Raw genomic sequence first — 230,686 nt, forward strand, 5'->3', positions numbered from 1 at the left:
TCGCAAAATGATAACCACAATGTAAACAAACCTTTAAATTTTTATTTAGTTCTTTTGTATACATAATCGTCTTACATGACGGACATTTAGTCATGATTCCCTCAGGCACATCACTTTTTGCAGCCTCGGTAGGAATTGTTGCATATTTTTTCTTTTTAATCGTATTTTTGGTAAAGAGCTCTTTGAGCAATTTGTCCAAACCTCCCTCGTTAGAAAAAATCTGCCAAATGGCAATTTTTAACGTCTTCTATTTGAAGTCTTTCCTTAAATAATGACAATTCAAACCTACACTTAATAAATTGGTCAGACCACTTTAAAACTAAAAATGCCCATATCCAATTGGGCTTGATTGCTTGTCTATCACTATAAAGGAAAAATACTTCAAAATCTGTTAGTATTTGTCGGTAAAAACAGACAAATTTCTTAATTGTCGATAAACGGTTAATGTCTTTTTCTCATCTTTTTTAACTAAGGCTTCGATTAACATTAAATAGCTATCACGCTTATACTCCACATTTTTTAAACTTAATGAATGGTGATAGTCCTTTAATATTAACCAAATTCTTGAGAACAAATAATTGTCTGCAAGTTCAATAAGTTGATAAAAAAATTGATCATCATTTAATTCATCGGCTTCAACCAAGCTCTTAAGCTTCATTAACTGCTCTTTATCAGCTCTATTAAGAACTAAACGGAGCAAATCCATTTCTATTAAATTCTTTGTTTCAATTACATCTAACTTGGCCTTCTCATCTTGAAGAATAAAGGTACCTAGCAGCTGTACAAGTTGATTCCCCCGAAAATCCCGGATAAAGGTGCCTTCACCACGACGGGTTTCGATCAAGCCTAATAGTTCTAATGCTCTTAAAGCTTCCCGAACGGAAGAGCGCCCGACATTCAGGCGCTCTGATAATTCCCGTTCAGATGGAATCTTATCTCCAGACTTTAAATTATCTGCAGATATCATCTCTCTTAGCTGTTTAACAATCTCAAGATAAACTTTAGTGTTAGTCACTAATTATCACTCACTTTTACCAATAATAGCGAGCCTCATTGTTTTTTCTTTTACTTCTTCAGGGTCCACCTTTATACGTGCGACACCCGTTTCCATTGCAGCTTTTGCTACTGCGGCAGCAACTGCCGGTGCAACACGCGGATCAAATGGTGCAGGGATGACATAATCTTCATTTAGCTGTGATTCATTTATTAAGCCGGCTATCGCCTCAACAGCTGCTACTTTCATTTCCTCGTTTATGTGTGTAGCCCGTACATCTAGTGCCCCACGGAAAATCCCAGGGAAGGCTAAGACGTTATTTACTTGGTTAGGAAAATCTGATCTACCCGTTCCAACAACTCTTGCTCCCGCTTCTTTTGCTTCATGCGGCATAATTTCTGGAGTAGGGTTTGCCATAGCAAATATGATAGCATCTTTATTCATTGATGCAACCATTTCTTTTGTTAGAGCACCTTCAACAGATACTCCAATAAATACATCGGCACCTTTTATGACATCTTCAAGGCTTCCAGTTAGATTATCACGATTTGTGAATTTTGCTACTTCTGCTTTGACGTCATTCATTCCTTGTGGGCGTCCTTCGTAAATGGCACCCTTAGTATCACACATAATAATATCTCTTACACCATAGCTGTGCAATAATTTGATAATGGCAATTCCAGCTGCTCCAGCACCATTCGCAACGACTTTGATTTCAGACATTTTTTTATCGATGAGCTTAAGAGCATTTACAAGACCGGCTGCCGTGACAATAGCAGTACCATGCTGGTCATCATGAAAAACTGGGATATTTGCTTCTTTTTTCAATCTTTCTTCAATGACAAAGCAATTTGGTGCAGCGATATCTTCAAGATTGACACCGCCAAATGTTGGCTCTAGCAGCTTAACAGTTTCTATTATTTTTTCGACATCGGTTGTATTTAAGCAAATTGGGAAGGCATCGACGCCGGCAAAGCTTTTAAATAAAACTGCTTTACCTTCCATTACTGGAAGTGCAGCTTCCGGTCCAATATTTCCGAGACCTAGGACTGCTGTACCATCTGTCACAACAGCAACCATGTTCCCTTTCACTGTGTAATCGAACACAGTTTCTGGCTTGTCATAAATATCTTTACACGGTTCAGCAACGCCCGGTGAATATGCTAAACTTAAATCTTTGGCATTTCTTACAGCTACTTTTGATGTTGTCTCAAGCTTTCCTTTATTAATTCGATGCATATGTAGTGCTTCTTCCCGTAATGTCAAGATATGTCACCCCTTAAATTAGTACAAAAAGTTGTCGTTAAATACAATAATCCAAGTCTGTTATTTTAGTGGTCAGACCACACCCATCTTCATTTACCACTATATCACATCTTTATGAGTTGTAAAGAATTATTCTTTTAAAACTACATGATCTGCGCCAAGAAAATCACGTAATACTTTCAAGAAATCAGGGCTGGGAAGGACCATAAACTCACTTCCCAACCTAATCGTTTTCTTACTGGTTTCAAAATGCAAAACAACTTTTGTACTTCCAGAATGATCCTTAAATAATTTTTTTAATTGATATAAAGAGTGCTCATCTTGCTTGCCGCCCGCTATTTTTAAATATAAAGTCGATTCCTGCTTAGGTTTCGAATTTAACCAGGTTTCCACTTCTGCTGCTTGCTGAATAATAAATTGTAGCTTCCCCTCTCGTTCTTCCACTTTTCCTTCTATCACCGCAAATTTTCCGTGTTCTAGCAAGTGAGAATATTTTTTGTACACGACTGGAAAAGCGACAGCTTCCATTTCTCCGCTCGAATCACTTATATTCAAAAAGGCCATTGATTCCCCTTTTTTTGTCCGGATTTTTCGTACCGATGTTATATAAACACCAGCAGCGGCTCGTTTAAAATCCACAGATAATTCAAGCAAAACATTTGCCCCAGCTTGATTAAGTCTCTTTTCAAAAATAGATACTGGATGATCGGAAAGATAAAAGCCAAGAGCTTCCTTTTCGAATGCAAGCTTATCCTCAAGTCTAATTGGGTCAACTTGTACGTATTTCGGTTTAAGCTGAAATTCCTCTAAGAATAATTCAACTTGACTTGTTTCATCCACCTTAAATAATTGTGCGTGTTCGATCGCCACATCCAAACTTGCAAGCAGGACAGCACGGTCTTCTTTAAATTCATCAAAACTTCCAGAATGGACAAGAACCTCTAGAGTCTTCCGATTGATGGCTTTTGAAGATACTCTAGTACAAAAATCGAACAAGTCCTCAAACTTTTTACTTTTTCTTGCTTGAAATATTTCTCTTAATGCTGCTGCGCCTACACTTTTTATCGCTGCAAGGCTGTATCTAATACCATTCTTCTCTACTTGAAAGGCAAACCCGCTGTAATTGATTGATGGAGGGAGGATTTCAATATCCTTTTGCTTTGTTTCCAAAATATACTGAGCTATTTTGGTTTCATTCCCAATCGCGGATGTTAACAGTCCCGCCATAAAATATAGTGGATAATTTGCTTTTAAATAGGCAAGCTGATACGCAATCAAACTGTACGCCACTGCATGGCTTCGATTAAAACCATAATTGGCAAATCGAACAATTAAATCATATATTTCGTTTGCCAATACGTGATTATAGCCTTTCTTCAAGGCACCTTGGACAAAATGATTTCGTTCCCTGTCCAATACATCCTTTTGTTTCTTTCCAACCGCCCTTCGCAGCAAATCCGCTTCACCGAGGGAAAAACCGGCCATAGTAGAGGCAATTTGGATGATTTGTTCTTGGTATACGATGACTCCATAGGTATTTTCCAAGATGGGTTTTAAATCTTCATGCAGGTACTCAACTTCCTGTACCCCATGTTTCCTGTCAATAAATAGCGGAATATTCTCCATTGGTCCTGGACGATATAAAGCATTAACGGCGACAATATCTTCAAAACGTGAAGGTTTCAGGCGTAATAATACCTTCCTCATCCCCTCAGATTCTAACTGGAATATACCAGTTGTCTCTCCTCTTGCTAACAGTTCAAATGTTTTTTCATCATTTAATGGTACGGTTTTAATATCTATTTTTCTTCCTGTTTTCTTTTGAATAGATGACAAGATTGTTTCAATTAATGATAAATTCCTTAAGCCAAGAAAATCCATTTTGAGCAGGCCTATTTCCTCAAGATGTTCCATCGAATACTGAGTTAAATAAACTTGATTATGCCCCTGTTGAATGGGAATTAATTCAATAAGCTGCTTCTCACTAATAACAACACCTGCAGCATGTGTAGAGGTATGACGCGGTAACCCCTCTAGCTTTAATGCTGTTTCATAGAGCTTTTGATTCATAGGGCTTTCATCAATAAAATTTCTCAGTGGCTGTGATTCTTTATATGCATCTTTAAGGTTTATTCCCAACCGTGATGGAATACGTCTTGAAAGCTGTTCTAATTCTTTTGTATTCAGTCCAAAAGCCCTGCCGACATCCCTTATTGCAGCCTTGGCTGCCATAGTACCAAACGTTACGATTTGTGCAACATGCAATTCTCCATATTTTTTTGCCACATATTCTATTACTTCATCGCGACGATGATCTGGAAAATCAATATCTATATCCGGCATCGATATCCGCTCAGGGTTTAAGAAGCGTTCGAATAATAATTGATGGGATAGAGGGTCGACATCGGTAATATACAAAACATAGGCAACAAGTGATCCTGCTGCCGATCCCCTGCCAGGTCCCGTTAAAATGCCATGCTCACGGGCATATCTCATAAAATCCCAAACAATTAAAAAGTAATTACTAAATTTCATGGAATTAATAACCGATAATTCGTAAAATAATCGTTCATAGTGTTCTTGAGTAGGTGACCCGAAGCGCTCCATTAACCCTTTTTTACACAATAATTCCAAGTACTCTTCTGGAGGCTGCTTGTTTTCTGTGGGGAATTCAGGTAAATATGTTTTGTTTAGTTCGATATTTACCATGCATCTTTTCGCGATGGTTATACTGTTCTCTAATGCTTCGGGTACTTCAGAAAATATTTCCATCATTTCTTTTGCATTCTTTAAATAAAATTGATCGCTTCCTAGTCTTTCTCGGTGATCATCCTGAAGCTTGTCTCCATTTTTTATAGCTAACAGGCATTCTTGCGCAAACATATCTTCTTGTTCTATGTAATGCACTCTATTTGTTGCTACCAATGGAATACTTAGTTCTCTAGCAATATGTTGAATTCTTCGTGTGACGATTTCTTCCTCTTCTAATTGATGGTTTTGGAGCGCTAGATAAAATGACTCTTTGCCAAAGATAAATTGAAGTTTTTTTATGATTGCAATCGCTTCTTCTTGTTGATCGCTTAATAGATTTTGTTCAATCTCTCCTTCTATACCCGGAGAAATGGCAATAAGCCCTTCTGCATAATGTTTTAACCATTTAAAAGGGATACCGTTTTCCGCTTTTGTTTGAACTGCACTAGAAATTTTTAAAAGGTTCTTAAATCCTTTTTCATTTTCGGCTAGTAAGACTAATGGAAATGATTCATCCATTCTTTGCTCACTTTCAACATCAACGGTTAACCCCATAATCGGCTGGATATTGTTTTTTAAACATAATTTATAAAATTCAATGGTTCCGTACATTACATTTCGATCGGTTAATGCAATCGCCTTAAATCCTTTTTTCTTTGCATTTTGAACTAGTTCGTGAACCGAAGCTGTGCTTGTTAACAAGCTATATGCACTATAGACATGAAGGTGAATAAAAGACATTTTGTCACCCCTTCCAATTAAAAATCCTATCTTCATTATAGAACCAAACTCTAAAAAAGGAAAATATGTTCTTATTTTTAAAATCATAATCACGTACGTTTGTCCATATAAATGTATAAGGGTATTGATATTCCGTGAGGGCGGTTGAGGTTATGAAAGAGATTGGTTTTTTTCCTACGTTTATTGAGAGTTATTTTATTGCATTGGGTGTTATCCTTGGCGGTTCGTTGATTGGCGGAATCGCAGCCTTTCTAACTGGACAACCACCGCTTACAGCTGTTTACAGACTGTCCACAGACTTAAGAATATGGGCAATAGTTGCTGCTATTGGCGGGACATTTGATGCCGTTTACACCTTTGAAAGAGGGATATTCAATGCAGAAACCAGGGATATTTTCAAACAACTTCTAATTATTCTATCTGCCTTAGGCGGTGCCCAAACAGGTGCACTGATTATTAATTGGTTAACACAGGAGTATATATCGTGAGAATTCCTCCCTATTATCGGCAGCCTTCCTGGCAGCGTTTCTTTGCAGGGATGGTCATTGGCGGCGCTATTAGCTGGTGTATTTTCATTTATATTTTTGGGGTTTGGCAGGAAAAGCATACTGCATTAATTGATAAACAAAGTGAAGAAATCGTTGACTTACAAGAGGAAAAGAAGATTTGGCAAGAAGAGTATAAAGAGATTAATAAAAGGACAATTGAGCAGCTGACAATTCAGAAAATCAATATTAAAATAACAAATTGGGAAAAATACAAATTAGACTTACTAAGTGTTTCAGAGATTGAAGACTCGGTAAAAGATGATATTAGTATGATGATTGCAAAGGACATTGAGACCGTCTATAAAAGCAAAGAATTAATCAAGAAAATCATACAAAATAAACCGGTTAAAATCAATGACAAACGTTACAAACTGAAGGTAAAGGAAATGGTTATCTTTACCACCCTTTCTATTCAGCTAGAAATTGAATTTGAACAATAAAAAAATCGGCCGGAAATTTACGGCCGATTCTTTCTTTATAGTTGATAATTATCACATACATCGCTTAGCTCTTTCACTACATGCTCAACTTCATCCCATGAATGAATAGACGCACCTGATGCGAGCGGGTGTCCACCGCCTTTGAACTTTCTTGCAACTCCATTGATGACTGGACCTTTTGAACGTAATCGTACTCTAATTTGATCTTCCTCTTCAATAAAAAAGACCCACGCTTTGATTCCTTTTACATCACCTAAAGTTCCAACAAGTAAGGAAGCCTCTGATGGCTCTGCGTTGTATTCATCCAATAGCTTCTTAGTTAGCATGACGGAAGCTACTCCATTATCCTGCATTTCAAAGTTTTGAAGAATATAGCCGTTTAATTTAATAATATTGGTATCACGCTCGTACATTTTGTCAAAAAGTTCGGTACGTGAAAAATTATAATGAATGAGCTCCCCGGCATAAGCAAAGGTTTTGTCGGTAGTGCTTGGAAATAGGAACCTTCCTGTATCACCAACAATACCTCCAAATAAAAGCCTTGCAGCCTCATCATTTAGTTTCAACCCTCTATCCTTACCAAATAAGTAAAATTCATAGATCATCTCACTGCATGAACTTGCCGTTGTATCAACCCACAATAAATCACCATAAGGATCTTCATTCGGATGATGGTCTATTTTTATTAGTTTATCACCTAAAGTATATCTTCTGTCACAAATCCGCTCCTGATTTGCGGTATCACAAACAATAACCAAGGCTCCTTTATAAACTTCATCTTCAATGGAATCGAGACGTCGCATAAAATGGAGCGACCTTTCCTCTTTTCCTACTGCGAACACCTTTTTATTTGGATATGAAGCCTTTAGTATTTCAACTAGGCCGCATTGTGATCCGTATGCATCCGGATCTGGACGGACATGGCGATGTACGATGATAGTCTCATATTGTTCGATCATTTCTAAAATTTTTTCATTCAATGTGATCACCTCTATATGTTTTTGAAGCAAGGGTAGTATTTTGTTAAAATAATATGTACAATTAACAATAGAATTTTTGACTTGGAGGAAAGATAATGTCTGTTCTGGTTTTTTTCATCGTCATCCTATTTGCTTTTTATTTATTTTATAAAACCAAATACTTTCGTAGCAGCCGGCCAGTTGAAAAAAAATGGCTTGGTGCCAAATCAAATATAGCACTTGGTTTATTTGTTTTCTTATTTGGGATTAATCACTTATTCTTCATATCACAAACCACGGTCACACTGATTGTTTCAGTTATCTTTATTGTGTATGGCGGTGTGTTTACATGGGTCGGAATCAAAAAGTATAAACATTATCTCCCATTCGCCGCAGAAGAAGCTGAAAGTTACGATATTAAATAAATGATAGCCGCTTATTTCAAGCGGCTATTTTATTTTTAATTCCGATCAATAAGCTGGCACATCATCATTGCCTTACCCACTAAAATACCATCATTAAAAACCTCAACATCGACCTTTCCAAACTTACGTCCCACTTCAAGAACTCTTGGATAAATTTCTAAAATACTCTCCATTTGAACCGGCTTTAAAAAATAAATGGTCATATTTTCCACAACCAAATCGCCTTTTTTATAGCTACGTAAGATCCTGTTTGCAGCATCTGAAACAATCGTCGTAAAAACGCCATTAGAAATCGTGCCGAGATGGTTTGTCATTTGTGGAGTAACTTCACAGGTATACACTTCTTCCCCTTTCGCTCTCCCTCGCATTAACACCATTTGGTTTGTGACGATATCATCAATTGTCTCCCCTACCTGCGGCTGACGTTGATTCATCTGCAATGCTTTTAATACATCCTGCCTGCTAATAATACCTTCTAGACGATTAGTATCATCCACAACTGGAAGTACTTCAATTCCTTCCCAGACCATCATATGTGCTGTTGACGCAACACTTGTTTTGCCCAAAACCGTCATCGGATGTTTTGTCATAATTTTTTCAATGGTCGTATCTGACTCCTGCCCCATGATGTCCTTAGCGGTGACCATTCCCTGAATCTTCATGTTCTGATCAACAACAGGATATCGGCTATGAGTGGTTTCAATGTTTAGCGTATGCCATCTAGAGACCTTATCAGAGGTTTTGAGATAGTAGGTCTCAGTAAGTGGTGTAAGGATATCCTCTACCAGAATAATTTCTTTTTTTATTAACTGGTCATAGATGGCCCGGTTTATCATCGTTGCCACTGTAAAGGTATCATAACTCGTTGAGATAATAGGCATTTCTAGATTATCAGCCAGCTTCTTGATATGATCCTCAGTATCAAAACCACCGGTTATTAAGACAGCTGCACCTGCTTTCAATGCAAGTTCTTGTGCCTGTGTACGGTTTCCTACAATTAACAGGTTGTCGGGACCTGTATAGCGCATCATCGCCTCAAGTTTCATTGCTCCAATAACGAATTTATTTAGCGTTTTATGTAAACCAGTCTTTCCGCCTAAAACCTGACCCTCCACAATATTAACAACCTCTGCAAAGGTAAGCTTTTCAATATTCTCTTTTTTCTTTCGTTCAATTCTAATGGTGCCTACACGTTCAATGGTACTTACATAGCCTTTATTTTCCGCTTCCTTAATTGCTCTATATGCGGTACCTTCACTAACAGTCATCGCCTTGGCGATTTGCCGTACTGATATTTTTTCCCCAACAGGAAGTTCATCAATATATTGCAAAATCTGTTCATGTTTTGTAGCCAAGACCTTCACCCATTTCTATAACCCTTTAATTAATAATAATAATCAATATATTATTTATACCATTATTTTGATTAATAAACCAACACAAAGGGAGCCGTTTTTACAGGCTCCCTTGCAGTTTGGTTATGAATAATAGGATCGAGATTTTTTATTGGCTCGGTTCGGCTGTCTTTTGATGACTGCCCTCTTTGGGCTATACAACATGGCTGTGAGATTTCCTGCAATGACAATTAATGCAAACGCCAGCCAGGCCAAGGCGAAAGTCCCTTCAAGGCCTTCTGCAAAAACCGATAATCTTGGTGCTGCAAAATAAAGCATGAACCCACATAACAACAGGCATAGTAAATATCTGTTTTTTTTCAATTCATTATCTCCCTTCAAAACTACTGCTTGTTTCACTTTATGCATAGAAGGGATAAAAAAGTATTATAATTCGATAAAATCTCCAGGTTGCAGGACTTTTCCATTTTTATTTTCAAGCATAGCAATAAATTGCTCTGGATCCTGCTTAATCGGCGGGAATGTATTGTAATGAATTGGAACAATTGTTTTTGCAGCTAATAACTTTGCAGCATATGCGGCATCCTCTGGACCCATTGTAAAATTATCACCGATTGGCAAGAAAGCTAAATCAATTGGATGTCTTTCACCGATGAGCTTCATATCCGAAAACAAGCCTGTATCTCCTGCATGATAAATTGTTTTTCCCTCTGCCATAAAGAGAATTCCAGCCGGCATGCCGCAATATACAAGTTCGTTATTTTCTGTCTCAAAGCTAGAACCATGAAAAGCTTGTGTTAACTTTACCTTTCCAAAATCAAATTGATAAGACCCGCCAATATGCATAGCATGAGTTTTTACCCCCTGCCAGCCCAAGAATGTAGAGAGCTCGGCATTTGCTATCACTAGTGCATTGTTTCTTTTGGCTAACTCGACGGTATCACCAACATGGTCACCGTGACCATGGGTTAAAATAATTACATCTGGATTTACATCTTGCAATTTTAAATCAGTTAATTGATTACCAGTAATAAAAGGATCAATGATAATGTTTTTGCCATTTACCTGAATTTGAACAACTGAATGCCCATGATAAGATATTTTCATTTTTCCCATCTCCTCCGTTTGTGTACTATATGTACTTCCATAAATATTTCTAAATTCCTTCCTCAATTTATCCATAAATAGATTGATTTAGCACAACCTATATGCAGATTGTTTACACACAGCAGCAAAATTGATACGCTCAAATAGGAATGTATCGTTTAGGAGGAGAAATAATGAACCAACGTTTACACAATCTTCAAGCTTGGATGAAGGAAAATGGTATTGAAGTCAGCTTCATTACCTCTTCTGAAAATGTTTTTTATTTAAGCGGATTTTTCACTAATCCCCATGAGCGTCTGCTAGGATTAGCAATGTTCCAAGAGGAGGAACCATTTCTTATCTGCCCAGGAATGGAGGTTAACGATGTCAAAAAATCAGGCTGGAATCATGAAATTATCGGCTATAGTGATATCGACAATCCATGGGAACTCGTACTTACCTCAATCAACAAAAGAATTGGTGCCGTACGAAACGCAGCCATTGAGAAAGAACATATGAATGTAGAACGATATGAGGAGTTAAAATCATTATTCCCGAGTGCTTCATTTGTTTCTGCTGAGGAAAAAATGCGAAAACTGCGGATGATTAAGGATGCTAAGGAGTTAAAAGTAATGGAAGAAGCCTGTGCATTGGCTGACTATGCGATTGAAGTAGGCTGCAGTGAAATAAAAGAAGGACGAACTGAGTTAGATGTCCTAAATGCTGTTGAATATGCACTTAAGAAAAAAGGCGTAACAGAAATGTCATTTTCAACTATGGTCTTAACGGGTGCAAATGCTGCGTCACCACATGGTAATCCAGGGAACACAAAAATCCAAAAGGGTGATTTAGTTTTATTCGATTTAGGCGTAGTGGTAGAACGTTATTGTTCAGATATTACTAGAACCGTTGCTTATGGTGATATTAATGATAAACAAAAAGAAATATATGATACTGTTCTAAAAGCACAGTTAGCCGCAATTGAAGTAAGCAAGCCTGGTGCTACGGCAGCTGAGGTTGATTTAACAGCTAGAAGAATCATCTCAGATGCAGGATACGGAGAATACTTTCCACACCGTCTCGGTCATGGACTAGGTATCAGTGTACACGAGTATCCTTCAATGACAGAGACAAACCAATTGGTGATTGAAGAAGGAATGGTATACACCATTGAACCAGGAATTTATGTACCGGGTGTTGCAGGTGTTCGTATTGAAGATGATGTGTTCATTACTGCAGATGGAGCTAAAGTGTTAACCAATTTCCCAAAAGAATTACAGATCCTTAAGTAAATCGTTTTGTTTTTTTTACCATTGCACTATTCAAGAAAATGCAGTAATATACTAATACAAGCTGCGTTGCTCGTAGTGATAATAAAGTTTTAACCTTTAAGCTGTAAAAGGGAGTTTTACTATCGGAGCTGTAATGACAAGCCTCTGTCTACACGACATGGAGGACAAGCAGGAAGGCTTCTGCGAACACCCACTTTGAGGAGTGGTGGTTTAAAACTTTCTTATATGAGGTACGGCAAATGCGGCTATATATTCTATGAAATTTAACTGCCAGCTTCGATATGAAGCTGGCTTTATTTTATACATAAAAAATTAGGAAGAGAATCCATCTCTTCCTCTTCGGATTTTATTTCATCTGACCCAGTAATGTTCTGGTATCTGAGTATTGCAGACCATGTGCTTCTGCCACTGCTTCGTATGTTACGAAGCCGCCCAGTGTATTTATTCCTTTTAGCAATGCCTCATTTTTTTGGCATGCCTGCTTGAAACCCTTGTTGGCAATTTGGATGGCATAGGGTACTGTCACGTTTGTTAGAGCGATAGTTGAAGTCCTTGGCACCGCTCCAGGCATATTAGCAACAGCATAATGAACCACACCATGTTTAATATATGTTGGGTTATCATGAGTCGTTATCCGGTCGGTAGTTTCAAAAACGCCGCCTTGGTCAATGGCTATATCAACGACTACACTTCCTGGGCTCATGGATTGAATCATTTCTTCTGTTACTAGCTTGGGAGCTTTTGCACCTGGAATTAGTACAGCACCGATTACAACGTCAGAACTTTTCACAGCTTCAGCAATATTATAAGGGTTTGATATAAGCGTTGTAACATCGGAACCGAAAATATCATCTAATTGACGAAGTCGGTCTGGGTTCAAATCAATAATTGTAACTTTGGCTCCAAGTCCAATTGCCATTTTCGCAGCATTTGTCCCTGCTACGCCGCCCCCGATAATCGTAACACTCCCTCTTTGTACACCAGGTACCCCAGAGAGCAAAATGCCCTTTCCTCCGTGAACTCTTTCTAAAAATTGTGCTCCAATTTGCGCAGCCATTCTTCCAGCTACTTCACTCATTGGCGTTAATAAAGGCAAAGACCTATTGGGAAGCTGCACCGTTTCATAGGCTATACCCACTACCTTGTTATCGATTAAAGCCTTTGTTAATTCAGGCTCTGGAGCTAAATGTAAATATGTAAAAAGAATTAATCCTTCACGGAAATATTGGTACTCACTTGGCAGAGGTTCTTTTACCTTCATTACCATTTCCATTGACCATGCCTCAGATGCAGTTTCTACGATTTTTGCACCGGCAGAAATATAATCGTCATCTGTGAAACCAGAACCTTGTCCTGCTCCTTTTTCAATATAAACTTCGTGCCCAAATTTCAACAGGTTGAAAACTCCTGCTGGTGTCATCGCAACACGATTTTCATTATTTTTTATTTCTTTAGGTATGCCGATTTGCATCTATTTACCCCCAATAAATACATTACTTTGAAAACACCTTCATTTTACCAAAAAAATGTAGAATTCCCAAACTTTTTTATAATTTACGCTTTTTAGGAGTCCATTATTAAGAGCTCTGCACAAGCAAAGCTCTTTTCATTAGTTCGCTATATTTAATACCAAGGGTAGTACGGATACCCGTAATAAGGATATGGGTATGGGTATGGGTATGGGTATGGGTACGGATAATAGTATGGTCTTGGACTTAATGCTGCACCTAGTGCTAATCCTCCTAAGAATCCAAATGGAAACCCAAAACGGCGGCGGCCAAAGCCACCAAAACCAAATCCTGGTCTGCCGAATCCAAATCCAAACCTTTGATCGTTAGGATCAACTGTCGCCATATAATTAGTCATTTCTTGCATTTTTGTTCCTCCTCATTTTTATTACTTACACATTAAAAGAATATGCAGCCTTAAAATGAGATTCTTGGGTAAATGCCCCGTCAAAAGAAATTTAATAGACGTATACACATAGGAAAACCCGCCTGTTGGCGAGTCCTATAAGTGCCTATTCTGATGTGCTTTGTGCTGAAGCCTCGCTAGCCACTTCGAAATCCTGACCAATAAAGCCACTATTGTAGGAATCCATTATTTGTTCACTTACCTCATTGGCTCCATGTTCATTAAATTCAAACGTAAAAGACTTACTGCCATCTTTTTTTAACATTATTTTAATCTCCCTTCGATGGATATTTACCTCCATTATTTTTCGAAAAATTGAAACATCTTATCCCTAGAAAATAATGTATAATTTAAGTAAGGAGGGATTACCATGGGAGAAAGATATGGCCATATTTTAGTTGCCATTGATGGTTCAAAGGAATCAGAATGGGCACTAGAAAAATCGATTGAAATTGCGAAAAGAAATAACGCAAAACTGTTATTAGCACATGTAATCGACACAAGGTCATTTCTGTTAATTGATGCATATGACCCAGATATCGCCGAACGCGCAAACAAGCTTGCGATTGATATGCTGGAGAAATATCAAAACCAAGCCATTGATCAAGGAGTTACACAAGTTCACTATGAAATTGAATATGGCTCTCCAAAAGTAAAAATACCGAAAGAAATGGCGAAAAAACATGGCATTGATTTAATTGTCTGCGGTGCAACTGGTATGAATGCAGTTGAAAGGTTTTTAATTGGCAGTGTTTCTGAACATATTACTCGTTACTCCTCATGTGATGTCCTCATCGTCCGTACTCAAAAATAAACTCGTGAATGCTATCAGGATGTGGTGTAAAATAAAAGAATAACTCGTCTTGGAGGCTATCACATGAAAGAATATTTTTGCTTCGATCATCGGCTTGGCATTTCGATCCCCAATCTAGAACTAGAATGGGCACAATATAGTGAGGAAACGCAGCAGGCTATCCTGTTTCATTGGGAACAAATTCGAGGTTCCATTCCAGATCGAATTGCTGAACTTGAATTGAGTATAAATCAAAAGCAAGCTCAACTTTCTGATGAAAGTAACTTTAAAACCTCATGTGAATTAAACAGCGAAATTGCCGAACTAGCATCTATTATTAATGATTTATGGCTGTGGTATCGGGCAAATCAAACTGTATCTGAAAAAATGCACCAATAAAAAGAGCTCCCTATTAAGCGGGAGCTCTGCTTACCTTTAAAGATCCTTTTTAATTTCCCTAACCACATGACCTAATTCAGGCAGGATTAATTTATTCATTGCTAATTTTACAGCTCCAGTAGAGCCTGGGGTGGAAAAAACACCTTTATTCTTTACTACACCGGCAATCGCTCGTGACAGAATAGCTGCCGAGCCAATATCCTCTTGATAGCTTAACATCCTGAATAATTCCCCAAATCCTACAATTTCTTTATCTAGTAAACTTTGAACACTTTCAATCGTGACATCGCGCTTTGCTATTCCTGTTCCTCCATTTGTTAGGATGACATCTATATCTTCGCGTCCACATCCTTGTAAGATAGCCTCTTTAATAGGCGATGCTTCATCTTTGACAATACAATAGTCAACAACGGCGTGCCCGGCTTGTTCCAGCAATTCTATCATCAGCTTGCCACTCTTATCTGTATCCTTATTCCTCGTATCGCTCACAGTGATTACTTTACAATTAATAGTCTTTGGAGCTTCTTGTTTATGTTCCGTTGTACTCATCTTAGATTTCCTCTTTCTGATTAAGATAGCGCAATTGATAATAGTTATGGGCGAATTCTGTAACTTTTCTTGTTAATTGATAATTAGTCCCTGCACCGATAGCCATACTAACCAGCGGAATTCCTTGAATGAGCCTTTTGCGGAACAACGTAATAACCATTGCTTTTAATAATTGTTGAATGGGCTGTTCCAGCCAAGTTACGTCTGTAAGTTCTTCAGTGCCTTCATAAAAATAATGATCACGGCTTGAATTCATTTCGTTCATTAAAACCGCCCATCCCTCTTTTTGTAGTCGGGCAGGTAAGGTAGCAGTATGAAAGACTTTTAAAGAACTCATCATCTCGTATGGTGTATTCACCTCGAAACCATATGTCATGGCAATTAATTGGACCGCTCTTAAATTAATTACCGCCATCGCTGGTATGTCTGTACCCAATAGCAGCGGCCCGCCTGTTCCAGCTAAGCCTCCCTGTGCAAAAGAGTATAATCGGTGCCTTGCAATTTGCTGCATAGCTATGTACTTTAATTGATCGATGTCCAGTTTTGTTAAATCCTCAATTTGATGCAAATCCTTATTAAAAACACGGCCTGAAGATAGGATTCTTTCCTTTGCGTCCATCTGTATTTGTGTGCCCTGAATTAAACCATGCAAATGGAACAACCAGCTATCAATAACTGAAAAAAATTGACTTTGAACTTTTTCAGGTAATAAAGAGAAAGAGCGCTCTAAATATTTTTCGTACGTAAGCTGTAAATCATTTGCCTCGTAGTTATATAATTGTTTTTCCCATTCCCTAATTTCGTTCAATACCTCTGTTTCCCGTTCAGTTAATGGCAAAGGCAATTCCTCCCTACTTCATCTATTACTTTTCAGTATATCACAAAGAAATATAGTTAAAAAATGTGAAAAGGCAAACCATCTCTACGACAGTCTGCCTTTTTTCAAGAATTATTGTGCTAAACGAACAACGTCACGTGCAATCATTACTTCTTCATTTGTAGGAATAACGATTACTTTTACTGGTGAATGAGGATAGTTTATGAATCTTTCCTCACCTCTGATTTTATTTAATGCCGGATCCCAATAAACGCCCATAAATTCTAGACCCTTTAATACCTGTTCCCGTACAACATCACTGTTTTCACCGATACCAGCTGTAAAAATGATGGCGTCTACACCATACATACGTGAAGCATAGGACCCAATGTATTTATGGATTCGGTTGGCAAAAACGTCCAATGCAAGCTGTGCTCGTTCATTTCCTTTACGCGCTTCAATTTCGATATCTCTTAAGTCACTAGAGAAACCAGAAACACCTAGCATTCCACTCTTTTTATTTAGGACATCGAGAACCTCTTCAGCCGTTTTATTTGTTTTTTCCATGATAAACGGAATAAGAGCTGGGTCAATGTTACCTGAACGTGTTCCCATTGTAACCCCCGCAAGAGGTGTAAAGCCCATTGATGTGTCGATTGATTTTCCGCCCTCAATGGCAGCAATACTAGCTCCATTACCTAAATGGCAGGAAAGAAGGCGAAGCTGCTCTACTGGGCGGCCTAAAAGTTCAGCTGCACGCTGTGAAACATATTTATGGCTTGTTCCGTGGAAGCCATATTTTCGAATACCATATTTCTCATAATATTCGTATGGAAGGCTGTATAAATATGAACTTTCTGGCATCGTTTGATGAAAAGCCGTATCAAAAACAGCTACTGCTGGGACGTTAGGAAGTACAGCTTGAAAAGCTTTAATTCCAGTTACGTTGGCAGGGTTATGCAATGGAGCTAACTCCGATAAATCTTCAATTTTCTTAAGCACTTCTTCCGTAATAAGAGCTGAATCGCTAAACTCTTCTCCGCCGTGAACAACTCGGTGACCAATTCCTTCAATCTCATTTAATGATTGAATGATACCTAAAGTGGTAAGCTTATCAAGCAGCATTTTCACCCCGACTTCATGGTCAGGAATATCAATGGTTTCGGTGACTTTTTCACCGTTAACAGAAATGGTAAAGATAGAATCATTTAATCCGATTCTCTCAATGATTCCTTTCGTAATAACATCTTCATTTGGCATTTCAAATAATTGAAATTTTAATGAAGAACTACCTGCATTAATGGCAATAATTTTAGACATTTGGTTTACCGCTCCTTTTATAAAACAACATCGGCCGGGAAGGTCCATTTTCCGTACAAGGTTATTTTGCACAAACCGACATCGTTTATTGCTATCGTCACCTCATTTAATCACTGTATAATTTACATTTCAAGGAGTAAATTGGATGGAAGCGGTTACCCTCAAAATGAAAATTTATTCACATTATTCTAATTGTTCTTAACCAATAAAAAAGCGATAAAACCGTTAATATCCCCGGTTTTATCGCTTATTATCTAAAAACCATTTCTCAATTTTCTTTAACATATTATCCATTTCAACAGCATTAGATAAGTTTGGTAAATTGACAAGTAAAGCTTGTTGCGGTGCTGCTATTCCTTCGCCCTTCTTTTGCAGAATTAAGATACTTTTGGCTGCATTTTTATTTTTAAACATACTTACTGGCAGTTGGAGAAGCCCTTGAATAATGACCTCTTCTTTAAAGAAGTCACGAAGCTGATGTGCTTGATCACTTTCAAAAAGACCATTCGGGATGATAAAAAATAAGTATCCACCCGGTTTGGTGTGGCGAACACTTTGCTCCATGAATAAGTGATGAGCATAGGAGTGCCCTTCGTCCGCTTTTAATTTATAATCTAACGCGCGGACATCATTAGGGTAATATCCAACCGGCAAGTCAGCTATTACGGCGTCGACCGGATCAATAAATAAAGGTTCCAGACTATCCTGATTGAAAAGCTCAATCGGATGTTCTTGTAAATTTGCATTCACATAGGCAAGTTTAATTAACAAGTCATCTATATCTATACCAATTGATTGGACATTTTTTTGCAATTGGTTAAGAACGGTTGTTAATAAATTTCCCGTTCCAATTGCAGGATCTAATATTCGAAAAGAGGATTGTGTCATAAACTTGTCCACTAAATAACTAATCAACATACCTACACTGTCAGGTGTCATCTGATGATTAGGCTGAACATTCTCTTTCATCCCTTTTAAGATGACGAGCTGGTAGGCTTTACGAATTTCTTCCTTTGAAAAATCGTCTAAATTAATTTCATTATATTGTTTATTAAGTCTTTTTTCTGTAATCTCACTTACTTCATCCTGAAGAATAGATCCGTGAAATAAATTTTCGCCTGTTTCGGCTAATGCCTCTAAATATGTACATGATAGTTCTTCCTGTAAAACAAGAGCTGTTTCATTAAATAATGTGAAAAGTTGTTCGACTGGAGCAATTTTCATGCTAACACCTCCCAAATAAAGAAAAGACCTCATCCATAGACGAGGCCGTAATCGCCGTTAATAATTACTTTGCATTTCTAGCTGCTTCAAGTGCTGCTTCATAGTTCGGATGATTTGTTGCCTCACTTACATATTCTACATAAGTAACAGTATCAGTTGAATCTACAACAAAAACTGCTCGAGTTAATAATCTTAACTCTTGAATTGCAACACCGTATGCTTCTCCAAAAGAAAGATCACGGTGGTCAGATAATGTTTGTACATTTTCAATGCCGTTTGCCCCACACCAGCGTTTTTGTGCAAATGGAAGGTCTACGCTAATTGTTAGGATTTTAACATCTCCTAAACTATTTGCTTCTTCATTAAAGCGACGAGTTTCTGCATCACACACGCCAGTATCTAAAGAAGGAACTGCACTGATTAATCGTACCTGACCTTTTGTATTTTCTAAGGTTACAGGTGTTAAATCATTCGCTAACACGCTGAAATTAGGAGCCTTGTCTCCTACCTTCACCTCGTTGCCTAACAATGTTACTGGATTCCCCTTAAAAGTTACGTTTGCCATTTAAACATCCTCCTTTTTCGTTCGAACAAAAGCAAAACTGCCTTCATTACAACTATGTACAGTGTAAATATATCTTTTCAGTATTCTTTTTGCAATGATTTAAGCTTTCACTTCATGAAAAAAGTTAACCTCCCCCTTTAATGGCAGAGATTAACTTCTTTTATCCTATATATCAAATTCTTGCTTAGCAGCTTCATTTTGCTTGGATTGCTGTGAACCTTGCTGGGATCCCTGCTGATTGCCTTGCTGCTCATTTTTTTTCGAGAACATTTGTTGAATCTTATCTACTGCTTGAGGTGCTAATTCTAAAATTTTCTCATATAGGTGAGTACTTTCGTCAAGGTGAAGCATTTTTACACCTTTTGAGTTCACAATTAAGAAAGCAATTGGAGTTATTGAGACTCCGCCACCGCTACCTCCGCCAAATGGAAGCTTAGGCTGACCTTTCCCTTCTCCTTCTCCTTTTGACTGTGACCCTTCTAGTTTAAATTCGCTTCCTCCAGCGGCAAATCCAAAGCCTACTTTGGAGACTGTAAGAATTACACTTCCATCAGGAGTTTCTACAGGATCACCTATAATGGTATTAACATCAATCATTTCTTTTAAACTTTCCATAGCAGTCGTCATTAAACCTTGAATTGGATGTTCAGACATAGCTGTTTCCTCCTCTTTTACACGGTTTTAGTTTTTTCCTTCGAATAGGCAGTATCCATTTTGAGATTAGGGCGTCCGCCCTTCCAAAATTTAATTAGTTTTAATCCTGCTAAAATAGCATACCCGATACGAAACTGAAAAATACATGTGACATGAGTTTGGATAATCGCTAATTGGAAATGGGGTGTAATGGATAGTACTGGCATTTCTTTCAGTCTCAAAAAGTGACTAAGCATCCCTATAATGCTCCCTTTTAATGTCCAAAGTGCTCCAGTGATGATCCCTGTATGTGCAGCATCACCTACACCCACTAAAGAATGCCATTCAAAATGTTTTATTACTATTCTTTTAATAAATTTGCTTATGATGACATTCATATTAACAACATGCTGCATGATTTCTTTTGCATTGGATAAATTTGACATAAATCCATCTTTCGTAATTTGCTCTTCCTTTGTCGGAGACTGTTTTTCACTTGAGTCCCCCATTTGTGTATTTTCCTTCATGACAATACTTGGTGAGTTATCATCAATTTTAATAAGGGGTACATTCATTGTGTATCGAATTAAGCCGAACCAGATCCTAAACTGTATTTTCAATTCATCATTGTCATTATGATGAAAATAATTAAGACGAATTGTAAGTTTCGAAAAGATGATTAGTATAATGAATAATAGGATAAGAATGAGAGCTATAACCAGCCAAACCAATTTTTTCACACCCTTTCCGCCTATTAGTATCACCTTATGAGACAAAAATAAACCCGCTATCAATTGTTAGCGGGTCAAACATTATCGTTCAATATGGATAACAGAAGTGTCTGTAAATAAATCGTGAATACCTTGTTTCTTCGGTAAAAAAGCAATGACAATATAGCCTACAACAATTGTTGCTGAGATAAATCGGCCAATCCATTCGCGAAAAAGGATTGTTCCCCAAGATAATTTTTCACTCTTCAAATCAATTACTTTTAAACCAAATACCATTTTTCCAAGAGTCTGATTAAAGTATTTTGTCATTAACACAAAATATAAATAAAATATGATTGCTGAAGCGATTGAAATTGGTGCAAACATATTAAATTCAACTAATGGGATTTCTAAAAATCGAAATAAAGGGTTAATTATTAATCTTTCTATACTGCCTATCACAATTAAATCCAGCAAGTATGCCCAAAACCGCATCCAAAAACCAGCAAATCGAATGGAGCCAGAATCCGGTTCTTGAATTATTTCTGACTTTGCAAATTCGTCTTGATTTTCATAGTCCATCTGCTTTCCCCCTACTCTGCATATAAGTACATTAGACGTGGAGAATTAGGTCTTGATAAAATTTCCATTAGTCCAGCCATCTCATTTTCGGTACCGATGAATTTCTGAACCTTTAAATTTAATAGTGAACTGAAACCAAGAGCGTCGGTGTAACGGACAACCTTAGCGTCTTTGAGCTTCTCATCTGCCTTCATCTGTTGTATTACATCCTCAAGATAGCCAAACTCATCTATTAAATTCAGTTCTTTGGCTTGTCTTCCATCGTAAATTCTTCCATCAGCAATCTTTTTTACCTGATCGGCTGTCATATTTCTTCCCTCAGAAATAACCTTAACAAACCCCTCATAGGAATTGTCGATCATTTTTTGAAGAATTTGCCGTTCTTCTTCTGTCATTTGACGGGTTGGACTCATGATGTCTTTATATTGTCCACTTTTAATTGTCACAAAATCTACGCCATATTTATCAGCTAATCCTTCATAATTAATTCCCTGCATGATAACACCCAAAGAACCTGTAAGTGTTTCTTTACTAGCAAAAATCTTTTTAGCTCCAGCTGAAATATAATATCCTCCAGAAGCAGCCATAGATCCCATTGAAACATAGACAGGTTTCTTTGTCTCCTTCTGAATTTCAACTAATTTATCATGAATTTCGGCACTTTCCACTACGCCGCCCCCGGGAGAGTTGACTTTGATAATAATTCCTTTAACGGTATCATCATCTTTTATGTATTCTAATTTTTTCATAAACCCTTGATGGTTGTACCCGGCGGCTTGAAAAAAGGATTCTGCACTATTTGTATCTTGTATGACGCCATTCACGTCGAGGACAGCAATCTTTTTCATTTCATTTCCTTCTTGTACAATTTCCTCCGTATAAGGCAGCTCGGCTGCAGCAAAAAGCTCACTTAAATCCGTCTCAACTCCCTTAAAAGCAAATGCAGATAAAAAGTTAATAACGACGGATACAAAAAATAATGCGGCCGCAATTCCAAGGGCGGCCCATCGTTTTCCATTCATATTGAGATCCTCCTTTAAATCTTATTAATTGTCATTACATAATTTAATATTCTTTCAAAATAATGCTAAAATTAAAGCAGACTACCTAAGTTTATCAAAAATAAAATGGTTTATGGGAATTTTTTTACAAAATTAAGGATTAGATTTTGGAGGTTACGATGGGACATAGACGTAATATTTATTTTTATCATCATTTAAGTAAGGAAATGCTGGGGAAAGTCGGTAATTTGGATGATTCTGCAAAGCAATACGGTTTAACCATTGTAAATGACCATCGTGAGGCTAATATAATTGCGAGCATCGGCGATGATGGTACTTTCCTTCAAGCGGTTCGGAAGACCGGTTTTCGTGATGACGTACTTTATTGTGGTATCACAACGAAGGATAGTTTAAGTATGTATTGTGATTTCAAAATTAATGATTCTTCGAAAATGGTTGAAGCAGTTTCTAAGGTTGAGGCTGTTACGAATGAAGATTTAAAGGTAAGGCGATATCCCATTATTGAAGTGATGGTCGACGGACAAGGGATATTTCCATGCCTTAATGAGTTTAGTATTCGTTCTTCCATCATTCGAACTCTTGAATTAGATGTATTTATTGATAACTTACATTTTGAAACCTTCCGTGGAGATGGATTAATTGTTGCCACCCCAACAGGAAGTACAGCTTACAATAAATCTGTTAATGGTGCTGTTGTTGACCCCTTAATTCCGTGCATGCAGGTGAGTGAGGTTGCGTCTATTAATAACAACAAGTATCGTACATTAGGTGCACCCTTTGTGGTTGGAGGAAATCGCTCCTTGACTCTTAAAATTATATCGGAAGGCAATGAGCACCCTACCATGGGATTAGACAATGAGGCGTTAAGCATTCGTCATGTGGATAAAATACAAATTAGGCTTAGTGAGAAAAAAATTAAAACTCTGAAGCTAAAGGATAATTCTTTCTGGGAAAAGGTTAAAAGAACTTTTCTATAGTTGCTAAGCTGTGTTTGAGTGGCCTGTTGATTTGCGCTCCACTAAGGAATGCTTCTTAGAATAATCATCGCAGGGACAGGCGGTCTCTGCCTGTCCCGAGGCACTTCGCTTTCCGCAGGCGTTGCGGTGAGCCTCCTCGGCGCTAGCGCCTGTGGGGTCTCACCTGCTCCGTACTCCTGCAGGAGTCTTCGTGCCTTCCGCACAAATCAACAGGGTGCAAAAATTAAATTCAGCTTTAACACAGCTAATACTAAAAGGCTGTCTAAAATGGACAGCCTTTTTTCAGTACTATTGTTTGATAGATTGCAGTTCTTGCTGTCTGAGTTCGATTCGTCGAATTTTCCCTGATGTGGTTTTTGGGAGTTCAGATAAATATTCGATTTTTCTTGGGTATTTATAAGGTGCAGTAAGTGTTTTTACATGCTCTTGAAGGTTCTTTGTTAATTCGGGGTCATTTGCGTCCACATCCTCTTTTAAGACAACAAAAGCTTTTACAATAAACCCGCGAATTTCATCAGGGCTCGCCACTACCGCACATTCTTTAACAAGTGGATGTTTTACAAGTGCATCCTCCACTTCAAATGGTCCTATGGTATAGCCAGAGCTGATTATAATATCATCACCGCGTCCTTCAAACCAAAAATATCCCTCTTCATCCCTTTTTGCTTTATCCCCTGTTATATAATAATCCCCACGGAATTGCATGGCTGTTCTTTCTGGATCCTTATAATAATTTTTAAACAGCGCTGGTGTTGTTACATGTACAGCAATGTCTCCAACTTCTCCGACAGCGCAGATTTCACCTTCTTCATTAATAATTTCTACTCGGTTGCCTGGAGTTGGTTTCCCCATTGACCCAGGTTTTAACTCCATCTCTTTCGTTATACCAACCAACAAGGTGTTTTCCGTTTGTCCATATCCGTCACGGACATCCACATTAAACTGTCTTTTGAAAGTATCTATAACCTCTCGATTAAGTGGTTCTCCAGCGGAAACAGCACTATGCAGATTTGGTAAATGGTAATCATCTAGGTTTTCTACCTTAGCCATTATCCGGTACTCTGTTGGTGTACAACAAAGGACATTTACAGAGTATTTTTCTAAAAGACTTAGATACTTTTGTGCCTCAAATTTTCCATTATACACTAACCCTGTTCCACCTGAACCAAGCACGGATAAAAATGGACTCCATATCCACTTTTGCCAGCCAGGAGCTGCCGTTGCCCAGACTGTATCACCTTCTTCGATACAAAGCCACTTGGGTGCTGCAGTTTTTAAATGCGCAAATGCCCACCCATGTGTATGAACAACCCCTTTCGGATTACCGGTTGTTCCTGATGTATAGGATAAAAATGCCATATCTTCACGATTTGTCTCTGCAAACTCAAAAGTTTGCGATGCGTCTTTCATTTCCTTTTCTAAAAAAATCCAGCCTTCCTGCTTGTTTCCTACTGAAACCTTTATTAATGTCTGCTGGCCAGTAATATGATCAAATTGCTCCACATACGGGTAATAACTGACTACTGCTTTAACATCCCCATGTGTAATTCGATATTGAAGGTCTTTCTCTCTAAGCATTTCTGAACTTGGAATTACAACCAGACCAGCTTTTAAAGCAGCCAAGTATACGATATAGGCTTCTATAAGTCTTGGGATTATTACGAGGACTACATCCCCTTTTTTCAAACCATTCTGTGTGAAGACATTTCCCGCTTGATTAACCTTTTTTATTAAATCTTCATATGTAATTTCTCTTGTTTGCCCTGCTTCATTTTCCCATTTTAGTGCTATTCTTTTTGGGTCTTTTGCAAACCTTTCTACTTCTGATACAAGATTATACTTTTCTGGTGCAATTAATTCTTCGCGGTTCATGTTTCTCCTCCTCATACGAAATGTAATTCATCACCATTTTTATTATACAAAATTATTTAAAAATTTGAAATTATTATACTAAAAAAGTCAAGTAAAAAGAGAGTGGGATTAATCCCACTCTCTGTAGCCATTTTATTCACTTGTTAGCGTGAAAATCCGCCTAATTGAGATTCAGCCATTGAAACTAGACGCTTAGTAATTTCACCACCAACAGATCCGTTAGCACGTGAAGTAGTGTCTGCACCAAGGTTTACACCAAATTCTTGAGCAATTTCGTATTTCATTTGTTGAAGAGCTTGCTCTACACCAGGAACTAGTAAGTTGTTTGAGTTGTTGTTGTTAGCCATGTGATATCACCTCCTTGTGAGTATAGATTGTGTAGAATCACATGGCTATATACTTTTTTAGAATTGGTAATTGTTCACAAATATTTCACAAATTTTGTATTTACAGTTACTGTTCATAAGAATGTTGATTGGAACTCCAGGCACTTCGCTTTCCGCGGGCGACCGCCGAGCCTCCTCGACACTGCGTGTCTGCGGGGTCTCGCCTGTCTCGCTTCTCCCGCAGGAGTCTACGTGCCTTCCGTTCCAATCAACATTGTGACAATTTCTATTTCAACTTATCACATTGAGTTAGAATAAATCCTCAAATTCTGATGGTTGTTCTTTGTTGTCTGGTTTTATTGTGAGCATTTCTGTGCCTTGGACTGCTTCTTGGATTAGTGGTTCGAAGTCGAAGAAGCTTTCGTAGTGCATTACTTTTTCTTTTTTTGGTTTTGTTTTTGGTGAGGATGGAACGAATATTGTACAGCAATCCTCAAATGGTCTGATAGAAATATCATAGGTATCAATTTCTATAGCTATTTTTATAATATCATTTTTATCCATTGTTAATAGTGGTCTTAGTATTGGAGTATTGGTTACTTCATTGATCGCATACATGCTTTCTAATGTTTGACTTGCTACCTGGCCAAGATTATCTCCAGTTATAATCGCTAGACCTTCCTGTTTTTTTCTAATTTCGTCTGTAATTCGCAGCATAAATCTTCTTGTTGTTGTCATTGAGTAATTTTCTGGGATTTGTTCTTTTATGGACTGTTGAATAGCCGTAAATGGAACGATATGAAGTTTCATCGACCCAAATATTTCAGCCAATTTTTTTGCTAGGTCAATCACTTTTTCCTTAGATCTTTCACTAGTATATGGCGGACTGAAAAAATGTACAGCTTCTATTTCCACTCCGCGTTTCATTGTCAAATATCCTGCCACAGGACTATCAATACCTCCAGAAAGCATTAACATCGCCTTGCCACTGGAGCCAACTGGCAATCCTCCAGCCCCTAAGATGTTCTCACATGACATGTAAATAGCCTCACTGAGAACTTCAATTTTTACGTTAATATCAGGATTTTTCACATCCACCTTAATGCCAGGTATATTTTGGAGGATATGGCCCCCAAATGTGTGATTGATACCAGCTGTATCTAATTCGAATGATTTATCAGATCGTTTAGGGGTAATTTTAAAGGTTTGTCCCTCTTTGTACAGGCTTTTCACTAAAGAAAGAGCTGCCTCTTTCATTTGTTCAACATCTCTTTCCACTTTTATTGCTGGACTTAGGGATTGGATACCAAATATATTTTTCAATGACTTGATAATTTCTTCCACATTTTCTCCATTAACAAGCACGTACATCCTATCACGTTCTGCTCGTATTTTTATCTTTGGAAAGGGTGCTAATGCAATGCGGACACTTTTCCTTAGCTTATCTACAAATTTCTTTCGATTTCTGCCTTTGGTAGAAATTTCTCCATAGCGAATCAGTATTCGATCATACATCATATTATTTCATAACCTTTCTAAGTTGTTTAGCTGCCTCTTCGATTGCCGCAATTACCTTTTCTGCTTCATCTTCTGTATTATCATACGATAAGCTTATTCTAAATGCACTATCTGCCAAATCATCTGGAACCCCCATTGCTAGGAGTGTTTGACTTGGTAATTGTTTCTTAGATGAACAAGCACTTGTTGTTGACAGGTAGATTCCTTTTTCCTCTAGAGTGTGGATCAAAACTTCTGCTTTAACTCCTTTTATAGAAAAATTTAGTATATGAGGTGCAGAATTTTCCAAGGGCGTATTAATGGTTAGGTCATTTATTCTGCTTAACCCCGCTCTTAGAAGGGATTTAACCCTAGTCATTCTTTCTAGTCCCAGCTTACTTTTTTCTATCGACATCCGCAGAGCCTTTGCCATAGCGACAGCACCTGCAACATTTTCCGTCCCGCTTCTAACTTTCCATTCTTGGTTTCCGCCAGAAAGTAATGGGTCTAATTTAATACCTTCTCTTATAAAGAGTGCACCAGTACCCTTTAATCCATGAAACTTATGTGCTGAAAAAGAACATAAATCAACGCCATTTTCCAGCAAATTTAATGGAACCTTTCCAACAGCTTGTACTGCATCAACATGAAAAAGAATTGTTGGATACTCCTTTAAAAGCTTGCCAATTTCTGCAATTGGCTGTATGGTTCCGACTTCATTATTTACCTGCATGACTGAAACAAGTATTGTATCTTTATTTATTGAAGCTTTGACATCATCCACCCTTACCCTTCCATTTTGATCGGCTGGCAAATAGGTAATGTCAAATCCTAACTTTTTTAACTGCTCCATTGCTCCACGGACAGAAGGATGCTCTACACTTGAAAGAATTAAATGCTTCCCTTTATTCTTATAGAACATCGCAGATCCTTTAATGGCTAGATTATTACTTTCTGTCCCGCCGGAAGTAAAGTAAATCTCTGTTGGTTTTACATCTAATAGGTTAGCTACTTGTGTACGAGCCTGTGTAAGAAGTTTTTCGGCTAGCAGCCCGAGGCCGTGCAGGGATGAAGGATTGCCAAAAAATTCACTTGAGACTTTCACAAATGAGTCTAAAACATCGTTATACGGTCTTGTCGTTGCACTATTATCAAAATAAATCATCTTTCAAACACCTCACCTTTGCAGGACTAAATCTTACCACAAAGTTAATTAATTTAAAAAACTTTTGTGATAGACAAATAAAAACCGATTTGCCACTTAGCAGCATAATCGGTTTAAGGTTTAATTATTGCTTTCCTACTGTTGCCTTGATTTTTTTCAAGACTCCTGGGTCAATCGATTCAAGGGAAGCAGCTGCCTGTTCTAAGGCTTCCTGATACGCAAAATGTCTAAATGCTTGCTCTGCATCAGTAAGTCCCTTCGCAACAGAAGGATACTGACTTCTATATCTATTTCCGTACTGAATCGCCTTTTCAGCAAGCTCCACATTTTCAATTAGTTCAACTGTTGTATTTGTTAATTTTTCAACTGTTAAAACTGCAATCTCCAAATATTGGTTGAGTGCTGATACGTTAAGTGGCTTTTCTTGAAGCTGAAGCTTCACGTTTTGTATACTATCATTTGTGTCTTCCATTAAGAATTTGTAGTCCTCAGGTAATCCCGGAATATTACTTTTTGAGACTAAACGAATTGTTTCCCCTACTTTTTTGGTTAACTCCCTTAGTGTTTCACGCGCTTCGAACTCATCTTTCCTTAGGGCCTGTAACTTAAGAGCGAAACTTTCTTGCTCTTCTTGAATCATTTCTATATGTGTTTTAATCTCCATAAGTTCTTCGCAAAGAACTGTTAGTGCTGTTTCATTAATATTAATTTTTTCCATTAAAATTTCATAGTGCTTAGTAACAACCGCCAGCTGTTTTTCCAAGTGGCGCTGAATTTCAAAGTCACTTTCTGTCAGATGATAGCTTTCTTGAACGTGCTTTACTTCACTTGAAAGTTGCTCATGTTCCTCAAGAACTGAGGATAAAAGTCCACTCATCCCTTTTTCATTTTGAAGGATAAAATGCTTGGCGTTTACTTCTTTTTCCAACAAGTCAAACAGTATATCTATTCGCTCTTTAACTTCACCAATTCCTTCTAGAGCTTCTTCTATTTTTGTCTCTTCAATTAGCCCCAAATACTCAACCAATTTTGCCTGTAAACTTTCGATTTCATTTTCTAGTTGTATATGGCTTAAGTAATAACCCTTTTCGGTCATTTCACGATATCCATCAAGAATATCAGACAATTGAGATGGAATAAGAGATTGACACTCTATTAACAGCTGAGGAATTACTTCCATATTATTTTTAACCTGATTTAATTGTTCATGAATTCCTAATACAAGCTCGCGTGCTTCAAGATAGTTACCATTTTCAGTCTTCTCGTCAAATTCGTGAAATTTTTTCGTGGCGTCCTCAAGTTGAGCTTCTAAGTATTTTTCTGACTTTCCAAAGCTATGTCGATGAGCAAGCAGCGTTTTTTTGGTTTCCCGATACAATTCCTTTAACTGCTCAATTTCAATCCTGTTCTTTTCTTCGCTTCCAACAAGCTCATGAAGTTGTTCAACAATTTTATTAATCTCATCTTCGGTTGACTGTAATTTAGCATTGATTTCTTGTTGAATTGTTTTTGCTTTATTAAAGCGGTATTTATCAATAAATTCTTCAGCGTCAAATAACATCTCTTCCAGATCTGGCAATTTAACCGTTACGATATCATCCCATTGATTACGCCAGCCCTCGAATAACTCCTCGGTTTGCCCGGTCATATTTAATTGTTTTACCTTTGACATTTCATCCAAAATCGGCCGGTTAAACAAATCAATCTTCCATGCTTCTAACCTGTCCATTTCTTTAAAATATTTTTTCTTTATAAAATATCCCAATACGAATAAGGCTAGTAGCAGGATAATAAACCCAATAAAATATGTCACGTTCAAGCCCCCTGTTTCAAAACACTTCATTTAAATCGATCAAGCTCAAGTTTACTAATCTATTAAAATCATCATAATTCGGTAAAGTTCAATGCCTCTATGATACCATGTAACCGACATTTTTTGACCAGTAATTTCAATTTTTTTGTAAAAGAAATTTTAATCAACTATTTTATGACAAAAATCTTTGTAAAAGATGATAAACATTAAACGCCAAATGAAAAAGCACTTGCTGTGGAAATATGATTCCCAGCAAGTGCTTACCTTTTATAATCTTTAGTGTTCTCCAATTACAGGATGGCCTCTTTCTTTTCTATTATTTTAGTTGCGAGCGTGTTTTCGATCCAATTATTAATTTCCTTAAGATACTTTTGTTCAAAAAACCTTTCATTTGGAAAAATATACAATACCTCTCTTAGATAATGAGCATTTATAAAAGGCATCATCAGTAGGCCTTTGTATTGGATGATTAAATAAGCAATTGAATGAGGCCGAAATTCCTTCCTTTCGAAGCCTTTTTCAAACATCTTTTGAAAATAATATTTCTCCTTTAATGCATAGGTAGACATAATTTCTCTGACCATTTGAGAATCCATCGACATTTCTCGGTATACGAAGCTTGTAAGTTCAATATTTTCACATTGATAGTGGAGTAAGTCGGCTGTAATCCGTTTTAGACATTCCTTTACGCCTGTATCCATTATAGAAAACTTTTCCTCAATAATACTTAGATATCGCTCAAAAAAGTAAGTAAAGCAATATTCTAATAGCCCAAGCTTATTCTCAAAATGGTAAGCGATGGTTGCTGAATTTACTTTTGCAGCGGCAGCGATATCACGTATCGATGTTCCAGCATATCCATTTGAATTAAACAGCGATATCGCCGCTTTCACTATTTCCTCTTTAGAATCCTTTTTCATCGTACACCTCCTGAAACTCTCTGGCTATTGGTCCTTACTATAACAATTCTTCTCTGATTGATTGATTCCTTCATTAAATTATCGACAAAGTATGCTCTTTTTCTTGACAGTTTGATAAAATAAATAAGAATTTTAATAAGGAAGGGGTGAAAAAACATGTTTAATGTCGAAATGTATAAAGGAAGCCGCGAAGAAAATTACGAATTGGTAAAAAAACAATTACAGGCCCTTCTTCATGGAGAAAATAATTTGATCGCGAATCTTAGCAATACTTCTGCATTATTAAATCAGTTTCTTGATCGAATAAACTGGGTTGGCTTCTATTTAATGGATGAGAACAACGAGCTCGTATTGGGTCCTTTCCAAGGACTTCCTGCTTGTGTCCGCATCCCTGTGGGTAAAGGGGTTTGTGGAACATCCGCACAAAAAATGGAAACCATTCGCGTAGAAGACGTTCATCAATTTCCTGGACACATCGCCTGTGATGCAGCCTCTAATTCCGAAATCGTTATTCCGCTAATTAAGGATGGAAAATTACTTGGGGTCTTAGACATTGACTCACCAGAGAAAAATCGCTTTGATGAACTGGACCAAGAGCAGCTGGAAGAAATCACAGCCATTCTCGTCAATCATTTGTAAAAATAAAAACTCGCCGCGGCGAGTTTTTTATATTTTTTCAAGCGCTTGTTCTAAATCCTCTTGTATATCCTGCCATGCTTCAAGGCCTACAGACAGGCGGAGTAATGTATCGTCAATTCCCATTTTTCTTCGTTCTTCTTCTGGAACAACAGCATGCGTCATTGTTGCTGGGTGCTGTATTAACGTTTCAGCATCTCCTAAACTTACTGCTATTTTTATCAATTGTAATTGATTCATAAATAATTGAGCTGTTTCTTTTGTTCCTTTTACCGAAAACGAAATGACTCCCCCAGGTTTTTTCATTTGTTTATGGATAATCTTATTATCCTCTTTATAATCACTATTGCCAGGAAAATAGAGCTTCTCTACTTTTGGATGATTTCGTAAAAATTCAACGATCATATTAGCATTATCACAATGCCGGTCCATCCTAACAGGAAGCGTTTTTAAGCCCCTCAATAAGAGCCAGGCATCGAACGGAGAAATTGTACCGCCATTATCTTTTTGTGTTGTTCTCGAAACATGTTTAATAAAGTCACCTTTTCCTGCCACAATTCCAGCAATGACATCACCGTGACCACAAATATATTTTGTTGCACTATGAATAACAATATCACAGCCGAAGCTTATAGGAGTTTGTAAATAAGGGGAGCAAAACGTATTGTCTACCACAACGGGGATATCATGTTTTCTGGCAATACTTGCAACTAATTCTAATTCAACTAGTTTCATGGTAGGGTTGATTGGGGTTTCAATATAGATACAGGCAGTATTTGGACGAATCTGTTCTTCCAGCATTTCTTTTGAAGCCATTAACGAAAATTCATGGTTGATGTTATACTTTTCTCTTAATAATTGTAATAATCCAAACGTACACCCATATAGACCTTGTGAACACAGGATGTGATCACCTGATTTAGTTAAAGCAGTTAGCACAGCCGAGACTGCTGCCATCCCTGATGAGAATGCCAAGGCTGCTTCACCTTGTTCCAGCTTCGCCATTCGGTCTTCGAGAATTTTTACCGTTGGATTTCCTAAACGGGAATATATAAATCCTTCTTCATGACCAGCAAATCTTCTTTCCCCTTGTTCTGCCGTTGAAAAGGTGAATGTGGAAGTTTGATAAAGGGGAGGGACTAAACTTCCTTGGTGTTCATCGGAACGATACCCAGCGTGAACGGCTTCCGTTTCAAAGCGAAAATTATCATTGCCCATTCTGAATCCTCCTATATTGTAAACGCCGTCATTATTATCTATTTCTATATCCTATTCATTTCCTTAAATTAACTTGACACATTGATGAATAAAATTATATAATATCCTTTGTGTAAAATAACTGCAGCCTATGTGAACACGTGAATGGTCTCATTTTGTTCCTCATGAGTCATATTTACTTATGATGGTGCATCTGGTAACCCTCTGCTGCTAGGGCGAAGGTGCATGAAAACAAAATGGCTATCATTGATGTTTCATAACGGTTTTTATTTTACCAAAAAATAAAAACACTAAGGAGGAGTCATTCATGGCTCGTTATACTGGCTCAAGCTGGAAAATTTCTCGTCGTCTTGGAATCTCTCTAAGCGGCACAGGTAAAGAATTAGAAAAGCGTCCTTACGCTCCAGGACAACATGGTCCTAACCAACGTAAGAAGCTTTCTGAATACGGATTGCAATTACAAGAGAAGCAAAAGCTTCGTCATATGTATGGAGTAACTGAGCGTCAATTCCGTAACCTATTTGTTAAAGCTGGTAAATTACCAGGCGTATACGGTGAAAACTTCATGATTCTTCTTGAATCACGTCTAGACAACCTTGTCTACCGTTTAGGTTTAGCTCGTACTCGTCGTGCTGCTCGTCAATTAGTTAACCACGGCCACATCGTAGTTGATGGATCACGCGTTGATATCCCATCATACAGCGTAAAGCCTGGTCAAACTATTGGTCTTCGTGAAAAATCACGTAACCTTGATGTTGTTAAAGAAGCAATCGAAGTAAACAACTTCGTACCTGACTATTTAACATTTGATGCAGACAAGCTTGAAGGTACTTTCACTCGCTTACCTGAGCGTTCTGAATTACCGGCTGAAATTAACGAAACTCTTATCGTTGAGTTCTACTCTCGTTAATAGGTTCAAAATAAAAAACCGTGCCATTTCTTGGCACGGTTTTTTATTTGCTTTTTATCCACTTAGTTGCTCTAGAGTATAAGAACCCAATTAAGATGTATAGAATGACCACCACTGCAGCAGTCCCGATGCGTTCTGCTAACACCCCGTCAGCATATAGGACTGGGCCAAGTCCAAAGAAAGTAACAAGTAATAGGAGAATGATAAAAATAGCATGGATGAGAAACTTCATAATAGTACCTCCAAAAACTTCTTCTTATAATATATAACGGTGTCGCTTCATTTAAAGTTACAAAAGTTTAAATATATTTCTGTCACTCTATTGAGACTATTCCACTTGACCGAATGATTTCATTTTTTCTTTTTGAGGCAAGAGGAACCTCCTCACTTGACCGAAAATTTTCTTTTTTTCTTTTTCAGGCAAGTGGGGCCACTCTCCCCCGACTCCCACCAAATCTTGTACGAACAAATACAATTATAAGAAAACCGACCCAAATTAAGGGCCGGCTATCAAATAATTAATATCTAATTAACGTATATTTCTTCTTACCTCTTCGAATAATTGTAAACTGACCTTCAATACGGTCAGAATCCTGTAATTCATAGGATGTATCTGTGATTCTTTCTCCATTGACTGTAACTGCACCATTGGTAATGTCTTCGCGTGCCTGGCGCTTAGATGGAGAAATCTTGGCAGCTACTAATAAATCAACTAAGTTGCCATCTGTATCTGCTGCATTAAACGAAGGAACATCTTTGAACCCCTGCTCGATTTCTGAAGCAGATAGGCTTCGAACATCTCCGCTAAATAATGCTTCAGTAATTTTTATCGCCTGCTGTAGAGAGTCTTCACCATGAATCAGGCGTGTCATTTCCTCTGCTAATGCCTTTTGTGCTTTACGTAAATGTGGTTCTTCTTGAACAGAATTTTCAAGTGCATCGATTTCCTCGTGGGATAAGAACGTAAAGTACTTCAGGTATTTCACAACATCCGCATCCGCAGTGTTAATCCAGAACTGGTAGAATTCATAAGGAGTCGTCTTTTCTGGATCCAGCCAAACTGCTCCGCCCTCAGTTTTTCCAAATTTTGTTCCGTCAGCTTTTGTAACAAGTGGAATGGTTAATCCAAAAGCTTTGGCTCCCTCTGGTTGCATTTTTCGAATTAATTCTAGTCCAGATGTGATATTGCCCCATTGGTCACTGCCGCCAATTTGTAGTTTACAATTATGAGTCTCGTATAAGTGATTGAAATCCATCGCTTGAAGAATTGTATAGGTAAATTCCGTAAATGAAATTCCTGATTCCAATCTAGAAGAAATGGTATCCTTTGCAAGCAAATAGTTTACTCCAATATGCTTGCCAATGTCCCTTAAAAAAGTAATAACATCCATCGATTTTGTCCAATCATAGTTATTTACCATGACTGCACCATTTTCGCCATCAAATTCAAAAATAGCTGCTAATTGATTTTGGATGCCCTCAGAATTTTTTTGAATGGCTTCCAGACTTTGAAGCTTCCGCTCTTCACTTTTTCCACTTGGGTCACCGATCAACCCAGTTGAACCTCCCACTAAAACAATCGGACGGTGCCCATGCTGCTGAAATCTTCTTAGTGTTAAAAACGGCACCAAGTGTCCGATATGCAAGCTGTTTGCCGATGGATCAGTTCCACAGTATAATGATATCTTTTCACTGCTAATCAAATCTCTTAGGCTCTGTTCATCTGTTTGCTGGTAGATGAGCCCACGCCATGCTAAATCTTGTAATAAATCCATTGTATTTACCTCCAAATTCTCAAAATAACACAAAAAGCGCCCCTGCAAATAATGCAGGGACGCGTAACGCGCGGTACCACCCGGCTTGAGCAAAAAACACTCCAACTCTAAAAAATTAACGGTTTAAACCGTTCTCCACTACTTCTATGTTCACGGAGAAAGCTCTGGGACGTAATTCACTCTTCTATTTGTGTCAGCTTTCACCAGCCGCTGACTCTCTAATAAACAGGGATAGAAGACCTACAGTAGATTCCCTTCAACGCTTGATTATTAAATTTATAACTTATAGAATTTTTACCATATTTTATTTCTGCTGTCAAACAAGAACTGGTAATATCAGAAAAATGTAGAAGTTTGTCATTTTTAGAATCATCATTATGCTATAATATATGTGATTTTAAAAGAGGTGATTCGATGAACGATAAATTTCAAGCGTGGATAGAGAAATTAAAATCCATATCTAACTTGTTTACCCATAAAAAGACAGTAAAAAGTGCACGAATTACGTACCAGGTCTTTTGGAACCTTTTGCTGCTAATTATTACTGTCGTGATTCTTGGGGGAGCTTTTGCAGGGGGTGTGGGTGCAGGTTATTTTGCCTCGCTTGTTAAGGACGAACCTGTCCGGTCTTATGACAGCATGAAAAAGGACATTTATAATTATACGGAAACATCGGACTTATACTTTTCTGATAATGTCTATTTAGGCAAGCTGCGTACAGACCTTGAACGCGAAGAAGTAAAAATTGACCAAGTATCAGATTTTCTAGTAAAAGCAGTCATTGCAACAGAAGATGAATATTTTTATCAACATAAAGGAGTTGTCCCAAAAGCTGTTTTCCGGGCACTATTCCAAGAAGTAACGAATGCTCCCATGCAATCAGGGGGAAGTACGTTAACACAGCAATTAATCAAAAACCAAATCCTAACGAATGAAGTCTCTTTCGAAAGAAAAGCCAATGAAATATTGCTGGCTCTGCGGTTAGAAAAGTTTTTTAGTAAAAAGGAAATTCTTGAAGCTTACTTAAATGTTTCGACATTTGGGAGAAATTCATCTGGTAAAAATATCGGCGGTGTTCAAGCAGCAGCTAAAGGCATATTCGGAAAAAATTCGAGCGAATTGACCCTTCCGCAAGCAGCTTTTATTGCAGGTCTGCCGCAAAGTCCCTTTGGCTATACACCTTTTACGAGGGAAGGTACAATAAAAAACAATTTAGAACCAGGTCTTACCCGAATGAAAACGGTTCTAAAGAGAATGTATGATGGCGGGCATATCACGGAAGCGCAATACGCTGAAGCTTCAGCCTATGATATTACCAAGGACTTTATACCTGCAGGGGACAACCCGCTTGAAAAATATCCATACTTATCATTTGAAATTGAAAAGCGAGCAGTTGATGTACTGACTAATGTATTGGCAAAAAACGACGGTTATGAAGAGAATGATTTAAAGGAAGATGAAAATCTTTTTTATAAATACAAAACTTTAGCCAAGCAAAATTTAAGACAAAATGGATATGAAATTCACACAACCATTAATAAAGATATATATGACGCATTCCAGACGGTAAAAAACAATTACCCTAACTACGGACCTGATAAAGCAGAACAGAAAATTGATCCTGAAACCGGAGAAACAATCACTGTCATGGAGCCGGTTGAGGTCGGTGCTATGCTTATTGAGAATAAGACAGGGAAAATCATCAGTTTTGTCGGCGGACGAGACCATAATAAACAGGAGCTTAATCATGCGACGAGTGCTGTGAGACAAAATGGTTCTACAATGAAGCCACTGCTTGTTTATGCACCAGCGATAGAATTGGGGAAAGCTTCACCAGGCACTCCGCTGCCAGATGTTGCTTTAAGGCTTGATCCAACCAATCCGAAACCTTGGCCAAATAACTATGACAGGCGATATAGCGGTATTACTTCAGCCAGACATGCACTAAAGAAATCTTATAACGTACCGGCTGTAAAACTGTATCGAGATATAATTGACCAGCAGCCAGCAAAATATCTGGAGAAAATGGGCTTTACATCCTTAAGGAGTGAAGATTATTCCAATCTCTCAACCTCAATTGGATCAATGAAAAATGGGGTAACGGTCGAAGAAAACACCAATGCCTTCGGAACCTTTGCAAATGAAGGTAAATTTATTGACGCGTACATGATTGAAAAGATAGTCGATAAAAACGGCAAGACCATTTACCAGCATGAAGTGAAGCCTGTTGATGTATTTAAACCGCAAACAGCGTTTCTAACACTTGACATGATGAGGGATGTAATCAAAAGTGGTACAGCAGCTGGTATAAACAGTAAATTGAAGTTTAGGGCTGATTGGGCAGGTAAAACAGGAACAGGGCATGATTTTCATGACGCTTGGTTTGTTGCTACCAACCCAAATGTAACGTTTGGAATCTGGACAGGGTATGATACACCTAAATCCTTAAAAACCGGTGGCATGTCCTATTCACAGAGAACGAATAATCTGTGGGCTGAATTAATGAATGCAGCTTATGATATTAAACCTGAGTTAATTAACCCTTCTGAATCATTTCCTGTACCAACAGGAATTGTAAAGCGCTCGTTCTGTGCTGTTTCAGGCTTATTGCCTTCAGATGCCTGTGCTAGGGCGGGGTTAGTAGAAAGTGATTACTTTAATGCTGAAAATGTTCCAACAAAACGAGATGACAGCTTGATTGCAGGAAACTATGTGCAAATTGGTGATAAAAAGTATTTAGCATTAGATTCAACACCAAAAGAATTTGCACAACAAGGAGTAATCCTTAATCCAGACTTTATCACACGAATGGTTGGGCCTAATTTCAGCAATACAAGCCAGCTAATTCCGAAAATGGATCGTTGGGGTAAAATCTTAGTTCCAAATGATAAATTAGTTGATAACGGAAAACGGCCAGACGGAGTCAGTCTTTCGTTATCTGGAAAAAATCTGATCTGGTCACCGCCAGCAGATAATGATATTGTTGGCTATCGAGTCTATCAAAACGGAAAAAAGGTCGCGAGTATTATCAGTGGTTCTAGTCTTTCCTATTCAGGTTCGAACGGTTCCTACTATGTAACAGCCGTGGATATCGCAGGGAATGAATCTGGACCATCTAACAAAGTGGATGTTGGTGTTACTGTTACACCTGCACCTGCACCTGAACCTGCGCCCGCAACTCAATAAATGACAATAAAGGAGCTTGGATCACATCCAAGCTCCTTTATTTTTTAGACTCACTTTTTTGATGACTTCTAATTGGATATAATGCCTTTTCGAGGGTAAGCAGGTTTTTTTCGGTTATTTCAGTTTTTCTAGGTATTGGTTTATACATATCATCAGGATCGTCCCAATTCATCGGAAGGATGACTGGTGCTTTTTCTTGCCAATAGTCAATCCAATCCTGCGGTAAACTTCCATAACAATTTGAGTTTTCAGTCATTTCCAACCAAATCAGTGCCCATGCTCTAGGAACAACCCTCCATATGTCATAACCCCCGCCGCCAACTGCAATCCATTTCCCCCCACAATATTGATGGGCAATCTCATGAGCAAGTTTAGGAATTTCACGATAAATTTTCATTGTCGATGATAAATGGGTTAATGGATCATAATAATGGGAGTCTGCACCATTTTGAGTCAGGATTATATCCGGTTTAAAAAACGCTGCTACTTCCTTTATTGATTGAGTATAGACTTGAAGCCAAGATTCATCTTCAGTAAATGCATCTACTGGGATATTAAAAGAATACCCATATCCCTTACCTTGTCCTCTTTCGTTCACATTACCGGTACCAGGAAATAGGTATCTTCCCGTTTCATGGATCGAAAGGGTACATACATCAGGATCATCGTAAAAGGACCACTGAACACCATCACCATGATGGGCGTCCGTATCCACATAAAGAACTCTTGCATTATATTTATTTTGCAGGTATTTAATCGCTACTGAACTATCATTATATATGCAGAAACCAGATGCTTTACCGCGAAAGCCATGATGCAATCCTCCTCCTAAGTGAAGAGAATGAAGTGCCTGTCCTGTCATTACCTGGTCGACGGCCGTTAATGTACCGCCGACAAGCAGAGCGCTAGCTTCGTGCATATTAGGAAATATGGGAGTATCTTCTGTCCCCAATCCATAGTTCTCAGCCACATGTGAAGGCAGCTGCCCATTCCCTGCCATCTTTACTGCGTCAATATAGCTTGGATCATGAACTAAGCTAAGTTCTTCATCTGTTGCCATTCTTGGTGAAACAATCTTCATGTTGTCTAAGGCATTTAACCTATGTAACAAATCAACTGTAAGTTTCAAACGAAACTGATTAAAAGGATGGTTATTGCTGAATCTATAGTTTAACAATTCTTCTGAAAATACAAATGAACAGGTATCGGTCATAGGGAAACACCTGGCAGATTCGGCCATAGAACGTCATAGCCTGATTGTTTTAGATCTTGTATGAGAACAGTAGGATTCATAGTTTGCAATCTTATGACGAGTATTTTGAATTGATCATCCCTTTTGTCAGGGTAAACGAGCACACTCAATATATTGGCTTTGCGGTTCTTTATTATACTAGTAATATCACTAAGCTTTCCTGCGAGATTAGGTACTCTTATTTCAATTTGAGACCCAGGTTGATGGGCACCTGTCAATTCAACGAGGGTTCGGAGTAAATCCGTTTCAGTAACAATACCAACGAGCTTCTGGTTATTTGTAATCGGGAGACAGCCAATTTTGTGTTCATAAAACACTGCGGCTATTTCCTCTACAAAATCAAGGGGATGGCCGGTAATAACATCTTTTTTCATAATGGAGTCGACGGGTTTTTCTAGATCTTCCAAATGTTCGTTTGCACGAAATATAGATGGAGCAGCATCACGAATATCATTTAAGGTTACAATGCCAACAAGCTGTTGATTGGCATCTATGACGGGTATATGCCGGATTTTTTTCGACTCCATCAATCTCATTGTGTCTGCAATTGAAACTTCAGGAGTAACAGTAACAATCTCTGTTTTCATTATTTCTTCTACTAACATCGAATGGCCTCCTCAATTTTATATCAATACATAAATCGATTCATAAAACGAAGTCGATCAAACCTTTGGATTGTCTCTACATCTACCCTTTTACCAATTCTCGCCATCAAACAGTTAGCTGGGTGTGAACAAATCTCTGGATCATCTGTCGCATACCACTCTAGACCGCCCGCATTCATCATTTTCTCCATGATTTTTCGATACTCCCAAACATTTAAGCCTGTTCCCTTCAAATCCCAATGCCAATAATATTCTGTTGTTATAATTAAATAATCCTCCATGGCGTCGTCCATCATAGAAACGGTAAGAAGATTTTTTCCGACCGCACAGCCTCTAAATTTTGGAATAACCTCAATGGCGCCTAATTCAATTAAATTATCCATTTTATCTTCCGACCATCTTTCAAGAGGATCTGGATAAAGGTATGTTACATAGCCAACAATGGTATGGTGATGCCTTGCAATAATAATCCTTCCCTCTTCAAGCTGTGCAATCCCGACTAATGCCTGATGCTGCTGTTCAGGAGGACGAAAAGCGGTAAGATGTTCATGAAATTCATATCCGGCAAGTTTGTCCGAGGAAATCGGACCTTCAATAATTAAGCTTCCATGGGGAGTTTTTAATTCTTTAGCATTGTACGTTTTTTTGTGTTCCATCCCTACACCACCTGAAAAATCATTCGCATATCACTTCTATTATACATAATTTCGCTCAATTATTAGACTCTTTACATAATTTTCTGTCTAGTTAGAAAGCGATGTATCAATTTCTCGCAGATTAAATTTTTTTAAAAATTGAGAATAGTTTCTATTTGTACTATAATAATCTCATACCAGCATAAGGGGGAAATGGAATGAAAGTGGAAAAGCTGCCGGTTATGCAAGGGGAGCATAACTTATCAAATTATGATGAAAAGTACAATTCCTTCAGTTGGGAGGAGACTGAAAGGGAATTCTCCTGGCATGAAACTGGACTTGTTAATATGGCTTATGAAGCCATTGATCGCCATGCAGAAACATTTCGAAAAAATAAGGTCGCACTTTACTATCGAGATAATACAAGAAATGAAAAGTATACGTTCAAAGAAATGAAAGAGCTTTCAAATAAAGCTGGTAATGTCTTAAAAACATACGGGGATATTGAAAAGGGAGACCGCGTATTTATTTTTATGCCACGGTCACCAGAGCTATATTTTACCGTTTTAGGTGCTATCAAGCTGGGAGCGATTGTGGGTCCATTATTTGAGGCTTTTATGGAGGGTGCAGTTCGCGATCGGCTACAAGATAGTGAAGCAAAAGTCTTGGTAACAACACCTGAATTATTAGATCGTGTACCTGTTGATGAATTGCCAGCCTTGAAACACATTTTCCTTGTCGGTGAAAATGTTGAAGAAAATGGTTTGTACATTAACTTTTTAGAAAAATTTGAGGCTGCTAGCAGCCAGCTCCGAATTGAATGGGTAGACCGTACGGATGGTCTTATTCTTCACTATACTTCAGGTTCCACAGGTAAACCAAAAGGAGTCTTGCATGTACATAATGCAATGATACAACATTACCAAACCGCTAAATGGGTGTTGGATTTAAAAGAGGAAGATGTATATTGGTGTACAGCTGACCCTGGATGGGTTACAGGGACTTCCTACGGTATCTTTGGACCTTGGTTAACGGGAACTTCCAACGTAATTGTTGGCGGGCGTTTCAGTCCAGATACTTGGTACAAAATGATTGAAGACTTTGGTGTTACCGTTTGGTATAGCGCTCCTACTGCTTTCCGTATGCTAATGGGTGCCGGAGATGAAATTGTTAAAAAATACAATTTAAGCAGCCTTCGTCATGTCTTAAGTGTTGGGGAACCTTTAAATCCAGAAGTCGTTAAATGGGGCGTAAAGGTATTCAACAAACGAATTCATGATAACTGGTGGATGACAGAAACTGGTGCACAGCTTATTAGTAACTATCCTTGTATGGAAATTAAACCAGGTTCAATGGGTAAACCGATTCCTGGTGTTGTTGCGGCGATTGTTGACGACCAAGGTAATGAGCTTCCGCCATATAGAATGGGGAATCTTGCTATTAAGAAGGGCTGGCCTTCCATGATGTATAAGATTTGGAATAATCCTGAAAAATATGAATCCTATTTTATGCCAAGCGGATGGTATTTTTCTGGAGATTCCGCCTATATGGATGAGGATGGATATTTCTGGTTCCAAGGACGTGTGGATGATGTAATCATGACATCTGGTGAGCGTGTTGGCCCATTCGAAGTAGAAAGCAAACTTGTAGAACACCCTGCTATTGCAGAGGCAGGAGTAATTGGTAAGCCTGACCCTGTACGCGGAGAAATTATTAAAGCCTTCATTGCACTGAGAGACGGCTATGAAGCTTCAGATGAGCTTAAAGAAGAAATTAGGCTGTTTGTAAAAAAAGGACTTGCAGCCCACGCTGCTCCTAGAGAGATTGATTTCCGGGATAAGCTTCCAAAAACAAGAAGCGGTAAGATTATGAGACGTGTCTTAAAAGCATGGGAACTTAACTTGCCAACAGGTGACCTATCTACAATGGAAGATTAAAAAAAGAAGGAAGCGCATCACAATATGCGCTTCCTTACTTTGTCTAGCTCCAGCCCCTGGCCAGGCGCTTCTGCTTTTCTTATTATTTAGTTGATTGGCGGTGCTCGATACGGTGTGGAAGAACGACAGTTTGTTCCTCTACCTCTTCTTTGTTCATTAATTTGGTAAGCAGACGCATAGCCACAGCCCCAATATCGTATAAAGGCTGAACGATTGTGGTCAGCTGTGGGCGAACCATCAATGAAAGCCTAGTATTATCTGATGTAATCACTTCGAAGTCTTCAGGAATTTTATATCCTTTATCTTCGGCACCATGGACGACACCAAGCGCCATTTCATCAGAGCCAACTAGTATAGCAGTTGGTCTATTAGGGGCTTCCAATAATTTATCAAATGCTTCTAAGCCAGAGTCATAGGTGTAATCACCTTCGACAATTAGTGAATCATTATAGTCAATCTCGGCATCTGCCAGCGCCCGCTGATACCCTTTTAATTTTTTATGAATATTTCTCGGCTCCTGTAACGGCCCCACTACAAATCCAATATGCTTATGACCTTTATCAATAAATTCCTTTACAGAGTCATAAACAGCCTGCTCATAATCGATGTTAACAGAAGGAATCTGCTCAGATTCTTCAATAGATCCAGCTAAGACAATTGGCACTGGTGATTTCCCAAATTCTTCAACATGCTCAGAGGTAATGTTTCCACTCATGAACACAATACCATCCACTTGTTTACCTAGCATGGTATTTAACAAATGTAATTCTTTTTCCTTGTTTTGATCGGAATTACTTAAAATAATATTGTATTTATACATGGTTGCAATATCTTCGATACCACGAGCGAGTTCTGCAAAAAAGATATTCGAGATATCTGGAATAACCACCCCAACGGTTGTTGTCTTTTTACTAGCCAATCCCCTTGCCACTGCATTTGGACGGTAACCAAGTCTATCAATGACTTCTAAAACCTTTTTTCGAGTAACTGGTTTTACATTTGGATTTCCATTAACTACACGTGAAACGGTTGCCATCGAAACATTTGCTTCCCGGGCAACATCGTAAATTGTAATATTCACGTTTTAACACTCTCCTTAAACACGAAACGTATTTTTCTTATTTTACAGCATTTTTCAATGATTTAGTCATTGTGAGAAAATATACAAACTTTTATATGTATTTAATCATACGATAAGTCCAAACAAGTCGCAATGATATATGTTCTCATTTTCACTATATTTTCATTTTTTAATAAAAAAAAAGACCTTCCACAAGGTCTGCAGTTGGTCTTTCTAACCTATTTAAACCCTAACTAAATTGGAAGCAAGCAATTCATTATAGAAAGTATTAAACTGATCAAGATTCATTTGCTGCTGAGCATCTGAAAGTGCTACTGCTGGATCTGGATGAACCTCAGCCATAACCCCATCTGCGCCAATCGCAAGTGCTGCTTTTGCGCAAGGAAGTAATAGGTCTCTGCGGCCAGTTGAGTGCGTTACATCCACCATGACCGGTAAATGAGTTTCTTGTTTTAGAATCGGTACAGCAGAAATATCTAACGTATTTCTAGTTGCACGTTCGTATGTTCGAATTCCACGTTCACAAAGAATAATTTGCCCATTTCCTTGTGCCATAATATATTCAGCAGCATTAATAAACTCTTCAATCGTAGCTGCAATACCTCTCTTTAAAAGGACCGGTTTATTTACTGCACCTGCAGCTTTTAATAATTCGAAGTTTTGCATGTTACGTGCACCAATTTGAATAACATCGATGTAATCGATAGCCATCTCAATATCAGCTGGATTAACAATCTCACTAATTACAGCCATATCATACTCGTCTGCCACACGCTTTAAGATTTTTAATCCTTCAACTCCTAAACCTTGGAAGTCATATGGAGATGTTCTTGGCTTATAAGCACCGCCACGCAGAAGCTTCAAACCTTTTTCTTTCATTGCTTTTGCTACAGTAGCGACTTGTTCATAAGACTCGACAGCACATGGACCGAAAACAAAATGCTGTTTTCCGTCTCCAACCGTTTCACCTTTTAAGTTGACGATTGTGTTTTCAGGTTTCTTCTTTCTAGAAACAAGAAGTGCTTTTTGGTGATCATCTTTTTGCAAATCTAAACCAGCCTTAAAGATTTCCTTAAATAAATGGTCGATTGTCGCATTGTCAAAAGGTCCATCATTATGTTCTTTAATAACATCAAGCATTTTTCTTTCACGAACAGGATCGTATTTGTATACACCTTGACTTTCTTTAGCCTTCCCAATCTCTTGGACAAGTTGAGCTCTTTCATTGATTAGTTTCAACAATTCTAAATTTAAATCATCGACACGTGTCCTTAAGGTTTCCAAATTACTCTTGCTCATTTTTTGTCCCCCGTCCTTTCAATAGCGTGACAGAATGATTGCAGAATAACTAAATACTGTCAGCTAGCTCCCTTAAATATAAATTTTTTTATTATTCAATAATTAGGCTTTATTATATCTGATAAGAGCTTTTTTGTCACCATTTTTCTTTAATGATTAAACGCTTTTAAGCGCTAAAGTAAATCATATTATAATAAATCATTGTATGCTTGATAGGAAAAAAAAGTACTATAAATTTTCATTAGTTGCAGAGTTTAAAGATTTGTTTGTAATCTTCCAATGAGAAGCATTCCAAACTGGTTCACCTTCCTTAATCAATAGTGCCTGAGGAGATTCATGTTTAATCTCGAATTTCTCAGCAATTTCATTTGATAAAGGACGTGCATCTTGCACTGCTAGATAATATGTTGGTATACTTTGATCCCCATCTGAATATTTTTCATACTCTTGATAAGCTGCATGACTAATCGGACAAGTTAGACTATGTTTTAAGATAAAAAATTTGTCCTCTTGCTTTAATAACTCTTCAAATTGTTCTAATGTATCAATTTTTTTCAACATATTGTTTCCTCCAATATAATAAACGGTGAAGTCATTCTATCACTTCACCGTTTTTGATACAAATAATTGAATTATTTATTTATACATTCTCTCAATGTGTTACTTTATTTTCTTCCTCATCAAAGGCTTTTTTTGCTTCTTCTAACTTTTTCCTTATTGAAAGCTCATCAGCAGAATCTTCACTAGCTGCTTTTGGCACACCACCGATAGGAATATAATTATCTTCCTCAACATCCACTGGTGCCTTTGTCTTATTCATAAGTTGGACCGTTTTTTCCTTTATTGCACCCGCTTGGTTGTTAAGTGTACTTCGAAGCTCTCTCCCGGTTTTAGGGGCTAAGAAAATGGCTGCCGCTGCACCTACTAGACCGCCAACAAGCGCCCCTAACAAAAAACTGCTGGATGAGTCTTCACTTTTATTTTGGTTTGTTTCTCGTAATTCATAATCTTTACTGCTCATAACCGGATCCTCCCTTATACAAAAAATTTAATGCGACCTAACTCTCTTAATCTCCACAACATGACTTTCTTTTTTTTCCTGCCTTTTAGCATTCCATTTATCTTTTAATTCAAGGAAAACGTTACCCCATTGGACTATTTGAGAAATTTTTTCTTTATTTTCTTCTACTTGAATATCAAAAGATTCAGTTAGCGATTTTAATGTGCCATTGAATTTATTCACCGTTGTCCCGACATTTTTTACAGCAGACACAACACTATTTAAATTCTCAGATTTCTCCTGAATATCTTCTGCTAGTGCATTGGTTTTCTGTAAGAGTTCAGTCGTTTCTTTGGTCACTCCATCCAGTTGTTTTTCTAATCCTGTTAATGTGTTGGATACGCTTGAAAGAGTGGTTTGAAGTGAGTTAAGCGTTTTTGCTAAATAGATGACTAGCACTAAAAATGCAATCGCAATTAAAGCGACACTTAAGTACAAAATAATTTCCATATGTTTTTACCTCCGCTTTTATACCTTATGTATTACCTATCTGAGGCTGTGTTAAACCTAAATAAGTATCTCTTACTACTTCAATATGATTGTCTCATTTTCCTGCAGTAGATTACAATACGTTTAACTATTATCTTGATTATTTCTCACTTTTTAATGGAATCGGTTACAATAGAGAATGTATTACATTTTTGTTGGAGGGATAAACATGAAGGATCCACGCATTGAAAAACTAGCAAAAAATTTAATCAACTACTCGGTAGAACTGCAAAAAGGTGAAAAGGTATTAATTGAAAACTTTGGTCTGCAGCGCGAGCTTGTTACAGCACTTGTTAAGGAAGCTTACTTAGCTGGTGGATATCCATTTGTCCTTTTAAAGGATCAACAAGTAGATCGTGCGTTATTACTAGGTGCTCAGGAAGAACAATTCAATATGATAGCTGATTTTGAAGCAAATGTTATGAGCAAAATGGATGCATACATAGGACTGCGCTCCGGTGATAACATCAACGAGCAGGCGGATGTTCCAGACGATAAGATGAAAATTCATGGAAATACGATTGGTAAAAAGGTGCATCGCGATATTCGCGTACCTAAAACAAAATGGGTTGTCCTCCGTTACCCTACATCAAACATGGCTCAGCTGGCAAAAATGAGCACAGAGGCATTCGAAGATTTCTATTTCGATGTTTGTAATTTGGATTATGGAAAAATGGATAAAGCTATGGACAGCCTTGTAGAATTGATGAACCGGACAGATAAAGTTCGTATCACAGGACCTGGAACAGACCTTACCTTCTCTATAAAAGATATCCCTGCAATAAAGTGTGCAGGTCACGCAAATATTCCTGATGGAGAGGTATATAGTGCCCCTGTACGTGATTCAGTCAACGGAGTGATTACGTATAATACCCCTTCTCCCTACCATGGTTTTACTTTTGAAAATGTAAAGCTTACATTTAAAGACGGGAAAATCGTTGAGGCAGTTGCCAATGATACGGAGAGAATCAATAAAATATTTGATACCGATGAAGGAGCACGCTATGTGGGAGAATTTGCTATCGGCGTAAACCCATACATCTTAAACCCAATGCAGGATATCTTATTTGATGAGAAAATCGCAGGCAGCTTCCACTTTACACCAGGTCAATGCTATGATGAAGCCTTTAACGGAAACCATTCAAATATTCATTGGGATATGGTTAACATTCAGCGTCCAGAATATGGCGGCGGTGAAATCTACTTTGATGATGTGTTAATCCGTAAAGACGGTCTTTTCGTTATTCCTGAACTAGAAGGACTTAACCCGGAGAACTTAAAATAGAAAAGCGGAAGCGCCTTCGGAACAAGCACAGCTTGTTCCTGCGAGGATTAATCTAAGGAGCTTTCCTTAGTGCCCAGGGGCGACAGGCATAAGACGAGCCGAAAAGAAGGTTGTTCTTTACCTTCTTGTCGGCTTGGCTTATGACCCCGAGCCCCTAGGCGCTGGAGCTAGACAAAAAAAAAAGGATGTCAGCTGGACTGACATCCTTTCTTTTTTTATAGGGTTAGCTGGTTTTCATACAATTCTTGGAATTTTTGAATATCTCCTGCACCCATAAAAATAATAACGCTATTTTTATGTTTCTCTAGCAGAGATGTATTTTCTTCCAATAAAATTTCTGCACCTTCAATTTTTGTTTGAAGATCTTTTATCGTCAGCTTTCCATGATTTTCTCTGGCAGAGCCGAAAATTTCACACAAGTACGTTTTATCTGCAAGTCTTAAGCTTTTTGCAAAATCCTCAAGAAAAGCCTGCGTTCTCGAAAACGTATGGGGCTGAAACACGGCTACAATTTCTCGATCAGGGTATTTTTGATTGGCTGCATCGATAGTTGCTTTAATTTCTGTAGGATGATGGGCATAATCATCAATCAAAATTTGTGACCCAATTCTTTTTTCCGAAAATCTCCTTTTTACACCTTGGAAGGTGTCCAATTGTTGTTTAACAATCGAAACATCAATTTCTTCATAGTGGCATACCCCAATAACAGCAAGCGCATTTAACACACTATGCTCACCGAATGTAGGAATTGTAAAGGTATCATAAAATGTATTACGAATAAAAACATCAAATGTTGTACCAGTAGTACTTTTTACAATATTTTTGGCTTGGTAGTCATTTTCCTCACCAAAACCATAAAACAATACAGGGACTTTTGCCTGGATTTTTTGAAGTTGCTCATCATCCCCGTACGCGAATATCCCCTTCTTAACTTGGACGGCCATTTCTTGAAATGCTGAAAAAACATCATCAATATTGGCAAAGTAATCCGGGTGATCAAAATCTATATTTGTCATGATCGCATAGTCAGGAAAATAAGACAAAAAGTGTCTTCTGTATTCACATGCTTCAAAAACAAAATACTTCGAGCCTTCTTCGCCATTACCTGTACCGTCACCTATCAAGAACGAAGTCGGCTTTGCCCCTTTTATTACATGGGCAAGCAGTCCTGTTGTGGACGTTTTACCGTGTGCACCGGTTACGGCCACACTTGTAAAATTTTGCATAAAATCGCCTAAAAATCGATGGTAACGAATAATCGGCAGCCCGAGCTTCATAGCCTCTTGAATTTCCTCATGGGTATCAGGAAATGCATTTCCAGCAATAATAGTCATCCCCGGTTTGATGTTTTCTTTTTGAAAGGGGAGAATCTTTATTCCTGATTTTTCAAGGGCCAGTTGAGTAAAAAAGTGCTTTTCGACATCGGAGCCTTGTACATCGAAATTCATATCATGGAGAACTTGCGCTAATGCACTCATTCCTGACCCCTTTATACCTACAAAATGGTAAATAGTCATATAAAGAACCTCCAACCAACGTCTATCTGTAAAACAGTATATGACATCTATCTTGAAATGCTAATTTTTAAAGCGAAAAGCGTAAGCGCCTTGCACAGGGGCGACAGGCATAAGACAAGCCGGCATGAAGGTTGCTCTTTAACCTTCTTGACGGATTGGCTTATGACCCCGAGCCCCTAGGCGCTGCAGCTAGACAATACTAAAACGCACTGTCGCTTTAGCTTGGTAACGAACAAAAGTTTAAAAGTGATTCACATTTAAGTATTATATCATTGTTCATCAATAAAAACTATTTGATACTTCATTAACACTATATTTTTTGTTTTTTCTTAACAAAGAATACCTTGGATTAGTTCATTGAACCAGTATCTTGCAAGGACTCCAAGTCTTCCAATGTAATCAAGACTTCGCGTGGCTTGCTGCCGTTAGCACTGGTTATAAAACCATTCGATTCGAGCATATCCATTAATCTTGCTGCCCGGTTATAGCCGATTTTAAATCTCCTTTGTAAACTTGAGGTAGACGCCAGTCCTTGTTCGATAATAAATTCACATGCTTCGTAAAACAGCTCATCTTCGTCCTCTGTTACCTGTGTCTTTTTTAATAGTTCTTCTTGTTGAAACAAGTAATCTGGCTCACGTTGATTTCTCACGTGCTCGACCACAAGGTCAATTTCCTCATCAGAAACAAAAGTTCCTTGGAGACGGACCGGTTTTGAAGAGCCATTCTCTAAAAAGAGCATATCTCCCCGGCCAAGTAATTTTTCGGCACCACTTATATCTATAATGGTGCGGGAATCAACCTGTGAAGATACAGAAAAGGAAATCCGAGTTGGAATATTGGCTTTTATTAATCCAGTAATGACGTCGACTGATGGTCTTTGAGTTGCCACAATTAAATGAATTCCACATGCCCTTGCTTTTTGAGCAATTCTGCAAATCGCTTCTTCGACATCTGCAGGTGACACCATCATTAAGTCCGCTAATTCATCAATAATAATCACAATAAAAGGAAGTTTATCAGAGTATTGTTTATGCTTGATAGCGAGCTCGTTAAAACGGTTTATGTCGCGAACACCGGAATGTGCAAATAACTCATATCGTCTTTCCATTTCCTCCACAGCCCATTTTAAGGAAGCGGTGGCTGCTTTTACATCCGTTATAACTGGACTAACTAAATGTGGAATTCGATTATAGGGTGCAAGTTCTACCATTTTAGGGTCAATCAATAATAGCTTTAAATCTTCCGGACTTGCTTTAAATAATAAACTTACTAAGATTGTATTAATACAAACACTCTTACCAGATCCTGTTGCTCCCGCTATTAAACCATGTGGCATTTTCTTTAAATCTGTAACAATCGGTTTTCCGGAAATATCTAGACCGAGTACCGCTGTCAATGGAGAAGCAGATTCACGAAATACTTGACTCTGTATAATTTCATTAATTAACACAGGACGTGATTTTTGGTTCGGTACCTCAATACCTATCGTATGTTTACCTGGTATAGGTGCTTCAATTCGTATATCTTTGGCAGCTAAACTTAGTTTAATATCATCACTAAGATTTGTAATTTTGTTTACTTTAACCCCGGGCTCAGGCTGTACTTCAAAACGAGTCACTGCTGGTCCTTGTGTAACATTGACAACACTCGCACCAACATTAAAATTCTGAAGTGTCTGGTTTAATAGTTCCTCTTGGTACAGCAGCCATTCTGTATCGTCTTCTACTATAACAGGTGGTTTTAATAGGTTCATTTTTGGAAACTCATATAAACCTATTTCTGATTCTACTATCGATTCCTCCATTACGATGTGGCTGGCAGGTACTGATTCAACTTTGAGCTCAGGTTGAACTGTTACCGGATTCTTAGCAAGCACTTCAACTTTTGGAAGGTCTTCGATAATCTCCAATGAGTCTTCAAGATTGTCCGGCTTTCTCTTTAATTCCGGAGTTTCCTCCTTAACCTTTTCTTTGTCATCAAGCAAAGATTTTCTTTTTCTTTCTTCCCACTTTACCTTATCCTGTTTCAGCATCATTACATTAAACGGAAGATGGGACCTTTTTCGAGTCGGTGCGCCGCTAGACTCATCCGTTTTTTCTACTGGCTTAGGATCATTTACTGGAAAGTCCTCATTATCCTTGATTTCTTCAAATGCAGCAACTGTCGGTTCAGTTACAGCAACTGCCAGCTCAGATACAGCAACTGCCGGCTCAGATGCAGCAACTGCCGGCTCAGATACAGCAACTGCCGGTTCGGATTCAGTAACTGCCGGTTCGGATTCAGCTAATTCCATTTCAGGCATAGGCGCTGGCTCTGATTCCTGAATAATTGAAACTAATAACTTATTAGATTCATCCATTAAGAAACGGCTTAACTCATGCTCGACAATGCGATCTGAAGATTTATCAGGTCTTTTAAATCCATAAATAGGTGAAGGAATTTCCGTCAGCTGGAATGGCTTTTTCTTAATTGGCGGTGAAATTTTGTTAGCTTCTGTCCTAGACCTTGAATCTGAGCTGCTAATTGTCGAACTTCTGATTTCTGATCCCTTTCCATCAGCCCCCTGCTCGAACTTCTTTGAACGAATGTTTTTTTTAGGTATGACAGTTGGAACCTCCGGCTGCACATTTAACTGTTCTCGTTTTCCTTTAGGATACTGATAGGAGATTTTTGTATCCAGATGATAACTACCCTCATTTATTTTATGTGGCAGTGGTCTTTCCAGCGGCTTCTTATGTATTTCATATTCAGCATATTCATCCTGTTTGTCCTTTATAAACTTTTGAATAAAGTTTTGGATCCAACTCAAAACTATCACTCTTTCTACTATTTCTATCACTCTATTTTAACAGGTATTATTATTTTTTCGACAAAAAATCTAAAGATAAGCAAAAAAGACCACTTACCGTGATCCTTTGCCATCTTGATTTCGCGTCTTACCTAAGATAAAAATTGGTTCTAATTCTCCGTCCTCATACAAAAATGATAACGCTGTTATTGGAACACGTCCATTAGCAAAGAAACTCATTGCCATTTGTGCTAAAACATCATACCCCGTATTGTTTTGGATATCTGCAATAATTAAAACATCCTGATGTGGGACAGCAAGAACCATTGTCCCTGTAATTTTTTTCTGCATTTCATTTAAAAAGCCTTTGTTTAATATTCTGCTTGCATCATATCCGTCGTTTGAATTAAGAAAATAAAACGTATTACCTGCTACTTGATCTACTTTCAAGGATGTCTTTAGAGACCTTACATTAAACAAGGCAATTTCTTTAATGCGGCTTGCCTGCCATCCCTCTTTTTCCATGATACGTGAATCAATTAATCGGTAAGTTGTCCCCATGTCATACGCATAATAAATTTTTGTCTCTGCAGTGTGCTCCTCCGTTAAAAAAGCAACACCTTCTTCTGATTCGATAGGAAACGAAGTGGAACGAATAACCGGAAAAATCTTTTTCTCATGGTCAGTTAACTGGACGGTATCCGTCATAGCTCTTAGTCCCTCTTCTACATAATAAACCACTTCATCAATTGCCTTTTCCTTCTCAGAATGCCACTTTGCAACAATACCACCTAGAGTGATAGTGATTCCTTTTCCAAGTGATTTATTCTCAATTCGTAACTGATCCTTTTCACGATCATATGTGATTTTTCGATCATCCGCAGCTAAGCGTGCCTCTAATTCTTTTTTCATTTTAATGCTATCCATCTTCATTGGTATCCCTCCAGACTACCCACCAATTGTACATTAAAAAATCCTCCATCTCAAAAAAGATGGAAGATTGGACTGAACTATTTTAGACCGTTAATAAATCCTTCGATCTCCTCTTGTGTTTTCCGATCCTTACTTACAAAACGACCAAGCTCTTTCCCATTTCCAAAGGCAATAAAACTAGGAATACCGTAAACGTCTAATTGTTGGCATAACTCTATGAACTGATCCCTATCAACATGAATAAAGGTAAATTCACTGAACTTATCTTCTATCTCTGGGAGTATAGGCTCAATAATTCGACAATCCGGGCACCAGTCTGCAGAGAACATAAAAATAGTCTTTCCTCCATCACGGAGTTGCACAAACTGCTCCATAGACTCTAAGTTTTTCAAATGTAATACCCTCTTTCCTTATTTTTCATTTACAATCGACTTTACCATTTGTGTCATCACCGCAGCCTCATTTTTCATGCTGCTAGTTTTAATCAAAGATGTAATTTTCGTTCCGCCAATCCCGATCGTCATTTCATTCAAATCTTCTTCTAGCTTCTTTATAATCAAGTATCCAAACTGATCATTTTTTTTAAATTGTTCATTAATGTCCAGGTCTTTATTTTGTGCAATGGTTGATTGATAAACTACATCGCTCACTTTATTTTCTTGCGGATTATTAAAAAGTATATATTGTTTAGACCCATTTTTTAAAATGATATTATTAGCTGATTCATCTTCAATTTCATAACCAAATGGTAAATAAAAGTTAATATCTCCACTTTTTTTATTTGGTTTTTTCGCTTTTTCATTAAGTGCTTCTTTTACTGTTTCAATCGTTTCATTGCTTTCTGCTTTAAAGTTCGATTTGCCACAGGCACTTAGTAAGAGTATAGATAAGATAATCATCAAACCGGCATTAAAGAATTTCATCTTTCTTCGCCTCCTATATGACATTTGTCCTATCTATATCATACCTTCCACAATATTCATTAGACAAGTGATTTGTCGATTATTGTTGTCGAAAAACAAAGAAATCTTTTATTAAAAGCTAAAATTTCTTTTTTGCATCCTTTTGATAGTGATATTGACCAACCAAGAGGTTCATGATATGCGAAAACATTTCTGAACGGCTAATCAATCCATTGGTAAAGATACCAATAGCACCTTCATTTTTTCGGACGTTTTTCTTCTTAGCATAGTCATCCATGACGGGACCTAGTTCTTCTCCCGCCCTTAAACGTGCTGAAATCTCAACGGGAAGTAGTAACCTGGCACCGCCGGCAATAATGGGCTCCCTATTTTTTGAGGCTAGCGCCCCCCAATTGCATAATAGTAAACCTTGTTCAGACTCCTGGACTCCGCCTTCCAGCCCGATTCCTATATCCCCGTTGCCCGCTTCCAAAGCACCAACAGCACGATTGATTGCACCTTTAATGGTCTCCTCATCTGAAAAGGGTTGTTCACTAACACCTGAAGGGATATCCAATGAAAGAAACTCCATTTGTTGATTGTCAAAGGCATTTTTTACCGCAGCCACCTTAGCAGGATTTTTAGAACCTATCATAATTCTCATTCTATATCTCTCCAATTCCACATTAAAAAGAAGGCAATTAAATGCCTCCTTAATTTTTTTCATTAGCTGTTTGATTTGATGGTATCTACTGTTGTTTGGTCACACGCTTTAACAAGTTTTACGATTAATTCTTTGGCAGCTGCATAGTCATCGATATGAATCATAGAAGCATGTGTATGAATATAACGAGAACAAATACCGATTACGCCGCTTGGAACACCTTCATTGGATTGATGAACGCGCCCTGCGTCCGTTCCACCTTGTGAAACAAAATATTGGTAGGGAATTTTATTTGTTTCAGCAGTATCTAGAATAAACTCTCTCATACCGCGGTGAGTTACCATTGATTTATCCAGTATTCGAAGGAGCGCTCCCTTTCCTAGTTGACCGAATTCTGATTTACTTCCTGACATATCGTTAGCGGGACTCGCATCTAACGCAAAAAAGATATCTGGATTAATCATATTGGCGGCCGTTTGTGCCCCGCGCAGACCTACTTCCTCTTGGACTGTTGCACCTGAAAAAAGAGTATTAGGCAGCGTTTCGTCTTTTACCTCTTGAAGCAATTCAATTGCAAGCCCACAGCCATAGCGGTTATCCCAAGCCTTTGCCAGTATTTTCTTTTCATTCGCCATTGGCGTAAATGGACAAATAGGCAGGATTGGCTGACCTGGTCTAATTCCAATTCGTTCCGCGTCCTCACGATCATCTGCACCAATATCAATAAGCATATTTTTCATTTCCATTGGTTTGTTTCGCTTTGCCTCATCCAACAGGTGAGGAGGAATGGAGCCTACAACTCCAATAACTGGACCATTATTAGTCATTACCTGAACACGCTGGGCCAATAGAACTTGACTCCACCAGCCCCCAAGCGGTTGAAACCGAAGCATTCCATTATCCGTAATCGCTGTTACCATAAAACCAACTTCATCCATATGCCCGGCAACCATAATTCTTGGTCCATTTTGGTCGCTTTTTTTAACACCAAAAATACTGCCCAATTTATCCTGAATAATTTCATCAGCATACTGAGATAATTGCTCTTTCATGAAATTTCTTACTAAATGTTCATTTCCAGGTGCTCCTGGGAGCTCTGTTAAAGTTTTGAATAAATTTAATGTCTGATCATTCAATGTAATTTCCCCCTTGGCTTTTTATGTAAACAATATGTATTTTCATGGTTCAAAAATTTTGTACTAACTAATTAATTTATATGAAGGATTTATTATGTTCTTGCCCCTAAATGAGATATACTGGAAACAATAGAAAATTGAAAATTTTGGAGGTGCCTTATGAACTGGAAATCATTTATCCTAGGGGCAGCAGTTGGAGTCGTCAGCGGCTATGCCGTCAAGGAAATCATTTCACAAAAAACATATGTTTCACCTGAAAAAGTTTTGGATAGCGTAAAAAAACAATTTAACCAAAACGGACCGATTAGCGGCTCATGGATACATATGGTACCTGAGCCTTTTGAGAAGCACCAAATTAAATATCAAGTTTATAAAGGCGGAATTTCTAAAAATCAAAGTGGAGTAAATGAACAGTTCGAATTCATTGCTGACGCTTCGACCGGAACCCTTTTAGACATAAAGTCGATTACAGAGCCAGCCTTATAAAAGGCAAAAGCCGTATCCAAAGAGGAACGGCTTTTTAATATGTTAGCCTTATTTTATCCTCTTTATACAGTTTTCAATTTGACCATCTTTTCCCCATTTTACTGCCCGATAATAGGCATCATGGTAAAAAGTGAACCATGCATCTTTATCTAAACAAAAGGCGTTCCATTTCTCTTTTGCTGCAATAGAGTCCATTGGATAATCGTCATAGGCCATGACCCATAATGGATTTTTATGAGCATGTGTAGGCATTAAGTCTGCCATATGGATGGCCATGTCTCCTTGATCTTCAATAATAAGAATAGAATGTCCATTACTATGACCGCCAGTATGGAACATGGTGATGGCTCCTAAAGTCCATTTTTCATCAAACGGAATCACTTGAGATTGGATAGCCTCCCAATTTTCCTTCCAATATGTACTCTTTGAACGTATATTCGGATTCCTCATTTCATCCCATTCAATACTTGAGGTAATAATCTTGGCGTTTGGAAAAACTGATCTATTGTTTCCGTCTTCCAATTTTGTCAGTCCGCCAACGTGATCATTGTGCATATGAGTCATTAAAACATAATCAATATCCTCTGGAGTTAGCCCTAACTGCTGTAAGGATCCCTCTACGTCCGATTCTTGTGTAACACCAAAATTCCGAAGTTGTTTTTCAGATAATTTCCCTCTTCCTAGTCCTGCTTCCACTAAAATATTCTTACCGTCCATTTGAACTAAGATGGGATCGGTAGGCAATTCAATTTGATTTTTGTCATTAGGCGGATATCTTTTGGACCACAATGGTTTAGGAACAACACCGAACATCGCACCGCCATCTAAATTCGTAACTCCCCCTGATAACCAAGTTAACTGAACCCTGCCAATTTTTAAAGTCTCCATTTGCTGCCCCCTTTTGCCTTATTATTCCTATTTTAACATACACAAAAGAGACAGTCTTTTTATTAGACTGTCCCACGATTAGTTTTGAAATTTTACTTCACAGCGATAAATACGATTTCCCATTTCAGAAAACTTTTGTTCATATTCCGTCATGATATTTCCTTCAAAATTACTTCTATGAAGGTCAAGGCTAAGGAAGGTTAATAACAATCCATACTCCGAAAAACTCTGCAATGAATATTCAAACAAACCTTGATTGTCGGTTTTAAAATGAATTTCACCTTTATCAACTAATATATTTTCATAAAGTTTTAAAAAGTCCTTATAGGTGAGCCTTCTTTTTTCATGACGTGTCTTTGGCCAAGGGTCGGAGAAATTTAGATACACTCTGTCTACATCATTTTTTGCAAAATATTTATCTAATTCGCTGGCATTGACATTAAGTAATCGTAAATTTGGTAAATCTGCTTCAATTAACCGATCTAAAGCAGCAACAATGACAGAATCGTAAAGTTCTATACCTATATAATTAATATCAGGATGTGCCTTTGCCATTTCTGTAATAAAACGCCCTTTTCCAGTTCCTACCTCAATGTGAAGAGGCTGCTTATTATGAAATACCTCATTCCACTTTCCTTTATAACTTTCTGGATTTCCGACAATATATTGTGGATGGTTCTCAATCATTTCTTTTGCCCAAGGTTTATGCCTAAGTCTCATTATGCCACTCCTATAAAAAATATTATTTTTATTATTGGTAATAATGGGGTTTCCCATTAATGTATAAACGAAAAAAGAATTCACAACCTAACTGTGAATTCTTTTTTATTTTCACTTGAAAGGGTGTACCAAAATGCCATTAAGTCATCAGGACCAAGTTTCATTACTAAAAGATATATTAAATAATCATCAAACCGACTGTTGCGGGTCTGTTTCAGAATGTGAACAATTGGAACGATTAGTGAAATCTCTAATGGTGAACACACAGATTGATCAAAATGTTAAAAGCATTTTGCAGGAGGTATATAATTACAGTCAACATGGCGCTCAAACAGCAGACCTAGATGAACATATTCTTTCAAATCAAAGTAATTTGTCACAATGGGTGTCCAATATAGACACTTATTCCTAATTACAAAAGCCCATCTAAAAAATCAATCCATTTATCCATTTCCTGTAAACGGTCTTTGTTTTTGTAAAATTGAATCGAAGACAATGTTTGAAGTGCTACATACCATTTCATTCGAAGCTGCAAATTTTCTGTTAACGGTTTTCCATACATTGCTAACCAGCTACTCCAATTATTTTCCGGGATGTACAAATAAAGCAGCATACCAAGATCTATTGCAGGGTCTGCAATCATAGCACCATCCCAGTCAATTAAATACAACTGGTTGTCCTCTGTCAGCAGCCAGTTGTTATGGTTGACATCCCCATGACAAACAACTTTTTCATTACTAAAAACATTTGCCGCCTCACTTAATAGAAAATTCAACGTTTTTTTTACAACAGGTAATGATAAGGTTTCTTCATCTAAAGGTTCGACTACAGATTGAAATATTGTGTCTGGCTGTAATGGCTGCTTTTCAAGCCTGCTTAACATCCCAACCATTGGTTCAGAGCGGTGAATTTTACTTAGCATCTTAGCAACACGTTCATGATTCATGTCGTGCGGCTTTAATTCACGTCCAGGCAGCCATTGTTGTGCTGTAATTACATCTCCATTTTCCAATCGTTTTGTCCAAACAAGCTTTGGGACGATTCCTTCTGCAGATAAAACTGCTAGAAAAGGAGAGGAATTGCGTTTTAGAAAAAGCCTTTGGTCTTTGTAGCTAGCATAAAAGGCTTCTCCCGTTGCGCCCCCCGCAGGGACAATCTCCCATTCTTGTCCTAATATATGTTCCAAAATTGTTCACCTTCAATTTATGCCGTTCTCAAATGGGTCAAAAACACCATTTAGTAGTTAATTAGTAAAAATATTTTAGAAAAATAAAAAAAGCTATTGGACAATAACACACAATAGCCATCTTACTAAATTTTATCTCCAATTAGCTTTAGTCGTCAAGTACAACTGAACAAACTATTTTTTTGCTAAAATGGTTAAGCAAACTGGTTCTAGTACTAATTTTTTTCCTTGTACCCTTTGCTTGGAATAAATTCCCGCTTTTTTATCATTGACGATGACTGTCCAGCTGCCATCTGGAATATCAATTAATTGTTTTGACCTTAGAGGATTAATAAGTAAAAGCACCTCACTGATTTCATGACTCTGATTCTTTATTGTAAAGCCAATCAGCGGCGCCGTAAGTGGCAGAATTGTAATATTAGCTCTAATTTGGTCAGCACTTTTCATTCGAAAACAGGATAACTCTTTACGGATTTGAATTAATCCTTTTAAATAGTTTACATTTTCTTTATAAAGGTGCATTCGATCCCAATCAAGCCGGTTAATATGATCGGGTGATTTGTAACTGTTGCCATCGCCTCGTTTTGTCCGAAAAAATTCCTGACCGCTGTGCAGAAAAGGAATTCCCTGCGATAACACTACAAGACCTGTTGCTAGCCGGTGGTATTTCATATGAAAATCATGATCTAAATCAGGCAGGCACGAAATAAGTTTATCCCACATCGTATGATTATCATGACATTCAACGTAATTCACCGATTGAGAAGGTTCCATTAAAAGCCCGCCAGCTTCTTGATTAAATCCGATGCTGCCAGTAATTACATCTATTGCGCCTTCATAATAATGTTCGTTACCGAGTACGTAACCTTTATCATACAAATTAAAAGTATTACCCTTTATCATATCACGAAATTTATCATTAAACTGCCCAATTTCAGGAAGCTTTGAGTTATTGCGAATGATTGCTTTTTTATCAATGGGAAGTGGTGTATTAAGGTTCCAGCCTTCGCCAATAATCAGGGTATCCTTTTGAATACGATCACAAGTTTTTCTAACTTCTTTCATGGTTTCAACATCCAAAATCCCCATTAAGTCAAAACGAAACCCGTCAATATGATATTCTTCCATCCAAAAACGGACAGAATCAATAATGAACTTTCTTACCATCTTCCGCTCTGAGGCAATATCATTTCCAACCCCTGTTCCATTCGATGGGAAACCAAGCTCATTATGACGAAAGTAATAGCCGGGAACGACCTTTTCGAAACAGGAAGTTTCCCGAATGTAGACATGATTGTATACTACATCCATAATAACTTTAATTCCCTGTCCATGAATGGCATCAATTAATTGCTTCAATTCAGTAATTCTTGCGTAAGGATCGGATGGTTTTGTAGAATAGGACCCCTCAGGAACATTAAAGTGGATTGGGTTATAACCCCAATTGTATTCTTTATCTGGTTCTAATTCATTTACTCCTGCAAAATCATTAAATGGCAGAAATTCAATATGAGTGATTCCTAAGTCTTTAACATAGGATAGACCAGTTAGTTGACTATCTTTTCCTTTTGTATTTAGCTCACTCGCCCCTAAATAAAGTCCTTTACATTTTACACCACTATTTGGATGAATCGTAAAATCCCTGATATGCGTTTCATAAATAATTGCATCCACTGGACTTTCAAGGGGAGGTAATAGAGGCTTTGGCCTCCGAGTTTTTTCTAACTTAACAATAACCCCGAGTTCCCCATTCGCTGTGACAGCAACAGCATAAGGATCTACCGATTCTCTCCATTCCTGGTTTATAAGAAGTAGAAACGTATATTGATATAGTTCTAAATCAATGTTCATGACTATTGACCAAACACCCTTATCTTCGCGTTTCATTTTAACAATTTCCGAAAAAGAACTGTTTGGATTTCTTAATTTTAATTTTACCTGGGTTGCTGTTGGTGCCCAAAGTTTAAACTGCGTTTGATTGTCGCTGCATTTCACTCCTAGATCGTTTCCATCATAGTAAAAGCGATGATCAAATGCAGGTGTTCGAATCACTGCACCTATTTGAAGATCCGTTCTTCCGCCATAATCATCAATAATCCAATAGGTATGACCAAAAGAAATTTCCTCAGAAAGCCGACAAATAAATTTATTATGATTTTCAATTTGTTGTTTTTTGATAATTTGCAAAGGGATAGCTTGTTGTGATTCATCTGTAATCGAGAAAGTGGAAGACAATCCTTTATGATAGGAAAGTGGAAGAAGAATCGTAATGATATCCATCTCATCTAAATAAGCTAGGAAAATACGTTCATTGGAGTTCATTCGAGCTCCCTCTCTTTCAGCACAGTTTCTCGTATATTACTCACCCTTGTTAACACTTTTAGTGATTTTGTTTGAACATGTATATTTAAGGGAGTATATCCTATATCCTCACCATCAGCATGGACATATAAGGAAGATGAGGATTGAATGGAAATCATTCGCCCCTTAAAGGTTTTGACTTCTTTAAATTGAATGTGCTTACCCCAAAATACACTAATAAAAACCAATAATAGCTTCAACTTTGATAATTGATGAACCACTGTAATATCCAGGAGACCATCATTTGAGACGGCAGCAGGAGCAATCATCATTCCGCCCCCATAATAGGGTTGATTGGAAACAGTTACAAACCATGTTTGTTCAAGTATATGCTTTTTGCCGTCAATTGATAAATCAATTGTGGAGCATTTATAAGAAAAAAGCTTTTTTAGTAAAAAATACACATATACCAACCGGCCTAAAGAAAGCTTATTCAGCCAAGCTTTGATTGTAGAATGATTGACTTCATAGGAAATCAACGCATCGAACCCAGCACCCATATTATTGATAAAGTAATGCTGAGAGTTATCCTTCATCGAGATTTTTCCAATATCAATGATAGCAGCTTCTTCTTTTATAAGCCGAAGAATCAACTTTAGTGCTTCTTCCGGATCAGCGGGTATCTGGAATCCCCTGGAAAAGTCATTTCCGGACCCTCCGGGAACAAACCCAAGCGTAATATTGGTATACCCTGCAATTCCATTTACGACTTCGCTTATTGTTCCGTCCCCTCCAACGGCAATTATGACTTTTTGCTCATTATTCTTTGCTGCAATTTGTGCCGCTATCTTCATTGCATGCCCCTGGTATTCTGTAAAGAAAGCGAGGTAAGGGATTTTATCAGTGAGTAGTTTTGTTTCAACCTTTTTCCAGACATCTAAACAGTAGCCGTTTCTCGCTTTTGGATTGATAATAAAGTAAGTTTGTTTCATCTAACCAACCTTTTTTTAAGTTAAATTTCAGAATCCAGGTAATAAGTCGTTTTTACCTCGTATTTCGGTGTTTTATCAAGATGTGTTTGATATAAAACTACTTCGTTCACATTAAATACAAGCGGTTCTGACTGCAGCTCGATCCAAGTGTCAAGCAGGCTTTTATGAAAAACCTGGTTCCCTGACCACTTTCGAGCAAGAGTAATATGAGGTTTAAAAGGTCTTGTTTCAAGTTGAAAACCTGCTTCGACACATGCCGTGAACACTTTTTCCCTAACATTACTCAACTCGTTACTCTCTTTTGTATCCATCCAAAAGATTCGGGGTGAATCCGCCTTTCCAAAAGTTCCGAGCTTGTTTATTTCAAGTGAAAATCCTTTAAATTCGCTTAAAGCTTCGCGAACATTTTCTAATGCGATGGAAAGTTTTTCTGAAGGGGCATTGCCTAAAAAGGCTAATGTAATATGCAAATCTTCATGGTGAACCCAGCGGCTGAATGGGAGAATTTCTTTTAACCTCTCAATATTGCTTTGCATAATTAGTTTTATTTCAGTTGGGATTTTTATTGCAAAGAAAAAATGTGTGTGCTTGTTCATATTTATCATTCCTTTTCCTATTTTAGACTATTTTTTCCAAGTAGTATGTATTTTACAGCTTAATAAAGTAGAAACGTGCACCAGATTTTATCTGCTGCACGCTCTTTGCTATATTTCATTATCGACCAGTACTCCACATTGTCTTTCAATTTCTTTTTGAAATAAATCCTGCAATTTACATGTGAGCGGTCCTGGAATTCCAGATTTGACTTTTTTGCCGTCAATTTCAATTATAGGCATTACTTCCGCTGTCGTACTTGATAAAAATACTTCTTCCGCTTCCTCAAGTTCAGCCAATGAAAATGTCCGTTCTTGCACTGGAATATTATTCTTCATACAAAGATTTAAAATAACATCTTTTGTAATCCCTTTTAATATTAAGTGATTGGATTCATGGGTTATGACTGTCCCATTTTTGACGATAAAAATATTAGAGGAACTTCCTTCTGTGACATCCTGGCCCCGATGCTGAATCGCTTCAAAACAGCCTTGCTCGCTCGCCTTTTGTTTCGCTAAGAGATTACCTAGCAAATTTAAACTTTTTATATCACAGCGCAGCCAGCGAATATCCTCTGTTAGGATTGTCTTTACGCCAGATTTCAAGTTTTCTAGTGGTCTTACTCCGTTAATTGTATATGCTGTAAGTGTCGGGACGACATTACCTGTTGGAAATAGGTGATTTCGGGGTGCCACCCCTCTTGTAACCTGCATATAAATATTTCCGGTGTTAAGATTGTTCTTTATAATGAGTTCGTTTAACATTTCAGTTAGCTCAAGACTTGAAAATGGTAATGTAATCCCTATACTTTCACTACTTCTTTTAAACCTTGATAAATGTTCTGCTGCCGTAAACATTTTCCCATTATAGACTCGAATGACTTCATAGATTCCATCTCCAAACTGATAACCACGATCTTCGACATCAACCTTAGCCTGTGAGCGTTCAATAATCTCCCCATTTAATAAGGCAAATTCCATTCTTTTTCCCCTTTTTACTTATTATTATTGGTATTGAATTGTAAAGTCTTTTCATCCACATGATGTGTTATTTATATCCATGCAGATATTTTATCAATATTCACCAAAAAACGAAATAATTTCCGCTATAGTCATAAAAATAAATTTACTAAAAATTCAGCTAATTTGTCATAAACCTAACTTTAACACCCATAGACTATAGTAAGATTTAAGAAAGGGAGGAGAAAATCCGAACAATTATTGTTACGAACTTATGTTTTTTATGTAAATATTTCGCTAATGGTGGAAATTTTCAGAAATTGTGGGTACAATAAATGTAAGTCAGCGGGGTATCCACTGCAACTATCTATGAATAAAAGGAGTTGTCTGCGGGAAGAAAATTACATACTAATCAAAGAGGCTGTCGGTAGAGGGATAGACAATTGGTTTTAAAAAAGGATAGGGAGTGGTTTTTTGAAACCTTCAACTAACCGGATGTTAAACCGCATCAAATGCATCTACATGTTTATACGTAATAAAGGCACAGTCACGACGCAAGAACTTGTAGAGGAATTTGGTATCACTCCTCGCACCATACAACGAGATTTAAATGTCTTAGCCTATAATGACTTGGTAATTAGCCCAAGCCGCGGAAAATGGACGACAACACAAAAAAAGGTAAAAATGTCTTCGTAATATATGGAAAAAATAAAAGCAAGCAAGCATGCGATTGTTTCGTGTGCTTGCTTGCTTTTATTTTTAAAATAAGGTTGAATATCTATTATATTATGATATATTAGTATAATACTTTAATGCTTAAAAGCGTTTAAGTGAAGTGGTAATTTTATAAAATAAAGGTAGGACAACATGGAAAATAATCATGAACTAAAAAAAGGATTACTGCCAAGGCATGTCCAGTTTATTGCCTTAGCTGGCATGATTGGCACAGGCATATTTAAAGGGAGTACCGATACGTTAAATATAGCGGGGCCAAGTGTTATCTTTACCTATCTTATTGGCGGACTATTATTATTTATCGTTATGGCAGCTTTAGGTGAGATGGCTATTGCTTTTCCCAATCACAATGTGCAGCTGCTTCTTTATCGAGCATTTGGTTTTAAGCTGTCGTTCATTACTGGCTGGTTATATTGGATCAACTGGACCATTGTAATCACAGTTGAATTATTAGCGGCGGGAAGTTTTCTGCAATTTTGGTATCCCTCCATACCGCTTTGGCTTCTTAGTTTGTTATGTGCCGCCATCATTATCGCCATTAATTTATTCCCTGTAAAATATTATGGAGAGCTCGAGTTTTGGTTTGCAGGAATTAAAATAATCGCTTTAGTGGCTTTTATCTTTTTGGGCGCTCTTATCATCTTTGGTGTTTTTCCAAGTGATATTGGAGATCCTCTAGAAAACTATACTGCACATGGCGGTTTTTTCCCACATGGAGTCAGTGGTATGCTAAGTGCCTTTTTGGTGGTTATGTTTTCTTATGGCGGTGCTGAATTAATTGGGGTTGCCGTAACGGAAACGAAGGACGCTGAACGGGTTATGCCAAGTATCATAAAGGGTGCGGTATGGCGAGTTATTATTTTTTATATTTTCCCAATCTTAATTATTTGTGGCATTATGCCTTGGAATTCTGTTACTGGACAAGACAGTCCATTTGTTCAAGTATTTACTATGACAGGACTTCCTGGTGCAGCACATGTTATGAATTTCATCCTTTTAACTGCCGTGCTTTCAGCTGCCAATTCGGGAATCTATGCAACATCGAGGACGCTATTTTCTATGGCAAAAAGCGGAGTGGCTCCTAAAGGATTAATGAAAACTTCTAGAACTGGAATTCCCTTTATTGGTCTAATGATTACCAGTTTCTTCTTATTAGTTGGTGTGTTCTTAGCATATATCAGTCCTAGTAATGTCATTAGTTATCTAATGACCATCCCTGGCTTTACAATTATGATGGTATGGATAGGAATTTGTGCCGCCCATTTAAAGCTTAGACCGCAGTATACGGTTAAGCCTGCTTTTCAGGTGAAATGGTTTCCAATTACGACCATTATTGCTATTTTGGCATTAAGTTTGATCTTTATCGGATTTATTTTTAGTCCAAGCAACTTAATAGGCTCATCTGTTTCTCTAATCATAGTAGGAATGCTGGTAGTTCTATCATTTATTACAAAAAAGAAGTGATATCCATTTGGGTATCACTTCTTTTTTTGCTGAACATACTTCGATTGTGCCCGTAAATGCCGCCAACTTTTAATTATGGGAACTATCCATCCTATTTGTGCCGATAAATCCTTCAACCTTTAATTACGGGAACAATCCGGCCTTATTTGTGCCCATAAATCCTCCAATCTTTAATTAAAGGAACTATCCATCTGTAATCCTGTACGAAGAACCAACTCGCCCCGATCAACCAATTTGTTTCAAAAATTTAAGGGCGTTTTCATTCCTCTTTAAATAGTTCATGTAGAAATCTCTTTCTATTTTCTAAAAAATATTTTGTAATATTGTAATGGTCTGTATCTTCATAGTTTATCTTTGAGATTTCACCATTGTCAAAGCTATAAATGTCTGCATCTGGATAGCCCAATAGAATGGGAGAATGGGTAGCAATGATAAATTGCGCGTTATCTCTTGTTTCGAGGTCGTGAATGATTTTTAAGAGTGTTAATTGCCGCGCAGGGGATAATGCAGCCTCCGGTTCATCTAGAAGATAAATTGCTTCCCCATTAAATCGATTTAAAAATAACGATAAAAAGGATTCCCCATGGGATTGTTTTAACAATGATCTTCCTCCATAATCCCGATAACCATTCTCATCTACTTCATCAATATGGGTAGCAAAATGATAAAACGATTCTGCTCGCAAAAAGAAACCATTCGTAATCTTAGGCATCCACGAAAGTCTTATGTAATGGCTAAGCTCAGAATCTGATTCATGCACATCATAAGAATTATTTCGGCTGCCGCCTGCAGTATTGAAATCACATTTGTGTGCGATTGCTTCTAATAACGTGGATTTACCTGAGCCATTTTCACCTACAAAAAAGGTGACGTTCCTTTCTAATTTAATCTCTTCAAGGCTATTAATTGCAAGTATTGAAAATGGGTAGAGGTTAAAGGTTGGAATCTTTTCTTTTAATAAAGTAACTTTTTTTAACATATTAACTCTCCTACTTAATTAGTTCCTATGAATTTCATTTTACACCGAGGACGCAAAAAAGCAGCTCTACTTTTTAGTAAAGCTGCGAACTTTCTTTTTGGCTACCATCCGACATAGATAGGCGATTAGTAAAATGGTCATTTATTGGATGTTCTTTCCATAAAAAATTTCATCCATCTCAACCTTTATTCTCTCGGTAATTTCAATTATCTCTTCCGGTTGTAATGTTTCTTTTTTATAGCCAAATAAATAGTTGTTTAAATCAAATTCCCGAAGTTTACATTTTGTATGGAAAATATTTTCTTGATACACATTTACATCAATCATGTCGAATAGTTCGCCAACATCATCGGGAATATAATTCTGAATCGAGCTGATTTCATGATCAATAAATAATTTATATCCATCTTTATCTCTTGTAAATCCACGCACACGATAATCGATTATCATAACGTCCGTTTCAAACGAACGAATAAGATAATGCAGTGCCTTAAGCGGTGAAATTTCTCCGCAAGTAGATACATCAATATCTGCCCTAAAGGTACTGATACCTTCATCAGGATGATATTCAGGGTATGTATGAACAGTGATATGACTCTTATCTAACTGCATAACGACCGATTCTGGCAGCGGTCCTGGTGATTCCTCAAAATGTTCTGACGGAGCATTTTCAACTGGGCCCTCGGATACAAGAAGCGTTACACTTGCCCCTGCGGGTTCAAAATCCTGACTTGCTACGTTTAATACATGTGCACCAATAATATCCGATACATTCGTTAGGATCTTTTGTAACCTTTCTGCACTATATTGTTCATCAATATACTTTAAGTACGCCTCACGCTCTTCTTTTGATCTTGTATAACAAATATCGTACATATTAAAGCTTAATGATTTGGTCAAGTTATTAAAGCCATGCAGTTCGATCGTCTCTTTGTGTGAAAGTTTCACGCTGCTTCCCCCTTTTTGATTTTCACATGTGGGACAGTGTAGTAAATATTTTTAGATTACCCAGTTTTTGATTTGTTACTAATTAAACTACTTATTTATAATTATTATAATTTAATATTTACTTTTAATTAATATGTGTTATAATTAAAACAGATTAGAAATTAGGAGGAATGAACAATGACACAACATACAATCACACTAGAACAAGTAATGAATCAACAACTCGCGAACTGGAATGTATTATATACGAAGCTGCATCGTTTTCACTGGTATGTAAAAGGACCACACTTTTTTACATTGCATTCGAAATTTGAAGAATTGTACGAAGAGGCTGCAGGAACGATCGATGAATTAGCTGAACGGTTATTAATCACAGGCGGAAAGCCGATTTCTACATTAAAAGAGTACATCCAATATGCCACTCTTGAAGAAACTACTGAAACACTATCTGCTGAAGAAATGGTACAAAATGTGGTAAATGATTTCTCCCAGCTTATCTCTGAATTAAAGGAAGCTAAAATCGTTGCAGAACAGGGAAATGATGAAGTAACAAGTGATATGTTTACCGAATTAATTGAAACACTAAGCAAACATAATTGGATGTTAACATCCTTTCTTCAAGCGTAAAAAGGACAAGGCACGCAGCCTTGTCCTTTTTACTTTACTTGGTAATTCCTTAAAAGCTCTATCTCTTCATCTGTCAGCTCTCTATACTCACCTAATTCAAGGGTCTCATCAAGAGGTAGTGGTCCCATAGAAATCCTCTTCAAATAGACAACTTTTTTTCCAACTGCTTCAAACATTCTTTTCACTTGATGGAACTTGCCCTCGGTTATGGTCAGCTCGATGTCCGATCGTATACCAGACTTCAAAATTTTTAACATACCTGGTTTAGTTTGATACCCATCATCGAGTGTAACTCCCTCTGCAAAAGCTTTTATGTCATCATCGGTTACTTCCTGGTTTATCACCGCAAAATAGGTCTTGGGTACATGCTTTTTAGGTGAAAGCAGACGATGGGCCAATTGACCATCATTGGTAATCAATAATAACCCTTCTGTATCCTTGTCCAATCTTCCGACTGGAAACGGTTCATAAACCTGATCTTCAAGTTCCAATAAATCGATAACTGTTTCCCCAGCACTGTCCTCCGTAGCCGACAATACTCCTTGAGGTTTGTTCATCATTAGGTAGATAAATTCTTTATATTCAACTACTTCTCCATTTAAAGTAACCGTTTGTTTATTTGTATCGACTTGCTGTTTCGCGTCCTTTACGATTACATCATCGATTTTAACAGCGCCGCTTTTTAGAAGCTGCTTTACTTCCTTACGGCTTCCATAGCCAAGATTAGCAAGCATTTTATCAATTCTCAAGGTAATCCTCCTTCTTTTTTAGGAGTTTAATTGGTTAATCTTAATTTCCGCTTTATTCGGTCAACCCTGTCTCCAAATAGTCTGTTTACAAGTCCGGATTTTAATCCGAGGTAAAAATAGATAAGAGCTCCTGCTCCTGCACAAACAATGATCATAATAAGCGATTGAACCTTAGATTCTGGTGTAAGGAATAACAATAAAAGCTGGTAAACAAGCTCTGTTCCTGCCCACATGAAACCAGCAAAGATAACAATTAACAAGCTCCGTCTCCAAACAAATAAGAAAGGATACTTCGCATAATTTTTTATAACCAGTAATTGAATCAGTATAGCTCCGATGTAGCCTAGTGCCGTTGCATATACAGCGCCTTTTGTCTCGAACATTGTAATAAAAGAAATATTTAGCGACAATTTAATCAGTAGCCCAACTAATAAGCTTAATACTGTCCACCGTTGTTCATTGATTCCCTGCAGAATCGAACTAGTAACTAAAAATAATGAAAATAGAATACCGACTGGTGCATAGGCTCTTAATACCTCAAAGCCAAGCTCCTTATGTTCATAAAATATTGTGTAGACAGGCTCTGCTAATAGTGAGAGTCCGATGGCAGCCGGCAGAGTTAAGAACAGTAAGACTTGAAAGGTTTGATTTAATTGTTGTCTTAACGCTTTTTGATCACTTTCTACAAATGCTTTCGTGATACTTGGAACAAGAGCCAACGAGAACCCTGTGGCAAGAGAAACAGGAATGATGACGATTTTATGTGATTCAAAGTTCAAGATGGAGAATGCAGCCTCCGCCGCCTTATAGCTGTTACCGATTTCCTGCATGGAACGGGTAAAGGTAACTTGATCAATCGCTTGGAATAATGGATTGGCGATTCCAACAAACACAAACGGAGCAGCGTATATCAGGATTTCTTTATAGATATCTTTCAAAGATACCTGTGCTGTTCCTTTATCTTGTTGTAAGAGCTGGTCTAAATAGGGTTTCCGTTTATACCAGTACCAAAATAAAACGATCAAACTTCCAATAGCACCCACAAATGCAGCAAAAGTTGCCACACTAACAGCCGTTACAATACTTCCATTTAAGAAGTGTATAACGATATAGGCCCCTGCGAGTGTGAAGGTAATCCGGACAATCTGTTCCACCACTTGTGAAACAGCGGATGGTCCCATTGATTGATGTCCTTGGAAGAATCCTCTAATTAAACTCATGAACGGTATAACAATCAGTGCAAAACTAACTGCACGGATAACAGTGATGATATCGTGTACTCTTGATCCGACATCATCTTTTTCTGAAATAATCATGTCAGCTATAAGCGGTGCTGAAAAATACAAAATTAAAAATGAAGCTATACCCGTCAATAGCATCATAACTAGTCCAGATTTGAACAATCTGCGCCCAACAGCATATTCTTCAAGTGCATTATACTTTGAGATAAATTTTGAAACAGCAAGGGGCACACCAGCTGTAGCTATACTAATAAAGATTGTATAGGGGATGTAAGAATATTGGTACAACGCTGTTCCTTCTGATTCTACAATCTGATAAAAGGGTATGACATATAATAAGCCAAGTACCTTGGATATAATGGTACCCAATGTTAAAATAAATGTTCCTCTTATAAGCTTAGATGACATAAATTAAGAATCCCTTCCTAGTGAAGAAAAAGTTTGTGCGCATATGAGCAAACTTTCGGTATACACAATTTTGCACACTATTAGTAGTTTACATCTCTTTTTGCTGGGATGCCACTAACAGCCGTGCTAAATTTTTAAAAATAATTGCCTATCCGTTTTCTTTTCTATCAGAGTGTTTATAATGGAATAATGCGCAGTCTCATTTTAAACGAATATACATAAAGTTGGTGGAAGTATGAATTATGATGTAATTGTTATTGGCGGCGGTCCTTCGGGCTTGATGGCTGCAATTGCCGCTGGGGAAAAAGGAGCAAAGGTGCTATTAATTGATAAAGGTGACAAGCTTGGCAGGAAGCTGGCCATTTCCGGCGGCGGCCGTTGTAATGTCACCAATCGACTCCCTGTTGAAGAAATCATCAAGCATTTGCCTGGCAACGGGAAATTTTTATACAGCGCTTTTTCAATTTTTAGTAATGAAGATATTATCAAGTTCTTTGAAAAATTAGGCATCGCCCTTAAGGAAGAGGATCATGGACGGATGTTCCCTGTTTCTAATAAAGCACAATCCGTGGTCGATGCACTTTTAGCCCAATTAGAGAAGTTTAAGGTGAAGGTATACACCAATAGCCCAGTGGCAGATGTTGTTTATAGAGAAGGTCATGTTTCTACTGTTATATTAAAAAATGGTACTGAAATGGAAGCAAAATCTGTTGTCATAGCTGTCGGAGGTAAATCAGTTCCTCATACTGGCTCAACGGGAGACGGTTACGCCTGGGCTGAAAAAGCCGGGCATACCATTACGGAACTGTTTCCTACTGAGGTGCCTGTCACCTCAAATGAACCCTTTATCAAAGATAAATCACTACAGGGTTTGTCATTACGGGATATTGAGTTAAGTGTACTGAATCCAAAAGGGAAAGCGATTATCACTCACAGGATGGATATGATTTTTACCCATTTTGGGCTTAGTGGTCCAGCAGTCCTCCGCTGCAGTCAATTTGTGGTAAAGGCAATGAAAAAATGGAAGTTAACAGAGGCTGTCATGAGTTTAGATGTTATACCAGATAAAAAAGAAGAAGAGTTTTTTCAAGAAATTGTGAAACTTGTAAAAAGCGAACCGAAAAAAAGCATTAAAAATACATTAAAGGGGCTAGTCCCTGAACGTTATCTCTTGTTTCTGCTGGAGCGGAATGAAATTGACCCTTCAGAACAAGGGGCAACAATCTCAAATGAAAAACTTCGTACTTTTGTGAAGAGCTGCAAACAGTTCTTGATTAAAGTAAATGGTACGTTACCGTTGGAAAAAGCCTTCGTAACGGGCGGCGGCGTTTCCGTGAAAGAAATCGAACCGCAGACAATGGCTTCCAAAGTGATGGGCGGCCTCTACTTTTGCGGTGAGATTCTTGATGTCCATGGCTATACCGGCGGCTATAATATCACTTCAGCGTTAGTCACCGGAAGACTCGCTGGAACTAATGCTGCCTTATCCGCTAAAAAACAATATCAGGCCTGATTATTTTCAGGCCTTATAAATGATCATCGCTGAAAAACAATAGATTTGTTCGTCCTCTTCATCTTCCGTTATTGCAGCTACATTATACTTAATATCCATTAACTGTTTTTCATCAATCCCTTTTAAAAAGCGGTTCATTTCCTTTTCTAAATCCTTTTCATGCTCACGGTCAAATAACTTTACCTGGATCATATGATTCTCCCTATCTTTTTTACTTTCATTATTTCCATCTTTTCTGAAAATTAAAAATAATAGGCATAAAAAAAACGATTCCGCATTGGAATCGTTATTTTGTTTCACCCGTCCACTCGAGCATGCCGCCAATCATATTACGAACATTATAACCTTGTTCTTGAAGATAATAGCATACATTTTCACTTCTTCTGCTTGAGCGGCAAATAAAGATGTACTCTTTATCTTTATCAAAATAATCTAGGTTTGCAGGAATCTCACCCATCCGGATATGCTTCGCACCAGGTATCATTCCTTGCTCAACCTCATCATGTTCCCTAACATCAACAAGCTCAAGTTTTTCCCCCTGCTCGAGCTTTTTCTTTAATTCTTCTGGTGTAATAATTTGAATTTCTTCCATTTTCCCACCCCTTATTACAGTTCCCCCCTGTTTAACAGGGGGACATCCAATTAATTTGCTACGATATTAACAAGTTTACCAGGAACGGTGATAACTTTGCGAATGGTTTTCCCTTCGATTTGTTCCTTCACTCGATCATCGTCCATGGCAATACCTTCTAGTGCTTCCTTGCTAGCATCTGTAGGAACTTTTAGCTTTGTCTTTACTTTTCCGTTAACTTGGATAACAATCTCCACTTCTTCATCCACTAATTTAGCTTCATCATATGCTGGCCAAGTTTCATAAGTAATGGTATAACTATGACCGAGCTTTTCCCAAAGTTCTTCCGCAACATGCGGTGCAACTGGGGCAAGCATTTTTACGAAGCCTTCGATATACTGCTTTGGAAGAACAGTTGATTTATAGGCTTCGTTAATAAATACCATCATTTGTGAAATTGCGGTATTAAATCTCAAGCCCTCATAATCTTCGGTTACCTTTTTCACTGTTTGGTGGTATACCTTTTCTAAATTACCTGCTTCTTCATTTTCTTGAATTTTTGGATTTAATTCTCCATTATCCTCAACCATCAAACGCCAAATACGATCAAGGAAACGACGAGAACCGTCAAGTCCATTTGTTGACCAAGCGATGGAAGCATCAAGCGGCCCCATAAACATTTCATATAAACGAAGTGTATCGGCGCCATGACTATCAACGATATCATCAGGATTTACAACATTTCCTTTTGATTTACTCATCTTTTCGTTGTTTTCGCCTAAAATCATACCTTGGTTGAAAAGCTTTTGGAATGGTTCTTTTGTTGATACAACACCAATATCATAAAGAACTTTGTGCCAGAAACGAGCATACAATAAGTGAAGAACAGCATGCTCAGCACCGCCAATGTAAACATCTACAGGAAGCCAGTGTTCTAATTTTTCCTTTGAAGCAAGTGCTTGATCATTTTTTGGATCAATATATCGTAAATAATACCAGCAGCTGCCTGCCCATTGCGGCATTGTATTTGTTTCACGACGACCCTTCTTACCTGTTTCAGGATCTACGACGTTTACCCAGTCCTCAATCACAGCAAGAGGTGATTCTCCCGTTCCGGAAGGTTTGATATTCTTTGTTTTCGGTAAGGTTAATGGCAGCTGATCCTCAGGTACTGCTGTCATCGTACCATCTTCCCAATGGATGATTGGAATTGGCTCACCCCAATAACGCTGACGGCTAAACAGCCAATCGCGTAAACGGAACGTAACCTTCTTCGTTCCGATCCCCTTTTCTTCCAACCAAGAAATCATCTTCGTAATTGCTTCTTCTTTATTTAAGCCATTTAAGAAATCAGAATTAATATGTTCACCGTCGCCTGTAAAAGCTTCGGTTTCAATATCTCCGCCTGCTACAACAGGTATAATTGGAAGGTCAAATTGTTTTGCAAACTCATAGTCGCGTTCATCATGAGCCGGAACAGCCATAATCGCCCCAGTTCCATAGCTCACTAATACATAGTCTGCAATCCAGATTGGCATTTTCTCGCCGTTAACTGGGTTAATCGCATATGCTCCAGTAAAGACACCAGTTTTTTCTTTCGCTAAGTCAGTTCGCTCAAGATCACTCTTCGTTTTGACTTTGTCTAAATAAGCATCTACCGCAGCACGCTGCTCGGCTGTTGTAATTTTATCGACAAAAGAATGCTCTGGAGCAAGGACAGCATAAGTTGCACCAAATAGAGTATCTGGACGAGTCGTAAACACGGTGAATGTTTCATCATGACCATCAATAGCAAAGGTTACTTCGGCACCTTCGGAACGACCGATCCAGTTGCGCTGCATTTCTTTAAGGCTTTCTGGCCAGTCAAGCTCTTCTAAGTCCTCAAGCAAACGGTCACCATAAGCTGTAATTTTCAACATCCACTGCTTCATTGGACGTCGTTCAACAGGATGACCTCCGCGTTCACTTTTACCATCAATTACTTCTTCGTTTGCCAACACCGTCCCAAGTGCAGGGCACCAGTTAACAGCAACTTCATCAATATACGCAAGACCTTTTTCCCACAGTTTTAAGAAAATCCATTGTGTCCATTTATAGTATTCTGGATCGGTTGTATTAACTTCTCGATCCCAGTCATATGAAAAACCTAATGATTTAATTTGTCTGCGGAAAGTATTAATATTCTTCTCCGTGAACTCTGCGGGATCATTTCCGGTATCTAACGCGTATTGCTCAGCAGGTAAACCAAATGCATCCCAGCCCATTGGATGTAACACGTTGTACCCTTGCATTCTCTTTAAGCGTGAAAGGATATCTGTAGCGGTGTAACCTTCAGGGTGTCCAACATGCAGTCCTGCTCCTGATGGATATGGAAACATATCTAATGCGTAGAATTTTGGTTTATCAAATTCTTCACTTGTTTTAAATGTTTTTTCTTCTTCCCATTTTTTTTGCCACTTTTTCTCGATATGCTGATGATCGAAACTCATAAGTGCTGCCTCCTAAAAAAAATTAAAAAAACCCCTCATCCCAAAAGGGACGAGAGGATTGTCTATGTATCTTCCCGCGGTACCACCCACATTAGTGTTGTTAACACTCGCTCATTAATCCTTAACGCGGAATACGGCAAACATTACTGTTTCTTTCATGTTTGCAACTCATAGGCGAGTTCATGATGTACCCGGTTGACTTCCACCAGCCGTCAACTCTCTAATAAACGGGAATAATTCACTACTACTCCTAATCACTGTCATTCTTTATAAAAAGTATTACGGTAATTGTAATAAATTTCTTCGCAGTATGCAAGTAAACATTCACCCAAATTAGTATGTCCGCTAGGATTTATTTTATACCCCAAAAAAACCGGCCACATTAAGAGACCGGTAAATTTATATCTGACATCTTTTTTTCTGATTTTAAAATTCTGTCATATGTCAGGGTAGTCATAATTGCAATAAAGAATACTCCTATTAATACTGTGAATAGTACTGACATGCTGTATAAATCGACTAGTATTCCACCTAATAATGGTCCAATCATTCTTCCCCCAGTAGCAGTACTGTTGACAATCCCTTGATAAAAACCTTCTCGCCCCTTTGGTGCTAGTTCAAAAGCGAGCGTCGGTACAGCCGGCCAAATAAACATTTCCCCGATGGTTAAGATAATCATTGCCACAAGAAATCCTGTAAAAACCGTAACTTGCCCGACAATCAAAAACGATATGATAAAAAAACCAATTCCTATAAGAATTTGTACTTTAAGTGTTGCAGAAAGATGCTTCAAAATGATATTTAAAAACGGTTGGCCCAGAACAATTAATGCCCCGTTTATCGTCCACAAAAAACTATATTGAGTTAAGGAAATATTGATTTCTTGTGTATAGGACGAAATCGTGGTTGTCCATTGTACATACGCAGCCCAGCAGAGGGAATAACCTATGCATAAAACAAGCAAAGCCTGCAAATTTTTTCGACTTTTCACAACTACCTGACCCTTTGTTTTTGCTTGCTTGACTGGTTCTACTGAAATATCTCTATAACCAAAAACAGCAATCATGAAAAAGATGACATACATAATGGTATTCGCAAGAAAGATTAACTGAATTGAATAAGCTGCAACAAATCCTCCAAGAGACGCGCCAACTGCAACTCCAAGGTTTTGAGCTACATAAATAGCATTAAAGGCTTTCCTGCCACCTTCTTTCCACACCGAACCGGCCATTGCAAACATAGCAGGAAAAACAATGCCTGATCCAAAGCCAATGATGGTTAAAAAGATAATATAGGCTGGCCAGCCGTGCCAGAATGTTAATGCAATTAAAGCTAAAAGCGAGATCCAGATTCCTAAAAGGATTGATTTATAGCCGCCGATTTTATCAAATAGCGTGCCGCCGAATAAGTTTCCAATGACAGTCGCACCGGCATTTACCATTAGTACTACTCCAGCAACTGTTAACGATTTCCCTAAATGATCGTGAATATAGATGGTGTTTAAAGGCCATAAAAAAGAAGAGCCTGTTACATTTACTGCCATCCCAATAATTAAAAGCCATAAGGCACGCGGCATCAAAAAACGCTCCTTAACTATCAAATATTTCGAGTTTCAAAAGATATTGTATTCCCATTCCCAGTTCCCTGCAATGCCTTTTCAAATTGTTGTAAAAATGAAAAAAAGCCCTCAAAAAAACAAGGCTTTTTGATGATTATTTTACTAGGTAACTTCATGGTTACCACTATTCTGGTTTTTCTTGATTTTCGGGCATCATGAAGGGCTTCATGGTTACCACTTTTCCAGCTTTTCTAGGTTTTCGGGCATCATAAAAAACTCAAGTTACCGCTTTTTCTTTTTAGAAGTATCTACCACCGTTTTACCTTTATTGACCTTAAGTTTCTCGAAGAATAGCTGTACATGAATTTCGTTTTCATCCATATTGGTAACGCTTGTTACTTTTCCTTTGCGTCCTTTTATTACTACCTCATCACCGACTGATGGTACATTTTTTAGAAGTTGACTCAAAAGGATGTCTTTGTTTTCAAGAAAATGAACAACCAGCATAGTTCGTCTCTCCATTCATATGAAATACACAGATTGTAATCTCCTTATAAAATATTTTATTCCGTAAAGATTTAGACCATCTCAAGCGATAAAAAGCTTAGGTAAAATTGACACACCGTCATAAATTTGACACAATATACAAAAGGAAACACCACCTCCATATTGGAAGTGGTGTTTCCTTCAATTTTAGGGACTCTGGTTCATCCAATCTTAATCCTTCTTAGCGGGACGATTAAGAAATTGGTGGTCAGGGTCTATTTTTTTACTGCAGGTACTACAGGCTGCTGTGCAGGGAAGTAGCTGTTTATAGCATGATCTTTTTTCTTCTCGTTCACAGTTTCAGCTTGAACAGCTGCTTTAACTTTTTCAATTTCAGTATTAAGTTCTTCAATACTTACACCTTTTTTCACTAGCTCTTCTGTTGCAAGGCGAATTGCATTGTTTGATTGTACAACTGACTCTCTTAATGAATCCATAGACCCTTGTGGATTATGGAAGCCTGAAGAGTTTTCAGCTGCGATAATATCCCAGAACCACTGCCCCTTACGTACAAATTCTTGAGCCTGTTTAATCTTGTCTTGGCTGACTCCAGAAGTAATCATTTTATTAATGTAATAGTGAGCTGTTGTGGAGATATCCTGTGCTTCATGTAAGGCACTCACGTTTGCATCTTGGATTTCAGTCACACGATCTTTTAATTTGTCTAAATCACGGTCACCATGGCATTGTCCGCATGATGTATCCATTGTTTTCAGCGGTGAAGTCCAGTAATGTGACGTAATTTTCTTCTTACCGTCTACACGCTCAAAAGGCATATGACAGTCTGCACAGGAAACATTTGCTTTTCCATGTGTACCGCCTGCATGGGTTTCAAACTCAGGGTGCTGTGCCTTTAACATTGGCGCACCTGAAATATTGTGGATCCAATCCTTTTCAAACCCATTTTCTTTTGCAATGGTGTCATAATACTTATACATTTCTTCTGGTTTAAAGCCTTCCTTCCATGGGAAGGTTACTTCGCTGTTGCTTGCTGCAAAGTGATATTCTACGTGGCACTGACCGCACACATAGCTGCGCATATCATTTTTTGTTGGATTCGAAGTATCCACTCCTTGAGCTTCTAACGCTTTATAAAAGCTTGGACGAGTTATACGTAAGTCCATTGTTTCGGGATCATGGCAATCTGAACATCCGATTGGCGAATGTCCCATTGCCTCCCCTTTTGGCCAAATCTCTGCATTAAAATTGGCTCCCCAATAATCGTCGCCCATTTCTTCAATCATTTGAGGGACTGCTGTTGATTTACATGTATAACAAGAACCAACTGATTTATCGGTAATCCGTTTAATATTCCTTACATCTTCCAAAGCATATACGTGACCACGGTCCTCATTGTATTCTGTAGCGAATCCATAACCGTTAAATAATACTGGCAGTAACGGTTCTTTATCAGGGTCGTACTTGCTTCTTTTTACGGACCCATTGTATTTTGTGTCTTCCATTTTTTCATTTTTCATGTAGCTATTGTATTGAAGTGGAAATAACTTTTTAAATGCTTCATTACTTATTTCATCCTTAGATAGGCCAGTTGTTCCCTTCGCTTCTTTAGCACTTGCTGTTTTCTCACTTGAAGCCTCATTGCTGCTGCAGCCAGTAATAATAAGAATCAATGCTATCAGAAGGAGGTATGCCCCATAGCGGAACCTATTCATGCTTAAAATCCTCCCTTATTTTTTAATAATTCTCCAGACTTTGGTGCCTGGTCGAAACTATCATCTTTAAAATCGCTTCCATGTGGTACTGTTTGATGACATGACATACAATTCTCCTTCTGGTCATGTGAAACATTGCTGACCGTACTCTTATGACAATCCGCACAGTTTTCATTGATGACTCTTAGTGTGCGAGTTGTGGCATAAATGCGATCAGGTATATCCTCTGTACCTAAGGTGTTGTAATAAATATGTGTCATCCCAGCGCGGCCTTTAAAAAATAACTTCCCTGCCTCACTTTCATGCGGTAAATGACAATCATTACACTGCAAATCTGCATGAGTGGAATCAACAAATGAGGTATAAACTGACTTCATCGTGTGACAGTTTTGACAAAAACCAGGTGAATCAAGGTAAGCCATTGTTTTCACTGTACCAAAGGAAAATAGTACACCGGCGATTAATGCACCTAAAAGTAATACCCTTTTGTCAATAGCCCACAATTTTTTAAAACCTCTCTTTAACATCCTTTCACCTCCCATAATATTAATCTTCTCTCTAATTTATTGAACAAAGTACTATGTACTTTATTGCCAAGAGGAATGGTCTTGCAGAGCTAATTCTTCCTGCGTTTTCTTTTAGACAAATAAGTAAACACACCTGCAGCTAGTACGCCTGCTCCGCTAACCGCTGCAATGGAAAAGATAGCAGGATCTTTTTCATCTTCCACAGTATCAATTGGTGGTTGTCCCTGTGTTTCCATCAACTCAATAGTAGGCCTCGCTTCATTTCGTTCATACGTAAGTGTGAAGCTTTTCTCTTCTCCAGCCTTTATTCCTTGAGAGAAATAGGAATAAATACCTTTTTCATCAGCGTGAGTCTTTTTCTCTTCAGGTGCCGGATTAAGCACTACCTGTTTTGCCTGCAGAGGCTCTATGAAAGAAATATTTAATAAGCATATATCCGTAAAGCTTTTAAATTGGTATGAAAGGCTTTTCTTTTCTTTTTCAATCATTATCGTATCGGTATAAAATTCAACAACGAATTTATAAACATCATTTGGCTGAATCTCTTCGCTTGTTGTCCAGGAAATGGTCCCTTTTTCTTGGTCTATTATGTACTCAATTTCGTAAACCTTTGATAAATCACTTGAATAATCAGCTACATAGCCAATTTGAAAATTCTTTTCTTCCATGGGAAGCGGCAGTTCAATTTGGCCTTTTTGCGGCTGTTCTGAGAGATTCCTCATCGTTCCTTGAAAGCCAATTAATAAGGGGGGATGTTCTTTCTTTTCATCGTTGGGATGGTATGCAAATTCTGGCATTACCTTGATTGAAAGTTCCTCCATTGTCAGGATGTTCTGATTTTCTTCTCCTGCGGTAACTGAGGGGCTTAATAGCAGCAAGCAGCACAGGATTATATTTATGTTAAGCAGTAATTTTTTCATTGTCCTTCCTTCCTTTCAAGTTGTGAATTTTTTGTGAACATATTCACAGAACTCCTCATATTTAAACTCGAAGTCGAAATTTCATACCTTATTTATCCCATGATACCGAAACCCATTCTGTGACCAAAATCACAAAAAGATATTGAGTTATTTCTAATTTGTGAACGGCGATTTTACCTTATTTTCATGGTGTTTTTAGGTTTTTTTCATAAAAAAGACCCTCAACACTTGTTGAAGGTCTGAAGCGAATTATTAGGATGACTGGTCCTTTTCTTGGTGAAATTTTGACTTCACCGGCTGGCCGCCAGATTTTTCATATTTCTCTTTAGATTGTTTAATAAGATCAACATCCTGGCCAAGCTCAAGATCCTGATTGTTATTCCCATTACGGGTTTTTTGTTCAGGGTTTTGTTGTTTTGAACGCTTTTTCAAGAAAGATCTCCTCCTCTAAATGCCTGCCCCTCTAAAATCATATTATTTTGAAGCTGTTGAATTTGAAGTCTCATCCGATGGAGTTGATCCCGCTGCTGTCCATTAGCGCTATGAGCCATCTTGGCAATATCCTGATAGGTTTGTTCAAGTTTCTGTAGTGCCTGCGTATACCCATCATTATTGTACTGCTCTTGAAGGCTGCTTTCTTTAAATTGATCCTGTGCGTAGCGAATAACATCCTCACACTGCTGTATTAAAGCATCCATTGAAGCACGAGTAGCCATCTAAGGACCCCCTTCTTTTTGGTAAAACACTTCCCTCAATGAGTCAAAGTGCTTCATATCTTATTTTGTTCTCTCTTCCTTTTCCTATTACGTGATAATTACTGGTAAACAATACAGTTGGATAAGCATTTATTTTCATGATAAAATTGAGTTTATGCTTAAAAAACTAAAAGGAGGTTTCTGAATTGACTCAGACGAACCCTTTTCCATATGCTTCTGACGATAAACGTTATCATACTTGGAATTATCACTTACGCCAGCAATTTGGCCATAAAGTTTTTAAAGTTGCTTTAGACGGCGGTTTTGACTGCCCAAATCGTGACGGTACGGTTGCTCACGGCGGCTGTACGTTTTGCAGTGCCGCGGGGTCAGGCGATTTTGCAGGTGACCGAGCAGATGATTTAGAGAAACAATTCCTTGAAATTAAGGAAAAAATGCATACAAAATGGAAAGATGGCAAATATATGGCCTACTTTCAAGCCTATACAAATACGCATGCACCTGTTGAGGTTCTCCGTGAAAAATTCGAAAAGGTGCTAAATCAAGAGGGGGTAGTTGGCTTATCAATTGCCACTCGCCCAGACTGTCTTCCAGATGATGTGGTTGAATATCTAGCCGAATTAAATCAAAGAACGTATTTATGGGTTGAGCTTGGCTTGCAAACCGTCCATGAACGAACTGCATTATTAATTAATCGTGCCCATGATTTTCAATGTTACGTTGAAGGTGTAAACAAGCTCAGGAAACATGGCATTCGAATCTGTTCTCACATTATCAACGGTTTACCGCTTGAATCATATGAAATGATGATGGAAACCGCAAGAGAAGTCGCTAAACTTGACGTTCAAGGAATAAAAATTCATTTGCTTCACTTACTTAAGGGTACTCCAATGGTGAAACAGTATGAAAAAGGCATGCTTGAATTTCTAACTCAAGAGGATTATGTAAATTTAGTATGTGACCAATTAGAAATTTTACCGCCGGAAATGATTGTTCATCGTATTACTGGGGACGGACCAATTGATTTAATGGTAGGACCTATGTGGAGTGTGAACAAGTGGGAAGTACTAAATTCCATTGATGCAGAGCTAAAAAGAAGAGACAGCTATCAAGGTAAACTTTATCAAAAAAGTACAGTGAGGAACTAACGGTGAAGCTGGATCGAATACTTCCTTATGCAAAGAAATTACTTGAAAAGAATGTTACAAATGGTGATGTCGTTGTTGACGCAACACTAGGTAACGGCCACGATACTCTTTTTTTGGCGCAGCTTGTAGGTGAAAATGGCACTGTGTATGGATTTGATGTACAAGAGGATGCCATTCGAACAAGTACAGAAAAATTGAACCAACATAATTTGGCTGATCGCGTAACCGTCTTTCATAAAGGTCACGAACAGCTTTCCAAATTAATACCTGCAGAACATCATGGTAAGGTAAAAGCGGCAATTTTTAACTTAGGTTATTTGCCTGGCAGTGACAAGTCAGTTGTAACAAAACCTGAAACCACCATATCAGCAATCGAACAGTTACTTGAGATAATGCTTCCTGAAGGATTAATCATTCTTGTGATTTACCATGGCCATGCTGAAGGTGCAGTTGAGCGGGATGCGCTATTGACGTATTGTCAGGATATTGACCAGAAGAAGGCTCATGTCCTTCAGTATCGATTTATCAACCAACAAAATAATCCCCCTTTTGTCGTTGCAATTGAGAAAAGATAAACCAGGCTGATTTGGCCTGGTTTTCTTCATTTTACAAAGGTCTTGTAAATAATGAGGGAATCCATTTCTGAAAGGAACGATACGCTAGTCCATTGATATAGAAGAAATAGCTAATAATCCCTCCAGTCTTAATAATTCCCTTTGCTAATTTCCGGATATTTTTCTGTTTACGAACCTTCCCATCCGATAAATAAATTCCTAACAGGCCTCTATTAATAAGCTGGTGAAACTTCTTATGTGGCAGAAATTCTGTATGTTTGTCTGCCTCCGTAACAAAGTGCTTTAAACGTTTGAAAAGTGTTTCTGGATTTTCGTAATAGAAACAGAAATTTAAGTCGCCGCCTTCTCGATCTTCTTCTTGGTCGATAAAATAATCTAATAATATATGGAGTCCCTGTATGTAAGGAAAATAACCTTTACGAATATTCTCAGCATCCACTGCGGAAAAATCCTCTCTCATCGCATACGAGATAAGACAGAATATCCCCAAAGTAGAACCAGAGCAAGCAGAAAACTCATACCATTCCATATCTGGCAGATTACTTTGATGATCTTTAAACCATTTTTCAAGTCGGGGTACCCGTTCCTCATGAATAACATGCTTATGTATTTGTAAGTTGCAGTAATATTCACAGAGCTCCAACAAGTAATCCTTTATTATTGGATAATGCTCCACTTCTTCTAAAATTGATCTGCATGTTTGAGCTAAATCATTTAAATAGCCGCCATCGTTCTGATCCTCACGAAACCGGTAGTAATTTCTAGGCTTACTTCCTATTGTCAGGGCATCGCGCATGGATTCGTGAAGCGCTGCAAAATCCTTCGGATCGAGCGAGGTACTCCGATCGCAAAGATTATCCAAGTAATCACTAATGGTTTGATAGGCTACGATAAACTTTACTGCTTTTCTATACTCACCATTCGCAGAAAGTGCAAGAATACCCCCGCCTTCACAGTGAAACGTTTTATGTTCAATACTAGCCAGAGCTTGTGTTCTAAGCTCCTTGTTAGGGATACTTTCTGCTCGGGACCTCCAAAAACTCAGTTCTCGATGGACAGCTGGAATAATGCGGCGGTATACTTTCGACATGAGTCTGATTGGCATCATGGAGTAAATCTTCCCTTTCTTAAACAATGTAACCTATTGCTTTTAATTGACTGCTGACAAAATCTTTCGCGTACTCAAATATATCTTCTCGTTCAGGTTCATTAAAAATTTCATGATAAAGCTTTGGCCATTCCTTATATCTCTTTTCCGATAGAGGCGCATGGTTAAACCATTCCTTAACGGGAATCTTATTAACAATCTTATCATCTCCTGCTTGCATAACAAGCATTGGGACATCCCTTGTGCCCTCAATTGACAGGAAAGCCTCTTTCATAGACTCAACTAACTCACGGTACCACCTAACAGAGACTTTTGTGATATAGAGGCTGTCATCTTTATCCGCCTCAAGGACATCTTGGTTTCTAGTAGCCATATCAACGGTTATACCTGAATTCATTTTAAATGAAGGGTAAACCACATTGATTGCGTATGACAGGATATCTAAAATTTTGGGAGGAGTATGAACTAACCCTAAGCATGGTGATGAGAGAATAACCCCTGCCAAGTCAAAATTTTCTTCCTGCAGTAAACGAATCGCAATTAAGCCCCCCATACTATGCCCGAATAAAAATACAGGCAATTCATAACGATAAGCTGCTTTAATCCATTCTTTGACTTCACTTATGTACTCTTCAAATGAATCTATATGGCCTCTTCGGGATCTAGTTGTCATGCCTTGTCCAGGAAGATCACCCATAATGACATGAAAACCAGACATGCGCCACATTTCAATGAGCCAGCCATATCGCCGGTGATGTTCCATTGCACCATGAACCATCACGATTACAGCCTTCACTTCCCCTTCTGCTTCCCACTTCCACATAGTTTTTCCTCCTAGAAAAAATTACTATTTAGTATTATATTAGAATGAATATGTATTTCAGTCAAAAAGGAGCGACCGAAATGATTTATCCATACAAAGGCAAATACCCTAAAATAGCAGACTCAGTATTCCTCGCCGATTTTACCACCATTACAGGTGATGTTGAAATTGGTGAAGAATCAAGCGTTTGGTATAACTCTGTCATTAGAGGAGATGTGGCACCTACAGTCATCGGGAAAAAAGTGAATATCCAAGATAACTCTGTTTTGCACCAAAGCCCCAATAACCCATTGATTATAGAGGATGAAGTAACTATTGGCCACCAGGTGATTCTCCACAGCTGTATTATTCGAAAAAAGGCATTGATTGGCATGGGGTCGATTATTCTAGACCAAGCAGAAATTGGAGAAGGCGCATTTATCGGCGCTGGCAGTCTTGTACCGCAAGGCAAAAAAATCCCTCCTAATACATTAGCATTTGGCAGACCCGCTAAAGTTATTAGAGAATTAAATGAACATGACAAAAAAGAAATGCATCGGATTTATACAGAATATGCGGAGAAAGCTCAGTATTATAAGTCACTTCAAAAATAAATGATAATAAAAATGCACCCATATATCACTATGAGTGCATTTTTCTTTAATTTTTCATTGTTAATAGTTCTTTTTGTCCAGAAAAGGAGTACTTGCCTTCTACATAAACCTGGTGCCACACCATAAAGATTAAGACAGTCCATATTTTACGGCTGTTGTCTGCCTTCCCTTGACAGTGGTCTTCAAGAAGATTTAATACGTAAGATTTATTTAGTAAATGATCCGTGTTGCTTTCTCTAATAATCGTTTTTGCCCAATCATTCATTTCATTCTTGAGCCAATGGCGAATAGGTACTGGGAAACCAAGTTTCTTACGATTTAATACATGCTCAGGAACAATTCCTTCAGCTGCTTTTCGTAAAATATACTTCGTTGTACCGTTAGCTGTTTTCAAGCTAGTTGGAATTTTCGATGCTGTTTCAAAAACCACTTTATCCAAAAATGGAACTCGAAGCTCTAATGAATGAGCCATCGTCATTTTATCCGCTTTTAATAAAATATCGCCGCGCATCCATGTATGAATATCAATAAATTGCATACGATCAACTGGATCATATCCTTTTGATTCAGCGTAAAGTGGTTTTGTGATATCGGTGTAATCTAAACCTTCACGGTAGACCGATAGCAACTCTCTTTTTTCTGCCTCGGTGAACATTTTTGCATTACCAATATAACGTTCTTCCATAGGCGTGACTCCACGTTCAATAAAACTCTTCCCTTTCATTCCTTCAGGCATCATGTTTGCAATGCCTTTTAGCAATACTTTTCCTACTCTTGGGATTTTATTAAACACTTCGAGATCCTGTGGTTCACGATAAATATTGTAGCCGCCAAACAATTCATCCGCACCTTCACCAGAAAGAACAACCGTAACATGCTTTCTTGCTTCACGGGCTACAAAGTACAATGGAATCGCAGCTGGGTCTGCAAGGGGATCATCCATGTGCCAAATAATTTTTGGCAGTTCATTCATGTATTCCTGCGGTGTAATCACATAACTGATATTTTCTACCCCAAGTTTGTCAGCCGTTTCTTTTGCAACATCGATTTCACTAAAACCATTTTGTTCGAAACCTACTGAAAACGTCTTAATAGCTGGGTGAAATTGTTTAGCAATCGAAGCTATAATGGAAGAATCGATTCCACCTGAAAGGAATGACCCAACAGGAACGTCACTTCTCATATGCATCTTAACCGAATCAATTAACACATCTTGAATTTCTTTAATAAACGCTGATTCCGATTTCTGAACCGGGTTAAAACTAGCTTTCCAATATCTCTTGATTTCCATTGGAGAGCCGATCTTTTTTGTAAAATAATGCCCTGGCTCTAACTTATGGATGCCTTTTGACATCGTATTTGGTTCTGGAACAAATTGATATGTTAAATAGTGCTGCAGGGAATCATAATCTAAAACATCGTTCTCTAATGCGAGGAGAATACTTTTCTTCTCAGATGCAAAAAATGTTCTTTCCCCATCCTCAAAATAAAAGTACGGTTTAATCCCGAAAGGGTCTCTTGCACCAAAAACAGTTTGTTCTTGTTTATCCCAAATTGTAAAGGCAAACATTCCGCGCAGTTTTTCAACCGCTTTTTCTTTCAGATGGCTATATAAAGCAATAATAACTTCTGTATCAGAGTTTGTTGCAAACTGTAAACCATCCTTGAGCAATTCTTCACGAAGTTCCAGGTAGTTATAAACCTCACCATTAAAAATAATCCAATAGCGCTCATTTTCATATGTTAATGGCTGATGCCCGCATTCAATATCAATAATACTTAAACGGCGAAAGCCAAATTGAATATGCTCATCATAATAAAAGCCATCATCATCAGGTCCGCGATGGGTTATTATATCGTTCATATTTTTGAATTGTTGTTTTTGTTCATCACGATAATGTTGTTCTTTGTCGTGTACACAACCAATAAAACCACACATTATGTACCTCACCTACTCCAATCTAATATCCAAACTAAAAAACATACTCTCTTATCCTACCACTATTCATATAAAAATGTCAGTGTTAAAGGTAGGAAAATTCCGGTACAAATAGTTTTCACCTAAACCTATTGCCCTAAACTTAGACGAGGAAAGGAAAAAGAGAGTTACATCTTAAATGCAACTCCCTTTAGATTATTTACTATTTGCTTGTTGACGTAATGCGTCAGCTTTATCTGTACGCTCCCAAGGAAGGTCAAGATCTGTACGTCCAAAATGACCGTATGCTGCGGTCTGTTTATAAATAGGGCGACGAAGATTAAGCATGTTAATGATACCTGCCGGCCTGAGATCAAAGTTGGCTCCTACAAGATCAACTAATATATTTTCACTTACTTTGCCAGTACCGAACGTATCAACAGAGATAGAAACCGGTTTTGCTACTCCGATTGCGTATGCCAGCTGAACTTCAACCTTATCAGCAAGTCCTGCTGCAACAATATTCTTCGCAACATAACGAGCAGCATATGCTGCAGAACGGTCTACCTTTGTTGGATCTTTACCAGAGAATGCTCCACCGCCATGACGTGCGTAACCGCCATATGTATCCACAATGATCTTACGGCCTGTTAAACCAGCATCTCCTTGAGGTCCACCGATAACGAAGCGGCCAGTTGGATTAATGAAATACTTGGTATTTTCATCAATTAGTTCTTTTGGAACAACTGGATTAATGACATACTCTTTTACATTACGCTGGATTTGCTCTAACGTAATTTCAGGATGGTGCTGAGTTGAAATAACAATCGTATCGATACGGACAGGTTTATCATTCTCATCGTATTCTACTGTTACTTGTGTCTTTCCATCCGGACGCAGATAAGGAAGGATTTCCTCTTTACGAACCTCTGTCAAACGACGTGCCAGCTTGTGTGCTAAGGAAATGGGAAGAGGCATTAGTTCTTTTGTTTCATTACATGCAAAACCAAACATTAAACCTTGGTCTCCTGCACCAATTGCCTCAATTTGTTCATCAGTCATTTGTCCTTCACGGGCCTCGAGTGCTTGGTCAACACCCATTGCAATGTCAGGAGATTGTTCATCAATTGAAGTTAATACTGCACAAGTTTCCGAGTCAAAGCCATACTTGGCACGATTGTACCCAATGCCTTTGATGGTTTCACGAACAATTTTTGGAATATCAACGTAAGTAGATGTAGTGATTTCACCTGCCACCAAGACTAATCCAGTAGTAACGGATGTTTCAGCAGCAACCCGAGCATTTGCATCCTTTGCTAAAATCGCATCTAAAATCGAATCAGATATTTGGTCACAGATTTTATCTGGATGACCTTCCGTAACTGACTCAGAAGTAAACAAACGGCGTTTTGTTGACATCTGATTTCCTCCTATATTATGAGATAAATCAAGGTTCATATGAAGGTTACAGGAATACTTCTAGAACCACTGAAATTGATACGGTACTCATTCCCTTAGTATGAAATAAACAAAGGATTTTTATTAACAACTCTTATGATAAAAGGTCTTATACAAAATAAAAAACCTTACCACATGAGGAAAGGTTGTTCCGGTCCTTTCACTCTTATCGTTCAAGGTCAAAGCCTTGCGTCAGATTAGCACCTTCGCATTTGAGAAAATGACACTATGTATCAACTTCTCATGAAGCAGGTTGCTGGGTTTCATAGGGCCTGTCCCTCCACCAGCTCAGGATAAGAGAGTATCCGTTCAAAATAGTATCTTACTTGAACCTGTCGAACGTTGTCAACGAATTTGCTAGCAAATTAAGGATATTTTTAATAAATCTTTCCAATTGAAATTTATACTGTATAATACAACCCAAATTCACTAATTAGTATAGACTATTAATTTTAATGTGTTATACTTTTTATGAATATATCGAATATTAAAAACTTGAAAAGGAAGGTTCGTTCTGATGAATTCAGTACATGTCCCAAATGATTTAAACCAATTGCTGGAAGAAAGTCATGTGCATATTCAAATGTCTGTTCCTCAATTAGTGGAAAAAATCCTATCTAGGAATGAAGGAAAACTAACCTCAACTGGGGCGATTAGTGTTTCCACAGGTAAATATACTGGAAGATCTCCTAAAGACAAATTTATTGTCATGGAAGAATCCATAAAGGAAAAAATTGATTGGGGGAATTTAAACCAGCCAATTTCGGAAGAAGTTTTTAATAACCTCTATCATAAAGTTGTAGAATACTTAAAAGAAAAAAATGAAATCTTCGTGTTTAAAGGATTTGCAGGGGCAGATAAAAAGACCCAGCTGCCGATTCAAATTGTAAATGAATATGCTTGGCACAATTTATTCGCCCATCAATTGTTTATTCGTCCTAGTGCAGAAGAACTGCTCACACATAAACCAGGTTTTACGGTGATTTCCGCTCCTAACTTTAAAGCAAATCCTGTTATAGACGGAACAAATTCTGAAACCTTTATTATCATTTCTTTCGAAAAACGGACCATATTAATCGGCGGAACAGAATACGCCGGTGAAATGAAAAAATCTATCTTTTCAATTATGAACTACCTATTACCTGAGAATAATATTTTCTCCATGCATTGCTCTGCTAATATTGGTGTTGAAGGTGATGTTGCTTTGTTCTTCGGACTTTCTGGGACGGGTAAAACCACTTTATCAGCAGACCCAAATCGCCGCTTAATTGGTGATGATGAACATGGCTGGTCATCAAGTGGCGTGTTTAATATAGAAGGTGGCTGCTATGCAAAAACCATTAATCTTTCAAGGGAAAAAGAACCACAAATTTTTGACGCTATCCATTTCGGTTCTGTATTAGAAAATGTTGTGCTCAATCCTGATACAAGAATTGCAGATTATGATGACGCGACACTTACTGAGAATACACGGGCTGCTTATCCGATGCACGCCATTGAAAATACCGTTGAGCCGAGTATTGCGGGCCACCCGAATACAATTGTCTTCTTAACAGCAGATGCATTTGGAGTATTGCCTCCAATCTCGAAGTTAACAAAGGAGCAGGCAATGTATCATTTCTTGAGTGGTTATACATCCAAGCTAGCGGGAACAGAGCGTGGTGTTACTTCTCCAGAAGCAACCTTTTCTACCTGCTTTGGTGCACCATTCCTGCCTTTACCTGCAACTCGTTATGCAGAAATGCTAGGGGAGAAAATTCTTGAGCATAATGCAAATGTCTTTCTAGTAAATACCGGCTGGACAGGTGGAGAATACGGAGTAGGCAGCCGTATGAAGTTATCCTATACAAGAGCTATGATTCAGGCGGCACTTGAAGGGGAACTAAACCATGTTGAAACCGTAAAAGATGAAATTTTCGGACTAAACATTCCTCTTCACATTGCAGGAGTTCCTGATGAGGTACTTCAACCAAACAAAACTTGGACAGATCCACAAGCGTATGAATTGAAAGCAAAAGAATTAGCTGGGAAATTCCGTGAAAACTTCAAGAAATTCACTAAATTAGATCCAGAAATTGAAGAAAAAGGCGGACCCGTTGCCTAAATAAAGAAAGCCCTTATCGCTGTTGTGGATAAGGGCTTTTTTACTAATTTGTAGAATTTAGTGAAATTAATTGATAAGTTAACAATGTACGGTTTTCTTTCCATTCTACTTTTTTGATGACAGCTGTTCCGTTCGTATCACTTTCAATCGTTTTTCTCACGTCAATGGGAATATCAATCGGATAAAGTCGATAGCCTTCCTTTTCTAATATAAAACTATTCTCCTCGATTCTTATTTCTCTGCCTTTTGTTACAATCATCGTATTTAACTCAAGAGGCATACCCATATGTACCCAACTCCTCTGTAATTGGACTTACTGTTATTTTATCATTTTTCGATTTGAGATTTCATCCACTTCGTTAAATCTTTCACGATTTTTCTGTTTACTACAGGAGGAAAGTAGTGGGTAAAATCATCAAAATACCAGCACTCCACCTTCTTATTTAACATCTTAAGTCTTCTTTCTAGCCTGTGGGCATGCTCCACCGATACGTTATGGTCATTTACTCCATGAATGATTAATACAGGAGCTAATAGTTTTTCGAGTTCGTTAAGCGGTGTTCGCTCTTCATATCTTTCAGGATATTTTCCTGGTGTACCGCCAATCACTCTTTTCATCATTTTCCGCAAATCTTTTCTTTCTTCATAGGTTAAAGTCATATCACTAACCCCGCCCCAAGTAACAATTGAAGCTGTCTCCTGGAATTGAAGTGCGGTCATTAATGCCATTACACCCCCACGCGAAAAACCAAAAACATGAATATTCCCTACATTAGGAATGGACTTTAAAAGCTCATAGCCTGAAAAAGCATCCTCCCTGTCTTGTCCAGCAAAATCCTCATTTCCCTCTCCCCCTTGATTTCCTCGGTAGTAGGGAGCAAATACGATGAATCCTTCGGAAGCAAATTGAGCAATCCTTGCCGGTCTTACCTTTCCGACATTTTTTATACCGCCTCGCAAATATAAAAACCCATCATAGTTTCCTTTTACTTTTGGTTCTGCCAGTAATCCTTTCACTCTTAATCCATCAGAAAAATAGGTAATCTCCCTCAGATCCACATTAGGATTGGGTGAAGGAAAACGGTAAACCTCGATGATTTTTCCATTTTGTTTGTTCACTGCATTTCACCTTTCCATTAATCCGTAAAAATTTATGTAAGTAGGCATTCACACATTTATTTCTGTTTCATACGATATGTTAGGTCAAAAAGCCCAGTTTTTCATTGTAATAAGGAGGTTTTGGTATGAAAAAATGGTTAAAAATTAGTTTTTCTTCACTTCTCATATTCATACTTATGCTCACAATCGCTGCTTGTAACAATACCAACAAGACGGATACAGAGAAAGTAGAAAAGGTTCGATTGGTAGAAGTTACTCGCTCTATCTTCTATGCACCTGAATATGTGGCAATAGCAAAAGGATTTTTTGAAGAAGAGGGCTTAGAAGTTCAACTGTCTACAGCCTTTGGCGGCGATAAAACCATGACAACGCTGTTATCAAATGGTGCAGATATCGCATTGGTAGGCTCTGAGACTTCGATTTATGTTTACGCTCAAGGTTCCAATGATCCGGTTATTAATTTTGCTCAACTCACACAAACCGATGGCACCTTCCTTGTCTCCAGAGAAAAAATTGATGATTTCTCATGGGATTTATTAAAAGGTTCAACATTCTTAGGTCAACGTACTGGCGGAATGCCGCAAATGGTTGGGGAGTTCGTTCTCAAGAAACATGGCATCGATCCACATCAAGATTTAAATCTCATCCAAAACATTGATTTTGCAAATATTCCAAGCGCCTTTGCTTCTGGAACAGGCGATTTTGTTCAATTATTCGAACCACAGGCAAGCATTTTTGAACAAGAGGGAAAAGGACATATTATTGCTTCTTTTGGAACAGAATCTGGCCATGTTCCATATACAACCTTCATGGCAAAGGACAGTTACATGAAAGAGAACAAGGATATTGTAGAAAAATTCACGAGAGCCGTTTACAAGGCACAGCAATGGGTAGAAACACATAGCTCTGACGAAATCGCTGAAGCTATTCAATCCTATTTTCCTGATACAGACGTCAAACTTATAAGCACAGTAGTAGACCGTTATAAAGAGCAAGGATCATTTGCAACCGATCCAATCCTTGATGTGGAAGAGTGGAACAATCTCCAGAACATCATGGACGAAGCAGGTGAGCTTCCAAAAGAAGTTGATCATTCTACACTAGTAAATACAGAAATAGCTGAAAAAGCGAAAGAAGAATAAAAAATATGGGAGGCCGTCCAAATGAGTTTTTTAGCCATTAAAGATATCCATCACACTTATTTTACAAAAGCCTCTGCAACAACGGCCCTCTCCGAAATAAGTTTACAAGTAGAAGAAGGTGAATTCATATCCTTCCTCGGCCCTAGCGGTTGTGGGAAAACGACCCTGCTCTCCATCATTGCAGGGCTTATAAAACCCACACAAGGAACGATTATGCTTGAAAATAAACCAGTCACAGGGTTAAAAAATCAAATTGGCTACATGCTCCAACAAGACTATCTATTTCCATGGAAAACAATCGAAGAAAATATTCTTCTTGGATTAAAATTATCCGGCCAATTGAATGAGCAAACCAAAAGTGCCGCTTTAGACCTGTTAAATCAAATTGGGTTACGTGGTATCGAGAAACAGCTGCCTAAACAGCTATCGGGAGGTATGAGGCAGCGAGCCGCTCTCGTTAGAACACTGGCAACGGAGCCTAAGCTGCTCATGCTGGATGAACCATTCTCAGCTTTAGATTATCAAACTAAGTTGAAGCTGGAAGATCTAGTATCCAACACGCTCGACTCCTTTGGAAAAACAGCCATTCTCGTCACCCATGACATTGGTGAAGCCATTGCAATGAGTGATCGGATTGTGCTCTTTTCACCAAGCCCTGGCAGAATTCATAAGATATTTGAAATGCCAGATGAATTAAGGAACATATCTCCTTTTAAAGCGAGAAACCATGAGACATTTTCTAGTATCTTTCAGAATATATGGAAGGAGTTGGATTCACTTGAAACAGGGAAAGAATAACGTGAGCCTCCTCCATAAAAATTATTTACATTCTCTAACGATCGAAAAAAGATGGGTACGTTTTTATCAAGTCGTCATTTTCCTGCTCTTTTTTTCGAGTTGGGAAATCGCCAGTCAAAAACGTTGGATTGACCCTCTACTCTTCAGTTCTCCATCGAAAATTTGGAATTTATTCCTTGAAAAAATTCAAGATGGTTCTTTAATATCCAATCTTGGTGTTACCTTAACAGAAACTATTTTTGGGTTCATTTTAGGTACGTTACTGGGTACCGTTCTAGCAGCATTGCTATGGTGGTCGCCGATGCTCTCAAAGATTATTGACCCTTATCTCGTTATTCTTAACGCGATGCCAAAGGTCGCTTTAGGCCCTATATTAATCGTCGCCCTTGGACCGGGATATCCTTCTATTATAGCGATGGGAGCGATTATTTCCGTTATTATTACAACTATTGTGGTTTATACTTCTTTTAAAGAAGTAGACCCTAACTATTTAAAAGTACTCCAGACATTCGGAGCGTCACGTCTGCAATGCTTTAAGGAAGCCATCCTCCCCGCTAGTTTTCCAACCATTATTTCAACCTTAAAGGTGAATGTTGGACTATCATGGGTCGGCGTCATCGTTGGAGAATTTTTAGTTTCATCCAGGGGACTCGGTTACTTTATCATTTACGGCTTCCAAGTCTTTAATTTTACCCTTGTCTTTTTATCCTTGCTGGTCATTGCTGTTGTTGCAACCATCATGTATCAGCTTGTAGAGCTATTGGAAAAAAAACTTATCAAGGAATAGCGGCTTATATAAATTTGTCGCTATTCTTTTTCACGTTTATAAATAAACGCCAAACATTCCGCAACCACTTCGTCCTTCATAATAAAGCTGTACTCTTCACCAAACCGCATATCCAACAGATTACCTTTTACTAATACAGGGCCGTTTGTCTCAAAATAACTATTCTTTTTATCTATAGATTTTATTTTCCCCCAAAATACAGCCTTTACAAAAGTATTTTTTTGGTCAGACACTCTATATTCAGCGATTTGTGCAAGGCCCTCTATAGTGGCTCCCGTCTCCTCATAAACCTCACGGATAGCGGCTTCTTTAAGTGACTCTCCAGATTCAACTTTACCTCCTGGAAATTCCAATCCTCGAACGCTATGCTTTGTTAGAAGCCAATCATCTAAATATTTACAAATCACAAATACGTGTTTCGCTTTCTGTTCAAAAGCATTGCTTGAGAATGATAGCTCAACCTTGTTCCCTAACCGATCTAAAAAACTTTTCATTATCCTCACCCCGTTCTGACCCCTTGTGTTCATTATAATCGAAAAAAACGGAAAATCCTTAAGAATAGGATTTTCCGTTTTTTTACCCTTGCTTTGGCAAGATATTCATCGTTTCAATATGACTTCTTGCTTCTTCGTCACCCAGTTTGTAAATCATCCCATAAACTTTTTCAATTGTATCGTCATAAGCATCGTTTTCACGGTCATAGTGATATTGAACATACGGAACATGGGCTCTGAAGAAATTTTGCCATTCTGTAGAATAATTTTGGTCAAATAACTCCCGAAGCTGGGTAATTTCTTCATCATTCGCTTGAATCTTAAAATTCCAAGCAGAGGCAGTTGCACTTTGGGATATTTGCCCATGCCCAACGTCTATATAATAGGTCTTTTTTTGCTCATCCATTTTGTCATCCCCTTATAAATAGTATTTAAAATTTCCCACAATGAAATAAAATTTATTCTTTTTCAAATTTCGACTCATTTTTTAGAAATGAATAAGGTATAATTGTCATAATATTAAGAAAATAGATTTTTACCATTTTTTCAAACTTTTGATTCAGTCATAGAGGATATTTTTCATCATTAAGGGAATTGAATAAGTAAGGAAAAAATTTTTAAAATTCTTTGGAGGTGAACGGAGTGAGGTTAGTCGATGAATTATTTCAGATGTATCGAGACAAGCTGACAGGTGATGAAGAGGATATTGATATGTTAGCATTCGCCTTCTTAGAAGAAATGTCACATGAGGATCTGCTGCACTTAATTAAAGAGATGGATAAGCAGGAATTATACGATTTAATGGGGCTTTATTTAATTGAGAGTTTGAAAGGTAAATTCGCCCAGGAAGAATACGGCCAGCGCACCCATACTTATTATCCAAGAAATATTCACTAAAATCTACATAGCACTAAAATTTTGGAACTGGCAGATGTCAGTTTCTTTTTTTGTTAATAAAGGCTAAAAACATGCTAAAATGTAAGATGAGACAGGGGAGGAGAAAAAATGTATACGATATTTGTGGTAAGCGTTATTATCATTATTGTAGTATTATTGCTTGCTGTTATCACAACGTCGAAAGCCTATAAATTTAAACATACAGTTGATCCACTCGACGATAATCCTTATTTAAAGAATGAAAATAATGTTGATACGGAAAATAAACAATAAAAAAAATTCCTATTCAAAACGAATAGGAATTTTTTTTTCACGCAAAAACTTGTTTTAAGTCTTCTTTATTTTGTTCAAGCCAAAAACGCATTAAACGTTTTGCACCTTCTAAATCATGAAGTTTCGCTTGTCCGCATTGTCTTTCGTTTGCTGCTGGAATCTCCGTTATTTCAACAGCGGTTTTCATTGTATCTTCAAGAAGGTCAATGATTTCTTCCACAGTCGGCTCACCACTCACAACTAAATAGTAGCCGGTTTGACAGCCCATAGGTGATATATCGATGATATCGAAGTGCTCATATTTCTCTACGTGTGCACGGAGATTAAAAGCAAGTAAATGTTCTAATGTATGGATAACATCTGGCTTCATAGCTTGTTTATTCGGCTGGCAAAAACGGATATCATATTTATTAACAATCCCGTCGGTTCCTACTTTATGGACACCGCAATGTCTAACATACGGTGCTTTGACGGCATTATGATCTAAATCAAAGCTTTCTACAGAAGGCATTATTCCCCACTCCTTTTATCCATCTATGTAGTATCATACTATAAAATCCGAGTAATTTCATCTGCATAGGATAATTAATAATTTAGACGTTTTTTTCTATTTATGATATCTTTTAAGTAATTTCTTGAAGGGAGTTTCCCTATGTTAAAAAATTTTTTGATTTCAGTTATTCGCTTTTACCAAGTTGTAATTTCTCCTATTAAACCGCCGAGTTGCCGTTTTTATCCTACGTGTTCACATTATGGTATAGAAGCGGTCCAACGATTTGGAGCTCTAAAAGGAGGCTGGCTTACAGTAAAGAGAATTCTAAAATGTCATCCCTTCCATCCGGGTGGAGTTGATCCAGTACCAGAAAAGAAAGAAATTTAACGTTGGTAGCCGTCAACAACAAGGTCAAGTTTCCCTGTCTTTGGGTCAATGACTAATCCATGTACCGGAACACCTTCTGGCATTAATGGATGATTTCTGATAACCCCCACACTGTGCTCAACACTTTCACTGACATTTTCAAATCCATGCAGCCAGTTTTTAATATCAATACCTGAATAAGTTAGAGTATCAAATGTTTCTTCTGTTACCCCACGGCTCATCATACTTTCTATAACTGGTTCAGCCTTTAATCCGCTCATCCCACAATCATGATGGGCAATGACTAGCACTTCCTCAGCTTGCAGCTGATATACAGCAATGAGAATACTTCTCATAATACTTCCAAATGGATGAGAAACCAATGCCCCGGCATTTTTAATCGTCTTTATGTCACCGTTGCTTAAGTTCATTGCCTTTGGCAGCAATTCCAATAATCGCGTGTCCATACATGTTAGTATAACCGCTCGTTTATTCGGAAATTTAGTTGTCTCGTACTTCTCATATTCATGGCTCTCTACAAATTTTTGGTTATAATCTAGAATTTCATTTAATAATGTTGTGTTGCTCACAATTATCCCACCTTCACTTTATTTATACTTATAATACTTAAAAACTAACGGATGCTACAATATTATGCTTGCATTTAACTCATTTTTTTTGTAAGATACATAAGGAAATCGGAATCGTTCCGTATTATACATTTTTTATATAAACTAAATTCTAAAAATTTTTCAAATATAAATCGTAATAACTCCGGTTTATAAACTTTTAAAGGAGCAACATATGAAAAAATTTTTTCTTTTACCTTTTATTTTACTTATCAGCTTAGCCCTAAATGCTTGCAGTACCGAAAATGAACAATCAGATCAAGAGAAAGAGCAGTTATCCATTTATTCTACTGTTTTTCCTCTTCAATATTTTACGGAGCGCATTGGTGGAAAATACGTGAATGTTAATACAATCTATCCACCAGGAGCAGACGAGCATACTTTTGAACCATCCCAAAAAGACATGATTAAACTGGCTGATTCAGATTTATTTTTCTACATCGGCTTAGGATTAGAGGGCTTTGTAGACAAAGCGAAGGAATCCTTAAAAAGTGAAAATGTCACGTTGATTCCAACTGCTGAGAACCTAATTTTAGATCCTGCTGAAGAACATGAAGTACATGATGACCATGAAAATCATGAAGATGATGGTCATGGAGATTTCAATCCTCATGTTTGGCTGGACCCTATATATTCAAAGGAAATGGCTTCTGTCATTAGGGATTCTTTAATTGAAAAAATGCCTCAAAATAAAGAGACTTTTGATCAAAATTATCAAACGCTTGCAGATGAATTAGATCAATTAGATTCAGAATTCAAGAGCACCATTCAAAATGCAAAACATAAAGATATCCTTGTCACTCATGCTGCATTTAGTTACTGGGAGCAAAGGTACGGTCTTGAAGAGATCAGTATTTCTGGTCTTTCCACAACGAATGAACCAACGCAGCGTGAACTTGAAAATATTATCTCATTAGCCAATAAACAAGGACTGCATTACATCCTGTTTGAACAAAACGTTCAATCAAAATTGGCGGAGATTGTGCAGAAGGAAATTGGAGCAAAGGCTTTACTCGTTCATAATTTAGGTATTTTAACAACCGAAAACATTAAAGATAAAGAAACATATTTTTCTCTAATGGAGAAAAACTTAGAATCATTAAAAATTGCTTTAAACAATTAGTTGTTAATTCCCTTTATCTTACAAGGATAAGAAAATGTAAAAATTCAAAAGCTATTTTTGTATTACGAATGATCTAAAAAGGAGTGATACAAATGGCGCAAGATGTATTATGTGAAGTTAACAACTGCTCTTATTGGGCAAAAGGAAATAAATGCAGTGCGGATAGTATATATGTTGTCAGCCACAAAGGAAAAACCGCTGATAACAGTCGAGAAACCGACTGTAAAACATTTGAACCTGCAGATCTATAAATTATTAAATTAAACCAGACTTTTTGTCTGGTTTATTTGTCGTTAAATTTAAAAACCTTTTCCATTACTGTGGTTTCTTTCAGCCTTTTTGCATTAATGCCGAACCCAATGCCTGGTGTTTCTGGCACGCTTACAAAACCATTATTTACACTAACCTCAGGTGTAATAATATCTTCCTCCCAGAATCGATTAGAAGCAGAAATATCACCGGGGATAGTAAAACCAGGTAGTGAAGCTAGAGCTATGTTATGCGCACGGGATATTCCAAATTCTATCATTCCGCCGCACCAAACCTCGATGCCCCTATCCAGGCAATAATTATGAATTCTTTTGGCCTCGTAAAGACCTCCTACTCTTCCTGCTTTAATATTAATAATCTTACAACTCCCGATTTCAATCGCATTTTTTGCATCATGAAAGCTGACTATACTTTCATCTAAACAAATTGGTGTACGAATATCTTTTTGAAGTAGTGAGTGTTCAATAATATCGTCACTTGCCAACGGTTGTTCTATCATCATAAGATTAAAGTCATCTAGTGCTTTTAATCTGTCAATATCGTTTAAGGTATAAGCCGAATTGGCATCTGCCATTATTGGAAGTTCTGGGTGATGACGGCGTATTTCCTCTAAGAGAGAATAATCATGACCAGGACTAATCTTAATCTTAAATCTCTGATATCCTTCTTCCAAATATTTTTCAATTTGGTTGAGAGCACTAGGGAGTGAATTAGCAGCAATCACTACACCTGAAGCAATTTCGCTTCTAGTTCCTCCAATGACCTTAGAAAGTGATGCTGAACTCAGTTTAGCGTATAAGTCCCATATGGCCATTTCCAATGCGGCCTTGGCCATATGGTTTCTTCTAATAGACTGAAATAAAATCGCTGCGTCCTCGGGATGCTCAATTTCACTCTTCTTAAGCAAAGGGATTAATACATCACTTAAAATATGTAAACTAGTTGCTACAGTCTCTTCTGTGTACCACGGTGTAGAAAAAGCCACACCCTCTCCATATCCGGAAATGCCAGTCGAATCGATTACCTCTACGATAATCCCTTCACGCGTTGTAACCGTACCTAAGTGAGTGTGAAAAGGGGACTTTAATGGCATACTGATCACTCTAAGTTTTATTTGATCTATTCTCATTTCTGAATCCTGCCTTCATGAACCAATTCAGATAGCTTTCTGCGAAGCAGCTTTTTAGAAGCGTTTCTCGGTAGTTCTTTCGTAAAATAGAATGATTTTGGTATTTTATATTTAGCCAAGCTTACTAAGCAAAATTGTATAAGTTCTTCCTCTGTAACCTTTGCATTTTTTTTAGGAACAATGAAAGCCACGGGAACCTGTCCCCATGTTTCATCATTGAAGCCAGTTACACCCGCATCAGCCACATCTGGATGAGCTAATAATACGGATTCAATTTCAGCAGGATAAATGTTTTCCCCTCCTGAAATAATCAGATCAGAACGGCGGTCAAGTACATATAAAAAGCCCTCCTCATCCATATAGCCAATGTCTCCTGTATGGAACCATCCTTGATTAAATTTTTCCTTACTCACCTCTGGACGATTTAAATAACCCATTGTTACATTTGGACCTTTTACAATAATTTCACCAGCTTGGTTTGCCTGTGCTACTCCTCCATTCTCCAAAATAATCTCAATTTGTGAAGGAAATAATGGCTTACCTGCTGAACCAAGTTTTGTGATACTGTACTCGGGAGCTAATGTAACGATTTGAGAAGCCGTCTCTGTCATCCCATAGGATTGAAAAACAGGAACTGCTTTTGCCTTACATACCTCTAACAACGGCAATGGTGCAGGACCGCCTCCTAACAGTGCACAACGAAAATAATTTGGCAGTTGAGAACCCTCTAGGGCTTCAACCATCCGAAAAAGCATCGTTCCAACCACTGACATAATCGTAACATGTTTGGATTTAATATCACCTATGGCTTTATTCGCATCAAAGCTTTCATGGAGTATAATCGGCATCCCATATATAACACTTTTCATTAGGATGGAATAACCACTAATATGAAAAAGTGGAACGCTGCAAAGCCAGCGGTCACGATCGGTATATCCTAGATTTAAGGCAGAACCCACAGCACTCCACCAATGATTTCCATATGTGTGAAGGACACCTTTCGGATACCCTGTTGTACCTGATGTATACATGACAGTACAGACATCATTTAAATGAATTTCTTCCTGAATTTCTGGGATTTCTAAAGTTGCTGCAAACAAGTCTTCCTTCTTAATAACGGGCACTTCCACTGATTGTGATATTTCGTAAAATTCATTTTCAAGAATTACCGCAGCTGCCTTTGAATCATTTACTTGCCAAACTAATTCTTTTTTCGATAATCGATTGTTTAAAATAACTGCCTTGACTCCCATGAGCTGAAGGGCAAATAAAATCACAACCGTATCAAAATGATTTTTAAGTATTACACCAATATATTGATCCTTTTTTACTCCTAAACTCTTGAGCTGTCCAGCAGTTTCATAAGATTTTTCATATAATTCTTTAAAAGATATTGTCTGGTCATTGAAATAAACTGCCGTTCTTTCAGGTGTTAAAAATGCCCTTTTTTTAAGAAAGTTAGGCATGGTTTCATGTTGCATAATTTTCACCTACTTCTAGTTAGTACCCTTTAATTTTCCTAGCGCAAGCGCTTTTCTATATAAAAACAGCCTGATGGAGTCCATCAAGCTGCAACATTTTTAAATCAAGGGAAACGTGGGAATTGACCAAAGTCAGGCTTACGTTTTTCTTTAAAGGCGTCTCGGCCTTCTTTGGCTTCTTCAGTTGTATAGTAAAGAAGTGTTGCATCACCAGCTAATTGCTGCAGACCGGCTAAGCCATCTGTGTCTGCATTCATAGCAGCCTTTAAGAAGCGAAGCGCTGTTGGGCTCTTCTCTAGAATTTCATTACACCATTGGATTGTTTCCTCTTCCACTCTTTCAAGTGGGACAACCGTATTTACTAAGCCCATATCAAGTGCTTCCTGTGCATTATACTGTCGGCAAAGGTACCAAATTTCACGTGCCTTCTTATGACCGATAATTCTAGCAAGATAGCCTGAGCCATAACCAGCATCAAAGCTTCCTACATTTGGACCTGTTTGTCCAAAAACAGCATTATCCGCAGCAATCGTTAAATCACACACAACGTGTAAAACGTGCCCGCCGCCAATCGCATAACCTTTTACCATCGCAATAACTGGTTTTGGGATAACACGAATTAAGCGTTGTAAATCTAGGACATTTAAACGTGGGATTTGATCTTCGCCCACATAACCGCCATGTCCACGTACCTTTTGGTCTCCACCAGAACAAAACGCTTTGTCTCCGGCACCTGTTAGTACGATTACTCCTACACTTGAATCATCCCTTGCATAAGCAAAAGCATCAATTAATTCCGTAACGGTTCTTGGTGTGAATGCATTATGTACATGTGGGCGATTAATTGTAATTTTAGCAATTCCATTATATGTTTCATATAAAATTTCATCATATTTGCGTCCTGCAATCCATTCTACTGTCAAAAAAATCTTCCTCCTTAATTTTATTTTGACAAAAAGTCACTTACTATTGTACCAAATTTTTCTGTTTGTTCCACATGAATTGCATGACCACTATCATTAATGACAATCCATGAAGCACTTTCGATATTCTCTGCCATTCTCTCGGCAATCGTACAGAACTTTCCATCCTTATCACCTGTTAACAATAACACTTCACAGCGGATGGAGTCCAACTTTCTCCACCAAGATGGCTGAGAGCCAGTTCCCATCCCTAATAAACTATTAGCAAGACCAATGGCATTATTAGACAGCCGCTGCTCTCTAATAGATTTTTTTACTGAAGCAGGTAAACTGCACATGGTAGAAAAGAGAGGAATTGCTTCCCAGTAATCAACAAAGGACACAATCCCTCGGTCATTAATAAAGTTTGCTAGTTCCTCATCTTTCATACGGCGAAGCATTCTTTCTTCACTTGAGTTTAAACCAGGCGAGGCGCTTTCTAAAATCAGCTTCCTTACTCTATCTGGGTATACTATCGCAAGCGTCAGGGCTAATCTGCCGCCCATTGAATACCCAAGAAGGTCGATTTGATCAATTTCAAGATGGTCTAAAATCATAATCAAGTCTTTCGCAGCAGATTCTATTTCATAACGATTTAAATCATTTGGTGATTCCGTTTGACCATGTCCAATAATGTCTGGGATGATTAGTTTTGAATGCTTGCCCCAAATCGGAACAAAAGGCGTCCAAGTGGTAGAATCTCCTGTAAAGCCGTGCAATATCAGTAATGGAAATCCTTCCCCACACAATTCGACATAATAATTAAGTCCATTAATTTTTACGAGCATTACTGAACACCTTTGACAAAATTTGATATTTCCTCGGAAACAATACGCCAAAACTTGCGATGTTCTGCCAAATTACTATCCCGATGTGTTACCACTTCATAGACATTTAGTCCCTTGGCTTCATTTGATTGGTTCATCAGCGCTCCTAATTGTTCCCAATCCTGAACTTTTGTAAAGTGGCCATTAAACATTCGGACTGCATGTTCAAAATCTAGGTTTAACGGTGTGCCGAATAGACGTTCAAAATTCTTAGGGTGCTGTGCTTGCGGCAGGAAGGAGAATATTCCGCCGCCATTGTTGTTTACAACAATAATCGTGATATCAATGCCATACAACTTTGCAGCGATTAATCCATTTAAATCATGGAAAAAAGTTAAATCACCTACTACCAGATATAAAGGCTGTGAGTATAATCCTGCACCTAATGCTGTTGATACCGTTCCATCAATGCCATTTGCTCCTCTATTAGCAATGACTTTAATTGATTTTTCGTTATTGAGAAAGAAACTATCTAAATCTCTAATAGGCATGCTGTTTCCAACAAACAATGCTGCACCTTCTGGAAGCATATCCGCTAATTGATAAAACAATCGACCTTCACTTAATTGCTGATTATCCTTAATAAGCTCCATGTTTGCTTTTGTAAGATTATTAACAGCCAGCCATTTGTCTAAAAATTCACCACAAGTTCTTTTTTCACTAACAGCCAACATCCGTTCGCAAAAGATGGTTTCGTTACAGTAAATCATTTCAGTTGATAAAGATGCTGGATCCCGCCAGCCTCCTGCTCCATCTATGACAAATTGCTCCGCTTGATGATTTTCCTTTAAGAATATTGTTAGAGCTTTAGATAAAGGCATTGCCCCGAAGCGGAGGATAACATCTGGTTTCAAATAGGATTTAGCATCTTCATTTCTTAAAAAGGTATCATAAGTTTCAACTATATTGTCTAGTTGATGTTGTCCACTTCTAAGTTGTGATAAAGGATCCGCTAAGATTGGAAACTTTAACATATCTGATAAGTCTGTGACAGCCTGAGCAAAACGATTATCAGCAATATTGCCGCAAACAATGATTCCGTTTTTATATCCATTTAGTTTCAACGATATGTCCTTGATTTCATTCTCACTAATCGTTAATTCTCCATTTAGGACTTTGACATATCCCATCGGTCTCTCTTCTAACTGAAAGATAGTTTCATCCATTTTGGGTATCAGTGGTTCCCTGAATGGAAAATTCAAATGGACTGGCCCTGCTGGAGCTTGGCTTGCAATCGCTGCTGCACGAGCTCCAACCGTTCGCGCATAGCGTATGATTTCTGTACTGCTTTCTGGCAATGCCATGTCTGCAAACCATTTTACATGCTGACCATACAAATGAAGTTGATCAATTGCCTGCGGCGCACCTACCTCCCTCAGTTCATGTGGCCTGTCTGCGGTTAGGACAAGTAACGGCACACGTGAATAGCGTGCTTCAATAATGGCAGGAAAATAGTTTGCTGCTGCTGTTCCGGAAGTACATAAAATCGCCACTGGCTTGTTCGTTACTTTTGCTATTCCTAATGCAAAAAAAGCCGCCGAACGTTCATCCACATGGATATGAATATTTATCTCAGGATGTTCTGCCATAACCATTGCCATAGGGGTCGATCTTGACCCCGGACTGACGACAACATCTTTTATTCCTGATAGTACAATCTCCGAAACAAAAGCTGCTAAATAAGCGGTTAAGGATTCTTGATGATTCATATTAATTTCCTCCAAGTGCGCGAAGCATCGGCCTAAATTTTAAGCTTGTTTCCAGGTATTCACTTTCTGAGTCGGAATTCGCCACAACACCACATCCTGCAAATAATGAGGCCTCTTTACCTTGAATGAGACCGGAACGAATCGAAACCGAGAACTCACCATTTCCTCGATAATCGACCCAGCCCAAAGGTGCAGCATAAAAACCGCGATCTAATTTCTCAACCTGTCTAATTTTTTCAACAGCTTCTTGTTTAGGAAGTCCGCCTAAAGCAGGAGTTGGATGAAGTCTTTCCACTAATAGAAGCAGCGATGCATCCTTTTGGCATTTACCAATGACGGGTGTATATAGATGTTGAATATCCCGGATTTTCATTAATTGAGGTTTATCTGGAAGGATAATTTCCTCACATGATTCTTCTAATGCTTCTTTAATCATTTCAACCACAAATCCGTGCTCATTCAGGTTTTTCTGATCATTTAGTAATATTTGCCCTAGCTTATTGTCTTCTTCTTCGTTTTTACCGCGTCTAATCGAACCGGCCAGGCAGGTAGAGAATACATTTTCTCCTTGCTTCTTCACGAGTCTTTCAGGTGTGGCACCAATAAAACAGTCTCCGTTTGATTCAAAAACAAAGATAAAGCTATCTCGTTGTTGATTGTATAAATTCTCAAGAATAATTTCAGCTTTAACGGGATGATCAAAAAATAATCTTACTTCTCGTGCAAGTACTACCTTTTTTAACGAACCATTTTTTAATTCCTCTACCACATCATCCACAGTCTGTTTCCATTGCAGAGGTGAAATTTCTTTCATTTCGAGAAGTTTAGCCGGTGTCAAGTCAGTGTCTTGTTTTAAAGATGCGAGTATCTGAGCCCGCTCATTCATTACTTTTTCAAAAAGTGTATAATCATCATTTGGGGTACAGACTATATTCGTCGTTAAATATGTTTGTCCCTTAACAATTGTTAACATATATTTTGGAACATGAAATAGAGAATCTGCATATTTGTACCACAACGTTGTTTTTTCTTTAAGCGGGTCAAAGGAGAACCCGCCAAACATAACCGGTCCTAAACCATTTTCATTGTATGGGTTAAAGATTAGCCCTTCCTCTAAAAATTTTCTCCACTCTTCTTCAACATGAAAAAAGCGGTCAGTAGCCTGATCCGACTGAATTTGTTTTGATATGCCAACGCCAATAAGCACAACCTCTTCTGTTGGGTCTTTCCAATAGAAACGCTCCCCAAGATAGCGCTCTCTTCCACTTACGAAAAAGGATAAAGGGTCAATGCTGTCTATTTTATGAACTTCGCTAATTAAGATGGGTCGACCCAGCATTTGCGCAGTGCGGATTGCGGTAATACCTCTATCCTTTAATTCCGTTTCCTGAATGGTAACCAAAAAAATCCCTCCAAAACAGTCAAGTGACTGTTATCCATTCATTTGTATACCTAATTTAAAGATACTTCTTTATTGTAAAGAAGTCAGTAATACTTGTCACTAAGTATACTCATTCACTACTTATTATATCTTAATTCATACCGAGCAGGGGTGTATATGATTTGTACATTTGTTTGTTTCATTTTCCCTCCAAATACTCATTACTAATCAAGGAGGAATTATCTGCTATTTTCACTAATAAAAAATAATTGACTGTAGTTGTTAAATTCCATAAACTAAGGTTTGGACAGTCTTTAGACAATAGGACAAATTAACGATTTTACGATAGATAATAGAAAATTTCATTAAAGGGAGAGAAGATAATGCAGCCAAATTTACAGCAAACGTCAAAGCCTGCTGTTGAATCGAATCGTGGTTTTCAGGTTTGGTGGCAAATGACCCGTCCCCATACATTAACTGCTTCATTCGTTCCCGTTTTACTAGGAACAGCACTTTCACTTTCACATGGAGAAATACACTTTGGTCTTTTCTTTGCCATGTTAATTGCAAGTTTATTAATCCAAGCAGCTACTAATATGTTCAATGAATACTATGATTTTAAACGCGGACTTGACAATGAGCATTCAATTGGAATTGGCGGTTCGATAGTTCGTGATGGTATCAAACCGAAAACGGTCATGCAGCTCGCACTAAGCCTCTATGGAATTGCTTTATTGATTGGGGTATATATTTGTATGAGTACTAGCTGGTGGCTGGCAGTTCTGGGACTTATTTGCATGGCAGTGGGTTATTTGTATACAGGCGGACCGTTTCCAATTGCGTATACTCCATTTGGAGAGATTTTCGCAGGCTTCTTTATGGGTATGTTAATCATCCTTATTTCATTTTTTATCCAAACAGGAACTGTTACCACCTACAGCGTTTTAATCGCAGTTCCTATTTTAGTTCTTGTTGGTGCGATTAATTTTTCTAATAATATAAGAGATTTAGAAGGCGATAAAGAAAATGGCAGAAGAACACTTGCCATTCTTATAGGTAAACATAAGGCAGTTACTTTAATGGGCTTTATGTTCATGTTTTCATTTCTTTGGATAATAGGATTAATCCTCACCGGTATTGCTCCAATTTGGACGTTGCTCGTACTTCTTAGTATTCCTAAAGCAACGAAGGCCATTAAAGGGTTTAAAGCCGGCGTTTCACCTATTCAAATGGCTCCAGCCATGAAAGCAACAGCACAAACCAATACAATTTTTGGCTTTTTACTAGCCATTGGAATTTTCCTCGGACACTTTGTTTCATAAATGATTAAAGGCATCTGCTATTTTTACAGCAGATGCCTTTTGATTATAGCGGCTTAATTTCCCAAATATGGTCCGCATACTCTTTGATTGTCCGATCACTTGAAAAATAACCGGCATGGGCGATGTTAACAAGACACTTCTGCTGCCAGATCTGCTGGTCCCTAAAAGTCTCGCCGATTGTCTTTTGAGTGTCCGCATAGGATGCAAAATCCTTCAGCACAAAGTATTGGTCATTTTCCTCTAGCAATGAATCAAAAATCGGTTCAAATTCGTTATAAACACCAGGGAAAAACCCATTTACAAGCTGATCTACAGCCTGGCGGATACGGCTGTCATGATGATAATATTCATCCGATTGATAGCCTCCATGCTGGTAATAGTGAAGTACCTCATCAGCAGAAAGTCCGAACGTAAAGATGTTCTCATCTCCAACCAATTCATGAATTTCAATATTGGCCCCATCCATTGTTCCTACTGTCAGCGCTCCATTAATCATAAACTTCATGTTACCAGTTCCAGATGCTTCTTTACTCGCAGTTGAAATTTGTTCACTTAAATCAGCAGCCGGAAAGACTTTTTCCGCAAGCGAAACACGATAATTTTCAAGAAAGACCACCTTCATTTTATCGCCAATAAACGGATCGTTGTTAACCTTTTCTGCTACTGTATTAATGAGCTTAATAATTTTCTTTGCATAATAATAACCTGGGGACGCCTTGGCACCAAAAATGAATACTCTCGGTACCATTGAAAAACTAGAATCCTCTTTTATTCGATTATAAAGATACATGATATGTAAAACCTTTAGAAGCTGTCTTTTATAGGCATGCAGGCGCTTAACCTGAACATCAAAGATAGCAGAGGAGTCCACAACAATCCCATTCTTACTCTGTATTACTTCAGCAAGACGTTCTTTATTATCCCTTTTAATTTTCAAGAGCTTTTCTAGGAAGGATGAATCGTGTTGATAGTTAAGTAATTTAATTAAATCAGCAGGTGATTGAGTCCAAGAAGAACCAATGGAATCAGTTATTAAATTGGATAAATCCGGGTTTCCTTTTAGCAGCCATCGCCGATGGGCGATACCATTGGTTTTATTATTGAATTTTTCTGGAAACAATTGATAAAATTGATTCATTTCACGAGTTTTTAGTATTTCTGTGTGCAGCTTGGCAACCCCATTAACGCTAAAACTACCCACGATAGCTAAATGAGCCATCTTTACAAAGCCATCAGCAATGATCGCCAGCTTTGCTATCCTATCCCAATCCCCTGTGTATTTATCCCATAACTCACCGCAAAACCGTTCATTTATTTCTTCCACAATCATATAAATACGAGGTAATAAGGGTTGAAAGATTCGAATCGGCCATTTTTCCAATGCTTCCGATAAAGTTGTATGATTTGTATAAGAAATCGTGTGCCTTGTAATATACCAGGCAAGATCCCAGTCAAATCCTTCCTCATCAATTAAGATTCTCATTAGTTCAGGAATGGCCAAAACGGGGTGGGTATCATTAATGTGAATACATACGTATTCATGAAGTTCCCTTAAGTTTCCATGCTGTTTCCGGTATGTTTTTATGATGGATTGAATACTTGCAGATACTAAAAAGTATTGCTGTTTCAACCGGAGGATTTTTCCTTCATCATGGGTATCATCTGGATACAGGAATTCTGAAACTAATTCCGTTTCCCGTTTATACTTTAATATATCATCATGAATGGGGAATTGAGATGGCTCCGCATTCCATAATCTTAGTGTATTAACTGTTTCTGAATTGTATCCAATTACCGGCATATCATGTGGAACTGCAGTAACGGTTTCAGCATTTAAATGATGAAACACAAGCCGGCCATTCTCTGTTCTGCCTTCCACCTTGCCCCAAAAGGGTATCTTTACCGCTAAGTCAGCCTTCCGAACTTCCCAAACATTACCGCTCCTGAGCCATTGCTCAGGGAGTTCTACTTGATATCCATCCACAATTTTCTGTTCAAATAGTCCGTGTTTATAACGTATCCCATGACCGTGTCCTGGGAGGTTAAGTGAAGCTAGAGAATCAAGAAAACAAGCGGCTAATCTGCCTAAGCCGCCATTTCCCAATCCTGCATCACTTTCTAATTCCTCTAGGTTACTTAAATCGATGCCAAGTTCTTTAAGACCAACTTGTACGGTTTCTTCGATTCCTAAATTAATTAGATTTTGCCGCAGCAACTTTCCTAATAAATATTCTATTGAAAGATAATAGACTTGTTTTCCTTTTGCAGCAAGGTAACGTTCATTCGTTTTAATCCAATCATGGCTAACAAATTCTCGAATCATAATACCAAGTGTTTGGTAATGGTCACGCTCTGAGCTTTCTGAAAAGCTCTTTCCACATACCATATTCAACCTCTTTAAGAAAGTGTTCTTAAACTCTGTTGTATTAGAAAACATGGGTTTCACTCCTCGAGACCAGCTCTGCATACAGCTGATTATACTTAAATGCAGATTGGGCCCAGCTATTATCCTTCTCCATCGCTTTTTGAACAATCGTTTCCCAAACAGAATCATGATAAAAGTGTAGTGCCCTTCTAATTGTATACAGCATGTCATGGGCATTAAAATTCTTAAAGGAAAAACCATTACCCTCGTTGGTTAATTCATTCCAAGACTGTACCGTATCATTTAGCCCCCCAGTTTCACGTACAATTGGCACCGCACCATATCTCATAGCGATTAATTGACCTAGACCGCATGGCTCAAAAAGGGATGGCATTAGAAACAGGTCTGCTGCAGCATATAACTTATGCGCCAGTCCCTCACTAAAACCGATGTGAACCTTTAATTTATCTGGATAGGAGTTCGCTGCATCACGTAAATATTCTTCATAGGTATAGTCTCCTGTCCCTAGAACCACCATTTGAATATCTTCATGAAGAATATCGTTTAAAACACACTTAACGAGATCTAGTCCCTTTTGTTTTGTCAGCCGAGTAATCATCACCATTAACGGTGTATTTGTTTTTTGTGGGAGTCCAAAGAATTTTTGGACTTCACTTTTATTAATGGCCTTGTTTTCAAGGCTATTAACTGTGAATGTTTTATATATAAGTGAATCGTCGGCCGGATTATAAAATTTATCATCGATGCCATTTAGAATGCCGACAAGATCTTCTTCTCTTGTTTTTAAAAGACCATCCAATTTTTCACCATATACAGGCGTTTGGATTTCTTGTTTATAGGTTGGGCTTACTGTTGTAATTTCATCAGCTGCTACGAGAGCACCCTTCATAAAATTAATGCAGCCGAAGAATTCTAAGTTTTGAGGGTTAAATGCTCCCCAATCTAATCCAAGCAAATCAGAAAGTGCCTCTCTTGGGAAAATGCCCTGAAATTGCAGATTATGAATCGTGAAAACAGTACGAATAAGTCCGTAGCCTTTTTGTTTGTAATACTCCATTCTTAATAAGAATGGAATCATAGCTGTATGCCAGTCATGGCAATGCAGTACGTCGGGATAAAAATCTAGATGTGCAAGAGCTTCCAGCACAGCCCGATTAAAATATGCGAATCTCTCGCCATCATCATAATATCCATAAAAACCTTCGCGTTTAAAATAATACTCATTATCAACAAAGTAATAGGTTACACCCTCATAGGAAAGCTCTTCTATTCCACAATATTGATTTCTCCAGCCAACAGGTACAGTGAATTCTTTAACTTTTTCCATACCTGCCTTAAATTCATCGGCAATTGTTCCATATTTGGGCATTATTACCCTTACGTCCGTACCGAGACTTTTTAATTCCTTAGGAAGGGAGCCTGCAACGTCCGCAAGCCCCCCAGATTTTGCAAATGGACCACATTCTGAAACTGCAAATAATACTTTCACGAATTCATCAGAGCTCCTTGTCTAGTTCCTTTACGCACGACAAATGGGTCCCTTGCAGTGCCTGTTAGGTTTGTACCCGCCTCTACCTTTACGTCCTTGTCTAAAATAACGGAATCGAGGTAGCAATTATCTTCAATTACAGATTTTTGCATGATTATGCAATTCTTAATAACTGCCCCTTTACCAATTTTTACTCCCCTGGAGATAATACTATTTTCAACTGAACCATTAATTAAACAGCCATTAGCAATCATGGAATTTTTCACTACCGAGCCTTTTAAATACCGTGTTGGCGGCTCATCTTTCACCTTTGTCAGGATAGGCTGTTCTTTAATAAATAATTGCTTCCAGACATCTGAATTTAATAAATTTAAACTAGTAGAAAAATAGTTTTGGATAGAATCTATCATAACCGCATAACCGGAATATACGTAGCTGCAAATGGAATAATGATGTTCAGTGTCTAATACCACATCCCTCATACATGTATATCCTGTTTCATTTCTTGTTTCAATTAACTTAATAAGTAAGGATGTTTTCACTAAGAACATTTCCATCGGAGTACCATCTTCATGGTGAATCTCAGTAATATCACATCCGGAATGTATATGGTAGTCTAGCAATGGTTTAAAATTCATATTGAAAACAGTATAACAATTCGTAATAAGTGAATACTCTTGAGAACTGCGGTAAAAGAAATCTAAGTTGGCAGCAAAGTTTTCAAATGTACCGACTTTATTTATATCTGAATCAATAACGGGAGTTGGAAAAAAGAAAAGTCCATCACGCTTGCGATTTAAATCCCAGTTCTTCCCTGACCCAAGGTGGTCCATTAACGACCGGTAGGTCATTTTAGGAAAGATCGCGACGCTTCCTATTCCTGAGTTCACCATATTTGAAAGTACAAAATCAATAATACGATAACGTCCTGCAAAGGGCAGGGCTGCTAGTGACCGATGTGTTAAAAGATCCTCTAGATCTTCATGGTATGTTGTTGCGTCAATAACACCTAATAGCTTTCTCTTCAATTCTAGTCCCTCCCGAAATTAAAAGCGTAGGGCGCCTGCTCATCGGCGACAAGAATAAGACAAGCACTGACAGAATGCGTGGTTTTTGCTTTCCGAAGTGATTGGCTTATGACTCGAGCCGATGGCGCCCGCAGCTAAATAGCACTTTTTTAAAAAGCAGGATATAACCCACTTAACATTTCTTCAGTAACAAGGATAATTTCATCATCAAATGAACGAATTACGGTCCCATCTGGGATAATAACATCACTTGGAACAATTGCTTTTTCAATCTTTACATTTTCGCCAATCACTGCATCTGGCATGATCACAGATTCCTTAATAATGGATCCTTTTCCAACACTAACTCCTTGAAATAAAACAGAATTATCAATTTCCCCTTCAATCGTACAGCCTTCATTAATTAGAGATTCCTTCACAACTGCTTCAGGAGAGATATACTGAGGAGGCTGATTAGGATTGACAGAGTAGATTCTCCAATCCTGATCAAATAAATCTAAATCGCATTCTTCATTTAAAAGATCCATATTTGCTTCCCAAAGACTCTTAACTGTACCTACATCCTTCCAATAGCCTTTAAAAGGATAGGCGTATAACTTCTTATTTTCATCTAAGAGAGTTGGAATGATGTCTTTGCCAAAATCGTGGGATGATTTAGAATTTCTAGCGTCCATCTCAAGATATTCTTTCAGTATATTCCAGCTAAAAATATAAATGCCCATCGAAGCTAAATTATTCTTCGGTTCTGCCGGCTTTTCCTCAAACTCTGTTATTCTCAAATCCTCGTTTGTATTCATAATCCCAAAACGACTTGCTTCCGCCCAAGGAACCTCAATTAATGAAATGGTGACATCTGCTCTTTTCTCGATATGATACTCAAGCATACTCTCATAATTCATTTTGTATATATGGTCACCCGAGAGAATGAGTACATATTCTGGCTGGTATTGCTTTAAATAATTAAGGTTTTGATATATAGCACTTGCAGTTCCCGTATACCACTTTACCTCGGAAGTCTCAGCATATGGAGGTAAAACGGTTACCCCTCCATCTTTTCGGTCAAGGTCCCATGCACTGCCAATGCCTATATATGAGTTTAATAGCAATGGCTGATACTGAGTTAAGACTCCGACTGTATCAATACCTGAATTAGTACAATTGCTTAATGGAAAATCAATGATTCTGTACTTTCCTCCAAAAGGAACAGCAGGTTTTGCCAAATCTTTTGTAAGTGAGTTAAGTCTGCTTCCTTTCCCTCCTGCCAATAGCATTGCCACGCACTTTTTCTTTCCCATTACCTTTTCTCTCCTTTCGTTTTTTCACCGGTCGAATGATCTGAAAGCCAAAAGGCGGTATCGTCACATTAACGGAATATGGTCTGCCATGAAATGGCTCTTCTAAAGCCATAAATGTTCTTTTATTAATAAAGCCAGCACCGCCAAAGTCTGCATCGTCACTATTAAAAATTTCACGAAACTCGCCTTGAGCAGGTACGCCAATCTTATATTCGGGATAGTGTATACCCGTAAAATTGCAAATGATAACTAAATAATCATTTTCGGTTTTTCCTTTTCTAATAAAAGAGAAGACCGATTGGCTATAGTTATTACAGTCAATCCATTCAAAACCATCATGCATATGGTCCAGTTCATACATAGCTTTAGATCGTTTATATAGTTTTGTTAATTGTTTAACATATAGATTTACATTTCGGTGCATTTCATAATCTAACAGGTTCCAATCTAACTGTTCTTTGTCTTTCCATTCTGCAAACTGACCTAGTTCAAATCCCATAAATAAGAGATTCTTTCCGGGATGTGCGAACATATATCCTAAAAGCAGCCGCAGTTGCGCGAATTTCTCCCAATAATCACCCGGCATTTTGTCTAACAATGACTTTTTACCATGTACAACTTCATCATGTGAAAACGGGAGCATAAAGTTTTCTGAAAAGGCATAGAGAAGCGAAAATGTTACCTTATTATGAACACTAGAACGTGCAAATGGCGGGGTTTCCATGTATTTTAAAACGTCATTCATCCAGCCCATGTTCCACTTGTAATCAAAGCCCAATCCCCCGTAATGGACCGGGGCTGTAACATTAGGAAAATCTGTTGAATCCTCCCCTATCATGACAAAGGTTGGATCATACTGATGAACCTCTATGTTTAATTTTTTTAGAAAGTCTATCCCAAATGGGTTTTCAAGGTTTTCAGCTGAATTCGGCCAATATATGATGTTTGCAACAGCGTCCATCCTAATCCCATCAATATGGAAGTAATCAATCCAAAAAAATGCATTTGAGATCAGGAAACTTTGGACCTCTCCTTTTCCAAGGTCAAAGTTTGCTGTACCCCAAACATGATTTTCCCTGTCACCTTCTGTTTCGTAAGAATAAATATGTGAACCGTCAAAGCGGTATAAACCATGTGAATCCTTACAAAAGTGACCCGGCACCCAATCAAGTATTACGCCAATTCCATTCTGATGACATTGATCTACAAAGTACATAAAGTCCTTTGGTGTGCCGTAACGGGAGGTTGCAGAAAAGTATCCAGTACCCTGGTATCCCCAAGATCCGTCAAAGGGGTGCTCGATAAGGGGTAATAATTCAATATGTGTAAATCCATGTTCAAGCACATAAGGTATGAGTTCTTCAGCCATTTCCTTATATGTTAAAAAATCACCATTTTCATGTTTCTTCCATGAACCAAAATGCATCTCATAGATGATCTGTGGTTCTGATAAAAAGTTTCTTTTTTGCTTTCGATGCATCCAATGATTATCCTGCCAATCGTAATTTTTCAAAGAATAAACGATTGATGCGGTATTTGGCCGCAGTTCAGAATAAAATGCATATGGATCTGCTTTTAAAAGACTTTCATTTTGCGCTGTGATTATTTCATATTTATAGAGGCAGCCATTCAGGTCTTGATTAATGACACTAATCCATACACCTTCATTGTTTACCCTATGTAAATCGTAACCTTCTCCATTCCAGTTATTGAAACTTCCAACCAGTCTTACTTGTTTAGCATTTGGAGCCCACACACAAAATCGAGTATATACTTTGTCGGATTCTTTAAAAACGTGTGCCCCGAACAGCTGGTGACTTTGAAAAAGGTTGCCCTCATGAAATAAATGCAACTGATAGTCTGTTGGATAAAACGTATTCACTGCCATTATTAACCTCATCCTTGTGAAAATGTATTTCAAGGGTTAATTATAAGTGCAAAATACAAATATCTCTTGTAAAACTTTTTTATCTTTTCTGACAATAAAAGATATAGTTTGTCATATTACGAGGTTTTACAGCACCTTTCGACAAGATTAAACAAGAAATCCTTCATGAAAAGACAAAAATATATAAAGTTTTTTTGCAATTTTGGGTAAAAAATATTATTTAAATTATAAGAAACTTTAACATGTAAAAGTGCTAAATATTCAGTGGATGTAAGCGTTATCAACGGTTTCCTTAGCGGACCGGGTAAACTAAATATTATATAGATATAATATTTAGTTTAGAAAAAGTACTCTTAAGTCTTGGACAAGCGATTGGCACTTCAAAGGATAGGAATGTTTGTTTTTCTTATATAGCAACAAATTTTACGGGATTAAATTGGAATGTTTATTCATAGGAGATAGATGGAAAATAGGAATGTTTGACACAAATTATATGGATAGAATAACTCATTGTGGATATCGATAGGGGTTCGCTTCTCCCCCCTGGGCTGTGAGTGACTCAAATTGATTTAGACAGAGGTATCGTGTCACTATAAGCCTTCTATAGTGACCCTAATTCCGTTTGCTGAAACGTTTTGGTCACTATAGACCTTCCATAGTGACCCTAATTCCGTTTGCTGAAACCTTTCGGTCACTATAGACCTTTCATAGTGACCCTAATTCCGTTTGCTTCAACGTTTTGGTCACTATAGACCTTTCATAGTGACCCTAATTCCGTTTGCTTCAACGTTTCGGTCACTATAGACCTTTCATAGTGACCCTAATTCCGTTTGCTTCAACGTTTCGGTCACTATAGACCTTTCATAGTGACCCTAATTCCGTTTGCTTCAACGTTTCGGTCACTATAGATCTTCCATAGTGACCCTAATTCCGTTTGCTTCAACGTTTCGGTCACTATAGACCTTCCATAGTGACCCTAATTCCGTTTGCTGCAATGTTATGGTCACTATAAACTTTCCATAGTGACCCTAATTCCGTTTGCTGCAACGTTTCGGTCACTATAGACCTTCCATAGTGACCCTAATTCCGTTTGCTGCAACGTTTTGGTCACTATAGACCTTTCATAGTTACCCAAATATCTATTGTTTAAATATTTCGGTTACTATAGACTTTATACCTAGTGAAGTTATAGATAATTGATGGAAGAATCGTCATTTTTACTGACAGAAATAAGCACAAAAAAACTGATGATAATTTATCATCAGCCTTTTTGTATGACCCCTACGGGATTCGAACCCGTGTTACCGCCGTGAAAGGGCGGTGTCTTAACCGCTTGACCAAGGGGCCTTATATCTTTATGGCGGAGAAGGAGGGATTTGAACCCTCGCGCCGGTTACCCGACCTACACCCTTAGCAGGGGCGCCTCTTCAGCCTCTTGAGTACTTCCCCATAAAAAATGGCTCCGCAGGTAGGACTCGAACCTACGACCGATCGGTTAACAGCCGATAGCTCTACCACTGAGCTACTGCGGAACAATGAAAAATTATTTTGCTGTCGCAAAAATTCTGGTGGGCCTAAATGGACTCGAACCATCGACCTCACGCTTATCAGGCGTGCGCTCTAACCAGCTGAGCTATAGGCCCATAAATTGGAGCGGGTGATGAGAATCGAACTCACAACATCAGCTTGGAAGGCTGAGGTTTTACCACTAAACTACACCCGCATTTAATATATTTATAGATGGGGCGACTGATGGGAATCGAACCCACGAATGTCGGAACCACAATCCGATGCGTTAACCACTTCGCCACAATCGCCATCATAATAATACAATCTTTAAAGTAAATGGTGGCTCAGGACGGAATCGAACCGCCGACACAAGGATTTTCAGTCCTTTGCTCTACCGACTGAGCTACTGAGCCAACATATGGCGGTCTGGACGGGACTCGAACCCGCGACCTCCTGCGTGACAGGCAGGCATTCTAACCAACTGAACTACCAGACCATATTGCGGGGACAGGATTTGAACCTGCGACCTTCGGGTTATGAGCCCGACGAGCTACCAGACTGCTCCACCCCGCGACAATAGAAATTACCACATTTTATTCTTGTCCATTGTTTGTATAGACTATTTGCTGAAGAATTAATAATATGGCGGAGGAAGAGGGATTCGAACCCCCGCGCGGTTTAACCCGCCTGTCGGTTTTCAAGACCGATCCCTTCAGCCGGACTTGGGTATTCCTCCATATTATATAAAGTTACTGGTGGACCTTGTAGGACTCGAACCTACGACCGGACGGTTATGAGCCGTCTGCTCTAACCAGCTGAGCTAAAGGTCCAAATAAAAGTACTATTTAACTAAATTTAATTGGTTATTTTGCTGCGCAAAAAACTTTGGTAGCGGCGGAGGGGATCGAACCCCCGACCTTACGGGTATGAACCGTACGCTCTAGCCAGCTGAGCTACACCGCCAAATATTAAATTAAGTTATTTTTTTCTATGAACTTTGGTGGAGCCTAGCGGGATCGAACCGCTGACCTCCTGCGTGCAAAGCAGGCGCTCTCCCAGCTGAGCTAAGGCCCCGTATTGTTTTAAAAGAATGGTCGGGAAGACAGGATTCGAACCTGCGACCCCTTGGTCCCAAACCAAGTGCTCTACCAAGCTGAGCTACTTCCCGTAAAATATGGCGCGCCCGAAAGGAGTCGAACCCATAACCTTCTGATCCGTAGTCAGACACTCTATCCAATTGAGCTACGGGCGCAATATTTTAATTGTAACTTATTAAAAACTTGGTGCCGAGGACCGGAATCGAACCGGTACGGTAGTCACCTACCGCAGGATTTTAAGTCCTGTGCGTCTGCCAGTTCCGCCACCCCGGCAACTTACTTTGGAGCGGAAGACGGGATTCGAACCCGCGACCCCCACCTTGGCAAGGTGGTGTTCTACCACTGAACTACTTCCGCATATATGGAAGATTATTTTGCTTTGCAAAAAATCTTGGTGCGGGTGAAGGGAGTCGAACCCCCACGCCTTGCGGCGCCAGATCCTAAGTCTGGTGCGTCTGCCAATTCCGCCACACCCGCATATTAAAGTGGAAAGTTATTTTTACTACCGCAAAAAAACTTTGGTGAGCCATGAAGGACTCGAACCTTCGACCCTCTGATTAAAAGTCAGATGCTCTACCAACTGAGCTAATGGCTCATATAATTGGCACTTATATGATTACTGATGATCTATGCTGCCGCTGATATGAACCAACGAAGTAAAGAGCATGGTGCCGGCTAGAGGACTTGAACCCCCAACCTACTGATTACAAGTCAGTTGCTCTACCAATTGAGCTAAACCGGCATATATGGAACATTATTTTCTCTATCGTGAAAAAATGTTGGTTATTTTGCTTCGCAAAAAACTATGGTGGAGGATGACGGGATCGAACCGCCGACCCTCTGCTTGTAAGGCAGATGCTCTCCCAGCTGAGCTAATCCTCCATATGATACAGCCTGGCAACGTCCTACTCTCACAGGGACAAAGTCCCAACTACCATCGGCGCTGAGAAGCTTAACTTCCGTGTTCGGTATGGGAACGGGTGTGACCTTCTCGCCATTATTACCAGACTATTTTCTCAAAGACAAAATCTATTATAATGTCTTTTTAAATATTTTTCAAGAGGTTTTTTAAAAAATTCATTCCCTCAAAACTAGATAATTCAGAAGAAGTTTGTAAAAACGAGTTCACCTTAAATTGGTTAAGTCCTCGAACGATTAGTATCAGTCAGCTCCACACGTTACCGCGCTTCCACCTCTGACCTATCAACCTGATCATCTTTCAGGGTTCTTACTAGCTTGACGCTATGGGAAATCTCATCTTGAGGGGGGCTTCATGCTTAGATGCTTTCAGCACTTATCCCGTCCGCACATAGCTACCCAGCGATGCCTTTGGCAAGACAACTGGTACACCAGCGGTGCGTCCATCCCGGTCCTCTCGTACTAAGGACAGCTCCTCTCAAATTTCCTGCGCCCACGACGGATAGGGACCGAACTGTCTCACGACGTTCTGAACCCAGCTCGCGTACCGCTTTAATGGGCGAACAGCCCAACCCTTGGGACCGACTACAGCCCCAGGATGCGATGAGCCGACATCGAGGTGCCAAACCTCCCCGTCGATGTGGACTCTTGGGGGAGATAAGCCTGTTATCCCCGGGGTAGCTTTTATCCGTTGAGCGATGGCCCTTCCATGCGGAACCACCGGATCACTAAGCCCGACTTTCGTCCCTGCTCGACTTGTAGGTCTCGCAGTCAAGCTCCCTTGTGCCTTTACACTCTGCGAATGATTTCCAACCATTCTGAGGGAACCTTTGGGCGCCTCCGTTACTCTTTAGGAGGCGACCGCCCCAGTCAAACTGCCCACCTGACACTGTCTCCCACCCCGATGAGGGGTGCGGGTTAGAATTTCAATACAGCCAGGGTAGTATCCCACCGACGCCTCCACCGAAGCTGGCGCTCCGGTTTCTCAGGCTCCTACCTATCCTGTACAAGCTGTACCAAAATTCAATATCAGGCTACAGTAAAGCTCCACGGGGTCTTTCCGTCCTGTCGCGGGTAACCTGCATCTTCACAGGTACTATAATTTCACCGAGTCTCTCGTTGAGACAGTGCCCAGATCGTTACGCCTTTCGTGCGGGTCGGAACTTACCCGACAAGGAATTTCGCTACCTTAGGACCGTTATAGTTACGGCCGCCGTTTACTGGGGCTTCGATTCAGAGCTTCGCTTGCGCTAACCCCTCCTCTTAACCTTCCAGCACCGGGCAGGCGTCAGCCCCTATACTTCGCCTTGCGGCTTCGCAGAGACCTGTGTTTTTGCTAAACAGTCGCCTGGGCCTATTCACTGCGGCTCTTCGAGGCTATTCACCTCAAAAAGCACCCCTTCTCCCGAAGTTACGGGGTCATTTTGCCGAGTTCCTTAACGAGAGTTCTCTCGCTCACCTTAGGATTCTCTCCTCGCCTACCTGTGTCGGTTTGCGGTACGGGCACCTTTTATCTCGCTAGAGGCTTTTCTTGGCAGTGTGGAATCAGGAACTTCGGTACTATATTTCCCTCGGCATCACAGCTCAGCCTTAAGGTGAACGGATTTTCCTATTCACCAGCCTAACTGCTTACACGCACATATCCAGCAGTGCGCTTACCCTATCCTCCTGCGTCCCCCCATCACTCAAACGATAAAGAGGTGGTACAGGAATATCAACCTGTTGTCCATCGCCTACGCCTTTCGGCCTCGGCTTAGGTCCCGACTAACCCTGAGAGGACGAGCCTTCCTCAGGAAACCTTAGGCATACGGTGGATGGGATTCTCACCCATCTTTCGCTACTCATACCGGCATTCTCACTTCTAAGCGCTCCACCAGTCCTTACGGTCTAGCTTCAACGCCCTTAGAACGCTCTCCTACCACTGACACCAACGGTGTCAATCCACAGCTTCGGTGTTACGTTTAGCCCCGGTACATTTTCGGCGCAGAGTCACTCGACCAGTGAGCTATTACGCACTCTTTAAATGGTGGCTGCTTCTAAGCCAACATCCTGGTTGTCTAAGCAACTCCACATCCTTTTCCACTTAACGTAAACTTTGGGACCTTAGCTGGTGGTCTGGGCTGTTTCCCTTTTGACTACGGATCTTATCACTCGCAGTCTGACTCCCACGGATAAGTCTTTGGCATTCGGAGTTTGTCTGAATTCGGTAACCCGATGAGGGCCCCTAGTCCAAACAGTGCTCTACCTCCAAGACTCTTACAACGTGAGGCTAGCCCTAAAGCTATTTCGGAGAGAACCAGCTATCTCCAAGTTCGATTGGAATTTCTCCGCTACCCACACCTCATCCCCGCACTTTTCAACGTGCGTGGGTTCGGGCCTCCATCCAGTGTTACCTGGACTTCACCCTGGACATGGGTAGATCACCTGGTTTCGGGTCTACGACCACATACTCATTCGCCCTATTCAGACTCGCTTTCGCTGCGGCTCCGTCTCTTCAACTTAACCTTGCATGGGATCGTAACTCGCCGGTTCATTCTACAAAAGGCACGCCATCACCCATGAACGGGCTCTGACTACTTGTAGGCACACGGTTTCAGGATCTCTTTCACTCCCCTTCCGGGGTGCTTTTCACCTTTCCCTCACGGTACTGGTTCACTATCGGTCACTAGGGAGTATTTAGCCTTGGGAGATGGTCCTCCCAGCTTCCGACCGGATTTCACGTGTCCGGCCGTACTCAGGATCCACTCAGGAGGGAACGAAGTTTCAACTACAGGGTTTTTACCTTCTATGACGGACCTTTCCAGATCGCTTCATCTACCCCGTTCCTTTGTAACTCCATGTTGAGTGTCCTACAACCCCAAGAGGCAAGCCTCTTGGTTTGGGCTATGTCCCGTTTCGCTCGCCGCTACTCAGGGAATCGCGTTTGCTTTCTCTTCCTCCGGGTACTTAGATGTTTCAGTTCCCCGGGTCTGCCTTCAATACCCTATGTATTCAGGTAAAGATACTGCTCCATTACGAGCAGTGGGTTCCCCCATTCGGAAATCTCCGGATCAAAGCTTACTTACAGCTCCCCGAAGCATATCGGTGTTAGTCCCGTCCTTCATCGGCTCCTAGTGCCAAGGCATCCACCGTGCGCCCTTTCTAACTTAACCTAAATGGTTATACTCTTAAATTAATAAGAGAGAAAAACTAAAATGGCGATTCTCGGTTTTACTTTGACTTCTTCTTACGATTATCTAGTTTTCAAGGAACAAAATATTTTGAGAGATTGTTCTCTCAAAACTAAACAAACAAGTAACGGTCAACTTCTTATCAGTCCGAAAGGACTGCATTATCCTTAGAAAGGAGGTGATCCAGCCGCACCTTCCGATACGGCTACCTTGTTACGACTTCACCCCAATCATCTGTCCCACCTTAGGCGGCTGGCTCCTTGCGGTTACCCCACCGACTTCGGGTGTTACAAACTCTCGTGGTGTGACGGGCGGTGTGTACAAGGCCCGGGAACGTATTCACCGCGGCATGCTGATCCGCGATTACTAGCGATTCCGGCTTCATGCAGGCGAGTTGCAGCCTGCAATCCGAACTGAGAATGGTTTTATGGGATTGGCTAAACCTCGCGGTCTTGCAGCCCTTTGTACCATCCATTGTAGCACGTGTGTAGCCCAGGTCATAAGGGGCATGATGATTTGACGTCATCCCCACCTTCCTCCGGTTTGTCACCGGCAGTCACCTTAGAGTGCCCAACTGAATGCTGGCAACTAAGATCAAGGGTTGCGCTCGTTGCGGGACTTAACCCAACATCTCACGACACGAGCTGACGACAACCATGCACCACCTGTCACTCTGTCCCCCGAAGGGGAAAGTCCTATCTCTAGGAGTGTCAGAGGATGTCAAGACCTGGTAAGGTTCTTCGCGTTGCTTCGAATTAAACCACATGCTCCACCGCTTGTGCGGGCCCCCGTCAATTCCTTTGAGTTTCAGCCTTGCGGCCGTACTCCCCAGGCGGAGTGCTTAATGCGTTAGCTGCAGCACTAAAGGGCGGAAACCCTCTAACACTTAGCACTCATCGTTTACGGCGTGGACTACCAGGGTATCTAATCCTGTTTGCTCCCCACGCTTTCGCGCCTCAGCGTCAGTTACAGACCAGAAAGCCGCCTTCGCCACTGGTGTTCCTCCACATCTCTACGCATTTCACCGCTACACGTGGAATTCCGCTTTCCTCTTCTGTACTCAAGTCCCCCAGTTTCCAATGACCCTCCACGGTTGAGCCGTGGGCTTTCACATCAGACTTAAAGGACCGCCTGCGCGCGCTTTACGCCCAATAATTCCGGACAACGCTTGCCACCTACGTATTACCGCGGCTGCTGGCACGTAGTTAGCCGTGGCTTTCTGGTTAGGTACCGTCAAGGTACCGGCAGTTACTCCGGTACTTGTTCTTCCCTAACAACAGAGCTTTACGACCCGAAGGCCTTCATCGCTCACGCGGCGTTGCTCCGTCAGACTTTCGTCCATTGCGGAAGATTCCCTACTGCTGCCTCCCGTAGGAGTCTGGGCCGTGTCTCAGTCCCAGTGTGGCCGATCACCCTCTCAGGTCGGCTACGCATCGTCGCCTTGGTGAGCCGTTACCTCACCAACTAGCTAATGCGCCGCGGGCCCATCTGTAAGTGTCAGCCGAAACCGACTTTCAGCTTTTCCTCATGAGAGGAAAAGGATTATCCGGTATTAGCTCCGGTTTCCCGAAGTTATCCCAGTCTTACAGGCAGGTTGCCCACGTGTTACTCACCCGTCCGCCGCTAACCAAGAGGTGCAAGCACCTCAAGATTCGCTCGACTTGCATGTATTAGGCACGCCGCCAGCGTTCGTCCTGAGCCAGGATCAAACTCTCCAAGAAAGTTGATATAGCTCATTTTGTTACGTTGGCTAGTTTCTATAAGAAGAAACTATTTTTTGTTGACGTTCTTGTTTGTTTAGTTTTCAAAGAACAATTTTTAATCTTTTCTGAGCTCGTCCTATTTAAGCGGCTCAAAAGCGACCTCTTTAATTTAACATATCCTTCATCTCAATGTCAACAACTTTTTCGAAAAACTTTTTTTGTTGTGTGACCTCTCGGTGAGGACGAGATTTAATATAACACGTTCTAAAAATGTTTGCAATATAATTTATAAAGTTTTTTCACTTTGCTTCTCTGAAATAAAACCACGATTAACTTAAAACTGATTTAAAGTTTATAAATGAATAAAAATACCTAAGATAAGCCATTTAGGAGATGTACTCATAAAATTAGTCTTTCATGTATATGTAATTAGAGAAGTCTAGAAATTAGTCATACAGGGATTAGTGATACCTTAACCACTGATAATTTAGTAATAGGAAATTTTTCTTTTTTTAACAAAGTAGCGATGTCGTATAATAGTAATTAGCGTTACCTTTTGCATTATAACAACTTTTTAGTAATGGACGTGAAGCCAATGGAGAATATTGACTACGATATATTAATAAAACTTGGGATTTCAGCTATTTTAGGACTTATCATTGGACTGGAACGAGAATTAAAGCGAAAACCTGTAGGACTTAAAACCAGTCTTGTTATCTCTGTCGTGAGTTGTCTGTTAACCATTGTTTCAATAGAATCCGCTTATATGTTTCCCGATTCTGATAATGTAAGAATAACTATGGATCCTCTTCGTCTAGCAGCACAAATCGTTTCAGGGATTGGTTTTCTTGGAGCGGGTGTAATCCTTAGAAGGGGAAATGATAGTATCTCTGGATTAACAACAGCCGCGATGATATGGGGTGCCGCAGGAATCGGAATTGCGGTTGGCGCCGGTTTCTTTATTGAGGCATTTGTCGGTGTTACATTACTCATCATTAGTGTCGAATTGGTCCCTTACGTTATGAAATTTATTGGTCCAAAACAATTGCGGGAGAAAGAAATTAGTCTTCAACTATTTATTAGAGATAAAATCCAAATTGATAATGCCATTTCATTTTTAATGGCGAAAAAATATATTATTCGCCGAATACGTATAAAGGATTTAGACAACGGTGACCATCTAGTTCAGATACTAGTTGCAGTAGATTACCGTGAAAAAACTACGGATGTGTATGATTCGGTATCAAATCTAGACGGAGTTCAAAAGGTCGAGATTGAAAGTATGGGTTAATATATTTTTACAAAAAATGAAAAATACTATTGCAAGAATGATACAAGAAAGATATAATTTTTCTTGTATCATATTCGGGGGCTTAGCTCAGCTGGGAGAGCGCTTGCATGGCATGCAAGAGGTCGTCGGTTCGATCCCGATAGTCTCCATCATCAAAAAACCTTTGCGCTGCAGAGGTTTTTTTCTTTTTATCTTCATTTACTTCCACGCTTGGAAAAAACCTCAAATAGTATTTACTGTCTATATAGTAAAAAATACTTTTTCCAAAAAAATGAAATTTTTCCTATTGTCAAAATTAATATTCTGCTCCTATAATAATAAACGTAGCAAAAAAATTAAATATTTAGAAAAGTCTGTAATAAGGAGGCGATATCAAAGTCATTTATTTACGCCTAAATCTAAATTTTGATTTATTTATTACCAATGGGTTTATTTTTTCCTCATAAGTTATTTGTACATTTTCTACAATGAGAGGGGGAGCTTCCAATGGAAGCACGAAAAATAACAGCAAATACCGAAAGCGATTACACCTCTATTGTTCAATCAGCTTCATTCCAGAAATTACTCTCCGAAAAGAAAAAATTCATCATTCCTATCACGATATTCTTCTTTTGTTTCTATTTTGCATTACCTATTTTAACTTCATTTTCAACGGTACTAAATAACAAATTCATAGGCAGTATTTCATGGGCATGGGTTTTTGCTTTTCTTCAATTTGTTATGACATGGGGATTGTGTATGCTTTACTCCAAAAAGGCAGCCAAATTTGATGATTTAGCTGAAAAGGTTGTTAAAGAAGGAGGGAAAGACAAATGAATACAGCTGCTTTTACTATGTTTCTTGGCATCGTATTTCTAACTCTAGTTATTACATATTTCGCTTCGAAACGTACAAAAAACGCTAGTGAATTCTACACCGCAGGAGGAGGACTTACAGGCTGGCAAAACGGGTTGGCTATTGCAGGTGATTATATGTCTGCCGCCTCATTTCTTGGTATTGCTGGTGCGGTTGCATTAACAGGCTTTGATGGATTCTTTTACAGTATTGGGTTCCTAGTTGCCTATCTGGTTGTTTTATATTTGGTTGCGGAACCATTGCGTAATTTAGGAAAATATACTTTTGCTGATATGATTGCAGCACGCTTTGATGCCAAAAAAGTTCGTGGTTTTGCTGCCATGAACACAATAACTATTTCTATCTTTTATATGATCGCTCAGCTTGTAGGAGCTGGTGCACTTATTAAACTATTATTAGGATTGGAATATACTACATCTGTTTTAATTGTTGGTGTATTAATGACAGTTTACGTTATTTTTGGCGGTATGCACGCAACAAGCTGGGTTCAAATTATTAAAGCTGTCCTTTTAATGGGAGGTACCTTCTTAATTTCAATTGTTGTTTTCGCTAAATTTAACTTTAGTATTACAGATATGTTTGATCAAATGAAAACAGCAACCCCATTAAAGGAAGCGTTCTTAAATCCAGGGGTAAAATACAAGGATGGAATAGACACCCTTTCATTAAATATGGGACTAGTATTAGGTACTGCGGGGCTGCCTCATATTCTTGTAAGGTTCTTTACAGTTAAGGATGCAAAAACAGCGCGAAGTTCTGTCGTTTATGCAACTTGGGTTATTGGGCTATTTTATGTAATGACGATTTTCCTCGGTTTCGGCGCTGCTGCATTTGTTGGTACAAACGATATAGTAGCTGCAAATGCATCTGGAAACATGGCAGCTCCACTTTTAGCACAGGCACTTGGCGGAAACATGCTGTTCGCATTTATTTCTGCAGTGGCATTTGCTACAATCCTTGCTGTTGTTGCAGGGCTTGTTCTAACCGCCGCTTCTGCTTTTGCACATGATTTCTACAATGAAATTCTAAAAAAAGGAAAAGCGACCGAAAAGCAACAGGTAAGTATGGCTCGCTGGGCAGCAATTGGTGTTTCAATACTTTCAATTGTTTTAGCTTTAGGGGCTCAAACCCTTAACGTTGCCTTCTTGGTTTCTCTGGCATTTGCTGTAGCTGCAAGTGCAAATCTGCCTGTCATTATTTACACAATTTACTGGAAACGATTTAATACTACCGGAGCAATTAGTGCCATGGTAGTTGGACTTATCTCAGCTATTGGGCTTGTCATCATCAGTCCGAATGTTTTTAGTCCCGAAGTAGGAAAAGCTATTTTCGTAGGTAACCCGCTTTTCCCATATACGACACCAGGAATTGTATCAATACCATTAGGATTTCTTGCAGGATACCTAGGAACGAAACTCTCCAGCCAGAAGGCTGACATGAAGAAATATGATGAAGTTTTAGTCAAATCCAATCTCGGGGTTGGACAATAAAAATCGAAACAAGGGACTGAAAGTAAATTCAGTCCCTTGTTTATTTGCTGCGCCTGCCTTTCGCAAGGCCAGAAGCGGAGCTTTTCCTATCCCGCCTGCCGCCTTCCTGATTCGATTGAGATTGTTTGCCCTTCACCTGTTTAGACTTCAAGCTATTTTTAGACGAGATTTTACTATCTCTCCTAGTACTGCTGGCTCCTTTCTGTTTGTCACCTTGCTTTCCTGTATATTTCTTTTGTTTAGATGGTTCTTGGCTATTTTTACGATTACCTTCAGTATTGCCGATGTTTTGTTTTTGAATATTGATATTTAGTTCTTTTTCAATCATCTCTAGTGTTGGACGATCATCTGTGGAGTAAAAAGTAATGGCCAGTCCTTTTGTACCTGCTCTTCCCGTTCTCCCAATACGATGGACAAAGCTTTCGGCATCCTGCGGGATGTCATAATTAAATACGTGTGTTACACCTTCAACGTCCAGCCCTCTTGCTGCTACATCTGTCGCTATCAATAATTGAATTTCCCCATCCCTGAAACGTTTCATCACCTGCTCTCTTTTAGCTTGTGATAAATCACCATGAAGTTCATCGCACAAAAATTTATGTGATTTTAACACTTCATATAGCTTTGAGACTCTTCTCTTTGTTCTGCAAAAAATAACAGCTAAATATGGCCGATATGTTTCAATTAATTGAATAAGTGTTGCTTGCTTAGCTCTATCAGTCGTATGAATGGCAATCAGCTTAACATTTTCAGCAGGGCCCTGCGTTTTTTCCACTTGGATATATTGCGGTTTACGCATATGCTTATTGGCTAAAGTTCTTATCTCTTCTGGCATAGTAGCAGAAAAAAGCATCGTCTGACGAGTTATAGGTGTTTCACTGATGATATCGACCACTTCATTCAAAAAGCCTATGTGGAGCATTTGATCGGCCTCATCAAGAACTAAAAAGGATACTTCGGATAGCTGAACTGTTCCTCTTCTAATGTGGTCCAAGAGCCTGCCTGGGGTGCCGACTACAATCTGAACATTTTTCTTTAATCTTTTTAACTGTTTTTCAACATCCTGTCCACCATATACAGCAAGTACATCGACTCCTGGAATATCATCTGTTAACTTTTGAAATTCATCCGTAATTTGTAACGCTAATTCTCTTGTCGGGGTAACAATGAGAGCTTGAACATGTGACACTTGTGGATTTATTTTTTCTAGAATTGGCAGTATGAACGCGTATGTCTTTCCTGTTCCTGTTTGGGCTTGGGCAATGACATCTTTTCCATCCATTACAATTGGTATTGATTTTTCTTGAATTGGAGTTGGCTGCGCTACACCATAGCTCCTTAATTTAGTTATAATTGACTGTGAAATACCTAACGATTTAAAATCAGGCAAAAAAATCCCTACTTTCTCTATCTCTAACAAAATTTTGTCTTATTAATATTGATTGTTTAACAACGAAATAGCAAATATTCCTTTTTAAAAACAAAAAAGACCTATCCATACGAAAGGTCTTTTAGCGTTTTTCGATATAGTAATAACTACTTTCTCCAAAATCTTTCCGTTCAAGGAGTAAATGTGTTTGTATTCTGCACCAGGATGGCAGTTTTTCTTTCAAACCTGGTTCAGTAGATATGATTTCGAGTATATTTCCCTTATTCAAATCCTTCATAGTGGAGGTCAGGCTAATTACGAGTTCTTCATATCTGGTTTTACCTGCATCATAGATAAGGTCTGGTACATATTGGAGTGACATCCATTCAGCTCCCATCAGAGTATTACTTTCATTATAAAAAAATGATATGATGAAATAAATTCAATTTATCTATTCTATCAATGAATTTAAATCGGTCTTGTATATAGTAAAGGGGAAAAACCAATGGATTTACATCAATTGTTTGTTTTTACAAAAGTAGTTGAACATAAAAGTTTTTCGAAAGCGGCTGAAGATATATTTTTAAGTCAATCAACCGTAAGTTCACATATTCAGTCATTGGAAAGGACTCTAAATGTAAATCTATTTGATCGTGTCGGGAGAGAAATCATTCTTACTCCATCTGGAGAACGTTTGTATCAATGGGCTTTAAAGCTTCTATTACTAAAGGATCAGGCTATGCTTGACTTAAAAGAGGGCGTAACAGAGCTTAGAGGAATGATTCGAATCGGAGCAAGTTCTGTACCTGGGCAATTTATGATTCCAAAAATGGTTAAATCATTTCGAGTACAATACCCAAAAGCAACTTTTCATATCAACCAATCATCATCCAAAAATGTAGCTGATCGAGTTCTAAATGGTTCAGTAGACTTTGGAATATTAGGTGAAAAATACGAAAATGAAAAACTGTGTTATATCCCTTTACTCAAAGAAAACCTAGTACTTATCACATCAAAAGAATCTGGCCTTGTTGGACCAGTGTCTATCCAACAGCTGCTAAGTTACCCTTTTATTATGAGAAACTCTGACTCGGGAACCAACTCCCTCATCGAAAAATTCTTGAAAAAAAATCAGATATCAAAAGATCAAATGAATATTGTAGCGTATACCGAAAATGGGCAAAGTTTGATTCAGTTTGTACTCCAAAATATCGGTATTGCCATTATTTCAGAAATGGCAGCAAGGGAATACTATGATAGAAATTTATTAACGATTCATGAAATCAATGAATTCAATGAAGAACGATATTTTTATCTTGTTTACAACTTAAACAAAACACAATCAATGTTATCCAAATTATTTATTGAAAATGCACATCAGCTCCTTAATTAGTTCATACAAAAAGGCTGGAACTCCAGCCTCCTTTTTGTTTACGGTTTGAGAATAACTTTTATAATCATCCACATGACTTGAGTGAACAGCTTCAAGTTGATTTAAATGTCTCCGATACTGCCTTAAAACTTGCACAAAAATAAAGAAAAAGGAGGACTCGGGGTTCTCCTTTTATGTTTGTCTACTAAATTCTTTTAATTTCTTCTTATCGATTTTTCCAACATGTGTTTTTGGAAGTTCTTCTAGTTGAATGAACTTCTTTGGAATTTTGTATCTTCCGAGTTTTTTTTCGCAATAATTAATAAGTTCTTCTTCCTCAATCACATAAGAATGTTTTGTGACGATAAAAGCTGTAACAAGTTCCCCCCATTTGTCATCTGGCAGCCCTATTACTGCCACTTCATCCACTGCAGGGTGTGCGGCTACCCAATGTTCAATCTCGAGAGGGTAGACATTTTCACCTCCTGTGATGATCATATCCTTTTTTCTGCCAACAATATAATGGAATCCTTCTTGATCCTTTTTCGCTAAGTCTCCAGTATGAACCCAGCCATCTTTTTTCGTTTCCAATGTAGCGAATTCGTTATTCCAGTAATGCGAAAAAGAATGTTTTCCTTTTATTAAAAGTTCTCCAACTTCGTTTACATTTGCTTCCTGACCCTTTTCCTTAACGAGTTTTATGTCATTAAATAACATTGGCTTTCCAACTGAACCCCGTTTTACCTGTGCATCTTCATGATGTATAAAGAAATTATTCGGTCCTGCTTCCGTTAAACCATAGCCTTCTTTAAAAGCCAGCCCTTTTTCTTGAAAGGCTTCGTATACTTGTAATGGACAAGGTGCTGCTCCCGATAAGAAAATCTTCATGGATGGAAATTTACTTTTCCGAAATTCTTCTGTTTGAATAAGCAGATGGTACATGGTAGGCACAAGGAGAATAATCGTACAATTGTATTGATGTATGGAATGGACCGCTTTTTGTCCTGAATACTGATCAGCAATAACCAACGTTCCCCCACTCATTAATATTGGAAGTGATAAGGCATTTAGTCCGCCTGTATGAAACATCGGCATATAGTTGATGGTTACGTCCTCTTGGGTTAAGTTCCAACTGAGAATGGTATTAATGGCATTCCATTGTATAGATTGGTGGCTCAATACAACTCCTTTTGGTTTGCCAGTCGTTCCTCCTGTATAGATTATTGCTAAAGGATCATGTTCAGAAATTTCTCGTATTAATTTATGATCATTTTTCCCTGTCACTATCTCATCGTACTCAGCCCCCCCAATATAAAAAGATTGAGGTACAGCGGATTCTAAGGCAGTAAACATATTCTCAAACTTTCGATGAACACCAAGCAATACTGGAGTACAATCCAACAAAATTTCATGTAATTCATGCACTGACAGACGCCAATTTAGCGGAACAAAAATGGCACCAATTTTTCCACAAGCAAAGAATAAATCAAAATAACTGATGTCATTCGGCGATAGCAGTGCAACGCGATCACCTTTCTTTACACCTTGACCCGTTAACCACCCAGCTACTGCGGATGAACGATTATTTAATTCTCTATAAGTCCATGTCATATTATTAATATCAAGAATAACTGCATTTTTATTTGGTGATAATCTTGCTCTATTTTCCAGCCAATCGAGTTCCCGCCTCACCGTACAATCGCTCCTTCACAACTAGATGCCAATATCTTACTAAAAGGCAGTTACAGCAAAGTTACAAGACATAAAACAAAAAAACGACCCTTAAAAAGGGTCGTTGTTTAACTTACATCATGATTCCTCCATCAACATGAAGGACAGTTCCATTTACATAATTTGATTCATCAGATGCTAAAAACAAGTAGGCGTTTGCGATATCCTCTGGCTTCCCCAGCCGTGCCAAAGGGACCATTTGTTTCATTTGATCTAATATCCTTTCCGGCACTTTGGCAGTCATTCCCGTTTCAATAAAGCCAGGTGCCACAGCATTTACATTAATTCCTTTACGGCCAAGCTCTTTAGCCCATGTTTTCGTCATACCCACCACGCCAGCTTTGGTTGCGGCATAATTCGTTTGACCGATATTCCCATAAACACCTGAAACAGATGAAGTATTAATAATCTTCCCTTTTCCATTTTCAAGCATCGATGGTAATACTGCTTGTGTACAGTGAAATACTCCTGTAAGATTAACATCCACTACGGCTTGAAAATCCTCGGCAGATAATTTAGACAGCATGCCATCTTTGGTAATACCTGCATTATTGATAAGGATACTAATATTTCCATAAATTTCGCGGACCTTCTCAACCATTTCATCCACACTTGAACGCTGTGCAACATTCACTTGGAAAAAGCTTACTTCATAGCCTTTTTTTCTTAATTCCTGTGCTCTTTTTTCACCTTGTTCCACGTTAAAGTCTGCCATAGCAACCTTTGCACCTTCTTTCGCAAAGGTCTCAGCTGCAGTGAATCCAATACCGTTAGCTGCTCCAGTAATGATGGCCACTTTATCTTTTAATCTCATTTGAACACCTCAGTATTTAGGAATTTAGTAACCTCTGTTAATAATTGCGGTAAGTCGTCTACAAGTGGTGAATGACCACAATCCTTCAACTCAACGAATTTAGCCTTTGGTCCTAAGTCCTCTACCAACTCTCTTGTCATCTCTGCTGTAACAACAAGATCACGTTCTCCTCTTAATACTAGGACAGGTACGTTAATGTTATCCACTAGCCCGTTCCCTTCAACCAATCCATTATGATGATGACTAATATTAAACGTATTGTTAGAATGATGTACCTCCGCTAAGTTTCGCTGGGTTCTCATATCCTGAACATACTCATCATAAAGCTCTGGAGCCGGCTGATTTTTTGTATAGATGACAGCGTTCCAAATCAATTTCAAAAGTTCCACATTATTTGTGTCATAGGCCGCTTGTACTGGCAAAGTTCTAATTAAATCACGCTTAATATCCTCATAGGATGTAAATCTCCGAGGCAGATCGTTTTCGCTCAGCTTCCCATCAAATGGATAGCCCCTTGTAGATTCTGACGCTAGTAGAATAAGCTTATTACAGTACCCGTGATAATCGGCGGCAAATTGCATGGCTACAGCACCGCCAGTGGACCAGCCGACAATGGCAAAGTCCTTCAAGCCAATTTCATCCACAAATAGCTTAACATCATCGGAAAAATCTTTAATCGATGTGATAAGATTGTTGTAACTTGACAATCCAAAGCCGCGTAAATCCAAAGCATATAACTTATATTCATCAGGCATATGTTCTAGAAAAAGGTCCCAATGCTTAGAAGAGGTCATGTTTCCATGAATTAACAGCACTTTTTTTTCCCCGCCATGCCGCTCACGGTAGGCGATTGTTTCCCCATTTGTTAACTGTACTTCTTTAATTGTTACAAAAGCCATTTACCTCACCTTCCCCCATTTTATTGCAGATGCCCCCCATGCATAACCAATCCCAGCACTAACAAAAACGACTAGGTCACCATCTGTTACCTTCCCTTTTTTTAGTGCAAGCTCTAATGATAAGATTTGATCAATTTGACCGATATGTCCATATTCCTCCAGATAGATTGATTGTTCTTGGGATAATCCTAATTCTTTTAATACATATTCATGAGCAGACTTTTTCATGTGAAGCATGGCAATATAAGATATCTCTTCTTCTTTATACCCACTTTTTCTAACAGATTCTTTGATTACTTTAATAAAATTAACCATTGATTTTTGTTCCAATCGCTGCTTCATCCCCTCTGGGTCAAGGACATCCAGCATATTTAAGCGCTGGTCTATTGCTTCTTTTGTAATCGGATGTTTTGTACCGCCAGAAACGACCACCACATCCTCTGAAAAAGAACCGTCGGTGATTAGCTCACTTTCAAGCAAAACGTTCTCGTTATGATCTTTTTTCAATAGAATAGCTCCACCGCCAGCACCTAAGTTAAACATAAAGCGAGTCCGCGGATTCTGGTAGTCTATGAAATCTACATTACGGTATCCTCCTGCCAGCAGGACGGTTTTAATTGTTGAATCAGCGATCATCAAGCTTTTCGCAACCTTTAGCGCCATTACAGTAGTACCACATCTTAAGGCAACATCAAACGCCCAAGCATTAACAGCTCCAACGGCTTCCTGGAGTTTAATTCCAGCCGTCCATAGTGGATATTCCTTATGCTCTTCACCAATATAAATGATAACATCAATTTCCAAGGGGTTTATTCGTGCTCTTTCAATCGCCTGTTTGGCAGCTATAATCCCCATTTCACAGGTATGATCATTAGGGCCAGGTACATGTTTCTTTTTAATCCCCATCTTCCCTTCGACAACATGTACCGGGATACCTGCCATCTCTGCTATCTCTTTACCTGTCACGTATTTATCTGGAAGGTAAAGACCTGTACTAACAATTCCTATCTGCAAACCTCTCACCCCCTGACTAACAGTCTTCTATCATTGACTTCATAAAGGCGGTCGCATCTTCAATTGTCTCAAATAAAGTTTCCCGTTCTTCCTGCACATGGGTCACTTTAATTCTCCATTGTTTTTTTCCTGTTTCTTTTTCAACAGCCGCTAGTTGAAAACGAACGACGAAGGATGCAATTTGCATTGATTCCATTCAGCCTCCTCCTAACTCGCTAAATTTTCTTTTTTACCAGCCGTTTCCTGCTTTCTTCGTTTCCAGGTGAATTTCCTTAATGTTCCTACAATACCTAGTGGGAAGAATATGACAACTAGAATATATATAATGCCAAAGAAAATAATCCAGCGCTCAAATATCCAGTGCTCCTTTGCCAGTTCTGTTAACCCATCATGAGCAAATTCAATTAAGCCTGCACCAATAATGGCGCCAACTAAGGTACCTACACCGCCAATAATGGTCATTAATAAAGCATCTAAGGTAATATCCATCGTGAATACACTCGTATTTACGTATCGGAGGGACATCGCATAAAAGATTCCCGCGATTCCAGCTAATACACCAGAAACGACACTAGCTGCAATCTTATAATGTAATACTTGATACCCTAAAGACTCAGTTCGTTGCTCATTTTCTCGAATGGCCTGCAAAACTCTCCCAAGCGGGGAGTTAGTGAAGCGTTTTAAGATCATAAAAGCTGTTATCATTGAGACTAAACATATGATGTAAAAGTTAGTACGATCAATGAATACCTCCGGTACCCGAAAGGTAAATCCATCATTTCCAAACGTTAATGTCCGCCACTTTTCTGCTAAAACTAAGAATAATCCCGCTAGTGCCATTGTTAACATCGCGTAAAAATGACTTTTCAACCGAAGGGTCAGCAAGCCAACAATAAAGCTGACGATTGCTGTAATCAAAATTGTTGCCAATACTGCATAAGTAAAATGAATCATAGTAGGTTCAAAACGCTTCATGAATATCCCAATCGAATAGGCCCCGATACCAAAAAACATTGCATGACCAAAGGAGACAATTCCAGTGAAGCCTAATAATAAATCATAGCTCATCGCAAGAATGGCAAACACGAAAATTTGAGTTAAAAGGATTAACATGTTTCTAGACTCATAGACGAAAGGCAAGAGCAGCAGAAAAGCAGCAATGATGATATAAATAGCATTCACTCTATTTGATACAATCCATTTCATCCTCTCACCCCTTTCCGCCAAATAGTCCTTGTGGTTTTACAATCAAGACAACAGCCATTAAAAGCATATTTACTGCTAACGATAATTCCGGTACATAATATGCCATGAACGAACCAGACAGCCCAACTAAAATTGCTGCCATAACAGAACCCGTGAAATTACCCATCCCGCCAATAACAACAACAATAAATGCTAAGATTGCAAATTCCATTCCCATTCCCGCGTGAATAACACCTGAGTACGGTCCGAATAAGACTCCTCCTAAAGCGGCCATTCCGGAGCCAATCATAAATACAAACATAAAAACCCTTTTGATATTTATACCCAATGCCTGGACCATTTCCTTATTCATAACCCCAGCCCGGACAACCAAGCCAATTTTTGTTTTTTTGAGCAAGAACTGTACTCCTGCAAATACAAGTAATCCTACGGCAATAATAAATACTCGGTATTTAATAATAATCATATTGCCAATCTCCCAGCTGCCTTGTAAATAATCTGGTGGATTAGCGGTCAATTGGTTTGGTCCCCAAATAACTTTAAGCATTTCGGATAAAACTAGCATTAAGCCAAGGGTAATTAAAATTTGCTGAATATGGTTTCCATAAACGGGCTTGATAATCCACTTTTCAGTAATAATTCCGAGTATAAAACCAGTTAGTATTGCACCAATAATACCGGTAACGAAGCTCCCTGTAGTGGTATAAATCCATATACCACTGTAAGCTCCCCAAGCAAACAATCCGCCATGAGCGAAGTTAAGTACATCCATCAACCCAAAGATAAGCGTCAAGCCTGCAGCTAATAGGAAGATCAGCATGCCTGTTGCCAATCCATTTAATGTTAAATTGAATATTAGCTCCATTCAAACTTTCCTCCTTTCCTAGGCAATACCTAAATACTTTCGTTTCATTTCCTCATCTTCTTTTAGCTGTTTCATTAAACCATTGCTTACCGTTCTTCCGTCATCAATAATGTAAAAACAGTCCCCGATAGTACTAGCCATATAAAAATTTTGCTCTACCAAGACAATGGTTGTTTGTTCCTTCATTTGCATAATAGACTCCATTACCTTCTCAACAACAATAGGCGCTAATCCTTTACTAGGTTCGTCAATTAATAACAGTTCATTTTCATTCACATATGCCCTGGCGACCGAAAGCATTTGTTTTTGTCCACCGCTCAGTAACCCGCCAGGTTTCTTCCAAAACTTTTTTAAGTCAGGAAACAAATTTAAGATATAATCAAGCCGCTTACTTGTTTCCTCGTTGTCTATTTGAATCGCTACTTTCATATTCTCTTCGACTGTCAAGCCAGAGAAGATGCCTTGGTCTTCTGGAACATATCCAATACCTTTTTTAGCGATGGTATACGTAGGTAAAGACTGGATTTCTTCTCCTTTGTAGACAATACTTCCTTTTGAGGCTGGATTTAGGCCCATGATGGTCCGTAAGGTTGTTGTTTTCCCTGCGCCATTTCTTCCGAGCAGTACTGTCACCTCACCTTTTTTCACTTCGACCGATACACCCTGTAAAATATGATATTGTCCAATATGCGTCTCAATATGATTAAGCTTCAGCAGGCTGCTCATCACTCATACCTCCTAAATAAGCAGATTGGACCGTTTCATTTTTCATAATTTCTTCAGGGGTTCCGTCCGCCAGCAGTCTGCCATTAAAGAGCACCATCACAGTGTCTGATAAGTCTAATATCATATCCATTTTGTGCTCAATTAAAATAATCGTTCGATTTCCTTGTTCCTTTATTCTTTTAATCACTTCTAATATGGCAGGAACATCTTCTAAAGACATACCTGCAGTGGGTTCATCTAGTAATAGCACCTCGGTTTCAAGCGCAAGGAGCATAGCCATTTCCAGCTTTCTTTTTTCACCATGGGCCAAATTGCTTGCCAATGAGTCCACTTTATCGTCTAACAGCACGAGCTTTAGCCATTCGAGCGCTTTTTGTTCAAATTCACGGTATTTCTTATAATGCCATAACATTTGATAGCGAACTCCGGCTTTTGACTGAACTGCCAGCCTTACATTTTCCAAGACGGTTAAATTCGGGAAAACATTTGTAATTTGAAATGAGCGTCCAATTCCTTCTCTCGTGCGCTTTGTCGAAGATAGTTTGGTGATATCCTTACCACGAAAATATATTTTTCCATTCGTCGGGCTCAATTGACCGCTTAGTAGATTAAAGAATGTAGTTTTTCCCGCTCCATTTGGTCCAATGATGGATTTGAAATGTTTTTCGGGGACAGAGATGCTGACGGAATCAACCGCTGTATGCCCTCCAAAAGTAATCGATAAATTGTCTGTTTCAATTAAGGTTGTCACGCTTTCACCACCAATCAAGTAGATAGAAATAGGAAGAGGGTGACCAAATAACAACAGGTCGAACCCTCATATTTTTAAAATAGCACCTTTTTAGTTACGGACTGGAGGTGCGGTTTCTTCTGGGGTTAATTCTCGCATTAAAACAGGGACTGGGTATGGTATGCCGTCCTTCTTTTCTAGTTTAATGGCATATAGGGCTTGAAGCGCCTGATGATCCTCTGCTCGATAGGTCATTTTTCCTTTTGGAGTTTCGAAGCTCATGCCTTCCATTGTTTCAATTAATTTATCGGCGTCGGCGTCGCCCTCGGTTTTCTTCAATGCTTCAACAATTGAAATCGCTGCACTCATACCACCTGGTGTGAATAAATCAGGTACTTCCCCGTTGAATCGCTTCTTATGTTCAGCGACAAGCCAATTATTAATTTCATTCTTTGGAAGATCATGATAATAAACAGTAAAGCCTTCCATGCCCACAAGCGGTTCCATCGTAGCCAAAGCTGCGATATCCGGAGCTCCAGTAGAAATTTTGATTCCTTTATCTTGTACCTTCATATCAGAAATCTGCTTCCAAGGAGAGTTTGCACCGGCCCAAACAACAAATAAATAATCTGGTTTTGCATCAATGATTTTCTGAATGTTAGAAGTAAAATCAGTTGCAGCTGGATCTGCATACTCTTCTAATACAATATCTGCACCAAGTTTTTCCGCTGCTTCTTTAAAGGCTGCTACTCCATCTCGTCCGAAAGAATAATCTGGAGCAAGGGTTGCAATTTTTACACCATCATCAGCAATCGCGGCTGCACCAGCAACGGCGTCCTGTGAGGAATTTCGAGCTGAACGGAAAATGTACTTATTAAATTCTGATCCTGTAATACTATCTGCTGCAGCAGGTTCAACAATCATAATCTTTTGATATTCTTCAGCAAGCGGCAGGACTGCTAATGTATCCGCAGAGCTGGATGATCCTACTAAAAAGTCCACCTCATCCTCTTCTAAAAGCTTGGTTGCTTTTTGGACAGCTACTTCTGGTTTCGTTTCCGTATCCTCAACCACAAACTCAATTTTTCTTCCTGCAACCTCCATGGTTCCTTCCGTTGCATATTCAAGACCTAACTCAAATCCCCTTAATGTTTGTTTGCCATAAGACTCTAGCGCACCCGTTGTGGATGCAAGAACACCAATTTTAATTGGGTCCTTATTTTCAGCCTCTCCACCGTTCCCCTTTGTATCTCCCTCGGTTTTGTCAGAGCTGCATGCTGCAGTAAATATCATGATGAAAATAAGAAATCCTAATAAAACCCCTTTTCCGCGAAATGCTTTCACTTCTTTTCCCCCTTAATCCTTAAAATCAAAACATGCAAAGCTTTGAGTTAATAATAGAAAAGTAGAGTTACAGAGAAGTTACAAGGAAAAGCGGAAGCGCCACGTTCAGCCCCGACAAGCGCTGGAGGGCCTGCAGATGAAGTCACGCTTTTCGACTTCATCTGCAGGACCGAAGCGACCTCGAGGGGCTAGGCGCTGGAGCTAGACATAGAAACAAAAAAACAGCCCCTCATTAAGGCTGTTCGATTTGATTTAAATACTTTTCTGATTCGAGTATCATGTCGTACATTTGTTGCGTTGGTTCTAGAGGCGATACTCCCAACTCTTTTTCTAATACCACTTTGCATTTTTGAAACCATTTCATAGCCCGTGGACGGTTGTTCTTTCGGTAATAACAATACATTAATAACCGATAGGCCTCTTCCCAAGTACGGTCGCGCTTAAGAATTCTTTCACACCAATAAATGGCCAGATCATATTTCTCTTGACGGACCATAATTTGAGCTATTTTTTCAGCGGCTCGTAAGAAATAAACCAGCATACTCTCTCGTTTACCTATACACCAATCATCATATCTTCGTTCAGGAAGATATTCCCCAAGATATAGTTTTAAGCCTTTTTCCAAAAGAGCAATCACCTTATCTTGGGAGGTTTCACTAAGCCCACTTTGAATCAATAATTGAAATTGAGCTGTATCTAATTCAATTTTGGCATGAGGATTTAGTCCATAAAACATTCCTTCTCTAATAATAAAAAAGGGAGCTGCCCTAGCCTTCCTTTTTGGTTCCAGAACATGGAGAAGACTATTTAATGCAACTTTAAAATCACGGTCTGCATTTTTTGTATCTTGATTTGGCCAAAGCGTTTGAAGTATCTCTTCCTTCGAAATAAGTTCGTTGACGGTTATAAAGAGTTGAAACAATTCCTTCCCTTTTTCACGCTGCCAATCTTTTTCAGCTACTTCCTTTTCCCCAAGCCAAACTTTGAACTGTCCTAGCGTTTGAACTCTGATAGAATAACCAGGATGTGAATCCAATCCCGTAATACCCATATCCTGAAGAATTTTTATAGAGTAAGACCTTTGAATATTCCCTTTTGCACACTCTATTAGCAGCGGGACAATCATCTGTAAATCCCTTGGACCAAATACCGATACTCTGTGGAAAAAGAACTCAAATTCATAGGTTTGAATCATGTATAAAAACTTATCGATTGTATGTCTAAACCCCTCTTCTTCCTTTTCTAAAAAGTAAGTATAGGCGAGCCAGAAACAGGATAACATTTGTCCGAAGGAATCCTCACATTGATCAAATAATGCTCTTGTTTTTTGTAAGTAATCGATACCATTATTTACTCTTTCGTTATATATACAAGTAATCCCCATACATAAGCTAATAAGAGCAGAAAGCCATATATCTTGTACCTTTTCTGTCTCCAACAATGCTTTTTTTCCAGCTTCTATGGCACGCTCGTATTCACCCCTTGTTCCATACAGAATGCAAAGCCCCATTAATGGTTCGGCCTTTCCCCTTTCTACATTAAGCGTATCCATAATTTCTAAAGCGGTATTGTAGCACTGTTCTGCTAAATCAGAATCATATTTATTAAGAATTTGAACTGCATGCCCCATCCGAATCCAGCCGCATGCTTCCACAAAAGGGGCCTTTAAACTAATACCTTGTTGTATGCCTGCCTGTGCTAAGTCCTTGGCATTCAAACCTTCACCCGTAAAGGCTTCGATTAAGGACAATAATAAATCGGTTTCTCTATGTGAATTCGGAAGTGCATTACCATTTTTAACCGATAATTCTTCTCTTTGGCTGTAAAGTACCTTTTTTGCTTGCTCAAAACGACCGGTTCTTAAATACAATCTTGCTTCAATGTTTCCATCTAATATAGACGGGCTGGATTCTTTTGCCCTTTGCAGCCATTTTTCAGCATTGGTTGATTTTCCAGCATTCAAAAGATTTTCAGCGAGCAAATAATATAGCTTCGCCTTTTCTGCTTCGGGGCTAATACTTTTATCTCTTGCTTCAATGGCTTCATATAATAATCTTTCGGCTTGATGAGGCTGGATAGTATCTAAATAAATCTTCGCTTTTCCTTCTAATGCCTTGCTCATCCCAAGATAATCATTTCTTTTGGCGGCCTCTAAATAGGTTTTATCATAGCATTTCTCTGCCTCCTGATATTGGGAGCGATACCTTAGAACCTCTGCTTTTAAAAACCAGAGAAGATAATAAATGTCTAACTCATTTTCGGGAATTAACATTAAATGATCAGACAAGCTTTTTAGCTTGCCGCCCTCAAGCATATTAACACCATTGTCCTGTAAAATGGAGGCGATTGCTTTATCATGACTGATCTTTTTATAGTGATAGAGAGCTTCTTCCCATAGCGATCTTTTTTCATAGAATCTGGCACATTTCTCATGCAGTGCTGAATAAGCAACGGGGTTGTTTTTTCGGAAAGCGTTTTCTAAAAACTCTTTAAAGAGTGCATGATAACGATAATGCTTTAATCCAATCTTTTGGATGAATAAATTTCTTTCCTTTAATTGCTCGAGCATGTTAGAGGCACCATGTATTCCAATTACTTCATCGCAAAGCTCTTCTTCCATTACATCTAAGATGGAAGTTTGCTCCAAAAATTGCTGAATGATTGGCGGTTGTTTTGAAAAGACTTCCATTACTAAGTAGTCGAATAAATCCTGAAGAGAATAGGTAGAATGTTCTAAGAGTGCGGAGAGATCTCCAGTAAGTGGAATCTGCTGTGCAATCATACACAATGCAATAATCCAGCCTTCTGTTAATTGATAGATACTTTGTAAATAATCAGGCTCTATTTCCAGCCCATAAAGGTCCAATAATAATAATTCCATTTCTTCTATTGTAAGTACTAAATCATCTCGTGTAATTTCTAATAACTGTCCGTTTACCCGCATTTTCGTTAAGTGCTTCCAGCTAGGCCTGCTGCGGCTTGAAATAACTAAATGTAAATTAGCAGGGATATGCTGCAGTAATTTTTCAATCCAACTGTTAATGGTATAGGAGTGCTCAATTTGATGATAGTCATCCAAAATTAATGTAATATCGGAATCAACTTCAAGAAGTTCATTAATAAATAAGGTGCATAAATAACTCAAATCTTCTTCCCGTATATACCGGTCTAATGTTTCGATATACTTCGTCATTTCCCGGCCAAATTCAGGAACCACTCCTCTAATTGAATGAATGATATAGGAAAGGAATGGAAGGATGTCGTCATCCATTGATGAAATGGAGTACCAGCAGCCCGGGATTCTTTCATCCCTCATAAATAAAGCCAATGCCGTACTTTTACCAAAACCAGCACCCGAATGAATGATTGTTAGCGAGTACTCAGGTATTTTCTTCATTTTCCTAGTAAGTTTCGCCCGTCTAATAAATTCGTCTTTAATAACAGGGATTCTCAGTTTTGTTTGAATAATAGGCAGCTTCATTTATTTATCCTCCTTTCAATTTTTCCAATTTTTACACTATTCTATCATATAATAACCTCCAGTGGCAGAACTAGGCTTTTCAATATTTTATTCTTCATAAATCATTTTTTTCGTCATACCGCCATCAACTACTAAATTAACCCCAGTTACAAAATTATTTTCTCTCGCTGTTAAATATAAACATGCTCTAGCAATATCTTCTGGCTTTCCAACACGTTTAGAAAAATGCTGATTATGATCAATGTCTGTTAATTGTGAATAGTCGCCTGTGTGAATCCAACCGGGCGAAATCGCATTAACGGTAATTTTGTCATCACTGAGAGATGAGGCTAGAGCATGCGTGATCGCAACAATTCCCCCTTTTGTTGCTGCATACCCCTCTGAGTTTGGTTCAGACATGAGTGCTCGAGTCGAAGCAATGTTAACAATGGCTCCTCCCTCTTGATTTTCACGCATATACCTTGCTGCCTCCCGAGAACATAGGAAAACACTTCTCAAATTAGTTTGGATGATATCATCCCATTCCTCAACACTTACATCATACAATGATTTAAATAACCCCTTGCCGGCATTATTAATTAACACATCTATCTGACCATAGGTTTTTTTTGCTGTTTTCATAAGGTTCATAATATCGTCTTCTTTTTTAACATCTGTTTTGACAAAGAGTATATCTTCCCCCATATTTTTCAATTCAGATTCTGTCTGTTTTCCTGCAGTTTCATCGACATCCGCGATCACGACTTTTGCTCCATTTTCGGCATAAGCTGCCGAAATGCCGCGTCCAATTCCTTTCGCAGCCCCGGTTACCACCACTACTTTATTCATAAAATTCATTACTAATCCTCCTCACAATCGTTTTGTATGTAGTTTAACTTATTAGTGCTGTCGACCGCTAATTTAGTGGGGATTTTTTCTATGTAACAAATACAATTTTCAAGAAAAAACTAAGGAAACCTCTAAGAAAAGGAGAAAAGAAATATGCAAGAAAAATGTTTCTACTGTGTCAATGAAATTGAGGAAAAACAGCACCACTATGTCACTTTTTTAAGTTCCAACACAGAAAGAGATGAAATCCTTTGTCATGAATGTTATCAGGAGTGGCTGCAAGGAGTAAAAGGGTAGAATGGGGTTTTAAAAAATAAAAGGGCCGAAACAGTCTCGGCCCTAATTTACTGTGTAATTATTAACTTTGATTACACTGCTTCCTGTATCATCTATGTTAAGCAGTTTGGCAGTCATTTTAGGAAAAGCGGATCTAATCGATTGTTCAAGTAATCGACCATTACCTTTTTCACAAAAACATAATATGGTTGGACCAGCACCACTTAAAGCCACACCGAATGCCCCTTCAGACTTTGCGAATTTTTCTACATCACCGTAAAAAGGGATTAATGCTTTTCGATAAGGCTGATGGAAAAGGTCTATTTCCATCATTTTACCTGCTAATTCCCAGTTTTGACTAAGCAATGCTGCAACTAAAACATTAGCGGTTGAGGAAGCTTGAATAGCATTTAAATACGAAAATTCTGTTGGCAAGACGCCACGGGAATCTTTTGTTAATAGGCTTTCTTGTGGGATTACAGCAACCATTTCAAAAGAAAGGGCTGTAAAAGGGATGATATCCACCTCACCTTGCTGATAAACTCCAATAATCAGGCCCCCATATAAAGAAGCGCCAACGTTATCTGGATGTCCCTCTATCTCTGTAGATAGCAGTAACTTGTCTTTCTTTGTTAATCCTAGGTCACCGATTTGATCAGCAAGCTCAATCCCCGCAATGATAGCCGATGCACTTGAACCGAGGCCGCGTGCCAATGGAATTTCACTCTCTATCTTTACTTTACAAGGATGCAATTCCTTGCCATATTTTGCTGCCGTTTGCAGCGCAATTTGACAGATAAAATTCTGCTCATCTGATGGCAGATCCTTCAATTCTTCTGATGTGGAATAACATTCCCATTTGTCACTTTTCTCTACTTCTAACGTCAAATATAAATTCACTGCAACACCGATTGAATCAAATCCGGGTCCAAGATTAGCAGAGCTTGCTGGAACTTTAATTACAAACTTCCCATCATTTAGGGTCATCGATTGACAACTCCCTTAATATGCTGCGTCACCGCTTGCTCATCATTTGGCAGCTTTTTCACATCTACTAAGCTGCTGTGAATAGCAGTATCCGGATCTTTTAAGCCATTTCCGGTAAGAACAGCAACGATTTTTGATCCCTTTTTAATATTGCCTTTTTTTAAGGCCTTCATAACACCAGCAATAGAAGCACATGAAGCTGGTTCGGCAAAGATACCTTCGGAGGAAGCAATCTTCTTATAAGCCGCTATGATTTCATCATCACTGACTTCATCAAAAAGACCCTTGGATTCATTAACTGCGGAAACCGCTAAGTCCCAGCTTGCAGGATTTCCAATTCGAATCGCAGTTGCAATCGTTTCTGGATACTCAAATACGCGGTTATGAACAAGTGCCGCTGCCCCTGCCGCTTCAAATCCATACATTTGCGGCAGACTAGTTCCCTTATGGTTTGCGTATTCTTTAAACCCTTTCCAATAAGCACTAATGTTACCAGCGTTTCCAACTGGTATTGCTAAAATGTCGGGGGCAAACCCTAATTGGTCACATACTTCAAATGCCGCGGTTTTTTGTCCCTCCAAACGAAATGGATTCACCGAATTAACTAAAGCTATCGGCTCTTCCTCACTAATATTACGAACCATCTGTAATGCCTGGTCAAAATTACCCTCAATTGAGATTATTTCTGCTCCATACATCATGGCTTGTGCAAGCTTTCCTAAGGCAATTTTACCTTCAGGAATCACAATGATACAGCGTAATCCAGCCCGCGCTGCATAGGCAGCCGCCGCGGCAGAAGTATTTCCAGTAGAAGCACAGATTACGGTTTTACTGCCGGATTCTACTGCCTTTGCCACTGCCATAACCATTCCGCGGTCCTTGAAAGAACCCGTTGGATTTGCTCCTTCAAGCTTAACGTAAAGCTCTACATCCAATTCTTTTGAGAGTCGCTCTAACTTTACTAACGGGGTATTTCCTTCATTTAATGTTAAATTGGGAGTGTCATTTGTTACTGGTAGAAAATCCTTATAGGCTTCAATTAAACCTGACCACCTCATAATGATTTTCTCACCACTCTGTATGCACTTTTAATTTCTTTAACTGCTGGTAAATCATTTAATTCATGAAGGATGGCATCATAATTTGTAAGGGATGCTTTATGTGTAACCAAGACAATTTCAGATGTTTCGTTTTTCTTGACTGGAAGCTGTAATATTTTTTCAAAGCTGACACCATATTTTGCAAAAATCGAGGTAAGCTCTGCAAATACACCAACCTCATCCTGTACATGAATTCGTAAGAAGTATTTAGAGTACTTTTCATTATCATCCTTTAAGCGCTTAGGATACTGTGGTGTAACGGCACTGCGTCCATTCACTCCAAGTCGCAGATTTTTCATGACTCCGACTAAATCTGAAACGACTGCCGTTGCTGTTGGCAAACTTCCTGCACCCGGCCCATAAAACATCGTCTCACCAACAGCTTCACCGTACACATATACAGCGTTATACTCGTTTTGAACCGAAGCCAATGGATGGTTGTCGGACAAGAAAGTAGGCTGTACACTTACCTCTACTTTTTCTCCTTCTCGGTGAGCATAACCTAACAGCTTCATGGTATATCCTAGCTGCTTACCATAGCGTAAATCTTCTTCAGTAATGTTGGATATGCCTTTAACCTGTACATCATCCAGCTCTATATTCATTGAAAAACCTAAAGTTGCTAAAATGGTCATTTTGCGAGCGGCGTCTAACCCCTCAACGTCTGAAGTAGGGTCTGCTTCTGCAAAGCCAAGCTCTTGTGCTTCTTGCAGAACTTCTTCATAATTTAACCCATCTTGGCTCATTTTTGTTAAAATAAAATTGGTAGTACCATTAACAATACCCATCATTTGGGTAATCCGATCGGAGGCAAGACCGTCAACCAGCCCTCTTAAAATTGGTATACCTCCTGCTACACTAGCTTCATAAAACAAATCACAGCCGTTTTCAGAAGCAACAGTTAACAATTCCGACCCATGAAGAGCCATTAAATCTTTGTTCGCAGTTACAACATGCTTTCCTTGACGGAGGGCACTAAGCAAATATTCCTTTGTTTCGTTGACCCCGCCCATCACTTCAATCACCACATCTATCTCTGGATCATGCAGGATATCTGATGGGGTAGATGTTAACAATGCTGGATCCACTTCAGCCGGTCTTGTTTTATGTATATTCTGGACCAGGATTTTCTTTACGACAACAGGACAACCAACCTGGTGCATTAATTTATCTTGGTGATTTTTGATGATTTTAACAACCCCTGAACCCACTGTTCCTAAACCGAGTAACCCAATTTGGATTGCTTTCATAATAGATCCCTCCCACTCTGTCTACTACATACGTACAATTGTCTATATATAGTAGACATTATATTATTCTCTCAATATATTTACAATAGACTAATTTTTTTAAAAATTCAATGTAATCGCTTACTATCGCGCTAATATTAGCCTCATTTAATTAAAAAAATTTTTATATTTGAATACTCAAAAAATTATTTATTTTACCCTTTACAATAGTAAAGGTATGCATGTAGAATATTCTTTAAATTCAAGTAAATAACCAAATAAAATGTGATGATGAAGACGGCATTAAGAGAATGCTTCAGAGAGCCGGTGGCTGCTGTGAACCGGTGCAATTCCTTAAATATGCCCAGCCCTTCTGAACAGGCAGACTGAACATTTAGTAGGAATGCCCGGGATCCCCCGTTACCATACTGAGGCTGCATAACTATTGGCAGCAAAAGAGGGTGGCACCACGTAGATCACGTCCCTCATAACAAGACAAATCTGTCCTGTTATGAGGGACTTTTTATTTATTAGGCTGTGTTAAAGTATACTATTGCTTTTAGAACCTGTTGATTGGAGCGGAAGGCGCTCGACTCCTGCGGGATGAACGAGCTGAGTGAGACCCCGCAGGTCGGGAACGACCGAGGAGGCTCACGGGCGAGCCCGCGGAAAGCGTAGCGCCTCGTGACAGGCAAAAACCGCCTGTCTCTGCGGTGATTATTCGAAGCAGCTTTCCTTAATGGAGCGTAAATCAACAGCCCAGTTTAACACAGCCATTCAATATTAAAATTGAAATGAGAGGATGAGTTAAAGAATGTTTAAGGTACTTGTGACAGACGGCATTAGTGATACTGGTTTAAAGAGTTTGTTTGACCACCATAATTTTATCGTAGAACGCCAGCCTACTTTAAAGACAGAAGAACTAAAGAATATTATTGGAGATTACGAGGCTCTAATCGTACGCAGCCAAACAAAAGTAACAGCAGAACTACTTCAATATGCTGACAAGCTTAAGGTAATTGCTAGAGCTGGTGTAGGTGTAGATAATATTGATGTGAATGCTGCTACAGGAAAAGGAATTATTGTCATCAATGCTCCCGGTGCCAACACAATTGCCGCTACAGAACATACTTTAGCGATGATGCTTTCTATGGCCAGAATGATTCCGCAAGCCCACAAAAAAACAGTCGGCGGCGAATGGGACCGAAATTCTTTCAAGGGAGTAGAATTATACAAGAAAACGCTTGGTGTCATTGGGATGGGTAAAATCGGAACAGAAGTAGCCAAGCGTGCTAAGAGCTTTGGGATGAATATCTTAGGGTATGACCCTTATTTAACAGAGGAGAGAGCCGAGAAACTTGGAATGAAAAAAGCGAGTCTCGATCTAATCGCTCGTGAGTCAGATTTCATTACGATTCACACACCACTTACAAATGATACAAAAGGTTTAGTGAACGACGAATACTTAAGCAAGACAAAAAAGGGAGTACGATTTATCAACGTTGCACGAGGCGGAATTATTGACGAAAAGGCTCTGGTAAGGGCAATTCAAGCAGGCCATGTTGCAGGTGCGGCACTCGATGTTTTTGAAAAAGAACCTGTGGCCAATCCAGATCTGTTAGATAACCCTAATATAATTGTAACCCCGCATTTAGGTGCTTCTACTGTGGAAGCCCAGGAGAAGGTTGCTCAAGAAGTAAGTGAGGAAATCATTGAAATTCTAGAAACACAATCCATCCGCAATGCGGTAAATATGCCGCAAATGTCTGGTGAGGCACAGCAAAAAATGCAGCCATACTTACTCCTTGGGGAACAAATGGGGCAGCTTGTCGTTCAATTATTAAAACATGCTCCTTCTAAAATAGAAATCAATTATTATGGGGATTTAATTGAAGAAGATACGGAACTATTAACTCGAACCATGGTGAAAGGAATTCTTTCTTATCATTTAAGTGATTCTGTTAATTTGATTAATGCACTGCATCTTTTAAAAGAGCAGGGAGTATCCTATAATGTCCAGAAAAATGCCAATAATAAAGGTTTTGCCAACTATATGGAACTTTCTATTACAAAAGGCGCGGAAACAGCTAAAATTGGTGCGACAGTCTTAAACGGTTATGGTGCGAGAATCGTAAAAATTAATGATTATCGTATTGATGTTAGACCTGAAAGTCACCTCTTACTTGTAAAACATCAAGACGTCCCTGGTATGATCGGAAAGGTTGGATCTCTTCTTGGGGATTATCAGATTAATATTGGAACAATGCAAGTGGGCAGAACAACAGTAGGCGGAGAAGCTGTCATGGTGCTAACTCTTGATAAGCAAATTACCACAGAGGTAATTCGTGCCCTAACACAAATTAATGGTCTAAATGACGCTCAATCTTTAGAGTTAGATAATGTGGATTCCTTTTATCCAGGAAAGCTAGAACTAGAAAAAGTTAAATAACTAAAAGATGAAGACCAAATCTGCTATGGATTTGGTCTTCATCTTTTAATGGGTAAGATTTAGTCTAAGAGCTATTCGTGCCCGTTCTAACAAGAAAGGCGGATAGTCGGTAACGAATTGGAACTATTCGTGCCCTCTCAGACTGGAAAGCCGGATAATCGGTAACGAATAGATCCTATTCGTGCCCGTTCTAACTGAAAAGACCGTTATAAGGTAACGAATAAGGACGCTCGGAAATCCCTCTTAGTTTTTCTCAATTAATTCCCTCACATCAAGCACAGTATCAAGGATATAGTCCGCCTCGTGCTTTTCAAAGTCACTTCTCGCATCTTTTCCTGATAATCCTGTTAACACTGCAGCAAACTGACATCCCATTTTCCGGGCAGCCAGCAGGTCTGCCAGAGAGTCGCCCACTACTAATACCTCTTCTCCATTTGCAATTGGCAAAGAAGTACTCAGACAATTATCAACTGAAGTATCTCTCCCTTTTAGGCCCATAATGTATGTAAATGGATCTGGTTTTGATAGTGACCTTCTTTCATTTAATCCCTTTTCTGCTTTTAGCACATCATCTGCTGTGACAATATGATTGATATCAAATTGTTTTAGCCAGTTTAAGTGGTGGAAGGGTTGAATGGTTTCAAGCTCAGGTCTCCCCGTTCCAATTCCTATTCTTACTCCAGAATCTTTTAGGACTGAAAAGAGTGCTTCTATCTCTGTTTTAGCAGCCAATGTGGTTTCATTCGCTAAAAAGCCTTTCTTTCCTAATTGAACAGAAGGTTTGCCAGTGGACTTTTCTATATTCTCATCTCCGACGTACCATTCTTGAGAGACATGCTCACATACTGACCAAAGTTCACTGATACCACTAAAGATTTCTGTGTGAACCCCTAGTTTCTCTTCTGCTAATTGATTGAGATATTTGAACAATTCTTGCTTTGTTTCCTTCGACCGTTCAAAGTCATTCAAAAATAAATTGAAATCTAAATTAACACTGTAATTTTGTAGAACCTTGCCTATTTCAAGAAGTACTTCCCGATCAATAGGTTCTTGCAGCCAGCTTTGTATTCTATCCTTCTCGTTTTCATTAACTTGGGATAAAAGATGAATGAATTGATGACCAAAAGATAGATAAATCATATCCCAATTCGCATTAAGCCCCCTCGACTTCATGAGCTTTAGAACTTCATCATTCTCTCCAAAGACAGTCTCCCGAATTGTCTTAATCTCTGCTTCACTGTAGTCTGTTTTAAATTTTTCTGGTGCTAGCCCCAAATAATTATTGCTAATTAACATTTCCCAAACAGTCAATGCTGAGGCATCAAAATAATGTTCCTCACTTAACAATACTCCATCTACGTCAAACAATATGGTCTTAATCATTAAACCACCCTCTTCTCCAGTCCACTTTATTCCGTTATCGTAACACAGCAAAGGCCTATTTTTAAAGTATATAAAAATAGATATTAAAAAAAGCCAATGAAATCTTTCAATGACAAATAAATTCACTGAAGGTTTCACTGGCATTTATTCGTGAATCTTCCTCTGGCTGGAGGATGAAACAATATTGGCAGTTTCCTTTTTCGCTGCAAATTGAAGACTATATATCTAGCCCTATTGAAATATATTTTACTTCTAAAAATTCTTCAATTCCGAAGTGACCGCCTTCACGGCCAAGACCGCTCTCTTTATAGCCGCCAAATGGAACTTGGACAGCTGATGGCAGGGCATCATTGAGACCAATGATGCCGTATTCAAGCTGTTCTGTGATTCTAAAAGAACGGCTTAGATTTTCTGTATAAACATAAGCTGCTAAGCCAAACCGGGAATTATTTGCCCGCTCAATCACTTCTTCTTCGGTTTTAAAGGTCGAAATCGGTGCGAGCGGACCAAAAATTTCATCCTTCATACATTCCATATCATCGTGGATAGCAGTTAAAATTGTTGGGGCAAAGAAATAGCCTTTCTCTTCAGCCGGTTTTAGCCCGCTGTAAGTGACTTTTCCTCCCTTACTAACTGTGTCATTCACAAGAGCTTCTACTTTTTTATATGCTGCATGATCAATTAATGGTCCGATGTCGGTCCCTTCTTCGAGTCCGTTTCCAACCTTAAGCTTTTCTAATTCTGCCTGAAAAAGCTCAATGAATTGCTCAGCTATTCCTTCCTGTACATATACACGATTCGTACATATACAAGTCTGACCTGCATTACGGAATTTAGATTGTACTAATCCTACTGCAGCCTTCTCTAAATTCGCATCATCCATGACAATAAATGGAGCGTTTCCGCCAAGCTCCAGCGATACCTTTTTTACATTTTCAGCAGCACCGCGCATCAATGTTTTCCCTACTTCAGTCGATCCTGTAAAGGTTATCTTGGTTACACGGGGATCCTTCAGCCAAGTTTCACCAATTTCCGCAGACCTGCCGGTAATTACATTGATTACCCCATTAGGAATTCCAGCTTCATGAGCAAGCTCCACCATCTTTAACGCGGTAAGCGGTGTCTGATTGGCCGGTTTTACAACGCATGTACACCCCGCTGCGAGTGCTGGTGCCACTTTTCTCGTAATCATTGCTGCAGGAAAGTTCCAAGGTGTAATCGCTGCAACCACCCCAACCGGTTCCTTTCTAACAAGAATTCGCTTATTTGGGTGGGAGGCCGGAATCGTTTCTCCATAGATTCGTTTCCCTTCCTCCGCGTACCATGAGATAAAGCCATTTGCATATTGGACCTCACCCAATGCTTCTTTTAAAGGTTTACCTTGCTCCATCGTCATAATCCTGGCAATTTCATGTTTGTTCTCTTCAATCAATTGATGCCATTTCATCAAAAGCTGATAGCGTTCGTCAGCTGGTTTTTTCGACCAAGTTTTAAAGGCCTTATGGGCGGCATCAACGGCCTGCTCCGCTTCAAAAGCACCGCCAGTTGGCACCGCTCCTAAAATTTCCTTGGTAGCAGGATTAATTATCTCGGAAAAAACTTCATAATCATTGCCAACCCATTTTCCATCTAAATACATTGGATAGATTTGATATTTCTGCTTTACAATGTCCATTGCATTACCTCCCAGCCGACACAGCAGGATTATTCAAGTATACTGCTTCAAAGGCTTCCTCCAGAATCTGTAATCCTTCCTCCAACTGCTCATCTGTGATGGTTAATGGCATTAGAAGACGGATCACGTTTCCATATAACCCTGCGCTTAGTAACATAAGCCCCCGCTCACCTGCGGCTTTCACTATTTTTCCAACTGCCTCTTTATCAGGAGTTTTACTGTAACGGTCTTTAACGATTTCCATTGCACACATAGCCCCAAGACCGCGGACATCTCCAATACTATTGAAACGTCTAGCAAGCTCTTTCATTTTTTCCACAGCTCTCGCACCTATTTTTTGAGCCTTTACATTAAGGTTTTCACTCTCAATAATATCGAGGACGGTAAGTGCTGCCCTGCATCCTAGCGGACTGCCGGAATAGGTTCCTCCTAACTCGCCAACATCTGCTGCATCCATAATTTCCGCTCGGCCGATAACTCCGCTAATCGGCACTCCTGCTCCCATTGATTTGGAAATAGTGATTAAATCTGGCTCAACTCCAAAATGTTCGATCGCAAAATATTTACCAGTACGGGCGAATCCGGTTTGAATCTCATCTGCTACAAACAAAATTCCATATTGTGTACAAATTTCTCTGACTCTTTGAACAAACGCTTTATCTGGAACGATAAATCCTCCTTCTCCTTGAACGGGTTCCATTACAACTGCAGCAATCGTTTCAGGAGCCACTTCCGCCAGTAAAAACGTTTCAAATTGCTCAATAATTAATTCATTATATTGTTGTTCACTCAACCCTTCAGGACGGCGGTATACATACGGATATGGCGCCTTATAAACTTCTGGAGCAAATGGTCCAAAGCCAAACTTGTATGGCTTGACCTTACTCGTCATCGTCATTGTCATTAACGTTCTGCCGTGGAATCCTCGTGTAAAGGAAATAACACCTTGACGTTTTGTATATTTTCTAGCGATTTTAACAGCATTTTCAACAGCTTCTGCACCGCTGTTAAAGAAAGCTGCCTGCTTATTAAAATCACCTGGTGCAAGCTGACACAGCCTATCAGCAAGATTGATATAAGACTCATACATCATGACATTAAACCCTGTATGGATAAATTGACTTGCCTGCTCCTGCAGTGCCCTGACAACTCTCGGGTGGGTATGGCCTACGTTCAATGTTCCAATTGCGCCAGCAAAGTCTATAAAAATATTACCGTCCACATCCTCTACTAGAGAACCATTTGCTTTTTTCACAAAGGAATGACAATTATTGCTGATCCCCTTTGGGATATATTTCTTTCTCCGCTCCAATATTTCTAGCGATTTTGGTCCGGGTATTTCTGTTTGGACCTTTACAAATCTCTTTTCCAATTCCGTACTCCCCCCTTTAAAAATAAATTGTTATGCTTTTACTAGACTTAAAACTTCCTTAAAGGTCCTGATTACCTTATCGACCTCTTCATAGCTTATCGATAAAGCCGGTTCAATTCTTATCGTTTTCGAGTTTATTAGTGTTCCTGCCACAAGGATACCGCGGTCAAACATCCCTTTTGAAACCTCATAGCCGATTTCATCCTTATGAAATTCAATTCCAATCATTAATCCCTGGCCGCGAATCTCAAGGACCTTATCTTCATGTCCTTTCGCTGCTTCCTTTAGCCCTCTTAGGAAATACTCCCCAACTACTCCGGCTCTTTCTGGTAAATTTTCTTCAATTAAAACACCAATCGTGGCAATTGCAGCTGCACATGCTAACGGATTGCCGCCAAAAGTTGTTGTATGCATAAATGGGTTCGGGAACCAGCTTTTAAACACTTCTTCTCTTGCTACAATCGCTCCTGCTGGCATGACACCGCCGCCAAACGCTTTTGCTAGACAGATAATATCCGGGACTACATCATATAATTCAGCTGCAAACATTTTTCCAGTCCGACCCATACCCGTTTGTACTTCATCAAAAATTAACAAGGAACCATATTGGTCACATAGCTCGCGAACCTGTTTTAAGTAACCCTCTGGAGGCAGGATAATCCCGCCTTCCCCCTGAATGGGTTCTAAGATAACAGCAGCGACATCTTCCCCTACTGATGCACAGACTTCGAATGTTTTTCTGATCATGTCGATATCTCCAAATGGAACGTGACGAAAGCCTGGGATTAATGGCAGGAATGGTTTACGGAACATTCCTTTGGCAGTTCCCGATAATGACCCAAGACTTTTCCCATGGAAAGCACGCGTCGTTGAAATAAAGGTCGATCGCTCACTATACATTTTCGCAAGCTTTAATGCCGCTTCAACACTTTCCGTTCCACTGTTGGTAAAAAACGCATATTTCAAATCACCAGGGGTAATATCTGCTAAAATTTTCGCCAGCATCGCACGCAGTGGATCAAGCAGGTCTTGGCTGTGAAGAGCCTGACGCTTTAACTGATCTGTTACTGCCTTTACAACCTTGGGATTGCGGTGGCCAACATTGTAGATACCAAAGCCGCCAAGACAATCAATATATTCTTTGCCGTTTACATCCTTAAAACAGGCACCATTATCTGACCATTCAACGGCTGCAAATTGTCCATCCTTTGTAACGGTTTTACGATAAGCAAGAAATCCAGGGTTAACGTGTTCACGGAAGCCATCAACCGTTTCCTTTGTGATCCAAGCCACTTCTTCCTTATTGATTTCTTCCTTTTCTATTAAACTTAAAACCTTATTAATGTATTCGCTTACTTGTTGATTCTGTTCAGTCTTTGTCTCTCGTTTAATATCGATACTCATATGATCGCTCCTCATCATCTATTAGTTGGAAAACCAGCCAATTGGCTCTACTTGTAAATTAATATTGATTTGTTTAATTTCTTGGAATTCCTCAAGCCCGAATGTTCCAAGGCTTCTTCCAATTCCACTTTGCTTATAGCCGCCCCATGGTGCTTCATTATAGGTTGGGTGATACGAGTTCACCCAGGTAATACCGGATTTTAATTTTTTAATGACTCGTAAGCCTTTTGCTCCATCATTAGTGAAAACACCGCCAGCAAGTCCATAAATTGTACCATTAGCAAGCTTTACTGCTTCTTCTTCATCCTTAAACTTCTGAATGACTACGACAGGTCCGAAAATTTCTTCCTGCACGATTCTCATTTCCTGCTTTACATCAACGAACACCGTAGGCTCAACAAAGTAGCCGCTATCTAGTCCATTGCTTAAGATTCGGTTCCCGCCGCAAGCAACGCTCGCACCTTCCTGTTTTCCTAACTCAATATAATGAAGGACTTTTTCCAAATGTTCCTTGCTAATAAGCGGACCCATCTCTGTTGAAGGGTCATTCCCCGGGCCGACTTTAATTTGCTTCGCTCTTTCTACAAAGCGGGCGACAAATTGATCGTAAATACTTTCTTCTACTAAAATTCTTGACCCAGCCGAACATACCTGGCCGGCACCAGCGTAAATGCCAAACAGAGCATAGTCAACAGCGGTTTCAAAATCAGCATCAGCAAAAATGATGTTTGGCGATTTACCTCCTAATTCCAATGACACCTTTTTCATTGTGTCAGCTGCCGTTTTCATGATATGTTTGCCTGTTTTTGTACCGCCGGTAAACGAAACCATATCGATTTCAGGATGTGATGCGATTTCATTACCGACAACTGATCCGGCACCCATAACCATATTGGCCACTCCTTTTGGCAGCCCTACTTCTTCAAAGATTTCGAATAGCTTTTTCGGTGTCACCGGCGTTACCTCAGAAGGTTTGAAAACAATGGTATTTCCCGCTGCTAAAGCAGGAGCGATTTTCCAAACACTCATTAAGAGTGGATAATTCCATGGGACTATCAAGCCGCAGACACCAACAGGCTCGCGGACAACCATCGCCTGCATCGGATCAGCTACATGATAGGTATAGCCATCTGGCTTTGTAATCAGTCCTCCATAATAGCGGAAGCACGCTGCGGCATCACCGACATCAAATCCAGCCTCTCTTAATGGTTTTCCATTATCCATCGTTTCTAGCTGTGTTAATTCATCTGCATATTCCTCAATTTTATCCGCAATTTTAAATAAATAGGAGGCTCTCTCCTGGGCTGATATTCCTGACCATACTCCTTCTTCGAAAGCCCTCCGAGCTGCAAAGATGGCTGCTCGTGCATCAGCAACTGTTCCTTCAGGTGCATATGAAATCACTTCTCCATTTGCAGGATTAATGACTGGACGTGTTTCCAGAGATTCAGAGTCTTTCCATTCACCATCAATAAACATCTTAAGATTAGCAACGCGTTTTTTTATCTCGACCATTATACAATCCTCCTTTATTCTCCTTACTATCTATTATTGCAAGAACTGTGCCAAAGTAGAAAAGTGGTCATTGCCGTATATTTTTCAAAAATGCCATTTATAGTTATTCAAAAGTGCATAACTGTATTTATGTATGCATACATAAAAAAAGCTGCTTCAGATTTGATCTGAAACAGCCATTATTTATATAGAAGATATGTTTTCAATTTTAATATTTTTCTCATTTAGTATTTTTTGATATTTCCTGCTAACAGAGGATTGGCTGATTCCTAATGCTTTTGCAGCCTTTGTGGTTGTTTTGTATTGGTTCATAGCCAAAACAATTAGCTGCTCCTCCACATGTTCAATCGCCTCTTGTAAAGGAATAACTCTAGTAATGATTGGCTTTATCTTTTTATTATCAAAGCCCAGCGATAAAAACTGACTGACAAACTCTGCATCAATGGCAGGATGATCAGCGGTAACCACTAATCTTTCAATAATATTTTGTAATTCACGGACATTTCCTGGCCACGAATAAAATTCAAGCACATTAATCGCATCGGGTGTTAAATGATAATTTCGATCATATTTTTCATTCAGCTGCTGTAAAAAATGAAAGGCAAGTAACGAGATATCCTCAGTCCGTTCCCTAAGCGGCGGAATCTGAATCGGAATAACATTTAAACGGTAAAATAAGTCTTCTCGGAAAGTCCCTTCTTCCACCATTTTTTCAAGCCTTTTATTGGTGGCTGCAATGATCTGGACATTCACCTTAATCGGGACGGTACTGCCAACAGGAATAACCTCTTGCTCTTGAAGAACACGCAGTAGCTTTACTTGGAGATGGAGAGGCATTTCTCCAATTTCATCAAGAAACAATATTCCGCCATCCGCTTGTTTAAAATAACCATCCTTTCCATTCTTATCGGCACCTGTAAACGAACCCTTTGCGTATCCATACAATTCACTTTCTAAAAGATTTTCAGGAATTGCCCCACAATTCAGTTTAAGGAATGGCTTTCCAGAGCGTTTCCCTAATCGGTGGATTGCTTGAGCAATCACCTCTTTACCTACACCAGATTCACCATTTAGGAGGACGGTCGATGAAAAGTCAGCAATTTTCTTAACCTGATTCATGATCTTTTCCATTTTAGGGCTGCAATAGATGAGTTTTTTTAAAAATCGATCTTTACTTTTAAAGTCATCTAATTCTTTTTTATATTGTTCCGTTATTTTCCGTATTTCCTGAAGTTCACTTTTTAAACGCGTTGTTTCAGTAATATCCCTAGATGCAATGATAATACGATCCAACTCATTTTCTTTATTAAAGACGGGATTTCCAACGGCAAGAATTTTCCTGCCTGTTTTTGTTTCCTGGACAACGGAAACTTTTTTTCTTTTTTCGATAACTAATCTTGTTACTGATGGGGTAAAAAGCCCCTGGTCCTCAAGCTCGAGAATATTTTTTCCAATTAGCTCTTTAAGGTCCACCTTCCAGAAATCTTGAATAATATTGTCACTGTATCTGATCAATTCCCCAACTGCATTTACCACAAGAATTTCATCATAAATACTCGACAATATCGCATTCAAGTCTCGATTCAAATCTTTAATATATTCTATTTCGTTGGCCATGTCCTCGACCATTGGCAGATCCTGAACAACAATGATCATCCCTTCAACTTCATCGTCATCAGTTAATATAGGACAATAATCGACGAGAACTCCCGTGTCATTCGTTATTTCAAGATGATTTAAAATGGTTTTTCCTGTAGCAAACACGTTGTTAATCTCTTGTGCACTAAAAATACTTCCCCCTGGATAATTAAGCACCTGATCAGCAGTTGATTTAATCATCTTCAAGCCTGATTCATTACAATTAATTATTTGTTTCTCCTTATCTAGTACAAAAATCCCCATTGGTATTGAGGTAAGAAGGATTTTCAATAAATCTACACTTTTATTTTCTTGCTTAAAAAGCTCTGCCAAAACATCTTCTCTTCGTATGTATCCTACTGGTTCGCCATCCTCACCTATTATGATTGCGAACGGTTCACCAATAATCTGGAACAGGGATGGGAAAGAAATATTCTTGCTAAGAAAACAAATACTTTTTATAGATTTGGCTTGATTGAGCAAAGCCTCAATGGAATAATTATTGCTTTCAAGCAGCTCAAGTAATGGATTATTAACGGTTGCATAGGCAAATAATTGACCTTGTTTTTTTAAGAATATAAAGGGTTCTTTGCATTGGTATAAAGTCGATTTCAATACAACTTCTTCATCTATAGTGATAGATATTATAGGCTTAATCTTATCTTTTGCGACGGAAAACATCACTTCATCCCCCTTATCCTTATCACCCTAATATTATCATTTTATTTAGAGTTTTTTAAATAGAAAAAGAAGATGTGGCTTCCATCTTCTTTTTCTAGCCTCTAGTCACTGCCAGTTACAAATAAATCTTCCTTTATGAAGGCAAGAACCATGCCGGGAATAACATAGTCACCTGCCTGAACCTCCAGTGATTCTACCTGACCGCTTATACCTGTTTGAATCATTTGGACCTTGCCTTCAGCCGTTTTAATTTGAAATAATGGTTCCCATTCATATATCCGTGTTTCACTTTGGATTGAAACTTTTTCAACAATTCCATGACATGGACTAAGTACCACTCCCAAATACATCGTATCACTCCTCTATTTGCGCTAGTATTGTTCCTTAAAAGACCCTGTTTGTAATACCTGGCCAAAAAAATCCTGAAATTCTGCAATATCCTCTTCTTCTATTCCTAAACGATCTGCCCAATGATTTGGTTCATAGGCATCCTCTTGGCAAAGTAAAATCATATTCCCTGTTTGCATAGATGTGACCATTGCTTTGCCATAAAAATGTTGTGAATATCCAATGGCCAAATCGTAGCGGTGATTATTTGAAATGAGACAAAAGTAATGCAAGAGCTGTTGATCTTTTTGTTCAGACAGAATATCAAGCTTCATTTCCTCTTCTCCTTTACAGAAATTTTTAATATTTCAACCAGCCTCTAAGCCTTGAGGTTTCCGCCAGTTTTTTAATTCCCTCCATATAAGCAGCAACTTTCATATTTACTCCATACTTTTCAGCGGTGATATATACATTCTTAAAGCTATCTGTTATTTTTTCCTTCAATCGCTTATCTACCGTTTCCTCTGTCCAATAATAGCCTTGGTTATTTTGACACCACTCGAAATAGGAAACAATTACACCACCCGAATTTGCAAGTATATCAGGCACAACCAAAATTTCGCGCTCATCCAAAATTTTTAGAGCCTCTTTGGTTGTAGGTCCATTAGCAGCTTCAATCACAATGTTGCAATTAAGATTGTTGGCATTTTGTTTATTGATTACACCTGAAATGGCGGCTGGAATCAAGATATCACATTCTTTCTCCAGCAGTTCTTGATTGGAAATACTGCTGCTAGGGCGATTGGTTATGATACCGAAGGAGTCTCTATTTTCTAGGAGATGGGGGATATCCAACCCATTTACGTCATATAAACCACCAAGTGCATCACCAATCCCAATTACCTTTGCCCCTAAATCATATAAATACTTAGCCAAGTAACTGCCTACATTTCCAAAGCCTTGAATAATGACCCGCATATCTGTTAAAGGAATACTCTTTAATTCGCATACCATTTGCAGCGTATATAGCACACCTTTTGAAGTTGCTGTCTCCCTGCCTTTAGACCCCCCTAAAGCGATTGGTTTCCCGGTAATAAAACCAGGAGAATCAAATTCACGAATATGGTCATACTCATCGAGCATCCATGCCATAATTTGCGAATTAGTATACATATCTGGTGCCGGAATATCTTTCGTTGGCCCGACCATTTGACTGACAGCTCTTACATATCCCCTGCTTAATCGTTCTAACTCATCTAGGCTCATATTCCGCGGGTCACAGACAATCCCGCCTTTTGCCCCTCCATATGGTAGATCCGTAATACCGCATTTTAAACTCATCCAGCCCGCCAATGCTTTTACCTCTTCTGGTGTAACATCTGGATGGAAGCGGATACCGCCCTTCGTGGGTCCTGCCGCATCATTATGCTGTGCCCGGTAGCCCTGGAAAATCTCTGTTTGCCCGTTATCCATACGAATAGGAATACTCACTTCCAAAAATCTCATTGGCTTCTTCAAGAAATCGAAGACTTGTGGAGGATAGTTCAGTATCTCGACAGCCTCCCTCAGAATTTCCTGAAACTCAATTAGCGAATTATCCTTTTCCTTTACACTCTCACTTTTTTTCAAATCTAAAGATTCGATCGCCATCATAACACCTCATTTATTATTGTTACTAATCTAATTAGCAAGTTCCGTGCCAAATAAAGAAACACCACCATTCCAAAGCTTTACTGAAGTTTTTCTAATACACTTCAAATGATGCTATGAAAATATGACTGTTTTATTCAAAACTGCATACATTCTATATATATAAAAAATACGCATCCCCACAGGGGAATACGTATGATTTCTCTCCTATTAAACTTCTGCTTCCTCAGCTTTATATTGAGGAGGTGCTACCTTGAAGGCTTTTGTTAAAAACACCAGATAGACAAGTCCGATTAGGAACCAGCAGCCACCCATAACTAATGAACTAAGCTCAAGATTAATCCAAAGGACAGCTACTAAACCTGCTCCAATTAACGGCATGATGACGTAATCAAAAAATCCCTTCGGCGTACGGTGCATTTTTTCACGGACTGCAAAATGACTAATCACCGATAGATTAACAAACGTAAAGGCCATTAATGCTCCGAAGTTAATAAGGGAAGTGGCTGTTACCAAATCAAAGAACCAGGCTGATAACGAAATCATTCCAACGATTAAAACATTTATCGCAGGTGTTCTCCATTTTGGATGTACGTACCCAAACCATTTTTCCGGGAATACCTTATCGCGCCCCATTACATACAAGAGACGGGAAACACTTGCGTGAGAGGCAAGTCCTGATGCAAGTGTATTCACAAAGGTTGTACATAAGAAAATCGACTGAAACAGCTTCCCGCCAACATAAAGGGCAATTTCAGGTAAAGCTGCCTCCGAATCAATGAATCTCGAATTATCCGGAAAAAATGACTGGATAAAAAATGAGGTGGTAATAAAGATCACCCCTCCCCATAAAGCGGTAAGGAGAATTGCTTTGGGGATTGTTTTTTCTGGATTTGGCGTTTCTTCAGATAGTGTCGTAACGGCATCAAAACCTAGGAATGAAAAGCAGAGTATCGTTGCTCCGGTTATCAGAATTGGCAGGTTCATACCCTCAACAAAAAACGGCTGCATGCTAAAAACAGTTCCCGTTCCTTCTCCTGCATTTAGCCCTTTAATAACCAGGATGATAAAGACAACCATGATTAATATTTGTACCAGAACAAAAAGTGTATTGAAATTTGCCAGGACATTGACGCTCCGTAAATTAAGGAAGGTTACAATTCCTACAAATACTAATACCCAGATGATATCGGGAACGGACGGAAACAATGCATTTAAGTAAAGCTTGGTTAACAAGGCATTTACCATTGGCAAAAATAAATAATCAAGCAAAGATGACCAGCCTACAAGAAAACCGAGATGCCGGTTCATCGCTTTTTGAGTATAGGTATAAGCTGATCCAGCCTGAGGAAAAACCCTTACTAGCTTGCCGTAACTAACCGCAGTGAATAGCATACCAATTAAGGCAATAACATATGCGGTAGGTACATGTCCGTTTGTTTCACCAGACACAATTCCAAATGTATCAAATACTACCATGGGTGTCATATAGGCTAAACCCATCATTACAACCTGCCATAACTTTAACGATCTTTTCAACTTTACGCCATTTTCCACATATCATACCTCCTCTAAATTAAAACGTTTTCATTCTGATGTTTCCCCTTTGTCTACAATAAATTTTTTATTCCCCCTTCACCTATTTCTAAATTCACTATGTAATCGTGCAATTCTCATGCCAAAGTTTATTCTCATTAAAAATATCAACTTATTGAAGGTTTTGAATTTTTAGATTTATTCATCCCTGCATACATTATTCCATATTAAATAACGACTGTCACGAAGGAATGGGCCGATAAGGAACACAATCTTGGCACAAAAATTGCAACATATCCTATTACAAATAAAGGACTGGAGGAATGTAAAATGCATTATCCTTTAACACCGGATGTTAAGCCCGAGTTTTGTACTACAGGAACCTTTATGAGGTTACCCTCAAATAGGGAAAATTCTAAATTAGCTATTGTGGGACTGCCGTTTGATACAGCTGCCTCCTTTCGAGTAGGAGCCCGCTTTGCACCACAGGCAATTCGTCAAGCTTCTATGACGTTATTTCCCTACCATCCTATTCATAAGGTGTATCCATTTGATGCATGCAACGCGATAGATATTGGAGATGTATCGGTTATACCTCACAATATTCACCGAAGCTATGAGCTTATGGAAAAAGCAGTGAAGGAGTTAATGGAGAAGGGAATCATCCCAATTGGACTAGGGGGCGACCACTCTGTTACGCTGGCAAATCTTAGAGCAGCAGCCAAAATCCACGGACCAGTTGCGTTAATTCATTTTGATTCCCATACAGATACTTGGGATACGTATTATGAAGAAAAATATTGGCATGGTTCACCATTCATTCGTGCATATGAAGAAAATTTATTAATCCCGGATAAGGTTTTTCAAGTTGGTATTCGCGGAACCCTTAATCATCCTGGAGATATCGAATCAAGTAGTGATTTGGGGTATCATGTGATTACAACTCCTGAACTAAAGGAACGTGGCTTTGATAATGTTGTGAGGGAAATGAAAGAGAAAATTGGGGATACACCATGTTTTCTTAGTTTTGATATTGATTTTGTTGACCCATCCTGCGCTCCCGGAACAGGGACGCTTGAGGTTGGCGGGTTAAACAGCTTTGAAACGTTACAAATCATTCGTTCCCTAACAGATTTTAATTTTATTGGCTTTGATCTTGTTGAGGTTTTACCTCCATACGACCCAACCCAGATCACATCCTTACTCGCGGCAACTATTATCCATGATTTTGCCAGCCTTGTTGCACTTAAAATTAAATAAAACTAACAAAGCAGTGTACTCAATATTTACGAGTTCACTGCTTTTTTGGCAAGAAATTTTGTCCATATTTGTTGTCTCGTGCTTCTCATTCATAGCATATTTTTCAGTCAGATAATCGTCTCTTACTAATGTTTATTTTTGTTTACATACTTTCCAAAGTCTGGAATAGCTATTTGTTCAAATTCATTAACTAACTTTTTCAGGCCGTTGGTCAGTATTTCACCTGACAAAGGCATTCCATGACCAGTTACCGCAACAGTTGGCTTTAGTGCCTCTAATGTTTGAACAGATTTCCAAGCTGCTTGCCAATCTGTTGTAAGATATCTTGGCGGTCCATTGATTTCCATATCTTGTGTAAGGACCTTATAGAGTGAATCTTGCTTCACTGTAATAAATGCATCTCCCGCTATTAGAGAACGATCTTGATCTCTAAATAGCGACACATGCCCAGGAGTATGCCCAGGAGTATGTATCCAGCGATAACCTGACATGTGCGGCACACTGCCATCAGTAGGAAGTATTTGAATATGATTCCCCAAGTTGATTGGTTCATTTGGAAACATTGGGGACATTTTAGCAACCAACCCACCTTCTACTGTAGGGTCTGGCTCTGGATAATTCATTTTTCCAGTTAAATAGGGTAATTCTAATTCATGTGCATATACAGGGACATTCCAATGATTAACCAACTCGATAATGGCCCCTACATGGTCAAAATGTCCATGTGTTAAAATAATTGCTTGAGGGCGGCTATTAGTACCGAAACGCTCTTCCGTTACAGAAATTATCTCATTAGCTGATTCAGGCATCCCTGCGTCAACTAAAACAAAATCCTTTGTTTCTGGATTGCCAACAAAACAAATATTTACAATTTGGATGGTATGACTATATAAATCGGGCAGGACGTCAATGCCAATACCACTTCCTATCGAAGTGGCTGGTATAAATTTATAATCACTGCCGTATGACATTTCCTGATCCATTCTTAAACCTCCTTAACTATTTTAGCAATTTGACTAACAAGTTTATTTTGCACTTATAGTTACTATCCTATGATTAAGGATTATTTTTAAAAAACGAAAAACGCTTGGATATGCAGGTATCCAAGCGTCCCCTATTAATTATCGTGCAAAACGATGATTACCGATTGTTACGGTAACTTCACGTGTAAAAATCCAATCACTCACTGCTGTCTTTGGATTGTAGAAAAATAAAGAACCATTTCCTTTGCCCATCAAAGCAATTGCTTCATTAACTGCTCTTTTCGACGCTGCGTCAGCTGGCTGATTGATTTGGCCATTTGCAACAGGTGTAAATGCATAGTGTCCATTTGAGATTTGATAAATGACTCCACGAACTGTGTTAGGGAAGTCTGGACTTTTCACTCGGTTAAGAATAACAGTTGCAACAGCTACCTTGCCGGCATATGGCTCACCAACTGCTTCTGCTCGAACTAATCGTGCCATTAATTCCTCATCTGCCGCTGAAATTGGAGAATTAGGCAGAATCATATTTTGTCCTGCAATAAGCGGCTTACTATTGTTAGCTTTCATTAAACTATTAATAGGAATACCAAATCCTTTAGCTATTTTCCAATATGTCTCACCGTATTGAATTTTGTGAGTAGTTGCTGCTTCCGACTTGGTTACACCAGTAAATGCTGACATTCCTAAAATTAATCCCGCTGCAATAACAAGTTTTTTTAATTTATTCATATTTTATAGCCTCCTAGTAATCTCGTTGTTTTCTCTATTAATAAGGCTATCAGTTGTAACATAGTTATTCATTAGCCAAAAATATCCAGTGCAAAACTAGCACAAATGGCTCCTGCTATGAAAGCATTTATCTACTAAATGGAATAAAAATCCAACTTAATTTCTTTTCCACATTTATTCCACTATAAGAAAATTAAGGAATTATTATTACATTCCATTTCAGGCTTATTTCATGAAATACCCTTGTAATAATAATACTCTTCACCAAATTGACAAAAAATCCCTAAGTTTTTCACAGGTTTCTCCTTAAATCTTTGGTAATAATATAATAGAAGACAAAATGATGGAGGGTTCATAATGGAAAATCAGTTAGTCACTATACTTAACAAACAAATTGCAAACTGGTCAGTATTGTATATCAAGTTACATAACTACCATTGGTATGTGAAAGGTGGTCAGTTTTTTACCTTACATGCTAAATTTGAGGAATTCTATAATGAAGCCGGATTGCATGTAGATGAACTGGCAGAGCGATTACTCGCTATCGGTGGAAACCCTGTTGCTACTATGAGAGAGTGTCTTGAACTTTCATCGGTTCAAGAAGCGAATGGAAGCGAAAATGCTGAGAAAATGGTTCAAACCATTATAAATGATTTTTCAATTATTATAGGCGAATTAAAAGAAGGCATGAGCATTGCCGGTGAAAAGGACGATGAGACAACGGGCGATATGCTTCTGGCCATTCATTCTGGTTTAGAAAAACATGTATGGATGCTAACAGCATTCCTAGGCAAAGCAATTTAAATTTCCAGAAAAAATAAGACTCAGCATAAGCTGAGTCTTATTTGCTTTTGTTTCGTGCGATGAAAACGAAGCAGATGGTAATAATTGTGAAGGCGGTAAACGCCAAGATTGGAATGGTGATAAAACCAAGCCAATTAATATAATCCTTTGAACAAGGCACACCACTTTTACACATTTCAAATTGCTGCAAATAAGGAATCTTTTGTAGAGCTGTGTGGTAGCCTGAAATGAGCATTCCAATAATCGACAATGGTAATGCGTATTTCACAATATCGTTATCATTTCGGTAAAAAGCAATTCCTAAAATGATCGCTAATGGATACATAAAAATACGCTGATACCAACAAAGCGTACACGGAATATAGAGGAGTACTTCACTGAAATACAAACTCCCAATGGTTGCAATAAGTGCTGCAACCCATGCAAGCAGTAAAGGTTTATTCATTCCCTTTCTCCTTTGCCGCTTCCTCTACTAATTTATTTAAATCGTCCATTGTACTTCCATCAAATCGCTTACCATTAACAAAAATGGTCGGTGTTCCACTTACTCCTAATTTCCCTCCTAAAGCCTCATCACTCTTCCAAGCTTCTTCCGGGGCTTTTGTATCAAAATAAGTAACTACCTTCTTAACCTCTTCCTTACTTGCTATTTCCTCTAATGTTTCAGTTAACAATTCCTCGGTGAAAACATCAATCGTTTCATATCGTGTATCTTCAGGCTGTTTATCAAAGATAAGCTCATGAAACTCCCAAAACTTTTCGTTGCCTAACTCATGATAGACAGCCTCTGAAAATTTAGCTGTCCGGTCTGAATCAACATTAATAAATGGATAATGGAAATAATAAAATTTAGCTTTGCCAGTATCAACAAACTCTTTTACTATTAGCGGTACTACATTGTCAGCAAAGTTTTTACAATTTGGACACTTATAATCGCCAAATTCCACAATGGAAACAGGTGCATCTTCTTCACCTAGAAAAGGCTGATTGGCATAATCAATCTCTTCTTTAGCTGTATCTTCTGAATCTTGGTTGTTGGCTAGAAAGATAAACCCGATAATAGCTATTGCAATCAATCCAATAATCCAAAAAACAAATTTTGATGATGAAGATTTTGGTGGTTGGTTCACTTTCTTTTTCTTTTGCGCCATAGTTAAACTCCTTACTATTTCGTTTTTGATCTATTAAATAATTTCTTTCTGTTAATAACTATATAGTGAGTTAAATAAAAATTCCACATATTAGACTAAGTACTTTGCTAAGGTTAAAATATAGAAATAATCTTTTAAAAGGAGTTTTCCAAATGACATCACCAAATTTACTGCTTGGCTATATTGGTACATATACTAAAGGCGAAAGCGAAGGAATTTATAGCTTTACATTGAACCAGGCTGAAGGAAAAATCACAGATATTAAAGCAGTTGCTGCGCTAGAGAATCCAACCTACTTAACCTTATCTAATGATCAAAAATATTTATTCTCTGTAGGGAAAGCGGGTAACAATGGCGGTCTTGCTTCCTATTCTATTACTGGCAATGGAGAACTTACACCCATTAATAATCAATTATCAGAGGGTTCCCCTCCCTGCCATGTGAGTGTTGATAGTAAGAATCGGTTAGTATTTAGCGGTAATTATCATAAAGGGACAGTCGAATCCTATTTAATTAACTCAGAAACAGGTTCAATACAGCCTGCCTCTTCTATTATCCAACATGAGGGTTCTGGACCTGACCCTAGGCAGGAAAAACCGCATGTGCACTATACTGGGCTCACACCAGATGAAAAATATCTAGTCGCCGTAGATCTTGGAACAGATTCTCTTACTACGTATGAAGTAAGTACAGATGGAAAACTTACGAAAGTGCATCTTCTGCCATTAAAAGCTGGCAGCGGTCCTCGGCATCTAACTTTTCATCCTAATGGAATACTTGCGTATCTAATGACTGAATTTAGCTCTGAGGTAATTGTGCTGCGATATCATCCGGAAAATGGTCACTTTACTGAGGTACAATATATTTCTACCCTGCCTGAAGAGTTTAAAGAAAACAATCAAGGAAGTGCTATTCATATTTCAGCGGACGGTCGATTCGTTTATGCAGGTAATCGCGGTCACAATAGCATTGCGGTCTTTCATGTCGAAGAAACAGGTGAACTAAGTTTCTTGGAACATACCTCAACAGAAGGAGATTGGCCAAGGGATTTCGAAATCGATCCTAGCGGGAACTATATTGTTGCCTCCAATCAGGAATCTAGTAACTTGACTCTATTTGCAAGGAATGAAAATAGCGGTAAATTAACTCTTTTACAATCTGATATTAAGGTACCACACCCGGTTTGTGTTAAGTTTTTAGGAAAATAGACTTAGCGGTTGAAGGATGTGTCTTCGATGAATTTCTTCCATAGTCAGGAATCCTTAACTACTATCGAATGGATACTACGTGCTGTTGTAGCTTATTTCTTTTTAATTTTAGTGGCTAAAGCAATGGGACAGCGTTCCATTGCTCAGCTCAGATTGATTGATTTTGCTATGGCTCTGGTAATCGGGAACATTATTGCCCATCCATTATCGGATGAACACCTTGGATTAAAAGGTTCTGTGATAACCACAGGGGTACTAGTGGTATTGTATATTAGCAGTATCTATACCATTTTAAAATTTCCACTAATTAGAAACCTAATAACTCCTTCACCCATTACGCTTGTTAAAGACGGAGAGATTATTTCTAAAGGTTTAACGAAAGCAAAAATATCAATTGATATTTTATTAGAAGAATTACGGGAGAGAAAAGTAGAAGATGTCAAGAAAGTTGCATTAGCAATGTGGGAAGCAGATGGGAAATTGTCCGTTTTTTTGGATCCACAATACGAACCGATTACCCCATCTACATATAACTTAGCTGTGGAGCCGTTTGATTTTCCCCGGACAATCATTAAAGAAGGAAGAATTAATTCTCAGGTATTAACAGAAATCAATAAAAAAGAGGATTGGCTTATTGCTGCTCTTAAAAACCAATATCAAACAGCTGTTACAAATGTATTACTCGCAACAATTGACCGGAAAGATAATATAAAAGTTTTCTTATATAAATAGCTTTCCGAAAAATAGTAATTGACGTGTAGTAAATTTTATAAAAAGTCAAAATATTATATTATACTTTCTTCAAGAGAGGCTGAGGGAATGGCCCTATGAAGTCTCAGCAACCTTCAATGTTTTTTTCATTGAAAAGGTGCTAAGTCCTGCAAGTTACTTATTAACTTGTGAGATAAGGAGAATAACCTATACGAACGTGCCTCCAAAAGTCTTCTTATAGAAGGCTTTTTTTGTTTTTATTTTAGGGGATTAGAACCTGCCTTAAGAAAAAGAGAAAAAGTGAAGATCAATTTTTTACAATGACGATATAAATAAAAGATCGTCGTACCATTTTTTTGGAATTGGCCTTAAAATTGAGAATATAGGTTTATAAAGTGAATATTGAAAGATAGTCAGTTGAAAGACCATTGGAAATGAAACCTGTCCATTGTCCATTGTCAATCAATTGTAAGAATATATACTTAAGTTTTTAGAAGAAAGATTTACATGTACGGGGGAGGTAAAAATGCTTGAATACATACAGCCTTTATTCTAGTGAATTACTTCATGATAAATATTATCCAAAGGTTATAAAGTATTACTTTAAACAATGGAAAGGTTTTGACATGCCGTTTCATTCTCACGATGAGATCGAGATTATGTATGTGATTGAGGGCAAATGTGTTGTCGAAACCGCTGCAGAAACAGTAACCATGAAAAAAGGAGATTTAATTTTACTTGATTCGAACATTGAGCATCGTTTGATAGTAGCTAAAGAGAATCCTTGTAGAATGTTAAATTTAGAGTTTTTTTTTACAAACAAAGACAACGAGCGATTTTCACCATCTTTCAATGAAATTGTTAGAACGAATGGTATGCTGTCTCAGTTCCTATCAAAAGCGTATCCTTATATTTTGTTAAAAGATTCAAGTGATATTTACCATATCCTAAAAAGTCTTGTACTCGAGTTAGACGAGAAGAGTTTAGAAAATAAGGTGATGGTTCAACTCTTATTTTCTCAACTATTTATTAAAATTGGCAGATTATCGGTTGAATATGAGAATCAGAATTCTTATCAAATCAATTTATATATCAAACAAATCCTATCTTATCTTCACCAAAATTATGACTGTGAAATTCAGGTGAAGGATATTGCAAATGTGGTTAATCTACATCCTGTTTACCTACATCGTATATTTAAGGCAGAAATGGGAACTACGGTGATGGAATACTTAACTACTTTGCGAATAAAAAAAGCCAAAATGCTGCTTGCTCACACTGAAATACCCATAACTGAGATATCTGAATACGTGGGTATAAACAGCCGTCAGTACTTTAGTACGCTCTTTAAAAAGCACACCGGTAAGACTCCCGTTGATTATCGAAATACACTTATCAAATAATTTTCATTGAAGAAAAGATTACATAAGTTAGTATTTTAAACTTCGATATATTTAGGAGGTTACAATATTGATAACGCTTTCCTCGTGATGCTTGGTAAGATAAAAATCGTAATCTACCATTATCTGCAAAGGGGAGTGACTCATTGACATTTAAAATCGCTTTTATTGGGGCAGGTAGTATTGGATTTACAAGAGGGTTATTAAGGGATATTTTGTCTGTCTCAGAATTCCATAATATAGAGGTAGCATTTACTGATATTAACCCAAAAAACTTGGATATGGTTACAAAGCTATGTCAACGAGATATTGATGAAAACAACCTGAATATAAAAATTCAATCGACAGTCAATCGCAGGGAAGCATTTAAAAATGCCAAATATATATTTTCGGTGGTACGAGTGGGTGGATTAGAGGCATTTCAATATGATATCGACATCCCCTTAAAATATGGAATAGACCAATGTGTAGGTGATACACTTTGTGCTGGTGGAATTATGTACGGGCAGCGTGGAATAGCTGAAATGCTTAATATCTGTAAAGATATTCGTGAAGTCGCAGACCGTGAATGTTTGTTGCTCAATTATGCTAATCCGATGGCAATGATTACATGGGCTTGTAATAAATATGGTGGTGTTAAGACGATTGGACTTTGTCATGGTGTACAAGGGGGACACCGACAAATAGCTGAAGTGCTTGGTCTAAAGAAACATGAAGTTGATATTATCTGTGCTGGTATCAACCATCAAACCTGGTATATCCAAGTAAAGCACAATGGTGCAGATATGACAGACAAGCTTCTCCATGCATTTGAAAATCACCCCGAATTTAGTAAAACGGAAAAGATTCGCATTGATATGCTCAGACGTTTTGGCTATTACAGCACCGAATCAAATGGTCATTTAAGTGAATACGTGCCTTGGTACCGAAAACGTCAGGAAGACATTAACGATTGGATTGATCTTGGAAGCTGGATAAATGGTGAGACGGGTGGATATTTAAGAGTTTGTACGGAAGGTAGAAATTGGTTTGAGATGGATTTTCCAAACTGGATAAAAGAACCTGTTCGCGAATATAAAGAGGAAAATCGTGGTGAGGAACACGGATCCTATATTCTTGAAGCCCTAGAAACAGGAAGAGTATACCGAGGACACTTTAATGTCGTTAACATTGGGATTATTTCGAATCTTCCAGATGACTCCATTATCGAGGCCCCTGGATATGTTGATCGAAATGGTATTAGTATGCCACTTGTAGGAGAGTTGCCACTCGGCTGTGCGGCAGTTTGTAATGCTAGTATCACAGTTCAACGCCTTTCAGTGGAAGCTGCAGTTCATGGAGACGATAATCTCTTACGTCAAGCGATGATGATGGATCCATTAGTAGGAGCAGTGTGTAATCCGAAAGAAATTGATCAGCTTGTAGATGAGATGTTAGTGGCACAGGAACAATGGTTACCACAATATCAGGATGCAATCGTAAATGCTAAAAAGCGATTAGAATCCGGAAAATCAATTCAAGCTAAGAACAATAAAGGTGCAGCGCGTCTCAAAGTCAAAACAATAGAAGAAATGGCTAAAAACCGCGAAGCAGCAAATAAGAATGCTGGTGAATCTGACAAAGCGAAGGAACGTCCTTCTGCAGTGAAATAAATGAAATAAAACAGGGATTGTGGACGTTACTTTTAAAGGATTTAACAAACAATTATGAAATAAGGGGGATGGGAAAAACGATGATTCAAAAAAATGATGTAGAATTTTACAAAGAAGAAGGTTATTTATTAGTTAAAGGCGTGTTTAATATGCAAGAAGTTGAAGCTATGCGAAATGGTATAGACAATATCATTCGACGAGCGGCTGAAGCAAAAAGGGATGAGAATGCCGCATGGGATGGTGATTATTTGCCAAAGGAACAAATAAGAAGACTCGTTTTGAAGGGATTTCATAACGTTCATTATCATGACTCTGTCTTCTTAAATGCCCTATTTCATGTAAATATGGTTTCTGTTTTAAAAAAATTAATAGGGCCAAATGTACAACTTCATCATTCAAAAATGCTAGTGAAGCCACCTGAAAAAGGTGCTGCATTTCCGATGCATCAAGATTACCCTTACTTTCCTCATGAAAAACATAGCATGTTGGCAGCAAGTGTCCACTTAGACGAAAGCAATGAAGAAAACGGCTGTCTGCGTGTTATCCCTAAGTCACACAAACAAGGAGTCCTTTCGCATGTAGGGAGACACTACTTGAATCACAAGGAATATCCTATTTCTAGTGGAACACCTTGTCCAGCTGAACCTGGAGATGTTTTATTTTTCAATTATTTAACGATTCACGGTTCTGATGTAAACAAGAGTGAACGAAATCGCAGAAATGTTTTATTTCAATATCGTGATGCATCGGATTTCCCTGTAGAAGATACACATTTTGATTGGGGAATGGGATTAATGGTTAGTGGTGAAAATCCTCATTTTGATAAGGTGACACCAAAGTATACGATTGGTTAATTTCCAAATATTATAGGAACATTTGAATACAATAATGTCTCTTACCAGTTTTGTCTTTAACAACCTTACAACACATCTAATTGAATAAAATAAAATATGGGTATCTAATTTAAGATACCCATTATTGTTTAATATGGGCCTATAACGCTGCCCGATAAAGGCATCTTAACAAAGCTTAGGCCTGATAGACGATTCGCCCTTTTACCATTGTCCACAATACCTCGAAACGATCGTTCATTAGTACTAAGTCAGCATCTGCACCGGATTTAATCCGGCCCTTTTTCTCTAATCCCAGTATATCTGCGGGTGTCTGTGTCGCCATCTTAACGGCGTCCTTTAAAGAAATTCCCAATTTAACTGTTTTTGCCAATGCTTCATTCATTGTCACAGTACTTGATGCAAGGGTACCGTCGTCTAACATAGCAACTCCATCCATTACGCGAACTTTATGACCCCCGAATAAGTATGTTCCATCACCCATCCCCATCGCCTGAAGGGCATCTGTAATTAACACCATTCTATCTGGGCCCTTTTCCCGGTATAAGAGCCTTACAATTGCCGGATGAAGATGGACATCATCCACGATTGCTTGAACACTAACACTGCTTTCTTCAAAAGCAGCTAAGATCAAACCCGGGTCCCGGTGATGAATTGGCCGCATCCCATTAAAACAATGGGTAACATGACTGGCACCACAATTAAATGCTTGTTTCGCATCATCATAAGTGGCATCAGAATGGGCAATAGCAGCAATGATCCCTTGTTCCTTTAAAAAAGAAATCATCTCAAGACCGCCTGGCAACTCTGGCGCCAGCGTCACCATGCGGAGCAATGGACCAGATTTCTGCATGATGGTTTTCATTTCTTCCAAATCAGGATGTCTTAAAAACCGCTCATTTTGCATACCTTTTCGTTTTACATTTAGATAAGGACCTTCTATATGAATGCCAATAATTTGAGCCCCAGGTTCGCTGCCAGCCAGCTCTTTTACATTGGTAATCATTTTAAGAAGATCGTCTAAGGAGGAAGAAACTGTGGTGGCTAAGAAGGAGGTGCATCCTGTCTTTGCGCAAGCTTTAGAAACTGCTTCCACACTGCCAACAGTACCGTCCATCATGTCAAAACCTTCTGCTCCATGAATATGTACATCAATCATTCCTGGGATTAGAATCTGGCCGTTTCCATCGATTTCATAATCAGCGGAAAAGTCAGAACACCTATTGCCAGTATGAACCGATTCAATTTGCCCATTCCGAATAAGTATGCTTCCAAGCATTGGTTCTTCATCGAAGATTACACGAACATTACGAATTAGAATAGAATTCATGATTTTGATAGCCCCTTATTTTTAATAGTTTTGAAACATTCCTATTTAATATATTTTCAATGTTTCCCGCTAAACTTAGTTTGCATATTGGACAAACTAAATTTCTACGAAATTTGATATGCCATCTGGCGATACTCTTTAGGGGATCGCCCCGTATACCTTTTAAATTGTTTGTTGAAGGTACTTAAGGACTGAAATCCGCTTACATAGGCAAGGTCAATGATACTCTTGTTCGTCGAACGAAGGAGGTCCATTGCGCTTTGTAGGCGCAGGAAGTTAAGAAATTCATTTGGACTAAGTCCAGTCAACCTGCGGAACTCATTAAAAAACATTGTTCTCCCCATTTCTGCCTGCCAGGATAATGTTTCAATATTTATAGGCTTCTGATAATTATCAAGCATGTACCCCACAATTTCGACAATTTCAGAAGATGGTAATTCCAAATTATTAGCAGATTGAGATTCTTTAGCAAATTGATTTACTTGCAGTAAAATATTGATTAAATGCATATATTGACGGGTCACCCAAAGATCTTCGTCCTTTTCTTGATCTTCCATCGCAGATACAGCCGCCTGCCTTATTGCTCTAGCGAAAATTGTGTTAGACGGGATAATGGGCTGAATTCCTTGTGCAGTATAGAAAGGCTTCAGAAGCTGAATTCCATCAGGGATTTTACGTACAGCAGACGGTGTGAACAGGATGAGAATGCATTCGAACGGTTGATTAGGCTGAGCAAAACTCCAGTGCGGCTCGAATGGACGGCATAAAAACACATCTCCCGGCTTCCCGAGGTAGGTGTGTTCGTTGAACCTATATTCTAGCTCATTATTAATAACTACCCCTATTTCTAAACAATCATGGACATGCAAATCATGCTCCTCATGTGACCCCCATACACGGCAAAACGCAAACGATCGCTGTAAACGTAAGTGTTCTACATACATTTTTCACAACTCCTAAACAATCTTTTTCTTTGAACAAAATGATAAGTTTTCAGCTTAATTGGAGGAGAACTTAATTTTTTGGATATGGTAGAGTAAAACCATAAATATTCAACAGAGGTGAATAAATTTGAGAATTTATATAATTGGCGCGGGCGTAATTGGCCGGACACACGCGGAAGCGGCAAAAAAACTTTCCGAACCGATTCAATTGCGAGCTGCTGATACAAATCCTGCTGCACTAGAAGCATTTTGCAGCCAATTTCCTGAGACAATTGGCTTTACAAATGTGGAAGAAATGCTGAACTCCGAGACTGCACAAAACGATGATATAGTAATTATCTGTACACCGCCGACGGCACATTTTGATCCCACAAGACTTTCAATTGAGTCTGGCCGCCATGTCCTTTGTGAGAAACCTCTTGCGATGAATGGTTCTCAAGCTCAAGAAATGGTCCAGCTTGCAGAAAAGCATAACCGATTATTAGGATGCTGCAGTGTACGTTTTAAAGGCATGCCTCACATGGAGGCAGTAAAGAAAGTAATCAAGTCCGGATCTCTAGGTGAAATCTATCATGTTACGTTTGTTAACAAATGGGAACGAAGCCGTTCAGGAATCGAATATCAGCCTGCAAGCCGCTGGTTTTTAAATTCAACACTAAGCGGCGGAGGCGTGTTAATGGATTGGGGACCTTACGACTTTGCCTCATTGAATGACATACTCAATCCAACCTCCATTGAGATAAATACTGCATGGACGGCAAAGCCCCAAACTGAAATTGATCCCTTGGATACACCCTTCGATGTTGAAACTCATGTCGGCGCCTTCATGACTTTCAGCAGTGGTAACCATCCAATTCATGTCCATTACGAGCGTGCTTCTTGTACTCACGGAGAAAGTTATGCAAGGGCAGAAATCGAGGGTACACTTGGTTCACTTAGGTGGACACCATTTGATTCTAGGCAGCCTGTCTTCCTTCGTTACGATAAGCACGGGCAAATTGTAGAGGAACAGGTAGAAACAGGACCGCGAAGTGAGTACACGATTTTCGACAATCCACTCCTTCACTTTTATCGAAAAGTGAAAGGCCTTGAATCACATGCTAACGTTAATCAACAAGCACTGAATAATTTTCTCTGCCTTACATCCATATATACAACTGCAGAAACCGGACAAAAACAACTGATAGCAATGGTGCAGAAAGGAGTAACACTTTGAACATCAAAGGATTTTCATCAAATATGTACGGCTGGACAGAACGTTGGAAAATGGATGGCAAAAAACCACAGTGGGAAGAATTATTCCGCGCTTGTGCAGAAGCAGGTCTTGATGCTGTCGAGATTGATGCTGATACGGAAAAACTAAAATTGGCACGTTCCTTTGGGCTTGCCGTATCTGCCTCCTATATTGGTCTCCCTTTACATATACCTTTCAACGACCTTGAAGTGGAGCAGACGGTGTTACCATTTGCTGAACGCTTGGCAGCAGCAGACGGCACCGATTTTCTAATAAATGCTGACCCTATCAGCTGGAAAAAACCAGTTCCTAAGTCGGAGGATCATTTCAAACAGCAGGGTGAAAACCTATCTCGTATATCTGAACTTGTTGCCTCCTTAGGTTTAAAGGTTTGTCTTCATAACCATGCGGCAGACAATCACAATGCCAGAGGTGACTTAAGATCGGTCATCCAATATGCAGATCCGCATGTTGGACTATGTATAGATACTGGCTGGGCACATGTATCTGGCTGCAATCCCATTGAGTGGGTAACTGACTATTCGGATCGGGTCTTTGCCTTCCATTTACGTAATCAACGTGGGCATGTACCAACTGAAGACTTACTTGAAGGAGATATTAATTTCGTCTCCTTGCTCGATTCCGCAGCAGCTGCAAAGTATAACGGCTGGCTGGCACTCGAACTATGGCATCCACAAAGCACCCAGCCTGTTCGAACTATGACGGAGGATGTGGAGCGTTCACTCGATTATTTAAGGCATATTCTATTATAATCGTCATGTGTTTAGCGGATAATAAGTAACACAATTAGATATTCTTCATAATAAAGGCGGAAACCAAACTAAACGGTTTCACGCCTTTTGTTCGATTTAATTAATGATTGTTGAAAGCTCCCCTTTTGTATCTTTTAAAACTGTAAAATATAACATAAACACTCCTGCAGTCAGGGTTAGTCTTTCACAGTAAACGTAAGCTTCTTACCTTCATTGATTTCACGAATTATGCTTAGGTCAACCTTTGGCTTTCTATCATATGTTAAAAGACCATTAATTTCCTGTTCAACATCTGTAATTTGGGTATAACAGAATCCTTGAACGAGCGGTGATTCCAGCAAACTAGAAACAACATGATAATATCGCTCGATAAAATCTTGATCATTTGAGGCAGATGTATAGCCCCATCCTTGCCATTCACTTTTCTGATAGGCAATACCGCCAAACTCCGAAACCATAATGGGCTCACCATGATACTGAAAGCCAGGGACAAATAAAAAACGGTCTGCAGGTGTAAACTGTAATGTATTATCAAGCTTGGAATACCGTTCCTTTAATACTTGCTTTTCACCTTCATAGTCATGAATGGTTAAGACATCTGAAACGGTGTGTTCCCAACCGTCATTTGAAATAACTAGACGCGACTGATCCAATGATTTGGTTAAATAGTACATACTTACTAAATGATTCGCTTGACGTCGATCCCTTTTTAATCGAGGAACACCCCAGCTTTCATTAATAGGTACCCAAGCAACAATAGAAGGGTGATTATAATCGCGTTCTATCGCTTCCTGCCATTCAGACGAAATCCGTTTTATGGCTTTGTCTGTAAATGTATGGCTGTTAGCCATTTCACCCCAGACAAGAATTCCTAAGTGATCTGCCCAATATAGATACCGAGGCTCCTCGACCTTTTGGTGTTTCCTCACTCCGTTAAAGCCCATTTCTTTCGTTAATTCGATATCTCTCTTTAAATCTTCATCCGTTGGGGCGGTTAGTAGACTAGCAGGATAATATCCTTGATCTAGAACCAGTTTCATATAATAAGGCTTATTGTTTAATTCAATTTTTCCGTCATTAATAGAAATTTTTCTCATCCCAAAATAGCTTTCAACTTTATCAACAATCTCATTTTCTACATTTAAACAGAGTTTAATCGTATAAAGAAATGGTTGTTCCGGGCTCCAAAGTTTTCCGTTACCTCTCTCGAAATCCTTCAACAAAACCACTTGTTTATTCTTGCGTTGAACAAGATTTACTTTACAAGACTCTTTTGCAACAACTAAATCTTGAGAATAGATTTCTATTTCTAGCTCTTGTTTTTCTGATCGGTTCTGAATAAAACATTCAACCGTTACTTCACCTGTATCGATGTTGGGTGTTAGTTTTACTCTTTCAATGAAAGAGTGATTTACTGGCTCCAACCAAACCGTTTGCCAAATGCCGGTTGTTCGGGTATAAAAAATCCCTTCAGATTCCTCCTCCCAGTATTGTTTTCCACGCGGCTGCTCTAAGTCGGTTGATACATCTTCTACCCTTACAACAACTCTATTTAATCCCTCAATTAAAGTATCTGTTATATCAGTAAAAAACGATGTATGCCCTCCTTCATGAGAAGTAACAAACTTTCCATTGACCCAGACAGCTGCACGATAATCAACGGCACCAAAGTGAAGATTTATTTGTTTCCCCTGCCACTTTTCTGGAATCATAAATGTTCTTTCATACCAAACAACATCATGGAACTCATTTGTATGAATACCGCTTAGTTTCGATTGAAATGCATACGGAACCGTAATTTCTTGTTGATAATCATGTTTTACATACCACTCTTCTCTTAAACCAATATTGTGATCATCGAATTCAAAGTTCCATTGGCCGTTAAGATTTAACCACTCATCTCGATTGAAATTAGGTCTTGGATATTCCGGTCTAGGAATCATATTAGTCATCGAATTTTCTCTTCCAACATTAATTGTTTAAGAGTATCAACATTAATCGAAAGACTTTCATAAGGGTCCCGTTCAAATTCCTCCTGCTCAACCGTGAACCACTCAACACCAACTTTATTCCCTATCTTAATAAGTGAGGCAAAATCAAGTTGACCTCTTCCTACCTCAATACCAGTCTTTTTACCATTAACAATTTTCATATCTTTAATATGCAGGGACACGATACGATTTTTATTTTTTTGAATGATTTCTAACGGGTCATAATCCGCGAAGCTAGCCCAATAACAATCTAATTCCATTTTCACTAAATCAGGGTCTGTGTGACCAAATAGCAGATCAAATCCGGTTTCACTTCCAAACTGTTCAAATTCAAATGCATGGTTATGATATCCAAAAGTAAAACCTGCCTTTTTACATGTTTCACCAATTTGATTCAGTATCTCTGCTGCTTTCTTATAATCATCAGCTGTCTGTCTCATTTCCTTTGGAAGCGCAGGACAAATAAGTAGGTTATTATCAATGGCACTATGGTATTCAAACGTCTTCTTTAATTCATCATCTAAAAGCTTCTCGATCCCTACATGTGCCCCTGCAACTAAGATTCCATTTTCTTTTAATACATTTTGTAGTTTGGCAGCTGGAGTATGATAAAAGCCCGCAAATTGGATTGCTTCGTATCCAAGCTCAGCCACTTTTTGAATCGTTCCTAAAAAATCTTTTTCGGCATCCTTCCACACAGAAAATAATTGTAAGCCAATTTTACTCAATGGAAATTCCCCCTATTTATTAAATAGGAGGCGACTTAAAGTAATACCTGCCGCCCCTCATTTATAAAATTTTTTAGTTAAACTTGTACATGTTCACCTAATTTTACAGCCTCACCTATTGCCGCTGATTCGTATAGTCCGTTGATGATTTGTTGGAGATAGACACCTTGTTTGGCAGTACTTAATGGTGCCTTACCTTCTAAACACGCAGCTACAAATCTACTAAGTTCTAATTCATGATAATCTCTCTTTGGTAAATATGCTGGAGTGAGATCAATTAACGATTCATGTTTTTCTTGATAGATCTTTAGTGGGAATACATCTGCTCCACCTTTGTCCCCCATTAACGTCACATTCATTTCATCAGCCTTCTCGACGTTAGCAGCAAATGCAGACTCCAATAGAATGGAAGCCCCATTTTTGAAAGTGATCATTCCGCGCGCCATATCTTCAACCGAGAAATTCTCCCAATCCCATGATCCCATGAGTCCTAGTCCTTTTCGGTTCCCAAGTTTTTGATAGGTTACTCCAAATACGGTATCCGGCTCTGGATAACCCATTAAGTATAATGCCGTATCCAACATATGGACACCGATATCAATTAAAGGTCCTCCGCCTTGAAGTTCTTTGTTTGTGAATACACCCCATCCAGGAATTCCCCGGCGGCGCATTGCCGTTACACGAGCGGCATAAATATCACCAAGTTCGCCATCGTCGATAAAGCGCTTTAACACTTCTACCTGTGGTGCATGACGATAATGGAATCCATAAGTTAGGATTTTTCCGGCCTTTTCAGCAGCGATGGCCATTTCCTCTGCTTCTTTTGCTGTCATAGCTGGCGGCTTTTCACATAGAACATGGCATCCTGCATTTAATGCGGCTATTGTGGCATGATAATGGAATTTATTTGGTGTACAAATACTGACCGCATCCAATTTTAAAGTCTGAAACATTTCTTCATAACTTGTAAAAGCATGAGGAATATTGAATTCTGCTGCTAATTGATCAGCCTTTTCCTTTACAACATCACTTACTGCAACTATCTCAACTTTTTCTCCGCATTTTAAATAGTTTGGAATATGTGCATGCTTTGCGATGCCGCCCGCTCCGATAATCCCAACTCTTAATGTGTTCCCCATTTTTCTTTCCCTCCGATTCATACTCTTTGTTTATCTTTCATAATTTCAGCTATTTCTACTCTTCGGCCTTGATTCTGTGATAGCAGTGCAGCCTGATTGATTAACGTTAACCCTTGAACATCAGTTTCCGAAATGGTTGGAACGGTTTCATTAATAATTGAATTTACCCATTGTTCTAACGGCATTGGTAGTGCTTCTGGCAGGCTTTCAGGGATATTCCAACCCTCACCTGCCTGTTTAGAATTTATGCGAATCTTATTATCCTCTATTAATAAAGCTCCCTCAGTCCCATACAGCTCTAGCTGGAAGGGGCTGCGTCCTGAAAGAAAACCCGTTTCAATCGTTCCTAAAGCACCGTTTTCATATTCAATAATTGCGACGGAATTATCATCCACTTCATAGCCAAATTGTTTTTGTAACCTGGCTGTCACAGCTTTTACTGGTCCTGCAAGGCGATTGGTTAAATATATCGGGTGCGCCCCTAGGTCAATAAACGCACCACCGCCGCATTCCTCATTATTAAAGAAGTGTTTAGGAAGCCATCCGTTTGGATTTCCCTCAAAGGGAACACCACCATTATGTGCTAATCGGCAACGAATATAAGTCAGTTTCCCTAACAACCCTTCATTGACAACCTGCTGAGCGTATAAATAGTAATCTTCAGTTAGCCGGGGCAAAGAAACCATCAATTTTACATTGTTTTTTTGGACTGCCTCATAAATCTCTTTACAATCTTCCACCGTAAAAGCCAGTACTTTTTCAGAAAAAATATGTTTTTTATTTTTTGCCGAAAGAAGTATGATTTCTGTGTGAAGGTTTGTTGGCGTATCTACAATGACTGCCTCAATCTCCGGGTTAGATAAAACTTTCATTAAATCTTGTTCAAAAGGAACACCGAGCTTGCTTGCCCACTCTCTCCCACGTTCGGCATTTTCATCCCAGACTACTTTGATGTCTAGATGTTTATTTTGATTTGCTTGATGTGCATAATCGGCAGCATGAACATGCCATTTACTTAATAATGCAACATTTACCATTGAGTAACCTCCCTTTGCATATTGATTTTATTTAATAGTGTGTTAGTTTCATAGAAGTCAGGGGAAAAAACAAACTAGCTGCTTTATCCCCTCACTTCCTTTCTACCTAGAGAAAGTATCATCTGATATGGGTACTACAATTACTTCCACACCTCTTTTCTCAATTTCCTTCAGGATTTCTATATCAGCAAGGTCACTGGTAATAAACATATCTGCTTGATCAAAAGGGCAAAAAGGAGTTAAACCTGCTCTTTGAAGTTTGCTGTGGTCAGCCACCACAACAATCTTTTGTCCTGCAGAAACCATCGCCCGTTTCATTTCCGCATCATACAAATCGGAGCTTGTAAACCCATGCTTTAATGAAATTCCGGCGGTGCCAAGGAACACATAATCGGCATTGTAGTTTTGTAATTCAGTCTCTACCTGCGGGCCAACAAGACTCATTGAATTCTTCCTTAATTTCCCGCCTAATAAGTAGATAGAGGCCGTTTCATCCTTGCTGCATTCCTCGGCAACGTTCATAGCATTGGATATAATCGTCAAGTTACTTTTATCTGGTAAGTTCTTTCCCACATACCAGGTTGTCGACCCTGCATCAAAAATGATTGTTTGTCCCTCTTTTATCAATTGGGCGGCTGCCTTCCCAATTAACTCTTTCTCACGAGAATATTGCAATTTTCTTTTATCCACAGGAGGAATTAAGAATTGGTTTTCGGTCTCCTCTATTAAGACTGCTCCACCGTAGTTTTTCTCGGCAACGCCTTCTTTTTCAAGCTGGTTCAAATCCCGCCGGATTGTTTCTTCTGATACATGCAGTAAATCAACAAGATCAGAAACCTTTACACTCTTATTTTTTATTAATAGCTCTTTTATTAACTTACGGCGCTGCGACACAATCATGTACTTTACTCCTCTTGTCTTAAGTAAGTGCTCATTAAACATTCTTATTCTTCCCACTCCAGTAAATTATTTTCCATTACTAGTTCGGACGGATCTTTTGGAATACGGAATGTCTTTATTTCTGACGGCTTAAACTTAGTCTTTATTTTTCGGTTCCATTTAGGAAGAGAAATGATGGCCGTAGTTTCATCATTTGCTGTTTCATAGGCACGCACAATAAGATCCTCATTGTCCTCCGCTTGCTTGATGACACTTACTATGACATTCTCAACATCAACAGACAAGAAAGAATCTTTTTGTGGAAGTGAACCTTTATGATAGGTTTCAATAATGCTAATTGGTTTTTGGTTCAATTCTGCTGCACGTTTTACAGTTCCAGCTGTTTCCCAATTTCCTTCATGCGGCATCATGGAGTAAGTGAATCTTTGAATTCCCTGGTCAATAAATGAATAATATCGGTCTTCTTCCGGTACTAGCGGGTCATGATGTGCATAAATCGGGCTGCGAAGGACCGTCATACTCATTTCTTTGTTATGGATATCGAAGCTGTATTTGCCGTCATTTAATAAGCTGAAGCCGTATACTTCGCCTGTTGATGGATGAGTTCCAGAAGTATCAATCCAGTTTTGTCCAGGCTCTTCTTCTCCATTGCCCTCTCTAACAATGTGCCCATAAGGAATTTCATAGGTTGATTTTCTAAAGATAAGATCGACAGGGAATTTAAGCTTTAGTGCTTTAAATTGTTCCTGCCAGTTTATTGTACAATGGACATCAATCTGGTTTAACTCCTTGTACATGGTAAAGTCTTGCACGAGTGTCGATTTTCCATATTCACTGATAACGCGAATGACTGATTTTACTGGACCATGTTCCACCAGTTTCACGCTGTTTGCCTTGAAGGTGCCTGCTTCTCCATTAAACTGAAGAACATTATGCGACCATGTGTCGCTATGATCATTAATGACGACTGGTCTTGCTGCTGACCCTCCTAGTATTTCCAGGTTCTTTTGCTTATCAAATATACTCGTGACAAATCCCGTTTGTTGATCAATTACAACTCGAAAATGGCCATTTTCCAAGGTGGTGTCACTTGCCGTGATAGATGTAAATTCTTTACCAGCTTTCCGGTGAACGATTTTATAAACCCGATATCCCATTGAAGGAAGATTAGCAATAAAGCTGATACGGAAACGGCCCCCAGCAGTTGCCTGTGATTGAACCACCTGCATCGGAACTTGATTTCCCTCTTCATCTACTAAAATATCCTCAGGCTTTAATTCGCCTACTTCTTGTTCAACATTTACAGTACTGTTCCACGAATGAGGATTAAAGATAACAATCGGTTTCATCCCTTTTTCTTCTTCTATATCAATTTTCCAAGACAAAGATTGAATCGCATAGTTAACACCCCGTTTAGCAATCGACATTGCCTCTCCGTGCATATCCCGGGCATCCTCATATGCTGCTTCTATACTTGTCCCTGCTAAAATGTCATGGAATTGATTGAATAAAACATTTTTCCATGCCTGTTTATATTCAGAAGCCGGATATTTTTGTCCTGTAATCCAATCCGCTAGTGCCGAGAATTTCTCAGCTTTAATCAGGGCATTTTCTGCCTCACGGTTCCATTTTTTAATTCCCGAATGAACAGAATAGCATCCGCTTGCATGGTGCTGAAGGTCATCATGAACAACCGGGAACGGAAGATTCTTTACCATGAGTTCATCAAAAAATTTATTTACTGTGCTAAACACGAGCGTTGGATATGACGGATTTTCATTTAATTGTTTAATGCTTTCAATATTTTCCTTCGTTGGACCACCGCCATGGTTACCAACACCGTAAAATGTCATTAAATCATTAAATGGTGCTTTTAATTCTCCTGCATTTCTACGTATATGTTTTTCAACATCCTTTCCCCATGTACAATATTCAAATGGAATACGATAGGCTAAAACGCGTGAGCCGTCATCTGATTCCCACCAGAACAACCTTCCTGGAAGCCCTTTTTCCTGCGGGCTTGGACGCATAAAAATATAATAATCCATGCCGCTTTTCTTTAATATTTGAGGAAGCATACCATGATGTCCAAAACTATCAACATTATAGCCAACCTTTGCGGTTACCCCAAATTTCTCTTGGAAATAACGCTGTCCATAAAGACCTTGGCGTACAAACGACTCCCCGCTTGGAAGATTGCAATCCGGCTGAATCCACCAGCCTCCGACAATTTCCCATCGGCCTTCTTGAATACGCTGTTTGATTTCTTCAAACATCTCAGGCTCATTGTTTTCAATCCATTCATAATTAGCGGCGGAACTATTCGTGAACACGAAATCTGGATACTCCTTCATCCGATCGAGCGCAGACCTAAATGTTGCTTTTGTTTCCTGGAATCCTTCCTGCCATTGCCATAGCCATACGGGGTCAAGATGGGCATTTCCAATCATATGTAAGGTTTTTTCTTTTGTTTTCGGCAATTGTTTTTCCATCATCGAAATATTTTTTTCAGTCATTTTTTGCACCTCCTAAAATTGGCAAATCCTTTATCGTTACAAGTGCTTCTGCATGCTGGCCGAAACGACGCATGCCTACCGTAAGATCCACTGCAATTCGTTCCCTGTATCCCGTTGTTCCTGCAGGAATTGTAATGGATGTTGTAAATTGTGCGGCTTCATTGCCAGGCAGCTTCGTATTGAATTCTCTCATATTGATTTCCCACCTGACTGGCGTAATCATTTTCGCAATGATCTCGTTTTCTTCTGGGAACGGGTTCTTTATTTCAACTGTTACTGAAAAAGTTTGCCCTGATTGTACCTCTGTCTGGTATGGCTGTATGGACGCCCCAAAGCCTTCCGCCCCAAAATCCAGTTCACCTAAAGGCAAAAGGTCTTTATGGAGCTGTTCAAGCGCCTTCCCTTTTTCTTCGATTTGCAAAAGAAATTCCTCAGTTACAACGATTGGTTCCCAATGTCCAGAAATAATAAGGTCAGGTTTAACAGACTTATAGAGTTCAGCACTGTCAATGTAGTCCGATATTCTGAATCGGTTATGGTACACATAATTGAATTGGCCATTTTCACCTTGATATTGGTCTCCAATTGCAAGAACTTTTTTCCCATCTACGATAAATTCAATAGCAGCCGCATATAGTGTATGCCCTGCCTGCTCATAAACAATAAATTCAAACTCTTCCCACTTAAATATTTGGTTTAATGGCAGCTGTTTATCCACTTTTATCGGATCATACCACACACACGGCAAATCATATTTTTTAGGGTTTTCCAAAACTTCTGCCACGTTTTCAGGGCACCAAACCTCAGTTCCTTCTACATCCCGCAATAGGTTTATTCCCGCCACATGATCATCATGAAAATGGGTTGGAATGACAACATCAATTTTTTCAACCCCGTACTGTTCCTTTAACCTTGAAAGAGTATATAACCAAGGTCTTCTTGAAGCCCTGTCACTCCCAGATCCGATTCCGCCAATAAAATCGTAACCAAAGTCAATAAACAGCGCTTTGCCGCTTTTCGATAAAACGACATAGGCATTGGACATGCTCGTGCAGTTTTGCAATAAATGAGGTGTAATGGCTTGATATGGACTTTCCCGCAATTTAAATAATCTTGGATTTTGCTTTCTTTGTTCCATCAATACTGCATAACGCTCAATAAGGAGTTCCATAGCTGAAGATGGCTCCTCCATTATTTGCCCATGAGAGGGCAGAAGCAAATCGGGTTCCCGATCTTTTAAATCCAATAGCGAAAGCACACTTAAAGCAATACCCTCACCACCGTTATACGACCATTGTGTAGCCGCTAACGACCAAACCTTTCCAGGAGCATAAATCAGATCGCCTGTAAACGCTGTCTTCTTATCGTCAATTTCCGCTATTATGGTAATGGAACCGATTGAATGGCCAGGGCTGGGAATAATCGTGAACTTGATCCCGTTTATAACATGTGTAGAATAATCATTTAATGTTTTATACACTGGTACAGATTGAAGGAGTGAAAAACGGTCCTGTCTCATATTGTAGTTATTATTAATTTCCCTAGCCAGCCAGTGTTCATCGATATGATGAAATAAATCTTGTTCATTATGTGGTACCCAGATTCGGATCCCTTCCTTAACAGCAACAGGAAGCCCCTGGCACTGATCCCGGTGGTGATGGGTCATTAATACATCTGTTACACTCTCAACCCCGATTGTTTGAAGATGCTTAAGAACATTTCCATCACCAAAGTCAATTAAGACCGCCTTTTCTTCGGTCTTAATCACGTATACATTACATGTATCTTCATATAAGTAAAGATTTGTTGAGATTTTCTTCATCACAATTTGAATGACCCCTTTTCCTCAAAGACTTTCGACTCAACGTACTCAATCAATGGTAATAGGACGTTCCCAGCATACCGCTTTGGATGGTTCCGTACTTCACCAGCCGACTCCTGCAGCCAGTTGAGTGAAGACCTTATGTCCTCATTGTTTTCCATTGCCCTTAAAACGTCGATCGCCCTTCTAACTGCCCACGCCCAGCTTTCCATCAGTTCTATCCATTGGACCAGATTATTGCGTAAAGCATAATTGGTCATTCTGAATTTAAGTTGGTACCCCGCTTCGTCTAGTTCGTTCAGGTAATCGTAAAGATTTTGAACATCATGGCTAACAGATGGTTTTTCACCTGATTGAAGAGCACATATGGCTTTTGAAGTTAACTGCTCCAATGCTGCTGCCTCCGGATAATCAAGGCATGAATACAGGCAATTTTCAGCAAACAGACGTAAAGCCTCGTAGTTTTCCTCACCGCCAATTGTTTTCAGGGCATGTTCCCATGAGGTCCACGGGTCATATTCCTTCGGGTGGTTGAAAAAATCCGCGAATGTCAACAAAGCAATTTTCGATGCTTCTGCCTGGCTCATTGTATTGACAATAAACCCTTTACACACTTTTGTAATAGACGCTTCGCGGCCGCTGATAGGACCGATATGCATTTCACTAGTCATAGCTAAATCATTAACAGGGTAGTTATCCCAAATAATCGGCTTTCTTTGGACCGCCGCTGCAAAGTCAGCTGCATCTTGTTCCGAAATTGTTTTCGAACAAATCTCAGGCCCTGTATAAAAGATGTCAATTTCTTTGTTTAATCCTTTACCCAGTTCATAAATATAGTCGCTGAATGGCGCTATACCATGATAATCAGTTGGACAAAGAGAGAGCCTGCACGTTTTATCAAGTGTTTTTAACCAAAGAATCAATCGATTGGCAACATGAACATGTGCTTCGGCATAACTGGTGAACATTTGCCGTTCTTCCTCATGATGAAATTCCGCGGCAATGTCATCTAGCATGATCATAAAATTTCTGACACCAATTTCATAAAATGCTTTAAATTTTTCCATAATTAATTGGAAATCCTCTTCCGAAGCATAATTAATTGAAACACCAGACCCAATACTGTAGGAAAAATCTACTCCAATGTTCCTTGAATGAGCAACTGTTTCAGCGAACTGTTCCATAATAAAATCAGGATAAGGCTCCCGCCAGCGGGCGCGATGTTGGCGGTCATTTTTCGGTCCATATATGTATAGATTAAATCCATGATCCGCAATAAAGGAGATTAAATCATTTCGCTCAGGAGCTGTGTAAAATAATCCATAAAATCCTTCAATAACCCCTCTAATAGGGAAAGGGGATTGGGTCACCCGAAAAACCTCCTTTTAAAGATAAACTGCTCTGCATATCTAGAGCGGTTTCTTTCCTTCTATAAAAGACCTTCCTATTTATGCCTGAAAGCTTTCTGCCTGTTCAGCACTTCCCAGAAAGTACTTGATTTTTTCAATTACTGTTGCCTCAACAGCATTTTGAGCTATTTCTAGCTGCTCCTTAGTAAGTGCTTTGCACTCCTCGTTTGTCATTCTTTCTTTTCTTCCAAGGGCGTTTAGAAGTGCAAGTTCTAAATCGGTTGCGATATTAACTTTACTTATACCGCCATTTGGAAGCTTTGTCGCCTCTTTAATCATTTCAGATGGTACACCAGATCCTCCGTGGAGAACTAAATGAACCGGGGTTAATTTTCTGATTGCCTTTAAGCGGTCAACGTCGACTTTTGGCTGTTTGACTAGATAGACACCATGTGCCGTTCCGACCGAAACAGCCAGCGCATCACAGCCTGTCTCGTTCACAAATTGCAGCGCTTCTTCCGGATCGGTGTAAAGCTCTTCGTCTTTGTCAGTTTCTACAAAATCAGTTGTTCCGATTTTTCCTAGCTCCGCTTCGACAGAAACACCTTTTGCATGGGCAAATTCAACTACTTCTTTACTGATAGCAATATTTTCATCCAGCTCTTTTTCAGAAGCATCAATCATAACAGAAGTAAACCCAGCTTCAATCGTATCCTCAATAACAGAAAAATTCTTTGTATGGTCAAGATGAAGAACGACTGGCACCGTGATTTTCTCTTCCTCCATTACCTTGTAAAATTCTTCTCCAAATTCAAACGGGGTAATGCCATAGCGAATTAATTCTTTTTCGGATATTTGGACAATCAAAGGAGATTTTGTCTTTTCCCCTGCTCGTAAAACCGGACGAATCATTGGTGTATATCGTGGTGAGAAAGAGCCAATTGCATAGCCCTTTTTTTCAGCTTCTACTAAAACTTCTTTTAACGGCAGTACATTTAATAGATTAATATTTTTTGCCATATACCTTGTCCCCCTTGATTTGTTTTTCATTTAAACCGTCTTGCGAAAACTTTGATAAAAGTTCCGTAAATGTAGTTGAAGTCCCATATACCCTTCTTCGTACAAGCGTTTATATTCATGATGAAGCTGCTGATTAGGTGCTATTTCTTTAGGATGAGTAAATTGGATTGCTTTTGCAGCTTCTTCTTCGTTTTTATAAATTCCTGAGCAAATCCCTGCTGTAATTGCGGCTCCAAGCAGGGTCGCTTCATTTATTTCGGGGATGGTCAAATGGCAGTTTGTAATGTCTGATTTTATTTGCATCCAGTAATGGTTTTTTGTCCCGCCGCCAACAGAAATCATTTGATTAATCCGATGTCCCGCCATTCTTTCAGCTGATCTGCGAATCGATTCCAGTTCATATGCAGTTCCCTCCATCATTGCTTTCAAAAGATCTTCACGTTTATGAGATGTCTTGAGACCGATGAAAGCTGCTCTTGCAAACGGGTCGGGCTGCGGGGAACCACTCCCAGATAAGTACGGATAGTATAAGATACCGGACGGCCCCTCTATTGATTTGGCTGATAGACTCATAATTTCATGATAGGACATTTTTTGATCTGAAAACTGTTCTCTAAACCATTCAATTGAACCTCCAGAGGCCGAAATCCCCCCCATCCAAAAGAATCTGTCCTTCACGACATGACATCCAAACGAAATACCTGATGCAAATTCCATTTCCGTAAGCTCTTTTTTCTCTATCGCCCCTATAAGTGTTTCAGCGGTACCAATAGAATCAAATACACTTCCAGGGGTGATAGCACCAACGGCAAGGGCAGCTACGAGGTGGTCATGACCTGCAACTGTAACAGGTATCCCTCGGGGTATTCCAAGCTCCTCCAACTCTGTCGACAGAGTTACTCCCATTTTTGTTCCGCTTGGCAATGCTTCCGGAAATAATTGGTCCGGAAGATTGAAATGCCTAATCCAGTCCTGGTCCCATGCATGTTGATCAATCCGAAACGCATAGGTTCTTGCCGCCAAAGAATAGTCTGTTGCAAATTTCCCGGTAAGCATATAGGCAATAAAATCTGAAGCTGACAGCCAGACTGCCCCGTCCAAAATGTCTGCTTGCTGCTTTTTTAACCGGATTATTTTTGAAAGCCCATATTTATAACTATTATGGAGACCGGTTTTCTGAAAGCGATGTAAAGGGTTATCCTCCTTGGAAATTTCCTCTGATTCTGCTTCAGCACACCGGTTGAACCATGGAATGAAATGGGTCCTTGGTTTTCCTGTCTGCCTGTCCACCAGCAGCCCAGTTTCCGCCATACTTGTAATGCCGATAGCCGATACCTCTTCCTCACAGCAAAGCATAATTTCCTTTAAACAACTTGTAATATTTCCCCATATTTGTTCAGGCAAATAATACGGTTCTCCTTGCTTGGTATAATGGGCAATGGTAGGGCGGACAGCTATCTGAATAACGGATCCATTTTCTTTAAATACCCCTGCCTTACAATGAGTAGTACCAATATCAATCCCTAGTAATGCCATTAATTAAACAATTCCTTCCTTTAAAATTCCATGAGGTTCGGTTTATCCCTTAGATCCAGCTGTTAAGTTCATTCCTTCAATGAAGTAACGCTGGAAGAAGAAGAAAATAGTAATAACTGGAAGCAATACCATAAGCGAACCTGCCATCAAAAAGTTCCATTGCGTATCATTTTGACCTTTAAATATTTGCAAACCCAATTGCAACGTATAGAGAGATTCATCATTTATGTATAATAATGGTCCAAGAAAATCATTCCAGGCTCCGTTAAAAGAAAAAATGGCAACAGTGGCAATCGCCGGTTTTGCCAGTGGAATGAAAATTTTCCACCATATATAAAGATGATTCGCTCCATCAATTTTGGCAGCTTCAATTAATTCATTTGGTATCGTCAAAAAGAATTGTCTAAGCAAGAAAATATTAAATGCACTTCCAAAGAAAGCAGGAAGAATTAACGGTAAATAGGTGTTTAACCATCCCAGCTTTGCATAAATCACATATTGAGGAACTAGTGTAACAAATCCGGGAATCATCATTGTTGCAAGGACACATGCGAACAAAACATTCCTGCCTTTAAACTGGATTTTTGCAAATCCGTAAGCGATAAACGAGTTTGCCACAACATTTCCGATGACAACGAAGAAAGTAATAAACAGAGTGTTCAAGGTATATTGCAAAAAAGGACCTTTTTGAAGTGTTGTTAAATAGTTTTCCCAATGCCATTCTCTCGGTATAAAGGTTGGCGGATAGGTCATGATTTCTTTCATATCCTTCAAAGAGGTGGCGATCATCCACCAGATTGGAGATAAAATTAACAGACTTCCTAAAATGAGTATAATTAGGACAATGGTTTGACCGGCTTTTTTCTTAAAGTTCGAACTTTTAAAATAATTTTCCTTTATTTGGGCTGCTGTACTCATTTCCGATCCTCCCCTTCATAATGAACCCAGCGTGGGGCAATCTTTAGGTTGAACACTGTTAATACAAGGATAATGATGAATAATACCCATGACATGGCCATTGCGTAACCCATATCGAAAACCTCAAACGCTTTGTTCCACATATGTAAATTGAAGAATACCAGTGAATTGGCTGGTCCTCCATCTCCACTGTCACTCATTACGTAGGCTTCCTGAAATATCTGGAAGGCCCCAATTGTACTTGTCACAAGATCAAAAAAGATAACTGGGGTAATCATTGGCAATGTAATATGAAAAAATTTCCTAAGCGAGCTTGCTCCATCAATCTCAGCTGCTTCATATAAGGACGGTGATACGCCTTGAAGGCTTGCTAAGTACAAAAGCATTCCGCCGCCGACACTCCACATTTTCATGAAAATTAAGGCGTTCTTAGTCCAGGAAGGATCTGTCAGCCATGCAGGACCTTCAACCCCTACAAAACCAAGCAGTGTGTTTACCAATCCTGAAGAAGGACTTAAAAGCTGCATCCAGAGCAAATAAACGCCTACACCGGATAAAACAGCCGGTAAATAAAAAATGGTTCGAAATACTCGCATCCCCTTTATTCCCTGATTTAAAAGAACAGCAAGCAGGACAGCCCCCGCCGTTGTTAATGGCACAGAGACGACGACAAAATAAAGCGTATTTTTCAGTGAGAGCCAAATGATTGGGTCATTTGTAAACATTTTTTTGAAGTTATCAAGACCGATAAAATCCATTTTTGAAGTGATGTTGAAATTGGTGAAGCTTCCATAGAGGGAAAATAACAGTGGTCCAGCCATAAAAAACAGAAACCCAATGATCCAAGGTGCAATAAAAAGGTATCCTTGCAATCCTTCTTTTCGCTGTAACGAGGCGTTAACTTTCGATTTTTTTAATTTTTTTGTAACTACTGGTTTGTCTGAAATCATTCTTTCCATATCGTTCATCCCTTCTTTCAAGGTTAAACAATCAGGGAGCGAATTGATGTCACTCCCTGAACAATTTACTATTATTATTTGTTACTTTTAACTAACTCTTCTACTGCCTTTTGTGCGGCATCCAATCCTTCTTTCGGTGACTTTTTCCCTAATAGAACCAACTCAAGCTCAGGTTTAATTAAGTTGATAAAGTCAGGTGCTTCAATTGGCGTTGGCGTTAGCAAAGTTTGTTTCATGTTCTCATTTGCTGCCGAGTACACCAACTTGCCATCCTCTGTAAAATCTGCACTACTAGAAGCTTTTTCTGCTGCATCTTTGTTTGCAACAATATCAAAGTTTTTCACTGCCCAGAATTCTTGTGCTTGAACGTCAGTTAAATACTTCAGGAATTCCCATGCTTCATCAGGATGTTTCGCACCTTTAGGAATTTCAGCGACAAATCCACCGCCCCAGCTTGTATTACCGGTTCCAGGTTCCATTTCAGGCAGTGGGGCAACGCCGAAGTTTATTCCTTCACCATAATCTCTTATTTTCGTAAAGAAATTTGCATTATCAGTAGTCATTGCCAATTTACCAGCAACAAATGGATCTGCCGTTTGCTCACCAAATTCCGCCTTAAAATTATTAATCGTTTTATCACCATAATAGTCAAAATAGTTTTTCACCCACGTTAACGCTTTTACGTTTGTTTCATCATTGATAACCGGTTTATTTGCATCAAAATCCCAGTATCCTTTTCCGTCGGCATTCATCATCCAGACATCTGATTCAATTCCATAGTTTGGCAGATAACCGATTCTTTCGAATTTATCTCCTTTTTTCACATCTAGCTTTTTACCCATTTCTTCTAACTCTGCCCATGTTTTTGGTGGTGTATTAGGATCAAGGCCAGCTGCTTTAAACATATCTTTATTCCAGAATAAGAGGCGTGTATCTGTGTTGAATGGCAATGCGTACGTTTCCCCATTGTACTGAGTAGCATTATACAGTTCTGGGAAGAAGCGGTCCTTTACTTCTGGATCCTTCTTCAAATATTTTTCAAGATTCGTAATTTGATTGTTTTCCGCCCGGGTTCCAACTGCGTTTATGTCGTTAATGATTAAGTCTGCTGGATTTCCTGCGGCGATTGACGCTAAGTTTTTCGTCCAAATATCCCCAAATGGCAGATATGTATGTTTTACTTCAATTCTATCCTGAGATTTATTGAAATCATCGATAATTTTTTCAATGATTGGTCTGCGTATTTCAGAACCCCAAAAAGTCCAGAAATCGATAACAACTTTTTCACCGTCTTTAGATTTTCCACTAGACTTTGTAGCTCCAGATTCTTTGCTTGAACAGCCCGCTAGAATTAAAGAGAAGCTTATTGCCAGGATTAACAGCGACACTAATGTTTTTCTTACAGTCTTCATTCATTTTCCCCCTAAATAGATTATTCTTTTTTTGGTCACAACCCTCACAAACTGCTGATCTGTAATTGTAAACTTTTCTCCCTCCATTCAGAGGCATATGGAATTATATCGTTTTTTGGTGTATTTATTGACGTCTGTTGTGGGATATTGTGGACTTATTACTATTATTATATGGATGCGCTTTCATGTCAATTGATTTTTGAAAATTCTATTAAATTTTTTGACGGTTTTCTTAAAATAAACACAAACTAGCCAAAATACTTAATCAACCGCTATTTTCGGCAGTCTACTAATGATAAAATGTGCAGAAATCGTGCTAATTAAAGCTATTGAACTCGCGAATAATAATAAACCAACACCTGTAGCAAACATAAACAGTAACAAAATCAACAAAAAGCCACACGACATCAAAAATGTGATAGCAGGGTTACGGATTCCTAGCATAAAAGAAAAAAACAGAGTTTTATACCACGGGAACTGATAGCGCAGAAAAACAGGAAAACTATAGGACACGGCAATTAAAAATAATAAGCTAAACAACAATAATCCATAGCGAATGGTCACAAAGATATTAGAAACCGCATTTCTTAGGATCAGCAGGTCTAAAAATAGTAATCCACCAATCAGTACACTGGAAAGCCCGAGCAGATAGCTTTTTAGAAATAATCTCTTAAACTCACAGAAAAAGACTTTAAAATCTGGCTCATGCTGATCTTCCCTAACCCATTTGTCCATTACGCTAAACATCGAAGCTGTTGCTGGGATCACAGTAATGACCGGTAATGAAAACAATATCCAGATTGCGTTTAAATATAATAGTCTCCAAAGCCACTCCATTAAAAAAGTAAGCGCTCTGCCCATATCACTCTCTCCTTTATATGTAATCAAAGAGAATGCCGACGAACACCTTTTAGCAGTCTCGGCATTCTCTGACGCCGTCCCTATTTAACTATTTACCTTTTTATCAGCTTCAAGAACCTCCAGTGCTTCGAGGGCAACTGATAGAGATTGAATACTGTCTTTATAGGTTGCTAGCACGAATTCAGGATTTTTTTCTTCAATCGCCTTCGCGAATGCTTCCAGTTCAAGCTGATATAGTCCATGTTCCTCCGCCTCGAAGGATACTGCTTCCCCCTCTAGCTTACCGCTTACACTTCCTTTAACAAGATCAAGTGTTAAATGCATCTGATCGGAAATCAGTTCTATTTGCGTAAATACATCCGGATATGACCAAGTATGGGTATGATTTTGTAATATTCCATTTTGGTATTTCATTAAAAGGGTAAAGCTATCCTCAATCGTAAAGTCCCCGCCTTTTTGAACAACCAGATTGCCTTGGTAACCAGTTACTCGCTCTACTTCCCCAAGCAGATAGCGAGAGAGATCAAAGATATGAATCGCCTGATCAAATACTGGCCCACCTGAAATTTCTTTATTAAAAAACCAGCGCGGCCAGTTTGGACGAAGCGCTAAACCATCAAGCATGGCACTGCGGACCCACGCAACTCTTTTGCCTTTAATAAGTTCTTTTATGTAGGCAACAGCAGGACTGTACCGGTACATAAAGCCAACACTGTTAATGACTCCAGATTGATCTAAAATTTCATCGACTTTTTTAGCCATCTCAAGATTTTTCGCAGGCGGTTTTTCTATAAAACAATGGATACCCCGTTCCGCTGCTTCACGGACAAGAAACTCCCGCACTTCTGGGGGTGTACAAATTATGACTCCATCAGGCTTACTTTCCTCAAGCATTTTCACATAATCCGTAAAGCCCTTCACACCAAATTTATTTGTGGCTTTTAAGAGGGTTTCTTCATTTAATTCACAAACACCAACCACTTCAATTCCAGCTATTTTCTGCATCGTACTTAAATGGCCCTGGCCTTGCCAGCCAGTTCCCACTACTGTAATCCGTACCATCATTTCATTCTCCTCATCGTTTTTTGGTTAAACCACTATTCATGCATAACCGACTAGGAATCAGACTTGCTTTCATCTAGTAAACTCTTAACCCATTGAAGAGCACTGGCGCAGTCATCAGTTGGATCATTCTCCCCAGCTTCCTGCTCGATTGATACCGTCCGGTCATAGCCAATTTCTTTTAGGGCATATACACACTCAGCAATACCGGCAATTCCCGTTCCAAGTGCGACAGGATTATGCATGCCTGCTTCCCTTACATCTTTTAGATGTACATTAAGTAAGGAATCCTTTAATTGCAAAATCGCTTCAGATGCAGAAAAGTCCTGTGTTCCATACCACCCCGTATCAACAACCGCACCAAGTAAGTCTCCATAATCACCGATGATCGCCTTGATTTCATCAGGATGCTTTTCTGGATGGTTCTCAACGCCCACCTTGATCCCAAATTCATTACAAAGACTATAAATGACCGGAGCTGACGCTTTGGAAATACCGCTTGTAATTAAGTCAATTCCTAGCATTTTGGCTGTTTCAAAACACAGCCTCGTCCATCTTGGATAGCGGATTGGGTCGCCAAGCGAACAAGAATAAGAATAGACGCTTAAACCATAGCTCTGCCAAATTTTCTTTAATTCTTCTGCAAAATAAGGAGTCATAAATTTAGGAAAAGCATGTCCCATCCATAGTTCGATATTTTGAAACCCCGCACCTCGAATATCATGGCAAATGCGGTCGAATTCTGCTAAGCTAAAGGTTTCAATTACTTTGCGCTCAGCTTCTCCCCATGCTTCCATACTTGATTGGTAGTTCGTTGCACGGGCAAAATAATTTGCAGTTTGAAAGCCAATAATCATAGTAAACACCTCTATAAAATTTATCCGGAAAATGTCCCCGCTGTTACAATCCGGTGGTACGAATTTCTTCCTAAAGCACCTTCTGGCATTTTCCATGGTGCATCGTAGTTGAGCCTCTCGACTTCTAATTCTTCAAACCGGTCAATCTCACCATTTAGCCACTGGTCAATTCGATACTCTGCAGATTCTAATCGTGAGAGTATTCCTCCGTAACGGATATCAATGATTTCCCAGCCAAAAGATTTCATGGTTGAAAACCATAAAGAACGGTGAAGTTTTCGTAAATCATCGACCAGATTTCGTAATGTTGGCAGTTCATCTTTCAGGTGTGTTAATTTCTGTTTATCATTTTGATCAAAGGCACCCTTTAATTTGACACCTAAGTCTGCTTTAATACTCAATACTTGAGCCAGCTGAGTATAAAAAGTAAAAATCCCTGCCCAGTTTGAATTCCGGTCTTTCGCTTTTTCCAAGCGTGAAGCCAAATTTTCGTAATGTTCACTTAACGGCAAGGAACGAATATTCTCATCATATAAACCGAGTAAAACATCCTGCCATAACAAAAATTTAGATGGATGTGATTCATGCAGGTTATCCTTTGAAACACCAGGTGTCTCATCGAATTCATTTAAGGTAAGAAAGTCATCCCAATTGCCGCCGGTGCAAAAATTGAACCGTTTGGCTAATTTCTCTTGACTTACTTCACTAGCATATCCATGTTCGGCAAACAACTGCAGGCCAGCCAATCCGGTAAATGGATGTGTTTCTGCTCCATTATCGCCCCACATGGTAGCGAATACTTCACGGATTCCTTCTTTTTTACAAGCTTCTAAAGCCGCATTTGTGGTAACGATTGTTTTTCCATAATTCGGAGCAATGCCATTCCATGTCCATACGCCCCCGGCGAAGATCGGCTCTGAGCCAAATTCTTTATGTTTTCTTAAGAATGTTCGGTAAAATTCTTCATCCGTATGATAGTAATCCCAATAAACAAATTGAACATTTTTTGGCATAGATTCAATAACGTCCTCTGGGATGTTAGCATTTAAATCATAGTAATTTCCTGATTTGGAACCGAGTCGAAAATACATATCACTCCAAATCATCGGTTTTAAGGCTAACTTTTCAGCAAGTGATACCACCCTGTGAAGATGCTTATTCATAATATCAAAGCGTTTTTGATATCCATACTCCTCTAAATATTTCCCTAAGCCAAGCTGGTGCGCTTCGTCCATTCCAATATGGATACGCTTACTTCGGAATGGCCGTGAGGCTGCTTTTATCAACTCTTCAATAAATTCATAGGTTTCTTCACTATCTGCTAATAAAATATCAGGTGTATCTCTTATTTTTGCTGCATAATTCCATTTCAGTGCCTCTGTTAAATGGGCGAGTGTTTGAATACATGAAACCATTTCGATGCCGAATTGATGTGCGTAGTCATCACATGCTTGTAATTCCTTCTCAGTATATCGGCCCCGCATATAACCGAAATATGGATATTTCTCAACAGTAAAGGTATCCTCTGTGTACATCATGACAATATTCAAACCCATTAAAGCCATTTTTCGTAAAAGGGTATGTATCCCGTCTACGGTCATGACGGCATTACGCGAGCAATCCACCATAACACCATTTGCTGTAAATTTTGGCTCTTCAGTTATTTCAAATTGATTACTTTCCTTATACTCCTGCAGCCACAATCCTAATGCACGAAAAAAGTGAATTTTTTCTTGATAGCGGATTACTCCATGGTCTTTCTGGCAGCCAGCCATTAATGGACCCGTTATTTGTTCCACATGGATAGGAATTCCATCTTTCGATTGCTGAATATCTAGCTCTATACAAATAATCTCTATTCCTTGTTCAAGCCCCTGCAAATCACCACTAAAATAAATATTCATCGTAACACCTACAATTCAAACCAATGGTTTTGATTCAGTTTCTTGTACCAGAAATAGCTATCTTTTTTCGTTCGCTTCAATGTATGATAATCCACATGAACAAGACCGAACCTCATACTATAGCCATAGGACCATTCATAATTATCCATCAATGACCAAATACAGTAGCCTTTTAAATTCACACCTGATGATAGCGCACGACTAATCTGTGTTAAGTGCTGCTTTAAGTATTTGATTCGTTTATCATCACAAACACGACCTTCGACTGGGTCCTGATTATAAGTTGCACCATTTTCTGTGATGTAGATGGGTACATCGCCATATTTGTTTTTTATATCCATCAACACCTTGTAAAAGGCATCCGCATAGATGTTAAACCCGATGTCGGTTTTATCAAATAAACCATCAAGATGTTCACAATCAAACGTTCCATTTCCTTCTTTATATCGCGATACCGTTCCAGTATAAAAATTGATTCCTAAAATATCGGCAGGCTGCGAAATGATTTCCATATCGCCTTCTTGAATATTTACTTTTGCCCCTTTTTTTGCAAACCAATCCAATAAAATTTGCGGATAGCTTCCTTTAAATACAGGGTCTAAAAACCACTCCATAAACCATGCTGAGATTCGTTTACAGGCCTCGATATCTTCTTGTCGATTACTAAATGGTTCATACCATGTAACATTTGGCGCAAAACCAATTTCTCCAGGAATACCAAGTTCTTTAAATCGCTTTACAGCTCGCCCATGTGCCAGCAAAAGGTGATGGGCAACATCAAGAGAAGTTTGGAGGTCTTTTTCCCCTGGAGCCTGCTCACCAACGAAATATCCTAAAAAGGAAACACACCAAGGTTCATTAATCGTTAACCAAGATTTAATTTTTCCCGAAAACTGACGGAATAATAAATCGGAATACTCAACAAATGCCTCAATTGTTTGTCGATTCTTCCAACCGCCCTCATCTTGCAGAGCCTGCGGTAAATCCCAATGATAGATGGTACAAAGTGGTTCAATTCCGTTTTCTAATAGCTTATCAACAAACTGATGATAGTGGTCTAGCCCTTTTTGATTGACTTCTCCTCTTCCGTCCGGAAAAATTCTTGGCCATGCAATGGAGAAACGATAGGTATTAACACCTAATTCTTTTAATAATGCAATATCTTCATCCATACGATGATAGCTGTCACAAGCGGTATCACCATTGTCTCCATTTAGGACCATACCAGGAATTCGGCTATAGGTATCCCATATTGACATACCTCTGCCATCTGAGTTATAGGCACCTTCAATTTGATAAGATGCTGTCGACACGCCAAAACGAAAATCTTTAGGAAAAGTAATGATTGCCATGGATTTTTAACCCCTTTCGTTCGTAACCATTTTAGGAATAATCCTTTACCTGAGCTCTTTTAGAAAGGAAGCCTTCTTTAGTGGGAACGTTCCTGAAATTAAGATTCTTTTCTAAAAAATCAACCGGAATCCTCACTTCATACACTGCACTCTCGCAATACCTGCAGAGGAGCCACCGATTATCACGTTATCGACTTCTGCTAAAAGAGGAATATCACCGGCAGGCAATTGATGTATTTTCACACTCTCATTACCTCCTTCTACTTAGATTGCTATTTCTATTTCTAGGAGCACTTCGCCATCGACAGCTTGACAATCAATCGTATAAATATGCTGGTTAACAGAATCCGTTACGATTGGTACCACTTCACCATTTACAGTTGCTTTTAATGGTTGTCCTTTAGACAAGAATGCAAAGACTCCGCCTTCTTTTAACGTTAGCTTCAAACCAGACTCTGTGTTCCATCTATTTATAATTCCATGATTACAAATAAACTTATTGATAAGACCAATTGGAGTAATGGAATCGGTTACTGGAATCAGGAGGTAAATAGAACTTTCATTCTCTGCTAAATCGATATTGATCCGTTCTTCTTTTTTCAGATTCCAATGTCTCTTTGTTAAGACATCAAAAAGGATAAACTCTTCACCTGCTAAATTAGGCACATCATTTGGCCCAATAGAACCTCTAACGATTTCATTTCCTTCAAAAATATTAAAAGCAGCAACTACACCTGCACCTTTACTTGAGTTCCAAATTTTTAGCGGCACCTTCCTTTTGAATGGATCAATAAATAAACAATCCTCTGTTGGCACTCCAGGCTGGTCACAGCGTATAATTCGGCCATCCTTGTAGACTAACGGCCAAATCATTTCTGGATTCGTGGTATCAACAGCATCACTGAAATAAATTGGTCCACCACTAATGACACGCAAAATCATATTTTGCTGATCATCATGGTTTTTCGTCCAATACATATCCCAATCGCCCCAATAGAAGGCACCGTGGTAAAAAGAATTATAGGCATTTTGCAACGCATGTTCTTTAAAACCATTCATTTCTTGCGGGACAAAATCATCGCTATTCCGTGAAACAGCGGAGTAAGGACGATGCCAAATATTTTCCTCAGCCATTCCCATACAGTTGATAACCGTATTATTAAAATGTAAAGAACAAGACGCTTCAAGTGCTGTATGAGCTCCGCTTGCAGCTTCACCGACTGACTGGTTATGAGCCACAAAGTTTGTAATTGCACTTTGACTATCTACCTTAACAAAATCGATTCCATCTTTTTTCAGTTTTGAATGCCATGCATGCCAAAAACCAAAGCCTTCTTCCGCGTTAGGTGATGGGATTAAGCTGCCGTTTTTCGCTTGGTATAAATGCTTATCTAAAGATTTGGCTAAAGAACTATCGGGTGCAATTCCTTCCCAATATCCTGCAAGTGTGTGCCAAACACCTACCCAGTTCACTCCAAACTTCTGCTTAAGTGAGGATACAGTACTTGATAATCCATTAGGGAATTTCTCCTGATCAGCATCGAAGGATTGTAGTTTTTTTCCATTCAACTCTGACCAGCCATCATCAATCATCATCCATTTAACAGGGAGATTTTTTTGCTGCAATTCTTCTGCTTTCGTGAGAATTCCTTCCTCATTTACTGCATGATAAAAGGCATCCCAGCTGCACCAGCCTAAATAATCCAAAATTTCTGGATAGCTTTTTTCCTCTCTAGGCAAGACACTTTGAGCACAGAAACTAGAAGCAGTCTTTACATTGTCATTTACTAATTGGAAAGGATTATTTGACGCTCCAAAAATAAAGGCAAAGGTAAAAATCTGGTCATAGCCGCCATGAAATGGAGAAACAGAAATCTGCAAGCCCTTTTCGGTTCCGACTAAATCTGTCCTCGCTTCTTTATCACAAACAGGAAGTAGATGAAAATAACTATTATCATTTTTTAAAAGTAAGGATTGTGTTCGTTCAGGGATTTCCTTAATGTCGTTCGTAAAAAATGGACGTGTCCACCAATCTTTATGTTGATAGTTCGCCATTGCCTGATACTCTTCCATAAGGTTAGCAATCGTAATGGTAATTGCTTGCTGTGGTGCAAAATAAGCTTGTTTTTTAAACAATTCATCATTTTTAATAGATGCATTTACAAATGTAGTCATAAACGAATCATAACAGCGGAATGTTAATGCTGCGGTTACCGTTTCCAAATCATCACTATAATGATAACTATATTCCTTATAGGTGCCGAGATCATCTTCTACAGTATTCTCTTCCGCAGTTTTGAAATCTAAAGATAAAGTAGAGTGAGAATCAAGATTAACCGAAACTTGAATTCCTGCTAATATCCGCTGATTATGGAAAAGACAATCTAGCTCGTCTTGTTTTTTATCGAATTGAAACATAGTATGACTCCTTTAGTCTATTTTGGTCTGGACCTATCCTTCTAGTTCAAGTGCATATTTAGCAACAGAGAGAGACGCTAGGTCACCAACACTTTCTTTTAACCCTGAAGGAACAACCTCGCAAACCTCGACCGAGAAAGGAAGGGCTTCTTTTCGCAGTTCTTCCATCACGATTGGTTTTAATAAAGCTTCTTGCCGCGAGTAAATGCTGCCGATAATAATTTTTTCGGGATTAAGCATATCTATTAATAGAGCTAAGCCTCTCCCTAATTTCTGTCCAACTACTTGATAAATCTGATTGGCAAGGTCGTCCCCAGCATTTGCAGCATCAGCAATCGTTTTGGCTGATATCTCAGTAATTTCTTCCCTTGATGAACAAATCTCGGTCGTTTTTCCTTGATTGAACCACTCATTAACCATCATTTGAGCTAAACGGGCAATACCGCCGCCGCTGCAAAAGCCTTCAAATGATCCGGCCTTCCCGTATCCGATTGGACCGCCCTGTTCCAAACGAACATGGCCGACTTCGCCAGCCATATCATTTGTACCCGTATACAATCGTCCATCCAATATGAAACCTGCACCCATTCCTGTCCCAAATGTTAGAAAGACCATGTTGCTCGTGCCTATTCCTGCGCCCCACTTCCACTCAGCCAGCGCACAGGCGTTGGCATCATTTTGGACAGAAACAGGGACTTGAAAACGATCCCTTAGCGGTGTTAATACATCAATCCGGTCCCAGTTTGGTAAATTGGGAGGCGATAAGATGAGCCCTTTCTTACTATCAAGCGGGCCGCCACAGCTTATTCCAATCGCTGCTAAGACAAGATCTTCTTCCATAAATAAAATTTTCTCTAATTCGTCCATCATTTTTGTGAGCGCTTTTTCGGGTGTATCAGGAGTAGGAAAACTTTGTTTTGCTATAATCTGAATTCCTTGCAGACCTTCAATACCTACTACTACGGCACACTTTGTTCCACCGATATCTAAACCTGCTAGAACGGGTTTCATCCAAAAAACTCCTCCTCAAGCATGATGCAAAGGGTGTGGTAAATAGGCAGATGTCTTTCCTGGATATCCGGTGTGCTATCAAAAGGAACACAAATGGTAATATCACAAAGCTCTTTTAAAGCCCCGCCACTTTTACCAGTGAATCCGATTGTTGTTAGTCCAAGCGCTTTTGAAACTTTTACAGCATGGTTAATATTGTTTGAATTACCTGAAGTACTAAACCCAATGAAGACATCGCCTAGTTTTCCATAACCGTATACCTGTTGAGCAAACACCATGTCGGGAGCAACATCATTGGCGAAGGCTGTCATCAGTGCCGAATGGCTGACAAGTGAGATAGCAGGGAGTGCCCCCTGCAAATTCTCACCAAGATAGTCACTGCCATCTGCAACTTCCTTTAACTTTGCTCTGATTGTTTGGGGTAAAGGCCGTTTGGACATAAATCCTTTCATTAATTCACCGACGACATGCTCACAGTCAGCTGCACTGCCCCCATTTCCAGCAAGCAGCAGTTTTCCATTTGCCTCATAGGACTTTTTAATCGCCTTAAAAGCTTCCATAATACTATTCTGACATTCTAGTAACTCTGGATATTTTTCAATTAGTTTTTCTAATCTAGCATTCATCGTGACATCCCCTATTAAAATCATTCATTAATTTTCCTTAAGGTGGTTAATCGCCTTAGCAAAGAAATCAGGACTCCCGAAACTGCCTGATTTTAAGACAAGCATCATGGATGGCTTGTTTAAACTCATACATGAGGGAAGACCGGGTTCAATTTCCTTCCAGACTCGAAGACCTTCAATTCCAAGCCTGCTGCAGACAGAAGCAGAGGTTTCACCACCTGCTATTAACAGGCGATTAGCATTAGTCCGTTTTACCGTTTCATCGATTACAAACGCTAATGATTCAGATACGACCCTTGAAACGGCCGTATTCGAAAAACCTAAACTTGCGGCAATTTGTTTTGTTTCTTTCACAACAGCTGGGTTATTTGAAGAGTGCACCAGCACATCTTCACCTTTTGTTAAGTAAGTGACGAGCTTCATGATAAGCTCCTCTTTATGGACTTCCTTTTGCCCAGAAAACAACAGGCGTGATTCCAATTCCAATACAGGAAGTCCACGTTTCTTCATCTCTTCCACTTGCTTAAAGGTCTGGGGCATTAAACTGCCAGCGGCACATAGTATCCCTATATCTAATTTTGGAATCTGAATAGATTGTTGTTCCTTTTGACCTGGATTCATTTCGAGCGCTAATTCTTCCGCAATGCCTGATGCCCCGCAGATAATCTTTTCCTCTTTGATGGCTCTTGCAATAACTTGTAAAGATAACTGGTCTCTAACATCAATCAACAAATAATTGCACTCTGTACGCATGCGTTCAATTTCTTGTTTAAGTTTTCCGCTGCCTTGATCAATGATATCGACTTCCACAAGGGCTACTTTTCTCTTTGTTTGTGCTTGTAAGATTTCAACCAAATTAGAGTCGTGCATCGGATGTACAGGGTCATGACGAAACTCAGAATCTGCTAATTTTTTCCCATGGACATAATGCTGTCCATTTATCGTGATTCTTCCGTTTTTCGGGAAACCAAGTACAACGACAGCAAATTCACTTTCAAGCGCATCCAGCATCGCATCGAATTCAGCACCAATATTTCCACGAAAAACCGAACATGTTTTATTAAAAAATTGTTCACATCCAAGTAACTGAAGATTTTTTGTGCTCGAAAAAACCTTCTTATAGGCTTCGTTATAGGAATCGAGACGAGAATTCGTATCGATGATTAATACTTCCGGTAGGAACGTTCCCATTTTTGTTTGTGAAAATGGGTAAGGATAGACATCTGTCTGCCAGTCTGCTTTCGCATACATTATTCCAATATCATTTGCTCCAGTAATATCATCCGCAACAATTCCGATCAATTTTCCCACTTCCTTCGCGGCTTATATCCTGAATCATGAAGAAAGCTTTGTATCTCATTATCCGAAAGCTCTTGAAGAACGATACCGGCGTTGCGGGATGTGATAAGCATCCGGCATGCCATTTCTAATGTTTGCAGTGCCATTTTCGCTTCCTTTATGCTTGTATCATAAACAAGGACTCCATGGTTTTCTAATAAAAGAATGTTGGCGTTTTTCGCCTTTTCTCGAACTAGTTCTCCTAATTCAATTGAGCCAGGATGTGCATACGGGACACGTTCAATCCGTTCTAAATAATACATCCCTTCAACAAACCAAGCGGCAGGTATGTCGAGATGGGAAGAAGCGATCAGCGTACTATATAAAGGTGAGGCGTGGAGTACTGCACCAATATCAGGCCTAGTTTCATAGATTGCTTGATGCATTGGGACTTCTTTCGAAGGCTTTGGACCTAGACTAGGAATCTCGTTAACTTCTAAAGAACATTCGGCAAAATCTCCTACATCTAAATCGCCTAAATATGTCCCGCTTGCCGTAATAAGGAACGAATTGTCCTCCGTTTTAGCACTGATATTCCCTGAATTTCCCCAGGCAAGGTTATATTCCATCATGAATTTCCCTGTTTCCTGCAATTGCTTTTTTAGTTCTAGCAGCTTCTTATCGATGACCATTTCTACTCATCCCATTCAATTAGATTTGTTTCCCTAACTGGATTTTCGCTATCTTTAGGGATTCGGAAGGTTTTGATTTCTGAAGGTTTAAAGGATGCCTTAAAGGAACGATTAAATTTCGGCAAAGTGATTTCAACTTCGGCTGCGACTTTATTCGTTTCATAAGCGCGAATAATCAAATCTTCATTGTCTTCTGCTTTCTTGATGGCGCTGATAAGCACATGATTTGCACCACTTACGTTCACATATGAATCTGTTAGTGGTAATGAACCTTTGTGGAAGGTTTCAATAATAGATATTGGTTTGCAATTCAATTCCGCTGCTCTTTTCACTGTTTCCGCATCTTCCCAGCTGCCTTCATGTGGAAGTAACGAGTATTCAAAGCGCTGGATTCCTTGGTCGATAAACGTATATTCCCCGTCCTCTTTTGGAACAAGTGGATCATGATGGGCATAAATTGGACTGCGTAATACCGTTAAAGAAAGCTCCTTATTGTGGATACTGTAACTATATTTTGCGTCATTCATCAAACTCAAACCATATACACCTTCGTGGTTTGGACGAACACCCGTTACATCCACCCAGCTTTGACCCGGTTCCTCTTCGCCATTATGCTCCCGCTCGATTGTTCCATATGGAATTTCATATGTTTGTTTCCTAAAGATTGAATTGATTGGGAAAACCAGCTTCAACATCTTGAACTTTTCGCGCCAATCAACAGTAACATTCACATCAATCTGGTCTTTCTCTTGATACATGGTGAAGTCCTGAATCAATATAGAGCGCCCGTATTCACTTTTCACCCGAATCACAGATTTAACTGGACCATGCTCTGCTAGGTAAATCTTCGTCGCTTTAAACTCGCCTAATATATCGTTGAAATGGAGGGTATCATGGCTCCAAGTATCTGTTTTGTCATTCAGGACCATCGGTATTGCAGCAGGACCCGAAAAAACTTCATGTTCTACTTGTTTATCAAAAAGACTCTTAATCCAACCGGTTTCCGGATCAAACTCGATTCTAAAACGGTCGTTTTCCATGGAGTATTGGCTTACATTAATTGGTTCACCCACTGGTGTAACGCTGCTTAGTTCTGTATAAAGCTTGTACACACGATATCCCATGGCCGGTAAATCAGCTAAAAAGTTTAATCGCCAGCGTCCCCCTGCGGTTGCTTGTGACTGTACGGTTTGAAATGGAACAGCATTGCCTTGATCATCCACTAAAACAGAGGTTGATTTAAAGCCGCCAATTTCAATTTCTACATTCACTTTGCTCTCCCATGCATGTGGGTTAAAGACAACAATTGGTTTCATTCTTTCATCTTGTTCGATATCGATTTTCCATGAAATCGATTGAACTGCATTATTTAAAGCCCGGTCAGCAATCGCGATTGCTTCACCATATAAATTCCTTGCATCTTCATAGGCAGGCTCAATACTCGTACCTGCTAAAATATCATGAAATTGATTAAATAAGATATTTTTCCAAGCCCGTTTGAATTCAACTGGATACGGTTGTCCTGTTAACCAAGAAGCTAGGGCCGAATATTTTTCAGCTGTCATCACGATATTTTCTGCTTTACGATTGTATTGTTTCACACCAGAATGGGCAGCATAGCATCCGCTTGCATGGTGCTGTAGATCATCATGAACAACAGGTAAATCATTTGTATTTTTCATTTTTTCAAAATATTCTTCAGGTGTTGAGATTATTAGATTAGGAAGACTGGCATCCTCATTTAACCGATAGATACTCTCAATGTTTTCCTTCGTTGGTCCGCCGCCATGGTTTCCAACTCCATAGAAAATCATCAGGTCATTGACGTTGCCTTTGAACTCACCTTTACTTCGATGGACAATTCGATCAAGCTCTTTGCCCCATGAATTATATTCCTGCATAATTCGGAAAGCCAATACACGTGTGCCATCATCTGATTCCCACCAAAAGAGCCTGCCAGGAAGACCTTTTTCATTTGGTGCAGGCCGCATAAAAACGTAAGAGTCCATTCCGCTTTTCTTTAGAATTTGTGGAAGCATGCCGTGATGACCAAAACTATCAACATTGTAGCCAACACGAGCTGTTACACCAAATTTCTCTTGAAAATAACGCTGGCCGTATAGACCCTGTCGTACAAACGATTCACCATTAGGGATATTGCAATCTGGCTGAATCCACCAGCCTCCAACCATTCGCCAGCGCCCTTCTTTAACCCGTTCTTTGATTTCAGCAAACATATCCGGATCATTTTCTTCTACCCATTCAAACATCGCTGCTGAACTACAGGTGAAAATGAAATCCTCATATTCTTTCATTCGGTCCAAGGCTGAACGAAAAGTGGCTTTTGTTTCTTGGAAACCCTCTTGCCATTGCCAAAGCCAAACTGGATCTAGGTGAGCATTACCAATCATATGAAATGTTTTATCTTTCATTTCCTAAAACCCCAATCTGTTGAGTTCTTTGTGTTATTGGTTGAAATGACTTGCTTTGTTATCACTTAATAAAAATTGAGTAATTTTTTCTGATACTGTTTCTTCTACTGCATCTTGACCTGCCTGCAATTCATCTAATGTTAATAGCTTACATTCAGCATTGGTCATTCTTTCTTCTAGTCCGATTGCTTTTAACAAAGAAAGCTCTAGGTCAGTAGCAATATTCACTTTACTTACTCCGCCGTTTGGAAGTTGAAACGCTTTTTGAACCATTTCACTTGGTACACCGGAACCGCCATGAAGGACTAAATGTACAGGTGTTAACTCACGAATCGCACTTAAACGGTCATAATCAACCTTTGGTTCACGAACCATGTACACACCATGTGCTGTTCCGCATGATACCGCTAACGCATCGACACCTGTTTGTTTAACAAATTCTGCCGCTTCGATTGGATCTGTATATAATTCTTCATCTTTATCAGTTTCAATAAAATCAGTTGTACCAATCATGCCAAGTTCTGCTTCTACCGAAACTCCTTTTGCATGGGCATATTCTACTACCTCTTTTGTAATCTTTACATTTTCATCAAATGCTTTTTCTGAGGCATCAATCATAACAGATGTGAAACCTGCTTCGATTGCATCCTTAATGACTTGTAATTCCTTCGTGTGATCTAAATGTAAAACAACGGGTACAGTAATTGCTAAAGTTTCTAATTGTTTATAAAACTCACCGGCAAATTCAAATGGTGTAATCCCATAACGTTCTAATTCTTTTTGTGAGATTTGAACAATTAGTGGTGAAGCAGTTTTTTGTCCTGCTTGTAAAACTGGCTTAATCATTTCTGTATAACGTGGTGAAAACGAGCCGGTTGCATACTGAAATTTTTCTGCCATTTTTAGCGCTTCGGTTAATGGGAGTACATTTGTTGGTTTTACTTGATTCATCATAATCATTCCTTTTATTTTATTGTTTGTAAGGTGTCTTTAACTGCTTCAATACCTAACTCAGGACTCGTTACAAATTGGCGCTGCTCATCTATCGGAAAAGTTGATACAACCCTTGCCATTGATGCTTGAGCTAGTACGACGATATCTACTTTTTTTGCTAATTCACGTAACGCTGCTGTCAAGTCGTTATCATGTCCTGCTTTATCATTCGCCATTAATTTCTGATAGGCGGATGCAACTAGAATAGGTTCAAACTCAACTGCTTTCTTTTTCTGTGCTGCTTTTTGTTTTAACAATTCTAAGGTCGGTTTTAGCGTGGTCTCCAAAGTTGCTGCAACCCCGATTTTTGTAGCAGCATTTACTGCATAATCTGCCATCGCATCATCAATGCGGACAATTGGAATCGTTATTTTTGGTTGAGTTAAGGAAACAAGTTCACCTATTGAAGAACAAGCATTCAAAATACAATCAGCACCTTGCCCTTGTGCAACCTTCGCATAACTTTCCCACCGTTCAGCAATTTCTTTGATATTCCCGCCATTTTTACTTAGTTGCGGCAAAATGGAATCATCGACTATATTGATAATTTCACAATCTCCTAGCATTTTATTTGCTAGTTCTTTTAACGACTCAACTGTAACGGGAGTCGTATGGATAATCGCCAGTTTCTTTTTCAATTCGTTTCCCTCCTGTCAAAATTAGGTCTGCTATTTCTGCAAGTTCCACCGTTATAAACACAACTAACCATCAGGGAATCCCAGGATGGCTAATTGATTTTTCAACTTAATTTAGCTGCAAATCGCTGTTAAATGCTAACGCCTCCTGAGCAGCATATAGCACTAAACCAACACACCAGGAATGAGATAGAGTTAACATCATTCCCTTCGGCTGAAAGCAATTTGTATTATAAAAACGCTCCGTGACCATCCCTTTATAGGCATTAAAATCACCATCTTGTCTGGCAATAAATTGCAAGAAACAAGCGATATGATCTCGCGTTCGGTCCAAATAATAGGAATCATCCGTATATTTCCATAAACGCAGCATTTCTGGAACACAAAACAGTCCATAATTGTGTAAATGTTGATTCGATGGTGATGCTTGATCTGCACCGCGAGAACGGAAATCATAGTGATGCAGGAAGGAATGCTCTGGAAATGCTAGATTATACGTCCAACGAAACGTCATTAACCAATCCGCAGCCGATTTGGCAAGCTTTAACCATTTTTCATTTTTATCATTTTCATAGAGTAATACATAGGCTACCACAGCATTATAAGCATCTTCGGATGTTGGTGTGAGATGTACATCCTCTGGTGCACCATAGATGTATTCATCCACCACAAATCTTTCATAATAATGTCCAGCCTTTTCTGCTGCGGAACGGTATGTCTCTTCTTCAAAGAAAGTGCTTCCTTCTAGTAAGGAGGCAATCCATAAAATACCGCCTGCTCCATCCCATTCCTCAATGTCTCCTGTTTCACAGTGATAGTAGGATCCAAAATTGCCATCATCCCGTTGATGATTGACAGCAAAGTTAAGATTGGATTGAACCGCTTTTTCCCACTCAGGATGCTTAAAACCAGCCTGCTTTTCGAAGTTCAGGGCACGAACTAAGAATAGGGTCGCTTCTGAAATGGTTCTTGCTTGCAGCCAAGTGTTTTTAGGATTCCAGCCCGTTCCCCAGCCTTTTCCTAATACCCATGACGCCCAAAACGTCCCACTTGGAGCTATCGCAGAAGCAATATTATTCATGACATCGATAGCAGCATCGACATACTGTTGAATCCCTTTATTTCTCCCGTATGTAAGTAATGCATATGCATACGGTACGCCACTTACCCAGCCAACATGCATATGGGGCCGATCTCCCAAACCTTTTACATTGTTGTTAAACTCGCGATCGAAGGCGGCGGTTTCTGCTAGAATGCTATGTTCAGGCATATAATGCCAACGATATAAGCCATGTGCGGTTAATTCTGCTGCTTCTTCAAGTCCCATCCACGGATTTAATCCATACTCTTGCTGATGTTGCTTATAGATTTCTCGCACGAAAGGATCATAGGAATGTAAATCAGCTGAGCCTGTATAGATTTTCACTCGCAAAGTGATCATTTCACCTGGTTTAAAGGTATATAGAGAAATATCCTTTGGCTCAGGAATGGGTTGCCCAACAAATGTGACCGGTTCCTCTTTGTAAGGAAAATTGACCCAAATGGAAGTTTCACATTCATTTCCTTTAAAACCTAAGCCTGTCAACCCAAGTGCAGACATTTCCTCCACACAAAAAGCTCCACACATCTCATCATTCCAAGCAAAAACTGCTGGGAGTGCCGCACGGTCCGATCGAAAGGACCAGTGATCAGATACCATTTCTTCATGATTGCCATCACGGTAATCATATCTTGGGTATTGCCGCGTATTATGCTCAAAGCGATTTTCTTTGTAAAAGGCACCTGGGATCATCCAAGTCGGCTTTCCGTTTCCTACTAATTCAGCTTTAAACTGTAATCCAAAATCCCCTGAAACTTCCTGGTTGTACCTAACGTTTAAGTCGACTTCAATAAAATGACTGCCATCCTGGACAGGTTTCCACTCAGATTGAACCGAGAATAGCTCTCCTTTGCCCGAAACGTGGAAGCTGTCATCAACCTGATTGGTTTCTGTTATTTTGATTTCCTCTACCGTCTGTTCACCGTTATAGATTTCAAGCAATGATGACAGTTTTAGAAAAGCATTATTGCTCTTTCGTTCTGACGAATACACTTCAATTTCATTATGATGAAGGTTAATAAAAGTACTCAATGAAATCACACCTTTAATTTGTAAAATTCAATCAGGTTGTCTCTAAAAATTCGCTGTGCAAACTCAACCGCTTCACTTTCTGTTAACATATGGTCTTGTACTTTTTCGACTAAAACGTCTCCTACAATCTTACGGGCAAGCTTCTGATGAGCATAGGTTCCTTCAATAAAATTGTAATCTCCTCCAAAACCAAAAATCTTTGTTTGAGGAACCATTTCAATCATTTGGTGCAATATTTGTTTCGCAATTGTAGGCGAAAGGATATACACCCATGTAAAATCTGCATATACATTCGGATAGTTTTTCACAATGTTCAAATATTCTTGGTGGTAAGGAATTCCGCAATGTAACAAAACAAATTTCGCATCAGGATAAGCAAGTAATAGCGGAATTAAGTCAGAAACCTTTGAGTTTGTAATAATATTGCCATTCTCTGAAACACTGGTTTCATGATGTCCTGTATGAATCTGAATCGGTAAATCATTTTTTATTGATCCTTGGATAATATGATGAATCAAGTAATCTTGTAAAACAATCGCTTCCTGTTGCGACATTGGCTCGTCTAAAAACGAAGAAAGTAAGCGATTAAAACATTTTTCCGCTTCATAAAATGTTGGTTTCGACGATTTAAGCGTTCTCCAATAGGCATGTCCGAGCTTTGTGGCAACCATCCCTTCAGAGACAAATTTATTTAATAAGGCATCGACAGCATGAAGATAATTCTGGAATGTATGTACAGTCACTCCAGAATGTTTTTCAATTACCTGTATATCCTTAATTGTTCTCAGTTTATATGCGTAGTCCATGAACATGACTGGACGAAAAAGAGAAAAATCAACATTCGTCGTAAAAGCTAGTGTAATAGCTAAATCTATTCCCGATTTTTCCTGTAACACCTTCGGATACCATTGATCGTCATTTGTAGCCGCTATAACCTTTTCATTTAAGGCAAGTATGCTATTAACAGACCATTCTTCCATTCCATATAAGTCCTGTACAGCTGTATTTAAAGTACGTGCATAAGTTGTATTTTTTGTTTTTTGATAGAAGGTTAAAAATCGCTGAGCTTTCTCTTCATCACTTAATGGTGAATTCTTGTTTAAGATTCCGCGTTTCATTCCAGCCGTTATAAAGTCTGACTCTAAATAATGAAGAAGACCAAAAAAATCCACTTTATTTTTCTTCCGAATTTCTACCGGATCAATGTGTTCATGGCCATCGATAATGCGAATTTTTTTAATTTCTTCATGGATACTACTCATTGTACTGCTCCTCTCAAAGATGAAAAGATGACTTAAAAAATTCACCCCTTTCTTCCCACTCAGAATCGGTTTTAAATCCACGATTTTGAGTGGGAGGGCTTCCCTTTTATTTTTAAGCCATCCTTAACTCTTACAACTTGCTAATTAATCAACCTTAAGTTCAGGGAAAGAGTTCTGTACTTCTTTTTGGAATTTTTTAATCACTTCATCAATGTCCGCATTATCTTTGATTCCCTGTCCTGCTACTTTTCTCCACTTACTTAACACTTCTTCGCCATACTTGTCTGTCTTAGTTCCAGGAATTTCTTTCACCATTTCGTAATAAGGCTTTAAAATATTTTGCTCGCCAAACATTGGAGTTTTGAATGTTTCTAAGTTCTTTTCATATACAGTTAATAATCCTGGCATGTTTCCTGTTGCTTCTAGGTTGTGCTGCTGCCATTCTTCACCTGCAATGAATTCAATAAACTTATAAGCTAACTCTTTATTTTCTGACTTCTCATAGATAGAACGATATGTTCCACCCATGTAGAATCCTTTTGGAGTTTTCGCTACACCGAATTTATCCTTTGCTGCATCATCTTTGTTATCAACCATGAAACCTGCCCATGCTGGCATTGCATTTAATACAACACTTCCATCATTGATGGCATTTCCCCAGCCTGCTGAGAAGAATTCAAGCTTTGCATCAACATCATTATTAAAGATTTCTTTTTGAATTTCATAATTCTCTTTCCAGCTATCATCGATCGTTAATTTTCCATCCTTCACCCAAGGCTTGGCGTGATTGGCTTCAACGTTGTAAACATCACCATAATGGGAAATTAAATGAACTTGACCGTTGCTTTCTTGATTCACTTTCTTACCTAATTCAATAATCTTGTCCCATGAATCAACCATTGCGCTGATTTCGTCTGGATTGTCTGTTCCTAAGTATTTTTTAGCATTTTCTTTGATATACCAAAATCCACCTGGTGAAGAGTGGTCAGAAATCGCTCGTACATCACCCTTACTATCTCTGCCTAATGCTTGTACATATGGAACGTAATCCTTAACAAGATCTTCTGCACCCATATCAGATAGGTTCGCTGCATACTTAGAATTAATAAACTTGTCAATATAGGCTCTTTCTAAGTCAAAAATATCAGGAACATCTTTACCGGACTGGAGTACGTTCAATAGCTTTGTTTGATATTGATCGCCAGGGAAGATTTTCACTTCAACCTCTGCATCTGGATACTTTTTCTCAAATTCTTTGGCCATATCTTCAACTTGTCCAAAGAATGTCCAGATTGTTAATTTACCTTCGACTTTATTGCTATCACCTTTTTTATCATCAGTAGCATTTGTATTTTCACTGTTGGAACATCCTGCAAATAATGCTAGAACAAGAACAGAAGCTAATAGGATAGAAAGCCACTTTTTCATATAGATGTACAGCCCCTTTTTTGGTATAATTAATGTCTATTGTTTTTCTTATCGTTCTCTTTTAGTGCCTAAGACCGTCAATTCTTTCACACTTAATCGAGTTTGATAAGTTCTGTATTCTTCAGTGATGGATGTTACCATCCTTTCACTGAAGTTTTTTTTATCTATTTTCCACATCACCCCCATTAAGTTTGAGAAGGATTATCCTTTTAATGCTCCTGCTGTAACTCCGCTGATAATCTTCTTAGAAACCATTGAGAAGAAAATTAATATTGGGATAACTGATATAACAATTCCCACATACATGGCTCCAAAGTCTGTTGAGAACTGTGATTTTACCATCGCAATCATAACTGGCAGCGGTTGCAATTCATTATCAAACAGGACAATCATTGGTGTTAAGAAGTCATTCCACTTTCCAATAAACGAAAAGATCCCCAAAGTTGCGAGCGATGGCATTAGCAATGGCAATACTAAACGATGGAAAATTTTTAACTCACCGCAGCCATCGATTCTTCCTGATTCTAGAATTTCTGTTGGGATACTAGAATCACACATTTGCTTCATAAAGAAGATACCAAATGCATTCGAAATGGATGGAAGAATGAGCGGCCAATAGGTGTTTAACATTTGGAAGCTATCCATCAACTTGAAAAAACCAATAATACCTAACTGCCCCGGAATCATCATCGTCCCTAACACAGCAAGGAAAAGAATATTTTTATATTTGAAGTTATATTTTGAAAACCCATAACCTGCTAATGCCGAGAAATATAAGTTCAATACAGTTGAAGTAACCGTAATAACCACGGTATTTGCAAAACCTCTCCAAATTGGCACGGTATCAATTAAACGTTTATAGTTCTCAATAAACTCACCGCCAGGAACGAGTAGCAGCTTCCTTGCAATATCTGAATTTGCGTGAGAAGAAGTGACCATCATACTGTAAAAAGGCAGCAGACAGGTGAAGGCAACTGCAATCAGCAAGAAGTATACTGCAAATTTGCCTAAGAATATTTTTGCATTAAACTCTTTTTTTATTTTCCTTTTGCTAAAGGAAATACTTTTTTCTACAACACTATCATTAGCTTTCATAAGGATCCCCTTTCATTCCAAGCTGAAAGTCTCCTACTTTTCTAAAGTAAAAAGATATTTTACTGTTCAACTTTGTTCATTTTTGAAAACTTCATTGTAATTAATGAGAAGAACAAGATGATAATAAAGATTGCATATGCAATTGCTGCTCCGTAACTATAATCAAAGCGCTGGAAAGCGGTTTGGAATAAGTACATCACCATCGTCAGTGTCGAATTATCCGGTCCATTTCCAAGCATCAACGGCGCATCAAATAATTGAAGACCACCGATAACGGATGTAATAAACGTAAATAATAGTACCGGTCTTAATAAAGGCAATGTTATTTTTGTTGCAATATCCCATTTTGAAGCACCATCTACTCTAGCAGCCTCATACAATTCTTCTTGAATCGATTGAAGACCAGCGATAAATACTAGCATATTGAATCCAAAGTATTGCCACATAATCACTCCTGCAACAATAAACCTTGAAAGCCAAGGGCTATTAAACCAGTTTACTGGGTCATCAAAAAGCCCAATTCCCATCAAAAATTTATTAACACTTCCTGTTTGCCAATCAAACATTAAGCTGAACAAAACTCCTAGTGTGACAGGTGTTACAATATTAGGGAAATAGAACACAGCGCGAAAGAAATGCTTCCCTTTAATAAATTTTTCGTTCAGGATCATGGCTAACGCCAAAGCAAGGATCAATTGCGGAACGATCGATAAAATCCAGATGATTAATGTGTTTCCTATCGCCTTAAAAAAGAATGTATCTTGGAGTAATCGTGAATAATTATCTAATCCTACAAACACGGGGTCTGAAAACCCATCCCACTTCGTAAAGCTTAAATAGAGTGAGAAAATAATAGGAACTAAACCAAAAATAAGAAATGTAATGAAGTATGGAAGCACAAAATAGAATCCATATTTTGATTTATTAATAGAAGAACTTCTCATGTTTTCACAGCCTTTTAAACTTTTTTGTCCACCTTTTCCTATTTTTCTTTGGATTTTTCGATGTATTTGAGTAAAGTTTATTAATCTAGAAACTTGACTTATTTTAAAGTAGAAATCGGTTCGGATATCTTCCTGCATGAGTCACGGATAATTAATTCAGGTTTTAAAAGATGGCGTTTTGCTGGGTACTCTTCTCCAGTTTCCATCCTATTAAATAATTCCGTTGCTGCTTTCATGCCCATTTGCATAAATGGCTGTTTTACTGTCGTTAATGATGGATATACCCAGCTCGCCAAAGTGATGTCGTCAAAACCCGTTATCGAAAAATTAGTTGGAACATGATATCCTCGCTCTTGAAACGCTCTTAATGCCCCAATTGCTGTTTCATCATTGGAAGCAACAACCGCAGTGAAATCTCCGTCAGCAAGTAACTGATTCATTGCATGATAACCACCCTCATTCGACCAGTCAGTAGTAACAATCCAGCTTGGATTGACTTCTAATCCTAGTTGTCCGATTGTTTCTAGATAACCTGTTAAGCGGCATTTTGTTGCCGCAGCATCCTCTGGCCCTGATATATAGGCGATTTTTTCGTGTCCAATACGATGTAGGTAGCGAACAAGTTCAGCAATACCGTAATAATTATCAACATCTACCGAAATGACATTCGGAACACCCGCGGAATCTCCAAAAACGACAACTGGGAAACCAGCTTCTGCTATTTCAACTAATTCTTGTTTGTCTCTTTTACTGAAGCTAATCATAATGATTCCATCAACATGTCCTTCAAAAAATAAATTTTGAAAGTATGACTCCTTATATTTATTTGAGGTCATACTGTAGAACACACAATTAAAACCTTTTTCCTTCGCTACCTCTTCAATTCCCCTGAATATGGATGGATAAAAAATGTTCGTAATACTGTCAACCACAATACCAATGGTTTGTGTTTTACTTCTAACTAATCTTCTCGCATTTTCATTACGGTGATAGTTCAATTCCTTTATCGCCTTTTTTAATGCCTCTTCTGTTTCCTTTTTTACTGGTAAACCATTCAAATAACGAGAGACAGTGCTTTTTGATGTATTGGCAAGTTTAGCCACATCTTTGATTGTAGGATTCATTATTGCCCTCCTCTCCTTTAGTTTAATATTTTCCCTTTCCACAAGTAGGAACGTTCCCAAAATTGACGAAACCGATCCATTCCGATAATTAAACACTGTTGCTCAACTACTATCCTCAATCCTAGTAGAATAATACTCTTTTTTTAGGAAAATTCACAAAATGAAAGAAAAGAGTTACTACTACACAAGGATTAGAAACCGTTTTCAATTAACAAAAAAAATTTTAACAACGTAATAATATAATTATCATGGTAACTCAGTAGGATACTGCTCGTACCCTACTAAGAAATTCGGGAACGTTCCCAATTAAGTGTAAGAATTATTTGTCTATTTAAATTTTATGGTGTATCTATACTTTTGTCAAACAATTATTCGACTTTCTATTAAAATATATCCGATCAATTTATTTCTATAGCTATTTTCCAGGATTCTGAACTATCTTCTTCATACTAGCGATCGTCGGATACACATACCACATCCAAATATAACTAACGATACTGCCGCTAAAAAATAGGAACAGCGCAGGTACTTTCATGAATATAAAATAGATGGCATAATTAGCGTGGTAATTCGATTAATAAGTCCATACAAACTTTTCGTATTCATTCGACTCATTCTTTATCGTGAAACCGAAATTACTTCCATTCACCCTCATGGTTAAAAATATTTACCTTTTGATTTTTTACCGCATTCTCCGCAAACAAATACATCGCAGCTGACCACGATTGGCCTGCAAATCCCATCGGACGCCCTGATTCACCATGAAACCATTCATTAAATTCCCACTCCGCTTTCTTACCTGCTTTATTCATGTTTGCTAGTTTTCCTAATTGATACTCCGCCTCCTCAAATCTTTTCGCTTGAATGAGTGCAGCGATATAGAAACCGCCAATGAAAGGCCATGAGCCACCATTATGATAATGATGCGGCAAATTAAGATTGCGAACCCGATAATAGTCACGCCAATCCTTTTCACCTTCGCGAATAGCAGGATATAAGGCTTGTACCGGAAATGGTTCATTGATCCCACAACCCTGGATATAATCGAGGATTTTATTGGCTTTTTCTTGATCCGCAACCCCAAAAACGATTGCTAATAAATTGCCAAGCGTATCAAACCGGTCTGCATAATCACGAAATCCCATATATGGAAGATAAAATGGTCTTTCCACAAGTTCTGTTTCCACCCTCTTAATGGGATAAAGCCATTCTTTTCGCTCCTTTTTAACCCAGTCCATTTTTTCCTGATTTTCTGGCGTAATCCACAATAGAATATTAATCTTCTTTTTGACATCTCTTGCATTTTCATAATAGTAACTGGAAGGAAGGTTTAATGCATCTGCCATATGGCCCATACACTTCCATGCTGCAGCATATAAAACATTATCGAAAAGGACATTGTATCGGTTTGCAAATAAATCCGCCCAGTCCATCGCTTCGTGGACTTCTAGTAAGCCACATTCATTTGAATCTTGGTAGCGTAACCAAAGCAATGCTTTTTCTAAATTCCCCCACCATTTTTTTAAAAATTCCTTGTCATTCGTTTCCATATAGTATGAGTAATGTCCAATAATATACCAAAGGTTACCATCCACACAGCCTGCATGAATCGAATCTTCAACAGCTTGTCCTTTCACACTCTCATCATTGAGCTTCCCGCCATGGGCGATTAACGCAGGATCTGCTACATTTGGAAAACCAACATTATGAGGGATTTTTCCTAATTCACTTTGAAATCGTCCCAAAGTTTCCAATGAACTACGATGAATGCTTGGACCCATATCATCCTGACATACAAGAAGACCTAGTCCACAAATCATACTATCCCTTGCCCAAACCTGTTGATAGGCGGTACTTGAGCCGAGCAGTCCGAGCTCCCCGCCATTTTTGAGTAGTATTTTTTCAGCTTTTTCTCTGCCCAATTCTACTATATTTTCTACCATATCAGTCTCTCCCAACTGGATTTTAGTTACATATTTATTTCCTTGCTTTTAAATCTATTAATCTAACAGAGATTAGTTCTTCATACAGTCACCAAGGATTTCTCAAGATCTTCGATTAAGTTCGTTTCCTTAATTTGCTCCTCGGGATTTTTCGGGATGGATAACGTTTTAATTTCAGATGGACCAAATTGCAGTTCAATCTTCCTACCCCAATTCTTCAAATCCACGTTGACTACTGTTTCTTCGTTATGGGCTTCATAAAGACGAATAATTAAATCATCATGATTTTCAGCCTTTTTTAAAGCAGAAAGAATAATATTCGGCTGGTCAATCTCAATAAATGAATCCTCTTGAGCTAAAGAACCTTTATGATAGGTTTCCACAATGAGCTGCGGCTTTTGATTCAGTTCTAATGCATGTTTAACCGTTTCGGCTTCTTGCCAGCTATTTTCATGTGGCAGCAATTGATAGGTAAAAGTTTGAATCCTTTGATCAATAATCGGATAATCCTCGTCCGGATCTGGTACGAATGGAGCATGATGGGCATAAATTGGGCTTCTTAGAACCGTTAAATTGATACTATTTCCACTTACATCGACACCATATTTTCCGTCATTAAGAAGACTTAAACCATATATATCTTTCCTTTGTTTGCTAATTGTGCCTGTTACATCAATCCAATTTTGCATTGGCTTTTCATCTCCGTTTGCCTCGCGCGAAGCATGCCCAAATGGAATCTCAGAAGTTGCATGCCGTTGATTAAAGCTTACTGGAAACTTGAGTTTTAACGTTTGGTAACTTTCTTGCCAATTTACTTTCACTTTCACTTCAATCTTATTTAACTGTTTGTACATGATAAAGTCCTGGACAATAGTGGATGATTGAAACTTAGACGTGACCCGAATAACCCCTTTTACAGGACCTTCTTCCAGCTTTTTAATCCGGATTGGCTTGAAGACTCCGGCGATTTCATCAAAGCGAAGTTTCCCATGTCCCCATGAATCGGAAGAATCAATCATGACATAAGGGATAGCTGCGTCACTCTTGAACACTTCGATTTCCTTCTCTTTGTCGAATAAACTGCTGATACCACCAGTTTCTTTATCAATTACTAGCTTGAAGCGGTCGTTTTCCATTTCGTGATCGGTTACTTTTACAGATTCAAACTCTTTTGTCGGCTTAACCGCACGAAGTTTATACGTGCTATATCCTAATGGTGGAAGTTCAGCCACAAAGGCAACTCTTTTTCGATTCGGTACTTTCGCGACAGAATCAATGATTTGGCAAGGCACTTCATTTCCATTAACATCTTCAATAATAAATTCTTGTGGCAATAAATAATTCACAAAAAGCCCATACTCAATTTCAACATTTACCTTTACCGGCCATGAATGAGGATTAAAGATGACCATTGGCTTCATGTCTTTTTCTTCTTCGATATCAATATTCCAACTTAACGATTGGAGGGCGTAATTCATATTTCGTGATGCAATACTGATCGACTCGCCAAATAAATCTCTAGCATCATCATATGCTTCTGAAATGCTTGTCCCCGCTAAAATATCGTGGAACTGGTTAAATAAGATTCCCTTCCAAGCCTGATTCATGTCTTCTGGATACGGTTGACCTGTCGTCCAGTTGGCAACCGAGGAGAACTTCTCAGCCATTAAAGTGAGATTTTCAGAATATCGATTTAGCTTTTTTACTTCGGAATGAACAGAATAACAACCAATCGCATGATGGTGCAGATCGTCATGGACAACCGGAAGAATATCCTTAAACCTCTCTACATGGTCAAAAAATTCATTCGGTGAACTAAAAATAAGATTGGTATCTTCCATCGATTGGTTTAATTTTTTAATAATCTCGATATTTTCCTTTGTCGGCCCGCCGCCATGATTACCAACACCATAGAAGCACATTAGATGATTGAAAGAATGCTTAAGTTCATTTTTACAATGCATGATGTGATTTTCTAGATGGTCAAAGGTGCAATATTCAAAGGGAATGCGAAACGCTTTTACCCGAGAACCATCTTTGGATTCCCATAAAAACAACCTGCCCGGCAGCCCTTTTTCCTCTGGACCTGGTCTCATAAATACATAAGAATCCATGCCGGATTTCTTTAAAATTTGTGGCAGCATTCCATTATGACCAAAGCTGTCAACATTGTAGCCAACAGTGGCGGTGACCCCAAACTTTTCTTTAAAATAGTTCTGGCCGATCAGCCCTTGTCGGACAAATGATTCACCACTTGGAATATTACAATCCGGCTGAATCCACCAGCCGCCACAAATAATCCATCTGCCTTCTTGAATTCTTTGCTTGATTTCTTGAAACATTTTTGGATCGTTTTTTTCTATCCATTCATAATACGCAGCCGAACTTGAAGTAAAAATAAAATTCTCATATTCTGTTAGACGATCGAGTGCTGAACGAAATGTTGCCTTCACTTCTTGAAAACCTTCCTGCCAGCGCCAAAGCCATACGGGGTCGAGATGTGCATTTCCGATCATAAACATGTTTTTCATAGGTGATTTCCTCCAATTCCAATTTCCATCATCTCAATGGTAAAATTAAATAGTAACTCCTCTTAATTAAATGCAAAAAAGATCGTTGCCAAACGAGTTTGAAACCGCCTTCACAAACAAAAAAAAAAAAAAAATAGACTTACCTTATTTTTTGATTCATTATAACATTCTACTTTAACTTTGTGTATCCATTAAACTAAGTTTATGATAAAAGATATATCTTCCTTGGTGCGGCTGCATTCATCGTTAAGTACTTAAAAGACGGAGAGATTATTTTTAAAAGGTTAGGTGAGGCACAAATATCAATTGATATTTTATTATTAATGCTCTAAAAACTCAGCATCACACTGATGTTACAAATGTCTTGCTAGCAACCATCGATTCGTAAAAATAATTTAAAAGTTTTCTTGTATAAGTAGATTTCCTTTAAATATTAATTGACACTTCTGCTTTAGTGTAGTAAATTTTATAAAAAGTCTAAATATTATACTTTCTTATCAAGAGAGGCTGAGGGAATGGCCCTATGAAGTCTCAGCAACCTTCAATGATATTTTTCATTGAAAAGGTGCTAAGTCCTGCAAGTTTCTTGTTAACTTGTAAGATAAGAGGAATGACCTGCGCGCGTCGTGCATCCAAAAGTCTTCTTCTTATAGAAGACTTTTTTTGTTTATATAAAGGAGGATAAAGGCAATGGTGTATAAAATTGATACAAAGTTAGCTCAAATTGGAAATAGAAGTGATACGGTGACAGGCACCGTAAATCCTCCTGTTTATTTTTCAACAGCCTACCGTCACGAGGGGATTGGACAATCTACAGGATATGATTACACAAGAACAGGTAACCCAACCCGCCAGCTTCTAGAAAAGGCGATTGCGGATTTGGAAGGTGCTGATCAAGGATTTGCCTGCAGTTCAGGGATGGCAGCCATTTTTACAATTCTTTCTCTTTTCGAGTCTGGGGACGAATGGATTGTGAGTGAGGACTTGTACGGAGGAACGTATCGTTTACTAGAGAAGGGCTTTAAAAAATGGGGCTTAAAGACCCAATATGTTAATACTTGTTGTCCGGAAGAGATTGAAAGAAAGATTACTCCTCAAACCAAGGCGATTTTTCTAGAAACTCCGACTAACCCGCTTATGCAGCAATCGGACATTGCGGCAGTGTCAAAAATTGCAAAAAGCCACGGAATTATTCTGATTGTTGATAATACGTTCTATACTCCGCTTCTCCAACAGCCAATCTTGTTAGGCGCGGATATTGTCATTCATAGTGCAACGAAATATTTAGGCGGCCATAATGATGTCCTAGCTGGTCTGGTTGTTGCTAAAGGTAAAGAAATCTGTGAGGCATTGGCTTTTCATCATAATGGAGCCGGCGGAGTCCTAAGTCCTTTTGATTCTTGGTTAGTAATGCGCGGAATGAAAACTTTATCGCTAAGAATGCAAAGACATGAAAGCAATGCTAAGGCCATTGTCGAATATCTTTCTAACCATGATGGCATTACAGATGTTCTATACCCAGGAAAAGGCGGAATGGTATCGTTCCGCGTACAGGATGAAGCTTGGGTGAATCCATTCCTTCAAAGCCTTTCTCTCATTTCATTTGCTGAAAGCCTTGGCGGAACAGAAAGCTTTATAACGTATCCAGCAACACAAACACATGCTGATATTCCAGAGGAAATTCGAATTCAGTCAGGTGTTTGTAATAGACTATTAAGATTCTCTGTTGGACTTGAAGACCCAACAGACATTATTGAAGACCTTGAACAGGCATTAGCAAAATTAAAAGAAGGAGTGATTGGATAATGAGTTCAGAAAATTATCGTTTTGAGACCAAGCTCCTTCATAATCAGCATAAAGTCGATCCAGCCACCGGAGCAGTTAGCGTGCCCATCCAGCATGCTTCTACCTTCCATCAATTTGATATAGAAAATTACGGTAAATATGATTACGCTAGAAGTGGAAACCCTACGAGAGAAGCTTTAGAGGATGTTATTGCTGAATTAGAAGGCGGAACGAGAGGCTTTGCTTTTTCGTCAGGAATGGCTGCTATTTCAACAGCCTTCCTTCTGCTTTCCTCTGGTGACCATATCGTCATTACTGAGGATGTGTATGGCGGTACCTATCGAATGGTCACTCAAGTGTTGACTCGATTCGGGATTGAACATACCTTTGTAGATATGACTGATTTAGATCAAGTAAAAGAGGCGATAAAGCCAAACACCAAAGCATTTTATGTTGAAACCCCGTCAAATCCGCTATTAAAGGTGACGGATATCAAAGCCATTACAACTTTGGCAAAAGAAATCAACGCAATTACTTATGTAGATAATACATTTTTAACTCCTGAGTACCAGAGGCCATTAGAGCTTGGAGCTGATGTTATTCTTCATAGTGCCACTAAGTTTTTATCAGGACATAGCGATGTGGTCGCAGGTCTTGCGGTTGTAAAGGATGAAGAATTAGGCAAGAGACTGTACTCCCTACAAAATTCCTTTGGTGCTGTACTTGGGGTACAGGATGCATGGCTTGTGTTGAGAGGAATAAAAACCCTTCACGTGAGACTAGAACAATCACAAAAATCAGCCATTAAAATAGCAGAATATTTAGAGTCTCATCCGCTAATTGAAAAGGTTTATTACCCTGGACTTGAAAATCATCCACAGTACGAGCTTCAAAAGAGTCAGGCAGGCGGACCCGGGGCGGTTTTATCCTTTGAATTCACAAATGAACAAGCACTCCAAGTGTTTCTTTCAAATGTAAAAATACCTGTTTTCGCTGTAAGTCTCGGTGCGGTTGAATCTATTCTATCCTACCCTGCGAAAATGTCTCATGCAGCTATGCCGCAAGAAGAAAGAGAAATGAGAGGAATTAAAAACAGCCTCATCCGTTTATCCGTTGGCTTAGAGAATCCTGACGATTTGATTAAAGACTTCTCACAGGCGCTGCAACAGGTGAAAGAAAAACTATTGGTCTCGCAGTAAGGAGAATGATCATGACCTTTTTAGATAAATTAAAAAGCCAAATTTTAATAGGTGATGGTGCCATGGGCACCCTTCTTTATTCATTCGGTAAAGATAGCTGCTTAGAAGAGTTGAACCTTTCTCATCCGGAAAAAATTCAAGAGATCCATAAAGCATATATAGAAGCGGGTGCGGACGTCATTCAAACCAACACCTATGCTGCAAATTATCTAAAACTGCAGAGATACGGTCTCGAGGACTCCGTTAAAGCTATCAATAGTGCTGCCGTCCAAAATGCAAAATTAGCAGCACAACATGATGCTTATGTACTAGGGACAATCGGTGGTAACCGCGGGATAAAGCCTAGTACTTTATCAATTGAAGAATTAAAACGCAGTTTCCGTGAACAGCTGTATTGTTTATTACTAGAAGGCGTGGACGGGCTTTTATTAGAAACCTTTTATGATTTTGAGGAACTGGAGACGGTCCTAACGATTGCTCGAAAGGAAACAAAGCTGCCGATTATTGCCCAGGTGTCCCTTCATGAGCCTGGCATTTTACAAGACCAGACACCGATTAATGAGGCGTTTACCCGTCTTGAAAACCTCGGTGCAGATGTCATTGGTTTGAACTGCCGGCTAGGACCCCACCATATGTTAAAGACACTAGAGCAGATTGAACTGCCTAAACATGCTTACCTTTCAGCCTACCCAAATGCGAGTCTGCCAGCTTATACAGACGGTAAATTCCATTATGAGGGAGATGCAGATTATTTTAAAAAATCTGCCCGAAGTTTCCGTCAGGAGGGCGTTCATTTGCTTGGCGGATGCTGTGGTACGACTCCATCCCATATTCAGGCATTCGCAGCAGAACTAAAAAATAGCGTGCCTGTCACCGAAAAAGTAGTGAAATTTGAAACAAAGAAAATCATTATTGAACACGGTGCAGCAGCTAAAAGGGAATTCCAGCCTCTTGAGGAAATTGTTAAGGAACGACCATCGGTAATCGTAGAATTAGATACTCCTAGAAAGCTTGATACAACCAAATTTATGGAAGGTGCAAAGGCGTTGAAGGAAGCCGGAATCGATGCGATTACAATGGCCGATAACTCCTTAGCACAGGTAAGGATTTCCAACGAATCTTTAGGTTACCTTGTTAAACAAGAATTAGGAATGCGTCCACTCATCCATATTGCCTGCAGAGACCGAAATATTATTGGTTTACAGTCCCACCTAATGGGACTTCATACGCTTGGAATGCATGATGTTCTCGCAATCACCGGTGACCCTGCACGAGTTGGGGACTTTCCTGGTGCCTCCTCTGTTTACGATGTATCATCATTTGAGTTAATTCAAATGATTAAACAGTTAAATGAAGGCTTGTCATTCTCAGGGAAAGACCTCGGTCAAAAAACAGCTTTTAGTATTGCGGGTGCCTTTAATCCAAATGTCCGTTCAGTAGAAAAAGCAGTGAAACGTCTTGAGAAAAAAATCGAATACGGAGCAGATTATTTCATTTCACAGCCGGTTTTCTCTGAGGAAAAATTAATCGAAGTCTATGAACATACCAAACATCTAAATGCACCTATTTACATTGGTTTAATGCCTTTAACGGGCAGCAGGAATGCGGAATTCCTTCATAATGAGGTACCGGGGATTAAAATCGCTCAATCGATTAGAGACAGGATGGCAGCATTGAGTGATCAGCCATTACAAGCTGCACGTGAAGGAATTGAAATAACAAAATCTTTAATTGACACAGCACTTGATTTATTCAATGGAATCTATTTAATCACACCATTTTTACGTTATGAACTAACAACAGAATTAGCCATATATGCCAGACAGCGTGCAAGTCAAGTTAGGGGGAACAGCTATGTCGAAAACTCCATTTAATGAACAAATACACAAACGAATCCTAGTAATGGATGGTGCCATGGGGACCATGCTTCAGCAGGAGAATTTAACAGCAGAGGACTTTGGCGGTGAGCAATACGATGGCTGTAACGAGTATCTGAACTTAACAGCGCCTAATGTGATTGCCAAAATTCATCGTGAATACTTAGAGGCTGGAGCGGAT

The 230,686-nt window shown here is 38.9% G+C and carries 203 protein-coding genes, 22 tRNA genes, 3 rRNA genes, 1 other RNA gene, 3 riboswitches and 3 other annotated features (2 of these 235 only partly in view); of the genes, 52 read left to right on the top strand and 177 right to left on the bottom strand.

The features are described from left to right. The 4 genes from accD to dnaE all read right to left on the bottom strand — a co-directional run. Window positions 1-190 carry the beginning of an acetyl-CoA carboxylase, carboxyltransferase subunit beta gene (gene accD / locus QNH29_RS23870; RefSeq protein ID WP_283861777.1) on the bottom strand. The gene continues 686 nt to the left of window position 1, outside the view, so the window shows 190 of its 876 coding nt (coding positions 1-190); its start codon is at window positions 188-190; its stop codon lies off the left edge, out of view. A 201-nt stretch (window positions 191-391) separates the two neighbouring features. Then, entirely contained in the window at window positions 392-1,015 is a 624-nt protein-coding gene (locus QNH29_RS23875) for a FadR/GntR family transcriptional regulator (RefSeq protein ID WP_283861778.1), read from the bottom strand. A gap of 6 nt (window positions 1,016-1,021) precedes the next feature. Further along, window positions 1,022-2,260, bottom strand: coding sequence for an NADP-dependent malic enzyme (gene ystJ, locus QNH29_RS23880; protein WP_283861779.1), 1,239 nt, complete (start codon window positions 2,258-2,260; stop codon window positions 1,022-1,024). 129 nt (window positions 2,261-2,389) lie between these two features. Further along, entirely contained in the window at window positions 2,390-5,752 is a 3,363-nt protein-coding gene (gene dnaE / locus QNH29_RS23885; RefSeq protein ID WP_283861780.1) for a DNA polymerase III subunit alpha, read from the bottom strand. A 152-nt stretch (window positions 5,753-5,904) separates the two neighbouring features. On the opposite strand from dnaE, the gene ytrH reads away from it, so the two are divergent. Continuing rightward, window positions 5,905-6,240, top strand: a complete 336-nt coding sequence (gene ytrH, locus QNH29_RS23890; protein ID WP_283861781.1) for a sporulation membrane protein YtrH — start codon at window positions 5,905-5,907, stop codon at window positions 6,238-6,240. Then, window positions 6,237-6,740 carry a sporulation membrane protein YtrI gene (gene ytrI, locus QNH29_RS23895; protein WP_283861782.1) on the top strand — a complete coding sequence of 168 codons (504 nt, stop codon included), beginning with the start codon at window positions 6,237-6,239 and terminating at the stop codon, window positions 6,738-6,740. The genes ytrH and ytrI overlap by 4 nt, the downstream gene beginning before the upstream one ends. A 35-nt stretch (window positions 6,741-6,775) precedes the next feature. Here the strand turns inward: ytrI and QNH29_RS23900 are convergent, their stop codons facing one another. Beyond that, complete coding sequence (locus QNH29_RS23900) at window positions 6,776-7,720, bottom strand: DHH family phosphoesterase (protein WP_283861783.1); 945 nt, start codon at window positions 7,718-7,720, stop codon at window positions 6,776-6,778. A 95-nt stretch (window positions 7,721-7,815) separates the two neighbouring features. Here QNH29_RS23900 and QNH29_RS23905 point away from each other — a divergent pair, with 95 nt between their 5' ends. Next, window positions 7,816-8,124, top strand: coding sequence for a YtpI family protein (locus QNH29_RS23905; RefSeq protein WP_283861784.1), 309 nt, complete (start codon window positions 7,816-7,818; stop codon window positions 8,122-8,124). Window positions 8,125-8,159: 35 nt separating this feature from the next. On the opposite strand, the gene QNH29_RS23910 is transcribed toward QNH29_RS23905, so the two are convergent. The 3 genes from QNH29_RS23910 to QNH29_RS23920 all read right to left on the bottom strand — a co-directional run bounded on the left by QNH29_RS23910 (window position 8,160) and on the right by QNH29_RS23920 (window position 10,586). Then, window positions 8,160-9,479, bottom strand: coding sequence for a CBS domain-containing protein (locus QNH29_RS23910; RefSeq protein ID WP_283861785.1), 1,320 nt, complete (start codon window positions 9,477-9,479; stop codon window positions 8,160-8,162). A 123-nt stretch (window positions 9,480-9,602) separates the two neighbouring features. After that, window positions 9,603-9,887 (bottom strand): hypothetical protein, encoded by a 285-nt coding sequence (locus tag QNH29_RS23915; protein WP_283861786.1) that lies wholly within the window; start codon window positions 9,885-9,887, stop codon window positions 9,603-9,605. An 18-nt stretch (window positions 9,888-9,905) separates the two neighbouring features. Next, a complete protein-coding gene (locus QNH29_RS23920; protein WP_283861787.1) occupies window positions 9,906-10,586 on the bottom strand; it encodes a metal-dependent hydrolase in 681 nt (226 codons plus the stop codon). A 173-nt stretch (window positions 10,587-10,759) separates the two neighbouring features. Between QNH29_RS23920 and QNH29_RS23925 the strand changes: the two genes are divergently transcribed. Next, window positions 10,760-11,857 carry a M24 family metallopeptidase gene (locus tag QNH29_RS23925; RefSeq protein ID WP_283861788.1) on the top strand — a complete coding sequence of 366 codons (1,098 nt, stop codon included), beginning with the start codon at window positions 10,760-10,762 and terminating at the stop codon, window positions 11,855-11,857. A 55-nt stretch (window positions 11,858-11,912) separates the two neighbouring features. Continuing rightward, a non-coding RNA gene (gene ssrS / locus QNH29_RS23930) (6S RNA) lies at window positions 11,913-12,109 on the top strand. A gap of 94 nt (window positions 12,110-12,203) precedes the next feature. On the opposite strand, the gene ald is transcribed toward ssrS, so the two are convergent. The 3 genes from ald to QNH29_RS23945 all read right to left on the bottom strand — a co-directional run bounded on the left by ald (window position 12,204) and on the right by QNH29_RS23945 (window position 14,072). After that, window positions 12,204-13,328, bottom strand: coding sequence for an alanine dehydrogenase (gene ald / locus QNH29_RS23935; RefSeq protein ID WP_283861789.1), 1,125 nt, complete (start codon window positions 13,326-13,328; stop codon window positions 12,204-12,206). Window positions 13,329-13,480: 152 nt separating this feature from the next. Further along, entirely contained in the window at window positions 13,481-13,732 is a 252-nt protein-coding gene (locus tag QNH29_RS23940) for a hypothetical protein (RefSeq protein WP_283861790.1), read from the bottom strand. A 145-nt stretch (window positions 13,733-13,877) separates the two neighbouring features. Further along, complete coding sequence (locus QNH29_RS23945; protein ID WP_283861791.1) at window positions 13,878-14,072, bottom strand: hypothetical protein; 195 nt, start codon at window positions 14,070-14,072, stop codon at window positions 13,878-13,880. 69 nt (window positions 14,073-14,141) lie between these two features. Here QNH29_RS23945 and QNH29_RS23950 point away from each other — a divergent pair, with 69 nt between their 5' ends. Continuing rightward, window positions 14,142-14,585 (top strand): universal stress protein, encoded by a 444-nt coding sequence (locus QNH29_RS23950; protein WP_283861792.1) that lies wholly within the window; start codon window positions 14,142-14,144, stop codon window positions 14,583-14,585. A gap of 63 nt (window positions 14,586-14,648) precedes the next feature. Further along, complete coding sequence (locus QNH29_RS23955; protein WP_283861793.1) at window positions 14,649-14,963, top strand: hypothetical protein; 315 nt, start codon at window positions 14,649-14,651, stop codon at window positions 14,961-14,963. Window positions 14,964-14,999: 36 nt separating this feature from the next. Here the strand turns inward: QNH29_RS23955 and QNH29_RS23960 are convergent, their stop codons facing one another. The 9 genes from QNH29_RS23960 to sppA all read right to left on the bottom strand — a co-directional run bounded on the left by QNH29_RS23960 (window position 15,000) and on the right by sppA (window position 22,385). Beyond that, window positions 15,000-15,512 carry a MogA/MoaB family molybdenum cofactor biosynthesis protein gene (locus QNH29_RS23960; protein ID WP_283861794.1) on the bottom strand — a complete coding sequence of 171 codons (513 nt, stop codon included), beginning with the start codon at window positions 15,510-15,512 and terminating at the stop codon, window positions 15,000-15,002. Between the two features lies 1 nt (window position 15,513). Further along, window positions 15,514-16,350: an EcsC family protein gene (locus QNH29_RS23965; protein ID WP_283861795.1), complete on the bottom strand. Its 837-nt coding sequence runs from the start codon at window positions 16,348-16,350 to the stop codon at window positions 15,514-15,516. Window positions 16,351-16,461: 111 nt separating this feature from the next. Beyond that, window positions 16,462-17,649 carry an acetate kinase gene (locus tag QNH29_RS23970; protein WP_283861796.1) on the bottom strand — a complete coding sequence of 396 codons (1,188 nt, stop codon included), beginning with the start codon at window positions 17,647-17,649 and terminating at the stop codon, window positions 16,462-16,464. A gap of 240 nt (window positions 17,650-17,889) precedes the next feature. Next, complete coding sequence (locus tag QNH29_RS23975) at window positions 17,890-18,873, bottom strand: class I SAM-dependent methyltransferase (protein ID WP_283861797.1); 984 nt, start codon at window positions 18,871-18,873, stop codon at window positions 17,890-17,892. 64 nt (window positions 18,874-18,937) lie between these two features. Next, the gene (tpx, locus tag QNH29_RS23980; RefSeq protein WP_283861798.1) at window positions 18,938-19,438 is read right to left on the bottom strand and encodes a thiol peroxidase; all 501 of its coding nucleotides are present in this window, start codon (window positions 19,436-19,438) and stop codon (window positions 18,938-18,940) included. A 165-nt stretch (window positions 19,439-19,603) separates the two neighbouring features. Beyond that, a complete protein-coding gene (gene ytfJ / locus QNH29_RS23985; protein WP_283861799.1) occupies window positions 19,604-20,092 on the bottom strand; it encodes a GerW family sporulation protein in 489 nt (162 codons plus the stop codon). A gap of 17 nt (window positions 20,093-20,109) precedes the next feature. Beyond that, window positions 20,110-20,811, bottom strand: coding sequence for a DUF2953 domain-containing protein (locus QNH29_RS23990; protein ID WP_283861800.1), 702 nt, complete (start codon window positions 20,809-20,811; stop codon window positions 20,110-20,112). Window positions 20,812-20,883: 72 nt separating this feature from the next. Further along, window positions 20,884-21,363 (bottom strand): RDD family protein, encoded by a 480-nt coding sequence (locus QNH29_RS23995; RefSeq protein ID WP_481858753.1) that lies wholly within the window; start codon window positions 21,361-21,363, stop codon window positions 20,884-20,886. A gap of 11 nt (window positions 21,364-21,374) precedes the next feature. Then, on the bottom strand, window positions 21,375-22,385 hold the full coding sequence (gene sppA / locus QNH29_RS24000; protein WP_283861801.1) for a signal peptide peptidase SppA: 1,011 nt from the start codon (window positions 22,383-22,385) through the stop codon (window positions 21,375-21,377). Window positions 22,386-22,543: 158 nt separating this feature from the next. Between sppA and QNH29_RS24005 the strand changes: the two genes are divergently transcribed. Beyond that, window positions 22,544-23,362: an NAD kinase gene (locus QNH29_RS24005; protein WP_283861802.1), complete on the top strand. Its 819-nt coding sequence runs from the start codon at window positions 22,544-22,546 to the stop codon at window positions 23,360-23,362. 288 nt (window positions 23,363-23,650) lie between these two features. Here the strand turns inward: QNH29_RS24005 and mbcS are convergent, their stop codons facing one another. The 6 genes from mbcS to refZ all read right to left on the bottom strand — a co-directional run bounded on the left by mbcS (window position 23,651) and on the right by refZ (window position 30,955). Further along, on the bottom strand, window positions 23,651-25,234 hold the full coding sequence (mbcS, locus tag QNH29_RS24010) for an acyl-CoA synthetase MbcS (protein ID WP_283861803.1): 1,584 nt from the start codon (window positions 25,232-25,234) through the stop codon (window positions 23,651-23,653). A 143-nt stretch (window positions 25,235-25,377) separates the two neighbouring features. Continuing rightward, a complete protein-coding gene (locus tag QNH29_RS24015) occupies window positions 25,378-25,581 on the bottom strand; it encodes an alpha/beta-type small acid-soluble spore protein (protein ID WP_283861804.1) in 204 nt (67 codons plus the stop codon). Between the two features lie 288 nt (window positions 25,582-25,869). Next, on the bottom strand, window positions 25,870-27,078 hold the full coding sequence (gene thiI, locus QNH29_RS24020) for a tRNA uracil 4-sulfurtransferase ThiI (RefSeq protein ID WP_283861805.1): 1,209 nt from the start codon (window positions 27,076-27,078) through the stop codon (window positions 25,870-25,872). Window position 27,079: 1 nt separating this feature from the next. Next, entirely contained in the window at window positions 27,080-28,222 is a 1,143-nt protein-coding gene (locus QNH29_RS24025) for a cysteine desulfurase family protein (RefSeq protein WP_283861806.1), read from the bottom strand. A gap of 124 nt (window positions 28,223-28,346) precedes the next feature. Further along, window positions 28,347-30,035 carry a septation ring formation regulator EzrA gene (gene ezrA / locus QNH29_RS24030; protein WP_283861807.1) on the bottom strand — a complete coding sequence of 563 codons (1,689 nt, stop codon included), beginning with the start codon at window positions 30,033-30,035 and terminating at the stop codon, window positions 28,347-28,349. Window positions 30,036-30,325: 290 nt separating this feature from the next. Next, window positions 30,326-30,955: a forespore capture DNA-binding protein RefZ gene (gene refZ, locus QNH29_RS24035; RefSeq protein ID WP_283861808.1), complete on the bottom strand. Its 630-nt coding sequence runs from the start codon at window positions 30,953-30,955 to the stop codon at window positions 30,326-30,328. 156 nt (window positions 30,956-31,111) lie between these two features. On the opposite strand from refZ, the gene QNH29_RS24040 reads away from it, so the two are divergent. After that, window positions 31,112-31,594: a GAF domain-containing protein gene (locus QNH29_RS24040; protein ID WP_283861809.1), complete on the top strand. Its 483-nt coding sequence runs from the start codon at window positions 31,112-31,114 to the stop codon at window positions 31,592-31,594. Between the two features lie 27 nt (window positions 31,595-31,621). Here QNH29_RS24040 and megL read toward each other — a convergent pair whose 3' ends face one another. Next, entirely contained in the window at window positions 31,622-32,809 is a 1,188-nt protein-coding gene (gene megL, locus QNH29_RS24045; protein ID WP_283861810.1) for a methionine gamma-lyase, read from the bottom strand. A 307-nt stretch (window positions 32,810-33,116) separates the two neighbouring features. Between megL and rpsD the strand changes: the two genes are divergently transcribed. Next, the gene (rpsD, locus tag QNH29_RS24050) at window positions 33,117-33,719 is read left to right on the top strand and encodes a 30S ribosomal protein S4 (RefSeq protein WP_283861811.1); all 603 of its coding nucleotides are present in this window, start codon (window positions 33,117-33,119) and stop codon (window positions 33,717-33,719) included. 43 nt (window positions 33,720-33,762) lie between these two features. Here the strand turns inward: rpsD and QNH29_RS24055 are convergent, their stop codons facing one another. Together QNH29_RS24055 and tyrS are read right to left on the bottom strand one after the other, a co-directional pair. Then, complete coding sequence (locus tag QNH29_RS24055) at window positions 33,763-33,951, bottom strand: DUF6954 family protein (protein WP_283861812.1); 189 nt, start codon at window positions 33,949-33,951, stop codon at window positions 33,763-33,765. A gap of 286 nt (window positions 33,952-34,237) precedes the next feature. Continuing rightward, a complete protein-coding gene (gene tyrS, locus QNH29_RS24060) occupies window positions 34,238-35,494 on the bottom strand; it encodes a tyrosine--tRNA ligase (RefSeq protein ID WP_283861813.1) in 1,257 nt (418 codons plus the stop codon). A 52-nt stretch (window positions 35,495-35,546) separates the two neighbouring features. Further along, window positions 35,547-35,763 (bottom strand) — a binding site (T-box leader). A gap of 145 nt (window positions 35,764-35,908) precedes the next feature. On the opposite strand from tyrS, the gene QNH29_RS24065 reads away from it, so the two are divergent. Next, window positions 35,909-38,680, top strand: coding sequence for a transglycosylase domain-containing protein (locus tag QNH29_RS24065; protein WP_283861814.1), 2,772 nt, complete (start codon window positions 35,909-35,911; stop codon window positions 38,678-38,680). Between the two features lie 37 nt (window positions 38,681-38,717). Here the strand turns inward: QNH29_RS24065 and QNH29_RS24070 are convergent, their stop codons facing one another. Genes QNH29_RS24070 through QNH29_RS24080 form a run of 3 tightly spaced genes read right to left on the bottom strand, consistent with a single transcriptional unit; the run spans window position 38,718 to window position 41,193 of the window. Then, entirely contained in the window at window positions 38,718-39,893 is a 1,176-nt protein-coding gene (locus QNH29_RS24070) for an acetoin utilization protein AcuC (protein WP_283861815.1), read from the bottom strand. Continuing rightward, window positions 39,890-40,537: an acetoin utilization AcuB family protein gene (locus tag QNH29_RS24075; RefSeq protein ID WP_283861816.1), complete on the bottom strand. Its 648-nt coding sequence runs from the start codon at window positions 40,535-40,537 to the stop codon at window positions 39,890-39,892. The genes QNH29_RS24070 and QNH29_RS24075 overlap by 4 nt, the downstream gene beginning before the upstream one ends. A gap of 23 nt (window positions 40,538-40,560) precedes the next feature. Further along, window positions 40,561-41,193 carry a GNAT family N-acetyltransferase gene (locus QNH29_RS24080; protein ID WP_283861817.1) on the bottom strand — a complete coding sequence of 211 codons (633 nt, stop codon included), beginning with the start codon at window positions 41,191-41,193 and terminating at the stop codon, window positions 40,561-40,563. A 197-nt stretch (window positions 41,194-41,390) separates the two neighbouring features. On the opposite strand from QNH29_RS24080, the gene acsA reads away from it, so the two are divergent. Continuing rightward, window positions 41,391-43,109, top strand: a complete 1,719-nt coding sequence (acsA, locus tag QNH29_RS24085) for an acetate--CoA ligase (RefSeq protein ID WP_283861818.1) — start codon at window positions 41,391-41,393, stop codon at window positions 43,107-43,109. A gap of 82 nt (window positions 43,110-43,191) precedes the next feature. On the opposite strand, the gene ccpA is transcribed toward acsA, so the two are convergent. From ccpA to QNH29_RS24110, 5 genes are all read right to left on the bottom strand, one after another. Next, complete coding sequence (gene ccpA, locus QNH29_RS24090) at window positions 43,192-44,190, bottom strand: catabolite control protein A (protein ID WP_283861819.1); 999 nt, start codon at window positions 44,188-44,190, stop codon at window positions 43,192-43,194. 222 nt (window positions 44,191-44,412) lie between these two features. After that, entirely contained in the window at window positions 44,413-45,489 is a 1,077-nt protein-coding gene (locus QNH29_RS24095) for a bifunctional 3-deoxy-7-phosphoheptulonate synthase/chorismate mutase (RefSeq protein WP_283861820.1), read from the bottom strand. Between the two features lie 228 nt (window positions 45,490-45,717). Beyond that, the gene (gene ytxJ, locus QNH29_RS24100; protein WP_283861821.1) at window positions 45,718-46,050 is read right to left on the bottom strand and encodes a bacillithiol system redox-active protein YtxJ; all 333 of its coding nucleotides are present in this window, start codon (window positions 46,048-46,050) and stop codon (window positions 45,718-45,720) included. A gap of 91 nt (window positions 46,051-46,141) precedes the next feature. Beyond that, window positions 46,142-46,510: a YtxH domain-containing protein gene (locus tag QNH29_RS24105; RefSeq protein ID WP_283861822.1), complete on the bottom strand. Its 369-nt coding sequence runs from the start codon at window positions 46,508-46,510 to the stop codon at window positions 46,142-46,144. Between the two features lie 27 nt (window positions 46,511-46,537). Further along, window positions 46,538-46,999 carry a DUF948 domain-containing protein gene (locus tag QNH29_RS24110; protein ID WP_283861823.1) on the bottom strand — a complete coding sequence of 154 codons (462 nt, stop codon included), beginning with the start codon at window positions 46,997-46,999 and terminating at the stop codon, window positions 46,538-46,540. Between the two features lie 208 nt (window positions 47,000-47,207). On the opposite strand from QNH29_RS24110, the gene QNH29_RS24115 reads away from it, so the two are divergent. Continuing rightward, window positions 47,208-48,323 carry an aminopeptidase gene (locus QNH29_RS24115; protein WP_283861824.1) on the top strand — a complete coding sequence of 372 codons (1,116 nt, stop codon included), beginning with the start codon at window positions 47,208-47,210 and terminating at the stop codon, window positions 48,321-48,323. A gap of 215 nt (window positions 48,324-48,538) precedes the next feature. On the opposite strand, the gene murC is transcribed toward QNH29_RS24115, so the two are convergent. The 7 genes from murC to QNH29_RS24150 all read right to left on the bottom strand — a co-directional run bounded on the left by murC (window position 48,539) and on the right by QNH29_RS24150 (window position 56,266). Next, window positions 48,539-49,840 (bottom strand): UDP-N-acetylmuramate--L-alanine ligase, encoded by a 1,302-nt coding sequence (gene murC / locus QNH29_RS24120; protein ID WP_283861825.1) that lies wholly within the window; start codon window positions 49,838-49,840, stop codon window positions 48,539-48,541. A gap of 349 nt (window positions 49,841-50,189) precedes the next feature. Continuing rightward, window positions 50,190-52,652, bottom strand: a complete 2,463-nt coding sequence (locus QNH29_RS24125) for a DNA translocase FtsK (RefSeq protein WP_283861826.1) — start codon at window positions 52,650-52,652, stop codon at window positions 50,190-50,192. Window positions 52,653-52,745: 93 nt separating this feature from the next. Then, a complete protein-coding gene (locus QNH29_RS24130; protein WP_283861827.1) occupies window positions 52,746-53,564 on the bottom strand; it encodes a DUF1444 domain-containing protein in 819 nt (272 codons plus the stop codon). Between the two features lie 77 nt (window positions 53,565-53,641). Further along, a complete protein-coding gene (locus QNH29_RS24135; RefSeq protein ID WP_283861828.1) occupies window positions 53,642-53,956 on the bottom strand; it encodes a thioredoxin family protein in 315 nt (104 codons plus the stop codon). A gap of 18 nt (window positions 53,957-53,974) precedes the next feature. Beyond that, window positions 53,975-54,487: a hypothetical protein gene (locus QNH29_RS24140; RefSeq protein WP_283861829.1), complete on the bottom strand. Its 513-nt coding sequence runs from the start codon at window positions 54,485-54,487 to the stop codon at window positions 53,975-53,977. A gap of 118 nt (window positions 54,488-54,605) precedes the next feature. Continuing rightward, complete coding sequence (locus QNH29_RS24145) at window positions 54,606-55,130, bottom strand: DUF84 family protein (protein WP_283861830.1); 525 nt, start codon at window positions 55,128-55,130, stop codon at window positions 54,606-54,608. A 62-nt stretch (window positions 55,131-55,192) separates the two neighbouring features. Continuing rightward, window positions 55,193-56,266 (bottom strand): M42 family metallopeptidase, encoded by a 1,074-nt coding sequence (locus QNH29_RS24150; protein ID WP_283861831.1) that lies wholly within the window; start codon window positions 56,264-56,266, stop codon window positions 55,193-55,195. 159 nt (window positions 56,267-56,425) lie between these two features. On the opposite strand from QNH29_RS24150, the gene QNH29_RS24155 reads away from it, so the two are divergent. Then, on the top strand, window positions 56,426-56,752 hold the full coding sequence (locus QNH29_RS24155; protein ID WP_283861832.1) for a PepSY domain-containing protein: 327 nt from the start codon (window positions 56,426-56,428) through the stop codon (window positions 56,750-56,752). A 48-nt stretch (window positions 56,753-56,800) separates the two neighbouring features. On the opposite strand, the gene QNH29_RS24160 is transcribed toward QNH29_RS24155, so the two are convergent. Next, window positions 56,801-57,640: a YtnP family quorum-quenching lactonase gene (locus tag QNH29_RS24160; protein ID WP_283861833.1), complete on the bottom strand. Its 840-nt coding sequence runs from the start codon at window positions 57,638-57,640 to the stop codon at window positions 56,801-56,803. 78 nt (window positions 57,641-57,718) lie between these two features. Further along, the gene (trmB, locus tag QNH29_RS24165) at window positions 57,719-58,360 is read right to left on the bottom strand and encodes a tRNA (guanosine(46)-N7)-methyltransferase TrmB (protein ID WP_283861834.1); all 642 of its coding nucleotides are present in this window, start codon (window positions 58,358-58,360) and stop codon (window positions 57,719-57,721) included. Between the two features lie 133 nt (window positions 58,361-58,493). Here trmB and QNH29_RS24170 point away from each other — a divergent pair, with 133 nt between their 5' ends. Further along, the gene (locus tag QNH29_RS24170; RefSeq protein WP_283861835.1) at window positions 58,494-58,772 is read left to right on the top strand and encodes a YtzH-like family protein; all 279 of its coding nucleotides are present in this window, start codon (window positions 58,494-58,496) and stop codon (window positions 58,770-58,772) included. Here QNH29_RS24170 and QNH29_RS24175 read toward each other — a convergent pair whose 3' ends face one another. The 5 genes from QNH29_RS24175 to dat all read right to left on the bottom strand — a co-directional run bounded on the left by QNH29_RS24175 (window position 58,773) and on the right by dat (window position 64,413). Further along, window positions 58,773-59,546: a phosphotransferase family protein gene (locus QNH29_RS24175; RefSeq protein WP_283861836.1), complete on the bottom strand. Its 774-nt coding sequence runs from the start codon at window positions 59,544-59,546 to the stop codon at window positions 58,773-58,775. 174 nt (window positions 59,547-59,720) lie between these two features. Next, window positions 59,721-61,868: a type I pullulanase gene (gene pulA, locus QNH29_RS24180; RefSeq protein WP_283861837.1), complete on the bottom strand. Its 2,148-nt coding sequence runs from the start codon at window positions 61,866-61,868 to the stop codon at window positions 59,721-59,723. After that, window positions 61,865-62,839, bottom strand: coding sequence for a diacylglycerol/lipid kinase family protein (locus QNH29_RS24185; RefSeq protein WP_283861838.1), 975 nt, complete (start codon window positions 62,837-62,839; stop codon window positions 61,865-61,867). The genes pulA and QNH29_RS24185 overlap by 4 nt, the downstream gene beginning before the upstream one ends. Before the next feature lie 20 nt (window positions 62,840-62,859). Further along, window positions 62,860-63,435, bottom strand: coding sequence for an RNA 2',3'-cyclic phosphodiesterase (thpR, locus tag QNH29_RS24190; RefSeq protein WP_283861839.1), 576 nt, complete (start codon window positions 63,433-63,435; stop codon window positions 62,860-62,862). A 108-nt stretch (window positions 63,436-63,543) separates the two neighbouring features. Next, window positions 63,544-64,413, bottom strand: coding sequence for a D-amino-acid transaminase (gene dat / locus QNH29_RS24195; RefSeq protein ID WP_283861840.1), 870 nt, complete (start codon window positions 64,411-64,413; stop codon window positions 63,544-63,546). Window positions 64,414-64,866: 453 nt separating this feature from the next. Between dat and QNH29_RS24200 the strand changes: the two genes are divergently transcribed. After that, window positions 64,867-65,088: a DeoR family transcriptional regulator gene (locus QNH29_RS24200; RefSeq protein WP_063252171.1), complete on the top strand. Its 222-nt coding sequence runs from the start codon at window positions 64,867-64,869 to the stop codon at window positions 65,086-65,088. A gap of 171 nt (window positions 65,089-65,259) precedes the next feature. Then, window positions 65,260-66,591, top strand: coding sequence for an amino acid permease (locus QNH29_RS24205; RefSeq protein WP_283861841.1), 1,332 nt, complete (start codon window positions 65,260-65,262; stop codon window positions 66,589-66,591). Between the two features lie 259 nt (window positions 66,592-66,850). On the opposite strand, the gene QNH29_RS24210 is transcribed toward QNH29_RS24205, so the two are convergent. Both QNH29_RS24210 and speD read right to left on the bottom strand, forming a co-directional pair. After that, window positions 66,851-67,570 (bottom strand): AAA family ATPase, encoded by a 720-nt coding sequence (locus tag QNH29_RS24210; protein ID WP_283861842.1) that lies wholly within the window; start codon window positions 67,568-67,570, stop codon window positions 66,851-66,853. 141 nt (window positions 67,571-67,711) lie between these two features. Further along, window positions 67,712-68,518 carry an adenosylmethionine decarboxylase gene (gene speD, locus QNH29_RS24215; protein WP_283861843.1) on the bottom strand — a complete coding sequence of 269 codons (807 nt, stop codon included), beginning with the start codon at window positions 68,516-68,518 and terminating at the stop codon, window positions 67,712-67,714. A 177-nt stretch (window positions 68,519-68,695) separates the two neighbouring features. On the opposite strand from speD, the gene QNH29_RS24220 reads away from it, so the two are divergent. Beyond that, window positions 68,696-69,145: a Dps family protein gene (locus tag QNH29_RS24220; RefSeq protein ID WP_283861844.1), complete on the top strand. Its 450-nt coding sequence runs from the start codon at window positions 68,696-68,698 to the stop codon at window positions 69,143-69,145. Between the two features lie 29 nt (window positions 69,146-69,174). On the opposite strand, the gene QNH29_RS24225 is transcribed toward QNH29_RS24220, so the two are convergent. After that, complete coding sequence (locus QNH29_RS24225) at window positions 69,175-69,894, bottom strand: pseudouridine synthase (protein ID WP_283861845.1); 720 nt, start codon at window positions 69,892-69,894, stop codon at window positions 69,175-69,177. 26 nt (window positions 69,895-69,920) lie between these two features. Then, entirely contained in the window at window positions 69,921-71,543 is a 1,623-nt protein-coding gene (locus QNH29_RS24230) for a putative polysaccharide biosynthesis protein (protein WP_283861846.1), read from the bottom strand. A gap of 235 nt (window positions 71,544-71,778) precedes the next feature. On the opposite strand from QNH29_RS24230, the gene QNH29_RS24235 reads away from it, so the two are divergent. After that, window positions 71,779-73,056, top strand: a complete 1,278-nt coding sequence (locus QNH29_RS24235) for a BaiN/RdsA family NAD(P)/FAD-dependent oxidoreductase (protein ID WP_283861847.1) — start codon at window positions 71,779-71,781, stop codon at window positions 73,054-73,056. Window positions 73,057-73,062: 6 nt separating this feature from the next. Here QNH29_RS24235 and QNH29_RS24240 read toward each other — a convergent pair whose 3' ends face one another. From QNH29_RS24240 to QNH29_RS24285, 10 genes are all read right to left on the bottom strand, one after another. Further along, window positions 73,063-73,248, bottom strand: a complete 186-nt coding sequence (locus QNH29_RS24240) for a sporulation protein Cse60 (RefSeq protein WP_283861848.1) — start codon at window positions 73,246-73,248, stop codon at window positions 73,063-73,065. Window positions 73,249-73,342: 94 nt separating this feature from the next. Further along, window positions 73,343-73,648 carry a rhodanese-like domain-containing protein gene (locus tag QNH29_RS24245; RefSeq protein ID WP_283861849.1) on the bottom strand — a complete coding sequence of 102 codons (306 nt, stop codon included), beginning with the start codon at window positions 73,646-73,648 and terminating at the stop codon, window positions 73,343-73,345. Between the two features lie 50 nt (window positions 73,649-73,698). Beyond that, complete coding sequence (leuS, locus tag QNH29_RS24250) at window positions 73,699-76,116, bottom strand: leucine--tRNA ligase (protein ID WP_283861850.1); 2,418 nt, start codon at window positions 76,114-76,116, stop codon at window positions 73,699-73,701. Window positions 76,117-76,158: 42 nt separating this feature from the next. Then, window positions 76,159-76,383: a binding site (T-box leader), on the bottom strand. Between the two features lie 115 nt (window positions 76,384-76,498). Next, window positions 76,499-77,692 carry an MDR family MFS transporter gene (locus tag QNH29_RS24255; protein ID WP_283861851.1) on the bottom strand — a complete coding sequence of 398 codons (1,194 nt, stop codon included), beginning with the start codon at window positions 77,690-77,692 and terminating at the stop codon, window positions 76,499-76,501. Between the two features lie 264 nt (window positions 77,693-77,956). Further along, complete coding sequence (locus tag QNH29_RS24260; protein ID WP_349654872.1) at window positions 77,957-78,196, bottom strand: hypothetical protein; 240 nt, start codon at window positions 78,194-78,196, stop codon at window positions 77,957-77,959. Between the two features lie 239 nt (window positions 78,197-78,435). Then, window positions 78,436-79,893 carry an ammonia-forming cytochrome c nitrite reductase subunit c552 gene (locus QNH29_RS24265; protein ID WP_283861852.1) on the bottom strand — a complete coding sequence of 486 codons (1,458 nt, stop codon included), beginning with the start codon at window positions 79,891-79,893 and terminating at the stop codon, window positions 78,436-78,438. A gap of 2 nt (window positions 79,894-79,895) precedes the next feature. Then, on the bottom strand, window positions 79,896-80,420 hold the full coding sequence (locus QNH29_RS24270) for a cytochrome c3 family protein (RefSeq protein ID WP_283861853.1): 525 nt from the start codon (window positions 80,418-80,420) through the stop codon (window positions 79,896-79,898). 89 nt (window positions 80,421-80,509) lie between these two features. Next, complete coding sequence (locus tag QNH29_RS24275; protein ID WP_283861854.1) at window positions 80,510-81,340, bottom strand: hypothetical protein; 831 nt, start codon at window positions 81,338-81,340, stop codon at window positions 80,510-80,512. A gap of 252 nt (window positions 81,341-81,592) precedes the next feature. Continuing rightward, window positions 81,593-81,772 carry a glycogen biosynthesis protein GlgD gene (locus tag QNH29_RS24280; RefSeq protein WP_283861855.1) on the bottom strand — a complete coding sequence of 60 codons (180 nt, stop codon included), beginning with the start codon at window positions 81,770-81,772 and terminating at the stop codon, window positions 81,593-81,595. Next, the gene (locus tag QNH29_RS24285) at window positions 81,769-82,056 is read right to left on the bottom strand and encodes a YtzC family protein (RefSeq protein WP_283861856.1); all 288 of its coding nucleotides are present in this window, start codon (window positions 82,054-82,056) and stop codon (window positions 81,769-81,771) included. Before QNH29_RS24285 ends, QNH29_RS24280 begins: the two co-directional genes overlap by 4 nt. A 185-nt stretch (window positions 82,057-82,241) precedes the next feature. On the opposite strand from QNH29_RS24285, the gene mnmL reads away from it, so the two are divergent. Both mnmL and mnmM read left to right on the top strand, forming a co-directional pair. After that, window positions 82,242-83,204: a tRNA modification radical SAM protein MnmL/YtqA gene (gene mnmL / locus QNH29_RS24290; RefSeq protein WP_283861857.1), complete on the top strand. Its 963-nt coding sequence runs from the start codon at window positions 82,242-82,244 to the stop codon at window positions 83,202-83,204. Between the two features lie 2 nt (window positions 83,205-83,206). Then, on the top strand, window positions 83,207-83,779 hold the full coding sequence (mnmM, locus tag QNH29_RS24295; protein WP_283861858.1) for a tRNA 5-(aminomethyl)-2-thiouridylate-methyltransferase MnmM: 573 nt from the start codon (window positions 83,207-83,209) through the stop codon (window positions 83,777-83,779). A 31-nt stretch (window positions 83,780-83,810) separates the two neighbouring features. Here the strand turns inward: mnmM and QNH29_RS24300 are convergent, their stop codons facing one another. Together QNH29_RS24300 and QNH29_RS24305 are read right to left on the bottom strand one after the other, a co-directional pair. Then, entirely contained in the window at window positions 83,811-84,869 is a 1,059-nt protein-coding gene (locus QNH29_RS24300) for a tetraprenyl-beta-curcumene synthase family protein (RefSeq protein ID WP_481858754.1), read from the bottom strand. A gap of 37 nt (window positions 84,870-84,906) precedes the next feature. Continuing rightward, a complete protein-coding gene (locus tag QNH29_RS24305) occupies window positions 84,907-85,710 on the bottom strand; it encodes an alpha/beta hydrolase (RefSeq protein WP_283861860.1) in 804 nt (267 codons plus the stop codon). A gap of 80 nt (window positions 85,711-85,790) precedes the next feature. Here QNH29_RS24305 and QNH29_RS24310 point away from each other — a divergent pair, with 80 nt between their 5' ends. Next, window positions 85,791-86,303 carry a gamma carbonic anhydrase gene (locus QNH29_RS24310; RefSeq protein WP_283861861.1) on the top strand — a complete coding sequence of 171 codons (513 nt, stop codon included), beginning with the start codon at window positions 85,791-85,793 and terminating at the stop codon, window positions 86,301-86,303. 46 nt (window positions 86,304-86,349) lie between these two features. Here QNH29_RS24310 and asnB read toward each other — a convergent pair whose 3' ends face one another. Next, complete coding sequence (gene asnB / locus QNH29_RS24315; RefSeq protein ID WP_283861862.1) at window positions 86,350-88,242, bottom strand: asparagine synthase (glutamine-hydrolyzing); 1,893 nt, start codon at window positions 88,240-88,242, stop codon at window positions 86,350-86,352. A 195-nt stretch (window positions 88,243-88,437) separates the two neighbouring features. Then, complete coding sequence (metK, locus tag QNH29_RS24320) at window positions 88,438-89,640, bottom strand: methionine adenosyltransferase (RefSeq protein ID WP_283861863.1); 1,203 nt, start codon at window positions 89,638-89,640, stop codon at window positions 88,438-88,440. Window positions 89,641-89,842: 202 nt separating this feature from the next. Further along, window positions 89,843-89,979, bottom strand: a riboswitch (SAM riboswitch). A gap of 217 nt (window positions 89,980-90,196) precedes the next feature. On the opposite strand from metK, the gene pckA reads away from it, so the two are divergent. Further along, entirely contained in the window at window positions 90,197-91,783 is a 1,587-nt protein-coding gene (pckA, locus tag QNH29_RS24325) for a phosphoenolpyruvate carboxykinase (ATP) (protein ID WP_283861864.1), read from the top strand. Window positions 91,784-91,826: 43 nt separating this feature from the next. Here the strand turns inward: pckA and QNH29_RS24330 are convergent, their stop codons facing one another. After that, window positions 91,827-92,069: a DUF2584 domain-containing protein gene (locus QNH29_RS24330; protein ID WP_283861865.1), complete on the bottom strand. Its 243-nt coding sequence runs from the start codon at window positions 92,067-92,069 to the stop codon at window positions 91,827-91,829. 41 nt (window positions 92,070-92,110) lie between these two features. Then, window positions 92,111-92,902, bottom strand: a complete 792-nt coding sequence (locus tag QNH29_RS24335; protein WP_283861866.1) for an alpha/beta hydrolase family protein — start codon at window positions 92,900-92,902, stop codon at window positions 92,111-92,113. A 125-nt stretch (window positions 92,903-93,027) separates the two neighbouring features. Here QNH29_RS24335 and QNH29_RS24340 point away from each other — a divergent pair, with 125 nt between their 5' ends. From QNH29_RS24340 to QNH29_RS24350, 3 genes are read left to right on the top strand one after another with little or no spacing between them, the layout of a single operon-like run. Next, window positions 93,028-94,044: an ABC transporter substrate-binding protein gene (locus QNH29_RS24340; protein ID WP_283861867.1), complete on the top strand. Its 1,017-nt coding sequence runs from the start codon at window positions 93,028-93,030 to the stop codon at window positions 94,042-94,044. Between the two features lie 21 nt (window positions 94,045-94,065). After that, a complete protein-coding gene (locus QNH29_RS24345) occupies window positions 94,066-94,842 on the top strand; it encodes an ABC transporter ATP-binding protein (RefSeq protein ID WP_283861868.1) in 777 nt (258 codons plus the stop codon). Further along, window positions 94,823-95,629 carry an ABC transporter permease gene (locus tag QNH29_RS24350; RefSeq protein WP_283861869.1) on the top strand — a complete coding sequence of 269 codons (807 nt, stop codon included), beginning with the start codon at window positions 94,823-94,825 and terminating at the stop codon, window positions 95,627-95,629. Before QNH29_RS24345 ends, QNH29_RS24350 begins: the two co-directional genes overlap by 20 nt. A gap of 20 nt (window positions 95,630-95,649) precedes the next feature. Here QNH29_RS24350 and ytkD read toward each other — a convergent pair whose 3' ends face one another. Together ytkD and QNH29_RS24360 are read right to left on the bottom strand one after the other, a co-directional pair. Further along, the gene (ytkD, locus tag QNH29_RS24355; protein WP_283861870.1) at window positions 95,650-96,123 is read right to left on the bottom strand and encodes an RNA deprotection pyrophosphohydrolase; all 474 of its coding nucleotides are present in this window, start codon (window positions 96,121-96,123) and stop codon (window positions 95,650-95,652) included. An 82-nt stretch (window positions 96,124-96,205) separates the two neighbouring features. Further along, window positions 96,206-96,529 (bottom strand): hydrolase, encoded by a 324-nt coding sequence (locus QNH29_RS24360; RefSeq protein ID WP_283861871.1) that lies wholly within the window; start codon window positions 96,527-96,529, stop codon window positions 96,206-96,208. A gap of 236 nt (window positions 96,530-96,765) precedes the next feature. On the opposite strand from QNH29_RS24360, the gene QNH29_RS24365 reads away from it, so the two are divergent. Together QNH29_RS24365 and ytzI are read left to right on the top strand one after the other, a co-directional pair. After that, a complete protein-coding gene (locus QNH29_RS24365; protein WP_063255254.1) occupies window positions 96,766-97,020 on the top strand; it encodes a DUF6154 family protein in 255 nt (84 codons plus the stop codon). A 108-nt stretch (window positions 97,021-97,128) separates the two neighbouring features. Continuing rightward, window positions 97,129-97,293, top strand: coding sequence for a YtzI protein (gene ytzI, locus QNH29_RS24370; protein WP_283861872.1), 165 nt, complete (start codon window positions 97,129-97,131; stop codon window positions 97,291-97,293). Between the two features lie 37 nt (window positions 97,294-97,330). On the opposite strand, the gene QNH29_RS24375 is transcribed toward ytzI, so the two are convergent. After that, complete coding sequence (locus QNH29_RS24375; RefSeq protein WP_283861873.1) at window positions 97,331-97,804, bottom strand: S-ribosylhomocysteine lyase; 474 nt, start codon at window positions 97,802-97,804, stop codon at window positions 97,331-97,333. A 141-nt stretch (window positions 97,805-97,945) separates the two neighbouring features. Between QNH29_RS24375 and yidD the strand changes: the two genes are divergently transcribed. Further along, window positions 97,946-98,173, top strand: coding sequence for a membrane protein insertion efficiency factor YidD (gene yidD / locus QNH29_RS24380; protein WP_283861874.1), 228 nt, complete (start codon window positions 97,946-97,948; stop codon window positions 98,171-98,173). Here the strand turns inward: yidD and QNH29_RS24385 are convergent. Next, a complete protein-coding gene (locus tag QNH29_RS24385) occupies window positions 98,170-98,742 on the bottom strand; it encodes a beta-class carbonic anhydrase (RefSeq protein ID WP_283861875.1) in 573 nt (190 codons plus the stop codon). The two genes, yidD and QNH29_RS24385, sit on opposite strands and share 4 nt — an antisense overlap. 214 nt (window positions 98,743-98,956) lie before the next feature. Between QNH29_RS24385 and QNH29_RS24390 the strand changes: the two genes are divergently transcribed. Further along, the gene (locus QNH29_RS24390; protein ID WP_283861876.1) at window positions 98,957-99,904 is read left to right on the top strand and encodes a metal ABC transporter solute-binding protein, Zn/Mn family; all 948 of its coding nucleotides are present in this window, start codon (window positions 98,957-98,959) and stop codon (window positions 99,902-99,904) included. 92 nt (window positions 99,905-99,996) lie between these two features. Continuing rightward, window positions 99,997-100,155: a DUF1540 domain-containing protein gene (locus QNH29_RS24395; protein ID WP_283861877.1), complete on the top strand. Its 159-nt coding sequence runs from the start codon at window positions 99,997-99,999 to the stop codon at window positions 100,153-100,155. A 32-nt stretch (window positions 100,156-100,187) separates the two neighbouring features. On the opposite strand, the gene menC is transcribed toward QNH29_RS24395, so the two are convergent. From menC to QNH29_RS24425, 6 genes are all read right to left on the bottom strand, one after another. Then, a complete protein-coding gene (gene menC, locus QNH29_RS24400) occupies window positions 100,188-101,303 on the bottom strand; it encodes an o-succinylbenzoate synthase (RefSeq protein WP_283861878.1) in 1,116 nt (371 codons plus the stop codon). Beyond that, window positions 101,300-102,784, bottom strand: coding sequence for an o-succinylbenzoate--CoA ligase (locus QNH29_RS24405; protein ID WP_283861879.1), 1,485 nt, complete (start codon window positions 102,782-102,784; stop codon window positions 101,300-101,302). The genes menC and QNH29_RS24405 overlap by 4 nt, the downstream gene beginning before the upstream one ends. A gap of 104 nt (window positions 102,785-102,888) precedes the next feature. After that, complete coding sequence (gene menB / locus QNH29_RS24410) at window positions 102,889-103,707, bottom strand: 1,4-dihydroxy-2-naphthoyl-CoA synthase (RefSeq protein ID WP_283861880.1); 819 nt, start codon at window positions 103,705-103,707, stop codon at window positions 102,889-102,891. A 20-nt stretch (window positions 103,708-103,727) separates the two neighbouring features. Next, entirely contained in the window at window positions 103,728-104,534 is an 807-nt protein-coding gene (gene menH / locus QNH29_RS24415; protein WP_283861881.1) for a 2-succinyl-6-hydroxy-2,4-cyclohexadiene-1-carboxylate synthase, read from the bottom strand. Continuing rightward, on the bottom strand, window positions 104,534-106,282 hold the full coding sequence (menD, locus tag QNH29_RS24420) for a 2-succinyl-5-enolpyruvyl-6-hydroxy-3-cyclohexene-1-carboxylic-acid synthase (protein WP_283861882.1): 1,749 nt from the start codon (window positions 106,280-106,282) through the stop codon (window positions 104,534-104,536). The genes menH and menD overlap by 1 nt, the downstream gene beginning before the upstream one ends. Window position 106,283: 1 nt before the next feature. Then, window positions 106,284-107,684, bottom strand: a complete 1,401-nt coding sequence (locus QNH29_RS24425) for an isochorismate synthase (RefSeq protein WP_283861883.1) — start codon at window positions 107,682-107,684, stop codon at window positions 106,284-106,286. Window positions 107,685-108,046: 362 nt separating this feature from the next. Here QNH29_RS24425 and QNH29_RS24430 point away from each other — a divergent pair, with 362 nt between their 5' ends. Continuing rightward, complete coding sequence (locus tag QNH29_RS24430; RefSeq protein ID WP_283861884.1) at window positions 108,047-108,985, top strand: 1,4-dihydroxy-2-naphthoate polyprenyltransferase; 939 nt, start codon at window positions 108,047-108,049, stop codon at window positions 108,983-108,985. A 43-nt stretch (window positions 108,986-109,028) separates the two neighbouring features. On the opposite strand, the gene QNH29_RS24435 is transcribed toward QNH29_RS24430, so the two are convergent. The 29 genes from QNH29_RS24435 to QNH29_RS24575 all read right to left on the bottom strand — a co-directional run bounded on the left by QNH29_RS24435 (window position 109,029) and on the right by QNH29_RS24575 (window position 125,486). Beyond that, window positions 109,029-111,422 (bottom strand): glycogen/starch/alpha-glucan phosphorylase, encoded by a 2,394-nt coding sequence (locus tag QNH29_RS24435; RefSeq protein ID WP_283861885.1) that lies wholly within the window; start codon window positions 111,420-111,422, stop codon window positions 109,029-109,031. Continuing rightward, entirely contained in the window at window positions 111,412-112,860 is a 1,449-nt protein-coding gene (gene glgA / locus QNH29_RS24440; protein ID WP_283861886.1) for a glycogen synthase GlgA, read from the bottom strand. The genes QNH29_RS24435 and glgA overlap by 11 nt, the downstream gene beginning before the upstream one ends. Further along, window positions 112,857-113,888, bottom strand: coding sequence for a GlgC family sugar phosphate nucleotidyltransferase (locus QNH29_RS24445; protein WP_283861887.1), 1,032 nt, complete (start codon window positions 113,886-113,888; stop codon window positions 112,857-112,859). Before QNH29_RS24445 ends, glgA begins: the two co-directional genes overlap by 4 nt. Before the next feature lie 149 nt (window positions 113,889-114,037). Continuing rightward, the gene (locus tag QNH29_RS24450) at window positions 114,038-115,183 is read right to left on the bottom strand and encodes a glucose-1-phosphate adenylyltransferase (protein WP_283861888.1); all 1,146 of its coding nucleotides are present in this window, start codon (window positions 115,181-115,183) and stop codon (window positions 114,038-114,040) included. Then, window positions 115,125-117,071: a 1,4-alpha-glucan branching protein GlgB gene (glgB, locus tag QNH29_RS24455; RefSeq protein WP_283861889.1), complete on the bottom strand. Its 1,947-nt coding sequence runs from the start codon at window positions 117,069-117,071 to the stop codon at window positions 115,125-115,127. The genes QNH29_RS24450 and glgB overlap by 59 nt, the downstream gene beginning before the upstream one ends. 1,275 nt (window positions 117,072-118,346) lie before the next feature. Next, a tRNA-Glu gene (locus QNH29_RS24460) sits at window positions 118,347-118,418 on the bottom strand. Between the two features lie 11 nt (window positions 118,419-118,429). Next, window positions 118,430-118,520, bottom strand: a tRNA-Ser gene (locus tag QNH29_RS24465). An 8-nt stretch (window positions 118,521-118,528) separates the two neighbouring features. After that, window positions 118,529-118,603: transfer RNA gene (locus QNH29_RS24470), tRNA-Asn, on the bottom strand. A gap of 34 nt (window positions 118,604-118,637) precedes the next feature. Beyond that, window positions 118,638-118,714, bottom strand: a tRNA-Ile gene (locus QNH29_RS24475). A gap of 6 nt (window positions 118,715-118,720) precedes the next feature. Beyond that, window positions 118,721-118,794: transfer RNA gene (locus QNH29_RS24480), tRNA-Gly, on the bottom strand. Window positions 118,795-118,812: 18 nt separating this feature from the next. Beyond that, window positions 118,813-118,888 (bottom strand) — tRNA-His (locus QNH29_RS24485). Between the two features lie 29 nt (window positions 118,889-118,917). Further along, window positions 118,918-118,993: transfer RNA gene (locus QNH29_RS24490), tRNA-Phe, on the bottom strand. 6 nt (window positions 118,994-118,999) lie between these two features. After that, window positions 119,000-119,076: transfer RNA gene (locus QNH29_RS24495), tRNA-Asp, on the bottom strand. 3 nt (window positions 119,077-119,079) lie between these two features. Then, a tRNA-Met gene (locus tag QNH29_RS24500) sits at window positions 119,080-119,153 on the bottom strand. Window positions 119,154-119,223: 70 nt separating this feature from the next. Then, a tRNA-Ser gene (locus tag QNH29_RS24505) sits at window positions 119,224-119,316 on the bottom strand. Window positions 119,317-119,333: 17 nt separating this feature from the next. After that, a tRNA-Ile gene (locus QNH29_RS24510) sits at window positions 119,334-119,410 on the bottom strand. 56 nt (window positions 119,411-119,466) lie between these two features. Further along, window positions 119,467-119,543 (bottom strand) — tRNA-Met (locus QNH29_RS24515). Between the two features lie 35 nt (window positions 119,544-119,578). Beyond that, window positions 119,579-119,654: transfer RNA gene (locus QNH29_RS24520), tRNA-Ala, on the bottom strand. 17 nt (window positions 119,655-119,671) lie between these two features. Continuing rightward, window positions 119,672-119,748, bottom strand: a tRNA-Pro gene (locus tag QNH29_RS24525). Window positions 119,749-119,755: 7 nt separating this feature from the next. Continuing rightward, window positions 119,756-119,832 (bottom strand) — tRNA-Arg (locus QNH29_RS24530). A gap of 29 nt (window positions 119,833-119,861) precedes the next feature. Continuing rightward, window positions 119,862-119,950 (bottom strand) — tRNA-Leu (locus QNH29_RS24535). A gap of 9 nt (window positions 119,951-119,959) precedes the next feature. Then, a tRNA-Gly gene (locus tag QNH29_RS24540) sits at window positions 119,960-120,034 on the bottom strand. A gap of 35 nt (window positions 120,035-120,069) precedes the next feature. Next, window positions 120,070-120,154, bottom strand: a tRNA-Leu gene (locus QNH29_RS24545). Window positions 120,155-120,196: 42 nt separating this feature from the next. Beyond that, window positions 120,197-120,272: transfer RNA gene (locus tag QNH29_RS24550), tRNA-Lys, on the bottom strand. Window positions 120,273-120,343: 71 nt separating this feature from the next. Continuing rightward, window positions 120,344-120,419: transfer RNA gene (locus QNH29_RS24555), tRNA-Thr, on the bottom strand. Window positions 120,420-120,483: 64 nt separating this feature from the next. Then, window positions 120,484-120,559: transfer RNA gene (locus QNH29_RS24560), tRNA-Val, on the bottom strand. Window positions 120,560-120,569: 10 nt separating this feature from the next. Beyond that, window positions 120,570-120,685 (bottom strand): 5S ribosomal RNA (gene rrf / locus QNH29_RS24565). Between the two features lie 127 nt (window positions 120,686-120,812). Further along, window positions 120,813-123,747: ribosomal RNA gene (locus QNH29_RS24570) — 23S ribosomal RNA — on the bottom strand. A 189-nt stretch (window positions 123,748-123,936) separates the two neighbouring features. Further along, a 16S ribosomal RNA gene (locus QNH29_RS24575) occupies window positions 123,937-125,486 on the bottom strand. Together the 16S, 23S and 5S rRNA genes with 21 tRNA genes alongside form the textbook arrangement of a ribosomal RNA operon. Before the next feature lie 577 nt (window positions 125,487-126,063). Between QNH29_RS24575 and QNH29_RS24580 the strand changes: the two genes are divergently transcribed. The 4 genes from QNH29_RS24580 (at window position 126,064) to QNH29_RS24595 (ending at window position 129,104) form a co-directional block, all read left to right on the top strand. Then, window positions 126,064-126,759 (top strand): MgtC/SapB family protein, encoded by a 696-nt coding sequence (locus QNH29_RS24580; protein WP_283861890.1) that lies wholly within the window; start codon window positions 126,064-126,066, stop codon window positions 126,757-126,759. A gap of 76 nt (window positions 126,760-126,835) precedes the next feature. Beyond that, a tRNA-Ala gene (locus QNH29_RS24585) sits at window positions 126,836-126,908 on the top strand. A 337-nt stretch (window positions 126,909-127,245) separates the two neighbouring features. Beyond that, window positions 127,246-127,575: a DUF485 domain-containing protein gene (locus QNH29_RS24590; protein ID WP_283861891.1), complete on the top strand. Its 330-nt coding sequence runs from the start codon at window positions 127,246-127,248 to the stop codon at window positions 127,573-127,575. Beyond that, window positions 127,572-129,104 (top strand): solute symporter family protein, encoded by a 1,533-nt coding sequence (locus QNH29_RS24595; protein WP_283861892.1) that lies wholly within the window; start codon window positions 127,572-127,574, stop codon window positions 129,102-129,104. The genes QNH29_RS24590 and QNH29_RS24595 overlap by 4 nt, the downstream gene beginning before the upstream one ends. A 40-nt stretch (window positions 129,105-129,144) precedes the next feature. Here the strand turns inward: QNH29_RS24595 and QNH29_RS24600 are convergent, their stop codons facing one another. Both QNH29_RS24600 and QNH29_RS24605 read right to left on the bottom strand, forming a co-directional pair. Then, window positions 129,145-130,494 (bottom strand): DEAD/DEAH box helicase, encoded by a 1,350-nt coding sequence (locus tag QNH29_RS24600; protein WP_283861893.1) that lies wholly within the window; start codon window positions 130,492-130,494, stop codon window positions 129,145-129,147. A gap of 121 nt (window positions 130,495-130,615) precedes the next feature. Then, window positions 130,616-130,855: a sulfurtransferase TusA family protein gene (locus QNH29_RS24605; RefSeq protein WP_283861894.1), complete on the bottom strand. Its 240-nt coding sequence runs from the start codon at window positions 130,853-130,855 to the stop codon at window positions 130,616-130,618. Between the two features lie 123 nt (window positions 130,856-130,978). Here QNH29_RS24605 and QNH29_RS24610 point away from each other — a divergent pair, with 123 nt between their 5' ends. Continuing rightward, on the top strand, window positions 130,979-131,866 hold the full coding sequence (locus QNH29_RS24610) for a selenium metabolism-associated LysR family transcriptional regulator (RefSeq protein WP_283861895.1): 888 nt from the start codon (window positions 130,979-130,981) through the stop codon (window positions 131,864-131,866). Between the two features lie 171 nt (window positions 131,867-132,037). Here the strand turns inward: QNH29_RS24610 and QNH29_RS24615 are convergent, their stop codons facing one another. From QNH29_RS24615 to QNH29_RS24670, 12 genes are all read right to left on the bottom strand, one after another. After that, window positions 132,038-133,537 carry an acyl-CoA synthetase gene (locus tag QNH29_RS24615; RefSeq protein ID WP_283861896.1) on the bottom strand — a complete coding sequence of 500 codons (1,500 nt, stop codon included), beginning with the start codon at window positions 133,535-133,537 and terminating at the stop codon, window positions 132,038-132,040. Between the two features lie 112 nt (window positions 133,538-133,649). Further along, entirely contained in the window at window positions 133,650-134,390 is a 741-nt protein-coding gene (gene fabG, locus QNH29_RS24620; protein WP_283861897.1) for a 3-oxoacyl-ACP reductase FabG, read from the bottom strand. Beyond that, the gene (gene phaZ / locus QNH29_RS24625) at window positions 134,387-135,289 is read right to left on the bottom strand and encodes an intracellular short-chain-length polyhydroxyalkanoate depolymerase (RefSeq protein WP_283861898.1); all 903 of its coding nucleotides are present in this window, start codon (window positions 135,287-135,289) and stop codon (window positions 134,387-134,389) included. Before phaZ ends, fabG begins: the two co-directional genes overlap by 4 nt. Next, the gene (locus QNH29_RS24630; RefSeq protein ID WP_283861899.1) at window positions 135,290-136,303 is read right to left on the bottom strand and encodes a 3-oxoacyl-ACP synthase; all 1,014 of its coding nucleotides are present in this window, start codon (window positions 136,301-136,303) and stop codon (window positions 135,290-135,292) included. A 16-nt stretch (window positions 136,304-136,319) separates the two neighbouring features. Continuing rightward, window positions 136,320-136,499 (bottom strand): hypothetical protein, encoded by a 180-nt coding sequence (locus tag QNH29_RS24635; RefSeq protein WP_283861900.1) that lies wholly within the window; start codon window positions 136,497-136,499, stop codon window positions 136,320-136,322. Between the two features lie 11 nt (window positions 136,500-136,510). Beyond that, window positions 136,511-137,509: a branched-chain amino acid ABC transporter permease gene (locus QNH29_RS24640; RefSeq protein WP_283861901.1), complete on the bottom strand. Its 999-nt coding sequence runs from the start codon at window positions 137,507-137,509 to the stop codon at window positions 136,511-136,513. Between the two features lie 4 nt (window positions 137,510-137,513). Further along, entirely contained in the window at window positions 137,514-138,374 is an 861-nt protein-coding gene (locus QNH29_RS24645) for a branched-chain amino acid ABC transporter permease (protein ID WP_283861902.1), read from the bottom strand. Between the two features lie 18 nt (window positions 138,375-138,392). Further along, entirely contained in the window at window positions 138,393-139,100 is a 708-nt protein-coding gene (locus QNH29_RS24650) for an ABC transporter ATP-binding protein (RefSeq protein ID WP_283861903.1), read from the bottom strand. Further along, window positions 139,078-139,851 (bottom strand): ABC transporter ATP-binding protein, encoded by a 774-nt coding sequence (locus QNH29_RS24655; protein ID WP_283861904.1) that lies wholly within the window; start codon window positions 139,849-139,851, stop codon window positions 139,078-139,080. The genes QNH29_RS24650 and QNH29_RS24655 overlap by 23 nt, the downstream gene beginning before the upstream one ends. 90 nt (window positions 139,852-139,941) lie before the next feature. Beyond that, window positions 139,942-141,123, bottom strand: a complete 1,182-nt coding sequence (locus QNH29_RS24660) for a substrate-binding domain-containing protein (RefSeq protein WP_283865735.1) — start codon at window positions 141,121-141,123, stop codon at window positions 139,942-139,944. A 283-nt stretch (window positions 141,124-141,406) separates the two neighbouring features. Then, window positions 141,407-144,655 carry a winged helix-turn-helix domain-containing protein gene (locus tag QNH29_RS24665; protein ID WP_283861905.1) on the bottom strand — a complete coding sequence of 1,083 codons (3,249 nt, stop codon included), beginning with the start codon at window positions 144,653-144,655 and terminating at the stop codon, window positions 141,407-141,409. A gap of 87 nt (window positions 144,656-144,742) precedes the next feature. Continuing rightward, window positions 144,743-145,492: a glucose 1-dehydrogenase gene (locus QNH29_RS24670; RefSeq protein ID WP_283861906.1), complete on the bottom strand. Its 750-nt coding sequence runs from the start codon at window positions 145,490-145,492 to the stop codon at window positions 144,743-144,745. Between the two features lie 144 nt (window positions 145,493-145,636). On the opposite strand from QNH29_RS24670, the gene QNH29_RS24675 reads away from it, so the two are divergent. Then, window positions 145,637-145,780 carry a hypothetical protein gene (locus QNH29_RS24675; protein ID WP_283861907.1) on the top strand — a complete coding sequence of 48 codons (144 nt, stop codon included), beginning with the start codon at window positions 145,637-145,639 and terminating at the stop codon, window positions 145,778-145,780. Window positions 145,781-145,822: 42 nt separating this feature from the next. Here the strand turns inward: QNH29_RS24675 and thrB are convergent, their stop codons facing one another. From thrB to QNH29_RS24690, 3 genes are read right to left on the bottom strand one after another with little or no spacing between them, the layout of a single operon-like run. Continuing rightward, a complete protein-coding gene (gene thrB / locus QNH29_RS24680) occupies window positions 145,823-146,746 on the bottom strand; it encodes a homoserine kinase (RefSeq protein WP_283861908.1) in 924 nt (307 codons plus the stop codon). After that, window positions 146,743-147,804, bottom strand: coding sequence for a threonine synthase (thrC, locus tag QNH29_RS24685; protein WP_283861909.1), 1,062 nt, complete (start codon window positions 147,802-147,804; stop codon window positions 146,743-146,745). Before thrC ends, thrB begins: the two co-directional genes overlap by 4 nt. Beyond that, window positions 147,801-149,096: a homoserine dehydrogenase gene (locus QNH29_RS24690; RefSeq protein ID WP_481858755.1), complete on the bottom strand. Its 1,296-nt coding sequence runs from the start codon at window positions 149,094-149,096 to the stop codon at window positions 147,801-147,803. Before QNH29_RS24690 ends, thrC begins: the two co-directional genes overlap by 4 nt. A 258-nt stretch (window positions 149,097-149,354) precedes the next feature. Then, window positions 149,355-149,564 (top strand) — a binding site (T-box leader). A 325-nt stretch (window positions 149,565-149,889) separates the two neighbouring features. Between QNH29_RS24690 and serA the strand changes: the two genes are divergently transcribed. Then, complete coding sequence (gene serA / locus QNH29_RS24695; RefSeq protein ID WP_283861910.1) at window positions 149,890-151,524, top strand: phosphoglycerate dehydrogenase; 1,635 nt, start codon at window positions 149,890-149,892, stop codon at window positions 151,522-151,524. 243 nt (window positions 151,525-151,767) lie between these two features. On the opposite strand, the gene QNH29_RS24700 is transcribed toward serA, so the two are convergent. From QNH29_RS24700 to QNH29_RS24745, 10 genes are all read right to left on the bottom strand, one after another. Further along, window positions 151,768-152,907 (bottom strand): HAD family hydrolase, encoded by a 1,140-nt coding sequence (locus QNH29_RS24700; protein ID WP_283861911.1) that lies wholly within the window; start codon window positions 152,905-152,907, stop codon window positions 151,768-151,770. A gap of 217 nt (window positions 152,908-153,124) precedes the next feature. Then, on the bottom strand, window positions 153,125-154,546 hold the full coding sequence (locus tag QNH29_RS24705; protein ID WP_283865737.1) for an NAD-dependent succinate-semialdehyde dehydrogenase: 1,422 nt from the start codon (window positions 154,544-154,546) through the stop codon (window positions 153,125-153,127). 40 nt (window positions 154,547-154,586) lie between these two features. Continuing rightward, window positions 154,587-155,954, bottom strand: coding sequence for a 4-aminobutyrate--2-oxoglutarate transaminase (gene gabT / locus QNH29_RS24710; protein ID WP_283861912.1), 1,368 nt, complete (start codon window positions 155,952-155,954; stop codon window positions 154,587-154,589). A gap of 30 nt (window positions 155,955-155,984) precedes the next feature. Beyond that, window positions 155,985-157,358 carry a putrescine aminotransferase gene (locus QNH29_RS24715; protein ID WP_283861913.1) on the bottom strand — a complete coding sequence of 458 codons (1,374 nt, stop codon included), beginning with the start codon at window positions 157,356-157,358 and terminating at the stop codon, window positions 155,985-155,987. 21 nt (window positions 157,359-157,379) lie between these two features. Next, a complete protein-coding gene (locus tag QNH29_RS24720) occupies window positions 157,380-158,873 on the bottom strand; it encodes an aldehyde dehydrogenase family protein (protein WP_283861914.1) in 1,494 nt (497 codons plus the stop codon). Window positions 158,874-159,056: 183 nt separating this feature from the next. After that, window positions 159,057-161,192, bottom strand: coding sequence for a sigma 54-interacting transcriptional regulator (locus QNH29_RS24725; RefSeq protein WP_283861915.1), 2,136 nt, complete (start codon window positions 161,190-161,192; stop codon window positions 159,057-159,059). A 101-nt stretch (window positions 161,193-161,293) separates the two neighbouring features. Continuing rightward, complete coding sequence (locus QNH29_RS24730) at window positions 161,294-161,542, bottom strand: biotin/lipoyl attachment domain-containing protein (protein ID WP_283861916.1); 249 nt, start codon at window positions 161,540-161,542, stop codon at window positions 161,294-161,296. Window positions 161,543-161,563: 21 nt separating this feature from the next. After that, on the bottom strand, window positions 161,564-161,854 hold the full coding sequence (locus tag QNH29_RS24735; protein ID WP_283861917.1) for an SAV0927 family protein: 291 nt from the start codon (window positions 161,852-161,854) through the stop codon (window positions 161,564-161,566). A 25-nt stretch (window positions 161,855-161,879) separates the two neighbouring features. Then, window positions 161,880-163,169 carry a Glu/Leu/Phe/Val family dehydrogenase gene (locus QNH29_RS24740; RefSeq protein ID WP_283861918.1) on the bottom strand — a complete coding sequence of 430 codons (1,290 nt, stop codon included), beginning with the start codon at window positions 163,167-163,169 and terminating at the stop codon, window positions 161,880-161,882. Window positions 163,170-163,379: 210 nt separating this feature from the next. After that, window positions 163,380-164,726 (bottom strand): APC family permease, encoded by a 1,347-nt coding sequence (locus tag QNH29_RS24745; protein WP_283861919.1) that lies wholly within the window; start codon window positions 164,724-164,726, stop codon window positions 163,380-163,382. A gap of 309 nt (window positions 164,727-165,035) precedes the next feature. On the opposite strand from QNH29_RS24745, the gene speB reads away from it, so the two are divergent. Further along, window positions 165,036-165,965 (top strand): agmatinase, encoded by a 930-nt coding sequence (speB, locus tag QNH29_RS24750; RefSeq protein ID WP_283861920.1) that lies wholly within the window; start codon window positions 165,036-165,038, stop codon window positions 165,963-165,965. A 125-nt stretch (window positions 165,966-166,090) separates the two neighbouring features. Here the strand turns inward: speB and QNH29_RS24755 are convergent, their stop codons facing one another. Then, complete coding sequence (locus tag QNH29_RS24755; RefSeq protein ID WP_283861921.1) at window positions 166,091-166,948, bottom strand: MBL fold metallo-hydrolase; 858 nt, start codon at window positions 166,946-166,948, stop codon at window positions 166,091-166,093. A 138-nt stretch (window positions 166,949-167,086) separates the two neighbouring features. Further along, complete coding sequence (locus tag QNH29_RS24760; RefSeq protein WP_283861922.1) at window positions 167,087-167,680, bottom strand: cell wall hydrolase; 594 nt, start codon at window positions 167,678-167,680, stop codon at window positions 167,087-167,089. 357 nt (window positions 167,681-168,037) lie between these two features. On the opposite strand from QNH29_RS24760, the gene QNH29_RS24765 reads away from it, so the two are divergent. Next, complete coding sequence (locus QNH29_RS24765; RefSeq protein WP_283861923.1) at window positions 168,038-168,484, top strand: Dps family protein; 447 nt, start codon at window positions 168,038-168,040, stop codon at window positions 168,482-168,484. A gap of 37 nt (window positions 168,485-168,521) precedes the next feature. On the opposite strand, the gene QNH29_RS24770 is transcribed toward QNH29_RS24765, so the two are convergent. Then, on the bottom strand, window positions 168,522-168,929 hold the full coding sequence (locus tag QNH29_RS24770) for a disulfide oxidoreductase (RefSeq protein WP_283861924.1): 408 nt from the start codon (window positions 168,927-168,929) through the stop codon (window positions 168,522-168,524). After that, on the bottom strand, window positions 168,922-169,635 hold the full coding sequence (locus QNH29_RS24775; RefSeq protein WP_283861925.1) for a DsbA family protein: 714 nt from the start codon (window positions 169,633-169,635) through the stop codon (window positions 168,922-168,924). Before QNH29_RS24775 ends, QNH29_RS24770 begins: the two co-directional genes overlap by 8 nt. A 152-nt stretch (window positions 169,636-169,787) precedes the next feature. Between QNH29_RS24775 and QNH29_RS24780 the strand changes: the two genes are divergently transcribed. The 5 genes from QNH29_RS24780 (at window position 169,788) to QNH29_RS24800 (ending at window position 175,460) form a co-directional block, all read left to right on the top strand. Then, the gene (locus QNH29_RS24780) at window positions 169,788-170,843 is read left to right on the top strand and encodes a lactonase family protein (RefSeq protein WP_283861926.1); all 1,056 of its coding nucleotides are present in this window, start codon (window positions 169,788-169,790) and stop codon (window positions 170,841-170,843) included. Window positions 170,844-170,870: 27 nt separating this feature from the next. Further along, window positions 170,871-171,575 carry a DUF421 domain-containing protein gene (locus tag QNH29_RS24785; RefSeq protein WP_283861927.1) on the top strand — a complete coding sequence of 235 codons (705 nt, stop codon included), beginning with the start codon at window positions 170,871-170,873 and terminating at the stop codon, window positions 171,573-171,575. Window positions 171,576-171,640: 65 nt separating this feature from the next. Beyond that, window positions 171,641-171,754: riboswitch (SAM riboswitch) on the top strand. Window positions 171,755-172,084: 330 nt separating this feature from the next. Continuing rightward, on the top strand, window positions 172,085-172,957 hold the full coding sequence (locus QNH29_RS24790) for an AraC family transcriptional regulator (RefSeq protein ID WP_283861928.1): 873 nt from the start codon (window positions 172,085-172,087) through the stop codon (window positions 172,955-172,957). Window positions 172,958-173,100: 143 nt separating this feature from the next. Continuing rightward, on the top strand, window positions 173,101-174,606 hold the full coding sequence (gene melA, locus QNH29_RS24795; RefSeq protein WP_283861929.1) for an alpha-glucosidase/alpha-galactosidase: 1,506 nt from the start codon (window positions 173,101-173,103) through the stop codon (window positions 174,604-174,606). Window positions 174,607-174,686: 80 nt separating this feature from the next. Continuing rightward, the gene (locus QNH29_RS24800; RefSeq protein WP_283861930.1) at window positions 174,687-175,460 is read left to right on the top strand and encodes a phytanoyl-CoA dioxygenase family protein; all 774 of its coding nucleotides are present in this window, start codon (window positions 174,687-174,689) and stop codon (window positions 175,458-175,460) included. A gap of 175 nt (window positions 175,461-175,635) precedes the next feature. On the opposite strand, the gene nagA is transcribed toward QNH29_RS24800, so the two are convergent. Further along, window positions 175,636-176,787, bottom strand: coding sequence for an N-acetylglucosamine-6-phosphate deacetylase (gene nagA / locus QNH29_RS24805; protein WP_283861931.1), 1,152 nt, complete (start codon window positions 176,785-176,787; stop codon window positions 175,636-175,638). A 104-nt stretch (window positions 176,788-176,891) separates the two neighbouring features. Next, entirely contained in the window at window positions 176,892-177,731 is an 840-nt protein-coding gene (locus tag QNH29_RS24810) for an AraC family transcriptional regulator (RefSeq protein ID WP_283861932.1), read from the bottom strand. Between the two features lie 127 nt (window positions 177,732-177,858). Between QNH29_RS24810 and QNH29_RS24815 the strand changes: the two genes are divergently transcribed. Together QNH29_RS24815 and QNH29_RS24820 are read left to right on the top strand one after the other, a co-directional pair. Then, window positions 177,859-178,947, top strand: a complete 1,089-nt coding sequence (locus QNH29_RS24815; protein ID WP_283861933.1) for a Gfo/Idh/MocA family protein — start codon at window positions 177,859-177,861, stop codon at window positions 178,945-178,947. Continuing rightward, window positions 178,944-179,738 (top strand): sugar phosphate isomerase/epimerase family protein, encoded by a 795-nt coding sequence (locus tag QNH29_RS24820; protein ID WP_283861934.1) that lies wholly within the window; start codon window positions 178,944-178,946, stop codon window positions 179,736-179,738. Before QNH29_RS24815 ends, QNH29_RS24820 begins: the two co-directional genes overlap by 4 nt. Window positions 179,739-179,914: 176 nt before the next feature. Here the strand turns inward: QNH29_RS24820 and QNH29_RS24825 are convergent, their stop codons facing one another. From QNH29_RS24825 to QNH29_RS24990, 34 genes are all read right to left on the bottom strand, one after another. Further along, the gene (locus tag QNH29_RS24825; RefSeq protein WP_283861935.1) at window positions 179,915-181,690 is read right to left on the bottom strand and encodes a glycoside hydrolase family 2 protein; all 1,776 of its coding nucleotides are present in this window, start codon (window positions 181,688-181,690) and stop codon (window positions 179,915-179,917) included. Then, window positions 181,687-182,457: a sugar phosphate isomerase/epimerase family protein gene (locus QNH29_RS24830; protein ID WP_283861936.1), complete on the bottom strand. Its 771-nt coding sequence runs from the start codon at window positions 182,455-182,457 to the stop codon at window positions 181,687-181,689. The genes QNH29_RS24825 and QNH29_RS24830 overlap by 4 nt, the downstream gene beginning before the upstream one ends. 77 nt (window positions 182,458-182,534) lie before the next feature. After that, window positions 182,535-183,596, bottom strand: a complete 1,062-nt coding sequence (locus QNH29_RS24835) for a Gfo/Idh/MocA family protein (RefSeq protein ID WP_283861937.1) — start codon at window positions 183,594-183,596, stop codon at window positions 182,535-182,537. Between the two features lie 17 nt (window positions 183,597-183,613). Further along, complete coding sequence (locus tag QNH29_RS24840) at window positions 183,614-184,633, bottom strand: Gfo/Idh/MocA family protein (protein WP_283861938.1); 1,020 nt, start codon at window positions 184,631-184,633, stop codon at window positions 183,614-183,616. A gap of 102 nt (window positions 184,634-184,735) precedes the next feature. After that, window positions 184,736-185,533 carry a DeoR/GlpR family DNA-binding transcription regulator gene (locus QNH29_RS24845; protein WP_283861939.1) on the bottom strand — a complete coding sequence of 266 codons (798 nt, stop codon included), beginning with the start codon at window positions 185,531-185,533 and terminating at the stop codon, window positions 184,736-184,738. Between the two features lie 44 nt (window positions 185,534-185,577). Continuing rightward, window positions 185,578-188,049, bottom strand: a complete 2,472-nt coding sequence (locus QNH29_RS24850) for an alpha-mannosidase (RefSeq protein ID WP_283861940.1) — start codon at window positions 188,047-188,049, stop codon at window positions 185,578-185,580. After that, complete coding sequence (locus QNH29_RS24855) at window positions 188,042-189,871, bottom strand: MBL fold metallo-hydrolase (protein WP_283865738.1); 1,830 nt, start codon at window positions 189,869-189,871, stop codon at window positions 188,042-188,044. Before QNH29_RS24855 ends, QNH29_RS24850 begins: the two co-directional genes overlap by 8 nt. Next, entirely contained in the window at window positions 189,871-191,241 is a 1,371-nt protein-coding gene (locus QNH29_RS24860) for a protein O-GlcNAcase (RefSeq protein WP_283861941.1), read from the bottom strand. Before QNH29_RS24860 ends, QNH29_RS24855 begins: the two co-directional genes overlap by 1 nt. Before the next feature lie 78 nt (window positions 191,242-191,319). Continuing rightward, on the bottom strand, window positions 191,320-192,240 hold the full coding sequence (locus QNH29_RS24865; RefSeq protein WP_283861942.1) for a class II fructose-bisphosphate aldolase: 921 nt from the start codon (window positions 192,238-192,240) through the stop codon (window positions 191,320-191,322). A 30-nt stretch (window positions 192,241-192,270) separates the two neighbouring features. Beyond that, window positions 192,271-193,776 carry an FGGY-family carbohydrate kinase gene (locus QNH29_RS24870; protein ID WP_283861943.1) on the bottom strand — a complete coding sequence of 502 codons (1,506 nt, stop codon included), beginning with the start codon at window positions 193,774-193,776 and terminating at the stop codon, window positions 192,271-192,273. Window positions 193,777-193,818: 42 nt separating this feature from the next. Continuing rightward, window positions 193,819-194,694, bottom strand: a complete 876-nt coding sequence (locus tag QNH29_RS24875) for a carbohydrate ABC transporter permease (RefSeq protein ID WP_283861944.1) — start codon at window positions 194,692-194,694, stop codon at window positions 193,819-193,821. Continuing rightward, window positions 194,691-195,653: a carbohydrate ABC transporter permease gene (locus tag QNH29_RS24880; RefSeq protein ID WP_283861945.1), complete on the bottom strand. Its 963-nt coding sequence runs from the start codon at window positions 195,651-195,653 to the stop codon at window positions 194,691-194,693. The genes QNH29_RS24875 and QNH29_RS24880 overlap by 4 nt, the downstream gene beginning before the upstream one ends. Before the next feature lie 74 nt (window positions 195,654-195,727). After that, on the bottom strand, window positions 195,728-197,065 hold the full coding sequence (locus QNH29_RS24885; RefSeq protein WP_283861946.1) for an ABC transporter substrate-binding protein: 1,338 nt from the start codon (window positions 197,063-197,065) through the stop codon (window positions 195,728-195,730). Window positions 197,066-197,326: 261 nt separating this feature from the next. Beyond that, the gene (locus QNH29_RS24890; RefSeq protein ID WP_283861947.1) at window positions 197,327-197,926 is read right to left on the bottom strand and encodes a YesL family protein; all 600 of its coding nucleotides are present in this window, start codon (window positions 197,924-197,926) and stop codon (window positions 197,327-197,329) included. An 84-nt stretch (window positions 197,927-198,010) separates the two neighbouring features. Next, window positions 198,011-198,991: a Gfo/Idh/MocA family protein gene (locus QNH29_RS24895; RefSeq protein ID WP_283861948.1), complete on the bottom strand. Its 981-nt coding sequence runs from the start codon at window positions 198,989-198,991 to the stop codon at window positions 198,011-198,013. A 50-nt stretch (window positions 198,992-199,041) separates the two neighbouring features. Further along, on the bottom strand, window positions 199,042-199,845 hold the full coding sequence (locus tag QNH29_RS24900) for a sugar phosphate isomerase/epimerase family protein (protein WP_283861949.1): 804 nt from the start codon (window positions 199,843-199,845) through the stop codon (window positions 199,042-199,044). A 20-nt stretch (window positions 199,846-199,865) separates the two neighbouring features. Next, window positions 199,866-201,749, bottom strand: coding sequence for a beta-N-acetylhexosaminidase (locus QNH29_RS24905; protein WP_283861950.1), 1,884 nt, complete (start codon window positions 201,747-201,749; stop codon window positions 199,866-199,868). An 8-nt stretch (window positions 201,750-201,757) separates the two neighbouring features. Further along, window positions 201,758-203,101, bottom strand: a complete 1,344-nt coding sequence (locus QNH29_RS24910; protein ID WP_283861951.1) for a GH1 family beta-glucosidase — start codon at window positions 203,099-203,101, stop codon at window positions 201,758-201,760. Between the two features lie 264 nt (window positions 203,102-203,365). Then, a complete protein-coding gene (locus tag QNH29_RS24915) occupies window positions 203,366-205,519 on the bottom strand; it encodes a Sip1-related alpha-galactosidase (protein ID WP_283861952.1) in 2,154 nt (717 codons plus the stop codon). Between the two features lie 33 nt (window positions 205,520-205,552). Further along, a complete protein-coding gene (locus QNH29_RS24920; protein WP_283861953.1) occupies window positions 205,553-206,530 on the bottom strand; it encodes an ROK family protein in 978 nt (325 codons plus the stop codon). Further along, on the bottom strand, window positions 206,527-207,156 hold the full coding sequence (locus tag QNH29_RS24925; protein WP_283861954.1) for a D-sedoheptulose-7-phosphate isomerase: 630 nt from the start codon (window positions 207,154-207,156) through the stop codon (window positions 206,527-206,529). Before QNH29_RS24925 ends, QNH29_RS24920 begins: the two co-directional genes overlap by 4 nt. A gap of 27 nt (window positions 207,157-207,183) precedes the next feature. Continuing rightward, entirely contained in the window at window positions 207,184-208,458 is a 1,275-nt protein-coding gene (locus QNH29_RS24930; protein WP_283861955.1) for a four-carbon acid sugar kinase family protein, read from the bottom strand. After that, window positions 208,455-209,126, bottom strand: a complete 672-nt coding sequence (locus tag QNH29_RS24935) for a class II aldolase/adducin family protein (RefSeq protein WP_283861956.1) — start codon at window positions 209,124-209,126, stop codon at window positions 208,455-208,457. The genes QNH29_RS24930 and QNH29_RS24935 overlap by 4 nt, the downstream gene beginning before the upstream one ends. A gap of 2 nt (window positions 209,127-209,128) precedes the next feature. Then, window positions 209,129-211,558: an alpha-mannosidase gene (locus QNH29_RS24940; protein ID WP_283861957.1), complete on the bottom strand. Its 2,430-nt coding sequence runs from the start codon at window positions 211,556-211,558 to the stop codon at window positions 209,129-209,131. Between the two features lie 33 nt (window positions 211,559-211,591). Next, window positions 211,592-212,512: a class II fructose-bisphosphate aldolase gene (locus tag QNH29_RS24945; protein WP_283861958.1), complete on the bottom strand. Its 921-nt coding sequence runs from the start codon at window positions 212,510-212,512 to the stop codon at window positions 211,592-211,594. A gap of 11 nt (window positions 212,513-212,523) precedes the next feature. Further along, the gene (locus QNH29_RS24950; protein WP_283861959.1) at window positions 212,524-213,189 is read right to left on the bottom strand and encodes an aspartate/glutamate racemase family protein; all 666 of its coding nucleotides are present in this window, start codon (window positions 213,187-213,189) and stop codon (window positions 212,524-212,526) included. Between the two features lie 106 nt (window positions 213,190-213,295). Then, on the bottom strand, window positions 213,296-215,317 hold the full coding sequence (locus QNH29_RS24955) for a YyaL domain-containing protein (RefSeq protein WP_283861960.1): 2,022 nt from the start codon (window positions 215,315-215,317) through the stop codon (window positions 213,296-213,298). Between the two features lie 5 nt (window positions 215,318-215,322). Beyond that, window positions 215,323-216,579, bottom strand: coding sequence for an amidohydrolase family protein (locus QNH29_RS24960; RefSeq protein WP_283861961.1), 1,257 nt, complete (start codon window positions 216,577-216,579; stop codon window positions 215,323-215,325). A 144-nt stretch (window positions 216,580-216,723) separates the two neighbouring features. Then, window positions 216,724-218,007, bottom strand: a complete 1,284-nt coding sequence (locus QNH29_RS24965) for an ABC transporter substrate-binding protein (RefSeq protein ID WP_283861962.1) — start codon at window positions 218,005-218,007, stop codon at window positions 216,724-216,726. Between the two features lie 201 nt (window positions 218,008-218,208). Beyond that, on the bottom strand, window positions 218,209-219,102 hold the full coding sequence (locus QNH29_RS24970) for a carbohydrate ABC transporter permease (protein WP_283861963.1): 894 nt from the start codon (window positions 219,100-219,102) through the stop codon (window positions 218,209-218,211). Window positions 219,103-219,161: 59 nt separating this feature from the next. Continuing rightward, the gene (locus QNH29_RS24975) at window positions 219,162-220,046 is read right to left on the bottom strand and encodes a carbohydrate ABC transporter permease (RefSeq protein WP_283861964.1); all 885 of its coding nucleotides are present in this window, start codon (window positions 220,044-220,046) and stop codon (window positions 219,162-219,164) included. Window positions 220,047-220,144: 98 nt separating this feature from the next. After that, complete coding sequence (locus QNH29_RS24980) at window positions 220,145-221,170, bottom strand: LacI family DNA-binding transcriptional regulator (RefSeq protein ID WP_283861965.1); 1,026 nt, start codon at window positions 221,168-221,170, stop codon at window positions 220,145-220,147. Window positions 221,171-221,805: 635 nt separating this feature from the next. Then, window positions 221,806-223,113: an amylo-alpha-1,6-glucosidase gene (locus tag QNH29_RS24985; protein WP_283861966.1), complete on the bottom strand. Its 1,308-nt coding sequence runs from the start codon at window positions 223,111-223,113 to the stop codon at window positions 221,806-221,808. A gap of 80 nt (window positions 223,114-223,193) precedes the next feature. Beyond that, complete coding sequence (locus QNH29_RS24990; RefSeq protein WP_283861967.1) at window positions 223,194-225,644, bottom strand: alpha-mannosidase; 2,451 nt, start codon at window positions 225,642-225,644, stop codon at window positions 223,194-223,196. Between the two features lie 491 nt (window positions 225,645-226,135). Continuing rightward, a riboswitch (SAM riboswitch) is annotated at window positions 226,136-226,252 on the top strand. Window positions 226,253-226,337: 85 nt separating this feature from the next. Here QNH29_RS24990 and QNH29_RS24995 point away from each other — a divergent pair. The 4 genes in view from QNH29_RS24995 to metH are tightly spaced (at most 11 nt apart) and all read left to right on the top strand, a layout consistent with a single transcriptional unit that may run on beyond the window. After that, complete coding sequence (locus QNH29_RS24995; protein WP_283865739.1) at window positions 226,338-227,450, top strand: methionine biosynthesis PLP-dependent protein; 1,113 nt, start codon at window positions 226,338-226,340, stop codon at window positions 227,448-227,450. Next, on the top strand, window positions 227,450-228,628 hold the full coding sequence (gene metC / locus QNH29_RS25000; RefSeq protein ID WP_283861968.1) for a cystathionine beta-lyase: 1,179 nt from the start codon (window positions 227,450-227,452) through the stop codon (window positions 228,626-228,628). The genes QNH29_RS24995 and metC overlap by 1 nt, the downstream gene beginning before the upstream one ends. An 11-nt stretch (window positions 228,629-228,639) precedes the next feature. Beyond that, window positions 228,640-230,502 (top strand): bifunctional homocysteine S-methyltransferase/methylenetetrahydrofolate reductase, encoded by a 1,863-nt coding sequence (locus tag QNH29_RS25005; protein ID WP_283861969.1) that lies wholly within the window; start codon window positions 228,640-228,642, stop codon window positions 230,500-230,502. Then, window positions 230,483-230,686: the start of a methionine synthase gene (gene metH, locus QNH29_RS25010; RefSeq protein WP_283861970.1), read on the top strand. The gene runs 3,246 nt beyond the window's last position; only the first 204 of its 3,450 coding nucleotides appear in the window; its start codon is at window positions 230,483-230,485; its stop codon lies beyond the right edge, outside the window. The genes QNH29_RS25005 and metH overlap by 20 nt, the downstream gene beginning before the upstream one ends.

Origin of the sequence: Neobacillus sp. DY30, assembly GCF_030123065.1 — a bacterium.
Classification (GTDB): domain Bacteria; phylum Bacillota; class Bacilli; order Bacillales; family Cytobacillaceae; genus Neobacillus.

What these genes read in the sequence shown, in the direction of transcription:
- dnaE (WP_283861780.1), bottom strand. Translation starts at nt 5,752, where the DNA reads ATGTCTTTTATTCACCTTCATGTCTATAGTGCATATAGCTTGTTAACA.
- ytrH (WP_283861781.1), top strand. Translation starts at nt 5,905, where the DNA reads ATGAAAGAGATTGGTTTTTTTCCTACGTTTATTGAGAGTTATTTTATT.
- QNH29_RS23905 (WP_283861784.1), top strand. Translation starts at nt 7,816, where the DNA reads ATGTCTGTTCTGGTTTTTTTCATCGTCATCCTATTTGCTTTTTATTTA.
- QNH29_RS23915 (WP_283861786.1), bottom strand. Translation starts at nt 9,887, where the DNA reads ATGCATAAAGTGAAACAAGCAGTAGTTTTGAAGGGAGATAATGAATTG.
- QNH29_RS23920 (WP_283861787.1), bottom strand. Translation starts at nt 10,586, where the DNA reads ATGAAAATATCTTATCATGGGCATTCAGTTGTTCAAATTCAGGTAAAT.
- QNH29_RS23925 (WP_283861788.1), top strand. Translation starts at nt 10,760, where the DNA reads ATGAACCAACGTTTACACAATCTTCAAGCTTGGATGAAGGAAAATGGT.
- ald (WP_283861789.1), bottom strand. Translation starts at nt 13,328, where the DNA reads ATGCAAATCGGCATACCTAAAGAAATAAAAAATAATGAAAATCGTGTT.
- QNH29_RS23940 (WP_283861790.1), bottom strand. Translation starts at nt 13,732, where the DNA reads ATGCAAGAAATGACTAATTATATGGCGACAGTTGATCCTAACGATCAA.
- QNH29_RS23945 (WP_283861791.1), bottom strand. Translation starts at nt 14,072, where the DNA reads ATGGAGGTAAATATCCATCGAAGGGAGATTAAAATAATGTTAAAAAAA.
- QNH29_RS23950 (WP_283861792.1), top strand. Translation starts at nt 14,142, where the DNA reads ATGGGAGAAAGATATGGCCATATTTTAGTTGCCATTGATGGTTCAAAG.
- QNH29_RS23955 (WP_283861793.1), top strand. Translation starts at nt 14,649, where the DNA reads ATGAAAGAATATTTTTGCTTCGATCATCGGCTTGGCATTTCGATCCCC.
- QNH29_RS23960 (WP_283861794.1), bottom strand. Translation starts at nt 15,512, where the DNA reads ATGAGTACAACGGAACATAAACAAGAAGCTCCAAAGACTATTAATTGT.
- QNH29_RS23970 (WP_283861796.1), bottom strand. Translation starts at nt 17,649, where the DNA reads ATGTCTAAAATTATTGCCATTAATGCAGGTAGTTCTTCATTAAAATTT.
- QNH29_RS23975 (WP_283861797.1), bottom strand. Translation starts at nt 18,873, where the DNA reads ATGAAAATTGCTCCAGTCGAACAACTTTTCACATTATTTAATGAAACA.
- tpx (WP_283861798.1), bottom strand. Translation starts at nt 19,438, where the DNA reads ATGGCAAACGTAACTTTTAAGGGGAATCCAGTAACATTGTTAGGCAAC.
- ytfJ (WP_283861799.1), bottom strand. Translation starts at nt 20,092, where the DNA reads ATGTCTGAACATCCAATTCAAGGTTTAATGACGACTGCTATGGAAAGT.
- QNH29_RS23995 (WP_481858753.1), bottom strand. Translation starts at nt 21,363, where the DNA reads ATGGACTATGAAAATCAAGACGAATTTGCAAAGTCAGAAATAATTCAA.
- sppA (WP_283861801.1), bottom strand. Translation starts at nt 22,385, where the DNA reads ATGAATGGAAAACGATGGGCCGCCCTTGGAATTGCGGCCGCATTATTT.
- QNH29_RS24005 (WP_283861802.1), top strand. Translation starts at nt 22,544, where the DNA reads ATGGGACATAGACGTAATATTTATTTTTATCATCATTTAAGTAAGGAA.
- mbcS (WP_283861803.1), bottom strand. Translation starts at nt 25,234, where the DNA reads ATGAACCGCGAAGAATTAATTGCACCAGAAAAGTATAATCTTGTATCA.
- QNH29_RS24015 (WP_283861804.1), bottom strand. Translation starts at nt 25,581, where the DNA reads ATGGCTAACAACAACAACTCAAACAACTTACTAGTTCCTGGTGTAGAG.
- thiI (WP_283861805.1), bottom strand. Translation starts at nt 27,078, where the DNA reads ATGATGTATGATCGAATACTGATTCGCTATGGAGAAATTTCTACCAAA.
- QNH29_RS24025 (WP_283861806.1), bottom strand. Translation starts at nt 28,222, where the DNA reads ATGATTTATTTTGATAATAGTGCAACGACAAGACCGTATAACGATGTT.
- refZ (WP_283861808.1), bottom strand. Translation starts at nt 30,955, where the DNA reads ATGAAAAAGGATTCTAAAGAGGAAATAGTGAAAGCGGCGATATCGCTG.
- QNH29_RS24040 (WP_283861809.1), top strand. Translation starts at nt 31,112, where the DNA reads ATGTTTAATGTCGAAATGTATAAAGGAAGCCGCGAAGAAAATTACGAA.
- megL (WP_283861810.1), bottom strand. Translation starts at nt 32,809, where the DNA reads ATGGGCAATGATAATTTTCGCTTTGAAACGGAAGCCGTTCACGCTGGG.
- rpsD (WP_283861811.1), top strand. Translation starts at nt 33,117, where the DNA reads ATGGCTCGTTATACTGGCTCAAGCTGGAAAATTTCTCGTCGTCTTGGA.
- QNH29_RS24055 (WP_283861812.1), bottom strand. Translation starts at nt 33,951, where the DNA reads ATGAAGTTTCTCATCCATGCTATTTTTATCATTCTCCTATTACTTGTT.
- tyrS (WP_283861813.1), bottom strand. Translation starts at nt 35,494, where the DNA reads ATGGATTTATTACAAGATTTAGCATGGCGTGGGCTCATCTACCAGCAA.
- QNH29_RS24065 (WP_283861814.1), top strand. Translation starts at nt 35,909, where the DNA reads ATGAACGATAAATTTCAAGCGTGGATAGAGAAATTAAAATCCATATCT.
- QNH29_RS24070 (WP_283861815.1), bottom strand. Translation starts at nt 39,893, where the DNA reads ATGACCGATACCTGTTCATTTGTATTTTCAGAAGAATTGTTAAACTAT.
- QNH29_RS24075 (WP_283861816.1), bottom strand. Translation starts at nt 40,537, where the DNA reads ATGTTAGTAGAAGAAATAATGAAAACAGAGATTGTTACTGTTACTCCT.
- QNH29_RS24080 (WP_283861817.1), bottom strand. Translation starts at nt 41,193, where the DNA reads ATGGAACACAAAAAAACGTACAATGCTAAAGAATTAAAAACTCCCCAT.
- acsA (WP_283861818.1), top strand. Translation starts at nt 41,391, where the DNA reads ATGAAAGTGGAAAAGCTGCCGGTTATGCAAGGGGAGCATAACTTATCA.
- QNH29_RS24095 (WP_283861820.1), bottom strand. Translation starts at nt 45,489, where the DNA reads ATGAGCAAGAGTAATTTGGAAACCTTAAGGACACGTGTCGATGATTTA.
- ytxJ (WP_283861821.1), bottom strand. Translation starts at nt 46,050, where the DNA reads ATGTTGAAAAAAATTGATACATTAGAACAATTTGAAGAGTTATTAAAG.
- QNH29_RS24105 (WP_283861822.1), bottom strand. Translation starts at nt 46,510, where the DNA reads ATGAGCAGTAAAGATTATGAATTACGAGAAACAAACCAAAATAAAAGT.
- QNH29_RS24110 (WP_283861823.1), bottom strand. Translation starts at nt 46,999, where the DNA reads ATGGAAATTATTTTGTACTTAAGTGTCGCTTTAATTGCGATTGCATTT.
- QNH29_RS24115 (WP_283861824.1), top strand. Translation starts at nt 47,208, where the DNA reads ATGAAGGATCCACGCATTGAAAAACTAGCAAAAAATTTAATCAACTAC.
- murC (WP_283861825.1), bottom strand. Translation starts at nt 49,840, where the DNA reads ATGACTATTTACCATTTTGTAGGTATAAAGGGGTCAGGAATGAGTGCA.
- QNH29_RS24130 (WP_283861827.1), bottom strand. Translation starts at nt 53,564, where the DNA reads ATGAAGATGGATAGCATTAAAATGAAAAAAGAATTAGAGGCACGCTTA.
- QNH29_RS24140 (WP_283861829.1), bottom strand. Translation starts at nt 54,487, where the DNA reads ATGAAATTCTTTAATGCCGGTTTGATGATTATCTTATCTATACTCTTA.
- QNH29_RS24145 (WP_283861830.1), bottom strand. Translation starts at nt 55,130, where the DNA reads ATGAGAATTATGATAGGTTCTAAAAATCCTGCTAAGGTGGCTGCGGTA.
- QNH29_RS24155 (WP_283861832.1), top strand. Translation starts at nt 56,426, where the DNA reads ATGAACTGGAAATCATTTATCCTAGGGGCAGCAGTTGGAGTCGTCAGC.
- QNH29_RS24160 (WP_283861833.1), bottom strand. Translation starts at nt 57,640, where the DNA reads ATGGAGACTTTAAAAATTGGCAGGGTTCAGTTAACTTGGTTATCAGGG.
- trmB (WP_283861834.1), bottom strand. Translation starts at nt 58,360, where the DNA reads ATGAGACTTAGGCATAAACCTTGGGCAAAAGAAATGATTGAGAACCAT.
- QNH29_RS24170 (WP_283861835.1), top strand. Translation starts at nt 58,494, where the DNA reads ATGCCATTAAGTCATCAGGACCAAGTTTCATTACTAAAAGATATATTA.
- pulA (WP_283861837.1), bottom strand. Translation starts at nt 61,868, where the DNA reads ATGAACTCCAATGAACGTATTTTCCTAGCTTATTTAGATGAGATGGAT.
- QNH29_RS24185 (WP_283861838.1), bottom strand. Translation starts at nt 62,839, where the DNA reads ATGAAACAAACTTACTTTATTATCAATCCAAAAGCGAGAAACGGCTAC.
- thpR (WP_283861839.1), bottom strand. Translation starts at nt 63,435, where the DNA reads ATGAACAAGCACACACATTTTTTCTTTGCAATAAAAATCCCAACTGAA.
- dat (WP_283861840.1), bottom strand. Translation starts at nt 64,413, where the DNA reads ATGGAATTTGCCTTATTAAATGGGGAGATTATTGAACGCTCACAGGCT.
- QNH29_RS24205 (WP_283861841.1), top strand. Translation starts at nt 65,260, where the DNA reads ATGGAAAATAATCATGAACTAAAAAAAGGATTACTGCCAAGGCATGTC.
- QNH29_RS24210 (WP_283861842.1), bottom strand. Translation starts at nt 67,570, where the DNA reads ATGTTAAAAAAAGTTACTTTATTAAAAGAAAAGATTCCAACCTTTAAC.
- QNH29_RS24220 (WP_283861844.1), top strand. Translation starts at nt 68,696, where the DNA reads ATGACACAACATACAATCACACTAGAACAAGTAATGAATCAACAACTC.
- QNH29_RS24230 (WP_283861846.1), bottom strand. Translation starts at nt 71,543, where the DNA reads ATGTCATCTAAGCTTATAAGAGGAACATTTATTTTAACATTGGGTACC.
- QNH29_RS24235 (WP_283861847.1), top strand. Translation starts at nt 71,779, where the DNA reads ATGAATTATGATGTAATTGTTATTGGCGGCGGTCCTTCGGGCTTGATG.
- QNH29_RS24240 (WP_283861848.1), bottom strand. Translation starts at nt 73,248, where the DNA reads ATGATCCAGGTAAAGTTATTTGACCGTGAGCATGAAAAGGATTTAGAA.
- QNH29_RS24245 (WP_283861849.1), bottom strand. Translation starts at nt 73,648, where the DNA reads ATGGAAGAAATTCAAATTATTACACCAGAAGAATTAAAGAAAAAGCTC.
- leuS (WP_283861850.1), bottom strand. Translation starts at nt 76,116, where the DNA reads ATGAGTTTCGATCATCAGCATATCGAGAAAAAGTGGCAAAAAAAATGG.
- QNH29_RS24255 (WP_283861851.1), bottom strand. Translation starts at nt 77,692, where the DNA reads ATGCCGCGTGCCTTATGGCTTTTAATTATTGGGATGGCAGTAAATGTA.
- QNH29_RS24260 (WP_349654872.1), bottom strand. Translation starts at nt 78,196, where the DNA reads ATGGAGAGACGAACTATGCTGGTTGTTCATTTTCTTGAAAACAAAGAC.
- QNH29_RS24265 (WP_283861852.1), bottom strand. Translation starts at nt 79,893, where the DNA reads ATGAATAGGTTCCGCTATGGGGCATACCTCCTTCTGATAGCATTGATT.
- QNH29_RS24270 (WP_283861853.1), bottom strand. Translation starts at nt 80,420, where the DNA reads ATGTTAAAGAGAGGTTTTAAAAAATTGTGGGCTATTGACAAAAGGGTA.
- QNH29_RS24275 (WP_283861854.1), bottom strand. Translation starts at nt 81,340, where the DNA reads ATGAAAAAATTACTGCTTAACATAAATATAATCCTGTGCTGCTTGCTG.
- QNH29_RS24285 (WP_283861856.1), bottom strand. Translation starts at nt 82,056, where the DNA reads ATGGCTACTCGTGCTTCAATGGATGCTTTAATACAGCAGTGTGAGGAT.
- QNH29_RS24300 (WP_481858754.1), bottom strand. Translation starts at nt 84,869, where the DNA reads ATGTCGAAAGTATACCGCCGCATTATTCCAGCTGTCCATCGAGAACTG.
- QNH29_RS24305 (WP_283861860.1), bottom strand. Translation starts at nt 85,710, where the DNA reads ATGTGGAAGTGGGAAGCAGAAGGGGAAGTGAAGGCTGTAATCGTGATG.
- QNH29_RS24310 (WP_283861861.1), top strand. Translation starts at nt 85,791, where the DNA reads ATGATTTATCCATACAAAGGCAAATACCCTAAAATAGCAGACTCAGTA.
- asnB (WP_283861862.1), bottom strand. Translation starts at nt 88,242, where the DNA reads ATGTGTGGTTTTATTGGTTGTGTACACGACAAAGAACAACATTATCGT.
- metK (WP_283861863.1), bottom strand. Translation starts at nt 89,640, where the DNA reads ATGTCAACAAAACGCCGTTTGTTTACTTCTGAGTCAGTTACGGAAGGT.
- pckA (WP_283861864.1), top strand. Translation starts at nt 90,197, where the DNA reads ATGAATTCAGTACATGTCCCAAATGATTTAAACCAATTGCTGGAAGAA.
- QNH29_RS24330 (WP_283861865.1), bottom strand. Translation starts at nt 92,069, where the DNA reads ATGGGTATGCCTCTTGAGTTAAATACGATGATTGTAACAAAAGGCAGA.
- QNH29_RS24340 (WP_283861867.1), top strand. Translation starts at nt 93,028, where the DNA reads ATGAAAAAATGGTTAAAAATTAGTTTTTCTTCACTTCTCATATTCATA.
- QNH29_RS24345 (WP_283861868.1), top strand. Translation starts at nt 94,066, where the DNA reads ATGAGTTTTTTAGCCATTAAAGATATCCATCACACTTATTTTACAAAA.
- ytkD (WP_283861870.1), bottom strand. Translation starts at nt 96,123, where the DNA reads ATGAAAAGTTTTTTAGATCGGTTAGGGAACAAGGTTGAGCTATCATTC.
- QNH29_RS24360 (WP_283861871.1), bottom strand. Translation starts at nt 96,529, where the DNA reads ATGGATGAGCAAAAAAAGACCTATTATATAGACGTTGGGCATGGGCAA.
- ytzI (WP_283861872.1), top strand. Translation starts at nt 97,129, where the DNA reads ATGTATACGATATTTGTGGTAAGCGTTATTATCATTATTGTAGTATTA.
- QNH29_RS24375 (WP_283861873.1), bottom strand. Translation starts at nt 97,804, where the DNA reads ATGCCTTCTGTAGAAAGCTTTGATTTAGATCATAATGCCGTCAAAGCA.
- yidD (WP_283861874.1), top strand. Translation starts at nt 97,946, where the DNA reads ATGTTAAAAAATTTTTTGATTTCAGTTATTCGCTTTTACCAAGTTGTA.
- QNH29_RS24390 (WP_283861876.1), top strand. Translation starts at nt 98,957, where the DNA reads ATGAAAAAATTTTTTCTTTTACCTTTTATTTTACTTATCAGCTTAGCC.
- QNH29_RS24395 (WP_283861877.1), top strand. Translation starts at nt 99,997, where the DNA reads ATGGCGCAAGATGTATTATGTGAAGTTAACAACTGCTCTTATTGGGCA.
- menC (WP_283861878.1), bottom strand. Translation starts at nt 101,303, where the DNA reads ATGAGAATAGATCAAATAAAACTTAGAGTGATCAGTATGCCATTAAAG.
- QNH29_RS24405 (WP_283861879.1), bottom strand. Translation starts at nt 102,784, where the DNA reads ATGCAACATGAAACCATGCCTAACTTTCTTAAAAAAAGGGCATTTTTA.
- menH (WP_283861881.1), bottom strand. Translation starts at nt 104,534, where the DNA reads ATGCTCGTAAAAATTAATGGACTTAATTATTATGTCGAATTGTGTGGG.
- menD (WP_283861882.1), bottom strand. Translation starts at nt 106,282, where the DNA reads ATGAATCATCAAGAATCCTTAACCGCTTATTTAGCAGCTTTTGTTTCG.
- QNH29_RS24430 (WP_283861884.1), top strand. Translation starts at nt 108,047, where the DNA reads ATGCAGCCAAATTTACAGCAAACGTCAAAGCCTGCTGTTGAATCGAAT.
- QNH29_RS24435 (WP_283861885.1), bottom strand. Translation starts at nt 111,422, where the DNA reads ATGTTTTCTAATACAACAGAGTTTAAGAACACTTTCTTAAAGAGGTTG.
- QNH29_RS24450 (WP_283861888.1), bottom strand. Translation starts at nt 115,183, where the DNA reads ATGGGAAAGAAAAAGTGCGTGGCAATGCTATTGGCAGGAGGGAAAGGA.
- glgB (WP_283861889.1), bottom strand. Translation starts at nt 117,071, where the DNA reads ATGGCAGTGAATACGTTTTATCCAACAGACTATCAGTTGCATTTATTT.
- QNH29_RS24580 (WP_283861890.1), top strand. Translation starts at nt 126,064, where the DNA reads ATGGAGAATATTGACTACGATATATTAATAAAACTTGGGATTTCAGCT.
- QNH29_RS24590 (WP_283861891.1), top strand. Translation starts at nt 127,246, where the DNA reads ATGGAAGCACGAAAAATAACAGCAAATACCGAAAGCGATTACACCTCT.
- QNH29_RS24595 (WP_283861892.1), top strand. Translation starts at nt 127,572, where the DNA reads ATGAATACAGCTGCTTTTACTATGTTTCTTGGCATCGTATTTCTAACT.
- QNH29_RS24605 (WP_283861894.1), bottom strand. Translation starts at nt 130,855, where the DNA reads ATGTCACTCCAATATGTACCAGACCTTATCTATGATGCAGGTAAAACC.
- QNH29_RS24610 (WP_283861895.1), top strand. Translation starts at nt 130,979, where the DNA reads ATGGATTTACATCAATTGTTTGTTTTTACAAAAGTAGTTGAACATAAA.
- fabG (WP_283861897.1), bottom strand. Translation starts at nt 134,390, where the DNA reads ATGAGATTAAAAGATAAAGTGGCCATCATTACTGGAGCAGCTAACGGT.
- phaZ (WP_283861898.1), bottom strand. Translation starts at nt 135,289, where the DNA reads ATGGCTTTTGTAACAATTAAAGAAGTACAGTTAACAAATGGGGAAACA.
- QNH29_RS24635 (WP_283861900.1), bottom strand. Translation starts at nt 136,499, where the DNA reads ATGGAATCAATGCAAATTGCATCCTTCGTCGTTCGTTTTCAACTAGCG.
- QNH29_RS24640 (WP_283861901.1), bottom strand. Translation starts at nt 137,509, where the DNA reads ATGAAATGGATTGTATCAAATAGAGTGAATGCTATTTATATCATCATT.
- QNH29_RS24645 (WP_283861902.1), bottom strand. Translation starts at nt 138,374, where the DNA reads ATGGAGCTAATATTCAATTTAACATTAAATGGATTGGCAACAGGCATG.
- QNH29_RS24650 (WP_283861903.1), bottom strand. Translation starts at nt 139,100, where the DNA reads ATGAGCAGCCTGCTGAAGCTTAATCATATTGAGACGCATATTGGACAA.
- QNH29_RS24660 (WP_283865735.1), bottom strand. Translation starts at nt 141,123, where the DNA reads ATGATATTTACTGCAGCATGCAGCTCTGACAAAACCGAGGGAGATACA.
- QNH29_RS24665 (WP_283861905.1), bottom strand. Translation starts at nt 144,655, where the DNA reads ATGAAGCTGCCTATTATTCAAACAAAACTGAGAATCCCTGTTATTAAA.
- QNH29_RS24670 (WP_283861906.1), bottom strand. Translation starts at nt 145,492, where the DNA reads ATGAATTTTATGAATAAAGTAGTGGTGGTAACCGGGGCTGCGAAAGGA.
- QNH29_RS24675 (WP_283861907.1), top strand. Translation starts at nt 145,637, where the DNA reads ATGCAAGAAAAATGTTTCTACTGTGTCAATGAAATTGAGGAAAAACAG.
- thrB (WP_283861908.1), bottom strand. Translation starts at nt 146,746, where the DNA reads ATGACCCTAAATGATGGGAAGTTTGTAATTAAAGTTCCAGCAAGCTCT.
- thrC (WP_283861909.1), bottom strand. Translation starts at nt 147,804, where the DNA reads ATGAGGTGGTCAGGTTTAATTGAAGCCTATAAGGATTTTCTACCAGTA.
- QNH29_RS24690 (WP_481858755.1), bottom strand. Translation starts at nt 149,096, where the DNA reads ATGAAAGCAATCCAAATTGGGTTACTCGGTTTAGGAACAGTGGGTTCA.
- serA (WP_283861910.1), top strand. Translation starts at nt 149,890, where the DNA reads ATGTTTAAGGTACTTGTGACAGACGGCATTAGTGATACTGGTTTAAAG.
- QNH29_RS24700 (WP_283861911.1), bottom strand. Translation starts at nt 152,907, where the DNA reads ATGATTAAGACCATATTGTTTGACGTAGATGGAGTATTGTTAAGTGAG.
- QNH29_RS24705 (WP_283865737.1), bottom strand. Translation starts at nt 154,546, where the DNA reads ATGTATTTAGATGGAAAATGGGTTGGCAATGATTATGAAGTTTTTTCC.
- QNH29_RS24715 (WP_283861913.1), bottom strand. Translation starts at nt 157,358, where the DNA reads ATGAGTATCGATATTAAACGAGAGACAAAGACTGAACAGAATCAACAA.
- QNH29_RS24720 (WP_283861914.1), bottom strand. Translation starts at nt 158,873, where the DNA reads ATGGTCGAGATAAAAAAACGCGTTGCTAATCTTAAGATGTTTATTGAT.
- QNH29_RS24725 (WP_283861915.1), bottom strand. Translation starts at nt 161,192, where the DNA reads ATGTTTTCCGTCGCAAAAGATAAGATTAAGCCTATAATATCTATCACT.
- QNH29_RS24730 (WP_283861916.1), bottom strand. Translation starts at nt 161,542, where the DNA reads ATGTATTTGGGAGTGGTACTTAGTCCATGTCATGGAATTGTTGAAAAA.
- QNH29_RS24735 (WP_283861917.1), bottom strand. Translation starts at nt 161,854, where the DNA reads ATGAAGCTTGATATTCTGTCTGAACAAAAAGATCAACAGCTCTTGCAT.
- QNH29_RS24740 (WP_283861918.1), bottom strand. Translation starts at nt 163,169, where the DNA reads ATGGCGATCGAATCTTTAGATTTGAAAAAAAGTGAGAGTGTAAAGGAA.
- speB (WP_283861920.1), top strand. Translation starts at nt 165,036, where the DNA reads ATGCATTATCCTTTAACACCGGATGTTAAGCCCGAGTTTTGTACTACA.
- QNH29_RS24755 (WP_283861921.1), bottom strand. Translation starts at nt 166,948, where the DNA reads ATGGATCAGGAAATGTCATACGGCAGTGATTATAAATTTATACCAGCC.
- QNH29_RS24760 (WP_283861922.1), bottom strand. Translation starts at nt 167,680, where the DNA reads ATGAATAAATTAAAAAAACTTGTTATTGCAGCGGGATTAATTTTAGGA.
- QNH29_RS24765 (WP_283861923.1), top strand. Translation starts at nt 168,038, where the DNA reads ATGGAAAATCAGTTAGTCACTATACTTAACAAACAAATTGCAAACTGG.
- QNH29_RS24770 (WP_283861924.1), bottom strand. Translation starts at nt 168,929, where the DNA reads ATGAATAAACCTTTACTGCTTGCATGGGTTGCAGCACTTATTGCAACC.
- QNH29_RS24775 (WP_283861925.1), bottom strand. Translation starts at nt 169,635, where the DNA reads ATGGCGCAAAAGAAAAAGAAAGTGAACCAACCACCAAAATCTTCATCA.
- QNH29_RS24780 (WP_283861926.1), top strand. Translation starts at nt 169,788, where the DNA reads ATGACATCACCAAATTTACTGCTTGGCTATATTGGTACATATACTAAA.
- QNH29_RS24785 (WP_283861927.1), top strand. Translation starts at nt 170,871, where the DNA reads ATGAATTTCTTCCATAGTCAGGAATCCTTAACTACTATCGAATGGATA.
- QNH29_RS24800 (WP_283861930.1), top strand. Translation starts at nt 174,687, where the DNA reads ATGATTCAAAAAAATGATGTAGAATTTTACAAAGAAGAAGGTTATTTA.
- nagA (WP_283861931.1), bottom strand. Translation starts at nt 176,787, where the DNA reads ATGAATTCTATTCTAATTCGTAATGTTCGTGTAATCTTCGATGAAGAA.
- QNH29_RS24810 (WP_283861932.1), bottom strand. Translation starts at nt 177,731, where the DNA reads ATGTATGTAGAACACTTACGTTTACAGCGATCGTTTGCGTTTTGCCGT.
- QNH29_RS24825 (WP_283861935.1), bottom strand. Translation starts at nt 181,690, where the DNA reads ATGACTAATATGATTCCTAGACCGGAATATCCAAGACCTAATTTCAAT.
- QNH29_RS24835 (WP_283861937.1), bottom strand. Translation starts at nt 183,596, where the DNA reads ATGGGGAACACATTAAGAGTTGGGATTATCGGAGCGGGCGGCATCGCA.
- QNH29_RS24840 (WP_283861938.1), bottom strand. Translation starts at nt 184,633, where the DNA reads ATGGTAAATGTTGCATTATTAAGTAAATGGCATGTTCATGCTGCCGAT.
- QNH29_RS24845 (WP_283861939.1), bottom strand. Translation starts at nt 185,533, where the DNA reads ATGATTGTGTCGCAGCGCCGTAAGTTAATAAAAGAGCTATTAATAAAA.
- QNH29_RS24850 (WP_283861940.1), bottom strand. Translation starts at nt 188,049, where the DNA reads ATGACTGAAAAAAATATTTCGATGATGGAAAAACAATTGCCGAAAACA.
- QNH29_RS24855 (WP_283865738.1), bottom strand. Translation starts at nt 189,871, where the DNA reads ATGAAGAAAATCTCAACAAATCTTTACTTATATGAAGATACATGTAAT.
- QNH29_RS24865 (WP_283861942.1), bottom strand. Translation starts at nt 192,240, where the DNA reads ATGGCAAAAAATATTAATCTATTAAATGTACTGCCGTTAAAAGAAGTT.
- QNH29_RS24870 (WP_283861943.1), bottom strand. Translation starts at nt 193,776, where the DNA reads ATGGCATTACTAGGGATTGATATTGGTACTACTCATTGTAAGGCAGGG.
- QNH29_RS24875 (WP_283861944.1), bottom strand. Translation starts at nt 194,694, where the DNA reads ATGAGTACAGCAGCCCAAATAAAGGAAAATTATTTTAAAAGTTCGAAC.
- QNH29_RS24880 (WP_283861945.1), bottom strand. Translation starts at nt 195,653, where the DNA reads ATGGAAAGAATGATTTCAGACAAACCAGTAGTTACAAAAAAATTAAAA.
- QNH29_RS24885 (WP_283861946.1), bottom strand. Translation starts at nt 197,065, where the DNA reads ATGAAGACTGTAAGAAAAACATTAGTGTCGCTGTTAATCCTGGCAATA.
- QNH29_RS24890 (WP_283861947.1), bottom strand. Translation starts at nt 197,926, where the DNA reads ATGGGCAGAGCGCTTACTTTTTTAATGGAGTGGCTTTGGAGACTATTA.
- QNH29_RS24895 (WP_283861948.1), bottom strand. Translation starts at nt 198,991, where the DNA reads ATGATGGTACGGATTACAGTAGTGGGAACTGGCTGGCAAGGCCAGGGC.
- QNH29_RS24900 (WP_283861949.1), bottom strand. Translation starts at nt 199,845, where the DNA reads ATGATTATTGGCTTTCAAACTGCAAATTATTTTGCCCGTGCAACGAAC.
- QNH29_RS24905 (WP_283861950.1), bottom strand. Translation starts at nt 201,749, where the DNA reads ATGAATATTTATTTTAGTGGTGATTTGCAGGGGCTTGAACAAGGAATA.
- QNH29_RS24910 (WP_283861951.1), bottom strand. Translation starts at nt 203,101, where the DNA reads ATGGCAATCATTACTTTTCCTAAAGATTTTCGTTTTGGCGTGTCGACA.
- QNH29_RS24915 (WP_283861952.1), bottom strand. Translation starts at nt 205,519, where the DNA reads ATGTTTCAATTCGATAAAAAACAAGACGAGCTAGATTGTCTTTTCCAT.
- QNH29_RS24920 (WP_283861953.1), bottom strand. Translation starts at nt 206,530, where the DNA reads ATGAAACCCGTTCTAGCAGGTTTAGATATCGGTGGAACAAAGTGTGCC.
- QNH29_RS24925 (WP_283861954.1), bottom strand. Translation starts at nt 207,156, where the DNA reads ATGAATGCTAGATTAGAAAAACTAATTGAAAAATATCCAGAGTTACTA.
- QNH29_RS24935 (WP_283861956.1), bottom strand. Translation starts at nt 209,126, where the DNA reads ATGGTCATCGATAAGAAGCTGCTAGAACTAAAAAAGCAATTGCAGGAA.
- QNH29_RS24940 (WP_283861957.1), bottom strand. Translation starts at nt 211,558, where the DNA reads ATGAAAGATAAAACATTTCATATGATTGGTAATGCTCACCTAGATCCA.
- QNH29_RS24945 (WP_283861958.1), bottom strand. Translation starts at nt 212,512, where the DNA reads ATGATGAATCAAGTAAAACCAACAAATGTACTCCCATTAACCGAAGCG.
- QNH29_RS24960 (WP_283861961.1), bottom strand. Translation starts at nt 216,579, where the DNA reads ATGAGTAGTATCCATGAAGAAATTAAAAAAATTCGCATTATCGATGGC.
- QNH29_RS24965 (WP_283861962.1), bottom strand. Translation starts at nt 218,007, where the DNA reads ATGAAAAAGTGGCTTTCTATCCTATTAGCTTCTGTTCTTGTTCTAGCA.
- QNH29_RS24970 (WP_283861963.1), bottom strand. Translation starts at nt 219,102, where the DNA reads ATGAAAGCTAATGATAGTGTTGTAGAAAAAAGTATTTCCTTTAGCAAA.
- QNH29_RS24975 (WP_283861964.1), bottom strand. Translation starts at nt 220,046, where the DNA reads ATGAGAAGTTCTTCTATTAATAAATCAAAATATGGATTCTATTTTGTG.
- QNH29_RS24980 (WP_283861965.1), bottom strand. Translation starts at nt 221,170, where the DNA reads ATGAATCCTACAATCAAAGATGTGGCTAAACTTGCCAATACATCAAAA.
- QNH29_RS24985 (WP_283861966.1), bottom strand. Translation starts at nt 223,113, where the DNA reads ATGGTAGAAAATATAGTAGAATTGGGCAGAGAAAAAGCTGAAAAAATA.
- QNH29_RS24990 (WP_283861967.1), bottom strand. Translation starts at nt 225,644, where the DNA reads ATGAAAAACATGTTTATGATCGGAAATGCACATCTCGACCCCGTATGG.
- metC (WP_283861968.1), top strand. Translation starts at nt 227,450, where the DNA reads ATGAGTTCAGAAAATTATCGTTTTGAGACCAAGCTCCTTCATAATCAG.
- QNH29_RS25005 (WP_283861969.1), top strand. Translation starts at nt 228,640, where the DNA reads ATGACCTTTTTAGATAAATTAAAAAGCCAAATTTTAATAGGTGATGGT.